Source organism: Streptomyces sp. NPDC045955 (genome assembly GCF_056430805.1).
The window spans coordinates 382706-608500 of the sequence record NZ_JBWKKY010000002.1 but is presented as its reverse complement, the minus strand read 5'-3'; the positions used below and the strand labels follow the sequence as shown (position 1 = coordinate 608500).

Annotated in this window: 215 protein-coding genes, 2 tRNA genes and 9 pseudogenes (1 of these 226 running past the window's edge); 94 read left to right on the top strand and 132 right to left on the bottom strand. The window is 70.5% G+C overall.

Annotated features, from left to right (window positions below; all coding sequences use genetic code 11):
* On the top strand, positions 1–461 hold the 3' portion of the coding sequence (locus tag AC07F0_RS06240; RefSeq protein WP_356922505.1) for an HAD family hydrolase. The gene continues 373 nt to the left of window position 1, outside the view; only the last 461 of its 834 coding nucleotides appear in the window; its start codon lies off the left edge, out of view; the stop codon is at positions 459–461.
* 338 nt (positions 462–799) lie between these two features.
* Here AC07F0_RS06240 and AC07F0_RS06235 read toward each other — a convergent pair whose 3' ends face one another.
* Entirely contained in the window at positions 800–1624 is an 825-nt protein-coding gene (locus AC07F0_RS06235; RefSeq protein WP_478974863.1) for a Fic family protein, read from the bottom strand.
* Between the two features lie 64 nt (positions 1625–1688).
* The gene (locus AC07F0_RS06230) at positions 1689–2987 is read right to left on the bottom strand and encodes a polysaccharide deacetylase family protein (protein WP_478974860.1); all 1299 of its coding nucleotides are present in this window, start codon (positions 2985–2987) and stop codon (positions 1689–1691) included.
* Positions 2988–3279: 292 nt separating this feature from the next.
* Here AC07F0_RS06230 and AC07F0_RS06225 point away from each other — a divergent pair, with 292 nt between their 5' ends.
* The 7 genes from AC07F0_RS06225 to AC07F0_RS06195 all read left to right on the top strand — a co-directional run bounded on the left by AC07F0_RS06225 (position 3280) and on the right by AC07F0_RS06195 (position 12392).
* Positions 3280–5649 (top strand): bifunctional SulP family inorganic anion transporter/carbonic anhydrase, encoded by a 2370-nt coding sequence (locus tag AC07F0_RS06225; protein ID WP_478974857.1) that lies wholly within the window; start codon positions 3280–3282, stop codon positions 5647–5649.
* A gap of 351 nt (positions 5650–6000) precedes the next feature.
* Entirely contained in the window at positions 6001–7956 is a 1956-nt protein-coding gene (gene acs, locus AC07F0_RS06220) for an acetate--CoA ligase (protein ID WP_478974854.1), read from the top strand.
* 215 nt (positions 7957–8171) lie between these two features.
* Positions 8172–9608 (top strand): Na+/H+ antiporter NhaA, encoded by a 1437-nt coding sequence (nhaA, locus tag AC07F0_RS06215; protein ID WP_478974851.1) that lies wholly within the window; start codon positions 8172–8174, stop codon positions 9606–9608.
* Positions 9609–9728: 120 nt separating this feature from the next.
* A complete protein-coding gene (locus tag AC07F0_RS06210; protein WP_436728021.1) occupies positions 9729–10217 on the top strand; it encodes a phage holin family protein in 489 nt (162 codons plus the stop codon).
* Positions 10214–11152 carry an alpha/beta fold hydrolase gene (locus AC07F0_RS06205; RefSeq protein ID WP_086561036.1) on the top strand — a complete coding sequence of 313 codons (939 nt, stop codon included), beginning with the start codon at positions 10214–10216 and terminating at the stop codon, positions 11150–11152. Before AC07F0_RS06210 ends, AC07F0_RS06205 begins: the two co-directional genes overlap by 4 nt.
* A gap of 127 nt (positions 11153–11279) precedes the next feature.
* Positions 11280–11462, top strand: a complete 183-nt coding sequence (locus AC07F0_RS06200) for a hypothetical protein (RefSeq protein WP_078602692.1) — start codon at positions 11280–11282, stop codon at positions 11460–11462.
* A gap of 423 nt (positions 11463–11885) precedes the next feature.
* Positions 11886–12392: a carboxymuconolactone decarboxylase family protein gene (locus AC07F0_RS06195; RefSeq protein ID WP_478974849.1), complete on the top strand. Its 507-nt coding sequence runs from the start codon at positions 11886–11888 to the stop codon at positions 12390–12392.
* Positions 12393–12429: 37 nt separating this feature from the next.
* Here AC07F0_RS06195 and AC07F0_RS06190 read toward each other — a convergent pair.
* From AC07F0_RS06190 to nth, 4 genes and pseudogenes are all read right to left on the bottom strand, one after another.
* Positions 12430–12599, bottom strand: a pseudogene (locus AC07F0_RS06190) (IS5/IS1182 family transposase); the annotation flags it as partial.
* Between the two features lie 39 nt (positions 12600–12638).
* On the bottom strand, positions 12639–13838 hold the full coding sequence (locus tag AC07F0_RS06185; RefSeq protein WP_478974846.1) for a MarP family serine protease: 1200 nt from the start codon (positions 13836–13838) through the stop codon (positions 12639–12641).
* Positions 13839–13851: 13 nt separating this feature from the next.
* Positions 13852–14547 carry an NUDIX hydrolase gene (locus AC07F0_RS06180; RefSeq protein WP_478974843.1) on the bottom strand — a complete coding sequence of 232 codons (696 nt, stop codon included), beginning with the start codon at positions 14545–14547 and terminating at the stop codon, positions 13852–13854.
* Between the two features lie 331 nt (positions 14548–14878).
* The gene (gene nth / locus AC07F0_RS06175) at positions 14879–16057 is read right to left on the bottom strand and encodes an endonuclease III (protein WP_478974840.1); all 1179 of its coding nucleotides are present in this window, start codon (positions 16055–16057) and stop codon (positions 14879–14881) included.
* A gap of 249 nt (positions 16058–16306) precedes the next feature.
* On the opposite strand from nth, the gene AC07F0_RS06170 reads away from it, so the two are divergent.
* Positions 16307–16981: a Crp/Fnr family transcriptional regulator gene (locus AC07F0_RS06170; protein WP_010031945.1), complete on the top strand. Its 675-nt coding sequence runs from the start codon at positions 16307–16309 to the stop codon at positions 16979–16981.
* 76 nt (positions 16982–17057) lie between these two features.
* On the opposite strand, the gene AC07F0_RS06165 is transcribed toward AC07F0_RS06170, so the two are convergent.
* The 4 genes from AC07F0_RS06165 to AC07F0_RS06150 all read right to left on the bottom strand — a co-directional run bounded on the left by AC07F0_RS06165 (position 17058) and on the right by AC07F0_RS06150 (position 19464).
* Entirely contained in the window at positions 17058–17888 is an 831-nt protein-coding gene (locus AC07F0_RS06165) for an MBL fold metallo-hydrolase (protein ID WP_478974837.1), read from the bottom strand.
* Positions 17885–18763 carry an NUDIX hydrolase gene (locus tag AC07F0_RS06160; RefSeq protein WP_478974834.1) on the bottom strand — a complete coding sequence of 293 codons (879 nt, stop codon included), beginning with the start codon at positions 18761–18763 and terminating at the stop codon, positions 17885–17887. The genes AC07F0_RS06165 and AC07F0_RS06160 overlap by 4 nt, the downstream gene beginning before the upstream one ends.
* An 81-nt stretch (positions 18764–18844) precedes the next feature.
* Positions 18845–19306, bottom strand: a complete 462-nt coding sequence (locus AC07F0_RS06155; RefSeq protein WP_010031952.1) for a RidA family protein — start codon at positions 19304–19306, stop codon at positions 18845–18847.
* Positions 19306–19464, bottom strand: coding sequence for a Sp36 family protein (locus AC07F0_RS06150; protein ID WP_003991873.1), 159 nt, complete (start codon positions 19462–19464; stop codon positions 19306–19308). The genes AC07F0_RS06155 and AC07F0_RS06150 overlap by 1 nt, the downstream gene beginning before the upstream one ends.
* A 129-nt stretch (positions 19465–19593) precedes the next feature.
* Here AC07F0_RS06150 and bagA point away from each other — a divergent pair, with 129 nt between their 5' ends.
* Together bagA and bagB are read left to right on the top strand one after the other, a co-directional pair.
* On the top strand, positions 19594–20571 hold the full coding sequence (gene bagA / locus AC07F0_RS06145) for an ATPase BagA (protein ID WP_436729972.1): 978 nt from the start codon (positions 19594–19596) through the stop codon (positions 20569–20571).
* Between the two features lie 70 nt (positions 20572–20641).
* The gene (bagB, locus tag AC07F0_RS06140; protein ID WP_478974831.1) at positions 20642–22078 is read left to right on the top strand and encodes an ATPase BagB; all 1437 of its coding nucleotides are present in this window, start codon (positions 20642–20644) and stop codon (positions 22076–22078) included.
* 170 nt (positions 22079–22248) lie between these two features.
* On the opposite strand, the gene wblA is transcribed toward bagB, so the two are convergent.
* On the bottom strand, positions 22249–22587 hold the full coding sequence (wblA, locus tag AC07F0_RS06135; protein WP_010031964.1) for a transcriptional regulator WblA: 339 nt from the start codon (positions 22585–22587) through the stop codon (positions 22249–22251).
* A gap of 408 nt (positions 22588–22995) precedes the next feature.
* Here wblA and AC07F0_RS06130 point away from each other — a divergent pair, with 408 nt between their 5' ends.
* Positions 22996–25284 carry a transglycosylase domain-containing protein gene (locus tag AC07F0_RS06130; RefSeq protein ID WP_478974828.1) on the top strand — a complete coding sequence of 763 codons (2289 nt, stop codon included), beginning with the start codon at positions 22996–22998 and terminating at the stop codon, positions 25282–25284.
* Positions 25285–25701: 417 nt separating this feature from the next.
* On the opposite strand, the gene AC07F0_RS06125 is transcribed toward AC07F0_RS06130, so the two are convergent.
* Positions 25702–26166 carry a GatB/YqeY domain-containing protein gene (locus AC07F0_RS06125; RefSeq protein ID WP_391086177.1) on the bottom strand — a complete coding sequence of 155 codons (465 nt, stop codon included), beginning with the start codon at positions 26164–26166 and terminating at the stop codon, positions 25702–25704.
* Positions 26167–26313: 147 nt separating this feature from the next.
* Here AC07F0_RS06125 and AC07F0_RS06120 point away from each other — a divergent pair, with 147 nt between their 5' ends.
* The 4 genes from AC07F0_RS06120 to AC07F0_RS06105 all read left to right on the top strand — a co-directional run bounded on the left by AC07F0_RS06120 (position 26314) and on the right by AC07F0_RS06105 (position 29311).
* On the top strand, positions 26314–27240 hold the full coding sequence (locus AC07F0_RS06120; protein ID WP_478974825.1) for a metallophosphoesterase: 927 nt from the start codon (positions 26314–26316) through the stop codon (positions 27238–27240).
* Positions 27241–27354: 114 nt separating this feature from the next.
* Positions 27355–28128: a Pr6Pr family membrane protein gene (locus tag AC07F0_RS06115; RefSeq protein WP_478974823.1), complete on the top strand. Its 774-nt coding sequence runs from the start codon at positions 27355–27357 to the stop codon at positions 28126–28128.
* Between the two features lie 47 nt (positions 28129–28175).
* A tRNA-Pro gene (locus AC07F0_RS06110) sits at positions 28176–28249 on the top strand.
* A gap of 273 nt (positions 28250–28522) precedes the next feature.
* Entirely contained in the window at positions 28523–29311 is a 789-nt protein-coding gene (locus AC07F0_RS06105) for a DUF1883 domain-containing protein (RefSeq protein WP_478974820.1), read from the top strand.
* A 506-nt stretch (positions 29312–29817) separates the two neighbouring features.
* Here the strand turns inward: AC07F0_RS06105 and AC07F0_RS06100 are convergent.
* A complete protein-coding gene (locus AC07F0_RS06100) occupies positions 29818–30030 on the bottom strand; it encodes a hypothetical protein (RefSeq protein WP_478974817.1) in 213 nt (70 codons plus the stop codon).
* Between AC07F0_RS06100 and AC07F0_RS06095 the strand changes: the two genes are divergently transcribed.
* On the top strand, positions 30023–30736 hold the full coding sequence (locus AC07F0_RS06095; protein WP_478974814.1) for a hypothetical protein: 714 nt from the start codon (positions 30023–30025) through the stop codon (positions 30734–30736). The two genes, AC07F0_RS06100 and AC07F0_RS06095, sit on opposite strands and share 8 nt — an antisense overlap.
* Before the next feature lie 284 nt (positions 30737–31020).
* Here AC07F0_RS06095 and AC07F0_RS06090 read toward each other — a convergent pair whose 3' ends face one another.
* On the bottom strand, positions 31021–31863 hold the full coding sequence (locus AC07F0_RS06090) for a PE-PGRS family protein (RefSeq protein WP_478974811.1): 843 nt from the start codon (positions 31861–31863) through the stop codon (positions 31021–31023).
* 21 nt (positions 31864–31884) lie between these two features.
* On the opposite strand from AC07F0_RS06090, the gene AC07F0_RS06085 reads away from it, so the two are divergent.
* The 3 genes and pseudogenes from AC07F0_RS06085 (at position 31885) to AC07F0_RS06075 (ending at position 33276) form a co-directional block, all read left to right on the top strand.
* Positions 31885–32607, top strand: a complete 723-nt coding sequence (locus AC07F0_RS06085; protein ID WP_478974808.1) for a hypothetical protein — start codon at positions 31885–31887, stop codon at positions 32605–32607.
* A gap of 7 nt (positions 32608–32614) precedes the next feature.
* Positions 32615–32841: pseudogene (locus AC07F0_RS06080) on the top strand (hypothetical protein); the annotation flags it as partial.
* A gap of 23 nt (positions 32842–32864) precedes the next feature.
* Positions 32865–33276, top strand: a pseudogene (locus AC07F0_RS06075) (hypothetical protein).
* 664 nt (positions 33277–33940) lie between these two features.
* Here AC07F0_RS06075 and AC07F0_RS06070 read toward each other — a convergent pair.
* From AC07F0_RS06070 to AC07F0_RS06035, 8 genes are all read right to left on the bottom strand, one after another.
* The gene (locus AC07F0_RS06070) at positions 33941–34900 is read right to left on the bottom strand and encodes a hypothetical protein (RefSeq protein WP_478974806.1); all 960 of its coding nucleotides are present in this window, start codon (positions 34898–34900) and stop codon (positions 33941–33943) included.
* Positions 34901–34929: 29 nt separating this feature from the next.
* Positions 34930–35952 carry a glycosyltransferase gene (locus tag AC07F0_RS06065; protein WP_478974803.1) on the bottom strand — a complete coding sequence of 341 codons (1023 nt, stop codon included), beginning with the start codon at positions 35950–35952 and terminating at the stop codon, positions 34930–34932.
* Positions 35952–37244, bottom strand: a complete 1293-nt coding sequence (serS, locus tag AC07F0_RS06060; RefSeq protein ID WP_478974801.1) for a serine--tRNA ligase — start codon at positions 37242–37244, stop codon at positions 35952–35954. The genes AC07F0_RS06065 and serS overlap by 1 nt, the downstream gene beginning before the upstream one ends.
* Positions 37237–37953 (bottom strand): histidine phosphatase family protein, encoded by a 717-nt coding sequence (locus AC07F0_RS06055; protein WP_478974798.1) that lies wholly within the window; start codon positions 37951–37953, stop codon positions 37237–37239. The genes serS and AC07F0_RS06055 overlap by 8 nt, the downstream gene beginning before the upstream one ends.
* Positions 37950–38876: an aminoglycoside phosphotransferase family protein gene (locus tag AC07F0_RS06050; RefSeq protein ID WP_478974795.1), complete on the bottom strand. Its 927-nt coding sequence runs from the start codon at positions 38874–38876 to the stop codon at positions 37950–37952. The genes AC07F0_RS06055 and AC07F0_RS06050 overlap by 4 nt, the downstream gene beginning before the upstream one ends.
* Complete coding sequence (locus AC07F0_RS06045; protein WP_478974792.1) at positions 38876–40126, bottom strand: methionine adenosyltransferase; 1251 nt, start codon at positions 40124–40126, stop codon at positions 38876–38878. The genes AC07F0_RS06050 and AC07F0_RS06045 overlap by 1 nt, the downstream gene beginning before the upstream one ends.
* Before the next feature lie 78 nt (positions 40127–40204).
* Positions 40205–40972: a phosphotransferase gene (locus AC07F0_RS06040; protein WP_478974998.1), complete on the bottom strand. Its 768-nt coding sequence runs from the start codon at positions 40970–40972 to the stop codon at positions 40205–40207.
* 188 nt (positions 40973–41160) lie between these two features.
* Positions 41161–41358 (bottom strand): hypothetical protein, encoded by a 198-nt coding sequence (locus AC07F0_RS06035; protein WP_260824699.1) that lies wholly within the window; start codon positions 41356–41358, stop codon positions 41161–41163.
* Between the two features lie 212 nt (positions 41359–41570).
* On the opposite strand from AC07F0_RS06035, the gene AC07F0_RS06030 reads away from it, so the two are divergent.
* Complete coding sequence (locus AC07F0_RS06030; RefSeq protein WP_356617301.1) at positions 41571–42611, top strand: AAA family ATPase; 1041 nt, start codon at positions 41571–41573, stop codon at positions 42609–42611.
* Positions 42608–43168 carry a P-loop NTPase family protein gene (locus AC07F0_RS06025; protein ID WP_478974789.1) on the top strand — a complete coding sequence of 187 codons (561 nt, stop codon included), beginning with the start codon at positions 42608–42610 and terminating at the stop codon, positions 43166–43168. Before AC07F0_RS06030 ends, AC07F0_RS06025 begins: the two co-directional genes overlap by 4 nt.
* 37 nt (positions 43169–43205) lie before the next feature.
* Here the strand turns inward: AC07F0_RS06025 and AC07F0_RS06020 are convergent, their stop codons facing one another.
* The 4 genes from AC07F0_RS06020 to AC07F0_RS06005 all read right to left on the bottom strand — a co-directional run bounded on the left by AC07F0_RS06020 (position 43206) and on the right by AC07F0_RS06005 (position 46439).
* Positions 43206–44063, bottom strand: coding sequence for an NAD(P)-dependent oxidoreductase (locus AC07F0_RS06020; protein WP_478974786.1), 858 nt, complete (start codon positions 44061–44063; stop codon positions 43206–43208).
* On the bottom strand, positions 44060–44734 hold the full coding sequence (locus AC07F0_RS06015) for an HAD family hydrolase (RefSeq protein WP_478974783.1): 675 nt from the start codon (positions 44732–44734) through the stop codon (positions 44060–44062). Before AC07F0_RS06015 ends, AC07F0_RS06020 begins: the two co-directional genes overlap by 4 nt.
* A 136-nt stretch (positions 44735–44870) precedes the next feature.
* Positions 44871–45521: an Eco29kI family restriction endonuclease gene (locus AC07F0_RS06010; protein WP_478974780.1), complete on the bottom strand. Its 651-nt coding sequence runs from the start codon at positions 45519–45521 to the stop codon at positions 44871–44873.
* Positions 45522–45599: 78 nt separating this feature from the next.
* The gene (locus AC07F0_RS06005; protein WP_478974777.1) at positions 45600–46439 is read right to left on the bottom strand and encodes an Eco29kI family restriction endonuclease; all 840 of its coding nucleotides are present in this window, start codon (positions 46437–46439) and stop codon (positions 45600–45602) included.
* 118 nt (positions 46440–46557) lie between these two features.
* Between AC07F0_RS06005 and AC07F0_RS06000 the strand changes: the two genes are divergently transcribed.
* Together AC07F0_RS06000 and AC07F0_RS05995 are read left to right on the top strand one after the other, a co-directional pair.
* Complete coding sequence (locus tag AC07F0_RS06000) at positions 46558–47910, top strand: DNA cytosine methyltransferase (protein WP_461080208.1); 1353 nt, start codon at positions 46558–46560, stop codon at positions 47908–47910.
* Positions 47911–47914: 4 nt separating this feature from the next.
* Complete coding sequence (locus AC07F0_RS05995) at positions 47915–48724, top strand: very short patch repair endonuclease (RefSeq protein ID WP_478974774.1); 810 nt, start codon at positions 47915–47917, stop codon at positions 48722–48724.
* Here the strand turns inward: AC07F0_RS05995 and AC07F0_RS05990 are convergent.
* Positions 48693–48881 carry an AbrB/MazE/SpoVT family DNA-binding domain-containing protein gene (locus AC07F0_RS05990; RefSeq protein WP_478974771.1) on the bottom strand — a complete coding sequence of 63 codons (189 nt, stop codon included), beginning with the start codon at positions 48879–48881 and terminating at the stop codon, positions 48693–48695. The genes AC07F0_RS05995 and AC07F0_RS05990 overlap by 32 nt on opposite strands.
* 594 nt (positions 48882–49475) lie before the next feature.
* On the opposite strand from AC07F0_RS05990, the gene AC07F0_RS05985 reads away from it, so the two are divergent.
* The 6 genes from AC07F0_RS05985 (at position 49476) to AC07F0_RS05960 (ending at position 56780) form a co-directional block, all read left to right on the top strand.
* Complete coding sequence (locus tag AC07F0_RS05985) at positions 49476–51827, top strand: ATP-binding protein (protein ID WP_478974768.1); 2352 nt, start codon at positions 49476–49478, stop codon at positions 51825–51827.
* Positions 51824–53488, top strand: coding sequence for a DEAD/DEAH box helicase family protein (locus AC07F0_RS05980; RefSeq protein WP_478974765.1), 1665 nt, complete (start codon positions 51824–51826; stop codon positions 53486–53488). Before AC07F0_RS05985 ends, AC07F0_RS05980 begins: the two co-directional genes overlap by 4 nt.
* Positions 53485–54084, top strand: a complete 600-nt coding sequence (locus tag AC07F0_RS05975) for a hypothetical protein (protein WP_478974762.1) — start codon at positions 53485–53487, stop codon at positions 54082–54084. The genes AC07F0_RS05980 and AC07F0_RS05975 overlap by 4 nt, the downstream gene beginning before the upstream one ends.
* 8 nt (positions 54085–54092) lie before the next feature.
* Positions 54093–55424 (top strand): sigma factor-like helix-turn-helix DNA-binding protein, encoded by a 1332-nt coding sequence (locus AC07F0_RS05970; RefSeq protein ID WP_478974759.1) that lies wholly within the window; start codon positions 54093–54095, stop codon positions 55422–55424.
* A 118-nt stretch (positions 55425–55542) separates the two neighbouring features.
* Positions 55543–56103 (top strand): hypothetical protein, encoded by a 561-nt coding sequence (locus tag AC07F0_RS05965; protein WP_478974756.1) that lies wholly within the window; start codon positions 55543–55545, stop codon positions 56101–56103.
* A complete protein-coding gene (locus tag AC07F0_RS05960) occupies positions 56100–56780 on the top strand; it encodes a hypothetical protein (RefSeq protein ID WP_359204731.1) in 681 nt (226 codons plus the stop codon). Before AC07F0_RS05965 ends, AC07F0_RS05960 begins: the two co-directional genes overlap by 4 nt.
* Before the next feature lie 719 nt (positions 56781–57499).
* Here AC07F0_RS05960 and AC07F0_RS05955 read toward each other — a convergent pair.
* From AC07F0_RS05955 to AC07F0_RS05925, 7 genes are all read right to left on the bottom strand, one after another.
* Positions 57500–58081, bottom strand: a complete 582-nt coding sequence (locus tag AC07F0_RS05955; RefSeq protein ID WP_478974753.1) for a Pycsar system effector family protein — start codon at positions 58079–58081, stop codon at positions 57500–57502.
* 125 nt (positions 58082–58206) lie between these two features.
* Positions 58207–59535, bottom strand: coding sequence for a DUF4407 domain-containing protein (locus AC07F0_RS05950; protein WP_478974751.1), 1329 nt, complete (start codon positions 59533–59535; stop codon positions 58207–58209).
* Complete coding sequence (locus tag AC07F0_RS05945; RefSeq protein WP_478974748.1) at positions 59528–60601, bottom strand: hypothetical protein; 1074 nt, start codon at positions 60599–60601, stop codon at positions 59528–59530. Before AC07F0_RS05945 ends, AC07F0_RS05950 begins: the two co-directional genes overlap by 8 nt.
* On the bottom strand, positions 60598–62865 hold the full coding sequence (locus AC07F0_RS05940) for a hypothetical protein (RefSeq protein WP_478974745.1): 2268 nt from the start codon (positions 62863–62865) through the stop codon (positions 60598–60600). The genes AC07F0_RS05945 and AC07F0_RS05940 overlap by 4 nt, the downstream gene beginning before the upstream one ends.
* On the bottom strand, positions 62858–63658 hold the full coding sequence (locus AC07F0_RS05935; RefSeq protein ID WP_478974742.1) for a hypothetical protein: 801 nt from the start codon (positions 63656–63658) through the stop codon (positions 62858–62860). Before AC07F0_RS05935 ends, AC07F0_RS05940 begins: the two co-directional genes overlap by 8 nt.
* A 93-nt stretch (positions 63659–63751) precedes the next feature.
* Positions 63752–64465 carry a Crp/Fnr family transcriptional regulator gene (locus AC07F0_RS05930; protein ID WP_356922479.1) on the bottom strand — a complete coding sequence of 238 codons (714 nt, stop codon included), beginning with the start codon at positions 64463–64465 and terminating at the stop codon, positions 63752–63754.
* Between the two features lie 182 nt (positions 64466–64647).
* Positions 64648–64773 (bottom strand): hypothetical protein, encoded by a 126-nt coding sequence (locus AC07F0_RS05925; protein WP_478974739.1) that lies wholly within the window; start codon positions 64771–64773, stop codon positions 64648–64650.
* Here AC07F0_RS05925 and AC07F0_RS05920 point away from each other — a divergent pair.
* Entirely contained in the window at positions 64744–64875 is a 132-nt protein-coding gene (locus AC07F0_RS05920) for a hypothetical protein (RefSeq protein WP_478974995.1), read from the top strand. The genes AC07F0_RS05925 and AC07F0_RS05920 overlap by 30 nt on opposite strands.
* Before the next feature lie 243 nt (positions 64876–65118).
* On the opposite strand, the gene AC07F0_RS05915 is transcribed toward AC07F0_RS05920, so the two are convergent.
* The 3 genes from AC07F0_RS05915 to AC07F0_RS05905 all read right to left on the bottom strand — a co-directional run bounded on the left by AC07F0_RS05915 (position 65119) and on the right by AC07F0_RS05905 (position 67478).
* Complete coding sequence (locus AC07F0_RS05915) at positions 65119–65559, bottom strand: Pycsar system effector family protein (protein ID WP_478974736.1); 441 nt, start codon at positions 65557–65559, stop codon at positions 65119–65121.
* 87 nt (positions 65560–65646) lie between these two features.
* Entirely contained in the window at positions 65647–66354 is a 708-nt protein-coding gene (locus AC07F0_RS05910; protein WP_478974733.1) for a TIGR03943 family putative permease subunit, read from the bottom strand.
* Positions 66351–67478, bottom strand: coding sequence for a permease (locus tag AC07F0_RS05905; protein WP_478974730.1), 1128 nt, complete (start codon positions 67476–67478; stop codon positions 66351–66353). The genes AC07F0_RS05910 and AC07F0_RS05905 overlap by 4 nt, the downstream gene beginning before the upstream one ends.
* Before the next feature lie 143 nt (positions 67479–67621).
* Here AC07F0_RS05905 and AC07F0_RS05900 point away from each other — a divergent pair, with 143 nt between their 5' ends.
* Positions 67622–69520 carry a potassium channel family protein gene (locus AC07F0_RS05900; protein ID WP_478974727.1) on the top strand — a complete coding sequence of 633 codons (1899 nt, stop codon included), beginning with the start codon at positions 67622–67624 and terminating at the stop codon, positions 69518–69520.
* A 287-nt stretch (positions 69521–69807) separates the two neighbouring features.
* Here AC07F0_RS05900 and AC07F0_RS05895 read toward each other — a convergent pair whose 3' ends face one another.
* Positions 69808–71661: a S9 family peptidase gene (locus AC07F0_RS05895; RefSeq protein WP_478974724.1), complete on the bottom strand. Its 1854-nt coding sequence runs from the start codon at positions 71659–71661 to the stop codon at positions 69808–69810.
* Positions 71662–71763: 102 nt separating this feature from the next.
* Between AC07F0_RS05895 and AC07F0_RS05890 the strand changes: the two genes are divergently transcribed.
* Positions 71764–72588, top strand: a complete 825-nt coding sequence (locus AC07F0_RS05890) for a class I SAM-dependent methyltransferase (RefSeq protein ID WP_478974721.1) — start codon at positions 71764–71766, stop codon at positions 72586–72588.
* 50 nt (positions 72589–72638) lie between these two features.
* Positions 72639–73433 (top strand): SURF1 family protein, encoded by a 795-nt coding sequence (locus AC07F0_RS05885; protein WP_478974718.1) that lies wholly within the window; start codon positions 72639–72641, stop codon positions 73431–73433.
* 150 nt (positions 73434–73583) lie between these two features.
* Here AC07F0_RS05885 and AC07F0_RS05880 read toward each other — a convergent pair whose 3' ends face one another.
* The 4 genes from AC07F0_RS05880 to AC07F0_RS05865 all read right to left on the bottom strand — a co-directional run bounded on the left by AC07F0_RS05880 (position 73584) and on the right by AC07F0_RS05865 (position 78237).
* Positions 73584–74621: a hypothetical protein gene (locus tag AC07F0_RS05880; protein ID WP_478974715.1), complete on the bottom strand. Its 1038-nt coding sequence runs from the start codon at positions 74619–74621 to the stop codon at positions 73584–73586.
* 116 nt (positions 74622–74737) lie between these two features.
* Positions 74738–75313: a SigE family RNA polymerase sigma factor gene (locus AC07F0_RS05875; protein ID WP_010032008.1), complete on the bottom strand. Its 576-nt coding sequence runs from the start codon at positions 75311–75313 to the stop codon at positions 74738–74740.
* Positions 75314–75874: 561 nt separating this feature from the next.
* Positions 75875–76960: an aspartate-semialdehyde dehydrogenase gene (locus AC07F0_RS05870; RefSeq protein WP_478974713.1), complete on the bottom strand. Its 1086-nt coding sequence runs from the start codon at positions 76958–76960 to the stop codon at positions 75875–75877.
* Positions 76960–78237 carry an aspartate kinase gene (locus AC07F0_RS05865; protein WP_059414985.1) on the bottom strand — a complete coding sequence of 426 codons (1278 nt, stop codon included), beginning with the start codon at positions 78235–78237 and terminating at the stop codon, positions 76960–76962. The genes AC07F0_RS05870 and AC07F0_RS05865 overlap by 1 nt, the downstream gene beginning before the upstream one ends.
* Before the next feature lie 236 nt (positions 78238–78473).
* On the opposite strand from AC07F0_RS05865, the gene AC07F0_RS05860 reads away from it, so the two are divergent.
* Positions 78474–79214 (top strand): response regulator transcription factor, encoded by a 741-nt coding sequence (locus tag AC07F0_RS05860; protein ID WP_478974710.1) that lies wholly within the window; start codon positions 78474–78476, stop codon positions 79212–79214.
* Entirely contained in the window at positions 79211–80596 is a 1386-nt protein-coding gene (locus AC07F0_RS05855; protein ID WP_478974707.1) for a sensor histidine kinase, read from the top strand. Before AC07F0_RS05860 ends, AC07F0_RS05855 begins: the two co-directional genes overlap by 4 nt.
* Here AC07F0_RS05855 and AC07F0_RS05850 read toward each other — a convergent pair.
* The 6 genes from AC07F0_RS05850 to AC07F0_RS05825 all read right to left on the bottom strand — a co-directional run bounded on the left by AC07F0_RS05850 (position 80562) and on the right by AC07F0_RS05825 (position 83789).
* Positions 80562–81101 carry an SgcJ/EcaC family oxidoreductase gene (locus AC07F0_RS05850; RefSeq protein WP_478974704.1) on the bottom strand — a complete coding sequence of 180 codons (540 nt, stop codon included), beginning with the start codon at positions 81099–81101 and terminating at the stop codon, positions 80562–80564. The two genes, AC07F0_RS05855 and AC07F0_RS05850, sit on opposite strands and share 35 nt — an antisense overlap.
* A gap of 61 nt (positions 81102–81162) precedes the next feature.
* Entirely contained in the window at positions 81163–81576 is a 414-nt protein-coding gene (locus tag AC07F0_RS05845) for a hypothetical protein (protein WP_478974701.1), read from the bottom strand.
* Positions 81542–82036, bottom strand: a complete 495-nt coding sequence (locus tag AC07F0_RS05840) for a hypothetical protein (protein ID WP_478974698.1) — start codon at positions 82034–82036, stop codon at positions 81542–81544. Before AC07F0_RS05840 ends, AC07F0_RS05845 begins: the two co-directional genes overlap by 35 nt.
* A gap of 60 nt (positions 82037–82096) precedes the next feature.
* Entirely contained in the window at positions 82097–82756 is a 660-nt protein-coding gene (locus AC07F0_RS05835) for a DUF5063 domain-containing protein (RefSeq protein WP_436731661.1), read from the bottom strand.
* Entirely contained in the window at positions 82749–83348 is a 600-nt protein-coding gene (recR, locus tag AC07F0_RS05830; RefSeq protein ID WP_003991835.1) for a recombination mediator RecR, read from the bottom strand. Before recR ends, AC07F0_RS05835 begins: the two co-directional genes overlap by 8 nt.
* A gap of 99 nt (positions 83349–83447) precedes the next feature.
* A complete protein-coding gene (locus AC07F0_RS05825) occupies positions 83448–83789 on the bottom strand; it encodes a YbaB/EbfC family nucleoid-associated protein (protein ID WP_082319878.1) in 342 nt (113 codons plus the stop codon).
* Between the two features lie 243 nt (positions 83790–84032).
* On the opposite strand from AC07F0_RS05825, the gene AC07F0_RS05820 reads away from it, so the two are divergent.
* Entirely contained in the window at positions 84033–84788 is a 756-nt protein-coding gene (locus AC07F0_RS05820) for an SLATT domain-containing protein (protein ID WP_478974696.1), read from the top strand.
* A gap of 15 nt (positions 84789–84803) precedes the next feature.
* Here the strand turns inward: AC07F0_RS05820 and AC07F0_RS05815 are convergent, their stop codons facing one another.
* The 4 genes from AC07F0_RS05815 to AC07F0_RS05800 all read right to left on the bottom strand — a co-directional run bounded on the left by AC07F0_RS05815 (position 84804) and on the right by AC07F0_RS05800 (position 88236).
* On the bottom strand, positions 84804–84944 hold the full coding sequence (locus tag AC07F0_RS05815; protein WP_478975009.1) for a hypothetical protein: 141 nt from the start codon (positions 84942–84944) through the stop codon (positions 84804–84806).
* Positions 84945–85071: 127 nt separating this feature from the next.
* Positions 85072–87060: a serine/threonine-protein kinase gene (locus AC07F0_RS05810; protein WP_478974694.1), complete on the bottom strand. Its 1989-nt coding sequence runs from the start codon at positions 87058–87060 to the stop codon at positions 85072–85074.
* Positions 87061–87139: 79 nt separating this feature from the next.
* Entirely contained in the window at positions 87140–87598 is a 459-nt protein-coding gene (locus AC07F0_RS05805; protein WP_478974692.1) for a MarR family winged helix-turn-helix transcriptional regulator, read from the bottom strand.
* The gene (locus AC07F0_RS05800) at positions 87595–88236 is read right to left on the bottom strand and encodes a type 1 glutamine amidotransferase family protein (protein ID WP_478974690.1); all 642 of its coding nucleotides are present in this window, start codon (positions 88234–88236) and stop codon (positions 87595–87597) included. Before AC07F0_RS05800 ends, AC07F0_RS05805 begins: the two co-directional genes overlap by 4 nt.
* A 173-nt stretch (positions 88237–88409) precedes the next feature.
* Here AC07F0_RS05800 and AC07F0_RS05795 point away from each other — a divergent pair, with 173 nt between their 5' ends.
* From AC07F0_RS05795 to AC07F0_RS05785, 3 genes are all read left to right on the top strand, one after another.
* On the top strand, positions 88410–89765 hold the full coding sequence (locus AC07F0_RS05795) for an aminotransferase class III-fold pyridoxal phosphate-dependent enzyme (RefSeq protein ID WP_478974688.1): 1356 nt from the start codon (positions 88410–88412) through the stop codon (positions 89763–89765).
* A gap of 154 nt (positions 89766–89919) precedes the next feature.
* Positions 89920–90621, top strand: a complete 702-nt coding sequence (locus AC07F0_RS05790) for a GntR family transcriptional regulator (RefSeq protein ID WP_436730112.1) — start codon at positions 89920–89922, stop codon at positions 90619–90621.
* Between the two features lie 123 nt (positions 90622–90744).
* The gene (locus AC07F0_RS05785; RefSeq protein ID WP_031116037.1) at positions 90745–91395 is read left to right on the top strand and encodes a phospholipase D-like domain-containing protein; all 651 of its coding nucleotides are present in this window, start codon (positions 90745–90747) and stop codon (positions 91393–91395) included.
* Between the two features lies 1 nt (position 91396).
* Here AC07F0_RS05785 and AC07F0_RS05780 read toward each other — a convergent pair whose 3' ends face one another.
* The 3 genes from AC07F0_RS05780 to AC07F0_RS05770 form a co-directional block, all read right to left on the bottom strand.
* Positions 91397–91693: a hypothetical protein gene (locus tag AC07F0_RS05780; RefSeq protein WP_478974686.1), complete on the bottom strand. Its 297-nt coding sequence runs from the start codon at positions 91691–91693 to the stop codon at positions 91397–91399.
* A gap of 235 nt (positions 91694–91928) precedes the next feature.
* Entirely contained in the window at positions 91929–92051 is a 123-nt protein-coding gene (locus AC07F0_RS05775; RefSeq protein ID WP_478974684.1) for a hypothetical protein, read from the bottom strand.
* Between the two features lie 32 nt (positions 92052–92083).
* On the bottom strand, positions 92084–92506 hold the full coding sequence (locus AC07F0_RS05770; protein ID WP_478974681.1) for a YgjP-like metallopeptidase domain-containing protein: 423 nt from the start codon (positions 92504–92506) through the stop codon (positions 92084–92086).
* 289 nt (positions 92507–92795) lie between these two features.
* Here AC07F0_RS05770 and AC07F0_RS05765 point away from each other — a divergent pair, with 289 nt between their 5' ends.
* Both AC07F0_RS05765 and AC07F0_RS05760 read left to right on the top strand, forming a co-directional pair.
* Positions 92796–93356, top strand: coding sequence for a hypothetical protein (locus AC07F0_RS05765; protein WP_478974678.1), 561 nt, complete (start codon positions 92796–92798; stop codon positions 93354–93356).
* Between the two features lie 15 nt (positions 93357–93371).
* Positions 93372–93752 carry a hypothetical protein gene (locus tag AC07F0_RS05760; RefSeq protein WP_478974675.1) on the top strand — a complete coding sequence of 127 codons (381 nt, stop codon included), beginning with the start codon at positions 93372–93374 and terminating at the stop codon, positions 93750–93752.
* On the opposite strand, the gene AC07F0_RS05755 is transcribed toward AC07F0_RS05760, so the two are convergent.
* The 3 genes from AC07F0_RS05755 to AC07F0_RS05745 form a co-directional block, all read right to left on the bottom strand.
* On the bottom strand, positions 93749–94306 hold the full coding sequence (locus tag AC07F0_RS05755; RefSeq protein ID WP_478974992.1) for an AAA family ATPase: 558 nt from the start codon (positions 94304–94306) through the stop codon (positions 93749–93751). The two genes, AC07F0_RS05760 and AC07F0_RS05755, sit on opposite strands and share 4 nt — an antisense overlap.
* Before the next feature lie 6 nt (positions 94307–94312).
* A complete protein-coding gene (locus AC07F0_RS05750) occupies positions 94313–94567 on the bottom strand; it encodes a hypothetical protein (RefSeq protein ID WP_478974672.1) in 255 nt (84 codons plus the stop codon).
* A gap of 132 nt (positions 94568–94699) precedes the next feature.
* On the bottom strand, positions 94700–95983 hold the full coding sequence (locus AC07F0_RS05745; RefSeq protein ID WP_478974669.1) for an adenylosuccinate synthase: 1284 nt from the start codon (positions 95981–95983) through the stop codon (positions 94700–94702).
* A gap of 185 nt (positions 95984–96168) precedes the next feature.
* On the opposite strand from AC07F0_RS05745, the gene AC07F0_RS05740 reads away from it, so the two are divergent.
* Positions 96169–97020 carry a diacylglycerol kinase family protein gene (locus AC07F0_RS05740; RefSeq protein WP_478974666.1) on the top strand — a complete coding sequence of 284 codons (852 nt, stop codon included), beginning with the start codon at positions 96169–96171 and terminating at the stop codon, positions 97018–97020.
* 4 nt (positions 97021–97024) lie between these two features.
* Here the strand turns inward: AC07F0_RS05740 and AC07F0_RS05735 are convergent, their stop codons facing one another.
* The 3 genes from AC07F0_RS05735 to AC07F0_RS05725 are packed head-to-tail and all read right to left on the bottom strand — an operon-like array spanning position 97025 to position 99827.
* Positions 97025–97648 carry a Uma2 family endonuclease gene (locus AC07F0_RS05735; RefSeq protein WP_478974663.1) on the bottom strand — a complete coding sequence of 208 codons (624 nt, stop codon included), beginning with the start codon at positions 97646–97648 and terminating at the stop codon, positions 97025–97027.
* A gap of 35 nt (positions 97649–97683) precedes the next feature.
* Positions 97684–98439, bottom strand: a complete 756-nt coding sequence (gene eutC, locus AC07F0_RS05730; protein ID WP_478974660.1) for an ethanolamine ammonia-lyase subunit EutC — start codon at positions 98437–98439, stop codon at positions 97684–97686.
* Positions 98436–99827: an ethanolamine ammonia-lyase subunit EutB gene (locus AC07F0_RS05725; protein WP_478974657.1), complete on the bottom strand. Its 1392-nt coding sequence runs from the start codon at positions 99825–99827 to the stop codon at positions 98436–98438. Before AC07F0_RS05725 ends, eutC begins: the two co-directional genes overlap by 4 nt.
* Positions 99828–100019: 192 nt before the next feature.
* Between AC07F0_RS05725 and AC07F0_RS05720 the strand changes: the two genes are divergently transcribed.
* The 3 genes and pseudogenes from AC07F0_RS05720 to AC07F0_RS05710 form a co-directional block, all read left to right on the top strand.
* Positions 100020–101531 carry an APC family permease gene (locus AC07F0_RS05720; protein WP_478974655.1) on the top strand — a complete coding sequence of 504 codons (1512 nt, stop codon included), beginning with the start codon at positions 100020–100022 and terminating at the stop codon, positions 101529–101531.
* A gap of 532 nt (positions 101532–102063) precedes the next feature.
* Positions 102064–102198: a hypothetical protein gene (locus AC07F0_RS05715; protein ID WP_478974652.1), complete on the top strand. Its 135-nt coding sequence runs from the start codon at positions 102064–102066 to the stop codon at positions 102196–102198.
* Between the two features lie 15 nt (positions 102199–102213).
* Positions 102214–103311: pseudogene (locus tag AC07F0_RS05710) on the top strand (ABC transporter permease); the annotation flags it as partial.
* Here AC07F0_RS05710 and AC07F0_RS05705 read toward each other — a convergent pair.
* The 3 genes and pseudogenes from AC07F0_RS05705 to AC07F0_RS05695 all read right to left on the bottom strand — a co-directional run bounded on the left by AC07F0_RS05705 (position 103312) and on the right by AC07F0_RS05695 (position 105458).
* Positions 103312–103907, bottom strand: a pseudogene (locus AC07F0_RS05705) (Uma2 family endonuclease).
* 87 nt (positions 103908–103994) lie between these two features.
* On the bottom strand, positions 103995–105215 hold the full coding sequence (locus AC07F0_RS05700) for a cytochrome P450 (protein WP_478974649.1): 1221 nt from the start codon (positions 105213–105215) through the stop codon (positions 103995–103997).
* Positions 105216–105224: 9 nt separating this feature from the next.
* The gene (locus tag AC07F0_RS05695; protein WP_478974647.1) at positions 105225–105458 is read right to left on the bottom strand and encodes a DUF397 domain-containing protein; all 234 of its coding nucleotides are present in this window, start codon (positions 105456–105458) and stop codon (positions 105225–105227) included.
* On the opposite strand from AC07F0_RS05695, the gene AC07F0_RS05690 reads away from it, so the two are divergent.
* Both AC07F0_RS05690 and AC07F0_RS05685 read left to right on the top strand, forming a co-directional pair.
* A complete protein-coding gene (locus tag AC07F0_RS05690; RefSeq protein ID WP_478974989.1) occupies positions 105421–105828 on the top strand; it encodes an ATP-binding protein in 408 nt (135 codons plus the stop codon). The two genes, AC07F0_RS05695 and AC07F0_RS05690, sit on opposite strands and share 38 nt — an antisense overlap.
* A 144-nt stretch (positions 105829–105972) precedes the next feature.
* On the top strand, positions 105973–106809 hold the full coding sequence (locus tag AC07F0_RS05685) for a DUF2182 domain-containing protein (protein ID WP_478974644.1): 837 nt from the start codon (positions 105973–105975) through the stop codon (positions 106807–106809).
* A gap of 5 nt (positions 106810–106814) precedes the next feature.
* Here the strand turns inward: AC07F0_RS05685 and AC07F0_RS05680 are convergent, their stop codons facing one another.
* The 20 genes from AC07F0_RS05680 to AC07F0_RS05585 all read right to left on the bottom strand — a co-directional run bounded on the left by AC07F0_RS05680 (position 106815) and on the right by AC07F0_RS05585 (position 127097).
* Positions 106815–107438 carry a DUF1326 domain-containing protein gene (locus AC07F0_RS05680; RefSeq protein ID WP_478974641.1) on the bottom strand — a complete coding sequence of 208 codons (624 nt, stop codon included), beginning with the start codon at positions 107436–107438 and terminating at the stop codon, positions 106815–106817.
* Positions 107439–107552: 114 nt separating this feature from the next.
* Complete coding sequence (locus AC07F0_RS05675; RefSeq protein WP_478974638.1) at positions 107553–108212, bottom strand: DUF1326 domain-containing protein; 660 nt, start codon at positions 108210–108212, stop codon at positions 107553–107555.
* Positions 108213–108399: 187 nt separating this feature from the next.
* A complete protein-coding gene (locus tag AC07F0_RS05670) occupies positions 108400–109065 on the bottom strand; it encodes a response regulator (RefSeq protein WP_020270365.1) in 666 nt (221 codons plus the stop codon).
* Positions 109062–110399 (bottom strand): sensor histidine kinase, encoded by a 1338-nt coding sequence (locus AC07F0_RS05665; RefSeq protein WP_478974635.1) that lies wholly within the window; start codon positions 110397–110399, stop codon positions 109062–109064. The genes AC07F0_RS05670 and AC07F0_RS05665 overlap by 4 nt, the downstream gene beginning before the upstream one ends.
* Positions 110400–110521: 122 nt before the next feature.
* The gene (locus tag AC07F0_RS05660; RefSeq protein ID WP_436730123.1) at positions 110522–111205 is read right to left on the bottom strand and encodes a response regulator; all 684 of its coding nucleotides are present in this window, start codon (positions 111203–111205) and stop codon (positions 110522–110524) included.
* On the bottom strand, positions 111202–112593 hold the full coding sequence (locus tag AC07F0_RS05655) for a sensor histidine kinase (protein ID WP_478974633.1): 1392 nt from the start codon (positions 112591–112593) through the stop codon (positions 111202–111204). Before AC07F0_RS05655 ends, AC07F0_RS05660 begins: the two co-directional genes overlap by 4 nt.
* A complete protein-coding gene (locus AC07F0_RS05650; RefSeq protein WP_478974630.1) occupies positions 112586–113833 on the bottom strand; it encodes an acyltransferase family protein in 1248 nt (415 codons plus the stop codon). Before AC07F0_RS05650 ends, AC07F0_RS05655 begins: the two co-directional genes overlap by 8 nt.
* Positions 113826–114827, bottom strand: a complete 1002-nt coding sequence (locus AC07F0_RS05645; protein WP_478974986.1) for an alpha/beta hydrolase — start codon at positions 114825–114827, stop codon at positions 113826–113828. The genes AC07F0_RS05650 and AC07F0_RS05645 overlap by 8 nt, the downstream gene beginning before the upstream one ends.
* A gap of 184 nt (positions 114828–115011) precedes the next feature.
* On the bottom strand, positions 115012–115878 hold the full coding sequence (locus AC07F0_RS05640; protein ID WP_478974627.1) for an alpha/beta hydrolase: 867 nt from the start codon (positions 115876–115878) through the stop codon (positions 115012–115014).
* Positions 115879–116039: 161 nt separating this feature from the next.
* Positions 116040–117224: a kynureninase gene (kynU, locus tag AC07F0_RS05635; RefSeq protein ID WP_478974624.1), complete on the bottom strand. Its 1185-nt coding sequence runs from the start codon at positions 117222–117224 to the stop codon at positions 116040–116042.
* A complete protein-coding gene (locus AC07F0_RS05630) occupies positions 117217–118047 on the bottom strand; it encodes a tryptophan 2,3-dioxygenase family protein (protein ID WP_478974621.1) in 831 nt (276 codons plus the stop codon). Before AC07F0_RS05630 ends, kynU begins: the two co-directional genes overlap by 8 nt.
* A gap of 152 nt (positions 118048–118199) precedes the next feature.
* Positions 118200–118613, bottom strand: a complete 414-nt coding sequence (locus AC07F0_RS05625; protein ID WP_279544306.1) for a DUF3151 domain-containing protein — start codon at positions 118611–118613, stop codon at positions 118200–118202.
* 173 nt (positions 118614–118786) lie between these two features.
* Positions 118787–120289 (bottom strand): MFS transporter, encoded by a 1503-nt coding sequence (locus tag AC07F0_RS05620; RefSeq protein ID WP_478974618.1) that lies wholly within the window; start codon positions 120287–120289, stop codon positions 118787–118789.
* A gap of 69 nt (positions 120290–120358) precedes the next feature.
* Positions 120359–121381, bottom strand: coding sequence for a class II fructose-bisphosphate aldolase (gene fbaA, locus AC07F0_RS05615; RefSeq protein WP_307176552.1), 1023 nt, complete (start codon positions 121379–121381; stop codon positions 120359–120361).
* 133 nt (positions 121382–121514) lie between these two features.
* Positions 121515–122063 carry an orotate phosphoribosyltransferase gene (gene pyrE, locus AC07F0_RS05610; RefSeq protein WP_478974615.1) on the bottom strand — a complete coding sequence of 183 codons (549 nt, stop codon included), beginning with the start codon at positions 122061–122063 and terminating at the stop codon, positions 121515–121517.
* A gap of 10 nt (positions 122064–122073) precedes the next feature.
* Positions 122074–122862 (bottom strand): aldose epimerase family protein, encoded by a 789-nt coding sequence (locus AC07F0_RS05605; RefSeq protein ID WP_478974613.1) that lies wholly within the window; start codon positions 122860–122862, stop codon positions 122074–122076.
* A gap of 52 nt (positions 122863–122914) precedes the next feature.
* The gene (locus AC07F0_RS05600) at positions 122915–123811 is read right to left on the bottom strand and encodes an SRPBCC domain-containing protein (protein WP_478974610.1); all 897 of its coding nucleotides are present in this window, start codon (positions 123809–123811) and stop codon (positions 122915–122917) included.
* A gap of 135 nt (positions 123812–123946) precedes the next feature.
* Positions 123947–125602, bottom strand: coding sequence for a polyamine aminopropyltransferase (locus AC07F0_RS05595; protein WP_478974607.1), 1656 nt, complete (start codon positions 125600–125602; stop codon positions 123947–123949).
* 122 nt (positions 125603–125724) lie between these two features.
* Entirely contained in the window at positions 125725–126252 is a 528-nt protein-coding gene (locus AC07F0_RS05590) for a DUF2617 family protein (RefSeq protein ID WP_478974604.1), read from the bottom strand.
* 581 nt (positions 126253–126833) lie between these two features.
* Entirely contained in the window at positions 126834–127097 is a 264-nt protein-coding gene (locus AC07F0_RS05585; RefSeq protein WP_436726902.1) for a hypothetical protein, read from the bottom strand.
* Positions 127098–127225: 128 nt separating this feature from the next.
* Here AC07F0_RS05585 and AC07F0_RS05580 point away from each other — a divergent pair, with 128 nt between their 5' ends.
* A complete protein-coding gene (locus AC07F0_RS05580) occupies positions 127226–128413 on the top strand; it encodes a pyridoxal phosphate-dependent aminotransferase (protein WP_478974601.1) in 1188 nt (395 codons plus the stop codon).
* A gap of 973 nt (positions 128414–129386) precedes the next feature.
* On the opposite strand, the gene AC07F0_RS05575 is transcribed toward AC07F0_RS05580, so the two are convergent.
* The 4 genes from AC07F0_RS05575 to AC07F0_RS05560 are packed head-to-tail and all read right to left on the bottom strand — an operon-like array spanning position 129387 to position 132284.
* A complete protein-coding gene (locus AC07F0_RS05575) occupies positions 129387–130232 on the bottom strand; it encodes a serine hydrolase domain-containing protein (RefSeq protein WP_478974598.1) in 846 nt (281 codons plus the stop codon).
* Positions 130233–130237: 5 nt separating this feature from the next.
* Entirely contained in the window at positions 130238–131251 is a 1014-nt protein-coding gene (locus AC07F0_RS05570; RefSeq protein WP_478974595.1) for an HTTM domain-containing protein, read from the bottom strand.
* 5 nt (positions 131252–131256) lie between these two features.
* Positions 131257–131931, bottom strand: coding sequence for a DUF5819 family protein (locus AC07F0_RS05565; protein ID WP_478974592.1), 675 nt, complete (start codon positions 131929–131931; stop codon positions 131257–131259).
* A gap of 2 nt (positions 131932–131933) precedes the next feature.
* Positions 131934–132284 carry a hypothetical protein gene (locus tag AC07F0_RS05560; protein WP_478974590.1) on the bottom strand — a complete coding sequence of 117 codons (351 nt, stop codon included), beginning with the start codon at positions 132282–132284 and terminating at the stop codon, positions 131934–131936.
* 465 nt (positions 132285–132749) lie between these two features.
* On the opposite strand from AC07F0_RS05560, the gene AC07F0_RS05555 reads away from it, so the two are divergent.
* Entirely contained in the window at positions 132750–134201 is a 1452-nt protein-coding gene (locus AC07F0_RS05555) for a phytoene desaturase family protein (RefSeq protein WP_478974587.1), read from the top strand.
* Positions 134202–134675: 474 nt separating this feature from the next.
* Here AC07F0_RS05555 and AC07F0_RS05550 read toward each other — a convergent pair whose 3' ends face one another.
* A complete protein-coding gene (locus AC07F0_RS05550; protein WP_114254409.1) occupies positions 134676–135203 on the bottom strand; it encodes a YbjN domain-containing protein in 528 nt (175 codons plus the stop codon).
* 140 nt (positions 135204–135343) lie between these two features.
* Between AC07F0_RS05550 and AC07F0_RS05545 the strand changes: the two genes are divergently transcribed.
* Positions 135344–135838, top strand: a complete 495-nt coding sequence (locus AC07F0_RS05545) for a hypothetical protein (protein ID WP_478974585.1) — start codon at positions 135344–135346, stop codon at positions 135836–135838.
* Between the two features lie 9 nt (positions 135839–135847).
* Here AC07F0_RS05545 and clpB read toward each other — a convergent pair whose 3' ends face one another.
* Complete coding sequence (gene clpB, locus AC07F0_RS05540; protein ID WP_478974582.1) at positions 135848–138445, bottom strand: ATP-dependent chaperone ClpB; 2598 nt, start codon at positions 138443–138445, stop codon at positions 135848–135850.
* Positions 138446–138548: 103 nt separating this feature from the next.
* Between clpB and AC07F0_RS05535 the strand changes: the two genes are divergently transcribed.
* Entirely contained in the window at positions 138549–138965 is a 417-nt protein-coding gene (locus AC07F0_RS05535) for a pyridoxamine 5'-phosphate oxidase family protein (RefSeq protein WP_478974579.1), read from the top strand.
* Positions 138966–139143: 178 nt separating this feature from the next.
* Here the strand turns inward: AC07F0_RS05535 and AC07F0_RS05530 are convergent, their stop codons facing one another.
* Positions 139144–139479 carry a Rieske (2Fe-2S) protein gene (locus AC07F0_RS05530; RefSeq protein ID WP_020269590.1) on the bottom strand — a complete coding sequence of 112 codons (336 nt, stop codon included), beginning with the start codon at positions 139477–139479 and terminating at the stop codon, positions 139144–139146.
* Between the two features lie 301 nt (positions 139480–139780).
* On the opposite strand from AC07F0_RS05530, the gene AC07F0_RS05525 reads away from it, so the two are divergent.
* Positions 139781–140800: a helix-turn-helix transcriptional regulator gene (locus AC07F0_RS05525; RefSeq protein WP_478974576.1), complete on the top strand. Its 1020-nt coding sequence runs from the start codon at positions 139781–139783 to the stop codon at positions 140798–140800.
* Complete coding sequence (locus AC07F0_RS05520) at positions 140797–141783, top strand: helix-turn-helix transcriptional regulator (RefSeq protein WP_478974573.1); 987 nt, start codon at positions 140797–140799, stop codon at positions 141781–141783. Before AC07F0_RS05525 ends, AC07F0_RS05520 begins: the two co-directional genes overlap by 4 nt.
* Here AC07F0_RS05520 and AC07F0_RS05515 read toward each other — a convergent pair.
* From AC07F0_RS05515 to AC07F0_RS05480, 8 genes are all read right to left on the bottom strand, one after another.
* Positions 141746–142789 (bottom strand): helix-turn-helix transcriptional regulator, encoded by a 1044-nt coding sequence (locus AC07F0_RS05515; protein WP_478974570.1) that lies wholly within the window; start codon positions 142787–142789, stop codon positions 141746–141748. The genes AC07F0_RS05520 and AC07F0_RS05515 overlap by 38 nt on opposite strands.
* A 175-nt stretch (positions 142790–142964) precedes the next feature.
* Positions 142965–143345 carry a DUF4288 domain-containing protein gene (locus AC07F0_RS05510; RefSeq protein ID WP_478974567.1) on the bottom strand — a complete coding sequence of 127 codons (381 nt, stop codon included), beginning with the start codon at positions 143343–143345 and terminating at the stop codon, positions 142965–142967.
* Positions 143346–143384: 39 nt separating this feature from the next.
* Complete coding sequence (locus AC07F0_RS05505) at positions 143385–144494, bottom strand: sugar ABC transporter substrate-binding protein (protein ID WP_478974564.1); 1110 nt, start codon at positions 144492–144494, stop codon at positions 143385–143387.
* A gap of 290 nt (positions 144495–144784) precedes the next feature.
* Complete coding sequence (locus AC07F0_RS05500) at positions 144785–145237, bottom strand: heat shock protein transcriptional repressor HspR (RefSeq protein WP_020269597.1); 453 nt, start codon at positions 145235–145237, stop codon at positions 144785–144787.
* Between the two features lie 5 nt (positions 145238–145242).
* Entirely contained in the window at positions 145243–146424 is a 1182-nt protein-coding gene (gene dnaJ, locus AC07F0_RS05495) for a molecular chaperone DnaJ (RefSeq protein WP_397618365.1), read from the bottom strand.
* Between the two features lie 36 nt (positions 146425–146460).
* Positions 146461–147120, bottom strand: a complete 660-nt coding sequence (grpE, locus tag AC07F0_RS05490; protein WP_392034179.1) for a nucleotide exchange factor GrpE — start codon at positions 147118–147120, stop codon at positions 146461–146463.
* Positions 147117–148979 (bottom strand): molecular chaperone DnaK, encoded by a 1863-nt coding sequence (gene dnaK, locus AC07F0_RS05485; protein ID WP_478974562.1) that lies wholly within the window; start codon positions 148977–148979, stop codon positions 147117–147119. Before dnaK ends, grpE begins: the two co-directional genes overlap by 4 nt.
* Positions 148980–149073: 94 nt before the next feature.
* Entirely contained in the window at positions 149074–150084 is a 1011-nt protein-coding gene (locus AC07F0_RS05480; RefSeq protein ID WP_478974559.1) for an MraY family glycosyltransferase, read from the bottom strand.
* A gap of 242 nt (positions 150085–150326) precedes the next feature.
* On the opposite strand from AC07F0_RS05480, the gene AC07F0_RS05475 reads away from it, so the two are divergent.
* Positions 150327–152639: a (Fe-S)-binding protein gene (locus AC07F0_RS05475; RefSeq protein WP_478974556.1), complete on the top strand. Its 2313-nt coding sequence runs from the start codon at positions 150327–150329 to the stop codon at positions 152637–152639.
* Positions 152640–152749: 110 nt separating this feature from the next.
* Here the strand turns inward: AC07F0_RS05475 and AC07F0_RS05470 are convergent, their stop codons facing one another.
* From AC07F0_RS05470 to AC07F0_RS05460, 3 genes are all read right to left on the bottom strand, one after another.
* On the bottom strand, positions 152750–153139 hold the full coding sequence (locus tag AC07F0_RS05470) for a hypothetical protein (protein WP_478974553.1): 390 nt from the start codon (positions 153137–153139) through the stop codon (positions 152750–152752).
* Positions 153140–153159: 20 nt separating this feature from the next.
* Complete coding sequence (locus AC07F0_RS05465) at positions 153160–154227, bottom strand: lysostaphin resistance A-like protein (RefSeq protein WP_478974550.1); 1068 nt, start codon at positions 154225–154227, stop codon at positions 153160–153162.
* Between the two features lie 407 nt (positions 154228–154634).
* A complete protein-coding gene (locus tag AC07F0_RS05460) occupies positions 154635–155375 on the bottom strand; it encodes a dienelactone hydrolase family protein (RefSeq protein ID WP_478974547.1) in 741 nt (246 codons plus the stop codon).
* 302 nt (positions 155376–155677) lie between these two features.
* Here AC07F0_RS05460 and AC07F0_RS05455 point away from each other — a divergent pair, with 302 nt between their 5' ends.
* From AC07F0_RS05455 to AC07F0_RS05425, 7 genes are all read left to right on the top strand, one after another.
* Positions 155678–156262, top strand: coding sequence for a dihydrofolate reductase family protein (locus tag AC07F0_RS05455; RefSeq protein ID WP_478974544.1), 585 nt, complete (start codon positions 155678–155680; stop codon positions 156260–156262).
* 191 nt (positions 156263–156453) lie between these two features.
* Complete coding sequence (locus tag AC07F0_RS05450) at positions 156454–157101, top strand: FG-GAP repeat protein (RefSeq protein WP_478974541.1); 648 nt, start codon at positions 156454–156456, stop codon at positions 157099–157101.
* A gap of 63 nt (positions 157102–157164) precedes the next feature.
* The gene (locus AC07F0_RS05445) at positions 157165–158571 is read left to right on the top strand and encodes an FG-GAP-like repeat-containing protein (protein ID WP_478974538.1); all 1407 of its coding nucleotides are present in this window, start codon (positions 157165–157167) and stop codon (positions 158569–158571) included.
* Between the two features lie 107 nt (positions 158572–158678).
* Positions 158679–160115 (top strand): hypothetical protein, encoded by a 1437-nt coding sequence (locus AC07F0_RS05440; RefSeq protein WP_478974535.1) that lies wholly within the window; start codon positions 158679–158681, stop codon positions 160113–160115.
* Between the two features lie 25 nt (positions 160116–160140).
* Positions 160141–161589, top strand: a complete 1449-nt coding sequence (locus AC07F0_RS05435) for an FG-GAP-like repeat-containing protein (RefSeq protein ID WP_478974532.1) — start codon at positions 160141–160143, stop codon at positions 161587–161589.
* Positions 161590–161607: 18 nt separating this feature from the next.
* On the top strand, positions 161608–162960 hold the full coding sequence (locus AC07F0_RS05430) for an FG-GAP and VCBS repeat-containing protein (protein ID WP_478974529.1): 1353 nt from the start codon (positions 161608–161610) through the stop codon (positions 162958–162960).
* A 155-nt stretch (positions 162961–163115) separates the two neighbouring features.
* Positions 163116–164129: a Yip1 family protein gene (locus AC07F0_RS05425; protein ID WP_478974526.1), complete on the top strand. Its 1014-nt coding sequence runs from the start codon at positions 163116–163118 to the stop codon at positions 164127–164129.
* Between the two features lie 90 nt (positions 164130–164219).
* On the opposite strand, the gene AC07F0_RS05420 is transcribed toward AC07F0_RS05425, so the two are convergent.
* Complete coding sequence (locus AC07F0_RS05420) at positions 164220–164717, bottom strand: phosphoribosyltransferase (RefSeq protein ID WP_478974983.1); 498 nt, start codon at positions 164715–164717, stop codon at positions 164220–164222.
* A 25-nt stretch (positions 164718–164742) separates the two neighbouring features.
* Complete coding sequence (gene dcd, locus AC07F0_RS05415) at positions 164743–165318, bottom strand: dCTP deaminase (RefSeq protein ID WP_010032156.1); 576 nt, start codon at positions 165316–165318, stop codon at positions 164743–164745.
* Positions 165319–165834: 516 nt separating this feature from the next.
* On the opposite strand from dcd, the gene AC07F0_RS05410 reads away from it, so the two are divergent.
* Together AC07F0_RS05410 and AC07F0_RS05405 are read left to right on the top strand one after the other, a co-directional pair.
* Positions 165835–165908: transfer RNA gene (locus tag AC07F0_RS05410), tRNA-Gly, on the top strand.
* A gap of 194 nt (positions 165909–166102) precedes the next feature.
* Positions 166103–166477: pseudogene (locus AC07F0_RS05405) on the top strand (helix-turn-helix domain-containing protein); the annotation flags it as partial.
* Here the strand turns inward: AC07F0_RS05405 and AC07F0_RS05400 are convergent.
* Together AC07F0_RS05400 and AC07F0_RS05395 are read right to left on the bottom strand one after the other, a co-directional pair.
* Positions 166445–166711, bottom strand: a complete 267-nt coding sequence (locus tag AC07F0_RS05400; RefSeq protein WP_478974523.1) for a hypothetical protein — start codon at positions 166709–166711, stop codon at positions 166445–166447. The pseudogene AC07F0_RS05405 and the gene AC07F0_RS05400 sit on opposite strands and share 33 nt — an antisense overlap.
* A gap of 40 nt (positions 166712–166751) precedes the next feature.
* Positions 166752–169820, bottom strand: coding sequence for an FG-GAP-like repeat-containing protein (locus tag AC07F0_RS05395; RefSeq protein WP_478974520.1), 3069 nt, complete (start codon positions 169818–169820; stop codon positions 166752–166754).
* Positions 169821–170124: 304 nt separating this feature from the next.
* Here AC07F0_RS05395 and AC07F0_RS05390 point away from each other — a divergent pair, with 304 nt between their 5' ends.
* Positions 170125–173226: an FG-GAP-like repeat-containing protein gene (locus AC07F0_RS05390; protein WP_478974517.1), complete on the top strand. Its 3102-nt coding sequence runs from the start codon at positions 170125–170127 to the stop codon at positions 173224–173226.
* Between the two features lie 1090 nt (positions 173227–174316).
* Here the strand turns inward: AC07F0_RS05390 and AC07F0_RS05385 are convergent.
* A complete protein-coding gene (locus tag AC07F0_RS05385) occupies positions 174317–175168 on the bottom strand; it encodes an MBL fold metallo-hydrolase (RefSeq protein ID WP_478974514.1) in 852 nt (283 codons plus the stop codon).
* 407 nt (positions 175169–175575) lie between these two features.
* On the bottom strand, positions 175576–176343 hold the full coding sequence (locus AC07F0_RS05380; protein WP_478974980.1) for an ATP-binding cassette domain-containing protein: 768 nt from the start codon (positions 176341–176343) through the stop codon (positions 175576–175578).
* A 269-nt stretch (positions 176344–176612) separates the two neighbouring features.
* Between AC07F0_RS05380 and AC07F0_RS05375 the strand changes: the two genes are divergently transcribed.
* The gene (locus tag AC07F0_RS05375; RefSeq protein WP_478974511.1) at positions 176613–177653 is read left to right on the top strand and encodes a substrate-binding domain-containing protein; all 1041 of its coding nucleotides are present in this window, start codon (positions 176613–176615) and stop codon (positions 177651–177653) included.
* Positions 177654–177693: 40 nt separating this feature from the next.
* On the top strand, positions 177694–178716 hold the full coding sequence (locus AC07F0_RS05370) for an ABC transporter permease (protein WP_478974509.1): 1023 nt from the start codon (positions 177694–177696) through the stop codon (positions 178714–178716).
* 111 nt (positions 178717–178827) lie between these two features.
* Here the strand turns inward: AC07F0_RS05370 and AC07F0_RS05365 are convergent, their stop codons facing one another.
* Both AC07F0_RS05365 and AC07F0_RS05360 read right to left on the bottom strand, forming a co-directional pair.
* Entirely contained in the window at positions 178828–179634 is an 807-nt protein-coding gene (locus tag AC07F0_RS05365) for a calcium-binding protein (protein ID WP_478974507.1), read from the bottom strand.
* A gap of 119 nt (positions 179635–179753) precedes the next feature.
* Positions 179754–179921 carry a hypothetical protein gene (locus tag AC07F0_RS05360; protein WP_478974504.1) on the bottom strand — a complete coding sequence of 56 codons (168 nt, stop codon included), beginning with the start codon at positions 179919–179921 and terminating at the stop codon, positions 179754–179756.
* Between the two features lie 412 nt (positions 179922–180333).
* On the opposite strand from AC07F0_RS05360, the gene AC07F0_RS05355 reads away from it, so the two are divergent.
* Positions 180334–183309: a GH59 galactosidase gene (locus AC07F0_RS05355; protein ID WP_478974501.1), complete on the top strand. Its 2976-nt coding sequence runs from the start codon at positions 180334–180336 to the stop codon at positions 183307–183309.
* A gap of 164 nt (positions 183310–183473) precedes the next feature.
* Here AC07F0_RS05355 and AC07F0_RS05350 read toward each other — a convergent pair whose 3' ends face one another.
* The gene (locus AC07F0_RS05350; protein ID WP_478974498.1) at positions 183474–184583 is read right to left on the bottom strand and encodes a hypothetical protein; all 1110 of its coding nucleotides are present in this window, start codon (positions 184581–184583) and stop codon (positions 183474–183476) included.
* A 426-nt stretch (positions 184584–185009) separates the two neighbouring features.
* Here AC07F0_RS05350 and AC07F0_RS05345 point away from each other — a divergent pair, with 426 nt between their 5' ends.
* The 4 genes from AC07F0_RS05345 to AC07F0_RS05330 are packed head-to-tail and all read left to right on the top strand — an operon-like array spanning position 185010 to position 188700.
* The gene (locus AC07F0_RS05345; protein ID WP_436729121.1) at positions 185010–185852 is read left to right on the top strand and encodes an SDR family oxidoreductase; all 843 of its coding nucleotides are present in this window, start codon (positions 185010–185012) and stop codon (positions 185850–185852) included.
* 41 nt (positions 185853–185893) lie between these two features.
* Entirely contained in the window at positions 185894–186970 is a 1077-nt protein-coding gene (locus AC07F0_RS05340) for a type I phosphomannose isomerase catalytic subunit (protein WP_478974495.1), read from the top strand.
* Between the two features lie 21 nt (positions 186971–186991).
* Positions 186992–187828: an alpha/beta fold hydrolase gene (locus AC07F0_RS05335; protein WP_478974492.1), complete on the top strand. Its 837-nt coding sequence runs from the start codon at positions 186992–186994 to the stop codon at positions 187826–187828.
* Entirely contained in the window at positions 187825–188700 is an 876-nt protein-coding gene (locus AC07F0_RS05330) for a sugar phosphate isomerase/epimerase family protein (RefSeq protein ID WP_478974489.1), read from the top strand. Before AC07F0_RS05335 ends, AC07F0_RS05330 begins: the two co-directional genes overlap by 4 nt.
* A 166-nt stretch (positions 188701–188866) precedes the next feature.
* Here the strand turns inward: AC07F0_RS05330 and gap are convergent, their stop codons facing one another.
* From gap to AC07F0_RS05310, 4 genes and pseudogenes are all read right to left on the bottom strand, one after another.
* On the bottom strand, positions 188867–189865 hold the full coding sequence (gene gap / locus AC07F0_RS05325) for a type I glyceraldehyde-3-phosphate dehydrogenase (protein WP_478974486.1): 999 nt from the start codon (positions 189863–189865) through the stop codon (positions 188867–188869).
* A 119-nt stretch (positions 189866–189984) separates the two neighbouring features.
* On the bottom strand, positions 189985–190941 hold the full coding sequence (locus tag AC07F0_RS05320) for a GlxA family transcriptional regulator (protein WP_478974483.1): 957 nt from the start codon (positions 190939–190941) through the stop codon (positions 189985–189987).
* Positions 190942–191070: 129 nt separating this feature from the next.
* A pseudogene (locus AC07F0_RS05315) lies at positions 191071–191293 on the bottom strand (nuclear transport factor 2 family protein); the annotation flags it as partial.
* 53 nt (positions 191294–191346) lie between these two features.
* Positions 191347–191721 carry a hypothetical protein gene (locus AC07F0_RS05310; RefSeq protein WP_478974480.1) on the bottom strand — a complete coding sequence of 125 codons (375 nt, stop codon included), beginning with the start codon at positions 191719–191721 and terminating at the stop codon, positions 191347–191349.
* A gap of 250 nt (positions 191722–191971) precedes the next feature.
* Here AC07F0_RS05310 and AC07F0_RS05305 point away from each other — a divergent pair, with 250 nt between their 5' ends.
* The 8 genes from AC07F0_RS05305 (at position 191972) to AC07F0_RS05270 (ending at position 198751) form a co-directional block, all read left to right on the top strand.
* Complete coding sequence (locus AC07F0_RS05305) at positions 191972–192802, top strand: hypothetical protein (RefSeq protein ID WP_478974477.1); 831 nt, start codon at positions 191972–191974, stop codon at positions 192800–192802.
* Positions 192803–192867: 65 nt separating this feature from the next.
* Positions 192868–193347 carry a DUF5990 family protein gene (locus AC07F0_RS05300; protein ID WP_478974977.1) on the top strand — a complete coding sequence of 160 codons (480 nt, stop codon included), beginning with the start codon at positions 192868–192870 and terminating at the stop codon, positions 193345–193347.
* Between the two features lie 272 nt (positions 193348–193619).
* The gene (locus tag AC07F0_RS05295; RefSeq protein ID WP_478974474.1) at positions 193620–194864 is read left to right on the top strand and encodes a PP2C family protein-serine/threonine phosphatase; all 1245 of its coding nucleotides are present in this window, start codon (positions 193620–193622) and stop codon (positions 194862–194864) included.
* A gap of 415 nt (positions 194865–195279) precedes the next feature.
* Positions 195280–195483, top strand: a complete 204-nt coding sequence (locus AC07F0_RS05290) for a cold-shock protein (RefSeq protein WP_004986771.1) — start codon at positions 195280–195282, stop codon at positions 195481–195483.
* Positions 195484–195681: 198 nt separating this feature from the next.
* Entirely contained in the window at positions 195682–197169 is a 1488-nt protein-coding gene (locus AC07F0_RS05285) for a DEAD/DEAH box helicase (protein ID WP_478974471.1), read from the top strand.
* 66 nt (positions 197170–197235) lie between these two features.
* Positions 197236–197583, top strand: a complete 348-nt coding sequence (locus AC07F0_RS05280; RefSeq protein WP_478974468.1) for a CBS domain-containing protein — start codon at positions 197236–197238, stop codon at positions 197581–197583.
* A gap of 46 nt (positions 197584–197629) precedes the next feature.
* Positions 197630–197941 carry an SCO5918 family protein gene (locus AC07F0_RS05275; protein ID WP_478974465.1) on the top strand — a complete coding sequence of 104 codons (312 nt, stop codon included), beginning with the start codon at positions 197630–197632 and terminating at the stop codon, positions 197939–197941.
* Positions 197942–198397: 456 nt separating this feature from the next.
* Entirely contained in the window at positions 198398–198751 is a 354-nt protein-coding gene (locus tag AC07F0_RS05270) for a MerR family transcriptional regulator (RefSeq protein WP_436729132.1), read from the top strand.
* Between the two features lie 102 nt (positions 198752–198853).
* Here the strand turns inward: AC07F0_RS05270 and AC07F0_RS05265 are convergent, their stop codons facing one another.
* The 3 genes from AC07F0_RS05265 to AC07F0_RS05255 form a co-directional block, all read right to left on the bottom strand.
* The gene (locus AC07F0_RS05265; RefSeq protein ID WP_478974462.1) at positions 198854–199060 is read right to left on the bottom strand and encodes a hypothetical protein; all 207 of its coding nucleotides are present in this window, start codon (positions 199058–199060) and stop codon (positions 198854–198856) included.
* 5 nt (positions 199061–199065) lie between these two features.
* Positions 199066–199662 carry a DUF5994 family protein gene (locus AC07F0_RS05260; RefSeq protein ID WP_478974459.1) on the bottom strand — a complete coding sequence of 199 codons (597 nt, stop codon included), beginning with the start codon at positions 199660–199662 and terminating at the stop codon, positions 199066–199068.
* Positions 199663–199776: 114 nt separating this feature from the next.
* The gene (locus AC07F0_RS05255) at positions 199777–200253 is read right to left on the bottom strand and encodes a DUF5994 family protein (RefSeq protein WP_478974456.1); all 477 of its coding nucleotides are present in this window, start codon (positions 200251–200253) and stop codon (positions 199777–199779) included.
* Positions 200254–200388: 135 nt separating this feature from the next.
* On the opposite strand from AC07F0_RS05255, the gene AC07F0_RS05250 reads away from it, so the two are divergent.
* Positions 200389–200640, top strand: a complete 252-nt coding sequence (locus AC07F0_RS05250) for a hypothetical protein (protein ID WP_478974453.1) — start codon at positions 200389–200391, stop codon at positions 200638–200640.
* A 21-nt stretch (positions 200641–200661) separates the two neighbouring features.
* On the opposite strand, the gene AC07F0_RS05245 is transcribed toward AC07F0_RS05250, so the two are convergent.
* Positions 200662–201060: a DUF5994 family protein gene (locus AC07F0_RS05245; RefSeq protein ID WP_478974450.1), complete on the bottom strand. Its 399-nt coding sequence runs from the start codon at positions 201058–201060 to the stop codon at positions 200662–200664.
* 44 nt (positions 201061–201104) lie between these two features.
* A pseudogene (locus AC07F0_RS05240) lies at positions 201105–202150 on the bottom strand (acyl-CoA desaturase).
* A 185-nt stretch (positions 202151–202335) separates the two neighbouring features.
* On the opposite strand from AC07F0_RS05240, the gene AC07F0_RS05235 reads away from it, so the two are divergent.
* The 4 genes from AC07F0_RS05235 (at position 202336) to AC07F0_RS05220 (ending at position 204703) form a co-directional block, all read left to right on the top strand.
* Entirely contained in the window at positions 202336–202692 is a 357-nt protein-coding gene (locus tag AC07F0_RS05235; RefSeq protein WP_478974447.1) for a PRC-barrel domain-containing protein, read from the top strand.
* Between the two features lie 38 nt (positions 202693–202730).
* The gene (locus AC07F0_RS05230) at positions 202731–202901 is read left to right on the top strand and encodes a hypothetical protein (protein ID WP_478974445.1); all 171 of its coding nucleotides are present in this window, start codon (positions 202731–202733) and stop codon (positions 202899–202901) included.
* A gap of 83 nt (positions 202902–202984) precedes the next feature.
* On the top strand, positions 202985–203611 hold the full coding sequence (locus tag AC07F0_RS05225) for a VOC family protein (RefSeq protein ID WP_478974442.1): 627 nt from the start codon (positions 202985–202987) through the stop codon (positions 203609–203611).
* Positions 203612–203701: 90 nt separating this feature from the next.
* Positions 203702–204703 carry an NAD-dependent epimerase/dehydratase family protein gene (locus AC07F0_RS05220; RefSeq protein WP_478974439.1) on the top strand — a complete coding sequence of 334 codons (1002 nt, stop codon included), beginning with the start codon at positions 203702–203704 and terminating at the stop codon, positions 204701–204703.
* Between the two features lie 60 nt (positions 204704–204763).
* Here AC07F0_RS05220 and AC07F0_RS05215 read toward each other — a convergent pair whose 3' ends face one another.
* Both AC07F0_RS05215 and AC07F0_RS05210 read right to left on the bottom strand, forming a co-directional pair.
* The gene (locus AC07F0_RS05215; RefSeq protein WP_478974436.1) at positions 204764–205876 is read right to left on the bottom strand and encodes a sensor histidine kinase; all 1113 of its coding nucleotides are present in this window, start codon (positions 205874–205876) and stop codon (positions 204764–204766) included.
* Positions 205873–206604 (bottom strand): response regulator transcription factor, encoded by a 732-nt coding sequence (locus tag AC07F0_RS05210; RefSeq protein WP_478974433.1) that lies wholly within the window; start codon positions 206602–206604, stop codon positions 205873–205875. Before AC07F0_RS05210 ends, AC07F0_RS05215 begins: the two co-directional genes overlap by 4 nt.
* 122 nt (positions 206605–206726) lie before the next feature.
* On the opposite strand from AC07F0_RS05210, the gene AC07F0_RS05205 reads away from it, so the two are divergent.
* The 3 genes and pseudogenes from AC07F0_RS05205 to AC07F0_RS05195 all read left to right on the top strand — a co-directional run.
* Positions 206727–207431 (top strand): glycosyltransferase family 2 protein, encoded by a 705-nt coding sequence (locus tag AC07F0_RS05205; RefSeq protein WP_478974430.1) that lies wholly within the window; start codon positions 206727–206729, stop codon positions 207429–207431.
* 5 nt (positions 207432–207436) lie between these two features.
* Complete coding sequence (locus AC07F0_RS05200) at positions 207437–208126, top strand: TIGR04282 family arsenosugar biosynthesis glycosyltransferase (protein ID WP_478974974.1); 690 nt, start codon at positions 207437–207439, stop codon at positions 208124–208126.
* Positions 208123–208551: pseudogene (locus AC07F0_RS05195) on the top strand (class I SAM-dependent methyltransferase); the annotation flags it as partial. The gene AC07F0_RS05200 and the pseudogene AC07F0_RS05195, both read left to right, overlap by 4 nt.
* A gap of 182 nt (positions 208552–208733) precedes the next feature.
* Here AC07F0_RS05195 and AC07F0_RS05190 read toward each other — a convergent pair.
* Both AC07F0_RS05190 and AC07F0_RS05185 read right to left on the bottom strand, forming a co-directional pair.
* Positions 208734–209216 carry a hypothetical protein gene (locus AC07F0_RS05190; RefSeq protein WP_478974427.1) on the bottom strand — a complete coding sequence of 161 codons (483 nt, stop codon included), beginning with the start codon at positions 209214–209216 and terminating at the stop codon, positions 208734–208736.
* Entirely contained in the window at positions 209216–210460 is a 1245-nt protein-coding gene (locus AC07F0_RS05185; RefSeq protein ID WP_478974424.1) for a molybdopterin-dependent oxidoreductase, read from the bottom strand. Before AC07F0_RS05185 ends, AC07F0_RS05190 begins: the two co-directional genes overlap by 1 nt.
* A 137-nt stretch (positions 210461–210597) precedes the next feature.
* Here AC07F0_RS05185 and AC07F0_RS05180 point away from each other — a divergent pair, with 137 nt between their 5' ends.
* From AC07F0_RS05180 to AC07F0_RS05165, 4 genes are all read left to right on the top strand, one after another.
* Positions 210598–212061 carry a hypothetical protein gene (locus AC07F0_RS05180; protein WP_478974971.1) on the top strand — a complete coding sequence of 488 codons (1464 nt, stop codon included), beginning with the start codon at positions 210598–210600 and terminating at the stop codon, positions 212059–212061.
* 177 nt (positions 212062–212238) lie between these two features.
* Positions 212239–212754: a hypothetical protein gene (locus tag AC07F0_RS05175; RefSeq protein ID WP_436728235.1), complete on the top strand. Its 516-nt coding sequence runs from the start codon at positions 212239–212241 to the stop codon at positions 212752–212754.
* 10 nt (positions 212755–212764) lie between these two features.
* Positions 212765–213094: a hypothetical protein gene (locus tag AC07F0_RS05170; RefSeq protein ID WP_478974421.1), complete on the top strand. Its 330-nt coding sequence runs from the start codon at positions 212765–212767 to the stop codon at positions 213092–213094.
* A 163-nt stretch (positions 213095–213257) separates the two neighbouring features.
* Entirely contained in the window at positions 213258–215189 is a 1932-nt protein-coding gene (locus AC07F0_RS05165; protein WP_478974968.1) for a protein-arginine deiminase domain-containing protein, read from the top strand.
* Between the two features lie 181 nt (positions 215190–215370).
* Here the strand turns inward: AC07F0_RS05165 and AC07F0_RS05160 are convergent, their stop codons facing one another.
* From AC07F0_RS05160 to AC07F0_RS05130, 7 genes are all read right to left on the bottom strand, one after another.
* Positions 215371–216573 carry an acyl-CoA dehydrogenase family protein gene (locus AC07F0_RS05160; protein WP_478974418.1) on the bottom strand — a complete coding sequence of 401 codons (1203 nt, stop codon included), beginning with the start codon at positions 216571–216573 and terminating at the stop codon, positions 215371–215373.
* 1 nt (position 216574) lies between these two features.
* The gene (locus tag AC07F0_RS05155) at positions 216575–217525 is read right to left on the bottom strand and encodes a 3-hydroxyacyl-CoA dehydrogenase NAD-binding domain-containing protein (RefSeq protein ID WP_478974415.1); all 951 of its coding nucleotides are present in this window, start codon (positions 217523–217525) and stop codon (positions 216575–216577) included.
* Positions 217522–218268: an acetoacetate decarboxylase gene (locus tag AC07F0_RS05150; RefSeq protein WP_478974413.1), complete on the bottom strand. Its 747-nt coding sequence runs from the start codon at positions 218266–218268 to the stop codon at positions 217522–217524. Before AC07F0_RS05150 ends, AC07F0_RS05155 begins: the two co-directional genes overlap by 4 nt.
* A 6-nt stretch (positions 218269–218274) precedes the next feature.
* Positions 218275–219051 (bottom strand): crotonase/enoyl-CoA hydratase family protein, encoded by a 777-nt coding sequence (locus AC07F0_RS05145; RefSeq protein WP_478974410.1) that lies wholly within the window; start codon positions 219049–219051, stop codon positions 218275–218277.
* A gap of 19 nt (positions 219052–219070) precedes the next feature.
* Positions 219071–220240 carry a CaiB/BaiF CoA transferase family protein gene (locus tag AC07F0_RS05140; protein ID WP_478974407.1) on the bottom strand — a complete coding sequence of 390 codons (1170 nt, stop codon included), beginning with the start codon at positions 220238–220240 and terminating at the stop codon, positions 219071–219073.
* A 156-nt stretch (positions 220241–220396) separates the two neighbouring features.
* Complete coding sequence (locus tag AC07F0_RS05135) at positions 220397–221308, bottom strand: LysR family transcriptional regulator (RefSeq protein ID WP_478974404.1); 912 nt, start codon at positions 221306–221308, stop codon at positions 220397–220399.
* A 10-nt stretch (positions 221309–221318) separates the two neighbouring features.
* On the bottom strand, positions 221319–221867 hold the full coding sequence (locus AC07F0_RS05130) for an N-acetyltransferase family protein (RefSeq protein ID WP_478974401.1): 549 nt from the start codon (positions 221865–221867) through the stop codon (positions 221319–221321).
* 371 nt (positions 221868–222238) lie between these two features.
* Here AC07F0_RS05130 and AC07F0_RS05125 point away from each other — a divergent pair, with 371 nt between their 5' ends.
* The gene (locus AC07F0_RS05125) at positions 222239–222793 is read left to right on the top strand and encodes a DUF4232 domain-containing protein (RefSeq protein ID WP_478974398.1); all 555 of its coding nucleotides are present in this window, start codon (positions 222239–222241) and stop codon (positions 222791–222793) included.
* A gap of 472 nt (positions 222794–223265) precedes the next feature.
* Here the strand turns inward: AC07F0_RS05125 and AC07F0_RS05120 are convergent, their stop codons facing one another.
* A complete protein-coding gene (locus tag AC07F0_RS05120; RefSeq protein ID WP_478974395.1) occupies positions 223266–223637 on the bottom strand; it encodes a helix-turn-helix domain-containing protein in 372 nt (123 codons plus the stop codon).
* 226 nt (positions 223638–223863) lie between these two features.
* Between AC07F0_RS05120 and AC07F0_RS05115 the strand changes: the two genes are divergently transcribed.
* Positions 223864–225795 (top strand): tetratricopeptide repeat protein (locus AC07F0_RS05115; protein WP_478974392.1); only part of this gene is annotated, 1932 nt, incomplete at its 3' end.

Here is a 225795-nt window from a genome sequence, read left to right as displayed (position 1 = left end):
CGTCGGGCACGGAGGTGGTCGAACCGATCGGCGAGCTGCTCGGCGCGGACCGGGTGGTGGCGACCCGCATGGTCGTGGGCGAGGACGGCTGCTTCACCGGCGAGGTGGAGTACTACGCCTACGGCCCGACCAAGGCCGAGGCCATCAGGGAACTGGCCGCGTCCGAGGGGTACGACCTCAGCCGCTGCTACGCCTACAGCGACTCGGCGACCGACGTGCCGATGCTGGAGTCCGTCGGCCACCCCCACGCCGTGAACCCGGACCGGGCGCTGCGCCGCGAGGCCCTCGCGCGCGGGTGGCCGATTCTGGACTTCCACCGTCCGGTCCGGCTCAAGCAGCGCCTGCCCGGGTTCTCCGTACCGCCGCGTCCGGCGCTCGTCGCGATGGCCGCGATAGGCGCCGCCGCGGCCACGGCCGGCCTCGTCTGGTACGCGAACCGGCGCCGGGCGACCGTCGCTTGACCCGGAGCGACCCGAAGTCCTATTTGAAGGCAAAAGTAAAGAAGTGCAGCCTGGACTTCCGCTTACTCCGGGGCAGGAGTACAAAGGAGTCAACGGCCCGCGAGACCAAGGACATCCGAGAGGATCACCTTAATTACGCATATGGCCCCACGGACCGAGCATGAACACCGGGCACCCACGCGACGTCGACCCGTCGATTACGGGCCAGCCGCACCAGGGACGGGCAAAGTTCCCGACCTGATGGGCATATATCGAGGACGCTTGGTACCCCGATGTTCATGCCAGCGGCGGTACGAGTTCTCGTACCGCCGCATTTCTCTGCCGGACCGGCCCTGCCGTCACGCCGCTCCGCGCTGCAGCGCCTCGCACACCGCCATCGACTCGCGCGCCCCCAGTTCGACCGCCCTGCCACAGTGGGCGATCCATGCGGCCATGCCCTCCGGGGTGCCGGAGACGTACCCGTCGAGGGCCTCCAGGTAGGCCTCGCGGCCGAGCTCGGCGTGGCCCACCTCGGCCGCGCAGACCGACTTCGGATCCAGGCCGCTGCCGATCAGGACGATGCGTTCGGCCGTGCGCGCGACCAGGCCGTTGTGGGACGTGAAAGGACGCAGCGCGAGCAGCTCGCCGTGCACGACGGCGGCCGTCACGAGCGCCGGCGCGGTGCCGCCCGCGATGATCAGCTCCGCCAGACCCTCCAGCCGGCCGTGCGCCTCGGCCGCGCTCGGCAGCGGCAGCCCGACGAGCGGCTCGTCGACCGGCTCGCCCTCCTGCCGGGGCCGTCCCACCTGGTCGGCCTTGTCGGCCGCCGCCACCAGGTGCAGCCGGGCCAGCACCCGCAGGGGCGACTGCCGCCAGATGGACAGCAGCTGGCCCGCCTCGGCGGTGAGCCGTAGAGCGGCACCCACGGTGCGCGCCTCGTCGTCGCCGCTGAAGTCCGTACGCCGGCGGACCTCCTCCAGGGCCCAGTCCGCACCGGCCAGCGCCGCCGAGCCGCGGGCGCCGCGCAGGGCCGCCTCGGAGGTGATCGCGTTGCTGCGCCGACGCATGATCCGGTGGCCGTAGACCCGGTCCACGGACTTGCGTACGGACTCCACGGATTCGGCCACACCGGGCAGCGCCCCCAGGGCCGCGAGAGGGTCGGCGGTCGCGCCTGCTGTACTCATGAGTACGACCCTACGCACCCGGGGGACCCGCTCCGCGGCCAAGTGGCCATCTTCACTCGGGACGCTACTTCGCCGCCGGAGCCCCGGGCGCGCCCTTCGCCGCCGGAGCCCCGGGCGCGCCCTTCGGGGCCCGGGCGGGCCCGCCCCCGAGGAAGGACGCCCAGCCCTGCTTCGGCGCCTCGCCGACCTTCAGCGTGCGCAGCTTCTCCAGCGTCGTCGGGTCCTGGGCGTCCAGCCAGTCCACGAGCTGCCGGAACGAGACACAGCGCACCTCCTCCTTGGTGCACACCGTCTCGATGACCTCCTCGACGGCCCGCATGTAGGTGCCGCCGTTCCAGGACTCGAAGTGGTTGCCGATGATCAGGGGCGCGCGGTTGCCGTCGTAAGCGCGGTGGAAGCCCTTGAGCAGGCCGTCGCGCATCTGGTCGCCCCAGAAGTCGTGCATGGCGGGGTTGCCCCGGGTGGTGGTGCCCGACTGGTTGACCATGAAGTTGTAGTCCATGGCCAGCTGCTCGTAGGAGTGCCCGGGGAACGGCACGAGCTGCATGGACACGTCCCACAGACCCTGCTTCTTCTTCGGCCAGACCTGGTCGTTGACGCCGCTGGTGTCGTAGCGGAAGCCCAGGTCGCGTGCCGCCTCCATGAAGTTCCGCTGACCCTCCAGGCAGGGCGTGCGGGCGCCGATGAGCTCCTTGTCGTAGTCGAAGGGCAGCGGGGACGCCCCGTTCAAGGCGGCGTTGGTCTTCCAGGTCTTCACGAACTGCTTGGCCTGGGCGATCTCGTCCTTCCAGTCCTGCACGGTCCACTCGCCGACTCCGCCGCCGCTGCCGCAGAAGTGGCCGTTGAAGTGGGTGCCGATCTCGTTGCCCTCCAGCCACGCCAGACGCAGCTGCTCCACCGTGGCGGCGATGCCGCGGCGGTCGTTGAAGCCGATGTCGGAGCGGCCCGGGGAGTGCTGCGGCGGCCGGTACAGGTCGCGCTTGTCGTCCGGCAGCAGGTACACGCCGCTCAGGAAGTACGTCATGGTCGCGTTGTTCGCCTTGGCGACCTCGCGGAAGTGCGAGAACAGCTTCTGGCTGTCCTCGCCCGCGCCGTCCCAGGAGAAGACGACGAACTGCGGGGGCTTCTGGCCGGGCCGCAGCCGCTCGGGCCGGGGCAGGTGGGGCTGGGCGCCGGTGTAGGCGGTGGAACCGTCTCCGATCAGCCGGACCGCGCTTCGGGGCGCGTGAGCCGGCGGCTTCGCCTCGCGCGGGGCGGGGTTCTCGTGCCCCGATGTGCCGGTCCCAGTCCCGCAACCGGCGAGCGATGCGGCACAGACCGCGGCGATCACGGGGCCCGCGACGATCCTGTGGCTGGCGGCCATGTTCCGTCCACCTTCTTCCTTCTTTCGGGTGCGGACAGCGCCGCCAAATTCGCACGAGACCGAGAAGGAATTAGTACGACAAGCCGATCACATGGCCACTTCACCCTTCAGGGTGATTTATCAGCCCATTTGCCCGTAAAGTCCATGCTCGTCCTTTACTCTGCATTACGATTCGTTTACCGAGCGTTGATTCATCCCGCCGAATTACACCGTGACCACGGCCACGACCGGCCCCGCACCGAGCGGAGAGCCCGTTGTGCGACCGCGCAGCCCCGGAGGAGACGGGAAACACATGTCAGCCTGCGTCCCCACCCGCGCCGCCGATCCGAACCGGACCGAGCGCACCCATCCACCCCACAGCCCGCCGCCCCATGGCCCCCGCCGTTTCCGGATCGCGGGTGCCGACGTGTCGGCCTCGATCGCGGTCTTCCTGATCGCCCTGCCCCTTTCCCTGGGCATCGCCCTCGCCACCGGCGCACCGCTCCAGGCCGGCCTCGTCGCCGCCGCCGTGGGCGGGCTCGTCGCCGGACGGCTCGGCGGCTCCCCGCTCCAGGTGAGCGGACCGGCCGCCGGACTCACCGTCGTCACCGCCGATCTCATCCAGCGCTACGGCTGGCGGACGACCTGCGCCATCACCGTCCTCGCCGGCCTCACCCAACTGGGCCTCGGCTGTCTGCGCGTGGCCCGTGGCGCCCTCGCCGTCAGCCCCGCCATCGTGCACGGCATGCTCGCCGGGATCGGCGTCACCATCGCCGTCGCCCAGCTGCACATCGTGCTCGGCGGCACACCGCAGAGTTCCGTCCCGGACAACCTCCGCGCTCTGCCCGCCCAGTTGGCGGACATGCGCCTCGCGGCCGTGTCGGTGAGCGCGCTGACCCTGGTGCTGCTGCTGCTCTGGCCGAGACTGCCGGGCCGGGCCGGACGCCTGCTGCGCAAGGTCCCGGCCGCGCTCGTCGCCGTCGCCGGAGCCAGCGTCGCCGCCGCCCTCACCGGGCTCCGCCTGCCCAAGGTCGACCTGCCGTCCTGGAGCAACCACGCCCTGGCCGGACTGCCCGAGGGCCCTGTGCTCGGCATCGTCGCCGCGGTGCTCACCACCACGCTGGTGTGCAGCGTGCAGTCTCTGCTCGGCGCGGTCGCCGTGGACAAGCTGGTGGCCGGCCGCCCGGGCCTGTCCGCCCGCGTCCGGCGCTCCGACCTCGACCGCGAACTGCTCGGACAGGGCGCCGCGAACATCGTCTCCGGCTCGCTCGGCGGACTGCCCATCGCGGGCGTGGCCGTGCGGACTTCGGCGAATGTGCACGCGGGGGCAGTGAGCCGGAACTCCACGATGCTGCACGGCGTTCTCGTAGTGATCGCCACGCTGCTGATGGTCCCCATCCTGGAGCTCATCCCGCTCGCCTCGCTCGCCGCCCTGGTGATGGCCGTCGGCATCCAGATGGTGTCCCTGCACCACATCCGCACCGTGACGCGCCATCGAGAAGTGTGGGTGTACGCCGTCACCACCCTCGGCGTCGTGTCCCTCGGCGTCCTGGAGGGCGTCGCGCTGGGCATCGCCATGGCCGTCGGCGTGGCCCTGCACCGCCTCACCCGCACCCGCATCACGCACGAAGAGACGGAAGGAGTCCATCACGTACACGTCAGAGGGCAGTTGACGTTCCTCGCGGTGCCACGGCTCAGCCGGGCCCTGCACCTCGTGCCCCACGGCGCCGACACCGTCGTCGAGCTGGACGGGTCGTTCATGGACCACGCGGCGTACGAGACGCTGCAGGACTGGCAGAAGACGCACACCGCGCAGGGCGGCACGGTCGAAATCACCGGCCGTCACCCCGGCGTCCGCATCTCCGAGCCCCAGGCCTTCACCGGCTGCCGTTGCCGGCCCTGGACGCCCTGGCGCAACCACCAGTGCGACCGGCCCGAATACGCTCCCTCTTCCCGGAAGGACCCGGGCGGGACTGACCGCACCGACCTGGACCCGAAGGGCACCGGCGGAGCCAGTGGGCACGAACTGGCGCGTGGCATCAGCGCGTTCCAGCGCAACACCGCGCCCCTGGTGCGCAGCGAGCTCGCCCGGCTGGCGCGTGAGGGTCAGCGGCCGTCGCAGCTCTTCCTGACCTGCGCCGACTCGCGGCTGGTCACGTCGATGATCACCTCCAGCGGTCCGGGCGACCTGTTCGTCGTGCGCAACGTGGGCAATCTCGTCCCACGGCCGGGCGAGGAGAGCGGCGACGACTCGGTGGCGGCCGCGATCGAGTACGCCGTGGACGTGCTCCAGGTGCGGTCCATCACCGTGTGCGGGCACTCGGGGTGCGGAGCCATGCAGGCGCTGCTCAACTCCGAGCCCGGCGGCGCCCGGACACCGCTGAAGCGGTGGCTGCGGCACGGGCTGCCGAGCCTGGAGCGCATGGCCGACGACAGCGGGCCGTGGGGCAGGCTGGCCGGACGGGCTCCCAAGGACGCGGTCGAGCAGCTCTGCCTGACCAACGTGGTCCAGCAACTGGAGCACCTGCGTGCCCACGACTCGGTGGCCCGGGCCCTCGCCAAGGGCTCCCTGGAACTGCACGGGATGTACTTCCACGTGGGCGAGGCCCAGGCCTACCTGCTCACCGAAACGGACGGCGGCAGCGTCTTCGACCGCGTACGCGAGGCGGACCTGATGGCGTGAGCCCGGCCCGCGCACGGGTGTGCGGCCCGGACGGCCCCGGCAGCCCGACGGCCTCCTGGCCGCACACCCGCCGCCGCACACCGCACCGCCGGCACCCCCCGCCGCACGGACGCCCTCACCGCCGCACACCCACCGCCCGGACGCCCCCCGTCCGCCCCGCCCCCAGGCGTGACGCGCGTTACACAGGCTGAACTTTCCCTGGTCGGCGTCCGTGGGTACGGATGACGCCGGCTGCCGACCCCACCGCCCGACAGGTCTAAACCAATCGGCGGTCGGCCCTTGTCATCGCACCCCCGGGTCTGATGAGCTGTGGCCTGGGACACAACGGACACCCTGGGAAAGGCAGATGCCGTGAGCAACGAAAGCCTGGCCAACCTGCTCAAGGAAGAGCGCAGGTTCGCACCCCCCGCCGACCTGGCCGCCGACGCCAACGTCACCGCGGAGGCGTATGAACAGGCCAAGGCTGACAGGCTCGGCTTCTGGGCCGAGCAGGCCCGTCGGCTGACCTGGGCCAAGGAGCCCACCGAGACGCTCGACTGGTCGAACCCGCCGTTCGCCAAGTGGTTCAAGGACGGCGAGCTCAACGTCGCCTACAACTGCGTCGACCGGCATGTGGAGGCCGGGCACGGCGACCGTGTCGCGATCCACTTCGAGGGCGAGCCCGGCGACAGCCGTGCCCTCACCTACGCCGAGCTCAAGGACGAGGTCTCCAAGGCCGCCAACGCCCTGCTGGAACTGGGAGTTCAGGCCGGCGACCGGGTCGCCGTCTACATGCCGATGATCCCCGAGACGGCGATCGCGATGCTGGCCTGCGCCCGCATCGGCGCCGCACACTCCGTCGTCTTCGGCGGTTTCTCCTCGGACGCGCTCGCCACCCGCATCCAGGACGCCGACGCGCGCGTGGTCATCACCTCCGACGGCGGCTACCGGCGCGGCAAGCCGTCCGCACTGAAGCCTGCCGTGGACGAGGCCGTCGAGAAGGCGGGCAATGTGGAGCACGTCCTGGTCGTGCGCCGCACGGGACAGGAAGTCGCCTTCACCGAGGGCCGCGACGTGTGGTGGCACGACCTCGTCGGGCGGCAGAGCGCCGAGCACACCCCGCAGGCGTTCAACGCCGAGCACCCGCTGTTCATCCTCTACACCTCGGGCACCACGGGTAAGCCGAAGGGCATCCTGCACACCTCCGGCGGCTACCTCACGCAGACCGCCTACACCCACCACGCCGTCTTCGACCTCAAGCCGGAGACGGACGTCTACTGGTGCACCGCCGACGTCGGCTGGGTCACCGGCCACTCGTACATCGTCTACGGCCCGCTCGCGAACGGCGCGACGCAGGTCATGTACGAGGGCACGCCCGACACCCCGCACCAGGGCCGTTTCTGGGAGATCGTCCAGAAGTACGGCGTGACGATCCTCTACACCGCGCCGACCGCGATCCGTACGTTCATGAAGTGGGGCGACGACATCCCCGCCAAGTTCGACCTGTCCAGCCTGCGGGTGCTGGGCTCGGTGGGCGAGCCGATCAACCCCGAGGCGTGGATCTGGTACCGCAAGAACATCGGCGGCGACCGCACCCCGATCGTGGACACCTGGTGGCAGACCGAGACCGGCGCGATGATGATCACCCCGCTGCCGGGTGTGACGGCGACCAAGCCCGGATCCGCGCAGACGCCGCTGCCCGGCATCTGTGCGACGGTCGTCGACGACGAGGCGAACGAGGTGCCCAACGGCGGCGGCGGCTACCTGGTGCTGACCGAGCCGTGGCCGTCGATGCTCCGCACCATCTGGGGCGACGACCAGCGGTTCATCGACACGTACTGGTCGCGCTTCGAGGGCAAGTACTTCGCCGGTGACGGCGCCAAGAAGGACGACGACGGCGACATCTGGCTGCTCGGCCGGGTCGACGACGTCATGCTCGTCTCCGGGCACAACATCTCCACCACGGAGGTCGAGTCCGCACTCGTCTCCCACCCCTCGGTCGCCGAGGCTGCCGTGGTCGGCGCGGCGGACGAGACGACCGGGCAGGCGATCGTCGCGTTCGTGATCCTGCGCGGCACGGCCTCCGAGACCGAGACCCTGGTCGCCGAGCTGCGCGCCCACGTCGGCAACGCGCTCGGCCCGATCGCCAAGCCCAAGCGGATCCTGCCCGTGGCCGAGCTGCCCAAGACCCGCTCCGGCAAGATCATGCGGCGTCTGCTGCGGGACGTCGCCGAGAACCGCCAGCTCGGTGACGTCACCACGCTGACCGACTCCACGGTCATGGAGCTCATCCAAGCCAAGCTGCCGGCCGCGCCCAGCGAGGACTGATCACCACTCAGGCATAGCGCAGCGGACGAAGGGGCACCCGGCGGTCGGCACGCCGGGTGCCCCTTCGGCACCCCACGGTGTCGATCACCGGATGCGCTCGGCCATGTGTCTGCCTAGAATGTTTACCTAGCCTAAGAAAAACAACTGCTCCATGGTGCGCCGGGAAGTCTGGTCGGCATGTGTTCAGCCCTGCCCACCGACCGGAGGTCTTCCCCGTGACCGCGCCAAGCCCCAGCACCCCCCGCAAGGTTCTCGGCCGGCTGTCGCTCCCCGAGCGCACCTTCGTGGCGGACGCGCTGCGCACCGAGACCGTCGGCGGGGTGCTGCTGCTCGTCGCCGCGGTCACCGCGCTGCTCTGGGCGAACGTGCCCGCGCTGCATGACAGCTACGAGAGCGTCGCGCACTTCCACTTCGGCCCGGCCGCCCTCGGCCTGGACCTGTCGGTCGCGCACTGGGCCGCCGACGGGCTGCTGGCGATCTTCTTCTTCGTCGCCGGGATCGAACTCAAACGCGAACTCGTCGCAGGTGATCTGCGCGACCCCAAGGCCGCCGCGCTGCCGGTGGTCGCCGCACTGTGCGGCATGGCCGTACCGGCCCTCGTCTACGTCCTCACCAACGTCATCGGCGGCGGCTCGCTGGCCGGCTGGGCCGTGCCCACCGCCACGGACATCGCCTTCGCGCTCGCCGTGCTCGCGGTCATCGGCACCTCCCTGCCGAGCGCGCTGCGGGCGTTCCTGCTCACGCTCGCCGTCGTCGACGACCTCTTCGCGATCCTGATCATCGCGGTGTTCTTCACCGACAGCCTGAACTTCGCCGCGCTCGGCGGCGCCGTCGCGGGCCTGGCCGTCTTCTGGTTGCTGCTGCGGGGCGGCGTACGCGGCTGGTACGTGTACGTGCCGCTCGCGCTCGTGATCTGGGCGCTGATGTACAACAGCGGCGTCCACGCCACCATCGCCGGCGTCGCCATGGGCCTGATGCTGCGCTGCCACCGGCACGAGGGCGAGGCCCACTCCCCCGGCGAGCACATCGAGCACCTCGTACGGCCCCTGTCGGCAGGGCTGGCCGTACCGCTGTTCGCGCTCTTCAGCGCCGGTGTCGTCGTCTCCGGCGGCGCTCTGGCCGACGTGTTCACCCAGCCGGAGACCCTCGGCGTCGTCCTCGGACTGGTCGTCGGCAAGGCGCTCGGCATCTTCGGCGGGACATGGCTGGCGGCCCGTTTCACCCGGGCGTCGCTCAGCGACGACCTCGCCTGGGCGGACGTGTTCGCGGTGGCGAGTCTCGCCGGCATCGGCTTCACCGTCTCGCTGCTGATCGGGGAGCTCGCCTTCGAGGGCGACCAGGTGATGACCGACGAGATCAAGGCCGCGGTGCTGCTGGGCTCGCTCATCGCCGCGACACTCGCGACCGTGCTGCTGAAGATGCGCAACGCCAAGTACCGTCGACTGTGGGAGAGCGAGGAGCGCGATGAGGACGCCGACGGCATCCCGGACATCTACGAGGAGGACGACCCGGCGTACCACGAGCGGCTGGCCGCCCTCTACGAGCGCAAGGCCGCCGACCACCGCCGGATCGCCCAGGAGAAGGCGGCCGCGCGCCACGGGCTTGCCGAAGTACCGGGTGGGGCAGGCGATGACCACCACCGTCCGGCATGATCTGACGGGACGGTACAAAAGACGGGACCGTGCGCAGTCAGACCGTACGCAGTCGGACGACTGTGGCCAGTCAGGCACAAGACGCGGAAATCGGACCGTACGCAGAAGAGGGAGACCGCGATGAGCGCACCCGACGGCAGCCCGGTCGGCGCCGAACGCACCATCGGCCAGCTGTTCGCCTCGGCGACGGCGGAAATGTCGGCGCTGGTGCACGACGAGATCGCGCTGGCCAAGGCGCAGCTCAAACAGGATGTGAAGCGCGGCGCGACCAGCGGTGGCGCCTTCTCCATGGCGGGAGCGGTACTGCTGTTCTCCCTGCCGATGCTGAACTTCGCGCTGGCGTACGGCATCCGCACCTGGTCCGACTGGAACCTGGCGATCTGCTTCCTGCTGTCCTTCGCGGCGAACGTCCTCGTCGCGGTCGTGCTCGCGCTGATCGGCGTGGCCTTCGCGAAGAAGGCCAAGAAGAGCCAGGGCCCGCAGAAGGTCGCCGCCTCCATGAAGGAGACCGCGGGCGTCCTCCAGAAGGCCAAGCCGCACCCGCGGCCCGAGCTCCCGAAGGACCGGGTCCCCGAGGCCATCGAGGCTGTGGCACGCTCGTCGTCATGACCGATCCCGCCACACCTTCGGCACAACCGGCTTCGGCCGTGCGGCTGGACGGACCCTGGAGCCACCGCGACGTCGCCGCCAACGGCGCCCGCTTCCACATCGCCGAGCTGGGCGACGGTCCGCTGGTCCTGCTCCTGCACGGCTTCCCGCAGTTCTGGTGGACCTGGCGGCACCAGCTGGTGGCGCTCGCCGACGCCGGCTTCCGGGCCGTCGCCATGGACCTGCGGGGCGTCGGAGGCAGCGACCGTACGCCGCGCGGTTACGACCCCGCCAACCTCGCCCTCGACGTCACCGGCGTCATCCGCTCGCTCGGCGAGCCGGATGCCGCGCTGGTCGGCCACGACCTGGGCGGATACCTGGCGTGGACGGCGGCCGCGATGCGCCCCAAGCTGGTGCGGCGGCTGGCGGTCGCGTCCATGCCACATCCGCGGCGCTGGCGCGCGGCCATGCTGCGGGACGTCAAGCAGACCCGCGCCGGTTCACACATCTGGGGGTTCCAGCGGCCCTGGATCCCGGAGCGGCAGCTCACCGCCGACGACGGGGCGCTAGTGGCCGAACTGATCCAGGACTGGTCCGGGCCGCGCCCGCCGGAGGACGAGGCGCTGGAGAACTACCGCCGGGCCATGTGCATCCCCTCCGCGGCGCACTGCGCGGTCGAGCCGTACCGCTGGATGGTGCGCTCCCTGGCCCGCCCGGACGGCATCCAGTTCAACCGCCGGATGAAGCGGCCCGTGCGCGTGCCGACGCTCCATCTGCACGGCTCGCTCGACCCCGTGATGCGCACGCGCAGCGCGGCCGGGTCCGGCGAGTACGTAGAAGCCCCGTACCGCTGGCGCCTGTTCGACGGCCTCGGCCACTTCCCGCACGAGGAGGATCCGGTCGCGTTCTCCTCGGAACTCATCAACTGGCTGAAGGATCCCGAACCCGATCGGTGACCGGGTGACCGCGGCCGGTGGCCGCGCGTGAACGCCTGTCCGACGAACGGCCAATTGCCTGACGCATAGGCCAATTGGGCGCTCCCGGGGCGGTTATCGACCATGGGGCGGGGGCACACGTCGGGGTATGGGCTGGACGCACGACTACAGTGACGCAAGCCGCAATCGCCGCTCGGCGGGCGGTGCGAACCCCCACCAGCGAAGCGGTGCACCGCAGATGGCGACCGCGGACCCCAGGGTCGGGATCCCGCGCATCCTCCGCCGCCGCGCCCGCTGGGTCTCCGTACGTCTGCGCCACACACGCGACTGAGGCGTCACTCGCGCGAGTGACGCCCCGACCACCTCGCCCCCAGGGCCGCTCCAGTACTGCAACGGTGCTTGTTCTGATTGCTGGGCAGTTTTCAGGGGCTGTGTCCGCGTCGTCTGTCATGGCTGATGCGGGTTTGGTGCCGGCGTCGTCGTCGCCAGGGTGATGTGGCGGTGCCGACCGGGGTAGCGGCGGACCTGGTAGTCGTCCAGGCCGCACTCCTGCTTCGCACAGGACAGGGAGCTGCTCCTGGTGCGGGCATGCGGTCGCTGCACGACGCTGCCGTCCTGTTCCGAGTTGAGATCACACTGACACCGCTTCGAACCGGGGCTCCGCCTGACCAGGAACGACCGGCTTCCGTGTCACATTTCCCGGCCGCGATCCGTCAGGGCAGTGACATCAACACCAAGCCCGAAGGAGACGGCGATGGAAGCACGTTCGATCACGGCAGAGGTCCCGATGGTTCCGCGGATGCCCGAGGACCCCGCGGAGCTCGTCCCCGAGCTGGCGGAGGTCTCGGCGGCGCTGTTCAAGGTCACCGGCAACCGTTCGGTACCGCGCTCCACGATCAGCCTGGTCCAGCTGCGTGCGGGTCAGATCGTCGGCAGCACCTACCTGACCGTTCTGCACACGGGATTCCTGCGCAAGGCCGGGGAGTCGGAGGAGCGGATCACGTCGGTGGCGTCCTGGCGGGACTCGCCGTACTTCACTGGTGCCGAGCGTGCCGCGCTGGCACTTGTGGACGCCGTGCTTCAGCCGTCCGCAGACGGCGAGAGGGTCTCCGACGAGCTGTATGCACAGGCAGCCGAGCACTATGAGGCCAAGGCGCTGGCCACGCTGATGTTCGCGATCGGCCAGGTCAACTTCTTCATCCCCGTGGCGCTCATCGCCAAGCCGGTGCCCGGCCGGTCCTTCACCGACCCGTGGAAGTGAGGCCACCCGGGTAAGGCCGGCCTGGTCGGCCTAAACCCGGGATCACCGCCTTGATAGTGCGTCTGCGCAGGTGGGCGCGGTTGGCTCGGGAGGAGTACGCCTTGTCGCCGGCCACTGCCTCCGGCCAGGGCCTGGGGCGGCCGACCCGGCCGCCCCCTTGATCTTCTTGAGGACCGGGATGCAGCGCGGGCTGTCGGCGGCCCGCCCGGGAGCACCCCAGCGATCAGAACAAGCACCGTTGCAGTACTAGAGCGCGCAGCTGTCGCTGCCCACCTGCTGGTTCGCGGTGCGCCCCTTGGTGATGTCGTCCTGGATCTCGTCCACGGTGAGCGCGTACCCCGTCTCGGCGTCGTCGAGGGACTTGGCGAAGACCACGCCGTAGACCCTGCCGTCGGGCGTGAGCAGCGGGCCGCCGGAGTTGCCCTGGCGGACGGTCGCGAAGAGGGAGTAGACGTCGCGGCGGACCGTGCCGCGGTGGTAGATGTCCGGGCCGTTGGCCGTGATGCGTCCCCGCACGCGCGCGGCCCGCACGTCGTACGCCCCGTTCTCCGGGAAACCCGCGACGATCGCGCCGTCGCCGCTGCCCGCGTCCTTGGTGGTGAACCGCAGCACGGGCGCCTTGAGGTCGGGCACGTCGAGTACGGCGATGTCGCGCCGCCAGTCGTAGAGCACGACCGTGGCGTCGTACTTCCTGCCCTCGCCGCCTATCTGCACGGTCGGCTCGTCGACGCCGCCCACCACATGCGCGTTGGTCATGACGCGGCGGTCGTCGAAGACGAAGCCGGTGCCCTCCAGGACCTTGCCGCAGCTCGGGGCCGTGCCCATGACCTTGACGATGGAGCGCTGGGCGCGGGTCGCCACCGGGCTGCCGGCCAGGGCCGGGTCGGGCCGCTGGACGTCGGTGATCGGCTCGTTCGAGAACGGGCTGAAGACCTGCGGGAAGCCGTTCTGCGCGAGGACCGAGGAGAAGTCCGCGAACCAGGTGGCGGCCTGATCGGGCAGCGCCTGGGAGACGCCGAGCAGCACCTTGGAGTTGCGGACCTCCTTGCCGAGCGTCGGCAGTGTGGTGCCCGCGAGGGCCGAGCCGATCAGCCAGGCGACCAGGAGCATCGCCACGACGTTGACCAGGGCGCCGCCGGTGGCGTCCAGGGCCCGGGCCGGGGACCAGGTGATGTGCCGGCGCAGCTTGTTGCCGAGGTGGGTGGTGAGGGCCTGGCCGACGGAGGCGCAGACGATGACGACGACGACCGCGACGACGGCCGCGGTCGTGTTCACCTGCGCGTTGTCCGTGATCGCGTCCCAGATGACGGGCAGCGCGTAGACCGCGACGAGACCGCCACCCAGGAAGCCGGTCACCGACAGGATGCCGACGACGAATCCCTGGCGGTACCCCACGACCGCGAACCACACGGCGGCGACCAGCAACAAGATGTCCAGCACGTTCACGGAGGCCACCCTGTCATGCGCGCCAGTCGAGCGGGACCTGCTTCTCGCGGTCCCAGGGCTGCTCCCAGCCCGCGTAGTGCAGCAGCCGGTCGATGATTCCGGCCGTGAAGCCCCAGACAAGTGCCGATTCGACCAGAAATGCCGGTCCTCGGTAGCCGCTGGGGTGGACGGTGGTGGCGCGGTTCGCGGGATCCGTGAGATCCGCCACGGGGACGGTGAAGACCCTGGCGGTTTCGTTCGGATCGACGACCCCGACCGGGCTGGGCTCACGCCACCAGCCCAGCACCGGCGTGACGACGAAGCCGCTGACCGGGATGTAGAGCCTGGGCAGGACGCCGAACAGCTGGACGCCCGAGGGGTCGAGGCCGGTCTCCTCCTCCGCCTCGCGCAGGGCCGCCCGCAGCGGGCCGTCGCCCCGCGGGTCGCCGTCCTCCGGGTCGAGGGCGCCGCCGGGGAAGGAGGGCTGCCCTGCGTGCGAGCGCAGGGAACTCGCACGCTCCATGAGCAGCAGCTCCGGCCCGCGCTCGCCCTCCCCGAACAGGATCAGCACGGCGGACTGGCGCCCCGCGCCGTCCTCCGGGGGCAGGAAGCGGCTCAGCTGCCGCGGCCGGACCGTCTCCACGGCGTGCACCACCGGGTCCAGCCAGCCGGGCAGGCCCTCCTTGCTCACCGTCACCGGTCCGCCCTGTGTGTCGCTCGCCCGTGTCATCGCCACCCCCGTCGTCCTGCCGCATCCAACGCGCGGCGCCCCTGAGATCGTTCCGCGAACGGCCGCGATGCCCTGATCGGGAGGCCGGGGGGCGTCCGCGACGTCCCGTCGTCCGCCCGGAGGGCGGGCCCTGCGGCGTCCGGTGCGTGCTCTGGGAGTCCCCCGGCCGAAGGCTGGAGGAGTGCCGGACGAACGGCCGCGCACTGGTTGTACGCGGGTGTTCGACCGGTGCGGCGAGTGGGGGCACCTCCCACGCTCTCAAGGCAGTGGGGGAGCGTGCCGGGCGTCGCAGGGCAGGCGGGGCTTTGCGGACACCCCCCGGTGGGGCAGCTCATCCGGCCCCCAGCGGCGGCGCCGGTTTGCCGCCCGCGTCCAGGTAGGCCTGCGGGGGGTTCAGACGCTGGCCGGGGAAGCCGCCCTTCTCGTACTTGAGCAGCTTCTTCGCCTTCTCCGGGTCGGTCTCGCCCTCGCCGTACGCCGGGCAGAGCGGGGCGATCGGGCAGGCGCCGCAGGCGGGCTTGCGGGCGTGGCAGATACGGCGGCCGTGCCAGATCACATGGTGGGAGAGGTCCGTCCAGTCGCTCTTCGGGAAGAGGGCGCCGACCGCGGCCTCGATCTTGTCCGGGTCGGTCTCGGCGGTCCACTGCCAGCGGCGCACCAGGCGCTGGAAGTGCGTGTCCACGGTGATGCCGGGCCGGTCGAAGGCGTTCCCGAGCACGACGAACGCGGTCTTGCGGCCGACGCCGGGCAGCTTGACCAGGTCCTCCAGCCGGCCGGGAACCTCACCGCCGAAGTCCTCCACCAGGGCCTTGGACAGCCCTATGACCGACTTGGTCTTGGCCCGGAAGAAGCCGCACGGGCGGAGGATCTCCTCCACCTCCTCCGGGTTGGCGGTGGCCAGGTCCTCGGGGGTGGGGTACTTGGCGAAGAGGGCGGGGGTCGTCTGGTTGACGCGCAGGTCGGTGGTCTGGGCGGACAGGACCGTCGCGACCACCAGCTGGAAGGGGTTGGTGAAGTCCAGCTCGGGGTGGGCGTACGGGTAGACCTCGGCGAGCTCGCGGTTGATACGGCGGGCCCGGCGGACCAGGGCGGTACGCGACTCATCGCCGGGCGGGTGGACGACGGTCCTGGCCGGAGCGGTGTCCTTGAGGCGGGCTGTGGCCTTCTTGGGCGCGACGGTGACCTTCTTGGCGGCGGGGGCCTTTTTCACGGGCGCGGCCTTCTTGCCGGCCGCGGCTTTCTTCGCGGACGCGGTCTTCTTCACAGCCGCCGCCTTCTTCGCGGACGCGGCCTTCTTCGCAGCCGCGGCTTTCTTCGCGGACGCCGTCTTCTTCACAGCCGCGGCCTGCATCGCGGATGCCTGCTCACTCGCGGCCCCGGCCCTCCTGGCAAGACCCTTCCGCGAGGGCGTCGACTTCCCGGGAGGCGCTGCCTCCCCTGTCGCTTTCGCCGTTTTCCTACCGCCATCGGGGCTCTGTTCGCCCACAGCGGAATCGCGACGTACAACCACCCGCCCAGCCCCCTCGGCCTGTGCTCTCACCGGCGATTTGGACACCCGGCCAGCCTAAGGCCCGGCACCGACATCCGCCCCGGACCCCGAAGATCGGCGTCCAATTGGACCCCTGCCGCGTACCCCGGGACATGTGTGCGGCATCCTTGTGACAGATCACACTGTTTGGACCGTCCGGCAAAATGGGCACCACGGTGCCTTGGTACGCGGGGGCGACAGCCCCTGAGCAGGTCGACAAGGAGAGAACTCGTGGACGACGTTCTGCGGCGCAATCCGCTCTTCGCGGCGCTCGACGACGAGCAGGCCGCGGAGCTCCGCGCCTCCATGAGTGAGGTGACCCTCGCGCGCGGTGACTCGCTGTTCCACGAGGGTGACCCCGGCGACCGCCTGTACGTGGTCACGGAGGGGAAGGTCAAGCTCCACCGCACGTCCCCCGACGGCCGCGAGAACATGCTGGCCGTGGTCGGCCCCGGCGAGCTCATCGGCGAGCTGTCGCTGTTCGACCCGGGCCCGCGCACCGCGACCGCCACGGCGCTGACCGAGGTCAAGCTGCTCGGCCTCGGCCACGGCGACCTCCAGCCCTGGCTGAACGCCCGCCCCGAGGTGGCCACGGCGCTCCTGCGCGCCGTCGCACGCCGGCTGCGCAAGACCAACGACGCGATGTCCGACCTCGTCTTCTCGGACGTCCCGGGCCGTGTCGCCCGGGCCCTGCTGGACCTCTCGCGCCGGTTCGGCGTGCAGTCCGAGGAGGGCATCCACGTCGTCCACGACCTCACGCAGGAGGAGCTGGCGCAGCTCGTCGGCGCCTCCCGCGAGACGGTCAACAAGGCGCTGGCGGACTTCGCCCAGCGCGGCTGGCTGCGCCTGGAGGCCCGCGCGGTGATCCTCCTGGACGTGGAACGCCTCGCCAAGCGCTCGCGCTGACGCGCACGCACCCTGGCCGTACGACACCGGGCCCCGTCTCCTCGTGAGACGGGGCCCGACGTCGTACGGGGCACGGTCAGATGAGCCCGTGCTCCTCCAGGTAGTCCAACTGCGCCCGTACCGACAGTTCCGCCGCCGGCCACAGGGAGCGGTCCACGTCGGCGTAGACGTGGGCGACGACCTGCCCGGGGGTGCGGTAGCCGTCCTCGACGGCCGTTTCGACCTGGGCCAGGCGGTGTGCGCGGTGGGCGAGGTAGTACTCGACGGCGCCCTGGGCGTCCTCCAGGACCGGGCCGTGGCCCGGGAGCACCGTGTGGACGCCGTCGTCGACCGTGAGGGACCTCAGGCGCCGCAGGGTGTCCAGGTAGTCGCCGAGACGGCCGTCGGGGTGGGCCACGACCGTCGTCCCGCGCCCGAGGATCGTGTCGCCGGTCAGGACGGCCTGGTCCGCCGGGAGATGGAAGGACAGGGAGTCGGCGGTGTGGCCGGGCGTCGGGACGACCCTCAGTTCGAGGCCGCCGGTGGTGATCACGTCTCCGGCGGCCAGGCCCTCGTCGCCCAGCCGCAGTGCCGGATCGAGCGCACGCACGCGCGTGCCGGTCAGTTCCGCGAACCGGGCGGCGCCCGCCGCGTGGTCGGGATGACCGTGGGTCAGCAGGGTCAGGGCGACGCGCTTGCCGGCCTGCTCGGCCGTGGCGACGACACGGCGCAGGTGACCGTCGTCGAGGGGGCCCGGGTCGACCACCACCGCCAGGTCCGAGTCGGGCTCGGACAGGATCCAGGTGTTCGTGCCGTCCAGGGTCATCGCCGACGGGTTGGGGGCCAGGACGTTGACGGCCCGCGTGGTGGCGGGCCCCGAGAGGACCCCGCCGCGGGGCTGGCCGGGAAGGGCTGCTGCGTCCGTCATGCGCTGGCTCCACCGGTCGGGGCGTTCGGGATGTGCTTGGTGAACTCGTCGTGGCCCGGCCAGGAGAGCACGATCTCGCCGTCCACCAGGCGGGCGGTGGCCAGGACGGGCGTGAGGTCCCGCGCGGGGGCGGCCGCGAGCGCCTGGGCGGCCGTCTCGTACGCCGTCAGCTGACGCAGGGTCGCGATCGTCGGCGGCATCATCAGCAGCTCGCCCTTGTCGTACCCGGCCGCCGCCTCGCCCGGGGCGATCCACACCGTACGGTCGGCCTCCGTGGAGGCGTTGCGGGTGCGCTGCCCCGCGGGGAGGGCGGCCACGAAGAACCAGGTGTCGTAGCGGCGGGCCTCGAACTCCGGGGTGATCCAGCGGGTCCAGGCACCGAGCAGGTCGGAGCGCAGGACCAGGCCGCGGCGGTCCAGGAAATCCGCGAAGGACAGCTCCCGGGCGACCAGGGCGGCACGGTCGGCCTCCCAGCCGGCGCCGGTGGTGTCGCCGACGACCGAGTCGGGCGTCTCGCCGGCGAGCAGCACGCCCGCCTCCTCGTACGTCTCCCGGACGGCCGCGCAGACGATCGCCTGGGCCGTCGTCTCGTCGACGCCGAGCCGGTCCGCCCACCACGCGCGCGTGGGGCCCGCCCAGCGGACCTGGTGGTCGTCGTCCCGGGGGTCGACGCCGCCGCCCGGATAGGCGTACGCGCCTCCGGCGAAAGCCATGGAGGCGCGTCGGCGCAGCATGTGGACGGCGGGGCCGGTGCCGGTGTCCTTCAGGAGCATGACGGTGGCCGCGCGCTTGGGGGGCACCGGGGTGAGGGTGCCGGCCGCGAGTGCGCGGATGCGGTCCGGCCACTCCGGGGGGTACCACTGACCGTTCGCCATGGGCGCGAGGCTATCCCGTGACGGGCGGATGTTCGAGTGGCCCCGGGGACGGATTCCGCAGCTAGGACCACCGAAAGCGGGTCAGGCGAGCTCCACCTGGATCTCGACCTCCACCGGTGCGTCCAGCGGCAGCACCGCCACGCCCACCGCGCTGCGCGCGTGCACGCCCTTGTCGCCGAGGACCTCGCCGAGCAGCTCGCTGGCGCCGTTCAGCACCGCGGGCTGGCCGGTGAAGTCCGAGGCCGAGGCCACGAAGCCGACGACCTTGACCACGCGCGCGATGCGGTCCAGGTCACCGGCGACGGACTTGACGGCGGCCAGGGCGTTCAGCGCACACGTGCGTGCCAGCTCCTTGGCCTCCTCCGGGGTGACCTCCGCACCGACCTTGCCGGTGACCGGAAGCTTGCCCTCCACCATCGGGAGCTGCCCGGCGGTGTAGACGTACGGCCCGGACTGCACGGCCGGCTGGTACGCGGCGAGCGGCGGGACGACGTCGGGCAGGGTCAGGCCCAGCTCGGCCAGTTTCGCCTCGACGGCGCCCATTACTGCTTCTCCCGCTTCAGGTAGGCCACGAGCTGCTCGGGGTTGTTCGGCCCGGGCACGACCTGGACGAGCTCCCAGCCGTCCTCGCCCCAGGTGTCCAGAATCTGCTTCGTGGCGTGGACGAGCAGCGGCACGGTTGCGTATTCCCACTTGGTCATGCGGCCGACTCTAGCCGCTGCCGGAGAGGGGTCACGCGGCCGACCACGCCCCGGGCGTCCGCCCGCCTCGCCGACGGTTATCCACAGCCTCCCGCGTAGCCCGGGCACGGACTGGTTAGGCTCGAATACGTGAGCAGGCTCCAGGTCGTCAGCGGCAAGGGCGGTACCGGCAAGACCACGGTGGCCGCGGCCCTAGCGCTGGCCCTGGCCACGGAGGGGAAGCGGACGCTTCTCGTCGAGGTCGAGGGCCGCCAGGGAATCGCGCAGCTCTTCGAAACGGAGGCGCTGCCTTATGAGGAACGGAAGATCGCGGTCGCTCCCGGGGGCGGGGAGGTGTACGCGCTGGCCATCGACCCCGAACTGGCCCTTCTGGACTACCTCCAGATGTTCTACAAACTGGGGGGCGCCGGGCGGGCCCTGAAGAAGCTCGGCGCGATCGACTTCGCCACCACCATCGCGCCCGGCCTGAGGGACGTACTCCTCACCGGCAAGGCGTGCGAGGCGGTACGGCGCAAGGACAAGAGCGGGCGGTTCGCCTACGACTACGTCGTCATGGACGCCCCGCCCACCGGCCGCATCACGCGCTTCCTCAACGTCAACGACGAGGTCGCCGGGCTCGCCAAGATCGGCCCGATACACAATCAGGCCCAGGCCGTAATGCGGGTGCTGAAGTCGCCGGAGACGGCCGTGCACCTGGTGACGCTGCTGGAGGAGATGCCCGTCCAGGAAACGGTGGACGGCATCGCCGAGCTGCGGTCGGCGCGGCTGCCGGTGGGGCGGATCATCGTGAACATGGTGCGGCCGGAGGTGTTGGACGCGGACGACCTGGAACTCGTCCGGACGGTCCCGCGTTCCACGGTTGCGCGGTCGCTGTCGTCCGCCGGGCTCGGCGGGGCGCGGCGCGGCGGGCGCGCGGAGCGGCTGGTGGATCCGCTGCTCAGGCAGGCCGAGGAGTACGCCGAGCGGTACGCGCTGGAGCACGAGCAGCGCGCGGTCCTCACCGAGCTGGGCCTGCCACTGCACGAATTGCCGCTGTTCGCCGAGGGCATGGACCTGGCGGGGCTGTACGAGCTGGCCCGCGAGCTGCGCGAGCAGGGCATGTCATGAGCCGGGAAGGCTCCGGCCCCGGGAACAGCACACAGGCAAGGCCCGTCATGAGTCGGAAGCAGGGGATGTCATGAGTCGTCCGGACCCGGCCCACACCCACGACCCGGCCCGCCACCACCTGTCCCCCGCGCGCGTGCTCGACATCGACCCGCTGCTGGAGGACCCGAAGACCCGCATCGTGGTGTGCTGCGGCTCGGGCGGGGTCGGCAAGACCACGACCGCGGCGGCCCTGGGGCTGCGCGCGGCCGAGCGGGGCCGCAAGGTCGTCGTCCTCACCATCGACCCGGCCCGCCGGCTCGCCCAGTCCATGGGCATCGACTCCCTCGACAACACCCCACGCCGGGTGAAGGGCATCGACGACTCCGCGGGCGGCGAGCTGCACGCGATGATGCTCGACATGAAGCGCACCTTCGACGAGATCGTCGAGGCGCACGCGGATCCCGAGCGGGCCGCCGCGATCTTGGGCAACCCCTTCTACCAGTCGCTCTCGGCGGGCTTCGCGGGCACGCAGGAGTACATGGCGATGGAGAAGCTCGGGCAGCTTCGGGCCAGGGACGAGTGGGACCTGATCGTCGTCGACACCCCACCCTCCCGCTCGGCGCTGGACTTCCTGGACGCGCCCAAGCGGCTCGGGTCGTTCCTGGACGGGCGGCTGATCCGGCTGCTGACGGCACCGGCGAAGCTGGGCGGCCGCGCCGGCATGAAGTTCCTGAACGTCGGGATGTCGATGATGACCGGCACCCTCGGCAAGCTGCTCGGCGGCCAGCTCCTCAAGGACGTCCAGACGTTCGTGTCCGCGATGGACACGACCTTCGGCGGGTTCCGCACGCGTGCGGACGCCACGTACAAGCTGCTCCAGGCGCCCGGCACGGCCTTCCTCGTGGTGGCGGCCCCGGAGCGGGACGCGCTGCGCGAGGCCGCGTACTTCGTGGAGCGGCTGGCCGCGGAGAACATGCCGCTCGCCGGGCTGGTGCTCAACCGGGTCCACGGCAGCGGCGCCGGCCGGCTGTCGGCCGAGCGGGCGCTCGCCGCCGCGGAAAATCTTGAAGAGCCCCGCATTGTCGATCAGGAGGACGGGAAAGCAGTACTTCGTAACTCCCCCGACACGTATGACAGTTCAGGCTCTCCCACATCCGGAACACCAGCTCAGGCTGTTGCTGAGGCTTCTGACGGTGGCTCCCCCGCCGAGGACGCCGAGGACGCTGAGAACACCCAGAACACCGAGAACGCCGAGCGGTCCGTCGACCAGCTCACGGCGGGCCTGCTCAGGCTGCACGCCGACCGTATGCAGCTGCTCTCCCGTGAGCAGCGCACGCGTGACCGCTTCACCGCGCTCCACCCCGAGGTGGCCGTGACGGAAGTGGGCGCGCTGCCCGGCGATGTGCACGATCTCGCGGGACTGCGCGACATCGGCGACCGGCTCGCGGCGGACGAGCGCGAGCTTCCCGGCCCCGCCGACGACTCCGGGCTGCCGGACGCGGACACCCGGCCCGAGGCGAGCGCCTGAGCCCAGACCCGAGGCGAGCACCTGAGCACAAGTGCCCGCCCGAGGCGAGAGCTGGGCACGTACCTGAGCAAGTGCCTGCGGGCATCTGAGCAAGTGCCTGCGGGCAACCCGGTGATGGCGAAGGGCCCGTACCGGGCCCTCGGCCCTTCGGAGCTCCCGGAGGGAACCCCTCAGCTCACCGCCGCGTAGTTCTCGTAGACCTCGTCGTCGTCGAGGGGCACGATGCCCGTGCCGCGCTCGTACTCCGTACGCGCCGTCTCCAGCAGCCGGCGCCAGGAGGTCACGGTGGGCCGCCTGCGCAGCAGTGCGCGGCGCTCCCGCTCCGTCATGCCTCCCCACACGCCGAACTCGACGCGGTTGTCCAGCGCGTCGGCCAGGCACTCCGTGCGCACCGGGCATCCGGTGCACACCGCCTTGGCCCTGTTCTGCGCCGCTCCTTGAACGAACAGTTCATCCGGATCGGTAGTGCGGCAGGCCGCCTGCGCACTCCAGTCGACTACCCAGCCCATACCGGCGCCGTCCTCTCCCGAATCGAGGCTCCCCCACGGCGGCAGCGGCATATTCACCGCCGCCAGTTGAGGACGTTACGGAAGGTGGGCACAGCGCAACACCCCCAGCGGGCCCAATCTTGAATGGTCCGAACGGACTATGGGTAAGCGGCAGATCACCCGGGGGAGTGAGCTGGCGACATACGTAACTTTCCCGGCAAACCAGGACAGTTCGCATGCGTCACAACGGACGCCGTATGACACACAAGGCGAATCCGGACACGACCCCACCAAAAAAGTTGGGGAACACCCGGAACGATTCGGGGTCGCCGGACGTATTGATACGTGGCCTCACTGCCGTGACAGTTAAGAGCAGCTTAGGCCAAGGCCTATACGCCTGTCCGGCGAATGAGAACGTAGGCTGCTCTCATGCCAAAGAAGCGCTCGGGCGGTGGTCTGTCTCCCACGCAACAGGCCGCCAAGTTCCTCGGTGTCAGTGTTCTCGCGGGAGCCGTGCTGGCCGGTATCGCGCTGCCCGCGGTGGGCGCGCTGGGGCTGGCGGCGAAGGGATCGGTCGAGAGCTTCGACGAACTCCCGGCCACCATGAAGACCCCGCCCCTGAGCCAGCGCACCACGATCCTCGACGCCGACGGCGGCCAGATCGCCACGGTCTACTCGCGCGACCGCACGGTGGTCCCCCTCAAGGACATCTCGCCGTACATGCAGAAGGCGATCGTCGCGATCGAGGACTCGCGCTTCTACCAGCACGGCGCGGTCGACCTGAAGGGCGTGCTGCGGGCCCTCAACAAGAACGCGCGCAGCGGTGAGGTCGCCCAGGGCGCCTCGACCCTGACGCAGCAGTATGTGAAGAACGTCTTCGTCGAGGAGGCCGGCGACGACCCGACGAAGGTCGCGCAGGCCACCCAGCAGACCATCGGCCGCAAGATCCGCGAACTGAAGTACGCGATCCAGGTCGAGGAGGAGCTCGGGAAGAAGAAGATCCTCGAGAACTACCTGAACATCACGTTCTTCGGCCAGCAGGCCTACGGCATCGAGGCCGCGGCCCGGCGCTACTTCTCCAAGTCCGCCAAGGACCTGAACGTGCAGGAGGCGGCCCTCCTCGCCGGCATCGTCCAGTCGCCCAGCCGGTACGACCCGGTCAACGACGAGGCGGAGGCCACCAAGCGCCGCAACACCGTGCTCCGGCGCATGGCCGACGTCGGCGACATCTCCCGGGCGCAGGCCGCCGAAGCGATGAAGGCGCCGCTGGGCCTGAAGGTCAGCAAGCCCAAGAACGGCTGCATCACGGCGGTCAAGGGTGCGGGCTTCTTCTGCGACTACGTGCGCGAGGTCTTCCTGAACGACCCGGTCTTCGGCAAGACCAAGGAGGCGCGGGCGAAGGTCTGGAACCAGGGCGGCCTGACGATCCGCACCACCCTCGACCCGCAGGCCCAGAAGTCGGCGCAGCGGTCGATCAAGGACCACGTCTACACGAGCGACGACGTGGCGACCGCGGCCACCCTCGTGGAACCCGGCACCGGGAAGATCGTCGCGATGGGCCAGTCGCGTCCGTACGGCGTCGACATCAAGAAGGGCCAGACGACCCTCAACCTGTCCGTCAACGACGACATGGGCGGCGGTGTCGGCTACCAGCCCGGTTCGACGTTCAAGCCGATCGTGGCCGCCGCGGCCCTCGAGGACGGCATGCCGGCGAACAAGGTGTACCCCTCGCCGTACGAAATGCAGTACCCGAGCCCGGTCGCGGTCTGCAACGGCAGGACCTGGAAGAACGATCCGAACAACCCCGCCAAGGTCGCCAACGAGAACAGGTCCGAGGTCGGTCCGTACGACATGCGGGAGGCGACCGCCAAGTCGGTCAACACCTACTACGTGCAGATGATCAGCGACATCGGCATCTGCCCGGTGACGAAGATGGCGAAGAAGATGGGCGTCGAGCGGGCCGACGGCAACAAGATGCCCCAGGTGCCCTCCATCGCCCTCGGCACCCAGGAGATGTCCCCGCTGACCATGGCGAACGCGTACGCCACGTTCGCCTCGCGCGGCATGTACTGCACGCCGGTCGCCATCGAGTCGATCAGCCAGCGCGTCGGCGACAGCAAGAAGTCGCTCCCGGTCCCGAAGTCGACCTGCTCGCGCGCGATGTCGGAGAAGACCGCCGACACCATCAACACGCTGCTGCGGGGCGTCGTCGAGGACGGTACGGGCAAGAAGGCCGGCCTCGGCAGCCGCCCCAGCGCCGGTAAGACCGGTACGACGGACGAGCGCTACGCGGCCTGGTTCGTGGGTTACACGCCGAACCTGGCCGGTGCCGTGTGGGTCGGCGACCCCGCGCACAAGCGGAAGATGGTCGGCATCAACATCGGCGGCGTCCCGTACGACAAGGTGTTCGGTGGCGAGGTCCCCGGGCCGATCTGGGGCGACATGATGACCGGCGCCCTGGAGGGCAAGCCCGTCGAGAACTTCAACACCGTCCACATCCCCGCCGGCGTCGACCGGGACCGCGGTGACGGCGACGACGAGGGCCGCGACGGCGGGGACAACGGCGACGACGACAACGACGGCTTCATCGGCGGCCTGGTCGGCGGCAACAACGGCGGCGGGGGCGACGAGACCTTCCCGACTCCTTCGTTCTCCATCCCGGAGGGGTTCTTCCGGGGCCAGGGCAACGGGGGTAACGGGAACGGGGGGCGCGGCTGACTCGGCTGACGCCTGACGAGGCTGAGGCGGCCGAGGCGGCCGAGGCGGCGCCTTGAACGCGGACGGCCCCTTCCCGCCGTACGGAGATCTTCGTACGGCGGGAAGGGGCCGCGTGTTTGTCAGCCGCAGTGCTGCCAGCCGATCGAGTCGTACGCGACGGTCCGGTCGTTGTACACGATCGACCGTCTCGACCCAGTCATCCCACCCTCGATTCGAACAAAGGTTCAGAGTCGGCTGACGGTACACCCGCCCCAGGGCGGGGTTTCGGAAATCACACTCCCGCGTCTGGGTGGCCGGGGTGGCGGGCGTCCGGGTGGCCAGGCGTCCGCGTGACCGAGTTGCCGGGCGGCCGCGGTCCGGGCGACCAGGGTCCGGGCGACCGCGGAACCAAGCGGCCAGCGGGTATCCGGGTCGCCCCTAGCCCGCGAGGGTCTTCTTCACGGCAGCGGCGACGCGGCCGCCCTCGGCCTGGCCCGCGACCTTCGGGTTCACGATCTTCATGACCGCACCCATGGCCCGCGGCCCCTCCGCCCCGGCCGCCTTGGCCTCCTCGACGGCCTGGGCGACGATCCGGTTCAGCTCGTCGTCACTGAGCTGCTTCGGCAGGTACGCGGCGAGCACCTCGCCCTCCGCCTTCTCCCGCTCCGCACTCTCGGCGCGACCACCCTGCGCGAAGGCCTCGGCCGCCTCACGGCGCTTCTTCGCCTCCCGGGTGATCACCTTCTGCACCTCGTCGTCGGAGAGCTCGCGCTTCTCCTTGCCCGCGACCTCCTCCTTGGTGATCGCGGCGAGGGTCAGCCGGAGCGTCGAGGAGCGGAGCTCGTCGCGCTCCTTGATCGCGGCGTTGAGGTCGTCCTGCAGCTTCGACTTGAGCGTGGTCATGAGGTTGATTGTCGCAGGTGCGGGCGGGCAGGCGCCCCTTCATTTGCGAGGTCGTGCGTCAACGGACGGCTGAAGGGCCGGGGACGTCAGGGGATTTCGGAGCACCGCCCGGCGGAGACGACCGGCGCGGTCTGACAGGATGGACGTATGCGCGCGCGATACGGAGTCCCCCTGGGAATCGCGGCGGCTGGTGCCGCCGGTCTGTTGTACTCGGCGGGCTTCGAGGCCCGCTCCTTCCGCCTCCGCCGGGTCACCGTCCCGGTCCTGCCCTCGGGAATGCGCCCCCTGCGCGTGCTGCAGGTCTCCGACATCCACATGGTCAGCGGCCAGCGCAAGAAGCAGCGCTGGCTGCGTTCCCTGGCGGGCCTGCGCCCCGACTTCGTGATCAACACGGGTGACAACCTCTCCGACGCGGGGGGCATCCCGGAGGTCCTGGACGCGCTCGGCCCCCTGATGGAGTTCCCGGGCGCGTACGTCTTCGGCTCCAACGACTACTACGGCCCGAGGTTCCGCAACCCCGCCCTCTACCTGTGGGAAAGGGTGCAGGGCCGCCACGGCCTGAACGGCAACCCGCCGGCCGTGGGCGTGGCGCACATCCCGTGGGAGGACATGCGGGACGCCTTCGACGCGGCGGGCTGGCTGAACCTGACCAACACACGAGGCACGCTCAAGGTCGACGGCGTCTCGCTGGAGCTGACAGGCCTGGACGACCCGCACATCAAGCGGGACCGCTACGAGCAGGTGGCCGGCGGCCCGTCGGACTCGGCCGATTTCTCCATGGGCGTGGTCCACGCGCCGTACCTGCGCGCGCTGGACGCCTTCACTGCCGACGGCTACCCCTTGATCCTGGCCGGCCACACCCACGGCGGCCAGGTGTGCGTTCCCTTCTACGGCGCCCTGGTCACCAACTGCGACCTGGACACGGACCGCGTGAAGGGCCTGTCCACGCACACGGCGGAGGGTCGTACGTCGTACCTGCACGTCTCGGCGGGCTGCGGCACGAACCGCTACACACCGGTACGGTTCGCGTGCCCGCCGGAGGCGACGTTGCTGACGCTGGTGGGGCGGGAGTAGCGGGCAGCGCCTGCCCATCGGCAGGACCCGGACGGGGCGGGCCTGCGCCGGCCCATTAACCCACACAGCCCGCCCAAAATCGCCCACTGTGTCCGCTTCTGTCAGCGTGACGGCATGACCGCCCCGATACCCCGGGACATACCGGATCTCCCCGCGATTCCGGGCAAGCCCGCGCTGAAGCCCTCCCCCGTCCCCGCCACGGCCGTCATCACCCCGGTCCGCCGCCCGGTGGCCGCGGCCTTCCGCCTGCTGGTCGCCCTCGCGGCAACCGCGAGCGTGACGGTCGAAATACTCCTGGGCGACGCGTCCCGGACCCTCGGCCACTTCGCGGTCCAGAGCAACATCCTCCTCGCACTGGTCATGACCCTCTCGGCCCGCCGAGCATGGTCGGCCGGCCGCCCACTGCCAGGAGCCGTCCTGGGCGCGACCCTGCTCTACGTCGTCATCACGGCCCTGGTGCACCACCTGCTCCTGGCGAACGAGGCGAGCCCGTTCTCCCTCACGGGCGAGGCCGCGGCAGCTCCGACGGGCTGGCAGGCCGTCGCCCACCACACCCTCCACACGCTCACCCCGATCGCGGCCGTACTGGACTGGCTCCTGCTCACGACCCCCGGCCGCCTGCACCTGCGCCAGGCCGGCACGTGGCTGCTCTACCCCCTGGCCTACCTGGCCTTCTCCCTCATCCGAGGCGAGCTGCTCCTCCCGGGCACCGCCGACCGCTACCTCTACCCCTTCCTGGACGTCGACCAGGACGGCTACAAGAAGGTCCTCGGCAACGCGCTCCTCCTCGGCCTCTCCTTCTACGCCCTGGCGATCCTCCTCGTGGCCCTCGACCACGCCCGCCCGAACCCCCTCCACCACCCCTGGAAAACCGGATTTCGTCTCTAGCCACCAGTGGGCTAAAGTAAACGTCGTCGCCGCGACAGCAGCGACATCGGGGTGTAGCGCAGCTTGGCAGCGCGCTTCGTTCGGGACGAAGAGGTCGTGGGTTCAAATCCCGCCACCCCGACAGTTGAAACACCAGGTCAGGGGCCTGATCCGCTCAGCGGGTCGGGCCCCTGAGTGGTTCCGGGGGCCCTTCTGGGAGCCATTTGGGAGCCGAGTTCGGGATCCGGCTCCCGGGCGGCTCCCACGAGCACTGCCAAGAATGACTCGTGCCTGACGGAAGTCGAGCGTCCAGCCGGCAGGGGCTTCCACCCTGCTTCAGGCAACATCACCCTCCGATTGTCAGTGGCGGTCCTTACCCTGAGACGTGCTCAGCCGCACGTCCCCAGGAGCACCCGTGGACCACCTCTACAAAGACCTCGGCAACCTCAAGAGAGGTTCCACGGTCATCGTCACCTTGCGCAACCAAGCCAACGTCCAGGTGATGATGCGCAGCGAGTACAGCAAGTACAAGTCGGGGAGGAGGTATAGATACCTGGGCGGTCGTGTCACTCGCTCTCCTCACCAGATCACCATCCCCAGCAACGGACACTGGGTCGTAGCCATCGACCTGGGCGGCTATTCCGGTCGTATCGCCGCTTCTGTCCAGATCCAACCGCCTCCGCGGGGTTTCCTGCCCCCGGCCCAGGAACCACAGGGCAACCCGGCCCGCTCCGTCGCAGTCCATGAGCCGGAGGAGCCTGCCGGAGACGTGCTGGGGGGCCAGACCTGGGATGTCTTCATCTCCCACGCGTCCGAGGACAAAGGAGCTGTTGCCAGACCCCTTCGAGATGCACTGACCAAGCTGGGTGTGACTGTCTGGCTCGACGAAGCCCAAATGCGGATCGGCCATAGCCTCCGCCGCAAGATCGATGAAGGGATCAGGGCAAGCCGATACGGAATCGTCGTGCTCTCGGAACCCTTCTTCGCCAAGGGCTGGACCAACCACGAACTCGACGGACTCGTCACCCGCAACGTGGCTGGCGAGCAGTCGCTCCTGCCGATCTGGCACAACCTGAGTGCTGATGATGTCCGGCGCTACAGTCCCTCCCTCGCAGACAAGGTGGCGATGAGCACCAGCGACTACTCCATCGAGGAGATCGCACAGCAGATCGCTGACGTGGTGCAAGAGGAAGGCGTCGCCTAACCCAGCGCGCCGGCACGCGGTCTCGGTGCCGCACCGACTTCCAGCGAGTGGTGGTGGCTGCTCAAGGACGTCGGCACACGAGCGTGCAGGAGGGATCACTGCGCAGAGCTTGTGCCGGGGCGAACACAGACGGTACGACGATCGCCATGCACCCATGGTCTCCGTTAAATGACCGGCAGTTCGCACTCCTCACTCGCATCGGGGACGGAACTGACCCCGTCACATCGGACAGCCCCGAGCTCGCCACCACGGCCCGTGCGCTCAAGGACTGCGGCTTGATTACTATGCCCAGAAGGAATGGGAAGTGGCAGGCGGAGATCACCGACGCGGGACGCTACTACCTGGAGCACGGTCACCATCCTGACCGCCCGGAGCCAGCTCCACGCAAGCCTCGTTCGCCGGCGCCTGAAGCCAAGGCGCCGACTGCCCCTCGCCCTCAGCAGGATGCCGCTCCCTCGGCGGAGACGAAGCCGGCCGCGCAGCGAGCCGTGAAACCCCCGCGCCCGTCACCAGCGGAAATCGGGGCGGCGCTGATCGCACAGGTGCAGGAAGCCGGGCGATTCCTTCGGATCCCGGACCCCAGCGACGAGGATCGGGCTCGCTATCGCAGGGCCTTCGACGCGGCGCGGCAGTGCGCTCCGGAGGGATACCACCTGAAGTACAGCGGGCGAGCGAAGGGCGATTTCTTCCTCGGCCTGCTCCGGGTGACCGGTGAGCACGACACCGAGTGGAACCGGTATCCGCCTGGCACGCAGCCGTGTGATCACCGACGTCGAGGACGTGCTCGCCGCAGTCACCGCGGACCACAGCGCCTTCGAGATCTCCGAGGAGGTCCTGCCGAGAGTGCTCACGCTGCTCCGGCTCCTCGCCGAGCAGGCGCTCGCACGGTACGGCGAGATCGCAGTGTCCAAGAAGCGCAAGCAGCCCAGGCCATTGCTCACCGTCCACGGCAGGACGTACGAGATCAGCTTCCGTGAACGGCAGAAGCAGGTCCGGTACGTACCCAAGCAGCCCGGCCGACGTACGTACGACTGGCAGCGGGTCACCCCGGCGCACAAGTTCGAGCCGTCCGGCGAGCTGGAGCTGGTGGTCGGCCAGCGCTCGGGCTACGGCTACGGCCACAGCTGGAAGAAGGAGTGGGCCGACACCGCCAAGAAGCCCTTGGAGGAGCAGATCGGTTCGGTCTTCCGGGCGTTGAAGGCGCGCGCGGAGCAGCAGGAGCGGGCTCGGCTGGAACGTGAGGCGGAGCAGCAGCGTCTGCGAGAGGAACGAAAGCGGCAGGAGGCAGAGCGCCGACGACTGGAAGCGGAGCGGGAGGAGCGCGAGCGTCGGGAGTGGGAGGCCGCCGTCAGCGCGGCTTCGACCAAGGCGGTCCACGCAGTACGGACCGAGCACTTCGCCACGGCCCTTGAGCAGTGGCGGTGAGATGCGGGCGTTCTGCGCCGCTCTGGATGAAGCCGCCGCCGCGTCGGAAGACGCCCTCGAAGCCGAGAGGCTGCATGAGTGGTCGGCTTGGGGGAAGGCAGAAGCCGACCGGCTCGACCCCACCATGAACGGCCAGGGCTTGGCTTCTCTCGACTTCCACGCAGAGCCCACGAGAGACCAACTGCGACCGTTCCTCAACGGCTGGCATCCGCACTGGCCGGAGAAAGAGGAGCCTCCGCCACAGCTCGCGCCACCCAAGCCGGAGCCGGACCCATGGCGCGGTTTTATCGACGCACGTCAGGATCGAGGCTGGAGATATGGACGCCAAGGTCGCGCTCAATGGTGGAGGCGATGACGCCATGTCCGCGGTCGCGTAGGGCCTTGACCGCCTTCTCGACCAGCTCCCCGAGCCGGATGACCTCGGCGCGCAGGGCAACCAACTCGTCGTAGCGGTCTGCCTTGTCCTCGCCGCACCACGCCCGGACGGTCCGCAACACGGCCGCCTCCGCGTCCAACTTGCGATCGTCCCGCCGACTGTAGGAGTACCAGGAGGGCTGGGCGCGCTCCTGCTCGATGTCCTGCTGCTTGCGGTCCACCTCCGGAAGGATCTCATCGGCGAGGCGGCCGGCCACATGGCGGGCGACGCGCTCGGTGACCGGCCACCCGGCCAGGCACATTCCGTGGCGGTTCTCGTACACCATGGCGTCTCCGCGGAGTTCGGCGGCATCAATGCCGATAAGCGGTGCCGTCTCGTCGAGTCGACCCAGCTCCAGAACCCCCGCGTCCGCCACCGTTCGGCGCAAGCGCAACTTGTTCTTCGGACGGACGAACCCGAAGATCACGCGGGCTGCCTCGAAAGCTGTGCTGCCTCGGACGTGGCGGGACGCCTCGACCAGTGCCAACTCCGCCGCGTCATCTGCGCGGAACGTATCGACGTCCGCCCACAGTGCTACGAGAGAGCCGGGACTTACCCATTCCTGCAGACCGGCGTCATCGCCATCGAGAAACCGGACGTGGATCCAACCCGGCCTGCCAGGGCCGCCCACTCGAACGACCTCCACCCGGCGAACCGCGCCGCCCAGCTCCTTCGGCCTCGCTCGGTATGTCCAGTGCTCGCCAATCTCCATGCGCCTATTGAGCCAGGTCTGTTGACCCCATCACCGGACACCTTCTACGACAACCTGCGCGCCTGCGGCGTCGAACCCACCGACAAGACAGCCGAAGGCGTCGGCATCCTTCCGCCCTACGCACCGCTCACCGCCGAGCCCGTGCGGGAACTCGCCCAGCACGCATGGTCCCTGGTCCGGCCCGCGATGCTCACCTGCCGGCCCGACTGGGCGACTTGGGCCGCCTGGCACCTGAGCATCGCCCTGGACCGCATCGGCATCCTGCTGGAGGACTCCACCAACTCCGACCGGAAGGTGGACGCGGGCGAGAGCCTTCTCGCGCTACTGGCTGCTGCCCAGGAGGCCGCGCAGAAGCACTGGGCGGAACTGGACACCCCCCGCAAAGAGCATCTGACGGCGTTTCGGACCGCCGTCCCCGTCGGGGGCGAGGGCCAGGCCGTGATCCACGGCGTCGAGCTGACCCTCGGCCTGTCAGGTTCCCGAGAGACCTTCAGCGTCAGGTTCGACCCCGATCCCTTCGAGCCCGCCGGATGGACCGCCGTGAGCAGCGACCACCCGCAGCTGGGCCCCCAGCTCACGGCCGCCGACCGCCTGGCGATCCAGACCGCCGTGCACACGCTCGGCCGCCTCCTCAACCGCCGCCTGTACCCGGACGACACCGACGGCAGTGACTCGGCGATGTCCGAGCCCAGCCCTACTGTTCCTCCCGTGCGGCCCTGGCCCGGTACGGACACCCGCGGGTGACTCGGCGGTCGGACTCGAAGGGCCTGAGCTGATCCCGATCACAGCTGCCTCCCTCGCCGAGTGGCAGCGGGCCCGCGACGCAGGCCGCCTCGGTGAGTACGACAGCAAGTTCGGGATCACAGCCGAGCTGCCCGTTTCGGAATGGGAAGGCCAGACCCCGAACAACTCGCCTACGAGGAGTTCGAGGAAGTCTGGGCTTCTGCCCGTCCGCAGATCGCGTCCCGGCCAATCTGACCTCTCGGCGCCGCGGAGGCTTCTTGGGATCATCTCGGCATGCCCCGACCCTTCCCCGCACCGTCCGAGCCGTCGACACCGCTCAGCTCCTGGACCTGGCCCAGGAGGCCGCCATGCACGGCTTCAGCCAGCGGCTCCCGGTCGACTGGCTTCGAGAGCACCTCGCCGCAGATGCGACGCACTACCTGTTCCCGACACTCGTGCAGTGGCTCACGCACCGGCCCGAGACGCCGCTGCAGCGGAGGTGCCAGCAACTGCTGACCGTCAGCACCGGCGAACAGATCTGGGGTCTCCTCAACGTTCTTCCCGACACCTTCGACAAGATCCCGGAGACCTTGGGACACGGCGTCCAAGAAGGACCTCCTCAGCCGCATCGAGCGAGCAGTGAAGGTGCATGAGTGGGTGGAACGGATGGTTGCCGATGCAGATTCGTGACGCCCTGGACAGTGGTGGAGGCGGCTGGACAGCTCGAGCAAATGACACCGCTCTGAGACAGCCGCCTGCCGACATGTCGTGAGACTGAGGGGGGAACGTCCAGGTCGCAGGGTCGGCACATGACGTCGAAAGTGAGAACCTACAGAGTGATCTTGACCGTTTACCAGGTGCGTTTGATCGCCGTGTTTCCGTTCTCCGGGTCTGCCACCGCCGGCCATGCGCGTTGGCTACCGTCCCCTAATGAAGTCACAGGTCGCCGAAACCACTGAAGCTTGTACCTGCCCCGCGAAGGACAGCGTCTGTCAGGACTGCAGAGGCGAAGGTTGGGTGACGCCGCTGCCTGAAGACGGGCGTCGGCGAGACGCCACTGGCCGCTGCACTTCGTGCGCTGGGCGGGGAGGCCACCGCCTGCCACACGAACCGACGTGCCCTGTGATGCAGAAGCATCCTGGGCTTGAATACTTCGCACCGCAGCTCATCAGTGACTCGGGCGACATCACGTTCTTCAGTACCGGCAACGCACTCGCTCGACCAGAGGTACGGCAGCGTCTCGCGCAGATTCTGTTCGGGCCGCGTCCCTGACGACCGGAGCCGCGCCGTGAGCAGAGTCCTCGGACAACTGGTCAAGATCACTTGTCAGCGAGGAGAACTGACACCGGGCGCCCTACAGGCGCATCTCTTCTTCGATAGCCCGAGCGATCTCTGGCCACGGTGCGCGCAGGACGCCGAAGATCGACCAGTAACCGTACATGTGCCGTACCAGGGCCCCGACGCCAAGGCGTGCGGCGTCTCGGTCGATGGTGCCTATGACCCGCCGGGTGATTCCTCCCGCTCCTCGGGCGGCTGGGGTGATCCCGTGCCCGAGGAGGAGCGTGCCGGTTCGGATGGCATCCAGTGTGGTCGGTGGCGCAGCTCCAGAAAAACTGCCGTAGATCAGTTGGTGCCAGGGCTCTTGGGTGCGGGCCCAGGCCAGGCGTTCCAGGCCGCTGCCGAGGTCTACGGCCATGCGGTCTGGGCGTTCGGTGTTCCGCAGAAGGACGATGTCGCCGAGGGTGCGGTCCAGATGGCGGAAGCGCAGCGTGATTCCCTCGACCTGTCGCCGCCGCCACGAGGCCAGCTTGCCGTTGATGCTCAGGTGCCTTGCGTGGAAGCCGAGTTGGGAGAGGACCGTCAGCCAGCCGTCAAGGACGGCGCCGTACTCGTCCAGGCCACCTATGGGTTGGACCCGGGAAACGTTGACGAAGGAGGTCAGGAATCCGTCCTTCAAGTGGCCGGTGGCATCGCGCTCGCCTGTGAAGCGGACGACTGGCTGGGGAAGGAACCCGCTTCGGTACGTGCGGAGTTGGCCGTCCTTGAGGAGTGGGTCGAGTGCTTGGATGGCGGAGATGGTCAGTTCGGTCTCCCGCCCCCAACGGAGGGGAAGGCAGGCATCACGTGCGACCCCAGCCCGGGCGAAGCCGGTCTCCAGGGAGTCGAGTAGGTCCCTCCAAGAGGGTGGTTTGCGTGGTGGCCTGTAGGGGGTACCGCGGTTCGGGTGGCGGACCTCGATGTGATGGTCGTCGCCCGTGAACTCCCAATGAGGGCCTAACGCGGTGCGCATAGCGACCGGTATCTGCTTGGCCAAGATGTCTCCGGCCGTGCTTTTCGCGCGGGTCAGCACGGCCGCGTTGCCATCGCCTTGAAGTGGCGTGCCGGGTCGAAGCGCCGCATCCCGATGTCTTGGACCCAGCGGTGGTCGAGACCTTCCGCCTGCGCGATTGCGTCGGCGAGCCTCCGTGCCGCCGTCTCATCGTCTTCCCGCGGGTCGACGACGGCGATCGCGCCCGTCTCGTCACACAGGGCGGCCTGGGCGCATGTCCCAACCCGCCAGGTCAGAGCGGCCATGGGAGTGCCGGCGCGGAGGGATTCACCGAAGACGGCGGCCCCGGCTTCCACGTACGCACGGGCGTACGTGTAGACGAAGACGGACGCTTCGGCGATCGCGGCGGTCTTGTCGGGGCCGCCGAGTTCCCCGATCCACTTCACGTGGTCGGCCATGAGGAGCCGCTCGTGCCGGCGTACGTACTCCTCGTCGAAGACGGGACCGACGATCCGGATGCGACGGCCAAGGATCTGCGCCGCCCGCACCGCGATGTGCGGGGCCTTGTCCTCGTCGACCCGGCCGAGCCAGACGAGGTCGGTACCAGCGATGGCGGGAGGCTCCTCCTCGCGGAGGCCCAGGTGAACGGCGAGTTCGGGGATCGGCCAGTGGTCAACGTACCGCTCGATCATCTCGGGCGAGTAGCAGTAGAGCCGCAACCGCTGGCCATCGAAGGCCGTGGCGGTGTGTTGGAAGACCGGCGAGTGCTGGAACGTGGCGACGTCGCAGTCCAGCTCGCGCCACGTACGGGTCCAAGCCGGAAGCGACGGGTACTCGTGGCCCACGACCAGGAGGTCGTACCCGCTGTCGCGTAGCTCGCGCTCGGCGAGCGTTCCGGGGGTGACGTCCTCCAGGCGGACCGGCTTGCGGACCCAGTCTTCTTCCAGGTCCGTGAGCCAGCCCGGCCCAAGGAGGTGTACGTCGGCGCCTGCGGCTCGGGCGCCTGTGGCGACCGCCCACAGCCATCGTTCGATTCCGCCGTAGCCGGCGGGTGGAAAGGCGTAGCTACCAGGGAAGTCGCAGACGCCGACAAGCACTATGCCTCCGGTGTTCCGTCCGCCGAGATCCGGCGGAAGCCGAGGTACGGGACGAGGGATTCGGGCAGGAGGATGGAACCGTCCTGCTGCTGGCACTGCTCAAGGAGAGCGGCCAGGGTGCGGCCGATGGGCAGGCCGGAGCCGTTGAGGGTGGCGACGAGCTTGGGCTTGCCGTCCTCGCCACGAGTCCGGATGTTCGCCCGGCGAGCCTGGAAGGTGCCGAAGTTGGAGACCGAGGAGATCTCGCGGTACGTGTTCTGGCTCGGGATCCAGACTTCGATGTCGTAGGTGAGCTGGGCGGAGAAGCCCGTGTCGCCGGCGGCCAGCTTGATGACGCGGTAGGCGAGGCCGAGTTCCTTCAGGCACGCCTCGGCGTGTCCGATCATTTTCTCCAGCTCGGCGTCGGCGTCCGCAGGGTCGACGATGCGGACGATCTCGACCTTGGCGAACTGATGCTGGCGGATCAGGCCGCGGGTGTCGCGGCCGTACGAGCCGGCCTCGGACCGGAAGCACGGGGTGTGCGCGGTGAGTGCGAGCGGCAGCTCGGCCGGGGGGATGATCTCGTTGGCGTAGAGGTTGGTCAGCGGTACCTCGGCCGTCGGGATGAGGAACAGCTCGCGGTCGGCGACGCCGGTCTTGAACAGGTCTTCCTCGAACTTCGGGAGCTGGCCGGTGCCGGTCATGGTCTTGCGGCTGACCAGGTAGGGGACCGCGTACTCGACGTAGCCGTGCCGCCGGGTGTGGAGGTCGAGGAAGAGCGTGGCCAGGGCGCGCTCCAGGGCGGCACCAGCCCCGCAGGAGACCGCGAAGCGCGGGCCGGACAGCTTCGTGGCCTTGCCGAAGTCGAGGATGCCGGTGGCCTCGCCGAGGTCGACGTGGTCCTTCGGCTCGAACGGGAACGCGGGGGGCGTGCCGACGCGCCGGATCTCCACGGCGAACTCCTCGGAGTCGCCGTCGGGGGCCGAGTCGTCCGGCAGATTCGGGATGCTCAGGAGCAGGTCGCGAAGCTGGGCCTCGATCTGCTCCTGGCCGGCCTCGATCTCGCGGATCTGGTCCTTCAGCTCGCGGGCGCGCTCCTTGAGCTTGGTGATGTCGCCGCCCTGCTTGGCCGTCTGCTGGACCTCGCTCGCCACTCGCTTGGACTCTGCCCGCATCTCGTCGGCCGAGCGGATGTTCTGGTTGCGCCGAGAGTAGAGGGACTCAAGCTCGGACAGGTCCAGGGTGTAGCCGCGACGAGCGAGCCGACGAACCGCTTCGGCACCCATGTCGATCAGGGCGCGGGCATCATGCATGAGGAAGATCCTTCTGATCTTGCGAGTGGGATGGGGATGCGGAATCGACGGTAGCAACCGCCGAGTTGTTCCCGTTCCGGAATATCCCACTGTCGCCGCTATCGGCGGCAAGGCGCTCAGCGCCGCCTTCGAGATCGTTCGTCAGTGTCCTGATGAATTCCGGCAGCTCCTCGTCAGGGATGGCGATGGGCTCGACGTACGGTGCCTCGGGGAAGAACAGGGGCATGGCCTGGTCGGGAGTCCGGGCGCTGTGCCACAGGAGTACGGAGAGCAGTAGGCCGTGGGCCACGAGGACGCGAGGGCCGGGGTGGTCCAGAGATGCGAGGACCCCCGTGAGCATCCTGCGGATGCCCTCGCTCTGCGATTCGGCACTGCCAGGCGGTCGCTCGTCGGCGCTGTGTCCGTCGAGCCATGCGGCGTATTCGAGGAACGGGCCCCCTTCGAAGTCCCCGTAGTCGAGTTCGTTCAGCCGCGCATCGATGATCAGTTCCGGTCCGGGAACCCCCATCAGCAGGTTCGCAGTCTGCTCGGTGCGGGGGAATTCGCTGGCCACCCACGTTCTCACGCTGTGGAGGGGCAAGGTGCTCCATCCCCTGGTCAACGCCTGTCGGCCGTCCTCGTTCAGGTGGATGGGTTTGGCCGGGTCGCCGTTGACGAGATACCGCCGGCTGTAGTCGGTCGGCCCGTGGCGGAGGACGTAAGTCGTCATGGTCGGGTCCCTGGGGTTGGCGCCGACAGCCACGCGAGGACGTCGGCCATCCGTGGCACGCGTGGATCGGCGGTTTCGAGGTAGTAGAGGAGACCGTCCAGTGCCAGGGCTCGGCACCACGGTGCGAGCACGGGGACGGAGATGCGGGCGATCCGGGCGGCTGTGGCCAGGCGAGTGTCCGTGCCGTGCCCAAGGTCGTAGTACACGGTCCAGAAGGCCCAGTCGAAGACGGCGTCACCGACCATCGGAAGGGGATCGATGAACCGCGGGTGCCCCAGCCAGTCGAACAGCACGTTTTCGCGGTAGAGGTCCGCGTGCAGGACCGTCGCGCGGCCGTCGTCCTCCTCCAAGGTCATGAGTTCGGGGAGCATCGCGTTGGCGAGGTCGCACCACGGGCCAAGAACGACCGACTCCAATCTGCGCCAGATCCGGGGGCGAATCTCCTGGTGCAGGTATGTGGCCAGGAGCGGCATTTCACGCTGTCGGCAACGGAGACGGCCGAAAGCGTGGAGGCCCTGAAGGGCGGCGGCCACCGTTTGCAGCTCCCGTGGTGGCCGCTCGCCGCCGCCCGGCTGGCCATTGACCATCTCCAGGGCCGCCACGGCGAGGTCGTCCGCCACCTCGACAACGTCCGCCGTGGGTCCGCCCGCCCAGAGGCGCAGGGCGGTCACCTCGTTGTGGAACCGTGCGGGGTCGGCCCATGCCTTGAGGAGCAGCGGACGCCCGTCGAGGGTGTCGGCCGTGGCGATCACGGAGGCGTGTCCGGCGTCGTGGTACCCGCCGAGCGTGAGCTTCCAGCGCTCCGCCGCCTGATCCAGCAGAGCCGGCACAGCGTCGAGCCACCCGGAGACCTCGGTGCCATAGTGGGTGATCAGGCGCCGCCGACACTCCGGGGAGACCTCTCCAAGCGTCCGCTTCACCATCAGCTCAGCACGATCCCGTCGGAGACCAGCTCGTCGGTGAGGGCGGGAAACTCTCCCAGCGCCTCCTCCACCAGGGCCTGCACCTTGTCCACCTCAGCGTCCGGAGACGACAGGCGGACGAGGACACGCCACGGCTGGTCGAGCCGCTGCCCCGTAGCACTCACCAAGTGGACCTCGGCGTGCTCCCCGGTCGCCTCGTGCAGCCGCTCGGCGAGCCGTCGCGCGGCGATGTTGTAGAGCTTGCCCACGTGATACACGGGGTTCTTGCCGTTGGCGCCTTCCAGGTTCATCGGCCGCAGCGGCGTGATGAGCCCGTTGACCCGGTTGCCGCGGCCGACGACACCTTCGTCGCCGGACTCGATCGAGCTGCCGGTGTAGGTCAGGTACAGCTCGTCCTTCTCCGGTACGTCGCGCGCATTGAGTCGGAACCGCGCCTCCGCACCAGCGAGCCGGAGGCCCGCGAGCCTGTGGCACTCGGCGAGCACGCTCTCCGCGTTGAGCACGTACTCGGCCCGGCTGGCGACGAACCGCGACTTCTGCGGGACGCAGAGCACGACGTCAGCCTGCTCCCCATCCCAGTAGCCCATGAGCTTGACGTCCGACCCGCACCAGGCGTGGGTACGGGTGAACTCGCTGTCCCCAGAGAAGTGGTTCACCAGCTCGCGGACGAACGACTCGAAGCTGTTCTCCGGTGCCCAGCCCGTACCCAGTGAGGTGTCGTTGGACAGCCGCACCCGCCGCTCACGCAGGTCCTCGATCGACCGCGGATTGAACCAACGTGTCCGGTCGGGCACCTCGTCGCCGGTGAGAACGGCACCCGGGCTCGAATTGCTGGTGATGTTGAAGACGATGTCGAGATAGTTCGAGACCTCGGGGAGCCGCTCGGCGAAGAACGCCCGCACCTCGGCCTCCACGATCTCCTCGACGGGAATCCGCTCCCCGCCGCACATGGGCGCGGCACGGCCATTGACGAGCACCCTGACCGGGGAGGTCATCCGGCCGGCGCCGTACCGGACCTCGCTCGCGCCGCCGAGGAGGGCGAGCTTGTCGAAGTTGTGGTGCAGCACGGCACCGAAGCGTTGAACGGTGTGGTGGCTGTAGGCGCGGGAAAGCCGCTCGGCGAGGTGGTCGGCCAGGGTGTCCGGGTGACCGAGGCCCTTCCGCTCGACGATGGTCGTCGCGTCCGGTCTGGCCATGGCCGTGTCGATGACGAGGTGGCTGTTGCCGATGATCGTGCTGGTACGAGGCATGACGAACTCCCGTTGGGCGTGGACGAAAGGTGGATGAGTGCAGGCGTCGAGGCGCCTGGTCGAGCAGTGAGCGAGGAGTCAGCGCGGGACACCGGCGGCACGCACGGCCGAGACAGCCCGAGCCAGCGACGCGTACGCGGCTGGGGCATGGTCCTCAGCGGCAAGCCGGTGGACATCGCGGGCCGAGATGAGGTCGATGTCCTCAGGGCGACGGCGATCAAGCCAGAGCAGCAGGCGCCAGGCCAGAACAGGGCCGCAGAACGGCAGGCGGATCATGAGATCGATCGGGACACGGCCGGGCTTCACGCCCGCGTACAGCAGGTCACGCACGAGGTGGAACACCACGTCGGCGTAGTCGACGACGGCGGGCCCGCGGGCACTGGCCTCCCAGTCGACGACGCTCAGCCGATGGCCATCGACCAACAGGTGCTCAGGCTTGAGATCACCGTGAAGGTAGACGACGGGATGCGATTGAAGAGGCTGGAGTGACGCTGCCAAGTCCTCCCACCACGGTCGTGGTCGGCAGCGCGGAGAGAGCTGGTTGAGCAGGAAGTGGTCCTGGAGCACAGGGCATCCACCTTCACCGGTCCACCCCGAACCTGGTGTGAGCCCGGGCGTAGGCCGGTGAAGCCTCTCCGTCAGATCAAGGACGTGACCGATGTACTCCTCGACCGCCTCGCCCGAACGGACGCTGCATGGCACCCCTGGCAGCACACGGAACACCGACCACGACTCAGCGTCGCACCTGCCCGTGGCCAGGACTTCTGATACGGACAGACCCGAGTGAGCCGCACGCCGGACCGTGTCTGCTTCCCGGCGCCGCCGGCCCTCGGGGTCGATCCCCACGTAGACCTTCAGCAGAGAACCGCCGTCGGCTGCCCGCTGCGTCCTGGAGTACGGCTTGACGGTCGCACAGCCGAAGGGGCCGTACCGGAGCTCGGCCGTCCGTAACGTCACGTCGCCCACGGGCACAGGTCGCCTCCTGTCAGGGGAGTCATTCCAACGGTCGGACGAGTGCGAATCCGCCGGCGCGCTCACAGCCTCAGCCCCGACAGCAGGTTCGCGACCGAAGCCGTGACGTCCTTCACGAACGGGCCGACGTTGCGGGTCCCAGCGAGGTAGAGGCCGAAGACCGCACACACCAAGGCGTGACCCGCCTTGAGCCCACCTCCTCGGCACAAGAAGACGATCACGATGCCGAGGAGCAGCAGGACAGCGACATCGACAGCCACCGCGGAGCCCCTTCCGACCTCGTACGGACACTGGAGACCGAGGCGGACTCTGCGGTGACCGCGTCGGTGTGACCATGACAGCGGCTCGGAGCTGTGCGGAGTATCACAAGCTGTTGCCGAAGCTGCTCATCAGCAGCTCATGGCCGGTTGGTCTGACTTTTCAACATCCGCTTACACACGGGTTCATGACAGGCAGACTTAGGCTCCGGATCATGACCAGGGATGGGCAGGCGGTAGGAGCGGTGGGGAAGAGTCGCCCGGGGTGGCGCCCGGACAAGCTGAGGCAGCAACGCGAAGCCCACGGCCTGACGCTCGAAGGCGCGGGTGAACAGCTGCGCGAGGTGGCCCGGGCAGCCGGCCTCACGGTCCCGGCCGCCAACTTCCAGACGCTGTGGCAGCACGAGCAGGGTGAGGTCTATCCCGGACCGCACTATCGCCGCGCCTACTGCCTGCTGTACCGCGCGACCGAGCCTGAGCTCGGCTTTCGCAATGCCCTACCCGACGAGGCCCGGAAGCTCAAGTTCACCGCGTCGAGCGAACCGCACAACGGCGCCCACGTGCTGGCAGTGGAGCGCGCCTTGCTCCAACTCGCCCCCGGTACCGAGGACACCGACGGACAGGGCGTACAGCAGCGAATCCTCGACGCCTGGAAGCGCCGCCACACCGGCGGCGACCCGAACAAGCCGACTCTGATGATGGTCGGCGGCTACGCTGGCAGCGGGAAATCGGAATTCGCCCGCTTCATATCCCAGCTCACCGGCTGGCCCGTCCTCGACAAGGACCCGATCACGCGCCCCCTCGTCGAGCGACTCCTAGTGGAGATGGGCAGCGACCCGAATGACCGGCACACCGACCTCTACCGGGAGAAGGTCCGCCCGCTGGAGTACCAGTGCCTGCTGGAGACCGCGTACGCGAACATCGACTGCGCGATCAGCACCGTACTCTCCGCCCCGTTCATCGCCGAAGCCACAGATGCCCGGTGGATGCGCCGCCTGATCAACCGCTGCGAAGCACGCGGGGTCACCGTCGTTGTCGTCTGGATCCAGTGCGACATCGAGACGATGCACGAATACATCAGCTTCCGATCCGCAGCCCGGGACAGCTGGAAACTCCAGAACTGGGACACCTACGCCGCGGGTATAGATCTCGAACTGCGACCCGTCGTACCGCACTTGGTTGTCGACAACCGGCTCGGAGCCGCGATCTCGCTCACGGACCAGGTGCGCCAGGTCTTCGGGACGGTGTTCCAATGAGGCAGGGCATTCTGCTGTACGGACCGCCGGCAGCAGGCAAGGACACGATCACAGACGTACTCCGTGAACTCGATGCGCGATACGTGCCGTTCAGCCGCCTGAAGATCGGGACAGGGAAGACCAAAGGCTACCGAATGGGCACACCGGGGCAACTGGCCGACCTGGAGGCACGTGGCGACGTCATCTACCGCAACGAGCGGTACGGCAACATCTACGTCGTCGACCGCCCCGGCCTCGACCAGGTCATGGAGGGGGAAAGGATCCCCATCGTCCACCTGGGGCAGATGGTGGGGATGGAGCAGGTGACCACCCGCTTCCCGGCAAACTGGGTACGCGTTCTGCTGTGGTGCTCCAGAGAGACCACCGCCCGACGCTCGCCACAACGGGGCGACACCGACACGGCGGCTCGGCTGGCCGCGTGGGACGTCACCGAGTCCGATCTTGCGGCTCATCCGCAGGCTCAGTGGGAGCTGCGCGTGGACACGGATACGACGGCTCCCCTTGAGGCAGCGAAGAGGATCGACGACATCGTCCGCGCCACGTCGCATCGAGCCTGACAGCCAGGACGCCAGCGACTCAGCGGATGCGATCTGCTCAACTCGGCCCGTCCAGGTCCCTCTCAACGCGCAGGGCCTCCAGTGCCTCGGCGACATCAAGCCGCTCGTCCCTCTTGCCATCCCACCGGGCAAGCGTTGAGGCAGCGGCGTGCAGCAGGGAATCCGGCAGGCCGGCGTCTGCGAGCAGAGCCGCTGCGTCCTCAAGCTCCGGGCCCCAACGCCAGGCGCGGGCTGCAGTCTTGGGGATGTAGTCGGTTTCCAGAAGGTAGCTTCGGGTGCGCTTGGCCGCGATCACCAGCAGCTCGTCCGCTACTCCGTACGATTCGGCTGCTCCGTACGCCACAGCGGCGAGGACGCGGGAGACCTTCTGGTAACTGGAGTACGCGAGCTTGAGCGCCGACGCTTGGCCGATGCTGTCGCCCAGCACGTGGGTCCGCACATCGGTTCTCGCGAAGAGCTCGACGATCCGGTCGGCCTGCTTACTAGGGCCGGAGAGGTAGAGCGTGGGAGTCTTTCCGCCCACTGGAGGCGATCCGACCACTGCGGCATCGATGACCGGCATGGGGGCTAGGCGGTCGGCGATGCGCTGGACGCGCGGCGGCGCGACGGCGTTCGCTTCGACATAGATCCTGCTCGTGTCGAGCATGCCCTGCTGGGCCACCTGGGCGGCAACGTCCTCCGCAGCGGCCGGCGGGCAGAGGGTGAGCAGCACATCGGAGCGGGAGACGAGCTCGGGCAACGTCGCGGGTTCGACGCCCGCCTGCTCGGCCCGGTGGCGGGTTGCGTTGCTGCGCCCATCGGGACACCACAGGACCGTATGGCCTCCGGCGCGCAGCTGGGCGCCGAAGGCACATCCCATGCTGCCGGGGTGCAGCAGTCCAATGGTGTACGTCATGCCCTGGTCCCTACGCGGTTTACGGGGTGTAGAAGCAGGTGGTCGATGGCGGCGCGTGCGTCCGGCACTGTGTGGTCGGGCCCGGGGTCGTCCAGCGGCCAGGAGCGGCCGTTGCTGACCCAGATGGTGCGCAGACCCGCGGAGCGTCCGCCGTCGATGTCGTTGACTGGGTTGTCGCCGACCATCCAGCCGCCGTCGCCCAGGACAGCGCCGCAGCGGGCCGCAGCCAGGGCGAAGTGCTGGCGCTGCGGTTTGCGGGCGTCAGCCTCCTCGGAGACGAAGACGCCGTCTACACGTTCGGCAACACCAGTTGCCCGCAGCTTGGCGCGCTGGATGTCCGACGCACCGTTGGTCGCCACCCCGACCCGCCAGCCGACCGCACGCAGTTCGTCCAAGCCGTCGAGAGTCTCGGCGGGGCACGACACCATGGCCGCGATGTCGGCGCAGTACGCTCGCCACAACTCCGCAGCTGACATGGGTAGCCGGTACCGGATGCGGATCGCGTCAAAGGTGGATGGATATGCTCGCTCAGCCACCCTGCTCAGGACATACTCCCTCTCCTCATCCCCCAGGTCGTGGCGGGCGGTGAACTCAGCCGCCCAGTCGGCGAGCGTGCCTCGCCGGTCCACGAGTGTGTTGTCGAGGTCGAAGAGAACCAGGAGGCGCTGCACATCCCGCACCCTAATGCGAGAGCGACAGCGCTATGAGCAACCCTGGCCTTCGGGCAGCGAACGGCCTGCCCGCGTGAGGTGCAGGCGCCGGTCATCCTGGCTCATCCAGCTCGGTGACACCCGGCGGCCGTCGAGTTCACGCAAGGTCCAGGCATGTCTCGGTGGCGGGGTGCGGCCACGGCAGTTCGTCGTAGTCGCTCACCTGCTGCGCGATGTGGGCCTCGACCTCCACGACCAGCTTGTAAACGTCGTGGACGATGCCACCGTGAGTACGCCGACGTCCGTCATGCACCGTGTCCCACTTACTCTTTTTGCTCTGGCGGGTCGTCGCCCCCTGCTCTTTGCTACCGAAGCCCTTGAGCTTGCTGTTCCAGACCGGCGTGTATCCAACGCGCAGCGCGTTCTCTCCCAGATCGGCGTGCACGTCAGGCAACAGGAGAGCCCGGAACCGGAACTCGGCGATCGGCAGCCCACCCTCCATGATCGACAGACGGTGTTGCTTGAGCCTGCTATGGAGGGGGTACCGCTCCCGAACCCTCTCCCCGGTAGCGCTGTTACTGGAAAGCGCCTGCCCCGCGTAGACGGGGATTTGAAGGCCGGCAAGCGGGAGGTACAGGTCTACGCTCGAACCGCGGTAGTACAGGGCGTAGAGCCCGGAGCCCTCGAACCTCGGGATCTCGTGCGTCATGGAGACCAGAGGTTGCCGCTCGAAGGTCTCACAGATGGTGATCGCGATCTGCTCGGTCGACAGAGGGTCGAACCTCGCGGGGGTGTACTCGGCGGGCATGGCTTCCTGATCCTTGATCGACCCACCCTGGGAGATGTCTACCGGGGGAGGGCCTATGTAGGCTACTGCGGTTTCCGGTCACTCATCGGCGTCAAAAAGATCATCCTGGGTGATCTCCTCGAGCGACGCCTCGGGCTCGCTCTCGACCACCTCGCCAGACCGGTAGTACCGCCAGGCACTCTTGTACTCGTTCGGGGAGTCCGAGTACATGATCACGTACCCCATGAGGGCAGTGATCTGCCACTTCTCTGGAAGCGTCGCGGAGACCATACGGAACGCCTGGTCAGCGGAGAGGCCAGTCTGCGGCACTGTCAAGAAGGTCGCCTTGGAGCGCGGCGGTTCGAGGTACCGGAAGTTGTAAGGCAGCCCGTTCTTGAGCGCCTTAAGGAAGGAACTCAACGCGATCTGCCCAGGTTCCAAACCCTCGACGGGACGATCCAGGTCAATCGGATATAGAACGTCGAAGTGGTTCTTCTTCAGGACCGTGCTGTCACGCTGGCGCCCCGGGTCCTTATTGCCGAACCCGTTGTTGTTCCACGGTATGTTGCCCATTTCCTTGTGGTGGCTTATGAGCAACTGCTCGGGCGCCAGGGCGGAGAAGTCCTCATCGACGTACAGGCAGGAGAAGGTGACGTCGCGGAGGTCGACGTTACGCCGACCCGAGAGCTTCCGTAGGTGGTTAGCCAGTCGACCGGGCAGGGACTTGTCAGCCTTGCCTACGTAGACGAACTCACCGTGCAGGTAGAGCTGGTATACGCCGGGCCGCTCATCGAGACTGGCGAGGTACTGATCGGCGAGCGGGGCCCGACCGAGGTGCTTCAACGCCTTGGCCAGTTGATCGCCAAGGGCCTTGGTGATGCTCAGTCGGAAGTCATCGTGATAGGTGCCACGGCCGTCCGACCTGGCCGCCTGCGTCATGCTCTTGAGCCCCTTCTGCCGCGTTGATCACTGAGAACCCTATGGTCTTGGTCACTTACGAGCGACTCGTTCGAGTGAAAAGCCGCCGTGATCACTAACTCCGCGGTATGGTTTCCCCATGGTTGACCTGCCTGAAGAACCGAAGAAGCCTCGGACCAGCGTCGAACTGTTCGCGGGTGGAGGCGGCCTTGCCATGGCGGTCCACCAAGCGGGCTTCCGCCCACTCCTGTTCAACGAGTTCAACAACCGAGCCTGCGAGACGCTCATCGCGAGCGCGCGGAAGACCCTCGGCGTCGACGGCTTGGAACTCACCGAGGACAAGAACCCCAAGCCGCCGCAGCCGGGGCAGCCCGCCCCCCTCTACCCGGGAGACGTGCGCGACCTAGACCTGAGCGCCTTCCAGGGCGAGGTCGACGTCCTCGCCGGAGGCCCTCCATGCCAGCCGTTCAGTGCTGGCGGGGTCGCCAAGGGCGATGAGGACAAGCGCAATATGTTCCCCGCCATGTTCAAGGCCGTGCGGGAGATGCGACCGAAGGCGGTTATCTGCGAAAACGTCCGCGGGCTCCTGCGGCCGTCGTTCGCCGAGTACTTCCAATACATCCAGAACGAACTGTGCCTTCCGTTTGAGAAGCGCGTGGATGAGGTCAAGTGGCAGGACCACAACGCCCACCTAACGCGCATCCTCGACCAACTATCCGATGAGGACAGTGACCCGGATCACTACAAGGTCGTGGTGGTGCCGGTCAACGCCGCCAAGTACGGCGTCCCACAGGTACGTAACCGGGTCATGATCGTGGCCTTCCGGGCAGACCTCGGCGTGGATGTCGATGCCTTCGAGAAGTACGTCAAGACGGAAAGGTTCTCTGAGGCGGCTCTATTCCGGTCCATGCGCGACGAAGACGGCCCCTACTGGAAGCGCCACCCAGACGTGGAGGACCATGTTCGCGACCGAGTGCGCGCACGCCTCCCCAAGGTGATCAAGGAGGATGACTGCCAACCGTGGCGCACATTGCGTGACGCCATCCAGGGCTACGGCACAGACGTGGAACTTCCGGCGCTGCCACCTGTCGACCTGGATCGCCTCCACGAGAAGCCCGACTTCGGCCGAGAGATCGATGTCGTAGGTCACATTGGATGGCCTGGGGCCCGAATCTATAAGGGTCACACACCAAACGAACTAGACCGTCCCGCGAAGACGGTCAAGGCCGGCGTTCACGGCGTGCCGGGCGGCGAGTCCGTGATGCTGCTCGACGACCGCATCCCCGACACCTCGTCGCCGGATGGCTGGAAATACTTGCACCGCTACATGACCGTGCGCGAGACGGCTCGAGTGATGACGTTCCCAGACGAGTGGCACGGCTCAGGCCCCCGCGGCGAACAGATGCGGCAACTGGGCAACGCGGTTCCGGTCGTCCTTGGCGAGTTCTTCGCGAAGGCCGTCGCCGACGCCCTGGCCGCAGCGGGACACTAGATTCATGCCGCAGACAGGGGTCGGAGGGCACTGGAAGGACAGGCTGCCCCCGGAGCGTGCGTACAAGCGTCGAGCTGGCGCAGCCGCGCCAGCAATCGAACAGGACCGCGCCGCCGGCGGTCGCAATCGGCGCAATGTCGACCTGGGCGACGGGCGCCTCGCACGCGCCTCGATCACCCTCCGCTTGTACCGGAGCACACGGCGCATTCGCGCCTATCTACGCTGGTCAAAGGACGGCAAGACCGAGGAGAGGTACGTCTGCGAGGTCGAGTCCGATTCACGCAAAGAGAATCTAGCTGAGGCATGGCGGCAAGCGCGGGCGAAGGGGCTCCTAGCAGAAGAACAGCTGCCTCCCGAGTCAACCGCGTCGTCGCTCGACGTGCGGGCCTCGATGCGTGGCAACCGCGGCAAGGACACCAAGCCGGAACTACTACTCCGCAGCCTGCTCTATCGCCGCGGCATGCGTTACCGGGTCGACATCCGGCCAATCGCTGATGTCCGGCGCAGGGCCGACCTCGTCTTCCCAGGCGCCCGCATCGCGGTGTTCATGGACGGCTGCTTCTGGCATGGCTGCCCGGACCACTACCGGCCCGCCGTGAAGAACGCGGACTTCTGGCGGGAGAAGATCAACAGCAACAAGGCAAGGGACGCTGAGACCAACGAGACGCTGGCGGCGGCCGGATGGACAGTCATCCGCGTATGGGAGCACGACGACCCGGCCCGAGCAGCAGCTCAAATCGAGAACGCCGTCCGGCGAAAGCGTGGCTCAGCGCACCTCGTCGCTACAGCAGACGCCCACTCATCAGGTCACTGACAGCGTCATCCAAACGGCGAAGGACGATTCTGCCATCCCCGTCACTGTAAGCCAGCAATGTCTCACCCGGGTTAATCCCAGCCTCGGCCAAGATGCTCATGGGCAGGGCAACCGTGCCGTCGGCGCCGACGGTGACTTCGGATGGGCTTTGAATCATCACCCCAGTCTTTCATGTATGGAGAGGGAGAGGGCCGGACGCAAAGGGGTGCAGCGATGGTGAGGCAGTTGTTTAGCCGTGTGGTGTGAGTCGACGCGGGCACGACATCTGGCTACGGAGTCCGCCGAGACGTGGGCACGGGGCCAGTGAGGCGAGCGACCGTTGCTGGCCGGCGACGACCAAGCGACTTCTGGCAGGTCAAGATCGCCGCACCCTGATCCGGGACGTCGAGATGGATCGGATCCTCGCTGACAGCGCTGAGAAGTCGTGCGGCTCTGGGAGCGCGAGGACCCTGATGTCGCTGTGGAACGCGTCGCGGACCTGGTGCGCGAGAAGGCCGCGGCCGCTACAGCCGCCAGCTCTGCCACACCATCCGGGACCGGATTATCCCGTTCACACGGGTTTGACGCCTTCTTCCCCGTCCCCGTAGCCCCACGATTCGCCGGGGTCCGCAAACTACGGCCGGATTGTCAGTGGCACCCCCTACTCTCGAGATCGAAAGCTCGGCTCATGAGAGTCGGGCGGCTTCGCCGTGCCTACGCATGCCGCGGCCACCGTGACAGCGTCCCGATCCGCCAGGAGGGTTCCGCCGGAGTGAAGATCACCCCTTCCGCCCGCGTGCTGAGCATGCTGGGCGAGATCGACTTCGATGAGTGGCAGTGCGTCGCCGAACTCGTCGACAACCCTTTCGATGACTTCCTCGACATCATCCGCGCGGGGACGGAGTGGCCGGACGGCTTCACGGTGAGCGTGACCCTTCCGTCGTCCCCGAAGGGGATCCTGGAGGTCCGCGACACGGGGCGGGGCATGTCGTACGACCGGCTGGCGCGCGCAGTGCGGGCCGGCTGGTCCGGGAACGACATGCACGACAAGCTCGGCCTGTTCGGCATGGGCTTCAACATCTCGACCGCCCGCCTCGGCAGGCGCACCCGCGTCCTGACGACCCGCGCGGGCGACACGGAGTGGATCGGCGTCGAGATCGACCTCGACCAGATCAAGGACGACTTCGAGGCGAAGGACATCACCGAGCCGAAGACCGACCCGTCCCAGCACGGAACGAGGATCATCGTCGACCGCCTGCACAGGACGCGCGCCGAGTGGCTGCGCCGCAACGGCGCCTCGCTGCGCAACATCCTGGGCTCCGTGTACTCGTGGATCCTCACCGAGCACCCTTTCGAGCTCTACGTGGGCGGGACCCGCGTCAAGCCGGTCCGCCACTGCCGCTGGGGCGACGACCGATATGTGCTCTACAACGGCAAGGAGCGGATCCCCGCCTACATCCCGATCGACGAGAAGCTCCAGGATGGGATCGCCTGCCGGGACTGCGGGGAGTGGCAGATCGGTTCGGGCGAGGTTTGCTCGGTCTGCGGCAGCGGCAATCTGACCGTGCGCGAGCGCCGGATCCACGGCTGGCTCGGCGTCCAGCGCTATCTCGACAAGACCGAGTACGGGATCGACTTCCTGCGCAACGGCCGGAAGATCCTGCGCTGGGACAAGCAGCTCTTCACCTGGAACAACCCTGACGGGATCGCGGGGAACGAGGAGCCCGAGTACCCGGTCGAGCTCGCCCACCAGGGCGGCCGTCTCATCGGTGAGATCCACCTGGACCACGTCCCCGTCACCTACCAGAAAGACGCCTTCGAGTACGGGGATCGCAGCTGGCTCACCGCTGTCGAGCTGCTGCGCGGCCTGGCTCCGCTCCAGCCCCAGCGCGCCCGCAAGCTCGGCTACCCGGAGAACGAGAGCCCGCTGGCCCTGCTGTTCAAGGGCTTCCGCCGCAATGACGCGGGCCTGCGCTGCCTCGTCCCCGGCGACGGCCACAAGCCGATCCACGCGGATACCCGGGACTGGGGCCGGAAGTTCCAGGCAGGTGTCTCCGAGTTCCAGACCGACGAACACTGGTGGCAGGCGGTCCTGCGGCACGAGGAAATCAAGAAGCGAGGCAAGGAGGCCAAGACGGCGGCCAGTGTGCCGGCGCAGCCCGACGAGCAGGCTGTCCTGGGCGCCCTCGGCCTGCCCGCCGACATCCCCGCCTCCGGCGCCACCAAGCCCGAGACCGAGCAAAAGACTGTCACCACTCTGCCCGCCCCGGCTGCTGTGGCGGTCAAGGAGAAGACGGAGACCCGTGGCGAGCGCCTGGCCCGGTACGAGAGCGCGGCGTCGCCGCACACCTACCTGAGCCGGTCGTTCGGGCATCCCGAGCTCGGTTACGTGAAGGTGCGGACCCTGCTGCTGAAGCCGGGCGAGCGGCTCCTCGACGACAACGGGCTGCCCGTCCCGGTCCTCCTCGACCAGCGGTCCGGCAACGAACTCACCGCCCTCGTCGACCCCGAGCACGATGCCTTCCGGCGGTTCGGCGCGGACTACGCTGACCTCCTCCTGGTCGAACTGGGCGCCGTCCTGAAAGTGCGGGCGCGCTCCGACTGGAGCCCATCTCAGCTCGTTGCCGCGATCCGCGCCGAGTCCCTGCAGGACAGCGTGCTCGACGGCACGACAGTCGGCGCGGAGGCCCGCGACCTCCTGTCGGAGATCCGCGAGCGCGTGGCCGAGGCCCTCGATGAGAGCGGCAGCTGCACTACGGCCTACGGTCATCTCTCCGACGAGGAGGAGAACGCGACCGAGGAGGCGGTGATCGCCGCCGGACGGGTCGGCCTCGTCGGCCGTCTCGGCCAGGACTCCGGTTTCGTCCACCACATGCCCGCACTGGCCCTGGTCCGGCTCGTCCAGGCGATGCCGGAGTCGTTTATGGACGGCGCCGTCTTCCGTGGCCCGTACGCCGGGGTGTCGTCGCCGTCCGGGAAGGCGCTGAGCCTGGCCCGAGTCACGGGCTGCCTCGCGGACGTGGCGACACTCGGCACGTTCGCGGGTGGGGCGACCACCCAGCAGCTGCGGCGGGCCCGCCTGAGTATCGCCTTGCTGCGCGACGAGCTGGCTGGCGAGGGATGAGCGCCGTGTTCCTGACGGCCGCCGAACTGCGTGACGGCGGCCCGGAGGGATTGACCAAGGCGCTCGAGCGGACCCTGTGGCACCTGGGGTTTCAGGACGTCCGCGTCATCGATGGCGCTCACGACCACGGCGCCGACCTGCTCGCGGTCCGTGCCCGGGAGCAGTGGGTGTTTCAGAGCAAGTGGAAGGCGCACGGCACGGCCGACCATGCGGGCGTCGACGACCTCGAACGCGCGCGCACCCACTACCGGGCTGACAAGGCCGTGCTGGTGACCAACACGGACATCACCGCGTCAGCCGAGGCGCGGCGCCAGGCGCTGGCAGGGATCGGCGTCGACATCGCCCTGTGGCACGGAGCCACCCTGGACGCGATCGGTCAGAGGATGCCCGATCGCGTGCCCGCCCCCTACTCCCTGCGGCCGTACCAGGAACAGGCCGTGGCCGCGATCGAGCGGGACCTCGGCACCGAGGGGACGGCGTTGCTGGTCCTGGCGACAGGGCTGGGAAAGACGGTCGTCGGCGGCGAGGTCGTCGGGAACCTGCTGGCGTCGCGGCCGGACGCGCGCGTCCTGGTCGTCGCCCACATGCGCGACTTGGTCGGTCAGCTGGAAAAGGCGCTGTGGCGGCACCTCCCGAAGAGCGTGCCCACCCGCCTCCTTACCGGAGAAAGCAAGCCCCGGGCCCTCGACGGCGTCGTCGTCGCGACGGTCGAGTCGGCGCTATCCGCCGTGCGCGCGGGCTACGAACCTGACCTCGTCATGATCGACGAGACCCACCACGTGGCCGAGACCGGCAGGTTTGCGGAACTCCTCGATCTGTGTGGGACTGCGGGACGATTCGGAGTCACCGCCACCCCTTGGCGCGGCGATAAATTCGACATCACCGCCCGCTTCGGCCGCCCCAGCTTCAAGATGGGCATCGCCGAGGGCATGGCAGCGGGCTATCTGTCGGCCGTCGACTACAAGCTGTACGCGGACGGTGTCGACTGGGATGCCGTCCAGGACATCAGTCGTCACGGCTACTCGATCAAGGACCTCAACCGGCGTCTGTTTCTCCCCCAGCGGGATGAGGAGATCGTCGAGCATCTGCGGGCGGCGTGGCGGGAGACCGCCGAGCCCCGCGCCATCGTGTTCTGCCAGACAATCGAGCACGCCGAGCACATGGCGGATCTCCTCGCCGTCTCGGATCCGGCGTGGGCCAATGCCTCCCACCTGCACAGCGGTTTGCCGAAGCGTCACCGTGACGTCCTGCTTAACCAGTTCCGTCTCGGCCGCGTCCCGGTGATCACCTGCGTTGACGTGTTCAACGAGGGCGTCGACGTGCCCGACGTGAACTTGATCGCCTTCCTGCGCGTCACCCACAGCCGACGGATCTTCGTGCAACAGCTCGGCCGAGGGCTGCGTTTGAGCCCCGGCAAAAAGGCTCTGAAGGTTCTCGACTTCGTGACCGACATCCGTCGGGCCGCAGCGGTGCTGAACCTTCGCCGGACGCTGGAGGCCGAGGAGACCGAGCACTTGGAGCTCCCGCACGTCTCCCGGATCGAGTTTCAGGACGAGACGGTCGGCTCCCTGATGGACATGTGGATCCAAGATGCCGCCGACCTTGAGACCGCGGCGGACGAAGTCCGCCTCCAATTCCCCCTGCCGAAAGGAATACTGTGACCGACTACAGGATCCCGCCCTCCGTCGAGAAGGCCGTGGTCACGCGGATCTACGCCCAGGCTGACGAGGCACAGTGGCCGCACCTCCAGGACGCGGACCGCACCCGCCTGTACCGGGAGTGGACGGAGGACCCGGAGATCGGCGGCCGCCTCCTCAACTTCGTGGGGCAACGGGCCAATATCCGCCCGTGGTTGAAGGACTGTCCCATGAAGGAGTACGAGCGGGCACGGCGCGGCGAGGGCAAGTACGCCAAGTACGTGACCCGGCCGGCCGCGACGCTCGAGCAGATGGTCGCGGCGACCCTTGGCCCCGGCTGGGAGGTCATCCCGGGTACCACCCAGCAGAAGCCGATGCGCGCGAGTATCCGCGAGGTCGGCACGGAGGACGAGGAGCGGTACTTCGTGGCCGGCACGGCGGCGAATCTCAAGCACCTCGTGTGGCCGGCCATCCTCGACCGGTCCAACGGGGAGACCTGGCCCTGGACGATCTGCGTCGTCGATCCGTTCCGCGCTCCCGTACCGCCCGAGAAGAAGGAGGAACACCGGCGCGTGGCCGAGTTCCTCGGCGTGCAGGTCGTCTATTTCAACGAGATGTAGGGGGAACTATGGGGGACGAGTGGCTGGTCAGGGCGTGGGAGGTCTTCGACGAGCGTGAGCGGGCCGTCGTCGCGGGCCGTTCCCAGGGCCGGACGCTGGACGAGGTCGGGGCGGCACTTGGGCTGAGCCGCGAGCGCGCGCGCCAGATCCAGAACCGAGCGCGGAAGCAGCTCGCGGCGATGGCGGACATCGTCCAGGACGGTTGGCGGGAGACGGCCCGCACTGCGGGCGCGGGCCCGGCCGCCCCGCGAGAAGCCTTCGCCGCCGCGCTCGGGATCGTCGACCACGTGGCGCTGGACGAGCTGCTGGCTGCGGCAGGGCTGGACGCGCCGCGGACGTGGGCGGGGCCCCTGCGCGGCTGGTGGACTGCCAACCCCGGCGCGCTGGACAGCGCCCTGCGCCGTCTCGTTGACGCCGCGCCCCTCCGCGGCGACGACCTCGGCCAGGCGGCTTCCGAGGCCGGACTGCCTGCGGGTCTCCCCCTGGCGCGGCTCCTGAGCCACTCCGAGTCGCGGCTCGCCCTGAGCCCCGACGGGCACTGGGTCCGCCGCAAGGCACGGGGGCGCGACGCCGCGTACCTGTGGCTGCTGGAGACCGGGCGCCCGGGCCGGGCCGACGAGTTGCTCGACCCGATGGCCGCGACGACCGTCGCGGCCGTGCGGGAGGCGCTGCGCCGTGACGACCGGTTCCGGCAGATCCGCCCCGAGGGCACCTGGGCCCTGACTGAGTGGACGCACCTGCGGGCGTCCACGTACGCCACTGCGGAACAGGCGATGGTCGCGGTGGTCACCGAGTCGGGCCCCCTCTCCCGGGCGCAACTCTTCGCCAGAGTGACGGAGCTGTACCCGGTCACCCCCTGGCGCCTGAAGCAGTGCCTGCTCAGTGACCAGCTCGGTGAGACCCCCGACGGCCTCGTCGACCTCGTCTCCCGCGGTGCCCGCCCCCTGGAGGAGGAGGAACCAGTCCGGCCGGACACGATGGCCGTCGAAGGCGAGGTGCTCGGCGTGCGGATCCCCGTGAACCGGGACATCCTGCGCGGCAGCGGCGTCAACGTGCACACCTGGCTGACCTGGCGGCTGGGGCTGCGCCAGGCCCCGATGACCCGCACGTTCGCGACGTCCGGCGACCATTCACCGCTCGTCGTCCGCCGCGGCACCAGCAGCGCCCAGATTTCCAGCCTGCGTCGCCACGCGCTCGAACTCGAGGTCGTCGACGGCTGTCTGCTCGCCGTCCTCCTCCGCCTCGACGACGGCACCGCGCGCGTCGGTCACGGCTGCGCGCCGGACACCTGCCCGGCGCGGCGGACGCAGGCCGCCGCGCCGCCGACAGTGAACGTCTGACGCGGCGTCGGCATCAGCGTTCCTTGGCCAGCCCAGGGCCATTTGCACTGGCCCATATAAGGGAGGAGCCGCAGACTTGCTGGCTACCTCACACGAAGACTCCTGATACGAGGGGGACATGAACCAGTTCGAACTGCGCCGTGTGGAGCAGCAGCTCCGCGAAGCACTGCAAGATACCGCCCTGAGTTGGGTGCTCGACGACGTCGACGCGGCAATCGCCGCGGGAGTGCCTGAGGAGAAGATCCTCCGCCGACGCCAACAGCGCCGCGATGATGACTCCCCTGGCGCGAGCCCGGCCGCAGCAGCGCTTCGATATGAGGTCGTGGACCGCAGCGTGCTTGGTCTCGTCGAGTTCGAGGCATCGCGCAAGCGGGGAACGCTGGTCATCGCAACGCGAGCCATGACGGATGAAGAGCGTGTCCAGCTCCTCCTGGATGCGGTGAGGCGAGTACTCGTCGAACTGCCTGAAATGGAACTGGAGGTGCTGAAGACGCTCCGGACCGAGCCCGAGGGCGATGTCGGCAGCCGGAGCATCGCTGAGGCGGTCGTGTTCGAGCCGGACGAAGGCGCTCGATCGCGCCGTAGTCGAACGGAGTTCCGGGGCGATCGGATGCCGACTGAGCGACGTACACGCGTCAGTCAACTACTGGCCGATGTGACGAGGGAGGTCGTCAGTTGAGCACGGTCGATGACCTGGTCAACGAGATCAAGAGCCTTCTGGCGGCGGGGGCAGTGTCGTACGACTCCGCTTCGAAGCCGTCCGACGTCTACGAGGGCTTCGTCTTCTCCCTAATTGTCGCCACTGCGAGTCGGCACGGTGCCACCGTCACCTACGAAGACGTCTACGGGGCGAAGGCCAGCAGCCTTGTCTTCCGGACGGGGCCCGGTCATTTGTACAGCAACAGCCAGCCCTTCACCCACGCCTTGATCGAGTTCGACGGTGCTCCCGCCCTTGAGGTCCATCTCGGCGTGTACGTGACCGGCTCGTCGGGCGTCCTGCACGAGTGCGACGTGCTGGTGTTGCCGGCCGAGGAAGCCGCCCTGAGTCGGGCGCAGGGCATCGCACCACGAGGCAGTCAGTGCGTCCTCATCGTCGAGTGCAAGTACTACATCTCCAACCTCGGCATCGGCCTCGCGCGGAACTTCGAGGGGCTGCGCGCCGATATTCGCACCCAGAACGAGCTCTTCGTCTCCAACACAAGGTCATCGAGCATCGTGCGGTACCTCGACGCCCGAAAGAGAGGTTTCGAGCCGGACGTGGTGCCCAACTCACCGCAGGCAGGCTATCTCCAGGCGGAGATCAGGAAGACCTTCAAGAGCTACCTGAGCAAGCACGCGCCCTCAACGGTGATCTGAGCCCGCTGGTCAAGTGCCACGGCGCCGAGGATTTCGTGTGAGCCAATACGGCAGGCGGCTGGACTCGGCGGCCGTTGGCCAAGGCCCCGCTGGGAGCCATCTGGGAGCCAACCCGCTCCCCAAGCCCCTTCCAGACCACCCCAGACCACCGCACCCCAACACCCTGACCAGGCAAAACACCAAACGACCCGGCACCAATCCCGCCCGAACCTCATTCGGGACGAAGAGGTCGTGGGTTCAAATCCCGCCACCCCGACAGTTGAAACACCAGGTCAGGGGCCTGATCCGCTTAACGGGTCGGGCCCTTGAGTGATTCCTGAGGGGGCACCGTCGGCCTGCTGTCTACCCGTACGGGCAGGGCACCACCGACGAACCATGGCGCGACATCGCCCGACGCATGGTCGCCGCCACCGGCATCACTCCGGACGACGACGATGCCCGGCGTCCCGACGACAGCCGAACGTCACGCTGATGACCACGTCCACCTCGTTGGGCGCAACGCTGGGACAGGCATCGGCCCCCTCCGCACCACCAGCACCAGCCGCAACGGGGGACCGTCGGCAAGCGAGCCGGAGTCCAGGACCCGTGGATGGCGCGCGAGAAGCTCCTGGACTCCGCCTCGGTCTCGAACGCGGCCGGCTCCAGGGCCTGCAGAGCGCTCCCCAGGACGAATACCGACTGATCAGTCACCTGTTACCCCGCCTTGGCAGATCTCGCCGTCAAGCCGACGCTCCCGTCACTATGCCCAACAGGGTGAGCACGAAGAAGACCGTGCTCCAGGCCAGTGCGTGGCGTATGCAGCGGTATTTGGTCCAGGCGGTCCGGGACAGGGCCGCCAGTTGACACAGGTCCCGGGTCACGGGGTCGGTGCGGCGGACCGTCCGCTCCAGGTGTGCGGCCGACATCGCCAGCCTCGCGTCGCCGAAGTAGTGGGTGCGGGAGTGGTGGGGGTTTCCCAGCCGTGGGGTCACTGCCAGACCGAGCAGGACGAGTGCCGGTGCGCAGGCGGCGCAGCCCACCCAGAGGAGCAGCTGCGGGACGACCGGGTACTGGCGCGGGGCGATGACGCCGCTGCCAATCGCGCCGAGCAGGGCGGTCAGCACCGCGCCCAGGGACGCCAGCATGAGTCCGGCCTTGGTGTCGGCTTTCACGAGCTCCTCACGGACCTCGGACAGCAGCACCCTGGCGAGTTCCGCGGCGCGGTCGGTCGCGTTGCCGGTGCCCGTGCCGGTTCCGGTGTCGGTGTCCGGGCCTGTGCCGGTGTCCGGGCCTGTGCCGGGGGCGCCTGCGGGTGTGGTCATGCCTGCCCCTCCTTTCCGTCGGTGCCGGGCGGCCGCCCCGGCGTGCGGGGCGGCCGTGGAGCTGTGTCCTTGGTGGGGACGGGTGGTGCGGACGGGTGGTGCGGACGGTGGTGCGGGCGGGTGTGTCAGACCGTGGACGAGCGGCGGATCTCGTCCTCGAGCGCGTTCACCGCCTGCCGGACCCGGATGTTCATCGCCGCCGTGTGTTCCCGGGCCGCCGCCTCCGACTCGGCGCGGTGGCGCCGGACCTCCTGTTCGATGGCGTCCTGGGCGATCTCGAGGTTCGCCATGGCCCGGCGCTCGGTGAGGCGGACCTCCTCGCCGTGGATCTTGACCGCGCTGTTGCTCTCGCTGGTGAGCATCCGGTCGTACGCGGTGTCACCGCTCAGGTATTTCACCAGCACGGGGAGCATGTCGAGGAGTACGAACAGCAGGCGGATCAGCCAGATGCCCACGAACAGCACCGCGTTGCCACTCGCGAGTTCATCCAGCGCCCGGATCCGTTCCAGGACCCCGATCTCCTTCTGCTTGGCCCGTTCCTCCTCCAGCCGCCGTTCGATGCCGTCGGCCCGGTCCTTGAGGAACGTGCCGCGTGACGAGGTCAGTTGGGCCTCGATCTTCGAGATGCGGTTGTTCATGCCGGCGAGTCGCTTCTCGTTCTCACTCGTGCGGTGGGTGGTCCGGTAGTCCTGTGCCTTGTCGCGCAGGCGCAGGCACTCTGACGTCCGCTGATAGAGGCCGGTGGCGGCGATGCGGATCAGCCGGCGGCACTCGTCCCGTACCTCGGAGTCGATCGTCTCCAGCCTGGTGGTGTCCCGGTCCACCCGCTTCTGCAGGGCGGCGGCGTCCGAGCGCAAGGCGTCGAGTTCCTCGCCCCGTTCGCCGGGTGTCGCGCCGAAGGAGAGGACGTACGTCCTGCCGCAGCCCTTCGGCGTGACGGCCTGCGTGGTGGACGGGACGGGGTTGCAGCGGACCAGGTTCGTGCGCAACCGGTCGATGGTGTCCGTACGTTCGCTCGCGACGCGTTCCTCGATGGCCGTCTGGAAGATGCGCAGCACCAGCGGCTCGGCGATCACCACACCGAGCATCAGTGCGATCAGCAGACGTGTGACGAGGGGGCCGGCCCGTCGCCGGGCGTTGGGCTGAGGAGTGACCAGCCAGCGGTCGAGGTTGAGGACGAACAGCATCCAGATGACCGTCGGGACCACGGCCACGAAGGAAACCCCGCCGAGCGCCTGGGTCGCGAAGTTCCACATGGAGAACGCCGCTATCACTGACGTGCCGAGCACCACCCCGCCGAGGGCCGTGTACTTGCTTCGCTCGTATCGGACCCGGGCCAGAAGTTCCTCGTCGACACCGGTGAGGGCACGCAACCGTCGTGCCGCCTTGTCGCCGGTTCTGTGGCCCTCCGGCGTGCCGGTGGCCGTCACACGGTTCGTCGGGACGTCAGTCAACGAGATCGTCCTCGTCCCTGACGAAGCCGCCCTGCGCGTCGCGCGCCCCGTCCCGGCCCGCTGCCGTGCCACCGGGGCCTCCCCGTCCCGACTCGACCATGCGGGCGCTGTCGGCGGCGGCCGAGAGGCCCGGCGCGACCTGGCCACCCGTCTCGCGCAGGACCTGTTCCAGGACCTGGTGGTAGTCGACGTACTCGCTGCCGCCCATCTGCCGCAGCAGCGTCAGCAGCATGTCGCGGCGCATCTGCGCCTCCGCCGTCTCACGCGCCTGCGCGTGGGACCGCTCCGCCGTCTCCGCCGTGTGGCGGCGGGCCGACTCCTCGTCGGTGATCCGGTGAATGCGGGCCGCCACCTCGGTGACGTCCATCTCCTTCCGGGCGATGCCGAAGGCGTCCACGTGGTCGGATCCCTGGGAGAGCAGTTCCGCGATCCGCCGGGCGTCCTCGGTCTCGAAGTCGCGCTGGCCGCGCTGCAGTTCCCAGGCGCGCCGCTCGTCGCGCAGCTTCTGCTCCCAGTTGCGCAAGTCGTCCGACGCGTGCACCTCGGCACTGACGAACTCGACGCTCATGCCCGCGACACGCGGCGGCACGATCGCACTGTAGGCGGTCATACGATGACTCGCCTCGGTGCGCACCGCGTTGACCTCCTCCACGCGGTGCCCGGCGCTCACCCTCGGCAGGTCGCTGTCGCCCATCAGGTAGGCGCGCAGGGGAACGGTGACGTCGATGATGCCCTGCCGGGCGATGACGATCGGGTCGGTCACCTGGCAGGTGAAGGACGCCCGCATCGTGAAGTTGTCCGCCTCGCTCATCGACGGCAGGGGACGCTCCACATCGACCAGGCGCGCCCGGGTGTCGACCAGGCTGACCGAGGAAGCGTCGAGCACGTCGGGGTGGGACGGGTCGAACACCATGCCCTCGGGGAACATGCGGTAGTTCCCGCCGACCCTGAAGACGTAGGCCGCGCCGGGCGGCAGCGGCGGTACGTCCTCGCGGCGACGACGCCGAGACCACCAGGTTCCCTGGACCGTGGCCAGTATGTGCTCGGCGATGACCGGGTAGTTCACTTGCTTCGACCTCCAGGAGAGGAAGGGACGGGAGCGGTGGACATCAGGGGCGCGGCGGAGCTCCGGGAGTCGGCCGGTGGCCGGCCGCGCAACGATCCGAGGAGGATCCGCGCCAGTTGGCGGGCGCCGGGGATCGCGTAGTCGGGGTGCTTCAGGGCGATGGACAGGTGGTGGCACAGAGCGGCCCACTGGCGCCCGCTCATGGCGTTGCGCATGGCCTCGCCGAGTTCGCGCACGGCGCCGGTGACGGAAGGGTCGTCCCGCAACTGCACCAGCGTGCGGCACAGCGCGCTGACCGCCCGGCTCCGGTTGCTGCTGTGCAGGACGTCCGCCCACAGCGCGCCGAGCTGGCGGGCGCTGTCCGGGACGGTGCGCAGGAGTGCCGCGGTGACGGGCTCGGGGACCTCCAGCCGGGTGGCCTCCAGCAGCTGGAGGGCGGTTCGCAGTGCGATCGACCGCTCCCGGGAGCGGGGCGCCGTCCTGGCGATCACCGTCCGCACGTACCGGAGGGTGAACAGGACGCGCTCGGGGTCCTGTTCGGCGGTCTGCAGCAGGAGGACCAGGGAACGCCGGGCCGAGAACGCGATCCGCTCGCCACGCTGCATCAGGAACCACAGCAGGGTGAGCGCCTGAAAGCGGTACAAGGAGCCCAGGCGGCCCGTCAGCGCCATGGCGGCCGTCACGGCACGGCCCTGGCCGCTGTTGTCCGTCCAGCTCAGGACGATGTTCAGGGCCTGCGGGGCGAGATGCTCCACATCGCACATGAACTGCAGCGTCAGCGCGGCGGTCACCCGCTGACTGGTGATGCCCTCGGACCACACCTTCAGCAGGTTCTCGTCGACCTCGACCAGTGCGTACCGGGCCAGCAGCGCGACGCCCCGGGCCACTTCCGTCCGCGTGTCGAGGTCGCCCCGCAGGGCCAGCTCGCCCAGCCACTGGCGCAGCGGGTACCAGAGCTCGTAGCCGTACAGGTCGTGCAGCTCCGCGATGACGAGCTCGCGGACGCGCGGCGAGGTGAAGACCAGGCGCCGTTCGCTGCGCCCGGCGTCCCGGCCCGGGCCCGGGCGGTACTCGGTGGCCACGAGTCCCACCGCCCGCTCCTTCCACCGGGCCCTGGACTGCCGGGCCACCGCGCCGCCCGACGGTGTCCTCGTCTCGTCGTCCGGCTCGGCGACCGGCGTCTCGCCGCTCTGCTCCCAGTTGCGCACGTGGGCGGTGAGCGCGGCGCACTCCTGCTCGAACGTCCGCTCCGGGACGCCCTCCAGGAAGGCCAGCGCCGCGAGCGGGAGCAGGTCGGCCGCGGGCGGCTGCCGGCGGAACCACTCCTGGACCCGCTCCCGGTACCGGTCCCGCAGGGTGTCCAGCGCCTTCTCCGCGCCCTCCTGGGACAGGGCCACGGCCGCAGCGACGACGTCCGCGGGCCGCCGCTGCTCGCCGACCCTCTCCAGCAGCTCCTGCTCCGTGTCCGGCGTGAGGCCGGCGTGCGGCAGCTGCTCCCGGCAGTGTTCGAACAGCTCCACGGGGTCCGGGGACTGCCAGGGCACACAGCGGTCCCGCAGCGCCAGCCGCCGGCGGGTCGTGTCGCCCGCCGTGATCACCAGGTACGACCCCTTGCGGTGCAGTTCCTCGCTCAGCCGCCCGACCTCGTACGCCTGCACCGCCTGGTCGGGCAGCTCGCCGACGTAGTCGAGGATGACGTAGCCCCGGCCCGGCTTGAGGTCCCGTGAGGCCGCCAGCTCGGCGAGGGCGTTGGCGGGCGACAGGCTGCGCAGTGTGGCCTGCTCGCCCAGGACGTCCCTGAGCAGGGCGAGGGAGGCCGCGCCCCGGCCGCAGCCGTCCTGACCGGTCAGGACCACGAGACCGTCCGCGCGCAGCCTGCCCAGCGCCTCGTCGAAGCAGGGCTGCGGGGGCAGGTAGTACCGCAGTGCCCGGTCCGCCTCCTCGGGCTCGATGGTGCCCGGGGCGAGACCCGGGGACGAGGCGGGGCCGAAGCCGAACGCCGCCCCGGCCGCGTCGACGACGCCGTAGAAGTTGTTGTTGACGAGCTGGTGGACGCGGCGGAGGTCGTCGTAGCCGCGGTCGTCCTCCTCCCGCTCGTCCGGCTCCGTGCGCTGCTCGGGGGCCTTGTCCGGGCCCGGGTCCTCGTCCCGGGCCTGCGGCGCGCTGCCGTCGTCCTCCGGCTCGGGCGGCTCGGCGTCCTGGCCGGGTACGGGGGCGGGTGGCGCTATGTCCAGCCCGCCGTCCGGGTCCGTGTCGTCAGCCACCGGCGCTCCCGAAGCCGAAGACGGCACCCCGGGCGTCCACCGGGCCGGCGATGTTGGTGACGTTGATGTGGTCGCCTTGGTAGGCGTTGCTGATCCCCGTCCCGCCCGCGGCGGCCGGCTCGGGCCGGTCCGCCGCGGGCTCCCCCGGCACCGGGGCCGCGTGCTTCCCCCACTGCGCGGCCCCGGGCTCACGGGAGGCCTCGGCCGGTGCGCCGGACGCGGGCACCCACAGCCAGGCCGTGGCCTCGTACTCCTTCACATGGACGGTGACGCGGGTGAAGTCCTCCGTGGCCAGGGTCGTGTGACCGCCCGCCACCGTGGTCCGGAAGACGTCGTCGGACAGCAACAGCGCCAGGTCGGCCTCCGGGTAGGCGGCCAGGGCGTCGTAGAGCGCGGGCGCGTTCAGCAGGCGGGCCGTGGCCACCACGGCCGTGCCGGCGAAGCCGTTGTCGGCCAGCTCCACCAGTCCCTGGTGGACGACGGCCCGCAGCCGCATCCGGGCCTCGGGAACGCGCTGGGCGTTGTACTCGCGCAGCTCGGCGACGAGATGGCGGACGTAGTCGTCGACCAGGCGCGGTTCCTTGCCGTCGACGGGCCGGATCGCCAGCTGCTCGTCGCCCTTGTGCTGGATGTGCCACTGCGCGCGGTCCAGTCCGGCGCCTCTGGCGGCACGGTCGAGGAGCCTCGGCAGATCGTGCTGGATTTCGGACTGCCTGCGGTCGTTCTTGCTTCCGTAGGACTGGGCGTCCACGGCTATGCAGGTGCAGGGATAGAAGTCAGGCCACGCAGCCACCCGATCATTCCTCTCTGGGCAGGCGATGGGCAGACACTGCCCACGAATGTGCTGCCCGAGAGGCTAGGAGAGTTGGCGCGAAGTGATTCCGTATCAGTACGGGTTGTCGGCAACGACTTTGGCGAATTCCATCAGCTTCGGAACGTCACAGATGGTTATGTTTCGGTAACTGCGTTCCACCAGCCCCTGGGCTGTCAGTGCGGCCAGGCTCTTTTCGGCCGTGTTGAGCTTCAGGCCTGCCAGGGACGCGAGTTCCTTCTGGGTGAGCGTCACACCGAGGGCGCACCGCCTGCCGTCGCCGTCCCGCGCGGGCTGCGCGTAGGCCTGGCACAACTCGGCCAGGACCCGGGCCAGGCGGGTCAGCGAGTCGTAGGCCTGGAAGTCGACCCGGCGCCGGTTGGCCCAGCGCAGCCGGGCGCACAGCATCTGGAGGATGGCCCGCATGGCGTCCGGGTGCCGGGTGAGGAAGGTCTCCAGCGCCTGTACCTGGATGATCCGCGCGGTCACGTCACTGCACGCGACCACCGTGCCGGACCTGGGACGCTCCTCGAAGGCCGCCATCTCGCCCACCAGGTCACCCGCTATCCGGACGGCGAGCAGCATGTCGTAGCCGCTCTCCGCGCTGGCGACGACCTTCACGACACCACTGGTGACCAACAGGACGTGCCGGCTGTCGTCGCCCTGCTGCAGCAGCGCGCGATGCGTCGGATAGGCGATGGGGGTGCCCTGTCCCAGGAGTTCTTCGCGTGTCGTGTTCCGCAGCCGGCCAAGAAAGGTGGACGGCGGCCACACGTGATTCACCAGCACCCCCGACGATCTCACTCCGCGGCACAACGCGCCGTTCAAGCGTCTGACCATGCTGCCGCCGAGCCGTGCCCCGGCAAACAGACAGGACGGGATGTGGCCTGTTCTTCTTGCCTTACAGCCGGAATTGACCGAACGGGCGTTCCTTGCGAGAAGACGGCCCAGGATTATTACTGGTGAGTTAATCAGAGCGTGAAAGCCGAGCGGAAGCGTTCGAGTGCGAGTTCGCCGGCGCCGGAGGCCCAGGCCTCCACCGCGACCGTGTCACGGTCCCCGGCGACATCTCCGTCGTCGGCTTCGACGACAGCCATCTGGCCCGGCTGGCCCACATCGGCCTCACCACCGTCGGCCAGGACATCCCGAGCCTCGCCCGGCTCGCGGTCGGCCGGGCCCGTCGCACGTCTCGAGGGTAAGCGGGCCGCGACCGGGGAGGATGTCGTCGCGCCCCGGCTCGTCGTGCCGCGGACGACCGCCGCGCCTCGCTGAACGCCGGGGCCGCAATGGACCGTCCACGTCGACCAGGGCCCGGGAAGGGGCCGGGTCGTGGTTCGGTGACGACGTGCACGTGGTCGTCCGGACTCCGACGGCTAGATCGCGGTCTGGGTGTACGACCGGCCCCCGTGTCCTGGATCAGTCACAGTGATCCGAGTGGACTGTCAGGACAGCGCCCCGGCCAGCGTCCCCGCCACTGTGAGCGTGAGGAAGGCCGCGCCCCAGGCCATCGCCCGGCGTGTGCAGCGGTACTTGAGCCGGGCGGTGCGGGACAGGATCTCCAACTGCCTCTCGTCCGGGGTACAGGAGGCCTGGGCAGTGCGCCGGGGCGATACGGCAAGGCCCAGGAGGACGAGGGACGGGGCGCAGGCGGCGCAGCCGGACCAGACCAGGAGTTGTGGGATCACGGCGTACTGGCCCGGCACGATGAGGCCGCCGGCGATCGCGCCGAGCAGGGCGGTCAGGGCCGCGCCCAGGGTCGCCAGGGTCAGTCCGGCCTTGCTGTCGGCCTTCGTGAGTTGCTCGCGGGCCTCGGTCAGGAGGTCCCGGGTGGGTTCCGCCGCTAGGTCGGGCCGCGTCCCGGTCTCGCGAGTCGATGTGGTCATGCCTCCCCCTCGCTGATCAGCGAGATTCCCGAGTACCCGGAAGTGGCTCTTCTAGTACGCGGCGTGGTGACAGCTGGTACGCGGGGCTCAGGTGTTCCATGTCTCGTCGTACGGGTCGGCCGGTGCCGGTACGGGTCTGGCGCTGGTGACTTGGAGGTACGGGATCGGGCCGTCGTTGACCGGGTCCTTGGTCCGGCGGGGTGTGTACCGGCCGGTGATCTCCAGCCAGGTGTCCGGGCTCAGGACCGGGGGGATGCTGCCGGTCAGGGCGATCTTGACCGGCTGGGCGTCCGCAGCGCAGCAGTTGAGGCCCATGCGGACCAGGTAGGGGGTGCCCGACCGGTCCAGGGTGACGAAACCGGTGATCTTCAGCTCGCGGCCGCGGAGGGAGCGGCCGTGGTCGTACACCGCTCGGCCCGCGTAGTCGGCCACGCCGAGGCGGAGGGGTTCGCCGGCGGGGAGGTCCGGGAAGCCGAAGGGCTTCGTCAGGGCCGTGCCCGTGTGGGCCGCGCTGTAGGAGCCGAGGGCCGGCGGGGAGACCAGGATCAGGGCGAGGACGGGGAGGGTGAGGAGCCAGGCGATACGGGGCTCGTGGTGGTGGTGCTGTTGCCCGCGTGCGCGGCGACGTTCGTACCAGAGCGTCGCCACCGCCGTCGCGATCAGCACCACGCCCGCCAGCAGCACCAGCGGGCGCAGGCCCGCCTTGACGTAGCGCAGGTACAGGTCGGTCAGGCCGGCGTGCAGCAGGGTCGCGCCGAGCAGGAAGAGGAGGGCCGTCTGGGCCAGGCGGTTCACAGCAGGACCGTTCCGGTCAGGGCCGACACGACGACGGCCAGGGCGAACGTCGCGGGGGCGAAGCGCAGGGCGAAGGACCGGCCGAAGGTGCCCGCCTGCATCGCGAAGAGCTTCAGGTCGATCATCGGCCCCACGACCAGGAACGTCAGACGGGCCGTCAGCGAGAACTGGGTCAGGGACGCCGCCACGAACGCGTCCGCCTCCGAGCAGATGGACAGCAGGACGGCGAGCACCGCGAGGGCCAGCACCGAGAACACCGGATTCCCGGCCGCCGCGCGCAGCCACTCCTCCGGCACCACCGCCTTCAGCGTCGCCGCGGCCATCGCACCGACCACCAGGAAACCGCCCGCGTGCGTCACGTCGTGGCGCACCGAACCCCAGAAGGCCGCTCCCTTGCCCTGGCCTTCGTACGTGGGTCTGTCCGGCGGGCGCAGCCAGTCCGCGCGGCCGACGCGGTGCCAGAGCCAGCCCATCGCGCAGGCCACCAGCAGGCTCGCGACGAAGCGGGCCAGGACCATCTCCGGGTCGCCGGGGAAGGCCACGGCCGTCGCCGTCAGCACGATCGGGTTGATGGCGGGCGCCGAGAGGAGGAACGCCAGCGCCGCCGCCGGTGTGACGCCGCGGCGGACCAGCGCACCGGCCACCGGCACCGACGCGCACTCGCAGCCCGGCAGCACCGCGCCCGCCACGCCCGCGGCCGGGACCGCCAGGGCCGGGCGCTTCGGCAGGGCCCGGGCGAAGAAGGACGGCGGCACGAACACCGCGATCGCCGCCGACAGCAGCACGCCGAGCACCAGGAACGGCAGCGCCTGGACCATGACCGCGACGAACACCGTCATCCAGCTCTGCATCACCGGTGCGGACAGGGCTTCGCGGATCGGGCCCTGGAGCATCACCGCCGTGAGCAGCAGGAGGGTGAGCAGGAGGGGGGAGTTGAAATGGCGGGCGTCGTCCGGGCCCGGGTGGTGGGCCTCGTCCGGGCTGGGGTGGCGGGCGTCGTCCGGGCCCGGGCCCTTGTCGGCGACCGGTTCGGTGGTCTCGTTCCCGACCTTCTCGTCGATCTCCTGCGGGGCGGGTTTCGTGGTGGCCACGGGCCCGGTACCTCCGGTCGTGCGCACGGGCATTGCCTCCCCTTCTGTACGGCCGGGCCGCGCCGGGCGTTCAGCCACCGCTGGTCCCTTCTGGAACCGGCCGTCCCGGTGAGGCAGTCTTCTCCCTTGTGGGGAGCGTTCCGAACCAAGGTCTGCCAGGTGATCCGGCCACGCACATGATCGTGTGCGGGGACGACGGGCTCGCGCACCGGCTGGCCGCCGAACTGCGCGGTGTGTACGGCGAGCAGGTCACGCTCGTGGTGCCGCCCTCGGGGCGCCGGGTACGGCAACCGGTGGTCGGACGGGCCCGGGCCGCCTCGGCTGCCCTGCTCGACCGGGTCAGCGCGGCCGTCAACCGCACGGGCACGGCCGGCGCCGAACCGGCCGCGAACGAGCAGATCGTGGAGGCTCCCGAGGTCACCGAGGCCGTGCTCACCGACGTGGGCGCCGACCGGGCGGCAGCCCTGGCGCTCGTGTACGACGACGACGAGACCAACATCCGCGCCGCACTCACCGCCCGTCGGCTCAACCCTCGCGTCAGGCTCGTCCTCCGGCTGTACAACCGGCGGTTGGGCCAGCACATCGAGGAACTGCTCGACCAGACGGCGGCGGTGGCCTCCGGCGCGGGGCCCGGCACGGGCGGTGGACTGGACGCGTCGACGACCGTGCTGTCCGACGCCGACACGGCCGCTCCCGCGCTGGCCGCGACCGCCCTCGCCGGCACCAGCAAGGTCGTCCAGACCGAAGGGCTCGTCCTGCGTGCCGTGGAGCGGCAGCCGCCGCGGCCGGGCGAGGTGGCCGACCCCGGCCTGTGCACCCTGGCGCTGCTGTCCGCCACCAGCAACGACCCGGCCGGGGCGGACGGTTCGGAGGGCAGCGGGGAGCAGGGTCCGCGACTGCTGCCGGACGAGACGGCGGTGGCGTCGGCGACCGGGCGCGGGACCGTCGTCCTGGAGCAGGTGGCGTACACCGGGCCGTCCCTGCCCGCCGGGCGGGGTGCCGTGCCGCCGTTCGCCTCGCTGTTCTCGCGGCGGCTGCGGTGGTCGCTGGCCGGGTTGGTGGGGTGTGTGCTCGCGCTCGCCGTCGCGTTGATGTTCGTGACCGGGGAGCATCCGCTGTACGCCACGTACGTCACGCTCCTCGACCTGTTCGGCATCAACGATCCCGCGTACCACGCGTCGACCGGGCGGCAGGTGCTGCAACTGCTGTCCGGGCTGGTCGGGTTGCTGCTGCTGCCGGTGCTGCTGGCCGCGGTGCTGGAGGCACTGGGCACGTTCCGCAGCGCCTCGGCGCTGCGGAAGCCGCCGCGGGGGCTCGGCGGGCATGTGGTGCTGCTCGGGCTCGGCAAGATCGGCACGCGGGTGCTGACGCGGCTGCGGGAACTGCACATTCCCGTGGTGTGCGTCGAGTCCGATCCGGAGGCCAGGGGAATGGCCACGGCGCGGCGGCTGCGGGTGCCGGTGGTGCTTGGGGACGTCACGCAGGAGGGGGTGCTGGAGGCCGCGAAGATCCATCGGGCGCATGCGCTGCTGGCGTTGACCAGTGCGGACACGACGAATCTGGAGGCCGCGCTGTACGCCCGGTCCGTGCGGCCCGATCTGCGGGTGGTGCTGCGGCTGTACGACGACGACTTCGCGACCGCGGTGTACCGGACGCTGCGGGCCGCGCATCCGTTCGCCCTCACGCGGAGCCGGAGTGTGTCCCATCTGGCCGCGCCCGCGTTCGCCGGGGCGATGATGGGGCGGCAGATCCTGGGGGCGATTCCGGTCGAGCGGCGGGTGTTGCTGTTCGCGGAGGTGGAGGTGGCCGGGCATCCGCAGCTGGAGGGGCGGACGGTGGGGCAGGCCTTCCGGGCGGGGGCGTGGCGGGTGCTGGCGCTCAATACGGCACCTCCTGGGGGGCGGCGGGGTGAGGGGGAGACTCCGGAGGAGCAAGCGGCGCCGGCTTCGGGGCTGGTGTGGGATCTGCCTCCTACGTATGTGCTGGGGGCCGGTGATCGGGTGGTGCTGGCGGCTACGCGGCGGGGGCTGGCGGAGTTGCTGGGGCGCAGGCGGCGGGAGCGGGCGGGGGCGTGAGCGCCGAGCGGTGGGGTTCACTGCTCGGCGCTCACGAGGTGCTCGGCGTCGGGGCCGTCGGGTCGATGCGCAGGGTGGTTGCGCCACCCGGCGGTACCGGGTGCTCGGCGTCGAAGCTGAGGCCGGGGCGTGGCGCAACCCGGCGCAGCGGGGTGCCGCCCGCGCCCACCCATGCCGCCTGGGGGCACCTCCCAGGCCCTTGAGGCACTGGGGGAGGCACGACTGCCCGCGGGCTGGGGCGGCTACGCGCGGGCTGGGGGCGGGCGGCTACGCGCGGGCAGCGCGGGTTACTTCTTCAGGTGCCTCTCCGCGAACTCCAGTTCCAGCCTCACCTGCTTGATCCGTTCGTCCACCACCAGTGAGCCGTGTCCGGCGTCGTAGCGGTACACCTCGTGGACCGCGCCCCTCGCCTCCAGGCGCTTGACGTAGTTCTCGATCTGGCGGATCGGGCAGCGAGGGTCGTTGACGCCGGCCGAGATGTAGACCGGGGCCTTGACCCGGTCGACGTAGGTGAGGGGGGAGGATGCCTCGAAGCGGTCGGGGACCTCCTCGGGGGTGCCGCCGAGGAGCGTGCGGTCCATCGCCTTCAGCGCTTCCATCTCGTCGTGGTACGCCGTGACGTAGTCGGCGACGGGGACCGCCGCGATGCCCAGGGCCCACGCGTCGGGCTGGACGCCGAGGCCGAGGAGGGTGAGGTAGCCGCCCCAGGAACCGCCGGTCAGGACGAGGCGGTCGGGGTCCGCGAGGCCGGAGGTGACGGCCCATTCGCGGACCGCGGCGATGTCCTCCAGTTCGATGAGGCCCACGCGGTGCTTCAGGGCGTCCGTCCAGGCACGGCCGTAGCCCGTGGAGCCGCGGTAGTTGACACGGATCACCGCGTAGCCGTGGTCGACCCAGGCCGCCGGGCCCGCCGCGAAGGAGTCGCTGTCGTGCCAGGTCGGGCCGCCGTGGATGTCGAAGACCGTGGGGAGCGGGCCGGTGCTGCCCTCCGGCTTCTGGACGAGTGCGTGGATGCGGCCGCCCGGCCCCTCCACCCACACGTCCTCCACCGGAACCGAACCGGGCGACTTCATGCCGGGCGGGTCGAGCACGACACCGCCGGAGGTGGAACGGACCGCCGACGGTTCGGCGGCCGAGGACCACAGGAACTCCACGCTGCCGTCGGGACGGGCCGTGGCGCCGGACACCGTGCCGGGCGGGGTCGGGATCTCCGTCAGGGCGCGGCTCGCCAGGTCGTAGCGGAACAGCTCGCTGCGGGCCTCGAAGCTGTGCGCGATGAGCAGGCCCGTGCCGTCCGGGTACCACTCGGCGCTGACGTCGCCCGGCAGCTCCAGCGCCAGGTCCGTCTCCTCGCCGGAGGCGACGTCCCAGACCAGGGGCTCCCAGCGGCCCCGGCGCTGGTGGCCGATGAGGAGGCGGGTGTCGCCGTCCACCGGGGCGAAGCCGAGGACCTCAAGCCCCAGCTCACGCGTCCCGCCCTCGGTGTCGTCGAGGTCGGCGACCGGGGTGCCGTCGGTGCGCAGGACGCGCAGGGCGGAGTGCATGGCGTCGCCGTGCTCGGTGTGCTCGATGGCGATGAGCGAGCCGTCGTGGGAGAGGTCGCCGACGCCGGCCGACTCACGGTGGCGGTAGATCTCCACCGGCTGCTCGCCCGTGCGGACGAGGTGGATCGTCGTGCCGTCCTCGTCGGTCGAGCGGCCGATGACCGCCGTGCGCCCGTCACGGCCGAGGGCGAGGCCCGCCGGGTAGGAGGGGTCCAGGCCCTCGGCGGCGAGTTCGTCCGCCCCGCCCGTGAAGGGCTGGCGGCGCCAGACGCCGAACTCGTCGCCGTCCTTGTCGTCGAACCACCAGATCCAGGCGCCGTCCGGGGACAGCACGCCGTCCGTCGTGCCATTCGGCCGGTCCGTCACCTGGCGCTGTTCGCCCGTCTTGCGGTCCCAGGCGTACAGCTCGTACGTCCCCGTCGCGTTCGACACGAACAGGGAGCGGTCCGGCGCGTCCTCCGCCCAGTCGGGCAGGGACACCCGGGGCGCCCGGAAGCGCTTCTCCCAGTCCGGCATCCGCTCCCGCTGTGCCGCCTGTACCTCTTGCTCGTGCTGGTCCCGCTGATCCCGCGCGTCGGATCCGTTGCTCTCAGTCATGGCCCCATACTGCCCGCCCTCACCGACAATTCGCTGGCGAGGTCCTCAGCCTGTGGATAACCTCCACCGATCCCCCTTCCGAGCAGGTCAGGAGTCACCCCCATGTACTCCCCCACCCCGGCCGACTGGCACGAGGCCAACCGCGCGCACTGGGACGAACGCGTCCCGCTGCACGCCGCGGGCGATTTCTACGACCTCGACGCCTTCCGTGCCGGGCAGGACCCCCTGCGGGACTTCGAGCTCGCCGAGGTCGGTGACGTCTCCGGCCGCTCGCTGCTGCACCTGCAGTGCCATATCGGTCTCGACACCCTGTCCTGGGCCCGGCACGGCGCCGACCGCGTCGTCGGCCTCGACTTCTCCGCTCCCGCGGTCGACATCGCCCGCGGCCTCGCGCGCGATCTCGGCCTCGGCCAGGACCGGGCCGCGTTCGTCGCGGCGGACGTGTACGACGCGGCCACGGCGGTCCCGGACACCTCGTACGACATCGTCTACACCGGCGTCGGCGCGCTGTGCTGGCTGCCCGACATCGGGCGCTGGGCCGAGACGGCGGCCTCGCTGGTGGCGCCCGGCGGGTTCCTGTACCTGTCCGAGTTCCACCCGCTCACCGACGTCCTCGACGACGAGACCGGCTCGCGGATCACGTACGACTACTTCGCCCGCGACGCCTGGGTCGAGGAGAGCCCGGGTTCGTACGCGGCCGAGGGCGCCGAGTTCGTCCACAACCGGCGCGTGGAGTGGCAGCACCCGGTCGGCGAGGTCGTCTCGGCGCTGGCGGCGGCCGGGCTGCGCATCGAGTTCCTGCACGAGCACGACGTGTCGCTGTTCCGGCGGTTCGGATGCTTCGAGCGGCGGGACGGCTACTTCCGCTATCCGGCGGACCGGCCGCGGATCCCGCTGATGTACTCCGTCCGGGCCTGCAAGGACTGACGGCCGACCCCGCAGGCCGGGCCCGCCCGGCTGCCCCGTACCGTAAGGGTGTGTACCGGTTTCTGCTGACGCCCCGATGGTGGGGGATCAACGTCTTCGTGCTGTTGTCCATCCCCTTCTGCATCTTCATGGGGTCCTGGCAGCTGGGCCGGTTCGAGGACCGAGTGCAGGACCACCGCACGGCGACCGAGCAGGTCTCCGAGGCGCGGCACGAGGCGCCCCGGCCGCTCGGCGAGATGCTGCCGGTGACCAAGGCGACGTCCGGCAAGCTGGTCACCGCGACCGGCCGCTACGGCAAGCAGCTGCTGGTGCCCGGCCGGGAGCTCGACGGCAAGCAGGGGTTCTACGTCCTCACGCTGCTGCGGACCGACTCGGGCGAGGCGCTGCCGGTGGTACGGGGCTGGCTGCCCGGGGCCGCCGACGCGGCGAAGGCGCCCGCCGCGCCCGCCGGTGAGGTCACGGTCACCGGGGCGCTTCAGGCGTCCGAGACGCCGGGTGACAACGGCGTCAGCGCGCAGGGCGGTCTGCCGCCCGGGCAGACCGGGGCGATCAGTGCGGCGTCTTTGGTGAATCTGGTGCCGTACGACGTGTACGACGCGTGGGTCACGCTGACGAAGGGTGACTCGGGGATGAAGGCGGTGCCGGCGAGTGCGCCGCCGGACACGGGGCTGGACCTGAAGGCGTTCCAGAACCTCGGTTACACCGCCGAGTGGTTCGCCTTCGTGGGGTTTGTGATCTTCATGTGGTTCCGGTTGCTGCGGCGCGAGGTGGAGTTCGCGCGGGATGCGGAGCTGGGGCTGGTGGCGGATGAGGAGCCTGTCGCTGTGGACGCCGGCAGCAAGTGACGCGGCGTCGCTGCTGAGTGCGGGTGGGTCCGCGGCCCGGCGGAGCGGGGTGCCGGTGCGCCCACCCGTGCCGCCTGGGGGCACCTCCCAGGCCCTTGAGGCACTGGGGGAGGGACGATTGCCCGCAGCTCAGCAGGCGGGCGGCCACGACTACGACGCCGCCAGTACGCCCGTCCAGTACACCGTGCCCGCGCACGCGTTGGTCACCGTCACCGAGGTCCCGCCCGAGCCGGTTGCCGGGGTGTACGTCACCGCCACGCTGCCGTCGGCCGTGCCGTCCTCCGTGGCCAGCTGCGGGGCCGTGCCCGTGTCGCCGGTGGAGGTGCCGCCCGTGGTGCCGCTGTCCGGCGTCGGTGTGGGATCGGGAGTGGGGTCGCCGGGGTCGCCCGGGTCGCCGCCGGGGGTGGGGCAGGTCTCCGTGGGCACCCAGGCGAACTTCACGTCGTAGGCGGCGCCCGGCGCGAGCTCCAGCTGGGCGGCCTCCAGGGACGGGTCGGGCAGCCCGGCCGCCGCGTCCCCGGCCGTGTGCCGGGCCGCACCGATCTTGGTGGCGTCGGCCGAACCCTGCGCCAGCGCGCTCACCGACCCCGGGTCGGTGACCGTACAGCTCGCCGCGGAGACGTTGGTGACACGGAAGGAGCCGTAGACCGCGCCGGTGGAGTCGGGGGCGACGCTGCTGCCGGAGGCGGGGCCGAGCTGGGCGGCGGTGCACGCCGGGATGCCGGCAGCGGTGGTGGCGGACGGGCCGGCCCCCTGGGACGCGCCGGTCGAGGCGCCGCCGGTGGCCTTGCCTTCCTTCTCCTTCTCCTTCTTGTCGCCCTTGCCCTTGCCCTCGGTCTTGCCGGGGGAGCTGCCCGCGGTCTCGCCGCCGTCCGGGCCCTTGCCCTGGCTCGCGCCGCCCTGAGTCGCGGAGGCGTGGCCGGCGACCGACGGGTTGGCGTCGGAGCCGGTGGAGTTGGAGACGTGCACCAGGGCGGGGACGGCCGTGCCGATGAACAGCGCGGCGGCGGCCATGCCGACGACGGCCTGCCGCTTGCGGGCCCGGCGCTGGGGCACCGCCTTGCGCAGATAGTCCAGGGTGCCGTCGCGCGGCTCCACCTCCTGCACCACCTGGTGCAGCATCGTGCGCAGGTCCAGCTCGTCCGAGTCGAACCCCTCGGGGCTCTGGTCGTCCAGGCCGTGGTTCACAGTTCCGTTCCCAGCGTGCGATTGCTTCGGATCTTGCCCGTGCAGCCTTGTCGGCTCGTGCCACTCGAAGGGTTCGTGCCGGTCGCGCCCGTCGCGGGGCACGCCGTTGCCGTCGCTCATGCCGGCGCCTCCATGGCCAGCCGGAGCGCCGCGATGCCGCGCGAGCCGTAGGCCTTGACCGAGCCCAGGGATATGCCGAGGGTCTCGGCGACCTGGGCCTCGGTCATGTCCGCGAAGTAGCGCAGCACCAGCACCTCGCGCTGGCGGCGCTGGAGGCCCTTCATCGCCTTGATGAGGGAGTCACGCTCCAGCTGGTCGTAGGCGCCTTCCTCGGCGCTCGCCATGTCGGGCATGGGCTTCGACAGCAGCTTGAGGCCGAGGATGCGGCGGCGCAGCGCCGAGCGCGACAGGTTGACGACCGTCTGACGCAGGTAGGCCAGGGTCTTCTCGGGGTCGCGGACGCGCTTGCGGGCCGAGTGGACACGGATGAAGGCCTCCTGGACGACGTCCTCGCAGGAGGCCGTGTCGTCGAGGAGGAGGGCGGCGAGACCGAGCAGCGAGCGGTAGTGCGCCCGGTAGGTCTCGGTGAGGTGGTCGACGGTCGTCCCGGCCGCGACCCCGTCCTCGGCGCCGTCACGCTGGTTCGGGATGCGGGCCGGCCGCGCTGCGGGCACGGGCGCGATCACCGGCATGCCACCGGCAGTACCGGGCATGCGGGGTCGTAGAGCCGCCGGACGGGGCGGTCTGATGACCGTGCCGCGTGCCGCGCTGAAGTCGAGAACCTCTGCCACGCCTGTTGGACACGCTCCCCCCCGTGAGGGTTGTACGTGCCGGGCATCACTTTCACGCCGACCTCTGTCGTCGACGGTCTACCCGCGTCAGGCAGCACAACCGGTGGTGCATTAAATGCCCTCATGCGTCCCGCTCTTCCCCTATGTCCATATGTAACGGGCGTCCCCACGCCCGGTTCCAGGCGTCCCCACGCCTGAATGCACGTCCCGCGGCCCGGAAGGGCGACCGCAAAGACGCTCCCCGCCCTCCGCGCGGTTGCGGAGGACGGGGAGGTAAATCCTCGGATGCCGATGGGCTCCGGGACAAGTGGTCCGGACCATCGATCGGCTCACATGTCGTACACAGATCCTACAAACCGCCTGTGACAGGCGGCGGGGGATGAGGCGCGGCGAAACTTCCCGAAAACCCGGCGGCCACCGGTTCGGCAGGTCACGAAGACCGACGGCCGCCGCTTCGGCACCTCACGAGAGCTCGGCGGCCACCAGTTCGGCGATCTGCGCGGTGTTCAGCGCGGAGCCCTTGCGCAGGTTGTCCCCGCAGACGAACAGTTCGAGCGCCGTCGGGTCGTCCAGCGCGCGCCGCACCCGCCCGACCCACGTCGGGTCCGTGCCGACCACGTCGGCGGGGGTGGGGAACTCGCCCGCGGCCGGGTTGTCGAACAGCACGACACCGGGCGCCGTGGCGAGGATCTCGCGGGCTTTGTCGACGGTGACCTCGCCCTCGAAGCGGGCATGCACGGTCAGCGAGTGCGTGGTGATCACCGGTACGCGCACGCAGGTGACGGCCACGGGCAGGCCGGGCAGCCCGAGGATCTTGCGGGACTCGTCGCGGACCTTCAGCTCCTCCGACGACCAGCCGTCCTCGCGCGGCGACCCGGCCCACGGCACGACGTTCAGCGCGACCGGCTCCGAGAACGGCCCGGTGCCGTCCCCCACGGCCCGTCGTACGTCACCGGGGCTGGTCCCCAGCTCCGTACCGGCGACCAGGGACAACTGCTGCCGCAGCGCCGCCACGCCCGCACGGCCGGCGCCGCTGACCGCCTGGTACGAGGAGACCACCAGCTCGCACAGCCCGAACTCGGCGTGCAGCGCGCCCAGGGCCACGATCATGGTCAGCGTCGTGCAGCTGGGGTTGGCGATGATGCCGCGCGGGCGCATCCGCACGGCGTGCGGATTGACCTCGGGCACCACGAGCGGCACCTCGGGGTCCATCCGGAACGTGCCGGAGTTGTCGACCACCACCGCGCCCTTGGCGGCGGCCAGGGGCGCCCACCGCTCGGCGACCTCGTCGGGGACGTCGAACATGGCGACGTCGACCCCGTCGAAGGCTTCCTCGGTGAGCGCCACGACCTCGGTCTCCTCGCCGCGCACGGCCAGCTTGCGGCCGGCCGAGCGCGGGGAGGCGATCAGTCGGATCTCGCCCCAGACATCCGCCCGCTGGGACAGGATCTGGAGCATGACCGTGCCGACGGCCCCGGTCGCTCCCACGACGGCGAGCGTCGGCCGCCCGGACCGGCCGGACCCGTCGGCCCGTCGGAGGCCTGCCATCAGCGGCCGGTGCCTCCGTAGACGACGGCCTCGTCGCTGTCGGAGTCGAGCCCGAACGCGGTGTGCACGGCACGGACGGCCTCGGGCACGTCGTCGGCGCGCGTGACGACCGAGATGCGGATCTCGGAGGTCGAGATCAGCTCGATGTTCACACCGGCGTCGGACAGCGCCTTGAAGAAGTCCGCCGTGACACCCGGGTTGGTCTTCATCCCGGCGCCGACGAGGGAGATCTTGCCGATCTGGTCGTCGTAGCGCAGGGATTCGAAGCCGATGCCGCCCTTGTTCTTCTCCAGGGCGTCGATGGCCTTGCGGCCCTCGGCCTTGGGGAGCGTGAAGGAGATGTCCGTCAGACCCGTGGAGGCGGCGGACACGTTCTGCACGATCATGTCGATGTTGATCTCGGCGTCCGAGATCGTCCGGAAGATCGCGGCCGCCTCGCCCGGCTTGTCCGGCACGCCGACGACCGTGACCTTGGCCTCGGAGGTGTCGTGCGCGACACCGGAGATGATGGCCTGCTCCACCTGCTTGTCCCCTTGCTGAATCGGCTCACTGCTGACCCACGTGCCCTGAAGTCCGCTGAAGCTGGACCGGACGTGGATCGGGATGTCGTACCGGCGGGCGTACTCCACGCAGCGGTGGAGCAGCACCTTCGACCCGGATGCCGCCAGCTCGAGCATGTCCTCGAGGGAGATCCAGTCGATCTTCCGGGCCTTCTTCACCACGCGCGGGTCGGCGGTGAACACGCCGTCGACGTCGGTGTAGATCTCGCACACGTCGGCGTCGAGGGCGGCGGCGAGGGCCACCGCGGTGGTGTCGGAGCCGCCGCGGCCGAGCGTGGTGATGTCCTTGGTGTCCTGGCTGACGCCCTGGAAGCCGGCCACGATCGCGATGTTGCCCTCGTCCACCGAGGTCTTGATCCGGCCCGGCGTGACGTCGATGATCCGGGCTTTGTTGTGGACCGAGTCGGTGATGACACCTGCCTGGCTGCCGGTGAACGACTGGGCCTCGTGGCCCAGCTTTTTGATCGCCATGGCCAGCAGGGCCATGGAGATCCGCTCTCCGGCGGTCAGCAGCATGTCGAGCTCGCGCCCGGCAGGCATCGGGGAAACCTGCTCGGCGAGATCGATCAGCTCGTCCGTCGTGTCGCCCATCGCGGAAACGACGGCAACCACCTGGTTGCCGTTCTGCTTCGCTTCCACGATCCGCTTGGCGACGCGCTTGATGCCCTCGGCATCGGCTACGGAGGAGCCTCCGTACTTCTGCACGACAAGGCCCACGTGCGCTCCTCGCTCAATCCGTCTCTATCCGCTCATACGCATTCGTACTGCGGTCGGCTCAGTCTAACGAGCGTCCGAAAAACCCCTCTGCGATATCGCATGGTGAGACTTCCCGGGGTACTCGTTCAGGTCTGCTCATGCCCACCTGGGCACAGGCCACGCGAGAAAGTGCCCGGCGTCACAATCGCACACGGGCCGCTCTCTGTGCCTCAACTTTCAAGCACTAGGGTTCGCCTGTGCGCGTACTTCTGGTGGAAGACGATGAACCGGTCGCCGAGTCCCTCAGGCGCGGCTTGAAGCGCTACGGCTTCGAGGTGGAGTGGGTGACCACGGGCCGGGCGGCGCTGGACCACACGAGCCCCTACGACGTCGTCCTGCTGGACCTCGGCCTGCCCGACACCGACGGCCTGGACGTCTGCAAGACGCTGCGCGCACGCGGCGACGTCCCGATCATCGTGATCAGCGCCCGCAGTGACGAGACGGACCGGGTGGTGGGCCTGGAGATCGGCGCGGACGACTACGTCTCCAAGCCGTTCGGCGTCCGCGAGGTCATCGCCCGGATCCGCGCGGTCATGCGCCGCGCACAGCCCCGCAGTCCCGCCGCCGGGGCACCCGGGAACGGCCCCGACCGCTACGGCCCCCGCCTGACCCTCGACCGCAAGGCGGCCCGGGTGCGGCTCGACGGCGAGGAGGTGGCCCTCGCGCCCAAGGAGTACGACCTGCTGGCCTTCCTCACCGAGGAGCCCGGGGCGCTGATGTCGCGCGAGCAGATCATGGAAGCGGTCTGGGACGCGAACTGGTTCGGGCCGACGAAGACGCTGGACGTGCACGTGGCGGCGCTGCGGCGGAAACTCGCGGGTGCGATCACGATCGAGGCGGTGCGCGGGGTGGGATTCCGTCTGGAGATCGTCAAGGACGGCGGCGGCGAGGACGGCTGCGGCGACCCGGGCACCGGAACGGACAGCGGCGCCTCATGATCCGCCAGCTCGTCCGCAGCTACATCTTCCTCGTCGCCATCGCCATCGCCCTGTTCACGGTCCCGGTGGCCTTCTCCCTCACCGGCCAGCTGCGGGGCGACACCGAGGACTCCGTGGTGCGCGAGGCCAGGACCATGGCGCTGCTGCTGGCGGGCGGCGACTCCACCTCGTGCGAGGCACTCCAGCAGATGGCCGAGGCGTACGCCGCCCAGACGCCCGGCGACGTGCAGGTGACCGGAGCTCCGGGCTGCGCGCCGGGCCTGCTCCGCGCGCGGGAGGACGCGGCCCTGACCGCGGCCCTCGACCGGAACCGCTCGACGACCGACTGGGGCTCCTCCTTCATCTGGGGGCCCGACCTGGTGATCACGGTCCCCGCCAAGAAGGCCGGGGAAGACCGCCCCGTCGGCGCCGTGCGCATCGTCTACTCGACGGACGGGATGACCGACCGCCTGTGGACGATCTGGGGTTTCCGGGCGGTCCTCGCGGTGCTGGTGCTCGTGGTGGCCGCTCTGCTCGGCGCGGGGGTGGCGCGCCGCCTCACCCGCCCGCTGCGCCAGCTCAACGACATGGCGAGCCGGTTCAGCGACGGCGACCTGACCGCCCGCTCCCCGGTGACGGGCCCGCCGGAGACCCAGACGCTGGCACGCACCCTCAACCAGGGCGCGGAACGCCTGGACACCCTGATCGCGGCCCAGCGCATCTTCGTGGCGGACGCCTCGCACCAGTTGCGCACCCCGCTCACGGCCCTGCGGCTGTCCCTGGACAACATCGCGGACGGTGTGGACGACGAGTTCGTCCGGGAGGACGTGGAACAGGCCACCGCCGAGGTCGTCCGTATGAACCGACTGGTCAACGGCCTGCTGGTGCTGGCCCGGGCCGAGGCGAAGGTGACGGCGGCCGAGCCGCTCCCGCTGCTGGACATCCTGCGGGAGCGGCTCGCCGTGTGGAGACCGGCCGCCGACGAGCGCGGAGTCACCGTCGCGCTCAGGGGGAGTATCGACGGCCGGCCGTCCGTGCTGTCCAGCCCCGGTCATCTGGACCAGATGCTGGACAACGTGCTCTCCAACGCCCTGGAGGTCTCACCGGACGGCGGGACGATCACCGTGCGGGTGGACCCCCGGGGCGATGTGGTGGGGGTGTCGGTCCTGGACGAGGGGCCCGGCATGTCGGATGCCGAGAAGTCCCGCGCCTTCGACCGCTTCTGGCGCGGCCAGGGCCTGACCGGGAAGGGCGGTTCCGGTCTCGGTCTCGCCGTCGTCAGGCAACTGGCGACGGACGACGGCGGGACCGTGGCCCTGACGGACGCTCCCGGGGGCGGTCTGTGCGTGACCATCACCCTCCGGGCGGTCAGCTCTCGGGCATCTTCGAGGAGTGGTGGTTGACGATCAGCCACGTGCCGTTCGGCTGCTTCTCGTAGACGTACGTGTAGCGGGCCTTGACGGTGTTCTTCGCGCCCGTCTCGTGGTCGGTGAGCGCGAACTCGTACACACCGGTGTCGATGGCGGTGTTCCGGTCGAGAACGCTGACGACCGACTCGACCTTCGTGCCGACCGGCTTGTTCCGGAGGAAGTGCTCGAAGTAGTCGACGATCTCGGCTCTGTCCGTGCGGACGTTGTTGGAGACGGTCGGCAGCAGGACCGCGTCCTTCGCGTACAGGTCGGCGACCTTGTGCGGGTCGCCGGTCCGCAGTGCCGCGTTCCACTGGTCGAAGAGTCCGAGCACCTGGGCCTTGGTGGCCGTCTTGGCGGACGTCTTCCCGGAGGCGCCGCGCGAGTCGGCTCCGGCGACATCGGCACCGACGGCGAAGGTGCCGGCGGCCAGGGCGGCGATGGCGGTGGTGACGGCGACGCGCTTGCGTATGGACGGGGCTGCGAGGCGACGGGTCATCTTCATCTCCGGTGAGTGCGAGGGGAGTTGGTGAAGTGACTCCAGACTCGCGTTTCACCGGTTAGGGGCCGTGCAGGTGTCGTACAGGGGACGTCCAGCATGCAGCCAACTTCAGGGTGCATCCTCGGTCGCGTACAGCAAGGGGGCGAACGGCGAGCCCCGCGTCGAGGTCGGCGGGGGTCTCGGCGTTGATCCACCACACCGGGTTGAAGACGTCCGTACGCCCCGCCGCCCAGCGCGCGGCGAGCGTCGACTTGCCGATGCCGCCCAGCCCGTGAACGGCCTGGACGGCCACGCCGCCCGCCGATCGCAACGCCTCGTCGAGCAGGGCGAGTTCCCGGGCCCGCCCGACGAACAGGGCTGCCGCGTCGGGCAGGTTGGCCAGTCCCTGCCGTGCCCGGCGGCGATGGAGCGGTCCCCGGAGGCCTCCACCGACGTGCTCATGTGTCTCCCGTGGAGGCGGAGCCGATGTCACCGCCCGCGGCGATGGAACGCTCTCCGGAGGCGGTGACGTTCCGAGGCTGCGGAGGCGCTGAAGAGGGCGAGGACGGGGGCCGGGGCGAGGGGTTCGCCGGCGGGGCGGGCGAGGGGTTCGCCGGCGGGGCGGCCGCGGGGGTCCCCGGGCCGTCGCCGGTCGAGACCGTACCGATGTTCCCGCCGGCGGCGACGGACCTGGTACCGCGCGCGTTCACCGTCGTACCAGAAGTACCAGCGGTACCAGCGGCAGCACCGGACGTGCCGGACGTGCCCGCCGAGCCCTGGAACCCGGCGTACACCGCGAGCGCCAGGCCGATCAGCGCGGCGACGCCGCCGGCCACACTGGCCCAGGGGTCCGCCGCCTCGACGTCCAGGACGGCGCCGACGACGAGCCCCAGGGCCCCGGCGGCGCACAGCCCGACACCCGTCCACATCAATGCCTTGGACTGACCGGTCATACGGCCATCATCGCGCTCGGGGCCGGGCTGTGGTGCGAAAAGCCGTTGAGGCGGGGGCGGTTACTTGGCCGGGCGCAGGCCAAGGGGGCCCGCGATCTCCTCCGCCATCACCCGGCCCGCCTCGATCTCCAGGGTGTCGTCGCCCATGCCCTGGTCCGTGTCGAGGCCGTCGAGTTCGGCCAGGGGCTGGTCGAGGCGGACGTGGGCGAGGACCGACTGGAGAGCGCGCAGCGTCGCGGAGGCGGTGGAACCCCAGTTGGAGAAGTAGGAGAACTGCCACCACCACAGGGCCTCCGTGGTGCGGCCCGCCCGGTAGTGGACCATGCCGTGGCGCAGGTCGGTGATGACGTCGGTGAGGTCGTCGGAGATACGGGCCGGGACCGGAGCCTTGCGGGGCTCGTAGGGGTCGAAGACCTCCGAGTAGACGTCGACGGGGTCGAGGAGGCGGGCCAGGTTCTCGCGGAGTTCGTCGACGTCCGGCTCGGGGCCCGGGTCGGGCTCGTACCGCTCGTCGGGCACGATGTCCTCGTGCGCGCCGAGACGGCCGCCGGCCAGGAGGAGCTGGGAGACCTCCAGGAGCAGGAAGGGCACGGCCGATTCCGGCTCGTCGCCCTTCGCGATCTCCGTGACGGCGACCAGGAAGCTCTCGACCTGGTCCGCGATCTGGACGGCGAAGTCGTCCGGGTTCTGGTCGGTCGCGTGCAGCGTGGCGTCAGACATCTAGGAGTCGTCTCCCCTCGAAGGCGCGACCGAGGGTCACCTCGTCCGCGTATTCCAGGTCGCCACCCACCGGGAGGCCGCTGGCCAGGCGGGTGACCTTCAGGCCCATGGGCTTGATCATGCGGGCGAGGTACGTGGCGGTCGCCTCGCCTTCGAGATTGGGGTCCGTGGCGAGGATGAGCTCCGTGACCGTGCCGTCGGCGAGGCGGGCCAGGAGTTCCCTGATCCGCAGGTCGTCCGGCCCGACCCCGTCGATCGGGCTGATCGCGCCGCCCAGGACGTGGTACCGGCCCCGGAACTCACGCGTGCGCTCGATCGCCACGACGTCCTTCGGCTCCTCGACGACGCAGATGACGGCGGGGTCGCGGCGGGTGTCGCGGCAGATGTTGCACAGTTCCTCCTGCGCGACGTTGCCACAGGTCGCGCAGAAGCGGACCTTCGCCTTGACCTCCATGAGGGCCTGGGCGAGCCGCCGCACGTCCGTGGGCTCCGCCTGCAGGATGTGGAAGGCGATCCGCTGGGCGCTCTTGGGACCGACGCCGGGCAGCCGCCCCAGCTCGTCGATCAGGTCCTGGACCACGCCTTCGTACAACGGACTGCCTTTCCTGGGTCATCGAGGTCGTTCGCGCCGTACGGCCTTCCCGTACGTACCGTAGTTGTCAGCCGCCTGTCCGAGGAAGGCGGCTGCGTCTCAGAACGGCAGTCCGGGGATGCCGCCGCCGCCCAGACCCTGCGCGAGCGGGCCCAGCTTCTGCTGCTGGAGCGCCTGCGCGTTCTCGTTGGCCGCCTGCACTGCCGCCACGACCAGGTCGGCGAGGGTCTCGGTGTCCTCCGGGTCCACCGCCTTCGGGTCGATCTTCAGGTTGCGCAGCTCGCCGGCGCCGGTGACGGTCGCGGTCACGAGGCCACCGCCCGCCTGGCCGTCGACCTCCGTCTGCGCCAGTTCCTCCTGCGCCTGTGCCAGGTCCTGTTGCATCTTCTGGGCCTGCTGGAGCAGCTGCTGCATATTGGGCTGGCCACCACCGGGGATCACGATCAGCTCCTTGCTCGGTACGGGTTTTCCCGTTCGGCACGAGCCTACGTGGTCGGGCCTGCCGTCGCCCCAGCACTCTTTCGAGTGAGTTCCCCTCGCGCCCTATAACTGATCAAGGAATACTTCCGGGCGGAAAAGCGGCGAAAGCTACATCTTCGCCACCCGTTGGGGGGTAGGAAGGGTCCGGCGCGTGTGCGTCGTGTGTGTCACTTGTCACGCAGCGTGGTCAGTTGGGAGTGCCGGGTGGGTCAGCCGGAGATGCAGCCCGAGGGGCCGCCTCAGGACGGACGGGGCGAGGGGGCGGGCCGGCTGCGGCCGGGCGATCTGACCGGGCGGGCCTTCCCGCTCGGGGACTGGGGGGAGCCGGCGGTCCGGCTCGACGAGCTGTATCGGTGGGTGGAGCGCGGTGCCCTGCGGACGGCGGCCTGGTATCTGGAGGACCGGGTGTGGAAGCGGCGGTGCGCGCGGGTGCTGCGCTGCGGGGCCGCGGCGGGGGCGGTCACCGGGGTCGCGCTGCCCCTGCTGGATCTGACCGGGGTGGCGGGCGGGATCGCGCCCTGGGGGTGCCTGGCACTGCTGCTGGGGGTGGCCTGTGTGGCCGTCGACCGGTACTTCGGGGTGACGTCGGGCTGGATGCGGGACGTGGCCACCGCGCAGGCCGTGCAGCGGCGGTTGCAGGCGCTTCAGTTCGACTGGGCGGCGGAGTGCGTGCGGGAGGTTCTGGGGCCGGCGGAGGGGACGGCGAGTGAGGCGGCCGAGCGGTGTCTGGGGGTGCTGCGGAGGTTCTCCGAGGACGTGAGCGAGCTGGTGCGGGGAGAGACGGCGGAGTGGGTGGGGGAATTCCGCAGCGGCGGTGCGCCTGTGGGGTTGCAGGCGGTGGCGTACTCGGGGAGTGGGCGCGCGGGTGACGCGGCGGGTTTCCATGGACGGTTCTCCGTGCCGCCGGGGGGCGGAGCGCGGCCGAACATGCCCCGGCAGCGGCCGCCGGAGCCCAGGTGACCGGTGGATCGAGGTTCAGTCCTGCGCGCACAGGGTCAGGCCCTCGGGTGTCCAGCACGGCAGGTGGCCGTGTGTGCGGATGACGTCCTGGCCATTGCCGCGGGCGAGGTAGGTGAGGAAGCTCGACGCCAGGTTCTCCGCGCTCAGCCACTCCATCGTCGGTGCCCCCGCCGCCGGACGAATGCGATCGTCCGGTCACCGTACGGCGGTACGAGCGGGTATCCGGAATTCGTCGGCTCGAATTCGCCGGACGTTCAACGACGTCCCGTCCGCGGGGAGTCGGTCACTGCCTCGTGTACGTCAGCCGCTCCCCGCTGCTCGTGTTGACGCGCTGGAGCGTGCCGTCCGGGAGAACGGTGATCTCGGTGGCGGCGCCCGGGGTGCAGGCGGTGCTCGGCTGCCCGACGGTCACGGTGGACGGGCCGATCCTCAGGGTGCCGTCGCCGCCGGGTTCCGCGGTCAGCCGCCCCTCGAACACGCAGTGGTAGCTGCCGCCGTCCTTCGTCGGGCCGTCGGCCACGAGGGACAGGACCGTGTCACCCGGTTCGCCCTGCTGGATGGTGAGCGAACGGCTGTGCTCGCCGTCGGCGTTGTCGATGGTCGTGGCCCAGGTGCCCAGGTACGCCGTCGGGATCGAGCCGTCCGCCGGAGAGGCGGAGGTGTCCGGCTGCGAGGTCGTCGGGGACGGGCCCGGCGTGGTCGGGGGCGCGCCGGTGCTCTGCGTGGGGGTGGGGTCGCCGCCCGCCTGGTCGCCGTCGCCGCCCTGCATCAGCGCGTACACCGAGCCGCCCGCGGCCAGCGCGACGACCAGGGCGATCACGACGAGCAGCGCGGTGGAACGGCCGTTTCTCCGCCCCGGGTCCCGCGGGGGGTTGTAGGGCGGAGTCGTGCCGTAGGGCGGTGGACCGTAGGGCGGGGTGGAGCCGAGGCCGCCGTAGACGGGGTGGTACGGCGGGGCGACGCCCGGAGTGCCGGGGGCGCCGGGCTGGGGGTGCTGCTGGGGGTAGCCGTACGCCGGGTGCGGTTGCGGGGGCGGCTGCGGCTGGGACGGGGTGGGGGCGCCCGTGCCCGGGGGCCGCTGGGGTGCCGGGGGTGCGCTCTGACCGGCGACCATGGTGGGCAGATGGTTCACCGGCGCGCCCTCGCCCGGCAGGCCCGGCGGGGGCGGGCCCAGGGCCGCGGCGGGCGCCGTCGCGGGGGACGGGGGCAGCGCGGGGCGCGGCGACGACTCGTCGGCGGCGGGGGCGTGTTCGGGGGTGGGGCGGCCGGGGCCGGGGTTCCCCTCGGGGCCGGAACCCCGCTGCCCGGCGGGCGGCTCGGCGGTATCCGCTCCCTCGGCGCGGCCGGCCCCCTCCGGATCCTCCGCCTCCAGCAACCGCACGGCGTGCCGCCCGAGTTGGGCGACCAGGGTGCTCGGGAGCCACGGGTCGAGGGCGCGGCCGTCGGAGACGGTGTCGTCCGCACCCGTGCGTTCCAGGACGCGGTCGAGGGACGGGCGTGCGGCGGGGTCCTTGCGCAGGCAGTCGCGGACCAGGTCGGCGATGCCCTCGGGGACGCCCTCCAGGTCCGGTTCCTCCTGGGCGATGCGGAACATCAGGGCGTGCACGCCGCTGTTGGCGGTGCCGAAGGGCAGGGCGCCGGTGGCGGCGTAGGCGAGGACCGAGCCGAGGCAGAAGACGTCGCACGCCGGGGTGATGCGGTCGCCCCGCACCTGCTCGGGCGCCATGAAACCGGGCGATCCGACGAGGGCGCCGGTGCGGGTGAGCCCGCCGTCCGTCACGGTCTGCAGGGCCCGGGCGATACCGAAGTCGATGACGCGCGGGCCGTCGATGGTGACCAGGACGTTGGACGGCTTGAGGTCGCGGTGGACGATGCCGGCCGCGTGGATGTCCTTCAGCGCGTGCGCGAGCCCGGCCGCGAGGATGCGGACCGTCCGCTCGGGCAGGGCGCCGTGGTCGTGCCCGACGACCTGCTGGAGGCTCGGCCCGGCGACGTACCCGGTGGCCACCCACGGCACCGCCGCCTCGGTGTCCGCGTCCAGCACCGGCGCCGTCCAGTACCCGCCGACCCGCCGCGCGGCCTGCACCTCCTGCCGGAAGCGCTCCCGGAACTCCTCCTGCGCGGCCAGCTCCTCGCGCACGAGTTTCACGGCGACCGTACGGCCCCGCTCCGAGCGGGCCAGATACACGTGCCCCATGCCGCCCGCGCCGAGCCGCGCCAGCAGCCGGTACGCACCGATGCGCGGTGGATCCCCGGACCCCAGCTTCTCCATCGCTCAGCCGCCTTCCCCCCGCACGTGAGCAACAGATCGAGAATAGTGCCGGGCCCGGTGAGGCAGGGCCGAACGATGTCTACGGTTCCGTAACAGGCGCTCCCACCTCGTCGAGCACCTTCGACAGCCGTTCCAGTACCCGCACCGCCTCCGCCAGTTCCGCCTCCCCGAGCGCCTCCGCCAGCCGGTCGGCGAAGGCCGCGTGCCCGGGGTCGATCCGGGCGATCGCCGCCCGCCCCTCCCCGGTCGGCGCGAGGAGCTTGGCCCGGCGGTGCGCGGGGTTCGGCCGGTACTCGGCGAGCCCGCGCTCCACCAGCAGGTCGGCGATGCGCTGCACGCTCTGGCGCGTGATGCCCATGGCGCGGGCGATGCCGGAGACGGGCAGCGGCTCCCCGAGGACCGCGCCGAGCACCTGCCACCAGGCGGCGGTCAGCCCCGCGGGCCGGGCCAGTTCCTCGGCCACGGCGAGGAACTGGCCGTTCAGCCGGAACACCCCGAGGGCGCTGCGGCTGAGCAGGTCCTGACGCTCCCGGCTCATGCCGCCCCGGCCTTCTCCAGCACGGCGTAGGCCGCCGCGTCGGAGTCGTGGAACAGCCGGTACCAGGCGTCGAGCACCTCGCCCTCGTACACACCGAGCAGCCGGAGGATCTCCCGGGCGAAGGCGACGGGCTCGGTCGGGCCCGCGGTGACCAGGTTTCCGTCGGTGACGGCGTCGGTCTCGACGTAGCGCTCGCCGCCGGCGTAGCCGGTCGCGGCCAGGTAGAAGGAGACCGCGCTGGTGTGGTCGCGGTCGTCGAGCAGGCCCTCGCGGGCGAGCCCGGCGGTGGCCCCGCAGATCGCGGCGACGGGCACGCCCGCGTCCAGGAACGCCCGGGCCTTGCGGGCGAAGGGCGCCAGGTCACCGGACCCCGCCGCGGTAGCGGCTGATGTCTCAGCCCAGAGGTCGGCGCCCGGAAGGATCAGCAGGGAGCTGTCCTCGGGCCGTACGTCGCCCAGGGCCGTGTCGGGCTGGATGCGCAGTCCGCCGACGCTGGTGACCGGGTCCGTGGACGGGCCGACGGTCCGGATCCGGTACCCGGCGCGGGCCAGATGGGCCGTGGCGTGGCCCGTCTCCCAGTCGGCGAGGGTGTCGTAGACGGCGAGATGGACGGGCTTGCGGTCTGCGATGGCGTTCATGACTCCTCCTGAGACCCGAGCTCCACCCCGAAGGGCTATGACAGCATCCTGCCATTTAGACAGCACGCTGTCAATTCACTCCGGGTCTTCTGGACAACCTGTCGCGGAATGCCGCCGACGGCAGACAGGCCGCCGATTTCACCGCCCTCTCCCCCACACCTACGCTCGCCCGCATGACCCCTCAGCCGAACCCCGAAGCCGGTGCCGCCGTCAAGGCCGCCGACCGCGACCACGTGTTCCACTCCTGGTCCGCTCAGGAGCTCATCGACCCGCTCGCCGTCGCCGGGGCGGAGGGGTCCTACTTCTGGGACTACGACGGCCGGCGCTACCTCGACTTCTCCAGCGGGCTCGTCTACACGAACGTCGGCTATCAGCACCCCAGGGTCGTCGCCGCGATCCAGGAGCAGGCGGCGAGGATGACGACCTTCGCTCCGGCGTTCGCGATCGAGGCCCGGTCCGAGGCGGCCCGGCTGATCGCCGAGCGGACCCCGGGCGACCTCGACAAGATCTTCTTCACCAACGGCGGCGCCGACGCCGTCGAGCACGCCATCCGGATGGCCCGGCTGCACACCGGCCGCCCGAAGGTGCTCTCGGCGTACCGCTCGTACCACGGCGGTACGCAGCAGGCCGTGAACATCACCGGCGACCCGCGCCGCTGGGCCTCCGACAGCGGCACCGCCGGGGTCGTGCACTTCTGGGCGCCCTACCTCTACCGCTCCCGCTTCTACGCGGAGACCGAGGAGCAGGAGTGCGCGCGGGCGCTGGAGCACCTGGAGACGACGATCGCCTTCGAGGGGCCCTCGACCGTCGCGGCGATCATCCTGGAGACGATCCCGGGCACGGCCGGGATCATGGTCCCGCCGCCCGGCTATCTCGCCGGGGTGCGGGAGCTGTGCGACAAGTACGGGATCGTCTTCGTCCTGGACGAGGTCATGGCCGGGTTCGGGCGGACGGGTGAGTGGTTCGCGGCGGACCTGTTCGGCGTCACGCCCGACCTGCTGACCTTCGCCAAGGGCGTGAACAGCGGATACGTGCCGCTGGGCGGGGTCGCGATCTCCGGCGCGATCGCCGAGACCTTCGGCAAGCGGCCGTACCCCGGCGGTCTGACGTACTCCGGGCACCCGCTGGCCTGTGCCGCCGCCGTCGCGACGATCAACGTCATGGCGGAGGAGGGCGTCGTCGAGAACGCGGCCCGGCTGGGCGCGTCCGTCGTCGGTCCCCAGCTGCGCGAGCTGGCCGCGCGGCACCCGAGCGTGGGCGAGGTACGCGGCGTCGGCATGTTCTGGGCGCTGGAGCTGGTCCGGGACCGCGAGACGCGCGAGCCACTGGTGCCGTACAACGCGGCCGGGGAGGCGAACGCGCCGATGGCCGCCTTCGCCGCCGCCGCGAAGAACGGCGGACTGTGGCCGTTCGTGAACATGAACCGGACGCATGTGGTGCCGCCCTGCACCGTCACCGAGGCGGAGCTGAAGGAGGGTCTCGCGGTGCTGGACGCGGCACTCTCGGTGGCGGACGAATACACGAAGTAGACAGCTGTAAGGAGACAGCTGTAAACCGACCAGAAAACGACCACAACCCGTCAGTAGCCGACCAACCTCACACCTCGTTCGAACGCGTAAGGTGGCGTGGCCGTAGACATACACGTGCACGCCACCCGAACGCGACGAGGGAGACGCCCTGACCATGCCCCGCAGCTCCGGCAACGGCGCCGTGACGCGCAGCACCCTGCGACAGCAGATCGCCGACGCGCTCCGTGACGAGGTACTGGCGGGACGGCTCCAGCCGGGGCAGGAGTTCACGGTCAAGGAGATCGCCGACCAGTACGGGGTGTCCGCCACGCCGGTCCGGGAGGCGCTGGTCGACCTTTCAGCGCAGGGGCTCCTCGACGCCGACCAGCACCGCGGCTTCCGCGTCCACGAGTACTCGGCCGAGGACTTCCGCGGCATGATCGAGGCCCGCGACCTGGTCATCGAGGGGATGTTCCACGCCCTCACCACCGGCCGGCACGCCTCCGGGCAGCCGGGCGACCCCCGGGTCGCCGCCGTGCTCGCCGGGGTACGGCGGCGCGGCGAGGAGGCACAGCGGGCCGCGGCGGCCGGTGACCTCACCGTCCTCATCGGCTACGACCTGCGCTTCTGGCGCGAGCTCGCCGCCCTCTTCGGCAACCCCTACCTCGCCGACTTCCTGCACCGGCTGCGCGTGCAGACCTGGGTCTGCGCGGTGCAGCACCTGCGCCGGCTCAGGGACCTGCGGGGCGAACTGTGGGCCGGGCACACCGAGTTGGTCGACGCCCTGAGCGCCCGCGACACGGACACCGCACGGTCGATCATCGCCGGCTACAACGCCCACTCCATCGCCCTGATCGAGCGTCTCGCCTCAGGATGACCTGCGTCGCATCTGTCCGTATGGGTATGGGACATGCATGACGGGAGCCGCTTTCCGTGCCGCACCGATACGCTTCCCTGACCACCGCGCCACCGACCCACCGAGCTGAGCGAGGAGCCTTCTTTGGCCTGTGACCTGTGGCTGGTACCGCTCGTCGACGTGTTGTGCCACACGCCGGACAACCCGTTCGCCGAGGAACTCGCGCAATACAACAAGGTGCTCGCCGAGGCCGGGCTGCCGCCGGTGCCGGTGTACCAGTACATGCCGGGGCTGTCGGGCGACGTCGCCCCGGTGGCGGGCTTCGACTACGACGCGCTGCACTTCCTGCGCCGCGCCTACCTGCTCCAGGTGTGCGGCCTGCCGGTGACGCCCGTGGACGAACTCGGCGGTGACTACGAGCAGTTGCTGGAGATGTTCGAGTCGACGGCCCAGCAGTCGCACCTCGTTTGGCACTACGACCACGCGGGCGCGTACGTCCCCGTCGACTTCCCCAGCCCGCTCGCCGACGACGAACTTCTCGCGGGCGGCGGTCCGCTGGGCTCCTCCCACGCGCTGCTGCGGGAGCTGGAGCTGGTCGCCCCGGCCATCGGCATCGACCCGGCCAACCCGCCGGCCGCGCCGCAACCGCCGCTCGTGCCCACGGAGCTGGAGGAACCCGCCGTCCCGGCCCCGTACGATCCGAGCCCCTTCGCCCGGGAACGCCACGTCTGGCTCGGTCTGCACGCGGCCGTGACGCGGAGTCTGGCCCAGGGGTCGATGATCGTGTTCAGCTGAGTCAGCTGCCGGACAGCTGGGACAGCCCCTTCTGCACGTCGTCCAGGTTCATCACCGGGCTGTAGGACACCTTGGCGTCCGCTTCCCGGAAGAGCGGCTCGGTGATCACCGGCATCTGCGACGGGTCTTCCATGTCGAAGACCAGGAAGGCCGTGCGGTCTCCCTCATCCGGGAGGAAGTAGGCGGCTTCCGGATGGACCTTTTCCACGATCCCCTGGATCAGTTCGCCCATCTTGCCGCTGCTGACCAGTTCGTTCCCTTTTTCCGTGTCGAAGTGGGCCTTGAGCAGTACGCGCATCGCACTCACCTTCTTCTGTCGACGCACGCGGGGTATGAATTTCAGCCTATGCCCGATCACCGGCGCCCGCGCGGGACGCCTCTGAGAGCTGTCGTGATCTACGGCATCTTGCTGCCCCGGATCGCCTCGTTGGCTTGTCCGTGTCCAGCGCCGTCGGCCTCACGCCGACGCCAGGTTCCCAGGCCGGTGTACACCGCGGATGTCGGCCCGGGGCGCACTCGTGCGTGGGACATGATCAGCCGGCGACGTCACCCATCCACACCCCTCGTCCCCGTTCGTCCAGCTCGGCCTTCAGCCGACGGCACTCGGGAAGGGCCCTGCCCAGCAACCGCCAGTAGTCATCGCCATGCCCCGACACCCGCGCATGTGCCAACTCGTGTGCGACGAGGGCTAGTCGACGGGATGGATCGGCAGTTGGAAGGTGGCCCAGTGCAGGGAAACGACACCGTTCCCGGCCGTTCCGGGAAGGAAGCTTCCCCACCGATGTCCCAGGTCACGCACCTGTACGGATGGCTCGGGGACGTCCATCCGAGCTGCCCACGGCTGGAGACGCCCCCGCATCCAACGCTCGCCGACCCGGCTGTACCAGTCGGCCAGTGCCTTCCGGGCGAGCGGCGGGTGGGCGGCGACGGAGGCGTCCAGACGCAGCCGTCCCGCCACAAGCCGGACGGGGACCGCCCCACCTGAGGCATCTTCCGGCGACGGGTGCTCGCCCGTTTCGTCGTCGACAACAAGCAGCCGACAGTCCCGCCCGAGGTAGCGAGGAATCTCACCGTCCCGGAGCGTACGGACGGGACGCAGCTGGCGACGCATGTCGCTGAGCTGGGTCTTGGCGGCGATATCGCCTGGGCATCCACCGCTACAACCGCACCGGCCGTCCGATCCCACTCGTCGTCCCGCTCGGCTTCCAGGGGAAAGGCGTCGTGACAGCGGCAGCGGTATTCACCGTACCGGTAGATGGAAGCTCAGAAGTCCCTCAAGTTCGTTGAGGTAGCGCAGCTGGATGTACAAGATCGTTCTCGTCGAACGGCAACCATCGCCTGACCAGCGGTGAAGCCATCTCCGGCCGGTCTGACCCACCGCACGATCTCTTGGGGGAATCTTGAAGATCACCAGAATCACCACCCTGACCGCCGCGACTGTCGCAGCAGCGATTTTCAGCACGGGGCTTTCATACGCGGCCACGGCGGCCGACCGCGACATCCCTGCTCGCTCAGCGGCAATGCCCGTCGCTGCCGCCGACGAAGCCCCTATGACGGCTGCGCAAGAATTGGCCACGCCCGATGGGCAGCGACTTATCGAGGTCTTCGGCGTGCTCGATGCCATGCCTGAGAGCGTGGTGGACCAGGGGGACGCTGCAGTTCAGTCGTACCTCGCTCAGCACCTTCCCTCAACGGGCGGAAAGGTTGTGCCGTTCGGCTGGTGGCAGACCGCCAAGTGCGTCGGAGCCATCACAGCGGCTGTCGCCGGCGGAGCAATTCCCGTGGCGAAGCTGCTCAAGCTCAGGGCGTTCATCAAGAAGGTAGGGTCGGTCAAGGAGGCTGCCTACCTGCTGATACGCGTCGCCAAGGGCGAAGAGAAGATCAGCGAGTTGGGTGCGACTCTTGGCGGCCTGGCGTCGGTCGTGCTCGGTATCGATCAGATCAAGAAGCAGTGCAAGTGACGGGGACTCCTCACCATGACGAGCACTAAGGCACGCCTCACGGCGCTGATCACACCAGTTGAGCAGGAAAGCCAGGACGAAGCGAAAGCACTGGCGGACGAGGGTCGGACGACCAAGGCAATCCGCCGACTGCGCAAGAACTCCGGTCTCGCACTCCATACAGCCCCGGCCGCTTTGGATCTGCTCACCGAGGGGAACGCACTGCCGACCACCTATGGCCAGGCGCTGGACGCGCTGCGTCGACTCGACGCGTCACTGATCGAGGAGATGACGAACCTGCTCCGCAACGGCGACCGTGATTCCGCGATCAAATCCCTCCGGAAACAGACGGACATCGACCTGGCAGGCGGCTATCACCTCGTCATGGAACTGAGCGCACAACTCGGAACGCACTAACGATTCTGAGGAGCGGTGTCCACCGCGTGTAACAAACTGCACATGAAGTGCTTTCGCCCACCTCTTGAGCATTCAGGGGGTGGGCTGCGCTTGTTGGGGTGAGAGAGACGGGGCCGAATGTTTGTCTCCTCACCGGAATCTGCCAAACACGCAGGCCGATGACTCTGGTAGGGGCCGGGAGGACACATGGCGGGCGACGGCCTGCGGCGGCAGCGCCCTCGATGTGCTGCCACCCCATCGCCTTGAGGTGCTCCACAAGCGGCCGCTCGCCGTTTCGACCTGTGGTCGTCGGGGGCCATGGTGCGGGCCGGCCTGGCGCGGTCGTGGAGCCGGTCACCCGGGAAGTCGAAGGGGTTGTCACCGGTGGCGTCCCGCTCGTACCAGACCTGGCGACGGCCCTTGGGATAGGCGTACAGCCATTTCGCCTCGACCCTGCGGGAGCCCAGTTCGAAGCCGTAGGTCCAGCGCACGCCGTCTTCCAGGACGATGTCCGCCTCGTAGAAGGAGGTCTCGGAGGCGGCCTTCGGGTCGAGAGCGAACTCGTCGCGCGGGATGCCGTCCTAGGAGGTCCAGTCGGCGTAGGAGCGCAGCACCACGTGGCGCATGTTCTTGAGGGCGGCCACGACATTGGACTTGCCGGACGCGTTGGCGCCGAAGACACCGAGCACGGTGTGCACGGGGAGCCGTCGGCCGTCGGAGAGCACCGTCTCGCGGGCGGCAGCGCACTCCGCCTCGGACTCCTCGGGGGCGACGAACGACAGTTCCTGCCCGTCGCGCAGTGACCGGACGTTCGCCACCCGGAATCTCAGCAGCATCCTGGCTCCTTCATGGCGGAAGGACTGGTCACACACCGCCGGATCTACGGGTCGGATGCATGAGTCCCGCAAACTCCGGCGGCCGGTTCTGGAATGCGAGCCGACCACCGGAGGGGGAACACAGGGGCCGGCCTACAGGAACGAGTTGATCTCGATCGTCTCGTCCCGGCCCGGGCCCACGCCGATCGCGGAGATCGGGGCGCCGGACATCTCCTCCAGCGCCTTGACGTAGCTCTGGGCGTTCTTCGGCAGGTCGGAGAAGGACTTGGCCTTGGAGATGTCCTCGCTCCAGCCCGGCAGCATCTCGTAGACCGGCTTCGCGTGGTGGAAGTCGGTCTGGGAGTACGGGAGCTCCTCGACGCGCCTGCCGTCGATCTCGTACGCCACGCAGACCGGGATCTGCTCCCAGCCGGTGAGGACGTCGAGCTTGGTGAGGAAGAAGTCCGTCAGGCCGTTCACCCGGGTCGCGTAGCGGGCGATCACCGCGTCGAACCAGCCGCAGCGCCGGTCACGGCCGGTGGTGACACCCCGCTCGCCGCCGATCCGGCGCAGCGCCTCGCCGTCCTCGTCGAACAGCTCCGTCGGGAACGGTCCCGCGCCGACACGGGTCGTGTAGGCCTTGAGGATGCCGATGACCCGGCTGATCTTCGTCGGGCCGACCCCCGCGCCGGTGCACGCGCCGCCCGCGGTCGGGTTGGAGGAGGTGACGAAGGGATACGTGCCGTGATCGATGTCCAGGAGCGTGCCCTGGCCACCCTCGAACAGGACGACCTTGTCCTCCTCCAGCGCCTGGTTGAGGACCAGGACGGTGTCGGCGACGTACGGCGCGAGCTTGTCGGCGTAGCCCAGCAGCTCCTCGACGACCTGGTCGACGGCGATCGCGCGCCGGTTGTAGAGCTTGGTGAGGATCTGGTTCTTGACGTCGAGGGCCGCCTCGACCTTCTGCGTGAGGATCGACTCGTCGTACAGGTCCTGCACGCGGATACCGACGCGGTTGATCTTGTCGGCGTAGGTCGGGCCGATACCGCGCCCGGTCGTGCCGATCTTCCGCTTGCCAAGGAAACGCTCCGTCACCTTGTCGACCGTGACGTTGTACGGCGTGATGATGTGCGCGTTTCCGCTGAGGAGGAGCTTGGAGGTGTCGACACCACGCTCGTTCAGACCGCTCAGCTCGGAGAGCAGGACCGACGGGTCGACGACGACACCGTTACCGATGACCGGCGTGCAGCCGGGGGACAGGATTCCGGAAGGGAGGAGGTGCAGTGCGTACTTCTGGTCTCCGACGACCACCGTGTGGCCGGCGTTGTTGCCGCCCTGGTAGCGCACTACATAGTCCACGGATCCACCGAGCAGGTCGGTGGCCTTTCCCTTGCCCTCGTCACCCCACTGAGCACCGAGCAGCACAAGTGCGGGCACGCGCGTACACCCCTTCCGGGTGGGGCATGTCCATGGTCGAGGGCGCACGCGGTGGTAGGAAGCCGCGTACACCGCGACCGCCGTTGGCCGCCAACCGTCGGACCGGATGCCCCGGAATAGACGAAGCCCCTGGCGCAATAGCGCAAGGGGCTCTTGCACAAAGATGCTACCCGAGGAAGCGAGGCATGGCCGAGGTGGCGACTTCCGCGACGTCCGAGCAGCTGCTGGTGGTGGTCGACCCGGTCGCCCGTCGGTCGGACGGCGAGTCCGTCCGGATCGCGAAAGACGTGCTCGGAGCGGGTGCGGCCGTGAAGCTGTGTCTGCCGGACGGCCCGGAGGAGTTCGCGCGGGCGTTGCGCCGGCGGGGCTCGCGGCGCCCGGTGGTGGTGGGCGACGACCGGGCCCTGATCCGCGCGGTGTCGCTGTTGCACCGGCATCGGGAGCTGGCCGGATGTGCGCTGTCGGTGGTGCCGGTCGGGGGCGTGCAGTCCCTCGTCCGGTCGCTGGGGGTGCCGACGGGGACGGTGGCGGCGGCGCGGGCGGTGCTCGACGGGGTCGAGCGGCGGATGGACCTGATGGTGGACGACAGCGACGGGGTGGTGCTCGGCGCGCTGCGGATACCGCCGGTGTATCCGCAGGCTTCGCCGGATGAGCCTGCGGCGCGTCCCTGGCTGCGGACGTGCCAGTTTCTCGTCAAGACGCTGGTGCCGGTACGGCCCGCGCGGGAGGTTCCCGTCGCCGGTCCCCGGCCGTCCCGGCTGCGGGTGGAGGTCGACGGGGTGACGCTGGTGGATCTGGGCCAGCCGGTGGAGGCGGTGTCGGTGACGCCCGGGTCCTCCGGGGTGGCGGAGGTCGAGGTACGGCCGGCTTCGGTGGGCGCGGAGGCGTCGCCCGTGCGGGCGGCCGGGAGGACGGTGACCGTGGTGGGCGCGGATTTCCGGTACCGGTCGGACGCGGGGGTGGCGGGGCCGGTGCGCAGGCGGACCTGGACGGTTTGGGAGGGGGCTTGGGGGCTTACGTTGCCTTCGTCGGCGTGAGCCTTCAGGCCTCGTGCTGCTCCTGGGCTTCCTGTTCGGGGGCCTGGAAGCCTGTGGTGTCGAGCGTGCAGCCGAAGGGGTCCGGGATGTAGAGCTTCTCGCCGAAGGGCTTGGTGAAGCGGACCTCGTATCCCTTCGCGGACGGGGACCCGTAGACGATGGCCTGCTCTTCCTGCATGTCGAGGACCAGGTAGAGGGGGACGCCGGCCTTCCCGTACGTCTCGGCCTTGTCGGTGAGGTCTTCGTCCCTGGTGGAGGTCGAGGTCAGTTCGGCGACGAAGGACAGGCCTTCCCCGTCCAGGTGGTTGCTGCTTGTCTCGTACGTCCGCTCGTGCGCGGCATGGATGTCCGGCCCATACGCACGCTCGACTCGGGGGAAGACGAACAACTGCGGAGCCCGCTCGATGATGTGGCCAGCGGGGAGATGTGGCTCGAGTTGGTTGCACACCAGCTTCATGACGCGGGTGTAGTACCCCTTGGACCACGGCGACACGACGATGCTCCCCCTGATGATCTCGGCCTTGTAGCCGTCGGGCACGTGCAGCTCGTCGAGGAGGTCCAGAAGGTCCTCGAAGCCACTGCGGGGCGTGGTGCCGCTTATCACCGGTCGCTCTGCCATGAGTGTCATGATGCGCCCTCCCCTTGCCACGGACCAGCCGCCACTCAGAGTAGCCGCTCGCTCACGGAGCCGCAGTCGATCTCGTCCTTCAGCCCGACTCCCGTGATCCCCGACTCCCGTGCCCTCCCCATCAGCCCCGCCAGCTTCCCCGCCGCCGTCTCGTACGTGAGCCCTCGCGGTGGCCGGATGTTGGACAGGCAGTTGCGGTCGGCGTCCGTCGTCACTCCCGGCTTCGGCGCGTACGTCAGGTAGGCGCCCAGGGAGTTGGCCGCCGACATGCCCGGGCGTTCGCCGACGAGCACGACCACCATCGCCGCACCCATCGCGTGGGCGATGTCGTCACCGAGGGCCACCCGGGCCTGTTCGGCGAGGACCACAGGGGCGATGCTCCAGGCCGGCAGCCGCGTCACCGTCTCCCGCACCACCGCCGCCGCGTGCTCGTGCACCGCCCGGCTGGACAGGCCGTCGGCGACCACGAAGACCACGTCCCAGTCGCCCACGGGCAGGTGTGCGCGGTCCGTGGGGTCCAGGCGGCGGCCCAGGTCCGGGCGCTGGAGGTACGTGAGCCGGTCGGGGGCCGCGCTGCGCACCCGTACCGTCGGCAGGCCGGGCAGCGCCGCCGCGATCGCGTCCGGGGCGAACGGCGCGTGCACGGCGTCGCGGGCGGCCGCGTGCGCGGACTGGAGTTCCAGGCGGTGGCGGGTGGACAGCGCCGATCCCGCGCGGCCCAGGCCGATGCGGGCCTGGGTGTGGCGGCGGAGGGCCGGCCACAGGTCACCGGTGACGTCAGGTGTCGTCATGCCGCCCGCTCCCGTCCGATCGCCGTGAGCGGGTGGGCCGTATGCGATACGTCCCTCACCCCACCCCGTTCGTCCAGTAGCCCGATCGACTCCAGCCACGCCTCGAACTCCGGCGCCGGGCGCAGGCCCAGCACCTCGCGCAGGTACAGGGCGTCGTGGAACGAGGCCGACTGGTAGTTGAGCATGATGTCGTCGCCGCCCGGCGTGCAGATCACGAAGGAGGCGCCGGCCACGCCCAGCATGGTCAGCATCGTCGCCACGTCGTCGTCATCGGCGTCCGCGTGGTTCGTGTAGCAGATGTCCAGGCCCATCGGCAGGCCGAGCAGCTTGCCGCAGAAGTGGTCCTCCAGGGCGGCGCGCAGGATCTGGCGGCCGTCGTAGAGGTACTCCGGGCCGATGAAGCCGACCACCGTGTTCACGAGCAGGGGGTCGTAGCGGCGGGCGACCGCGTACGCCCTCGCCTCCACCGTCTGCTGGTCCACCCCGTGGTGCGCGTCGGCCGACAGGGCGCTGCCCTGCCCCGTCTCGAAGTACATGACGTTCCGGCCGACGGTGCCCCGCTGCAGTGCCCGCGCCGCCTCGTACGCCTCGTCCAGCAGGTCCAGCGTGACCCCGAAGGACGCGTTCGCCGCCTGTGTCCCCGCGATGGACTGGAAGACCAGGTCCACGGGAGCGCCGCTCGCCATCAGGTCGAGGCTCGTCGTGACGTGGCACAGCACGCACGACTGGGTCGGAATCGCGTACCGCTCGATCACGCCGTCCAGCAGTTCCAGCAGGTCCCGTACCGCCTTCGGGCTGTCCGTCGCCGGGTTGATGCCGATGACCGCGTCGCCGGAGCCCAGCAGCAGGCCGTCCAGCAACGCCGCCGCCACTCCCGCCGGGTCATCGGTCGGATGATTGGGCTGCAGTCGCGTCGCCAGCCGGCCCGGCAGCCCGATCGTCGAGCGGAACGCCGTCACCACCCGCACTTTGCGGGCCACGGCCACCAGGTCCGCGTTCCCCATCAGCTTGGACACCGCGGCCACCATCTCCGGCGTCAGCCCGGGGGCCAGCGCGGCCAGCGTCCCGGTGTCCGCCGTCTCCGACAGCAACCACTCCCGGAACTCGCCGACCGTCAGCCCGGCCACGGGCGCGAAGGCCGCCGCGTCGTGCGTGTCGAGGATCAGCCGGGTCACGTCGTCGGTCTCGTAGGGGATCAACGGCTCGGTCAGGAAGGCCGCGAGCGGCACCTCCGCCAGCGCCCAGCGTGCCGCGACCCGCTCCTGCGCCGACTCGGCGGCGAGCCCGGCCAGCCGGTCGCCGGAGCGCTCGGGACTGGCGGCGGCGAGCAGGCGGGCGAGGGAGTCGAAGCGGTGGCGGTGGCCGCCGAGGGTGGACGTGTAGCTCATGTCGGCGACCGTACGAGCCGCCGAAGGGGCCCGTCCACGCGTGCGCGAAGAGTTAACCCAGCCGTTCGCCACGGCGGCCACTTAAAGGTCTGGTTGACAAACATTTAACCGCTCCACCCCCTGGATCGACTCATACGCCAGACAGCATCCTCACCCAGCAGACAGTGGAACGGTCATGGAAGGGGCCACCCGATGGCAGTGGACGAGGGCGTCGCCCCGGCGGCGGAAACAGACGACTCAGGGACGGTTCACCGGCTCAAGCCCAATGCCGTGGGCCTGCTCGGCGTGGTCTTCATGGCCGTGGCGACCGCCGCGCCGATCACCGCGATGACGGGCAACGTGCCCTTCATGGTGTCGTCCGGCAACGGCGTCGGGGCCCCGGCGAGCTACCTCGTCGCAATGGTCGTCCTGGCAATCTTTGCCGTCGGCTTCACGTCGATGGCGAAGCACATCACCTCGACGGGCGCCTTCTACGGCTTCATCTCCTACGGCCTCGGCCGCACCGTCGGCCTCGCCTCCGGGCTGCTGGCCACCTTCGCGTACGTCGTCTTCGAGCCGGCGCTCATCGGCATCTTCTCGACCTTCGCGACGACGACCCTGAAGGACCAGACGGGACTGCACATCCCCTGGTGGGCCTTCGCGATCCTCATGCTGGCGATCAACGCGGTGGGGACGTGGTTCGGCATCGACGTCGCCGAGAAGCTGCTCGTCGTCCTGCTGGCCACGGAGGTCACCGTCCTCGCCGCGATGGCGATCTCCGTCGCCCTGCACGGCGGTGGCCCGGACGGCTTCACCTTCGACCCGGTCAACCCGGTCAACGCCTTCCATGGGACGTCCGCCGGTCTCGGTCTCTTCTTCGCCTTCTGGTCGTGGGTCGGCTTCGAGTCGACCGCGATGTACGGCGAGGAGTCCCGCGACCCGAAGAAGATCATCCCCAAGGCGACGATGATCAGCGTGCTCGGCGTCGGCGTCTTCTACGTCTTCGTCTCCTGGATGGCCATCACGGGCAACGGCGAGGCGGCGGCCGTGAAGGCGGCCTCGAGCGCCAACCCGCTCGCGCTCTTCTTCAACCCCACCGAGCACTACGTCGGCCACTGGGCGGTCGTCGTCATGCAGTGGCTGATGATCACCGGCTCGCTGGCCTGCGGCATGGCCTTCCACAACTGCGCCGCCCGCTACATGTACGCCCTGGGCCGCGAGGGCGTCCTGCCGTCCCTGAAGCACACCCTCGGCCGCACCCATGCCAAGAACGGCTCCCCGCACATCGCCGGCCTGGTGCAGACGATCGTCACCGCCGTACTGCTCGGCGCGTTCTGGGCCGCGGGCAAGGACCCGTACAGCGGTACGTACGTCCTGCTGGCCATCCTCGGCACGATGGCGATCCTGGTCGTCCAGGCGGTGTGCTCCTTCGCGGTGCTGGCGTACTTCCGCACGAACCACCCCGAGAGCCGGCACTGGTTCCGGACGTTCGCCGCCCCCCTGGTCGGTGGTGTCGCGATGCTCGCGGTGGTCGCGCTGCTGGTGTCCAACATGGGCGCGGCGGCAGGCCCGGAGTCCAGCTCCCTGGTGCTGAAGGCCACGCCGTGGATCGTGGCACTGATCGCACTGAGCGGCATCGGCTACGCGCAGTACCTCAAGCGCCGCGACCCGTCCCGGTACGCGCTGCTCGGGCGGACGGTGCTGGAGGAGACGAAGGAGCGGTAGCCGTGCGGGAGGCCCCGATGCCGTCCGGCATGCCGGCCGGGCCTGTGTCCGGCGCGCGATCCGCCGGGCGCCCGGTCTCCGGCACCGGGAGGCGGCTCAAGGGGCGCCGCCCGGATCCACAGCCGGAACAACCGGCCTCGGTGGCGCGCCTGACCCCAGACGCGGCCGGCCATACCCAACCAGCGGACGCAGCGCGCACAGTCGATGGCCATACTGCTGGCGCGGGCCGACTGATCAACGCGCGGCAGCCCGGCCATGGGGGCCGTGGTCACTGTTCGCCGTCCGCGCGCAGCTCGGCCCACACGCGTTACCCGCCGTGCACGAGTTCGCTGCCCAGCGATGGGCGAGCGCGTCGACTTGCACGCCCAGCGGCCCGGCTTCCGTCTCGTCCTGGCCCGCGACGGAGCGAGGTCATCGGCTTCACGTACGGCTACCACCTCGCCCCGGACACCCGCTGGTCTCGTCCTGGCCCGCGACGGAGCGAGGTCATCGGCTTCACGTACGGCTACCACCTCGCCCCGGACACCCGCTGGTGGAAGAACCTCCAGACATCGAGGTGCCGGAGGACTTCACGCGCGAGAACGGCCACCGCACCTTCGTCATCATCGAGTTGGCCGTACGGAAGGCGTGGCGTCGGCGCGGCATCGCCGCCGAGCAGCTGCGCTAGGCGAGGCGCCCGCCTGCTCTCGCCCTCGGCATCGCCGGGGTCGGCATGGTCTTCGCCACGATAGCGGCGATCGTCGCCCAGCTGACGGAGAGCGCGCGGCTGGCCCGCGGTCTGACGGCGGCGGTGCTGGGCGCCGCGTTCGTGCTGCGCGCGGCGGGCGACTCGGCGACGGACGACGGTTCGTCGGTCCTGACCTGGCTGTCGCCGCTGGGCTGGCTGGAGAACCTGCGCCCCTACGCGGACGAACGCTGGTGGGTGCTGGCGCTGCTCACCGGGGCGGTCCTCCTCCAGGGCGCGGTGGCGTACGGGCTGGCCGGCCGCCGGGACCTCGGCATGAGCTTCCTGCCCTCCCGGCCGGGCCCGGCGACCGGCCGCCTGGGCAGCGCGGGCGCGCTGGCCTGGCGGTTGCAGCGGGGCAGCGTGCTGGGCTGGAGCATCGGCTTCCTCCTCGCCGGGGTCGTCTACGGCGGCATGACCGAGGGCGCGGCCGACCTGGTCGGGGACAACGAGAACGCCCGCGAGATCTTCCAGCGCATGGGCGGGCAGTCGGGCCTGACGGACGCGTTCCTGGCGGCGGTGATCGGGATGCTCGGCCTGATCGCGGCCCTGTACATCGTGGCGTCGGTGCTGCGGCTGCACGGTGAGGAGATCTCGGGGCGGGCGGAACCGGTGCTGGCGAACGCGGTGGGCCGCCTGCGCTGGGCCGCCGGGCACCTGGTGATCGCCTTCGGCGGGGCCGTCCTGATCATGCTGCTGGCCGGCCTCGGCTTCGCCATCGGCTACGGCAAGGAGATCGGCCCGACCCTGGGGGCGTGCCTGGTGCGGCTTCCTGCGGTCTGGGTGATCGGCGGGGTGGCGGTGCTGCTGCACGGCCTGCTGCCCCGGGGAGCCGCGGCGGCATGGGGCGTGGCCGGGGCGGTCCTGCTGATCGGCTGGGTCGGCCCCGCCCTGGATGTCCCGCGGGCGGTGCTGGACGTCTCACCGTTCGGGCATCTGCCGAAGCTGCCGGGTGGACCCATGGAGTGGGGGCCGGCGGTGGTGCTGACCGGGCTGGCTGTGGTGCTGGTGGCCGGGGGGCTGGCCGGGCTGCGGAGGCGGGACGTGTCCACGTGATCAGTCGGCGTAGTGCTTGAGCTCTTCGGTGTCGAGTTCGATGCCGAGGGGTTCGGGGAGCGAAAGTTTCGCACCGAAGGACTTCCTGACAGTGCTGCGGTAACCCACGCCTGGTGCCGGGTCGCTGTACAGCGTGACCGAGCAGTCGTCGCGATCGATCAGCAAGTAGTGCGGGATTCCGGCCTCCGCGTATCCCAGGGGTTTCTCCTCGCGATCCCGCCGGTGCGTGTCGGAGTCGAGGAGGTGACCTCGACCGTCATCACCACACCCTTGGTGTCGGCCCAGTCCCCTTCACCCGCGAATGTCCCCCGGGGTGCGAGCACGGCGTCCGGCAGTGCTCGCCCCTTGCGGTACTTCTCGATCCGCAGGCCCAGCTCACCACCCCCATACAGCCACAACCCGGTGCCCGCCATCAGGAAGCACTCCTGGAGCCACCTGATGACCTCACTGTGGTTGCCGTCCGTCATGCCCTTGACTCCGACCCGTCCGTTGATGAACTCCAACCTGACGGCGTCGAACCTGTTGGCCACGAGTGCGGCGAGCTCCTCGAACTCCTCCACTGACATCTGAGCCGTGTGCTGCGCCATAACCGTCATGGTGCCCCCCTTCGCAGGCGCAGACCAGCTCGCCGAGCAGTCTGTGTGCGCAGGACGGATCACACGCGTGATCATCCGAACGGGTGATCAGCCCACCTCCACGGCCAGCCCCTCCAACCCCCTGATCACGAAGTTCGGCTTGCGGACCGGCTCGGCGGCCAGTCGCAGCGTCGGGGCCCTCTCCAGCAGCGCCCCCATCGACGCCGCCAGCTCGATGCGGGCCAGGGGTGCGCCGATGCAGTAGTGGATGCCGGCGCTGAAGGAGATGTGGGGGTTGTCCTGGCGGGTCAGGTCCAGGGCGGACGGGTTCTCGAACACCGTCGGGTCGTGGTTGGCGGAGCCGAAGAGCAGGGCGACCTCCGCGCCACGGGGGATCGTCGTGCCGGCGAGCTCGATCTCGTCCAGGACCCAGCGCTCGAAGAGCTGGAGCGGGGTGTCGTAGCGCATCAGTTCCTCGACGGCGGAGGGGATCAGCGAGTGGTCCGCGCGCAGCAGCTCCAGCTGGGCCGGGTTGCGGAACAGGGCGTACCAGCCGTTGACCGTGGCGTTCACCGTGGCCTCGTGGCCGGCGTTGAGGAGGAGGACCGCTGTCGAGATCATCTCCTGCTCGGTGAGGCGGTCGCCCTCGTCGTGGGCCGCGATCAGGCCCGAGATCAGGTCATCGCCGGGCTCCTTGCGGCGGGCCGCGATCAGTTCGCGCAGGTAGTCGGAGAACTCCACCGACGCCCGGACCGCCTTCGCCGCCGTCTCCTCGGACGGGTTCAGCTCGTACATCCCGCAGATGTCCGCCGACCAGGGGCGCAGCGGGGCCCGGTCGGACTCCGGGATGCCGAGCATCTCCGCGATCACCGCCACCGGGAGGGGCTCGGCGACGTCCCTCAGCAGATCGCCGCCGCCCGCTTCGGCCAGGGCCGAGGCGAGCTCGTCCGCGAGGTCCCGCACATACGGCTTCAACCGCTCCACCGTGCGCGGCGTGAACGCCTTCGACACCAGGCGCCGGATCCGGGTGTGGTCCGGCGGCTCCAGGTCGAGCATCCCGTGGTCGTTGAGCGTGTGGAACGGCTCCTGCTCCGGCGGGGGCGGGGTGCGGCCGAACTCCTCGTGGGTGAACCGGTGCTGGTACGTCCGGCCCAGGCGCCGGTCGCGCAGCAGCGCCGAGACGTCCGCGTGATGCGGGACGAGCCACTGGTTCGTGGGCGCGTAGTAGTGCACCCGGCCCTGCGCGCGCAGCTCGGCGTAGGCGGGGTACGGGTCGGCGAGGAACGCCGGGTCCCAGGGGTCGAACGCGAGGTCGGAAGCAGCTGCCATGTCCGGACGCTAGCCCGTCGGACCGGCCTCTGACCAGGGGTGCTGTGCTTTGAGCGCCTCGATGAACGTGGTGAAGGATCCGGTGGGGACGGAGAGCGTGCCGTGGGAGGGGTTCTTGGAGTCGCGTATGGCTATGCCGGTGGGATGGGGGGCGATCTCCACGCAGGTGTCGCCCTCTCCGCCACGGAGTTCACGCCTGCCGGAAATCGACCCCGCCGAGCCCTGGGAGTACTCCCTCTCCATCCCCCACGATCCCCGCGCGGTCACCGTCTGTCGCCGCACCCTCCGTCTGGTCCTCACCCTGCACGGCCTGATCCGCCTCGCCGACACCGCCGAACTCCTCGCCACGGAGCTGATCTCCAACGCCGTACTCCACACCAAGGGCCCCGCCCTCCTCCGCGTGCGCTGGTCGACCGGTGTCCTGCGGATCGGTGCGTGGGATGCGAACCCCGAACCGCCCGAACCCCCAGGGACGTTGACCTGTCTCACCGACGCGGAATCCGGCCGCGGCCTGGCCCTGGTCCGCGCCTGCGCCGACCTCTGGGGCTGGCAGCCGTTGGCCAGAGACGGCAATCGGGGCAAGTACGTGTGGTGCGAGCTGGCGGCCGCGTAGGGGGAGGTCGCGCGGAATGCCGTGGTCGCCTCGCCGTGCTGCTGTCCCGGCACGGGCGGTCCCTCATTCAGCGTGAGTTCGGACGAGGTCGCGCCGTAGGTGCAGGAGTGGTCTGCTGGATGTATCGCGTAGGAAGGGGTGCCGATGCGCTTCACCCGGAACTCCGTCCTCGTCCCCACGCGGACGCCCGCGCCGACCGGAACCGGCGGAGGGCTGCTGCCGAAGCGGGATCTCGCAGCCGCCTGGTTCCTCGTCGTGCTGATCGCGGTGCCTGCGTGGGTGCTCACGATCGGCCAAGCCCGGGACATGGGGGTCGAGCCCGGCACGATGGGGATAGCGCTACCGCTGTTCCTGCTGCTGTGGGTGACGATGATGGCGGCCATGATGCTGCCGTCGATGGCGCCGGTGGCCATCACGTGGGTGCGGGGGATCGGCCGTCAGTCCTCCGGCTGGACCCGGGCCGCTCGCACCGCCGAGTTCCTCGGCGGGTACCTGATGGTGTGGGCCGCCTTCGGTGCGCTCGCCTATGCGGGTCTGGCCTTCACCGGCGATCTGGTGGCGGATCACCCGACCGCGGGGCGCTGGATCGGCTTCACCGCGTTCCTGCTGGCGGGCCTTTATCAGCTCGGCCCGCTGAAGTACGTGTGCCTGCGGCACTGCCGCGATCCCATGAGCCACCTCGTGCATTACGCCGGCTTCCGGGCACCGGCGCGCGACCTGCGGGTGGGCGTCCATCACGGCGCCTACTGCGTCGGCTGCTGCACGGGACTGATGGTGGCCCTGATCCCACTCGGTGTGATGAACGTGGCGGCCATGGCCGGACTGGCCCTAGTGATCTTCGTGGAGAAGCTGTGGTCCAGGGGCCCGCTGCTCGCCCGGGTCGTGGGCTTGGCGTTCCTCGTCCTGGCCGTGCTCGCGCCGTTCCAGGACTGGCTGCTGCCGGGGCTGCGGGACTCGATGCCGCCGATGGACGGCATGTGACCTCGTCAGGCGCGTCCCTGGCTGGCTCCTTCGGTCTCCTCGCTGCTGAAGACGTAGTCGGCCGTCTCGCCATACGACGCCTCGTAACTCAGCCCGAAAGCATCGGAACGCCCGCTGGACCTGCCGACCTCGAACTCGGGAGCGAACCCGAACATGGCGCCCTTGATCTTTGTCGGACTGCCGTCGGGGCCGGTGAGCGGCTCGTAGGACAGCTCCGTCCTGCCCTCGACCGTGAGGCCGGGCCCCTCTCCGTCCGTCAGGGACACCTTCGCCCGCTCCATTCCGAGGTACTCGCCGTAGAACTGCGAGAGCTGGCCGAACGGACCGCCTTCGCGGCCGGAGAGGATGCGCTCCAGGGCGTTCGCCTGCTCGTCGCTCGCTGCGCTGTCCACCACGAGGCCGACTTTCCAGTTGCCGGAGGTCAGGTTCGACGGGAAGTGGTTGTAGAAGGCGAAGTCCACACCGGACAGGTCGACATCGTCCAGATTCCCATCCGCAACGTGGAAGACGGCGGTGCCCAGGCAATCGGTCCCGCCTCTGGCGTTCCTGGGCTGGCCGTCGTACGGGCAACTGCACAGCACGGCGCACGAGCAGCCGGCGACGTACGTGCCGGATATCGTCCACGACATGGCTGCCCCTTTCTCCGAGGGTGTAGCGGCTGAAGTCGCATTTACTTTTACGCTGGGCCTGTAGAAATCGGCGTGTAGATGTTGTTTCCCGGTGACCGGGTAAACGGAGCCAGCTCAGGTGGGGCCGGTCCAGTCAAAGGGGAAGTGTTTGCTCGACTTTCCCGACCGGTCCCAGGTGAAGCCGAAGGCGTCGGCCCGATCAGTGGTGGCCCGGCCAAAGGTGGCGATCTGGCCGGGTCCCACCTCGGCGCCGGGGGCGTTGTGCGCCTGCACCCGTGCGCCTTCCGGGGTGGTCGGGCCGGTCAGCGCTTCGGCGGTTGCCATCACCTTTCCGGGGACTTCCGCGCGCCAGGCGGACATGTCCTCATCGACCTCGATGCGGATGGGCGCGAAGTCCATGCCCCTCATCTCGGGGCCGAACATCTCGCCGAACTCCGCGGGCCATCCGCCCGCCTCACCGCCGAAGATCGCCTGGAGGGCGGCGCGCTGCTGTTCGTCGGCGCGTTCGTCGAAGAAGACCGCGGCGTAGGCGTCCGTGTGCTCGCGGGCCCAGACGTTGCCCTCGAAGGAGCCGAGCATCAGTACGTTGAGGCCGTCGAGCCGCACGTCACCGAAGGTGCCCTCCCTGATGTGCCAGGAGAGCACGCCCTCGCAGTCGCCGTAGGTGGGGGCCTGCGCGAACGTACAGGGGCACGGGATCGCGCACTTGCACACATCGAACCAGTCGCCTGCTAGATGCCACGGCGGGTGACCGGTGGTGGGTTGCTCTGTCATCTCGCTTCCCTCCGCCTGGTTCGCGGTGAACCCCTCCCTCCGTTCCAGTTTGCTCTTCGCCCGCTCTGCGGGCGAGGTGGTGCCAGACGCATGTGAGTGGTGGTGCTGGTGAGGCGGCATTGGTCGTGGAATTCCGATCACGCCGAGGCGTGCTCCGTCTTCCTGCCTCGCCGCCCTCCCTGGGCGTTCACCCCGGCGTCACCAGTCGCGCCTCGTACGCGAACACCGCCGCCTGTGTCCTGTCCCTCAGGCCCAGCTTCACCAGGATCCGGCTGACATGCGTCTTGATCGTCGACTCGGCGACCACCAGCCGCTCGGCGATCTCCGCGTTCGACAGGCCCTGCGCGATGAGGACCAGCACCTCCGTCTCCCGGTCGGTGAGGTCGCCGTACGCCGCCTGCGCGGAGGGCATCAGCCGCGGGGTCTCGGAGAGCTTGGAGAACTCGGTGATCAGTCGCCTGGTCACCGAGGGGGCCAGGAGGGCCTCACCGGCGGCCACGACCCGCACCCCGTCGGCGAGCTGCCGGGCCGAGGCGTCCTTGAGGAGGAACCCGGAGGCTCCCGCGCGCAGCGCCTGGTAGACGTACTCGTCGAGGTCGAAGGTGGTGAGCACCAGCACCTTGGCCGCTCCGTCGGCGGCGACGATCTCGCGGGTCGCCTCGATGCCGTTCAGCTCGGGCATGCGGATGTCCATCAGCACGACGTCCGGGGCGAGCTCGCGGACCTTCGCGACGGCCTCCCGGCCGTTCACCGCCTCGCCGACGACCTCGATGTCCGGCATCGCGTTCAGCAGGACCGAGAAGCCCTCGCGCACCATCATCTGGTCGTCCGCGATCAGCACGCGAATGGTCATGCGTCGTCCTCGTCCGGCAGGGCGACCGGCAGGAACACCGCCACCTCGTAACCTCCGTCGTCCGTGCCGCCCGCCGTCATCTCGCCGTTCAGCATCGACACGCGCTCCCGCATGCCCGTGATGCCGTGCCCGGCGCCCGGCGAGGGCTTGATCAGGCTGGGGTTCGGCGGCGGGCCGTTGACTATGCGCAGGCCCAGGCCGCCGAGCACGTACCCGATCTCGACGCGGGCGCTCGACCCCGGCGCGTGCCGCAGGGTGTTGCTCAGGGCCTCCTGCACGATCCGGTACGCCGACAGTTCCACGCCCTGCGGGAGCTCGCGCACCGCGCCGGTCACCACCTTCTCGACGCCCAGACCGGCCTCCCGCACATTGGCCAGCAGCCCCTCCAGGTCGGCGAGCGTGGGCTGCGGGGCGTCCGGGGCCTCGTAGTCCTCGGCGCGGACGACGCCCAGCACGCGGCGCAGCTCGGTCAGGGCCGCCACCGCGTTCTCCCGGATCGTGGCGAAGGCCTTCTCCAGCTCCGGCGGCGGGTTCTCCACCCGGTAGGGCGCGGCCTCCGCCTGGATGGCGACCACCGACATGTGGTGGGCGACCACGTCGTGCAGTTCGCGGGCGATCGTCGTGCGCTCCTCCAGCAGCGTGCGGCGGGAGCGCTCGTGCGCGGTGACCGTCTGCTGGGCGGTGACCTCCTGCTCCGCGTGGCGGCGGATGTGCCAGACGGTGACGGCGAGGAGGACGAACGCGGAGACGGCCAGCATGGGGCCGGTGTTGGTGCCGTAACGGCCCGCCGAGCCGAAGAGCGTCTCCGCGAGGATTCCGTACACCGCGGTCAGCGCCCACATCCAGGCGGCCGTGCGCGGCCTGGTGCGGATGGCCACGACCGTCAGCACCGTCAGGTGACAGGCGAAGCTGCCCGGCAGCCAGGGCCAGTCGCCCCACTGGTCGCCGAACGGGAGGGCGAGCGGGGTGGCCGCCATGGACATCCAGAACGCGCCGACCGGCCGGGCCAGGGTCAGCAGGACCGGGACCGCTGCGAGCAGACCGAGCACCAGGGCCATGCCCTGGTCGACCGTGGCGATGGACAGGGCGATCAGGGCTGCCACGCAGATCACGGCGTGCGGCGTCCAGGCCGCGAGCTCCCGCAGACGGCCGGGCAGTCTCCTGGTCAGGGGGCCGTCGACGCGCATGCGCGGCAGCAGGCGGTAGGCGAAGGCGTCGTGGAACAGGTCCTGCCGCAGCCCGCGCAGGGCGTCCACGGCCAGCCGGTACTCCGGGCTGCGGGGCTTGGCCTCGTCCACCGGCGGCGTGATCTGCGGATGAGTCGTCTCGGTCACGTACAGAACGGTAGGCGCACCCCCGGGTCGCGGTCGTCCTCAGTGAGAGGGGTTCCCGGGCGTCCCTCTCAGGTACTACGGGGGCCGGGCCGGGTCCCCGTCCGGTACGTCGAGGCCCCGCCTCAGTACCCCGCCGGCCGGACCAGCCCCGACTCGTACGCGAACACCGCCGCCTGCGTGCGGTCCCTCAGGCCCAGCTTCACCAGGATCCGGCCCACATGGGTCTTCACCGTCTGCTCGGCGACGAACAGGTGCTTGGAGATCTCCGCGTTCGACAGGCCCTGCGCGATCAGGGCGAGCACCTCCGTCTCCCGCTCGGTCAGGTCACCGATCCGCTCCTTGAGCGGGGCGCGGGGCCGGTCGTCCAGCCGGGAGAACTCGGCGATCAGCTTGCGGGTGATGACCGGGGCGAGCAGCGCGTCACCGGCCGCGATCACCCGGACCGCCTCGGCGAGCTGCTCCGACGAGGCGTCCTTCAGCAGGAAGCCGGAGGCTCCGGCGCGCAGCGCGTCGTACACGTACTCGTCGAGGTCGAAGGTGGTGAGCACCAGCACCCTGATGTCCGGGTTCGCGGTCGTGATGCGCTCGGTGGCCTCGATGCCGCCGATCCCGGGCATGCGGATGTCCATGAGGACGACGTCCGGGGCGGTCTCGGCGGCCTTCTCGACGCCGCCCTCGCCGTCCTTCGCCTCGCCGACGACCTCTATGTCGGGCTGGGTGCCGAGCAGCACGGTGAAGCCCTGCCGGACCATCGCCTGGTCGTCGACGATGAGAACCCGGATGGGTCGGCCGGAGCTGCTCGTCATGGGGTCCCTCCCCGGGGATCGGTGGTGTCTTCGACGGTGGAGCGGGCGGTGCCCGGGGCGTCGGCGGGCGGGACGTCCGGCAGGAACGCGGTGACCTTGAAGCCGTCCCAGTGCCACGGGTGCGCCGTCATGGTGCCGCCGAGCATCGCGACCCGCTCCCGCATGCCGAGCAGTCCGTGTCCCGCTCCCGTCGACGGCGGGGCGGGTCCGGTCGGCCGGCCGTTGACGACCTCCACCTCCAGCCCGTCCGGCTGATACGTGAGACGGACCGTGGCTCTCGCGCCGGGCGCGTGCCGCAGGACGTTGCTCAACGCCTCCTGCACGATCCGGTACGCGGACAGCTCCACGCCGGGCGGCAGCGGCCGCCGCTCGCCGTTGATCTCGGTGATGACCTCGCGGCCGGCGGCCCGGGTGTTCTCCACCAGCGCGTCGAGCCGGTCGAGCGTGGGCTGCGGGGCGTGGCCGGCGGTGTCGCCGTCCGGGCCGGCGGGCTGCCCCGGCCCGGGGTGCTCCGAGCGCAGCACGCCCAGCACCCGGCGCAGCTCGGTCAGCGCCTCCAGCGCGTTCTGCCGGATGCCCGCGAGGTTCTCCTTGAGTTCGTCGGGCGGGTTCTCGACGAGGTGCGGGGCGACCTGCGCCTGGATGGAGATGACCGACATGTGGTGGGCCACCACGTCGTGCAGCTCCCGCGCGATGCGGCTGCGCTCCTCCAGCAGGGTGCGCCGGGTGCGTTCCTCGGCGGTGAGCGTGGTCTGCTCGACGAGTTGCGCACGGGCCTCGCGGCGGCCGCGCAGGGCGGTGCCGACGACCACGACGACGGCGAACAGGGTGACCGCGAGCACCCCGGTGGGCTGATAGTCGGCCGCACCCAGCAGTCCTTGGACGACGTAGGTGAGGAACACGGTCAGCGCGAGCGCCTCGGCGGACACCCGCGTACGCACGCGCAGGGCGAGCAGCAGCAGCACCGCCAGGTGTCCGATGATCCCCGCCGCCGTCCAGGGCCAGGTGAAGTCGTGGGCGCCACCTGCCAGCAGTTGGCGACGCACCTCGATGGCGCCCAGCACCATGGCCGCCGTCGAGACCCACCACGCCGGGACGGGGCGCCACAGCGCGAGCACCACGGCACCGCCCTGCGCCAGCCCGAGCAGGAAGGCGATCTGCGGGCCCACCCCTCCGTTGTCGCCGAGCTGCGCCACCGCGCCGAGGGTGACCCCGAACGCAACCAGGCACAGCAAGCCGTGCGGAAACCAGCGCAACCACACGAGGGGCGGCAGCGGATCCGCCCGGAAGGTCCATAGGTCCTGGCGCAGCACCCGCAGCCAGCCCCCGACGCGCGCCCGCAGCGCGCGGCCCACCCCCGTGTCCGTCACGCGGCCCAGCCTAGACACGGCGGGCCTTCACCGCCGCCCCCCGGTCGGACGGCCGGTGCGCCCGCACCACCCGCGACCTGCGGCCCCGGCCGCCCGCGCCCTGCTCGAAGGACCGGAAGGCGGCCCAGCAGGCGGCGAGGGCCAGGGCGAACACGGGCAGCCAGAGCAGCCGGGCCCCGACCCAGCCGAGGCTGTCGGGCACCGTGTGCAGGCCGGGGAGGTGCCCGGCGAGGAGGCCGGTGGCCGTCGTGGCCATCAGGGCCGTCTGGTGCCACAGGAAGACGGTCATCGCGGAGAGGTTGACGAGGGCCACCGCCGCCCACGCCACGGGCCGGCGCATCGCCCGCCGCAGCCGCTCGCGCAGCAGCAGGGCGAGACCGCACTGGGCCAGCCCGAAGGTGACGACGGCCAGCGTCGGCGGGTCCAGGTTGGACATGCCCTCCCCCGGGACGCCGACCATCGACGCCGGATAGCCCGCCCACGCGACGAGCCCCGCGGTCGCCACCGCGCCGCCGGCGACCAGGATCCAGCCCGCGCGGCGGCGCTCCAGCTCGCCCCGGGTCCAGGCCGCGCCCAGCGTGTAGGGCACCAGCCAGCCCGCGGCCACGTTCACCCAGCCCAGCCAGGAGGGGCCGCCGAGTCCGAAGCGCAGCAGGTCCACATGGAGTACGACGGCCAGCGGCCACAGCGGGTTGAGCCGGGTCAGCAGCGGGGTCGCCGCCGTCAGGGCCGCGAACACCACGAGGAACCACAGCGGGGACAGGGCCAGTTTCACCAGCGTGCGGACCGTACCGAACTCGGCGCCCGACAGCAGCAGGGCGAGCGCGGCCGTTGTCCACAGGCTGAGGACGGCCGCGACCGGCTTGAACAACCGGGTCAGACGGCCCGTCAGCCAGCGGTGGTAGGGGACGCCGCGGGCCCGGGCCGAGGCATAGCCGCGCGTGGCGACATGGCCGCCGACCAGGAAGAACACGGCGAGCGTCTGGAACAGCCAGGAGACGGGCGTCAGCCAGGGCATGTGCTGGAGCGGACTCGCCGTGCGCAGGGTGCCGCTGTCGGCGACCAGGGCCGTGACCAGCCAGTGCCCGAGGACGACACCGAGGACCGCGGCGGCGCGCAGGGCGTCCACGGCCCGGTCGCGGTCGGCCGGGGTGGCCGCACCGACGCGTTCGGCGCCGCGGCGCACCGCATGCCGGACACCTCGCACTCCGAGCACTCCGCGCACTTCGCGTACTTCGCGCACTTCGACGTCAGTCATGGGTCACCGCCTTGGTCTCGCCCAGGACGATCCGGGCCAGGTTCGTCAGGGAGGTCGAGCCGGGGCTGAAGTAGTCGCTGTGGCCGCCGTCGCCGGCCGCGAAGACCCGGGCGCCGAAGGCCGGGGAGACGGGGTCGGTGCCGAAGCCGACGGTGGTGCCGAACAGGTCCGCGCTGACGTGCGGGACGTTCTCCACCCAGTCGTCGCCGCCGCGGGCCGCCCAGACGCGGGCGCGGGTGTGCAGGGCGGCCACGGAGTCCGCGCCGGTGCCGGGGCTGCCGACGAGCGCGATGTCGTCGACGGCGAGCCCGGCGGCGGCCCGGCCGCAGACGACCGAACCGTACGAGTGGCACAGCAGCGAGACGCGCGGTCCGCCGCCCGCTATGGCCCGCAGGTCGGCGACGAGCGCACGCAGCTGCGGAGCCGCCTGCTCCGCCCTGCCGGTCGTCGTGACCGTCGCGCTGACCGTGCCCGGCGTCTCGTAGCCCAGCCAGGCCACGACCGCCGTGCGCGTGCCCGCGGGGGCCTCCCGTGCGAGCTGCCCGTGCAGGGCGGCGGCGGCCGCGTGGAACCGGCCGTAAGTGTCGAGGCTCGTGTCGGAGCCGGGGACCAGGACGGCGATGCGGTCGGCGCGGGCGAGGTCGCCCAGGACCTCCGTCACCCGGCCGGAGCCACGGCCGTCGAAACGGAGGAGATGCCGGGCCGGGGCGGCCAGCTGACGGTCCGTCGCGGCCCGGTCCCGGTCGTGGTGGGCGGCGGCCATGCGGGCCGCTTCGGCGGCGTTGGCGCGGTTGGCCGCGTACGCCTCGTCGAGCGTCGACGCGCTGAGCGGTGCGAGGGACGCGGGGGCCGGCGCGGGGATCTCCGGGCGTCCCGCCGCGGAGAGAGGGAACACCACCGCACCCGCGATGAGGGCGGCGAGCGCGGCACGACGCCATCGGTGGGCGCGGCGCCGAGCGCCTTCACCAAAGCGGTACCTGGCCGCGAACCCCATGGTCGTCCCCCTCCGCGCACCCGGCCATCGGGTCTGCATGGAAGGGAAGTTACGGATCGGGGACCGTCGTCCGCGTCACACCGCGGAGCTCACCTGCGGCCTGGCTCTCAGGTACTACGGGTACGACCTAGGGGAGGCCGCCGGGAGGCCGCCGGGAGGCCGCTCACCAAGCCAATCGGGCGATTCACCACGCCAGTTGGGCGATCTCCTCCACGACCACCGCGCACGCGTCCGCCGCCGGGTCGATGAGCGGGAAGTGCCCCACGTCCTCCAGCAGCGTCACTCCCACCATCTCCCCGGCCTTCGCCGCCGCGTCCGCGTACGACTCGGCGACCACCTGCGGCACGTCGAGGTCCGTGCGGCCCTGGACGAGAGTGGTGGCGATGCCGGTGGGCAGCAGCAGCGCCGGGTCCGCGTACGGCTGCCGCTCGGCGAAGTGCTCGTCCCCGCCCAGCAGTTGCCGTACGGCACCGCCGCACACGGCGAGCTTGTCGGCGACCGCGAAGTCCGCGATCGGGGCGAGCGCGACCACACCGCGCAGGGCCGCCGAGCTGTCGCTGTGCCAGGGCGAGCCGGCCGGCAGGACGTGCCGGGACGCGGCCCACAGCGCGAGGTGCCCGCCCGCCGAGTGACCGGTGAGGACCGTACGGCGCGGGTCGGCCTGCGGCAGCAGCTCCCGGACGAGCGCCGGAAGGGCGTCCAGCGCGGCCGCGACGTCGTCGAAGGTGTCGGGCCAGCGCCCCGCGACGGAGTCGTCACCGCCACCGCGCCGGTACTCGGCACTGGCCACGGCGAACCCGCGCCGGGCGAGGAAGTCCGCGAACGGGCTGATGTGACGCCGGTCGTAGGGCGCCCGCCAGGCACCGCCGTGCAGCACGAGGACGACCGGGGCGGGCCCGCCCGGGCCGCCCTGCGCGCGCGGGGCGTAGAAGTCGATCATCTGGTCGGGGTGGTCGCCGTAGGCGGCGGTCACGTCGGGCTCGACGGGCGCGTGCGAGAACACCGACTTCTCTTCCGCGGCGGCCCGTGCTGCTGCGACGTCGTCCGTCATGCTCCAACCCCTCAGCGATCAAACGTAGATGGCGGACCAGGTGGGGATCCGGCCGTTGGCCGGGACGGTATCAGGCAGGTGACGTGGGCGGACACGGGGATGTCACGCTGGGTGAAGACCGAACGGCCCCCGCGGCGGCAGGGGCCGTTCGTCCCGGGACCTCACCCCAGCGTCTGAGCCAGTACCCGCGCCGCCCGCTCCACGTCGGCGAAGCCCACGTACAGCGGGGTGAAGCCGAAGCGCAGCACGTCCGGCGCCCGGAAGTCGCCGACCACCCCCCGCTCGACGAGCCGTTTCATCACGTCACCGGCGTCGTCGCAGCGCAGGGCGATCTGGCTGCCCCGCTCCGTGTGCGGCACCGGCGTCAGGCACTCGACCCTGCCCTCGGGCACGTACGCGCCCACGCACTCCAGGAAGAAGTCCGTCAGCGCGAGCGACTTGGCCCGCACCGCCTCGACCGGCACCCCGTCCCACACCTCCAGAGCCGCCTCCAGGGCGAGCATGGAGAGGATGTCCGGCGTGCCCACCCGGCCGCGCAGGGCGCCGGGGGCCGGCTCGTACCCGCTGCGCATCCCGAAGGGCTCGGCGTGGGAGTTCCAGCCGGGCAGCGGGGAGTCGAAGCGGTCCTGAAGCTCCCGGCGCACGTACAGATACGCCGGTGAACCCGGGCCGCCGTTCAGGTACTTGTAGGTGCAGCCGACCGCCAGGTCCACGCCGTGCCCGTCCAGCCCCACGGGCAGCGCGCCCGCGCTGTGGCACAGGTCCCAGACGGCGCAGGCGCCCGCCTCGTGCACGGTGGCCGTGAGCGCCGGCAGGTCGTGCAGCCGGCCGGTGCGGTAGTCGACGTGGTTGAGGAGGACGGCGGCGGTACGGCCGCCCAGCGCGCCCGGCACGTCCGCCGGTGCCACCGGCCGCAGCGTGCAGCCGGTCATCCGGGCGGCGGACTCGGCGATGTACCCGTCGGTGGGGAAGGTCGTGGCGTCGACGAGGATCTCGTCGCGGCCCTCCCCGGCCATCCGCACGGCGCCCACCAGTGCCTTGAAGACATTGACACTGGTCGAGTCGCCCACCACGATCTGCCCCGGCGCCGCCCCGACCAGCGGGGCGATCCGGTCACCGATCCGCTCGGGCGCGGTCCACCAGCCGCTCTCCTCCCAGGACCGGATGCGCAGCTCGCCCCACTGGCGGCGTACGACGTCCTCGACCCGCCCGGGGACGACGGCCGGCAGCGCGCCGAGCGAGTTGCCGTCGAGGTACACGACATCGTCGAGAACGAACCCGTCCCGCTTGCCGCGCAGATCGTCGGCGGCGTCCAGCTTCTCCGCGCGCATCGCGAGTTCAGACATAGGACCGCGCCGTCCACAGCTCGGGGAACACCTGCTTCTGCGCCCGCTTCTCCAGCCAGGCCACTCCGGCGGAGCCGCCCGTACCGGTCTTGGCGCCCATCGCGCGGCGGGTGGCGACGAGGTGGTCGTTGCGCCAGCGCCACACCAGCTCGGCGACATCGGTCAACGCCTCGCCGAGCCGGGCGAGTTCGCCGCTCTCGTCACCCGAGTAGACGGCCGTCCAGGCGGCCTCCACCTCCGGCGACGGCTCGTAGCGCTGTGACACGTCACGCCCCAGCACGGCCTGCGGGATGTCGTACCCACGCCGCGCCAGCAGCCGCACCACCTCGTCGTACAGGCTCGGCTCGTGCAGCGCCTTCTCCAGCTCGGCGTGCACACGCGGCGCGCCCCGGTGCGGAACCAGCATGGACGCGGACTTGTCGCCGAGCAGGAACTCCATCCGCCGGTACATCGCCGACTGGAAGCCGGAGCCCTCGCCGAGGGCGGACCGGTACGAGTTGAACTGGGCCGGCGTGAGCTGGCCGAGCGGCTTCCAGGAGGCGTTCAGCGCCTCCAGCTCGCGCACGGACCTCTTCAGCGCGGCGGTCGCGGTGGGGACGTCGTCGCCGCGCAGCGCGTGTGCCGCCGTCTCCCACTCGTGGACGATGACGGTGAACCACAGCTCCATCACCTGGGTCGTGACCAGGAAGACCATCTCTCCGGGGTCGTCCGAGAGGGTGTGCTGGAGGTGGGTGAGGACGTCCGCCTTGACGTAGTCCTCGTACGGCGTCGTGCCGTGGAAATCGAGATGCGGGGTCTCGGGCTCGTGAGCCTCGTGGGACATCGCTGTCTCCTGCTTTGTAACTCCGGGTAGCGGTCCGCCCCTGCCGATGCCGGCACGGGGGCCCCGGTCCCCACGGGCATACTCCGCAATCGTCCCCCGAAACCGCAAGGCCCGCCCGCTCGGCGGACGGGCCTCACGCACACGGACCGCCGTCAGCCCAGGACCTGCGCCGCCTCCGGCGAGGAGTCCTTGAGGAACTGGGAGCAGCGCTCGTACTCCTCCTGCTCGCCGATCGCCTGTGCGGCACGGGCGAGGGCGTGCAGAGCGCGCAGGAAGCCGCGGTTCGGCTCGTGCTCCCAGGGGACCGGGCCGTGGCCCTTCCAGCCGTTGCGGCGCAGCGCGTCCAGGCCGCGGTGGTAGCCCGTACGGGCGTACGCGTACGACTCGACGGTCGCGCCCCGCTCGTACGCCTCGTCGGCGAGCTGCGCCCAGGCGAGCGAGGAGGTGGGGTGCGCGGCGGCGACGTCGACCGGCGCGGTACCCGACGCGAGCATTTCCCGTGGCCCGGGGTCGTCGGGGAGGTGGGTCGGGGGCGGGCCCCCGAGGAGGTTCTCGTGAATGGACATGGGGTCAAGTCTGCGCCATGAGGACGGCTGCGGCGCAGCGCCGGGGTGGCCAATCCCGTGCTTCGAGGTGCACGGCGTCGTCGCTGGGGCCGGGTGAGTCCGCAGCCCGGCGGAGCGGGGTGCCGCCGCGCCCACCCGTGCCGCCCCAGCGGACGACTGCCCGCGGCCGAGTTCTACGACAACCGCTTCCGCACCGGCTCCCCCTCCAGCGGCGGTGCCGTCACACCCCCGTGCCGCAGACACTCCGGCCGCTTGCAGCCCGGCGGCGGCCTCCGTACGACGGCGGCCGCGATGACGGCCCCCACCACCAAGGCCCCCGCACACCACGCCATCGCCTTCCCGAAGGCGACGTCGAACGCCCCCGGCTCCCGGTACGCCTCCTCCCCCATCCCCGCCAGCAAGGGCAACGCCGCCACCGCCACCAGTCCCGCCGCCCGGGCCGCCGCGTTGTTGATCCCGCTGGCCAGCCCCGCCCGGGACACGTCCACCGACCCGAGCACGGTCGCCGTCAGCGGCGCCACCAGCGTGACCATGCCCAGCCCGAGCACCAGCAGCGCCGGCAGCACATCGGCCAGGTACGACGCCCCCGGTCCGACCCGCAGCATCAGCAGCATCCCCGCGGCGCACAGCAGCGGCCCCACCGTCAGCGGGATCCGGGGTCCGATCCGGTCGGCCAGTTCCCCGGACCGCGCGGACAGCAGCAGCATCAGCACGGTCGTGGGCAGCAGCGCCGTACCGGCCGCGAGGGCCGAGTAACCCACCACCACCTGGAGCTGGAGCGCGGCGAGGAAGAAGAACCCGCCGAGGGCCGCGTACACGCACAGCGTGACCAGGTTGACGGCCGTGAACTGCCGGGACGCGAAGATGTCGGTCGGCATCATCGGATCGGGCCGGCGCCGCTCGACGACCACGAACGCGACGGCCGCGGCCAGCCCGGCCACCACCGAGACCACCACCACCGCACCGCCCCCACCGGCCTCGATCAGCGCATAGGTCACCAGCGCGAGCGCCAGCGCCCCCAGCACGGCACCGAGCACGTCGAACCGCCCGTGCACCCGCTGTCCCCCACTCTCGGCTTCGCTCGAGCGGGCGGTGCCCCCACCCGACTCGGGCACGTGCCGCAAGGCGACCGGCACACACAGCAGGGCCAGCGGAACGTTCAGCAGGAACACCCACCGCCAGCCCGGCCCGTCCACCAGCCAGCCGCCGACGAAGGGCCCGACCGCCGCGCCGATCCCGCCGAAGCCGGACCACAGACCCACCGCGCGGCCCCGGTCGTCGGGGTGGAAGGACGCCTGGATCAGCGCCAGCGACCCCGGGGTGAGCAGGGCACCGCCCACCCCTTGCAGGGCGCGCGCGGCGATCAGCGCCCCGGCGTTCGGCGCGATCCCGCACAACAGGGACGCCACCGCGAACCACACCACACCGACGACGAACACCCTCCGGCGCCCGAACCGGTCGCCCAGCGCCCCGCCCAGCAGGATCAGCCCGGCCAGCGTGACCATGTACGCGTTGACGGTCCACTGCAGGGCCGCCAGGTCCGCGTCGAGGTCACGGCCGATGCGGGGCAGCGCGATGTTGACCACGGTCGAGTCCAGCAGGGCCATGCTGGAGCCGAGGACGGTGGTGAGCAGGATCCACCGGCCCTGGGGCGAGGCGAGCCGCACATCGGGCATGCAGGGAGCATACGGAGGAGCCCGGCACCAGGGGAGGTGCCGGGCTCGAACGCGTGGTCCGGGACGGACTTACTTGATCTTGGTGCCGGTCGAACGGAGGTGACCGCAGGCCTCGACGACACGCTGGGACATGGACGCCTCGGCCAGCTTGCCCCAGGTGCGCGGGTCGTAGGTCTTCTTGGAGCCGACCTCGCCGTCGACCTTCAGGACACCGTCGTAGTTGCGGAACATGTGGTCCGCGACCGGGCGCGTGAAGGCGTACTGCGTGTCCGTGTCGATGTTCATCTTGACCACGCCGTTCTCCAGCGCGGTGCGGATCTCCTCCTCCGAGGAGCCCGAGCCGCCGTGGAAGACGAAGTCGAACGGGGAGGCCTTGCCGAACTTCGCGGCGACGCCCTCGTTCAGCTCCTTCAGCAGGTCGGGACGGAGGACGACGTTGCCCGGCTTGTACACGCCGTGCACGTTGCCGAAGGACGCGGCCAGCAGGTAGCGGCCCTTCTCGCCCAGGCCCAGGGCCTCGGCGGTGCGGATCGCGTCGTCGACCGTGGTGTAGAGGGAGTCGTTGATCTCGTGGGAGACGCCGTCCTCCTCGCCACCGGTCGGGGTGATCTCCACCTCGAGGATGATCTTCGCCGCGCGGGCCTGCTCCAGCAGCTCCTGCGCGATGGAGAGGTTGTCGGCGAGGGTCTCGGCGGAGCCGTCCCACATGTGCGACTGGAACAGCGGGTTCAGGCCGGCCTCGACGCGCTTCTTGGACAGCGCCAGCAGCGGACGTACGTACCCGTCGAGCTTGTCCTTCGGGCAGTGGTCCGTGTGCAGCGCGATGTTCACCGGGTACTTCTCGGCGACGATGTGCGCGAACTCGGCCAGGGCGACCGCGCCGGTCACCATGTCCTTGCTGTACTGGCCGCCCAGGAACTCGGCCCCGCCCGTGGAGATCTGGACGATGCCGTCGCTCTCCGCCTCGGCGAAACCGCGCAGTGCCGCGTGCAGGGTCTGGGTGGAGGTCACGTTGATGGCCGGGTAGGCGAACTTTCCTGCCTTCGCCCGGTCCAGCATCTCGTTGTAGACCTCGGGAGTTGCGATGGGCATGCGTCCGCTCCTTGTATCTGCGGGTTGGCGTACTGCGTTGTCGGCCCTGACCTAGACCTTGGGGTGCGACGTCATCGTCGGCCCCATCTTTCCAGACTTGGCCGGAAGGTCCAGGCCACCGTCCACGCCCTGGTCAGTCGAGGCCCAGCTCGTCCTTCGAGAAGGCGAAGAGGTACGGCACCCCGGCGCCCTCCTGGATCTTCTCCGCGGCGCCGGTCGCCCGGTCGACGATGGTCGCGACGGCGACGACCTCGGCCCCGGCCTCGCGCACCGCCTCGACGGCGGTGAGCGGGGAGCCGCCGGTGGTGGAGGTGTCCTCGACGACCAGCACACGGCGGCCCGCGATGTCCGGCCCCTCGACGCGCCGCTGCAGACCGTGCGCCTTGGCGGCCTTCCGTACGACGAAGGCGTCCAGGCGCTTGCCTCGCGCGGCGGCGGCGTGCAGCATCGCGGCGGCCACCGGGTCGGCGCCCATGGTGAGGCCGCCCACCGCGTCGAACTCCAGGTCGGCGGTCAGGTCGAGCAGCACCTGCCCGACCAGCGGCGCGGCCTCCCCGTCGAGGGTGACGCGCCGCAGGTCGACGTAGTAGTCGGCCTCCAGACCCGACGACAGGGTCACCTTGCCGTGCACCACGGCCTTGTCCTTGATCTGCTGCAGCAGCGCACCACGTACATCCGTCATGCCGCCCAGCTTAGAGGCGGCGCCAGCTCCAGGTCGTGGTGGCCTCCAGCGGCTCCAGGGGCGTGACCAGGCGCGGCGCGGTGTTGAGCCCGTTGGGCGGCCCGGTCTGCGGCTCCACGCACACGGCGGCCTCCTGCTCGTCGTAGACGACCACCCACTCCTGGCGGCTGGCCACCTTCAGCTCCAGCTGACCGGGCCAGGTGAGGGTCACGTCGACGCCGCCGGGCATCCCGAAGCAGTCGTCCCAGGGGCGGGGCTTCGGCTCGACGCGGTTGCCGGTGGGCAGGTGGTCGTCGCCGCGCTCCTCCTGCCACGCCGGGTCGAAGGCGAGCGTCACGTCCTCGCCGCCGAGGTTCCGGTTGAACCACGGGTGCCAGCCGATCTGCGCCGGGAACGACGACTCGTACGTCTCCACGGACATGGTCAGCGTCAGCGCGTCCTCGGCCAGGGCGACGACCTGGGTGACGCGGCCCGGGTGGGGCCAGGGGTCGACGAGTTCGTAGGTGAGGACGGCCTCGGCCGTGCTCGTGCGGGCGGTGCGCCAGGCGCCGTCACGGGCGGTGCCGTGAATGGCGTGCGGCGGGGCGTTGAGGGGCATCTGCCGTACGACGGCGCCGTCCAGGAAGCGCCCGTCCCGGATCCGTCCGCACCAGGGCACCATCGGGAAGCAGCCGAACCGCTGCCCCTGACGGAGCAGCTCCACGCCGCCGATCCGCAGCCCTCCGATCCGGCCGCCGTTGCCCGGCTGCACGGTCACCTCCGCGTCGCCCGCGGTCAGCGTGATGTCTTCGTCACTCACGGGACGACCCTACTGGGGTGATCAAGAGGGCCTCGTGCGGTGCGGGGCGTTTTCAGCGGCGTCGGCGCAGGGCCCGGACCGCCACGACGGCCGACGCCAGCGCGAGCGCCGCCGCGGGGGCCGCCCAGCGCAGCGGGGCGGAGGGCATCACGGTCTGCGGCGCGGGCACCGGCGCGTACCGCCCGCGCGGCGGCGCGTGATCGACCTCCTCGGCACTGCGTCCGATCATCGTCCGCCGCGCATGCGCCGCCTCGGCGATGTCGTCGTCCTCGTCGCCCGCGTCGTCCTCGCTGGAGGACCCGAAAGAAGACGGCGGAACATCGGCGCCGAAGACGGTGGGGGGCTCGGGGGGCGGGGGCTCGTCCGCAGGCCCCGATGCCCCGGCCTCCTCGTCGGACTCCGCCGTCGCACGCCTCTCGGCCCCCGCCGGAGGGGGTGGGGGCGCGTCGTCCGCGTCCGGGGTCGTTTCGTAGTCGGTCGTGGCGCGGGGCTCGAAGTCCTGGGTGGCCAGGGGCGCCGTCGTGTCCGGGGCTGCCCCGGCCAGGTGTTCCGCGAAACGGTTCAGCAGGCGGGTGACGGCGCCCTCGACCGCGTCGGACGGGAGGTCCTTGATCCGTCCGTCCGCGGCGGCCGTACCGTCGAAGACGACCGTCGTGCCGCCCTCGGCGTCCCGCAGGACGATCCGCAGCGCGAGTTTCACCGAGCCGGTGCCACGGGCCTCCGTGGCGTCGCCCTCGACGGCGTACGCCCCGTCGTCCCCCCGGGACACCCGTACGGCACCCCGGTACGTGACCGAGTGGCTGCCGACCCTGATCTTCAGCCGCCCCGCGACGGGCTCGGCGCCGGCGTCCTGCTGGAGCCCCGGGACCGCCCGGGCGACCAGCGCGGGGTCGTCCAGCACCTCCCTGAGCCGCTCGGCCGGAACCGGAACGAACACCTCGTGCTCCATGTGGACGGACTCTACCCAGCACGCGCCGAATCGCACCCCCGCCTTCGGGATTCCCCCCTGATCCGCCCCCCGCCAGGCGTATCCTCCGCGCCCTCGTCCCGCCTCATCCGCCCTCACCAGGCCGCCCCGGCCCGCTCAGTAGCGCGGATGCACCAGCGTCGACGCGGGCAGCCCCGCGATCCGCGTGGCCCGCGCCGCCCGCTCCCCCGCCGCGAGGGACGCGTCGTCGAGGACGTACGGGCGCGGGCCGTCCGGGTCGAGCCGCGGTCGCGGCTCCGTACGGGCGGCCAGGACGAATCCCCAGTCCCGGGGCGCCCGGGAGCGGTCGGCGCGGGTGCGGTCGGGGCCGGCGGCGAAACCGGAGTGGCGGCCTCCCGTGCGGTACGGGGCGGTACGGAAACCGGCCGCGCGCACGGTCGCCTCCACCGTCCAGAACACCCGCGGGCTGGACACGACGGGCCCGGCGTGCACCACGAGCCGGCCGCCGGGGGCGAGCACCCGCCGCGCGAGGCCGTAGAACTCCTGCGAGTACAGCTTCGTACTGGCCGTGAGGCCCGGGTCCGGCAGATCCGACAGGACCACGTCGTACGCCCGCGGGGACGCTCCGCGCAGCCAGCCGAAGGCGTCCTGTGTGGTCACGCGCACGCGCGGGTCGCCGAACGCGTGCTTGTTCAGTGCCGACAGGGCCGGGTCGGTGCGGGCCAGCCGCAGCACCTCCCCGTCGAGCTCGACGACGTCGACCCGTTCCACCCCGGGATGCCGCAGCACCTCGCGCGCCGCCAGCCCGTCACCGCCGCCGAGGACCAGCACGCGCGCGTGCGGCCCGGTCATGGCCGGGTGGACGAGGGCCTCGTGGTAGCGCAGTTCGTCGCGCCCGCTGACCCGGAGCCGGCCGTCGAGGAACAGGCCGAGGGGCCGGCCGTCCGTACCGCCCGCGAGGACCACCTCCTGCACGCCGGTCTGGAGCGCCGCGCGTACGTCCCCGCCGTACACCGCCTGTCGCGCGGCCCGTTCGAAGTCGTCGACGAGGACGGCGGCCGAGGCGAGGACCGCCAGCACGAACACGTTGGCGGCCAGCAGCAGCCAGCGGGCGCGCCGGGTCAGGTCCCGGCGGAACAGGCCGAGCACCAGAGCGCCCCCGATGAGCGCGTTGACGGCGCCGGTGAGCAGCGCGCCGGTCAGCTGGCCGATGAACGGCAGCAGGAGGAAGGGAAAGGCGAGTCCGCCGACGAGCGCACCGACGTAGTCCGCGGCGAACAGGTCGGCCACCGCGCCGCCCGCGTCCTGGCGGCGGATGCGCTGGATCAGCTCCATCAGCAGCGGGACCTCGGCGCCGATGAGCAGGCCGGTGGCCAGGGAGAAGGCGACCAGGAGGCAGCGCGGTCCGCTGGCCCACAGCCCGCCCCAGTCGCCGGTCCAGGCGAAGACCGCGTACAGGGCCATCGCGCTGCATCCGCCGACGAGGGCGAGGGTCGCCTCGACCGCGCCGAAGCCCGCGGCGGCGAGCCCGCGCAGCCGCTTCGCGGCGAGGGAGCCGATGCCCATCGCGAAGACCATGACGGACAGCACGACGGACGCCTGGGTGACCGAGTCGCCCATCAAGTAGGAGGCCAGGGCCACGAGTTGCAGTTCATACACCAACCCGCAGGCCGCACAGACGAACACGCCCGCGAGGACCAGGAACCGTCCGGTGCCGGGCCGGACGGGCAGCCGCGCCGGGCCGCCGGGGCCGCCGGGGGCGCTCCAGGGCTGCGGGGAACCGGGCGGGGCGGGCGCGTGCGGCTCGATCACGCTGCGACGTTACGTCACGGCTCGACTGCGGTTCGTCACCCACACGTGTGATGCTGGTTTGCGGAGGGCCGATCACGGTACGAGATCCGGTTCGCCGAGTGCGCCGTACCGGGGGGAGAGACTCAGGGGGCGGTGGCCGCCGCCGGCACCCGGACGCCCACCTTCGTGCGGGTCGCCACCAACTGCCCGTCCTGCGGGTACGCGTGCCAGGTCCGCCAGTGCACCTGACCCTCGTGGTGCTGGGCCAGCAGCGCCGTGAAGGCGTGCGGGCTGCCGGGGAAGACGCCGGCCAGGCCGTGCGGGTGGTCGGAGACGAGGGCCAGCAACTCCTGGGCACGGCCCGCGAAGGAGCCGGGCGAGAGGGCCTCGACCCGGGCCGCGAACTCGTACTCCCAGTCGCCCACACGCTTGGCGACGCCGAGCGGCAGCGGGGTGCTGCTGCCCGGGATGCACGCCACCGTCTCCGAGCAGGTGCCCCGCTCCTCCTCCAGCAGGACCTGGTGGGACGCGCCGAGAAGACGCAACTGAAGTCTGACGCCTGCCAGTTCGAGGTCGAGCGTGGCCAGTGCGGGAAGCGGCTCGCGCCCCAGGGCCCAGGCGAGATCGGCCGCGCGCGTGTCGGTGTAGGAGGTGTTCAGGGTCGTGAGCATGGATCGGCTCCGCAAGCACACAAGGAGAGGGAGAGATGGGTCCGCCGCACCCCGGCCGCACCGGGGGATTCGGCCCGGGGCAAACCGGTCGGCCGGTTTCGGGAAGGTATCCGCAGGACGCCCGAGAGGCTGCGTTGATGTTTTAGAGGGAATCATGAACTGTGACGCCGCAACAGCGTCTTTACCCAAGTTCGTAGGGTTTCCACCCCTCAGAGGGCTCCACAGCTCAACTGTTCAACTACGGGCGTGCGCCGGTGCCGGGGAGGCGTGCGCCGGTGCGCCGCGACTCACGCCGGGATCCGGACGGGACGGGCACCCTGGGCCAAGGTGGAGCTCCTGAAATGCCCACTTGACACTCGCAGTTGCCGGAGTCATCCCTCATCCCCCCACGCCGCGGCGCCAGTTGTCCTACAGACATGCGAAGTCGCCGGAACGCACTCGGATTCACCAGACGGGCATTCGACTCGTACGCCGTACGTGAACCTCGGACTCCCCCACACACACGAACGCGGAGCCCGCCCCAGGCGCGGGCCCCGCGTTCGGTGGTTGTGGCTTCCCCGTCGGGAGCGCGACGACGTGCGTCAGCTGCCTCCGCCGCCGCAGCCACCTCCTCCACCACCCCCGCCGCAGGACGACCCGCCTCCGCAGGACGAGCCGCCGCCACAGGAGTGCCCGCCGGACGATCCGGAGTCTCCCCCGCCCGCCCACCAGCTGCCACTGCCGCTGCCGCCGGACGACGCGGCCCCACGACGCACCCTCTGTCCGGAACCGCCACCGCGCGCCTTGGACACCAGCGCCGCGACCAGGACGACTCCGATCACCGCCAGGATGATGCCGACAACCATGGCGTCACCCTCCTTCCGTTTCCCCCGAAGCGGCCCCCCGTGGGCGCCTCGCTCTTGCGTGAACGGGGGATGCCCGCTCCCCGCACGACCCAAAGCAGAGTTGAGGAACTCCAGAGCTTCGGCGGAGGATGACCCGCATGACCTCCAGCGCGCGCCCCCTCCTCAACCGCCGGCTCGCCGAGTTCGGGACGACGATCTTCGCCGAGATGTCCGCCCTGGCCCTGAGCACTGGCGCCATCAATCTCGGGCAGGGCTTCCCCGACACGGACGGCCCCGAGGAGGTCAGGGAGGCCGCCGTACGGGCGCTGCGGGACGGCCTCGGCAACCAGTACCCGCCGGGCCCGGGCGTCCCCGAGCTGCGCACCGCGATCGCCGCCCACCAGCAGCGGCGCTACGGCCTGTCCTGCGACCCCGACACGGAGGTCCTGGTCACCGCCGGGGCCACGGAGGCCATCGCCGCCGCTCTGCTGGCCCTGGTGGAGCCCGGCGACGAGGTGATCGCCTTCGAGCCGTACTACGACTCGTACGCGGCGTGCATCGCGATGGCGGGCGGGCGCCGCGTGCCGGTCACCCTTCGCCCGGACGACGGCGGCTTCCGCCTGGACCTCGACGAACTGCGCGACGCCGTCACCGACCGCACCCGGCTGCTGCTGATCAACACCCCGCACAACCCGACCGGCACGGTCCTCACCCGCGCGGAGCTGGCCGCGATCGCCGAGCTCGCGGTGGAGCGGGACCTGCTGGTGGTGACGGACGAGGTGTACGAGCACCTGGTCTTCGACGACGCCGAGCACGTCCCGCTGGCGACGTTCCCGGGGATGCGCGAGCGTACGGTCACCATCGGGTCGGCCGGCAAGACGTTCTCGTTCACCGGCTGGAAGGTCGGCTGGGTGACGGCGGCCCCTGAGCTGGTCACGGCGGTGCGCTCGGCGAAGCAGTACCTGACGTACGTGTCGGCGGGTCCGTTCCAGTACGCGGTCGCCGAGGCCCTGGCGCTGCCCGAGTCGTACTTCACTGACTTCCGGGACGACATGCTGGCCAAGCGGAACCTGCTGGCGGCGGGCCTGGAAGAGGCCGGTTTCCGGGTCTTCCGCCCCTCGGGCACGTACTTCATCACCACCGACATCCGCCCCCTCGGCGAGACCGACGGCTTCGCCTTCTGCCGCGGCCTGCCGGAACGCGCGGGCGTCGTCGCCATCCCCAACGCGGTCTTCTACGACCACCGCGAGGAGGGCGCTCCGTTCGTACGGTTCGCGTTCTGCAAGCGGACGGGGGTGCTGGAGGAGGCGGCGAAGCGGCTCGGGGCGGCGTTCTAGACGGACCGGGCAGGCTGTCCCCAGCCGCGTTCCGTCGAAGGGCGGGCGGTGACTACACGAGCCCCAGAATCACCCGCACGCGCTCCTCCATGTCCACGGTGTGCAGGCCGGTGCAGTTCACGTAGGGCTCGTCGCACTTGGTCACCCGCAGTCGGGGCCGATCGGTACGTGGGTGGAAGCTGGGCCAGGCGTTCCGGTGATCAGCGCAACTGCATTGTCGGTTCAGGCGGCGGCCGCGAGATCCGTTCCGCGTCGTCGGCAGTCCCGGCAGCGCCCGGGCCCCGGGGCGCGGAAGGCGCGCCCGCAGCCGTCGCAGGTCTGGAAGGGCAGGACGGCAGGGCGCTCGGAGATGGAGGGCTGCGGGGATGGCGGCGGTACCGGCAGCGGTGTTTCGCGGAGGCGGAAGGCGAGGACGCTTGCCGGGAAGATTGAAGCTCTGAAGTGCCGCACCGGGCAGCCGCTTTGGGGTATCGCGTGCGACCGAGTGAACGTCAAGAGGGGCCCCGCCGACGTCACTCACCGTGGGCCTGTGACAGGCCATGAGGTCACACTCTGCCAGGGGCCGCACTGATTGGTGTTCGCTGTGCCCTTGCACACGGTGAGGCTGCCGGTGGTCGTCAGGGAGTAGGACCGCCGCACCTCGACAGGGACACTGCCCGGACCGCACAGCTCTGCCTGCTTTCGTGGAACGCCTGGCACGAGGTCGGCATCGAACTTCGTCCACAGTGAGTAGCAGCCCTCGGCGGAGTTCGACAGCTTGCCCTTGATCACCAGGGTCCGAGTGGGACCTGTGCCTTCGGTCCACCGCTCACCCGAGGCGGAAGCGGTGGCGTACGCGGCCGACCAGGGAACAGGGCCCGCCGCCGCGGCGCTCTCCGCGGCGACAGCCGAGGCCGCCGTGGAGAGCAGGACGGCGCTGATGCCCGTTACGGCGGCAGCTCGGATGTGTGCACGCATGGTGCCCCTTCTGGATTCACTGGGAATGCGCTGAGCGCAGGTATTCCAGGCCCGTGCGGTCCGTCCCGTCGGGCGAGCCGCTCAGACGGTGGACCACCGTCCAGCGGCCGTCGGCCACGGCGCCGGCGAAGCAGGATGCCGTGCCGGTCGCTCCGTTGTGCCAGATCAGCGGCAGCGGCCCCGAACGTTGCCAGCCGAGGCCGGGTTCTCCGAGCGAGCGGTCGAGTACGAGACCGGTCAGCACACGTGACAGCGTGCGAGGGCTCGCCCACAGGCCGCCGGCGGGCAGGATGGCTCCCGTCATGGTCCACGGTTTCACCCTGCGGCCGAACCATCCGGTCGGCAGCAGGCTGCTGTGCTCGGGCGGCCGAGCGGTCATGGCTTCTCGCGGCAGGCCGAGTGGGGACAGCACGTGCACCGCGACGAGCTCGTCGTATTCCTGCCCCGTCGCCGCGGCCAGCGCCGCCCCGAGCACCGCGTAGCCGAAGTTGGAGTACTCCTCGTGCGCGCCGGCGGGACCCTCGGTGAGCCGGTCGAGACCGGCGAGCAGCTGGCGCAGCCGGTCAGCGGTGAAGTCCCGGTACGGGTCGCGGCGGGAGATGCCAGGGGGGAGGCGAGGCAGGCCCGAGGTGTGCTCGGCGAGGTGGCGCAGGGTGATGCCGGTTCCCGACGGGACGTCGAGCCATCGTTCGACGGGGTCGTCAACCGTGAGGACACCTTGCCCGGCCAGCTGCTGCAGGATGGTTCCGGTGATGACCTTGGTGAAGGAGCCCACCTCCGCGTACTTGTCGGGATCGTGCTCGCCGGTGACGATCGGATCGGTGTGGGAGCTGCCGATGATGCAGGTGGGGACGCCGCGCATCGCCCTCACCCCGCAGCTTGGGGAACGGGCGCAGGGGCCGGGGTGTCACGTTCCGGTGCGTCCTGGTCGGTGACCGCCGGGATGCTCTCGGCCTCCTTCCGCGTCCAGCGCCTGCCGACGGTCCGTGCCATCCGGCGGGCGCGGGACAGCGCGGAGGAGAGGAAGATGAGGTCGCAGGCGATCATCGTCAGGGCGAACGCGGTGAGGCCCATGAACACACCGATGGACACATGGAACGCGATGGAGGCCGCCGCGGTCCACGGGCGCAGGCTGGGCACCAGGATCCCCACGGGGAAGTACACCAGGAACAGGGTGGTGCTGTAGGTGCCGAGGAAGACGAGTACGTCGTTGTTGTAGACGAGGCTGGACAGACCCGGCAGCTCGAACTCGGGAACGCGCATGATGTAGAAGAGCGCGGTGCCGTCCTGCCACACCTCTCCCTGCACCTTGTACAGACCGCTCACCACGTACACGAGGCACATCTGTACGGCGATCGCCACTACACCGAGGTTGTGCAGCGGAACACCGAGAGAGCGCACGCTCTCCGGGAGCCGCCCGATGACACGGTCTGCGACTCCGCTCGAGAACGAGAAGTTCTGGTAGCAGTTCGTCAGGAGCAGCATCGGGATGACGAGTTGGGCGAGGTTGTCTCCCCCGTCCAGGAAGGCCGACTGCCGTTCGTAGAGCGACCAGATGAGGATTCCGTGCGCCGCGAGAACCGCTCTGCCTCCCACTCCTACGGTCACAGCGAGAGCGGCGAGCACGCCGAGGTGGAAGACCGCTTCGAACCAGACTTCGGACGTGCTCCAGGCGTAGAGGCTGAAGCTTCCCTTCTCCTCGATCTGTTCGAGGAAGAGGCGGTGCGGCAGGACCGAATCGGCTCCCGGGCCGAAGAGGTAGCTCCGATCGCCGTAGTGGCTCAGGTAGTACATGAGCCCGACGAAGCCGAGCAGCGCACGGGTTCCTGAGACTCCCAGTGCGGCGACCGGGCGACTGGCAGCTGAGTCAATCTTTTTCATGATGCTCACTGCAGTTCAACCGCCCTTTTCCACGGCAAGTCGTAAATATCCAGCTTGCTTTTCGCCTTTGCGTTGTTTCGCTGTGACCACGGAGGCAGTTTCTTGATATACATGCGCGCCTGGACGGCGGTCGGGCTCGCGCCACCCGGGCAGACGTTGTGCATCTGGGTCAGCGCGAAACGGGACAAGGAGCGCTCGGCATCCTTGTGCTGACTCTTTTCGTAGGGCGTCAGAGGGATGTCAAGCTTCTGATTTCCGTCCTTCTTCTCCGGCCCTTCGCTGTTCTCGTCTTTGTGCTTCTGACGGAGACGCCACAACAGGTCGTCCGAATCGTTGAGCTGATTGAGTCCATTACTCACGAGCCGCACCGTGCGAGAAGGGAAGAACCGGTCTTCCTGGGTATTCTTGATCAAGGGGCCGGTCACGTCGTAGTAATCCGTGACCGCACCGTCGGCGCACTTCGCGCGCGCGACTATCCCTTGGTCGTCCTTCGTCGGATCAGGAGCGAACAGGCTCCAGTTCTGCGTGAAGTACGGCTCCAGATAGCCGCTGATCACTCCGTGCAGCTGAATCTTGGCTGGGCTGAGCGGCGCCTGAGAGAACGCCGCGATGGAGAAGTGGGCGCCCAGGAGGGCGGCACCAGCCAGCAGTGCCGCCCTCTGGATGCGCCGATGGCGCATTGTCACCTGTCGAACACGGTCGCCGCAGCGGAGGCGCCGTCACCCGACACCTTCGCAGGCGGGGCGAACAGGCTGAAGTTGTTGGCAACCTGTCCCGCCTGGCTCGCCAGGGATCCCGCAGCGGCCCGCGCGTGAACGGTGGCGCGAGCGGCAGCCCGGCCGGCCGCGGCGGCGGCCCGGGCGGCAGCGCGGGCCTGAGGCGCCTTCGGAGCGTCCTCGGTGGTGGCCTGAGCACTCAGGGCCGCGTTCGCCTGCGGCGGCGTGGAGGCCTGAGCGGAACCCTGCATCGACACGGTCAGGAACGTGCCGGCAATGGCCACGCCGATGACGGCAGCGGCATTCTTCTTCTTCATGTTTTCCCCTCTATTGTTTACTGCCTGATCGCCTGAGGGGAGAGCAGCGGCACATACCGGAGATGTTGGTCAGACATCGACAGCGGCATGTTTGAAGATGCTGGTCAGACAACTTCGACCGCTCGTCCCCCGTGGACGAATCAGCCTTCCGGCGAAGTCGGAAGATTTACTGCGACACGCACTCCGTATGTCAACTTGCTTTCGCAGGTTGATTCCGTACGCCCGCCGCGATTCCTGATGATCTTATGGAGATTGACGCGGGCATCTCAAGGAATGGTCACGTGACGATCATCACAGTGGTGCGGAATTAAACATTCCGGAAGTCCCGCCCCGGCGGTCGACTCGGTCTACACCTGTTGGCCGCTGTGACATACGGCCAAGTGCCCGCATAAAGTCGCCGCCGACCGCCGGCGTCGAGTGGCTCCATTCGCCGTCGACCATGGGGACAAAACTCACGGAGGACGCATGGAACCCGACGCCATTGTGGTAGGAACCGGCCCGAACGGCCTTGCCGCTGCGGTCACTCTCGGGCGGGCAGGTCTCAAGGTCGCCTTGTATGAGGCCCGCACGACCATCGGAGGCGGGCTGCGGACGGAACAGCTCTTCGATGCCGAAATAGGACACGACATCTGTTCCGCCGTTCACCCTATGGCCGTTGTGTCCCCTTTTTTCCGTCAGTTCGACCTGGCGTCCCGGGGGGTGAACATGCTGTATCCATCCGTCAGCTACGCCCACCCCCTGAAAAACGGCCTAGCCGGCCTTGCTTACCGGGACCTGGACGCGACCTGCGCCCACCTCGGTCCGGACGGTGAGCGCTGGCGTCGTCTCATGCAGCCGTTGGTCGACCACTCCCAGGAACTGGTCGACTTCATCCTGTCGGGGCAAAGGGGACTCCCGCGAAGCCTTGCCGTCCCGGCGCTCCTGGGTTCCCGCCTGCTTGCCCACGGCACTGCGCTGGCGCCCCGCTGCTTCAGCACCGAGGTAGCCCGCTCGCTCCTCACCGGGGTGGCGGCGCACGCCGTCGGCAAACTTCCTTCCCTCGCCTCGGGAGCGGTCGCCATGCTCCTCGGACACCTCGCGCACGCCAGCGGCTGGCCGATCCCCGAGGGAGGCAGCGCACGCATCGCCGACGCGCTCGCCGACGACATCACCGCCCACGGCGGAACCTTCCACACGGACCACCACGTGACCAGCCTCGACGAACTCCCCCCAGCGAAACTGGTGCTTCTCGACACAAGTCCCAAGACGTTCACGGAGATCGCGGCTGACCGGCTCCCCGCCGGTTACCGGCGAGGCCTGACTCGATTCCGATACGGGCCGGCCGCAGCCAAGGTGGACTTTCTCGTCTCCGAGCCGATTCCCTGGGCCAACCCTGACGTGGGGCAAGCCGCAACCGTTCACCTGGGAGGAACCCAGGCGGACATGTTCGAAGCCGAGACAAAGGCCGCTGCCGGCATCCGGCCTGAGGAACCGTTCGTTCTGCTGGTCGACCCCGCCTCGGCCGATCCGAGCCGCGCCAGACCGGGGCGACGTCCTGTGTGGGCCTACGCGCACGTCCCCAACGGCGACGCGGTGGACCCGACCGCGATGGTCACGGCGTGCATCGAGCGCTACGCGCCCGGATTCGCCGACACGGTGATCCATCGACGCGGGATCAGCGGTACCGAGTACCAGGCATACAACCCGAACTATGTGGGCGGGGACATCGGAGCGGGTGCCATGACTCTCTGGCAGTCCGTCATGCGCCCTGTTCCGCGTTTCGACCCGTACCGCACACCGCTGACCGGTGTCTACATGTGCTCTGCGTCAACCCCGCCCGGGCCGAGCGTTCACGGCATGTCCGGCTACCTTGCCGCGCTGTCAGCCCTCCGTCGCGAGTTCGGCATCCGCACCCCTCCATACCTCGGACCGCGGTGAGGCTCCGCCGGGGTGGTGAGCCGTCTCCCGCTCGCCGGCGCCGGCCGCCTCGTCCGGCCAGGACATCACCCGTCTGGGCCTGCATCCTGGCCGGTCGGTGTACGGCACTACCCGGCGGCCTCGGTCGGCTCGTCCTTGGATCTGTCGGGGTAGATCAACCGCACGCCACCGCCGATCACCAGGAAGCAGCTCAGCAAGAGGGCGAACCGCGCGACTCTCGCGCCGCCCTCCCAATCGGCCGACGGCCCCAGGACCAACCAGAAAGCGAGAACCATCCCCGCCATCACAACCGCTACGCCCAGTAACCGGCGCACCCTTGCTCCCTTCTCCTACGATCTTCAGTTTGCGGTTCACTCTACTCATCGGAAACATCGGCGCAGGGCTGGGTCCGTCCGTTCAAGAAAAGGCAAACGGCGCGTACAGCACGTACCTGCTCGTACGCGCCGACGCGCCGTGCGGGGCCCTGCGGGAGGCCTACTCGTCGTCTTCGGGCTTCTCCGCCTCGTTGATCTCCTCCTCGAGACCCAGCTGCTCGATGAGCCACTTGTCGAACTCGATCGCGGCCCGCACCCAGCTGACCGTCGAGGACACGAAGTGCTCCAGGCTCACGCCCATGCCGATCAGCATCTGGGCCTCGCCGATGAGGCGGACCGTGCCGTCGTCGTGGGTGTGGCTGTAGACCTTGGGCCACAGGGTGCGGCGGTTCCAGTCGTCGATGGACTCCAGGATCTGCGGCTTGGCCTCGATCTCGTGAGGCCGGTCGTAGAACGTCCGCACGGAGAAGACCTGCTGGTCTCCCTCGCCCCGGAACATGAAGTAGGTGCGGAACTGCTCCCACGGCGCCGCGAGGTCTCCCTCGTCGTCGACGACGTACTTGAGCTCCATCTGGTCGAGGAGCTGCTTCACGAGGTCCTGATCCGGGACGACGGGGCCCGCCGGTCCTTGCGGCTGCGGCTCGGGCTGGCCCCCGAAGTTCGGAATCGAGGACGGGTCGATGGTCACCGTGAATTTCCCTTCGTACGGATCCCGCCATCCTCCCCCATGCGGGGAGGGGGGTGGCAAGCCCCGACTACCCCGCTAAGCCCATGGCTGACACGATCCGGTCAACCGCAACCTCCAGGTGCCGCACGCCGTCCTCCTGAATGACGGACGGAGGGGGCACGGTGGCGGAACCGGGCAGGGGTGACACACGGTGGTGGCTGATCCTGCCCGTCCTGGCCGTGCCGGTGCTCGTCCTCGGGTTCCTGATCGTCGGCCTCTTCGCCTGGGCCCTGTCGGACGAGGAGGACCCGCGCGCCGGGGCCATGAAGAAGGTGCCCTGCGCCGATGCGCTGGCCTTCGGCGGTGCCTCGGCCCCGGCACACGCCCACGTCGGGAACTGCACCATGCAGCAGGGCATCGACACCGCGTACGCGGCGGTGCTGCGGATGCCGCGCGAGGACGTGCGCGGCTGGCTGCGCGAGACGTATCCGAAGGCGCCCCAGGCCCGCTCGGACGCCTCCTGCGGGGCACTCTGTCTCGACGTGAGCCACGAGGACGGCCTGCCCGCCACGGCCGGGGCCCACGTGGTGCAGGTGCGCGTGGAGTACGTGAACGCCGAGACGGCGCGGGTGCGCTTCTCGGCGTTCACGATGTGATCGACGGTCCTACAGCGTCTTGCCCGTCGCCGGTCCCAGCAGCAGTTCATCGCCGAAGCGGTCCACGCGGACCGTGTCGCCGTCCTTGATCTCGCCGGAGAGGATCTCCTTGGCGAGCCGGTCGCCGATGGCGGTCTGGACGAGGCGGCGCAGCGGGCGGGCGCCGTACGCCGGGTCCATGCCCTCCTCCGCGAGCCAGGCCAGGGCCTCGGGCGTGATGTCCAGGGTGAGGCGCCGCTCGGCGAGCCGCTTGGCCAGGCGTTCGATCTGGAGCTTCGCGATGCGTTCCAGCTCGGGCTTGGTCAGGGCGGCGAAGACGACCAGGTCGTCCAGGCGGTTGAGGAACTCCGGCTTGAAGGAGCTCCGCACCACCTCCAGGACCTGTTCCTTCTTCTCCGCCTCGCTGGTGAGCGGGTCGACCAGGAACTGGCTGCCCAGGTTCGACGTCAGCACCAGGATGGTGTTGCGGAAGTCGACCGTGCGGCCCTGGCCGTCCGTGAGACGCCCGTCGTCGAGCACCTGGAGCAGGATGTCGAAGACCTCGGGATGGGCCTTCTCCACCTCGTCCAGCAGGACGACCGAGTACGGACGGCGGCGCACCGCCTCCGTGAGCTGGCCGCCCTCCTCGTAGCCGACGTAGCCGGGCGGGGCGCCGACCAGCCGGGCCACGCTGTGCTTCTCGCTGTACTCCGACATGTCGATGCGGACCATCGCCCGCTCGTCGTCGAAGAGGAAGTCGGCGAGGGCCTTGGCCAGCTCGGTCTTGCCGACACCGGTCGGGCCGAGGAAGAGGAAGGAGCCGGTGGGGCGGTCGGGGTCGGAGATCCCGGCGCGAGAGCGCCGCACGGCGTCGGACACCGCCCGCACGGCCTCGGTCTGGCCGATGAGCCGCTTGCCCAGCTCGTCCTCCATGCGCAGCAGCTTCTGCGTCTCGCCCTCCAGCAGACGCCCGGCCGGGATGCCGGTCCAGGAGGCGACGACGTCGGCGATGTCGTCGGCGCCGACCTCCTCCTTGACCATGGTGTCCCTGGCGACCTCCTCTTCGGCCTCGGAGGCGGCCTCCAGCTCCTTCTCCAGGGCGGGGATCTCGCCGTAGAGCAGCTTGGAGGCGGTGTCGAAGTCGCCGTCGCGCTGGGCGCGCTCGGCCTGGCCGCGCAGTTCGTCGAGGCGTTCCTTCAGCTCGCCGACGCGGTTGAGGGACTGCTTCTCCTTCTCCCAGCGGGCGGTGAGGCCGCGCAGCTCCTCCTCCTTGTCGGCGAGGTCGCGGCGCAGCTTCTCCAGGCGCTCGCGGGAGGCCGCGTCGGTCTCCTTGCCGATCGCCAGCTCCTCCATCTTCAGCCGGTCGACGGCGCGCTGGAGTTCGTCGATCTCGACGGGCGAGGAGTCGATCTCCATGCGCAGCCGCGAGGCCGCCTCGTCGACGAGGTCGATGGCCTTGTCGGGCAGGAAGCGGGAGGTGATGTACCGGTCGGAGAGGGCGGCGGCGGCGACCAGCGCGCTGTCCGCGATCTGCACCTTGTGGTGGGCCTCGTACCGTCCCTTGAGGCCGCGCAGGATCGCGATGGAGTCCTCGACGCTCGGCTCGGCGACCAGCACCTGCTGGAAGCGCCGCTCCAGAGCGGCGTCCTTCTCGATCCGCTCCCGGTACTCGTCCAGCGTCGTGGCACCCACCATGCGCAGCTCACCGCGCGCGAGCATGGGCTTGAGCATGTTGCCCGCGTCCATGGCGGAGTCGCCGCCGGCACCGGCCCCCACGACGGTGTGCAGCTCGTCGATGAAGGTGATGATCTGCCCGTCGGAGTCCTTGATCTCGGCGAGGACGGTCTTCAGCCGCTCCTCGAACTCGCCCCGGTACTTGGCACCGGCGACCATGGCGCCCAGATCGAGCGCGACGAGCCGCTTGTCCTTGAGGGACTCCGGCACGTCCCCCTTGACGATCCGCTGGGCGAGCCCTTCGACGACGGCGGTCTTGCCGACGCCGGGCTCACCGATGAGCACGGGGTTGTTCTTGGTCCGCCGGGACAGCACCTGCACCACGCGCCGGATCTCCTGGTCGCGCCCGATGACGGGATCGAGCCTGCCTTCCCGCGCGGCGGCCGTGAAGTCGGTGCCGAACTTCTCCAGGGCCTTGTACTGCCCCTCGGGATCGGCCGTGGTCACGCGCCGGGCGCCCCGCGTCTTCTGGAAGGCGTCCTGCAGCTTCCTGGCGTCGGCGCCCTGCTGGGACAGCACCTCGCCGGCCGCGCCGCCCTTCGCGGCGATGCCGATGAGGAGGTGCTCCGTGGAGAGGTACTCGTCCCCGAGGTCCTTGGCACGGGCCTGCGCGTCGGCGACGACGGCGAGCATCTCGCGGTTGGGCTGGGGCGGCGCCACGGTGGACCCGGTCACGCTGGGCAGCCCGGCGAGGACGCGCTCGGCTCCGGCGCGTACGGCCGCCTGGTCGGCGTCGACCGCGGCGAGCAGATCGGTGATGTTCTCGTTGTCCTGCCCCTGGAGCAGCGCCAGGAGCAGGTGGGCTGGGGTGAGGTCGGGGTGGCCCTCCGTCACGGCCCGGTTGCTGGCCGCGTTGATGGCGTCCCGGCTCCTGTTGGTCAGCTCGGCGTCCACGTTCGCGTTCTCCTCCTTGCACTGACCCGAACGGCTTGCACAAAGTTGAGTCTAGTCCACTCAAGGCCGGTTCGGGGAGGAGACAGGGGCTAAGTTCCGGGGCATGGCGACCAAGTACTCCGTCGATCCGGGTGCCCCGGACCCGCCGTATCTCGCCTTCTGGCGGGAGCGGCACGTGTGCACGCTGACGACCCCCCGCCCGGACGGCACTCCGCACGTGGTACCCGTCGGGGTCACATACGATCCCGAGGCCCGGCTCGCTCGGGTGATCACCAACAAGGCGAGCGCCAAGGCGCGGCACGTACGGGCCGCCGGGGAGCAGGGGGCGGCGGTCGCCGTCTGCCAGATGGAGGGCCGGCGCTGGGCGACGCTGGAGGGCCGGGCCTTCGTCCGCACGGAACCGGAGAGGGTGGCCGAGGCGGAGCGCCGCTACGCGGAGCGCTATGGACGGACCCCTTCACCCAACCCCGCGCGCGTGGTGATCGAGATCGAGCTGACGCGAGCGATGGGGCGAGGGTGATGCCGCGGTTCACCGAAGTGAAAATCCACACCGATGATCGATTGGATCCGGCCACTGCGTGACTGTGGCGATAACCGGAAATGTCGCCAGAAACTGCAGCGGCGTCACCGTGTTCAGGTCACGGTGACGCCGCTGCGGGGGGAAGCACCTGAGCGATCTTTACGACGGGGGAATCGCGTCAGGCACTGCGGGGGGTGGCAGAGATGGTCCTCGGGACGGGAGAGTCGGCTTCCACCTGCTCGTGGTCCCTCTGGTCCAGGTTCACAAAGATCATTCCGTACCGTACGGCACACCGCACGGGCTGCGGCGCCCCCCGAGGCCGCCGCAGACACCGGTAAGCCCGTACGTCCTCGTCCTCGTCCCGCGTGACGACCACCGGCTCGCCGAACACGGTCACCATCAACGAGTCACCGCTGTGGGGGATGGCGGTGACCAGGTCGATGAAGTGCCAGCCGGAGCGGTAGGCGGTGGCCATTTCGCGACGGAAGGAGCGGTCGTCGGGTGGAGTGGTCACGGTCAGCTCCCGACCTCGTCAGCACCGGAACTCGCTGAGCTTCCACTGCTGCCGGCGTCGGCGTTCACCGCCACCGAAGGCCAGGTACTGTTCGCCCGCACCTCGTCCTTCGCATCGGAGAAGCCCCCGAGCACGCCCAGGGTCGCGGCGACGGAGAAGGCGGCGACAAGCACCGAGCGAAGCATTTTGCTGCACATAGTCGGCTTCGTCCTCACTTGAAGGTCCCCTTTTCCCCCGTCGAATACGACGATGGCTCATTCGGGCACGTCATGGCCACAGAATCGATGCATCATGTTCCTGCATGTTCAGGACCCTGGGGGGTGGAGATTTGGGATCAAATCAGACTAAGGAGACACATCCCCATCCGATTACGGAGTTGTGCGAGGAAGGTGGTCGCCTTTACACCATCGCACTGCGTGCCGGACGTCTGGCGCGCGAGGATGCCGACCCCGCACCCTGCCTGATCGAGCTAGCGCTGCTCCATCCCGACCCCGACGACCCGACCTGGCTTCGCCCGGTTCCGCCCGTGGTGGCCCTCTCGCGGCAGCTCAACCCCCTGGAACAGGAGATAGCGGACCGCAGGCGACGGGCGATCGATCTCGCGGAGAGCTTTCAGCCGTTCATGGCCCTCGGTGCCCAGATGGCCACCACCAGCGACTCCATCACCGTCCTGGAGGGCGGCGAGCGGATCAACGCCGCGCTGAACATGGCCACGTCCCAGTGCCAGAACGAGATGCTCACGCTCCAGCCGAGCGACCGCTTGTCCGAGCGGAGCCTCCTGCAAGGGATGAAGCGCGACAGGCCGTTGATAGAACGCGGTGTGCGGATACGTACGGTGTACCAGCACACGGCCCGGTACAACCCGGAGCAACTGGCCTACTCCGCCCGGCTCGCTGACGGTAAGGCGGAGTACCGCACGATCGACGAACTCGTGGAGCGGCTGATCATCTGCGACGAGACCGTCGCCTTCATCCCCACTCGCGACGACCAGCAAGTCGCGCTGGAGCTTCGGCACCCAGGGATCATCCGGTACCTGATCAAGGTGTTCGAGTTCATGTGGAACCGGGCCGTTCCGCTGAGCGCGACCACTCCCTACGAGATCGCGCAAGACGGCATCACGGAGATCCAGTACTCGATAGCCAAGCTCCTCGTCGAGGGCCACGTCGACGAGGCCATCGCCCGCCGCCTGGGCATGAACGTGCGCACGTGCCGGGCCCACATCGCGAAGCTCGCTTCGCTCCTGGGCAGTGGCAGCCGGGCCCAACTCGGCTACCTCATCGCACAGTCGGGGATTCTGGAGCGGGAGGGAGCGCCCGAGTGAGCGCGCCGCACCACGAGCACGGCGTGGAGGACCTCTGCTCCGCGGGTATGGAGCTGTACGAACGGGCCCTGCGCGAGGGGCACCTGCCCGCTGGGGACGCCCGGACCGTCCCGTGCCTCGTCGACCTCGGTCTACTGCACCCCGCCGTCGACGACCCGCTCAGGTGGGAGCCCGTCGCTCCGCTCGTCGCGTTGCACCGGCTGCTGCGGAGTTCCGAGGAGCGGATCGCGAGCGAACGACAGCGAGAGGCGCGGCTCGCCGAGACATTCGGTTCCCTCATGCGGATCGCCGGGCCACGCACCTCAGCCACCGACACGCCCACGATACGACTGCTCACCGGCACGAAGCAGATCAACCGGGCCATCACCGACGCGGTGGCCGACGCCTCCGAGGAACTGGTCACCGTCCAGCCCCGCGCCGGACTCACCGGCGAACGCGGCCAGGTCGCCGATACCACGTCGCTCGACCGCGATCAGGCCGCGCTGGACCGCGGTTGCCGCATACGCACCCTGTACCCGCACACGTTGCGCCACTTCCCAACCATCACCGCCCGCTGCGAGCGACTGAAGGGCGACGTCGAGGTGCGCTCACTGGACGAAGTCCCCGACCGCCTCATCCTCATCGACCGCACAGTGGCCTTTGTCCCGGCCGACAAGGAAGGCAAACTCGCCCTGGAGATCCGGCACCCAGCCATCGCCGGATACCTGGCCACGGCCTTCGACCGCCTCTGGCGCCTGGCCACGCCCATGTACCCCGATGCCGCCCCCCAGCCCTCCCACAACGGCATCACCCCCCGCCAACGCGCCATCGCCACCCTCCTGGTCGAAGGCCACACCGACGCCGTCATAGCCGACCGCCTCGGCATGAACATCCGCACCGCCCGCGTCCACATCGCCAAGCTCGCCGCGACGCTGGGCAGTCAGAGCAGGGCGCAACTCGGCTACCTCATCGGGCAGTCCGGGATTCTTGACCAGGAACGCTGACGGGCCGGGCAGCAGCCTCCCCTGATGGTCCGTCCAGGCCCGCCTGGGCGATCCGCACCCCCAACTGCGTACGGCTCGCCGCCCCCAGCGTCTCCGACAGCCGGGCGATGTGCGCCCGGCACGTCCGCACACTGATCCCCAGCCGTTCAGCGATCACCGCGTCCTGGTGCCCTTCCGCCAGCAGGGCCGCGATCGACTGCTCCCGGTGGGAGATGCCCTCGATGCCGGTGTCGGGCAGCGGCGCGGTCAACGGGATGGCCAGGCGCCAGAGCCGTTCGAACACCGTGACCAGGTACTCGACGATCGCCGGGTGCCGCAGCTCCAGGGCCATCGTGCGGTCGGTGTTGGCGGGGATGAAGGCCACCGTCCGGTCGAAGAGGATCAGCCGGTCGATCACCTCGTCCAGCGTGCGGGCCTCCACCGCGTCGCCCATCAGCTCCAGATAGGTCATCAGACCCTGCCCGTGCCGGGCGACATGCGTGTACAGGTCCCGCATCCGCACGCCCCGGCCGCGCAGCGCCAGCGCCCGGTGCAGTCCCTCGGAGAGTTCCGCCTCGCGCCGGATGCCGCCGGGCTGCACCGTGAGCACCTCGGTCGTGCACGCCTGGGTCGCCTCGTCCATCGCGGTCTGGATCCGGGCGAGGCCGTCCAGCACCCGGATCGCCGGGCCCTCGGCCGCCGACGGGGCCGGCTGCAGGTGCCGCCCCAGCCCGGCGTACCGCTCGAACGCCGCCACGGCCGAACCCACCCGCCGCTGGCTCGCGCTGACCTCGTCGTACATCCCGCGCAGCAGCCGGGTCATGACCTCCTGCGGTGAGGTCGGCACCAGCCAGTCCATGTCGTCGGGGTCCGGGTGCAGCAGGGCGAGCTCCAGCAGGCACGGCACCGGCTCCGCGTCCCGGCGCGGCACGCGGCCCCGCCGTACGGCCCGGGAGTACACGCGATCCCCGGCCGCGCACAGTCGGTCGGCACCGTGTGGATGCTCCTCCGCCCCGTGCCCGGCCATCGCCCGTCCCACCCCCGGTTTCACCGCCTTGCCGCAGCGGCAACTATGCGCGGCCTGCCCCTGCTCCGCAACACGGCTCCACCGCGGCAGCGTTCCGTTTCCTCACGGCCCGGCGCTTCGATGAGCGCCCCGACCTCGGCACGGACGCTGCGGTCCCGGCAGCGGCTGATTGCGGCTAGGCGCCGTCGCCGTCGCGCGTGAGCAGTGACTCCACCCGCTCGTAGGCCGCCCAGTCACGGAAGTGACGCGTGTACAGGTCGGCGTCACGCCCGAGATCGGGGTCCTCGGCCTCCTTCACGTCGACGATCGCCCGGAGCCGCCAGGTGACCGTCTCCTGCCGGTCGTTCACGTAGCTCGTCTCCGCCTCGCGCGCCCGCCGCTCGACCCGCTCTCGGGCGGACCGCTCGTCGGCCGCGTGCACCAGGACGACGTTCTCCTGGTACAGGGGCTGCTCCTGTGTCCCGGCCGCGGCCGGGGACGATGTGGTCGCCTCCATCACCACCAGGGCGATGTAGGGCTGCGGGGCCGGCTGGTCGGCACCGGTCCGGTCGGTCACGCTCGCTCCTGTCCGCATGTCGGCCCCCCGTGGGTCCGCCTACTTCAGCCCGATCGTCTCGCAAGCCGCCTCGTACTTCGCCGTGCAGATGTCCGACAGCTTGTAGATGTCGTCCGCGACCACCGTGTCCTTGATGTTCTCCTTGGTCAGGGCGACGACGGGCACGAGCTGGGCGGGGATGCCCTTGTGGGTGGGACTGTCGACCTTGTCGCGGGTCAGGGCGGCGAACTGGATCTCGCGGCCTTGGACCTTGGCCACGGCCATCTCCGCCGCGTTCTCGGCCTCCTGCGGGTACGACTTGTACACGCTCATGTACTGGTCACCGGCGATGATCCGCTGCACCGCCGGGAGCTCCGCGTCCTGGCCGGTGATCGGCGGCAGGTCGGTCACGCCCGCGGCCTCCAGCGCCTTGACGATGCCGCCGGCCATGCCGTCGTTGGCGGAGTACACCGCGTCGATGTCGTCCTTGCCGATCTTCTGAATCGCCTCGGCCATGTTGGCCTCGGCGTTCTCCGGCTTCCAGTCCTTGGTGTCGAAGGACTGGGCGATCGTCACCTTGCCGTTCAGCTCGGACATCGCACCGGCCTTGAACTGCTTGGCGTTCGGGTCCGTCGGCGAGCCGTTCATCATGACGATCTTGTCGGAGAGGCTCGCCTTCTCGCCGATCGCCTCCAGCAGGGTGCGCCCCTGCACCTCGCCGACCAGTTCGTTGTCGAAGGAGATGTACGCGTCGATCGGGCCCTCGGCCAGCCGGTCGTAGGCGATGACCGGGATGCCGGCGTCCTTGGCCTTCTTCACGCCGTCGGCGATGGCGTGCGAGTCGACGGCGTCCAGCAGGATCACGTCGACCCGGTCGTCGACCATCTGCTGCAGCTGGGCCGCCTGCGTGTCCGCGCTCGCCTCGGCGTTGGCGTACTCGACGCGGCCCCGGTCGTTGGTGAGGGACTCGACCTTCCTCTTGATGATGGGGTAGTCGAAGTTCTCGTACCGGGTGTTCGCCTTCTCCGGGAGCAGCAGGCCCACGGTGATGTCGTTGCCCTTGGTCGGGCTCGCCTCGTCGCTGCTCCCGGTCGCGTTGAGCACGCCGCAGCCGGCGAGCGTGACGGACATCGTGGCCGCGGCCACGGGTATGGAGATACGACGGCGCATGCGGGAGCTCACTTCGCGTGTGATTCGGACGTGGGCGCACTTTGTGGCCCATGTGACTGAAAAGCCAACGCGGGTGCGCCCCTCAGCGTCAAGCGGAACCACTTAACGAGATGACAACACCACGCTCCGCAGCAGTTGTGAAGACTCTGCGGAATCACCTCCAAGTGACTTGCATCATCCGGTCATCCACAGGAGGCCCGGCGAAAACACCCCAAGGCAGACCAAGGCATACGAAAGGGGCCGGGAGTCGCCTCCCGGCCCTTCTCGCAGGTGTACGCGCGTCGGTCGCGTCAGTCCGACTGCTGCTGCCGCTTCGGCCGCCACACCACCAGCGCGCTGGTCTGCTGGACCTCCTGGTACGGCACCAGGTCGCGGCGGTACGACGCGTGCACCGCCGCCTCACGCTGCCGCATGGCCGCCGCCGCGCCGTCGAGCGCGTCCTCCAGCTCGGCCACCCGGGCCTGGAGGGCGGCGACCTGGTTCTCCAGTTCGATGATGCGCTTGATCCCCGCGAGGTTGATGCCCTCGTCCTGCGACAACTGCTGAACGGTGCGCAGCAGTTCGATGTCCCGGGCCGAGTAGCGGCGGCCCCGGCCCGGCGTGCGGTCCGGGGACACCAGGCCCAGACGGTCGTACTGGCGCAGGGTCTGCGGGTGCAGGCCGGACAGCTGGGCCGCCACCGAGATGACGTAGACCGGGGTCTCCTCGGTCAGTTCATACGGGTTGCGTCGACGACCGTCCATCTGACTCATGCTCCCTTCGCGGCCTGGAACAGCTCCGCCCGCGGATCCTCACCCGCGGTCGCCTCGCGATACGCCTCGAGTGCGTCACGAGCCTTCCCCGTCAGGTCCTTCGGAACACTCACCTCGACGGTGACCAGAAGGTCGCCGCGGGTGCCGTCCTTGCGGACCGCGCCCTTGCCCCGGGCACGCATCGTACGGCCGTTCGGCGTGCCCGGCGGCAGCTTCAGCGTGACGGGCGGGCCGCCCAGCGTCGGCACCCGGACCTCGCCGCCGAGGGCCGCCTCGGCGAAGGTCACCGGGACGGTGACGGTGAGGTTGTCGTCCTTGCGGCCGAACACCGGGTGGGAGTCGACGTGCACGACCACGTACAGATCGCCCGCCGGGCCGCCGCGCTCGCCCGGCGCTCCCTTGCCGCGCAGCCGGATCCGCTGGCCGTCGCTGACACCCGCGGGGATGCGCACCTGCATGGTCCGCGAGGACTTGGCCCGGCCGCTGCCCTTGCAGACCTCGCAGGCGTTCTCCGCGATCAGGCCGCGGCCCTTGCAGTCCGGGCAGGGGTCGGTGAGGGAGAAGCCGCCGCCGCTGCCCCGGGCGACCTGTCCGGTGCCGACGCAGGTCGGGCACACGCGCGGTGTGCCGTTCTTGTCGCCGGTGCCCGAGCAGGCCTTGCAGGGCGACTGCGAGGACATCCGCAGCGGGACGGTCGCGCCCTCGATCGCCTCCGTGAAGCTCAGCGTGACCTCGGACTCGATGTCCTGGCCGCGCCGCGGATGCGTGCGCGTCCCCGCGCCCGCGCCGCCACGGTTGAACAGGCCCCCGAAGACGTCACCGAGTCCACCGCCGAAACCGCCGGCTCCCTGGCCGCCGCCCGGGGCGCCTCCGAAGAGGTCGCCCAGGTCGAAGTTGAAGGAGCCGCCGCCCGCGCCGGGCCCCGGGCGGAAGCCGCCGTTGCCGAAGAGGGCGCGTGCCTCGTCGTACTCCTTGCGCTTCTTGGGATCGCCGAGGATGTCATTGGCCTCGGAGATCTCCTTGAAGCGCTCCTCCGCCTTGACGTTGCCCTTGTTGGCGTCCGGGTGGTACTCGCGGGCGAGCTTCCGGTACGCCTTCTTGATCTCGGCCTCGGTGGCGTCCTTGGGGACGCCGAGGACCTTGTAGTAGTCCTTCTCGATGAAGTCCTTGGTGCTCATCCTCGACGCCCCTCCTTCCCTTCGTCCGCTATGACGTCAGCCCTCTTCCGGGCCACCGCTCTCCTTGTCGTCGGCTTCGGCGGCCTCGTCCGCCTTGACCGTCTGCGCCCCCGGCTGGGGCTCGGCCACCGCCACCCGCGCGGGGCGGATGGTGCGCTCGCCGATCCGGTACCCGGGCTGCAGGATCGCGACGCACGTCGTCTCGGTGACGTCCGGTGCGTAGCTGTGCATCAGGGCTTCGTGGATCGTCGGGTCGAAGGGCTCGCCCTCCTTGCCGAACTGCTGGAGGCCCATCTTGGCCGCCGTGCTCTCCAGCGACTCGGCGACGGACTTGAAGCCGCCGACCAGTTCGCCGTGTTCACGCGCGCGGCCGATGTCGTCGAGCACGGGCAGGAGCTCGGTCAGGAGGTTCGCGATGGCGATCTCCTTGACCGCGATCCGGTCGCGCTCGACCCGACGGCGGTAGTTCTGGAACTCGGCCTGGAGGCGCTGGAGGTCCGCCGTGCGCTCGCCCAGCGCCGTGCGTGCCTGGTCCAGCTGGGCCACCAGAGCCACGTCCTGGCCCGTGTCCCCGGCCGGGGCCGCCCCCTCCTCCGTCGAGGGGGAGTCGGCGGCCTTCGGCTCGGCGTCGTCGGAGGTGGCGCCGGAAGGGACGTCGGGCTGCTGCTCGTCGAAGCCCGGGGTCTCCTCCGTCACGCGGCACCGTCCTTCCGCTCGTCGTCCACGATCTCGGCGTCCACGACGTCGTCGTCGGCCTTGGCGTCACCGGCACCGGCGTCCGCACCGGCTCCGGCGGCGGCGCCACCGGCGGCCTGCGCGGCGTTCGCGTCGGCGTACATCGCCTGGCCGAGCTTCTGCGAGACGGCCGCGACCTTCTCCGTGGCGGTGCGGATCTCGGCCGTGTCCTCGCCCTTGAGCTTCTCCTTCAGCTCATTGACGGCTTCCTCGACCTCGGTCTTGATGTCGCCGGGGACCTTGTCCTCGTTGTCCTTGAGGAACTTCTCCGTCTGGTAGACGAGCTGCTCGCCCTGGTTGCGGGACTCGGCGGCCTCGCGGCGCTTGTGGTCCTCCTCCGCGTACTGCTCGGCCTCCTGGCGCATGCGGTCGACCTCGTCCTTCGGCAGCGAGGAGCCGCCGGTGACGGTCATCTTCTGCTCCTTGCCCGTGCCCAGGTCCTTCGCGGTCACGTGCATGATGCCGTTGGCGTCGATGTCGAAGGAGACCTCGATCTGCGGGACGCCGCGCGGCGCCGGGGGCAGACCGGTCAGCTCGAACATCCCGAGCTTCTTGTTGTACGCCGCGATCTCGCGCTCGCCCTGGTAGACCTGGATCTGCACGGACGGCTGGTTGTCCTCGGCCGTGGTGAAGATCTCGGACCGCTTGGTCGGGATCGTGGTGTTGCGCTCGATGAGCTTGGTCATGATGCCGCCCTTGGTCTCGATACCGAGGGACAGCGGGGTGACGTCGAGGAGCAGGACGTCCTTGACCTCGCCCTTGAGGACACCGGCCTGCAGGGCGGCGCCGATGGCGACGACCTCGTCCGGGTTGACGCCCTTGTTGGCGTCCTTGCCGCCGGTCAGCTCCTTGACGAGCTCGGCGACGGCGGGCATACGGGTCGAGCCGCCGACCAGGACGACGTGGTCGATCTCGCTGATGGAGATGCCTGCGTCCTTGATGACGTTGTGGAACGGCGTCTTGCAGCGCTCCAGGAGGTCCGCGGTCAGCTGCTGGAACTGGGCGCGGGTGAGCTTCTCGTCGAGGTGCAGGGGGCCCTCGGCGGAGGCGGTGATGTAGGGCAGGTTGATCGAGGTCTCGGTGGACGAGGACAGCTCGATCTTCGCCTTCTCGGCGGCCTCGCGCAGACGCTGCAGGGCCATCTTGTCCTTGCCCAGGTCCACGCCGTGGCCGGACTGGAACTGCTGGACCAGGTAGTCGACGATGCGCTGGTCCCAGTCGTCACCACCGAGGTGGTTGTCACCGTTGGTGGCCTTCACCTCGACGACACCGTCGCCGATCTCCAGCAGCGAGACGTCGAACGTACCGCCGCCGAGGTCGAAGACCAGGATGGTCTGGTCGTCCTTGTCGAGGCCGTACGCCAGCGCGGCCGCGGTGGGCTCGTTGACGATGCGCAGCACGTTCAGACCGGCGATCTCGCCGGCCTCCTTGGTGGCCTGGCGCTCGGAGTCGTTGAAGTACGCCGGGACGGTGATGACCGCGTCGGTCACCTTCTCGCCCAGGTAGGACTCGGCGTCCCGCTTCAGCTTCTGGAGCACGAAGGCGCTGATCTGCTGCGGGTTGAAGGGCTTCCCGTCCAGCTCGATCTTCCAGTCGGTGCCCATGTGCCGCTTGACCGACCGAATGGTCCGGTCCACGTTGGTGACCGCCTGACGCTTGGCCACCTCTCCGACGAGCACCTCACCGTTCTTGGCGAAGGCGACGACGGACGGCGTGGTCCTGGCGCCCTCGGCGTTGGTGATGACGGTGGGCTCGCCGCCCTCCAGAACGCTGACGACGGAGTTAGTCGTGCCCAGGTCGATGCCGACCGCACGTGCCATGGTTGATTCCTCCAGCTGACTTGAGTGGAACGGACTCAAGTGTGCACGACGGCTCCCCACCGGTCAACAGAGCTGAGTCGACCGGGCTCAACTCTTATCCGCTCCTTACACGCAACGAGGCCTTGACCTGCGGAGATACCGAGCGTCGATCGGCGTACACGGGAACACGGGAGAGTGCGAACACCACCAGGAGCGCCCCGCCCGCCACCCACCACAAGGCGTCGCTCCCGACCCGGCCGACGTGCGCGAGTACCCCGGCGAGGGCAGCGGAGAACGCCCCGAAGCCCAGCAGCAGGGTGCCCCCCGGCACGGTCAGTCCGAGCCGCCGCAGCCGGTGCGCGAGATGATCCGGCCCGCTCCGCAGCAGGGCGCGCCCGCCCAACCGCCGCGACAGCAGCACCAGTACGGCGTCGGCACACACCACGGCGGTCAGCGCGAACAGCACCCCGGCGCTCTCCCCGAGGCCGAACCCGGCGCGGACGTGCACGGCGGCCACGGCGATCAGGAACCCGGCGAACATGGACCCGCAACTGCCCAGCGCCACGCGCGCGGGGTGCCAGTTGTGCAGCAGGAACCCGGTCAGCGCGGCGGCCAGCACGCTCATCAGCGCCGCGATCCCGTCCCTGACGTCCACGGCGGCACAGGCCGCCACCCCGAAGGCGGCGACGACCCCGACCGCCCCCGCGAGCCCGTCGGCGTGATCGATCCCCCGGAAGGCGAAGGTCACCCCCACGACCCACAGGACGCCGAGCAGCCCGGCCCCCACCCCGGCCTCCGCGTACGGCATGACACACGCGGCCGCCACGGCCGTACCGGCGGCCAGCACCCGCCGCCGCAGCCGCCACACGTCGTCGACGAGCCCGAGCAGGGCGACGACACCGCCGGCGGCGAGCAGCCCGCCGATCCCGACCCCGGCCGAACCCCACTCCTTGACACCCACCACCGATCCGGTGACGACCACGACGGCCACGCCCCCGGACAACGGCACCTCCCGCTGCCGCCGCCGCTCGACCAGCCGCAGCCGCAGGGCGGGGATCCGGAGGGCGGCCGCGAGCAGGGCGGTGAGGAGGAGGGCGGTGGCGATGACAGCGATCCCGTAGAGCACGGATATAAGTTAGGCGTCACTATGACAATTCGGTACGAATAACACGACAGGATCGCGGCCGGATTCCGCACTGCTTCTGAGGCAACCCTCAGCGATTCAGATCACTGCCCACCCGGCTACAGTGCGGCGGAAGATAGGGGTAGTCTCAGACGGACTGCATAAGTTACCGCTTAGTAATCTCGGGGAACCCTCCAAGAACGACCCGTTCCCCCGACAAACCCTCGCAGGCCCGAGGAGCCCCCATGCAACTCGCCGCGATCATCGTGTCGCTGGTCCTGACCGTGGTCGGCGTCGCGCTGCTCGCACGCGCGATCGGCCAGTTCGTCCGGTACTTCAAGCTGGGCCAGCCCGTGCCCGCCGGCACCCGGACCGACAACCCCTACCAGCGCAGCGTGACGCTGGTGAAGGAGTTCCTCGGCCACACGCGCATGAACCGGTGGGGCATCGTCGGTGTCGCCCACTGGTTCGTCGCGATCGGCTTCCTGACGCTGCCGCCGACGATCATCACCGCGTACGGCCAGCTGTTCCAGGCTGACTGGACGCTGCCGGTGCTCGGCGGCTTCCTCCCCTATGAGCTCTACATCGAGTTCATCGCGGCCATGACGACGCTCGGCATCGCCACGCTGATGGTGATCCGCCTGCTGAACCTGCCGTCGCGGCCGGGCCGCAAGTCCCGCTTCGCCGGCTCGAAGATGGGCCAGGCGTACTTCGTCGAGTACGTCATCCTCACGATCGGCCTGGCCATCTACGTCCTGCGGGGCCTGGAGGGCGCGCTCCACCACGTGGACGGCTACGAGGCCGCGTACTTCGCCTCGTACCCGCTGGTCCTGGCCTTCAAGGGCCTGAGCGTGGCGGCGCTGCAGAACCTCGTCTACTTCTTCGCGATGATCAAGCTGGGCACGACCATGATCTGGATGATCACGGTCAGCCTGAACACCAACATGGGTGTCGCCTGGCACCGCTTCCTGGCGTTCCCGAACATCTGGTTCAAGCGCGAGGCGTCGGGCGGGACGGCCCTGGGCGCGCTCCAGCCCATGACGTCGGGCGGCGAGCCGATCGACTTCACCGACCCGGGCGAGGACGACGTCTTCGGCGTCTCCCAGGTCGAGCAGTTCTCCTGGAAGGGCCTGCTGGACTTCTCCACGTGCACCGAGTGCGGCCGCTGCCAGTCGCAGTGCCCCGCCTGGAACACGGGCAAGCCGCTCTCCCCGAAGCTGCTGATCATGTCGCTGCGCGACCACGCGCACGCCAAGGCGCCGTATCTGCTGGCCGGCGGCGGCAAGACGATGGAGGGCGAGGAGAAGGCGTCCGAGGAGCAGCTGGCCGGTGTGCCCGCCGCCGCTCTGGCGGAGGCCGAGCGCCCCCTGGTCGGCACGCTGGAGGACAACGGCGTCATCGACCCGGACGTCCTGTGGTCCTGCACCACCTGCGGTGCCTGCGTCGAGCAGTGCCCGGTGGACATCGAGCACGTCGACCACATCGTCGACATGCGCCGCTACCAGGTGATGATCGAGTCCGCGTTCCCGTCCGAGGCGGGCACGATGCTCAAGAACCTGGAGAAGAAGGGCAACCCCTGGGGCCTGGCGAAGAAGCAGCGCCTGGAGTGGCTCAAGGAGGTCGACTTCGAGGTCCCGGTCGTCGGCAAGGACATCGAGGACCTGTCCGAGGTCGAGTACCTCTACTGGGTCGGCTGCGCCGGCGCCCTGGAGGACCGCGCCAAGAAGACCACGAAGGCCTTCGCGGAGCTCCTGCACATCGCGGGCGTCAAGTTCGCCATCATGGGCGGCGACGAGAAGTGCACGGGCGACTCGGCCCGCCGCCTGGGCAACGAGCCCCTGTTCCAGGAGCTCGGCATGGAGAACGTCATGGCGCTGAACATGGCGTTCGGCGAGGAGATGGACGACGAGGGCAAGGTCGTCCCCGAGTCGGCGAAGCCCAAGTCGGCCAAGAAGATCGTCGCGACCTGCCCGCACTGCCTCAACACGCTCGGCAACGAGTACCCGCAGCTCGGCGGCGACTACGAGGTCATCCACCACACGCAGCTGCTCCAGCACCTGGTGGACGAGGGCAAGCTCATCCCGGTGACCCCGGTCGAGGGCATCATCACCTACCACGACCCCTGCTACCTGGGCCGCCACAACAAGATCTACACGCCTCCGCGCGAGATCATCGCCAGCGTCCCCGGCATCCGCAACGAGGAGATGCACCGCCACAAGGAGCGGGGCTTCTGCTGCGGCGCGGGTGGTGCGCGGATGTGGATGGAAGAGCGCATCGGCAAGCGCATCAACAACGAGCGCGTGGATGAGGCGCTGTCCCTCAACCCCGACATCGTCTCGACGGCCTGCCCGTTCTGCCTCGTGATGCTCACGGACTCCGTCAACGGCAAGAAGAACGACGGCAAGGCGAAGGAGTCCATCCAGGTCGTCGATGTCGCCCAGCTCCTGCTGGACTCGGTGAAGACGCCGGTCCCCGCGGAGGGCGAGGACGATGACGACGAGCCGCCGGCGGGCACGACGGACTCGGAGAACGCCCCGGAGCCGGAGCCGGTGAAGTAGCCGATTGCCGCGGGTTGTTCTCGACGCCCCCCGTCCGCGTTGCCGGGCGGGGGGCGTCGGCGTTCCGTCGCCGGATGCCGCCGGATGCCGCCGGTCAGCAGGGGGGGGTCTCAGTCGCGGTGGCTGGCGCCGGCCCCCGCCAGCACCGTCCCGAGAAGGACGTATGCCGCGAGGGCCAGGAACGGTATGTGCCCGCCCACCCTGTCGATGTCGTCGGTGAAATACCCGGATACCCCTGACCAGGACAACCCGCCGACGGCCACCAGCACGGCGTTGTGGGTCTCCCCCATCATTCGCATGCCGGCCCACAGCAGAAGGGGCATGAGAACCCAGGAAGCGGCTGTGGTGAGCAGGAACTCGAAGGCGCCGGTCCACATCTCGTCGTCGCTCTCGGCTGCGCTTTCGCGTGCCCCCGCGAAGCCGGCGGACATGAGGGTGTGGCAGGCCGCGGTGGCGGCGGTGACAGTGACGGCGCCTTTGGCATGTCGTACGTATCGCACGGCGGGGATCCTCGCCCTTCTCAGGCCGTGGGCCCGCACGAGTGCGGTCCGCGGCCGGGCAGGTCGTCCGCGCCGCCTGGTGAAGACGAGGCAACTCCAGGAGCGGACGTGATCCTGGGCGTCGCAGCGCCCTGCGGTGGCATGTGCGGTGCGGGCCATGAGGCGGGCACGGCCACCGGCCGTGAGAGGATCTGGGGCTGGTGACGTCGGGCGAGCCACAGCACGAGTGCGGCGTAGAGCAAGGTCGTTGCCATGTCCGCGAGGGCGAGTTGCCAGGGGGAGTCGGCGGCGGTCTCGTCGGACGACAGCCCGTCGACGACCGCGGCCGCGACGCCGAAGGCCAGCAGGTTGTTCAGGACGTGCAGGGCGATGCCGGCCTCCAGGCCGCCCGTACGGATGGTCAGCCACCCGGCGACCACGCCGAAGAACAGCAGGCTGAGGAAACCCCACCAGGTGCCCCAGCCGTGGGCGGCGGCGAACAGCACGGCTTGCGGGAGCACCGCGAACCACGGAGAACGGACGAAAGCGCCGACGGCCTGTGTCAGCCAGCCCCGGAAGACGTACTCCTCGGCCGCGGCCTGCACCGGGACGAGGACGGCCAGCACGGCAAGCGCGCCGAGGAACGATCGCCAGCCCACCCACGCGCCGAGCTCCCCCGAATCGGTTCCGTCGTCGGGCAGGAGGGCGGCGGTCAGCGCCAGCACGGCCACGGGGGGCACGGCGGCAAGCAGGCACCAGGCCAGCCAGCGCCACCGCAGCCGTCCGTCGACCGACGACAGGGTGCCGGGCGGTCGTCGCCCCGGCCACCACACGGTCAGCAGGATCAGGGGCAGGGCGACCGCGATGGCCGTCAGGGCCAGGGCCGTGTCGGCGAGCGGTCCGAAGTCGTGTCCCCCGTCGGGGAGTTCACGGAGCCCGGCCGCTGCCCCGATCACGTAGGACAGGGCGAACAGCACGATGTTGAGTACGGCGTAGACACCGAGGAACAGCAGGGTGCCGAGCAGGGGCCGCCACCAGCGGTGATGGCCGGTGGAGCGGCCCATGCGGTGGTAGGCAAGGCCGGTGGGGTGCGGTAACGGCGTTGTCATGATCCCTACTATGCAGTGGATCACCTTGTTCAGCACCGTAGTTGGGGCCGTGTCCGGATGTCCGGATGTGCATCGGGTGGACGGCTGATCAGCGGGCTTCAGCCGACGCCATCGCGGTCGTCCCGGCGGACTGTTCAAGGGGTCGTGGACGGCTCTTGCGGCGGTAGAGCCTTGGGCACTGCGGTTGCTGTGATTCCATGCTGTACTTCGGCCTCTCGACGGGCGGCGGCGAGGTTGTTGCCGGACAGGCACAGCGGGCCCCTGCCGGGAGTTCAGCAGGGACCCACGGTGCGGAGAACTGCGCAGGGCCGGTCAGACGGCCCGGCCTCACGTCAGAGGGCCCGGCCTCACGTCAGACGGCCCGGCCTCACGTCAGACGGCCCGGCCTCACGTCAGACGGCCCGGCCTCACTTCAGATGCCGGGTGAAGAACTGGGTCGCGGCGTCCCCCGCGAACTGTGGGACGCCGGTGTGCCCGCCCATGTTGGCGTACAGGGACTTCTCCTTGGAGCCGAAGGCGTCGAACAGGTCCAGGGCCACCTGCCGGTCGTTCCCTTCGTCGTCCCACTGCAGCAGGACATGCAGCGGAATGGTGACCTGCCGGGCCTCTTCGAACATGGCGCGAGGCACGAGACTCCCGGCGAAGAGAGCGGCGGCAACGATGCGCGGCTCGACCACCGCCAGCCGGATGCCGATGGAGATCACTCCCCCCGAGTACCCGACCGGGCCGCCGATCTCGGGCAGCGGCAGCAGGGCGTCCAGGGCGGCCTGCCATTCCGGGACGGCCTTGTCGACCAGCGGGAGGACGAGGGCGTCGACGATCTCGTCGCTGACCGGCTCGCCGGCCTCCATCGCCCGGCGCAGGTCGGCGCGGGCCTGCTCGACGGCGGGCCAGCGAGGCCGGTCGCCGCTTCCGGGGAGCTCGATGGTGGCCGTGGCGAAGCCCTCCGCCGCGGAATGCCGGGCCCGGGCCACCAGTCGGGGGTACATCTTGCGCACCCCGAGGGGAGGGTGGCCGAGCAGGATCAGCGGCACACGTTCGGATGCGGACGCGGACGCGGGTGTCCACAGGATGCCGGGGATCCCACCGAGGGTGAATTCGCGTTCGAGGACGCCGTCGTCGAGGCGTTGCTCGGAAGTGACATGCATGGTCGTGCCTTTCGGGAGCGCTGGAACGGCGCTCCCGGACGACCTGCCTATCGCCCGACCGTGACCCCGGAGGGGAGCACCCATGTCGATACTGCGTTCACGGGTACCACCTCCTCGCTCTCTCGCACGGCCTCCGGGAACGTAGCAGTGGTCGTCCTCGCCTGCCAACGGGTTTTCGCGGAGCCTCCGTGGCGCCGCCGCGGAGCCGCCACTCGGCAAGCGGCGTCCGATGAGTTTCCGATCTCCGGCCGGTCCACGGATACACAAGGGCCGCCCCGGCCCCCGGACGCAGGGCAGACACGATGACCACCGTCGTGATGCACAACGTCGTGTCCGTGGACGGCTTCATCGCCGACGCGGACGATCAGGTCGGGCCGCTCTTCGACTGGTACGGCAACGGTGACGTCCCGGTCAACCAGTACGCCAAGGTCTCCAAGGCCTCCGCCGACCACGTGCAGCCGGCCATGGCGAAGATCGGGACGCTGGTCGTCGGGCGGCATGTGTTCGACATGACCGACGGGTGGGGCGGTGTGCCGCCGACCGGTGAGCAGCTGCTGGTCGTGTCGCACGGGCCCCGGCCCGAGGGGTGGCACCCTGACGCGCCGTTCCACTTCGTCGATGGTGTGGCGGCGGCCATCGCCAAGGCCAAGGAGCTGACCGGGGAAGGCCGTGACGTCGGTGTGGCGGCGGGGGACGTCGGCGGTCAGGCGTTCGCGCTCGGGCTGGTCGACGAGGTGGCGATGGACGCCGTGCCGGTGGTGTTCGGCTCGGGCAAGCGGTACTTCGGGTCGGTCGACGCCCGGCACATGCTGGAGGACCCGGACATCGTCATCCAGGGCGACCGGGTGCTGCACCTGCGCTACCGGGTCCGCAAGCAGCGTGGATAAGCACGCGTCCCCCTTCTCAGCGGCCTCGGAAATTAACCGAACTCACGTACAACCCTTACGTCCCGACACAGGTCTCCTGATCGCCGACCACCCGTGAACGCCCGGACGACTCCCGGCGAACACGGACAGGACGGCCCTTCATCGACTGTGGATGTCCGCCAGGCATCCCCGCATGCAGCAGGAGACCTCGCATGCATCAGCACGAGCGCCCCTCCGGGCGCCCGCACGCGCACGCGTCCTCGCACGGGCACCCGTACCCGCGCTCCGCCTCCGGCGCGTACGTGAGCGGCAGGAAGGACGCCGGGCAGCTCGTCGTCCTGTACGGCACGAAGACCGGGGTGTCCTCCGCGAAGCGGTCCGTCATCAGCCGGAACACCGCCGGCAACCCGGGCACGGCCGAGAGCGGCGACGTGTTCGGCGCCGACAGCGCCTACGCCGACTTCGACGGCGACGGCTACCAGGACCTCGTGGTCGGCGTCGCGGGCGAGGACATCGGGTCGGTCGCCGACGCCGGCCAGCTCGTCGTGCTGTACGGCTCGGCCGCGGGCATCGACACCTCCACCGGCGCCCAGTCCTTCGCGCAGAGCACCGCGGGCGTCCCCGGCTCGGACGAGGAGGGCGACTTCCTCGGCACCGACGTGAAGCTCGACGACGTCACCGGCGACGGCCGCGCCGACCTGATGGCCGGCTCGTCCGAGAACGACGGCAACGGCGCGGTCCTCCACCTGCCGTCCAGCGGCACGAAGATCACCGCCACGGGCTCCCGCACCGTCTCCCCCAGCACCTCGGGCGTCTCGACGACGGGCTACCCGACCTTCGGGGCGAACTTCGCCGACTGAGCCACCCCGCATCCCCGGGGCCGGGCCTTCCAGGGCCGGCCCCTTCCCACCCGGAGTCCCCTCTTGCGCAAGCGCACCCTCCTCCTGGCCGCCACGCTCACCACCGGCCTGCTCACCGTCACCCCGGCCGCCGCCGCGCCCTCGGGCCTCGCCGGGGACTTCAACGGCGACGGGTACCGGGACGTCGCGGCCGGCGCCCCCTGCACCAACGTCGGCTCGGCCTCCTGCGCCGGCGCGGTCGTCGTGCTGTACGGCTCGGCGTCCGGTGTCTCGGCCGCCCGAAAGGCCGTCATCACCCAGAACTCCACCGGCGTGCCCGGCACCGCCGAGTCCGGCGACCTGTTCGGCTCCGCCCTGGCCACCGGCGACCTGGACCGGGACGGCTACTCCGACCTCGTCGTCGGCGCCAGCGGCGAGAGCATCGGCGACCGGGACGGCATCGGCTCCGGCACAATCCTGTGGGGCGGCAAGTCGGGCCTGACCAGCGGCAAGGGCCTGCCGCAGCCGTCGACGCTCTCCGAGTACGGCAACTTCTCCCGGGGCATCGCCACCGGCGACTTCGACGGCGACGGCGACACGGACGTCACGCTCACGGGCCAGAGCCACACCCGCATCTACAACGGCCCCTTCACCCGCACCGGCGGCCCGCTGAACCACCTTCGCGTCGGCGAGGTCGGCACCACGTTCGAGGTGTTCGCGGGCGACCTCACCGGCGACGGCGCGGCCGAACGCGTGTACCCGTTCAACGTGGACGGCGACACCGGCGGCCAGATCGACTACTTCCGCTGGACCGGTACGACGTACAAGATGGCCGATCTGCCGGACGCCGACGGCTATCCCGGTTCGATCGGCGACATCAACGGCGACGGCTACGGCGACCTCGTCCTCGGCGACTACACGGACCCGTACGCCCTCAAGCCCGGCGGCCACAAGGGCGGCCAGATCACCGCCTGGTACGGCGGCCCGAACGGCCCCGACCCGGCGCAGCAGCCGACGGTCGTCCACCAGGACACCGCGGGCGTGCCCGGCGCGGGTGAGGCCGACGACGGCTTCGGCACGGCGGTGAGCACCGGCGACATCAACGGCGACGGGTTCGCCGACGTCGTGGTCTCCGCCCCGGGCGAGGACGTCGGCTCGGCGAAGGACGCGGGCTCGGTGACCGTGCTGTTCGGCTCCGCCTCCGGCCTGAAGACCGGCAGCGGCGTGACGTCGTACACCCAGGACACCGCCGGTGTGCCCGGCTCCGCCGAGTCCTGGGACCGTTTCGGTTCCGCGGTCGGCCTGACCGACGTGACCGGGGACGGCAAGGCGGACCTGGTGATCGGCGTCGACGGGGAGAACTCCACGGGCGGCCTGTGGACCCTGCGCGGCTCCGCCTCCGGCCTGACCACGAGCGGGGCCCGGGGCATCACCACCACCGCCGTCTCCCTCAAGTCCGGCGCCAACCTCGGCTCGGTCGTGGCCCAGTGACGTCCCGTCAGCCAGTGGCCTCCCGTCACCCAGCCGGGCTCCGTCGCCCCGGAACGTCCCGTGAGCCAGTGACGTCCCGTCAAACCTCCAGTGAGGCACGTACCGCCATGCGCTCCCGTATCACCGCCGCCGTCCTCACGGCGGCCCTGACCCCGCTCGCCCTCACCCTGTCCGCCCCCGCCGCGCACGCCGCCACCCCAGCCGCCCCCTACGACTTCAACGGCGACGGCCGCGCCGACCTCGCGATCGGTGCGCCGGGCGCCACGGTCGCCGGGCAGGCGAAGGCGGGTGCCGTGTCCGTCGTCTACGGCAGCCCCAGCGGGCCGAAGAGCTCCACGCGCACGCTCCTGACCCAGAACACGGCCGGGATGCCCGGCGCCGCCGAGGCCGACGACGCCTTCGGCTCCGCGCTCGCCTCCGCCGACCTGAACACCGACGGCTACGCCGACCTGCTGATCGGCACGCCCGGCGAGGACACGGACGGCGACACCAACGACGGGACGGTGGTCATGGTCTGGGGTTCCGCGACCGGACTGTCCGGGGCCCGGACGCTCGTCAACGACTACCGCACCGACGTGGACCGCTACGGGCAGGCGCTGGCCGCCGGCGACCTCGACAGGGACGGCGACCTGGATGTCGCCGTGGGCTCCAACGGCCCGCTCGCCCTTGTCTTCGTCAACGGACCGTTCGCCAAGTCCGGTGGGTACCACGGCTCTTCCGCCTCGGGCTTCCCCGACTCGTACGCGACGTCGTACGGCGTCACATCCCTGGCCGCCGGTCCCGTCACGGCACCCTGGCAAACCAGCCTGGTCGTGCACGGACGCCGGGCGGGCACCGACGACGCGATCACCCACTGGGTGCCCGACCCCTCCATCGGCAACTACGCCGACTGGCTGAGGGATCTGCCGGCCGGACACGTCTCCGCCATCGGCGACATCGACAGGGACGGGTACGGGGACATCGCGGTCGGCAACGAGCGCGAGCCCTCCGCCGACCCGGCGGCCGCCCTGGGCGGCAAAGTCACGGTCGTCTACGGCACCGGCCCCGACGACCCCCGCCCCGACCGCGCCCCGCTCGTCCTCACCCAGGACACCGCCGGGGTGCCCGGCGCCGCCGAGCAGGGCGACCGCTTCGGCAGCGACGTCTCCCTCGGCGACATCAACGGCGACGGCTACGCCGACCTGGCGATCGGCGCCGCGGGCGAGAACTCCGCCGCCGGTGCCGTCACCGTGCTGTACGGCTCGGCGTCCGGCCTCACCACCAAGGGCGCCACCTCGTACACCCAGAACACCGCGGGCGTCCCCGGCGGCTCGGAGAAGGGCGACCGCTTCGGCGAGCGCGTCACGCTCACCGACCACACCGGCGACCGCCGCGCCGACCTGTCCGTCTCCGCGCCGGGCGAGAACGCCGGCGACGGCGCGGTCTGGTCCCTGCGCGCCACCGCCACCGGCCCGACGGCCACCGGCTCCGTCAGCTTCGGCCCGGGCACGACCGGCATCTCCACGGCCGGCACGCCGGGCTACGGCACCGCACTCAACTCCTGATCGAACGACACCCGGGAATCCACAGATGCGCAAGCGCACCCTCCTGCTGGCCACGGCCCTCACCACCGGCCTGCTCACGGCCCTGCCCGCGACGGCGGCCACCGCCGCTCCCGCCACCGGCCCGACCGCCGACTTCAACGGCGACGGCTACGGCGACGTCGCCTTGGCCGCCCCGTACGCCAAGGTCGACGGCAAGGGCATGGCCGGTTACGTCGCCGTCGTCTACGGCGGCGCCACCGGCCTCGACCCGGCCAAGCGGACCGTGGTCAGCCAGAACACCACCGGCGTGCCCGGTGCCGCCGAGGCCGAGGACACCTTCGGCGACGCGCTCGCCGTGGCGGACCTGGACGGCGACGGCTACACGGACCTCGCGGTCGGCGCCTCCGGAGAGGACGTCGGCACCGACGGCGACGGCGGCTCCGTCACCATCCTGTGGGGCTCGGCGAGCGGCCTGAAGAACGGCACCACGGTCAAGGACCCGGCGATCTCCGGGCACGACAACTGGGGCCGGCTGCTGACCGCGGGCGACTTCGACGGTGACGGCAAGAAGGACCTGGCCGTCGGCACCGGCTCGTCCCACGCCTACGTGATCCGCGGCGGCTTCACCAAGACCGGCACCACCGGCACCGCGAAGCGCGTCAACACCCCCGAGACGGCGTACAGCGTCGACGCCATGGACGCGGGCGACACCAACGCCGACGGCCGGTCGGACCTCGTCCTCACCTACCGCGTCCGCCTCGACTCGGACGAGTCGGGCAGCTGGTCCAAGGGCGTCGCCTACCTCGGCTCCCCCACCGGCCCGGACACCTCCGTCCCCCGCCCCCTGAACGGCGGCACCTCCCTGGCCCTGGGCGACATCGACGGCGACGGCTACGACGAGATCGCCCTCGGCAACGTCTTCTCGAAGGAGGACGACCACAGCGGCAGCCTCGGCGGCGAGGTCGTCGTCATCCGCGGCTCCGAGGGCGGCCCGGTCAACGGCGACGCCCCGATGGCCGAGCTGACCCAGGCCTCCACCGGCGTCCCCGGCGCCGACGAGGCGAACGACGGCTTCGGCGGCTCGGTCTCCATCGGTGACGCCAACGGCGACGGCTACGGCGACCTCGCCATCGGCGTCGTCTTCGAGGACGTCGGCAGCCTCGAGGACTCCGGTTCCACGGTCCTGATGAACGGCTCCGCCTCGGGTGTCTCGCGCACCGGCGCCCGCACCCTGACCCAGGCCACCGCCGGCGTGCCGGGCACCGCCGAGGCCATGGACTACTTCGGCTCGGACGTGCTGCTGGCCGACGTCACCAAGGACGGCCGCGCCGAGTTCACGATCACCGCCGGCTTCGAGGACGAGGGCATCGGCGCGATCACCACCCTGCGCGGCTCGGCCACCGGCCCCGTCACCGACGGCGCCCGCTCGTTCGGCCCGGGCAGCCTCGGCCAGACCCGCTCCTACGGCGCCTTCGGCGCCGGCCTCATCGGCTGACCAATCAGGGAGACTCCCGTGCGCAGATCCACCACGACCGCCCTGGTCGCCGCCCTGCTGGCGACCGGCGTCACCCCCGTGTTCCTCACCGGCCCCGCCTCCGCGGCGGTGGCCAAGCACTACGACGACTTCAACGGCGACGGCCGCCGCGACCTCGCCTACGGCGGCTACAACGACGTCGACCGCGAGGGCGGTACCGTGACCGTCGTGTACGGCACCGCCACCGGCCTCGACACCGCCCACCCGACGTTCCTCCACCAGGACAGCGCCGGCGTCCCCGGGGCCGGGGAGGAGGACGACCAGTTCGGCGCGTCCCTCGCGAGCGCCGACCTCGACAAGGACGGCTACGCGGACCTCGTCGTCGGCAACCCCAGCGAGCACGTCGGCAGCGCCGAGTACCGCGGCACGGTCACCATCCTCTGGGGCTCCAGGTCCGGCCTGTCCGGCGGCACCAACCTCACGCCCGCCGGCGGCGCGGCCGGCCACTTCGGCCGTGACCTGGCCACCGGCGACTTCACCGGCGACGGCTCGCCCGACCTGGCGGTGATCGGCGGCGAGGAGGCGTGGCTGTACCGGGGCCCGTTCACCAAGTCGGGCACGACCGGGAAGGTCAGCAAGATCGACAAGGGGTCCGGTGGCTGGTACTCCTCCGCTCTCGGAGCCGGGAAGGTCGACGGCGACGGCAGGACGGACCTGGTGGTGATCGGCACGGAGATCACCGGCAGCGACATCCGCGAGCGCGCCTGGTTCCTCAAGGGCACGTCCTCCGGCCTCGCCTCGGGCGCGTCCAGGACCCTCAGCGACCGGCAGGAGGGCCTCTACCCGAGCCCGGTCGTCGGCGACTTCGACAAGAACGGCTACGGCGACATCGCCCTCGGCGTGCCCGACAAGGACAACGGCAAGGGCGCGGTCACGATCTGGCGCGGCACGGCGTCCGGCCCGGACACGGCGACCACGTTCACCCAGGCCACCTCGGGCGTCTCCGGCAGCCCGGAGGCCGGCGACGACTTCGGCTACGCGATCTCGGCCGCGGACGCCAACGGCGACGGCTACGCGGACCTCGCGGTCGGTGTGCCGCACGAGGACGTCGAGGGTCTTCAGGACCAGGGCGGTGTCCACGTCTTCCGCGGCGGCTCCGGCGGTCTCAGCGGCGCCCGCTCCTCGTGGATCGCCCAGACGGTGCTGGGCCCGGCCGACTCCCACGCCGCCTTCGGCTACACCGTCCGCCTGCGCGACCTGACCGCCGACGGCCGCGCCGACCTGGCCGTGGGCGCGGCGAACGGCGCGCTGCTGATGCGCGGCACGAGCACCGTCCCGACGACGACCGGTGCGATCGCCCTGCCGGACCTCGGCGGCACGCTTCCCGACTGACCGGACCGGGTCGGGTCGGGTCGGGCCAGCCCGGACCGGGTCGGGCCAGCGCGGTCCGGCCCGGGGCGGCCCGGGGCGGCCCGGGGCCACCGGGAAGCCCGTACGGCCGAACCCCTACAACCCACGGACGCCCAAAGGCCCTTACCCCCTAGGGGATGTCACAGCTCGGCCGCAAAGCCGGGCCCGGAAGCCCGGGCCCGGCACGCCACCGCCCGGGACCAGGTACGTTCGAAGACGTGGCTGGATTCAGGATCGGACGCGGCCGGAACAACGGCGCTCCTCAGACGCGAACGCACAACCCTCCGAACGGGCAGCAGACGCCGCAGGGACCGTCGTACGGCTACCCGCCGGCGCCACAGCCGTACCCGCAGCAGCCGCCCTACGGCAACGGCGGCGGCCCCACCTGGCCGCAGCCGAACGCCGGGCGGCCGGGCGGCGGCTACGGCGACCAGGGCGAGCCGGAGTACTTCGGCGACGGCGCGTACCCGCCCGGTCCGCAGGGCCCGCACGACCCGTACGCGGCGAACAACCCGGGCCACACCCAGGCCTTCTCGGTCGGCGAGGACCCCTACAGCCAGGGCGACACCTACCGCGCCGGCTCGGCCGCCCCGCCGCCCGGCCCGGTCGGCCCGCGCCTGCACTGGAAGGCTCTGCTGAGGGGCATCGTCCTCGCCCCCAACCAGACGTTCCTCCAGATGCGGGACTACACGATGTGGGGCCCGGCCCTCATCGTCACGTTCCTCTACGGCCTGCTCGCCGTCTTCGGCTTCGACGGCGCCCGCAAGGATGCGATAAACGCCACACTCTCGAACGCCATCCCCATCGTCCTGACGACGGCCGTCGCGATGGTGATCAGCGCGTTCATCCTGGGCGTGGTCACCCACACCCTGGCCCGCCAGCTCGGCGGCGACGGTGCCTGGCAGCCCACGGTCGGCCTGTCCATGCTGATCATGTCCCTCACGGACGCCCCTCGCCTGGTCTTCGCCATGTTCTTCGGCGGCGACGCGACGTTCGTACAGCTGCTGGGCTGGGCCACCTGGGTCGCGGGCGGCGCGCTGCTGACCCTCATGGTCGGCCGCTCCCACGACCTGCCCTGGCCGAAGGCGCTGGGCGCGTCGGCGATCCAGCTGATCGCACTGCTGTCGATCGTGAAGCTGGGCACGGTCTGAGTTCTGCCGGACGGCATGAGAAAAGGGGCTCCCCGGAAGGGGAGCCCCTTTTCCTGATGCCGGTGTCAGGCGTCTTTCCCGATGCCGGTGTCAGGCGTCGAGCACCTGGTCCGCCCGCCGCACCACGGGCGGCTCCACGGACCACGGGAAGTTGATCCACTCGTCCGTCCGCTTCCACACGTACTCGCACTTCACGAGCGACTGGGACTTCTCGTAGACGACGGCGCTGCGCACCTCGGCGACGGTGTCGAGGCAGAAGTCGCGAACCAGCTTGAGGGTCTTGCCGGTGTCGGCGACGTCGTCGGTGATCAGCACCTTCTTCTCGGAGAAGTCGATCACGTTGGGGACGGGAGCGAGCATGACGGGCATGTCTAGGGTCGTCCCCACGCCCGTATAGAACTCGACATTCACGAGATGGATGTTCTTGCAGTCGAGGGCGTAGGCGAGCCCGCCGGCCACGAAGACACCGCCGCGGGCGATGCTGAGCACTATGTCGGGCTCGTACCCGTCGTCGGCGATGGTCTGGGCGAGCTCGCGCACGGCAATGCCGAACTGCTCGTAGGTCAGGTTCTCCCGCACACCACTCAGGCTTGTGTCGCTCATGTCGGGCCACTCACACCTGGGTCCGATGGAAGTTGAGGAAGGACCGGGAGGCGGTCGGCCCCCGCTGCCCCTGGTACCGCGATCCATACCGCTCGCTGCCGTACGGGAAGTCGGCGGGCGAGCTGAGCCGGAACATGCACAGCTGCCCGATCTTCATCCCCGGCCAGAGCTTGATGGGCAGGGTGGCGAGGTTGGACAGCTCAAGGGTGACGTGCCCGCTGAACCCGGGATCGATGAAGCCGGCCGTCGAATGCGTAACCAGCCCCAGCCGCCCCAGCGAGCTCTTCCCCTCCAGCCGGGAGGCGAGATCGTCGGGCAGCGAGATGACCTCGTAGGTACTGGCGAGCACGAACTCCCCGGGATGCAGGATGAACGGCTCGTCCCCCTCCGGCTCGACGAGCCGGGTCAGATCGGCCTGCTCGATCGAGGGGTCGATGTGCGGGTACCGGTGGTTCTCGAACACCCGGAAATAGCGGTCGAGCCGCACGTCGATGCTCGACGGCTGCACCATCGCGTCGTCATAGGGATCGATGCGCACCCGCCCGGCATCGATCTCGGCCCGGATGTCCTTGTCTGAGAGAAGCACGCCCCGAGGATACGCAAGGCGCGCGGAGCGACCACAACCGGACGTCTCCGCGCGCCTGCCTACGCGCTTCTGGCGGGCCGTGCCGCTACCGCTTCTCGTAGCTCACGGGCACCACGCTCCGCAGCCGCGCACATCGCGGACACCGAAGCAGCCGGCCGGGGCCGAGCCGGTCGGCCTGCTGCATCGGGAACGAAGCGGTGGTGAACACGTGCCCATCCGCACAACGGACGACGGTGCGCTCCATCAAGTCCAAGAGTCCCTTCCCCAAGAGCCGCGTCGGGCTGCTGCTTGCCTGACGACAAAAGCCACAGTACGGGATCAAAGGGACGGCCCTCGAGGCGGCACTCCGGTCCCGCCCGGACCCTCGCCAGCGCCCCCACCGTACGCCCCAACTCCGGCCAGCCGCAGCCGCATCCCGCCCCTGAAACGCCCTCAGGCTCCGCGGCATGAACACCAGGAGCCTGACATGAGGTAAAGTGGCGACCGTTCGGACACCGACTCCGGTCGGCGTCTTACGCGGGTGTAGTTTAATGGTAGAACATCAGCTTCCCAAGCTGAGAGCGCGAGTTCGATTCTCGTCACCCGCTCCAGTGAAACCCCCAGGTCAGAGGCCCGGGGGTTCTTTGTTGTCCAGACCGGTGGGCCGGTCGCGCAGCACCACAACCGTGTGCTGACCCGGGACGTTGGTGACAGGCGACACGCCTTGAGTGGTCCTTGAACGGGGCGAGGGCCTCTGGGTTCGGTGTGGATTGCGAAGTCTGCACCGATGCCCAGGAGGCCCTCGTTGTTACACCGTAATGCCCCGCTGACCGCGACCGGCAGGCTGCGTCTGGCCCGGTGTGTCGTCAACGACGGATGGCCGCTGCGGCGGGCCGCGGAACACTTCCAGGTCAGCCACACCACCGCCGCCCGCTGGGCAGGCCGCTACCGCAAGCACGGGCCCGCCGGGATGCAGGACCGCTCCAGCCGACCGCACCACCAGCCCCGTCGCATCCCGGACACCCTCGAGGAGCAGGTCGTGCGCCTGCGGCGCGAGCATCGCATTGGACCGGTACGGCTGGCCGCCCGCACCGGCATCGCCACCTCCACCGCCCACCGCATCCTCGTCCGGCACCACCTGCCAGCTCTAGCCGCCTGCGACCATGCCACCGGTCAGCCGGGCGCGCTTGGCCGCCACGGCCTCGGGGTCGGCCGGGCCGTGCACCCTGTCGAAGTCCGCGATCAGCTCGTCCAGGTTGTCCCGCTCGATCTGCCGCTGGGCCGCCTTCTCCAGGTACGCCGAGACACCCCGCTTGCCGACCCGCTCACGGATCGCCTGCAGAGTTCCGGCGGCCAAGGTGACCCGGGTCGGAGACCGGGGCCCTTTGCTGTCCGTCGTCTGCTCCTCGGACACCGAGCCCTGGGGCTCGGTGTCCGACGGGGTGAGCTGCGGCTCAGAAGACGCCCTTGTAGCCCTGCCAGCCGGTGGCGATCCTCGTGCGGGTGCCGAAGGAGCCCTTGCCGGTGCCGTTGTTGCGCCACAGGTCGCCGGCGGTGTCGCGGGCCACGAGGTCGGCCTTGCCGTCGCCGGTGATGTCGCCCACGCCCACGACGACGTTGTACGACGAGCCCCAGTCGTTGAACACCTTGACCCGGCTCTTGAACGTGCCCGTCCCCGTGCCGTCGTACCGCCACAGTTCGTTCGACGTGTCCTGTGCCAGCAGATCGCCGTGGCCGTCGCCGTTCAGGTCACCGGCGCCCAGGATCTTCTTGTAGCCCGTCCACTTGGACGCGATCTTCACCCGCGCCGAGAGCTTCCCCGTGCTCGTCGCCTTGTGGAGGTAGACGTCCCCGGTCGAGGCCTGACGGGTGATCAGGTCCGCCCGGCCGTCGCCGCTGAGGTCTCCCGGCGAGGTCAGCACGTCGTACTGGTCCCAGCCCGTGCCCAGCGAGGTGTACGCGGTCGACGGGGTCACCGCCGCCCCGCAGGCGGGCCGGTAGGCGCGCAGCGTGCCGCTGCTGTAGCGGACGAGCACGTCGTTGCACCGGTCGCCGTTCAGGTCGCCGTACGGCACGAACTTCGCGCTCGTCGGCCATCCGGAGCCCGTCTTCTTGCTGGTGAGGGTCCCGGTGCCGGTCCCGTACTGGTACGTCAGTGCGCCCGAGCTGTTGAGGGTGAGCAGCTCGCCGAAGCCGTCCGAGGTGGCGAAGTCCCGCCGGACCGGGGTCGCGCCGGTGACCTTCACCGTGCCGGTCTTCGTCAGGGCCGTGCCCTGTCCGTCGGCCGGGGCGGCGGTCAGCGCCCAGGTGTACGCGCCGTTGGCGACCAGCTTGCCCGCGCCGTCCTTGCCGTTCCACGACGCCGCGATCACCCCGCGTGCCGTACCGCCGGTCAGGGTGCGCACGGTCGTACCGGTGGCCCTGTTCCTGATCACGAGCTGCCAGGAGGCAGCCGGCTTCGACAGCCACCACTTGGGGCTCCAGCTCGCGGCACCGCCCTTCACATCGGCCGAGCCGGCGACGGCCGAGTCGAGCTGGGTGAGCGCCGAGACGGGGACGCCGCTGGACACCACGTGGGTGTCGCCCTTGGCGTCCACGTACGCGATCAGGCCGGTGTAGGGGTCGACGTCCCAGGGCTGCCCGGACTGGAAGGTCCCCACCGAGTGCGACACGGGCGTGCCGCTGCGGACGTCGGTGACCTCGAACTGACCGTCCACGCCGGTGACGACGAATCCGTCACCGAGCTTCGCGGTCTCCCAGTCTCCCTCGGTGAGGGTCAGCTTGGTCTTCGCGACGGTGTCGTAGACGCCCTGGCTCTCCGCCGACCCCACGCACGACCACAGCAACCAGCGCCCGGCCGCCTGCAGGTCTTCCAGCAGACACCCTCGTCCGAACCACACCGATTCGCCGCGCCTGCCCGTGCGGACGTCGACCGGCGCCGCGCTGTCGTTGCCGTCCCGCACCCACAGGGTGGTGCCCCACATCGCCGTGCCGTTCTCCGGCGAGGTCAGCACCGTGCCGCCCGTGTCGAGGTCGATCACCCGCGTCTGCGACCCGGCTTCGTCGGTGTACTCGGTGGCCATCGCGACGTGCCGGCCCCTGGCGTCCCACACGCGGACGTAGTCGTGCCCGGCGTCGACGGGCGTGCCGGGCAGCGAGCCCGTCGGTCCCACGAACCGGGGCACGCGGTCCCCGCCCGAGGACCACTGGTTCCAGACCACCGTGCGGCCGTCCCCGGTGCCCACCAGGTAGGGGTTGTCGTCGGTGACGCCCTGGGCTGTGCGTGAGCCGGCCGTGAGGGTGTCGCCGGTCGCGTCGACCGTCCGGCCGTACATGTACGTACGCCCCCGGTCCCAGTCGTGTTCCGTCACGGTCAGCCGGCCGCCCGCCAGGGTGAGTTCCTGCACGGGGTCGGCCACGGGCTTCAGTTCGGCGGCGGCGACCTTCTTGACCACGGGGGTGCCGTCGGCGCCCGCGCGGACCAGGTTCACTCCCCAGTCGGCGGTGTCGGGGCCGCTGCCGGGCACCAGAAGGCCGCCGTCGGGGGTGGGGACGGCAAGGGAGAGGCTGCGCGACCGGGCCAGTACGGTCCCCGTCGTCGAGCCGTCGGTGGCGAGCGCGTCGACGCGCCAGACGGGCAGCGCGCCGTCCATGGCGCCCAGCGAGGAGTCGTAGCGGGAGACCAGAAGCGTGTCGCCGACCATGCCCAGCAGGTGTGTCGGCCCGTCGTTCGCCAGGGGCACGGTACGGACGGCGGTGTTCAGGTCGTCGCGGGAGTAGACGGAGACGGCGGTACCGTCCCACGACAGCAGATGGGTGGCGGTGAGGATCACGTTCCCGCTGCCGTTGCCGCTCGGGTCGTGGGACAGCTCGACCAGCCGGCCCTCGTCGGCGTCGAGCCAGCCGCGCCGGAACGTCCCGTCGGCCTTGTACAGGACCACCATGCCGTGGGCGTCGGCCACGGGCGAGTCGCCGCTGGTCACCGACGTGATGCCCGTCGGGACGCCCGCCACCGTGCGATCGCGCACCGTACCGTCGTCCTGGAGGTCGAACAGGTGCCACGTCAGGTCGTCGCCCGTCCCCGACCAGGCGGTTGTCACGACGGTCCGCCCGAGCGTCCCCTGGTAGGTGTGCCGGTCCGGGAGCGGGATCGTCGTGGCCGTCCCCCCGGCCGCCATGTCCCGCAGCGTCACGGTCTGTGCGTCGTCGTCGTAGCGGGCGACGACGTCCGAACCGGCGCCGAACTCCGGCATCCCCCAGACCTCGGCGGCCGAGGAGTCCACCACCGTGTCCTCACCGGCGTAGGTCGTCCATATGTGGCCGCGCCCGGGTTCATAGCGCAGGAACCCCGACGGTCCCGCGCTGAACAGGGCGGTCTGGGGCCGCAACGACGTTTCCGCCGGGATGACCACCTCGGCGGCCCCGTCCGCGTGCGCGTCGAGGGTCAGCGGTCCGAAGCCCATGGCCAAGGTGAGCGAGGTGGCGGCGGCGACACCGCCGCGTCTGAGGACACGTCTGCCCACTCGGTTCCTCCACAGGAGATGGGATTTGAAGGGAGATGGAAGCAGGAAAGCTAAGGAAAGCGGTCAGACTCGTCTGACGGATGGCGCGGCAGGGCGGACGACAAGACGTTGATGTCCGAACTACCGTCCGAGTGGCCGGATACTAGCAGCGGCCCAGCTCGGTCATGACAGGTGGTGACCTGCCCGAACGACCGCGGCCGACACGAGCACACAGGCGAACGGCACCTCTTTTCCGCCATAACCCCCTGGTAAGATCCGGCCACTTGTGCGAGGGCACGGGCCCTCGCAGGGGAGGGAATATCACGTGGGCAGACACGCCCTGAGACGGGTCGGGCTGTCCGCCGCCGTCTCCTCGCTCGCGGTCGCCGTCGCGGCCGCGTCCGTCGTCGTCCTGCCGGAGGGCGGCGGCTCCGCGGAAGCGGCCGAAGCCGGGACCACCGCGATCACGCTGGTCGATCCCAGCTCCACCACACCACGCACCGACCGCCCGTACGTAGCGGGCGACACCGGCTTCCTGCACCGGCAGACCGGCAGGACCGGACTGCTGTGGACCGACTACGCGACCGGCAGGACCGTGACCGTGGAGAACGCCGACGGCGTCTACACCCCGGGCACCGGCTGTACGTACATCGGCTCGGAGTGCCGTAACGCCTGGTACGGCTCGGACAGCGACCTGGTCGCCCTGCCGACCACGGCCGACGACGCGTACGCCACCCTCTGGAACCCGGCGACGGCCACGTCCAAGAAGGTGAGCTGGAACGGGTCGGTCCAGTACGGCCAGGGCTACTACCGGGCCCTCGTCGGGGACACCATCGTGACCACCAACTCCCTGATCGACAAGGTCGACGGCGAGTGGCGCACCCGCAAGGTCACCGGTGAGGCGACCAGCGTGGGGAGCGAAGACGTCCTCGCCGCAGACCCCTCGGGTGTGCTCGTGAAGAACAGCACCTACGGCTCGCTCCACTACATCGACATCGAGTCGGCCGTGAACACCAAGGTCTTCGCGGGCGCCACCACCAACTCGACGTTCCTGATGAGCACGGACCGCGTCGGCTGGTACTACAACGGCACCGCCGAACTGCACCTGAAGTCCCGCACCGACCTCACCGCCGCCGAGCAGGTCGTCACACTGCCGTCGCACCCGGGCGCGCTCGACGGCGACCCGGTCCTGGTCGGCGACTGGCTGCTGCTGCCGCTGTCCTCCGGCGACCTCGGCTCGAAGCTCGTCGCGGTCAACGTCACCGACCCCTCGGTGCAGCAGACCCTGCTGACGAGCGCCGGGGAGTACACGCTGGCGGCCGGTGACGGCAGCGCGCTCGTCTCCGGCGGCACCGGCGCCACCGACTGGTGGGTGCAGCGGGTGAGCCAGGCCGAGGACGGCACGCTGAAGCTGGAGAAGGTCCAGCAGACCCCGGCGCTGGAGAACGCCAAGACGGGCATCGCGCTCAGCCGCGGCAGCCTGCGCGTCGCCGAGTCCGGCACCACCACGACGGGCGTGCGCGCCCTCACCACGAACGGCTCCACTGAGCTGACCGCCTCCGACGCCACCGACAGCGGCTCGGTGTACTCCCCCGTCTGCCCGTACGAGGGCACCACCTGCTCGGTGATGTGGGGGAACCTCGACGGCCAGGACGCCTACCTCACCAAGTCCAACGACGGCACCGAGCAGTACTGGGACCGGATCGTCGCCATCGGCGGCCACGAGCTGGAGTTCGGCACCCAGGGCGGCACGATCGTCGACGCCGGTGACGACTACGTCGTCTACAACTCCGGCGGCACCACCCCGGCGCAGTACGTCGGCGAGTTCGGCCAGGGCCAGAAGCTGAAGCGGTCCGTGCGCGCCGCAGCCCTGAACGGCTCCACCCTCTGGAGCGCCACCACCACCGCCGGCACGCTCACCTCGTACAGCATCCCGCTGGCGAAGACGCTCAGCACGGTCACCGTCCCCGGCCTGGCCTGTGTGCCGAGCGAGCTCCAGGCGGCGGGCCGCTGGGTGTACTGGGCCTGCGGGACGACTTCAGCGGGCGTGTATGACACCAAGGCCGGTACGTCCACGGCGGTCACCCCCGGTGATGTGCTCCTCGGCGACGGCTTCACCGTCCGCCACGACCATGGCGCGGGCACGCTGGTGCTCACCGACGCGACCACCGGCACCACCCGGGTGATCGCCTCCGGCCTGCCCGACAAGGGCCTGACCGTGGACCGCCGTTACCGCTGGACGGTCGACGAGTACACCGGCCTGGTCGCCTGGTTCGACGACTACGAGCGCACCCACGTCACCACCACCGGCATCACCCCGTCCGCCGTGACCGCCTTCGAGACGTCGGTCGGCGACTACGTGTCCACGGGCGTGTCCTTCGAGGGCACCTGGGTGCTGTCCCGCCCGGTCACCTCCTGGTCGCTCACCTTCACGTCGGTCCAGAGCGGCGCCAATGGCAAGGCGACCCGCACGCTCACCGGCGGCGCGACCCCGGACCGGGTGAGCGCCACCTGGAACGGCAAGACGGCGAGCGGGAGTTACTTCCCCAACGGCCACTTCACCTGGACCCTGAAGGCGACCGGTCTCGGCACCACGACGGCGAACACGGTGACCAGCGGCAAGGCGTTCCTGCAACGCGGCGCCGCCGTGCGCCACGACTTCGTCAGCCCCGACGGCCCCGACGGCCGCGGCGACCTGCTCACCCTCAACTCCTCGGGCGGACTGACCTTCCACAGCGGCACGGGGACGGGCAAGTTCGGCAGCAAGTACACGGGCACCGGCTGGCCGACGACCATCACGGCGATCCCCTTCGGCGACCTCAGCGGCGACCGCTGCAACGACGTCCTCGTGCGCTACAGCAGCGGCGCGCTGCGGTTGTACAAGCCGGGCTGCGGGGCGGCGGTCAAGCCGTCGACGTCGTACACGACCCTCGCGACCAGCGGCTGGACGCAGTACAGCGCCCTGACGTCGCCCGGCGACGTGAGCGGTGACGGCCGCCCGGACCTGATCGCGCGGAACTCGTCCACCGGAGCGGTCTACCTCTACAAGGGAACGAGCGACGGCAAGCTCGCCTCCCGCGTCAAGCTCTACGACAACTGGAAGGGCTACAAGAAGATCGTCGGCACCGGTGACATCACCGGCGACGGCAAGGCGGACCTCCTGGCCCAGGACACGTCCAACAACCTCTACCGCTACGACGGCAGGGGCGACGGCACGTTCGCGGCCCGCGTCAAGGTGCTGTCCAACTGGGGCGGCTCGTACAACGCGGTCGTCGGGGTCGGCGACATCACGGACGACGGCAGGCCGGACCTGGTCTCCCGTGACACCAGCGGCAACCTGTGGCGCAACAGCGGGGACGGAAAGGGCTCGTTCGGTTCGCGGACGCAGATCGCGAGCGGCTGGAGCGGCTACAAGTTCCTTTCGTAGGCGGTGAGTCCGCTCCTCCAAAGGCGCCTGGAGACTTGATGTCGCCGGGCGCCTTTCCCTCATGGGCAGATGGATGCGCGTCCGTGTTCGTCGTCGCCCGCCTGATCGGGCGGTCCCGCCCGAAACGTCGGGGCGGTGTGCGGAACTCGGCGCCAGAGCCTCCGGTCACCGGGTCGAGGCGAGTTCGAGAACAGGGCCGGGGAAGGCCAGCCGGCGGCTGGTCACCCTCACCGGCGGCGTCGGCAAGACCCGGCTCGCCGTCGGCGTCGCCGAGCAGCTGAAGGGCGGTTTCCCGGACGGGGAATGGCTGGTCGAACTCGCCGGATCCGCTGGTGACCTGGCCGACGTCGTCGCGGCCGCCATGGAGTTGCGGGACGACGGGATCTGGGGCGTACGCCCCGAAGGGGAGCGGCCGCTCGACACGGCGGACCGGCTCGCCGAGGTGCCGCGTGACAAGTCGATGCTGCTCGTCCTCGACAACTGCGAGCATGTGATCGACGAGGCCGCGGCACTGGCGGAGCTGCTGCTGCGGTCGGCTCCCGGGCTGGTGCTGCTGACGACCAGTCAGGAGGGGAGGGCTACGAAACGGCCCTCACCACCGGCGACCCCCGGGCGGTCGCCCTCGCTCTGGAGGGTCTCGCCGCCGCTCATGTCCTCGCGGACGGCCCCGGGAGCGCGGCGCTCCTGCTCGGCGCCGCGTCCGCCGCCCGTGCCGCCACGGGCGCGCCGCTGCCGGCCGCGGAGCGACGGGACGTCGACCGCGCCACCGCCGCGGCGACCGCCGCGCTGGGGGCGACGGTCTTCTCGGACGCCTTCACGAAGGGGGAGGCGCTGTCGCCGGAGGCAGCACACGCGCAGGCGCGGGCGTCGCGGATCCTGGCCGGCCGGCAGCAGGCGGCCCACGGAACGGACCCGGAGAACGAGGGATGACGTAAGGCCCGTCGTTTGGATCAGGTCGCGGAGGGGGCCGGGCGCATCCAGGCCGAACCGGCCCTGGCCGAGGACCGGCGGGAAGGGGTCATCGCCCACCCGCTCTTCAGCGACGAAGGGAACGGGCGACACCGGCGCAGCCTGATGTCCGGGAACACCGTCACGTGGCCGACGGCCGCGGCTGTTCCGGCGGGACTGCCCCCTCGGCTGTCGCCATCCACTGATCGAGGTCGGCCTGCGTGAACTCCGGCCATGGCGGAATCTCAGGAAGCTGACGGAGAAGGTCGAACGCCTCCGCCATCTGTGGCCCGCGGAGCACCGGCGAGTGGCAGCCGGCGATGACCTCGGCGTCCAGCCGCTGGAAGTCGTCCACCACTGCCTGGAACTTCCGGCCGTCCAGCCACGCGACCCAGGGCGAGACCAGGCGCCCGCCGAAGAACTGCCCGTCGCGGAACTCATCCGCGGACAGGCCGGCGATTTCAGGCATGGGAGTGGGCACGTTCGTCGCGAAGGTATCCACTGCCCACATGACATGGGTCTTCGGGTCGAAGAGGGCACGGGTGGTCGGGTTGTCGAACAACGGCGGCCGTTTGGCAACGAGCGTCCGGTCACCCACGTCCAACGTATCGCCGTCGATCATGAAGCGGCACCGGTTGATCGGCGTCTCCCACTCCTCGGCCATGCGCCCGATCGAGAACCAGGTCGTCAGCAGTGTCGCGTTCGGGCATGCCGCGAGAACCGCCAGGAGGTTGCCGGCGTGATCACGGTCGTCGTGAGTGAGGAAGATCCACCGCACGTCCAACGGATCCACCACGGACCACGCGGCCTCCAGCCACTGCGACCGCACCGCCGGTGCTCCCGTGTCCACGAGCACGGGCTCGGCTCCCCGGATCACCATCGAATTCATGGGGAAGTGGCCGACCGGCGGGGCTTCCAGGGCCCACGGGATGACGAACGTCTCCTCGGCGATCTTGTGTGGCTGCAGAAGATCGAAGGCTTCCATGGTTGCCATCGCTGCTCTCCCTCGAACGGAATCTGCGGCAGCGCAGGTACATCCAGTCGAACCCCATGGCACGCCATCGTCAAACGTAGACGAACACGTCCCCGGGGGTGCCCGGCGGACGGCGGTCCGAGGCGCGCGTCGTGACCGGCGCCGATCACCTCACAACGTTCGGCGTCGACTGCCCGGTCGGTCGGATCGGTCGGAGCGGTCCAGCTGGAACACCTCGGGGCCCTGTCCGGTCCGGGGACGACAGCCATCACCGAGCTGCCGCCCGCCGCGTTCCCGCACCTGACCGAGACAGCCGCGCGCCATCCTCCGGCGCCGTCGGGAAGGACCGGCGTGGCAGTCTGCCGGACGCGCGCGCCGCGAACGGTGGCCGCGTCGGCGTCGGAGCCCGGTCCGTCCGGGCCCGCTGTTCAGTCGTTGCTCGTGGCGCCGACGATGGCGGAGAAGATCCTGTCCTGCGATGTGGTCGGCACATGGAAGAAGCCGTTGTTGCGGCCCAGCCGCAACACCGCCGCCTCGTCCGCCACAGCCTTGACGTCTCCCAGGCTGTGGCTGATGAGAATCACCCCGATGCCCTGATCCCGGAGCGCGTCGACGAGGTCGAGGACATGGTTGGTCTGCGGGACGCCCAGCGCCGCGGTGGGCTCGTCCAGCAGGACGGCCTTCGGCCGGCCGAGAACCGCGCGGGCGATCGCCACGGTCTGCCGCTGGCCCGCGGACAGGGAGGCGATCGGAGCACGCACGTCGGGAACACGGATGCCCAGTGCGTCGAGCTGCCGTCGTGCCTCTCTGCGCATGCCCGCGTTGTCCAGCAAGCGGAACAGGCGGCCCCGGGCACCGGAGCACCGCTGCTCCCGCCCGAGGAAGAGGTTCTCGGCGACATCCAGGTCGTCGCACAGTGCCAGGTTCTGGTACACGGTCGCGATCCCCAGACGCTGGGCGATCCGGGGGGTCCTGATGTGGACGGGCCGGCCCTCCCACTCGATGACGCCCGCATCGGCGGGGTCGACACCCGCGACGACCTTGACGAGGGTGGACTTGCCGGCACCGTTGTCGCCCAGAAGGGCGACGATCTCGCCTCTGCGCAGCTCCAGGTCGACACCCTTGAGGGCTTGGACGGCACCGAATCGCTTGGAGACTTTGCGCAGTGACAGCAAGGGCGGCCCAGTCACGCGAATCTCACCTACTCCGCCCGCTCGCGGTGACGCCGCACCATGACCGGTGGGTCCCCGGCCACAGGCGAGTCCGCGCCCTTCTTGACAGAATCGAGATCTTTCGTACCGCATCCCCATCTTTCGCCCCCTTCAGGGCGGGCGCAACTCTCCGCTGGTCGGCCGCTGAAGGAGACCGAAACGGAATGCAGTGCCATATTTGCTGGCAAAGTCAGACATGGATGTGTGCCACAGAGGTTCCCGGACGCTGGACGCAGCGGAGGAGGGTGTCACCGATGGCGGACCATCACGCCGTCCGCAAGCGCAGCCGGCCACGGCCCCGCCGGCTCGTGGCCGTGCTTGTCCTGGTGGGCGCGCTGCTGCTCGGCGTCGCCGCCTGCAACGGGACTCAGGGCTCCACGGGAGGTGACGAGACCCGAAAGGTCACGATCGGTCTGGTGACCAAGACCGAGACCAATCCGTTCTTCGTGACCATGCGCAAGGCCGCCGCGGACGCGGCGAGGAAGAACGGCGCCGAGCTCATCGCGCTGGCCGGCAAGTTCGACGGCGACAACGAGGGCCAGGTCGCCGCGGTGGAGAGCCTCATCGCCCGCGATGTGCAGGGCATCCTGATCACGCCGTCGAACACGACGGGAATGCTGGGCGCCATCGCGCAAGCCCGGCGGCAGGGCATCCTGGTGATCGCGCTGGACAGCGCCACCGACCCGGACGACGCCGTGAACGCCACGTACGCGACCGACAACACCAAGGCCGGACGCCTCCAGGGCGCGTACGTCAGGGCCGCGCTCGCCGACCGGGCTCCCCAGCTGATCATGCTGGACGGTACGGAGGGCTCCTCGGTCAGCCGGCAGCGCCACGACGGGTTCCTCGAGGGCTTCCGGATCAAGGACGGATCACCGGTGATCCGCGGGCGGGCGAACACCAACGGCGATCGCAACCTGGCGCAGACCGCGACAGAGAACCTGCTGCAACGTACGACCGACGTGAACGCGGTCTACACCATCAACGAACCCGTGGCCGACGGCGCCTCGGCGGCCATCGCCGCACGCGGCCTCACCCGCCAGGTGACCATCGGCACCATCGACGGCGGGTGCGACGGCGTGCGGGCCGTCAGAGCCGGCAAGTACGCGGCCACCGTCATGCAGTTCCCGGTCAGGATGGCCGAGCAGGGCGTCGCCGCGGTCACCGAGTTCGCCGAGAGCGGGAAGACGCCGTCCGGCTTCACCGACACGGGTACGGAACTCATCACCGACAAGCCGGTACGGGGGCTGAAGTCCCACGACACGGACTGGGGACTCCAGCGGTGCTGGGGATGACCTTCGCGCACCGATCGGTGGAAGGAACCGGCAAAGGACCATGAGATCTCCCGGCACCACCAGCCCCGTCGGCCAGAGACAGCCGGGCACCCCGCTGCGGGAGGCGCTGCGTTACGCCCTGCGCACGCCTACGGTCGGCCCCCTCACCGCGCTGGCCGCCGCCGTACTGGTCTTCTCGCTCACGTCGGACACGTTCATGACGCCGGGGAACCTCTCCCTGGTACTGCAGCAGACCATCGTGATCGGCACCCTGGCGCTGGGACAGTCCCTGATCATCCTCACCGCGGGCATCGACCTGGCCAACGGGGCCATCGCGGTGCTCGGGACGATCGTCATGGGCAAGATCGTCTTCGAAGGGGGCAGTCCCGCGGCGGCGCTGCTGCTCGGCCTTCTCGTGGCGACCTTCCTCGGGCTCGTCAACGGCCTGCTCGTGGCCGGGCTGGAGCTGCCCCCCTTCATCGTCACCCTCGGCGCACTGAGCGTCGTCTACGCCACCAGCAGGCTCTACTCCGGTTCCCGCAACTATCCGGTCACCAGCGACCTGCTCGACTTCTGGGGGCATGGCGTCCACCTCGGCGGCGTACTCGTCACGTGGGGAACGTTCCTGCTCCTGGGCCTGTACGCGTTCTTCTGGTACGTGCTCACCAAGACGGGCTGGGGCCGGCACATCTACGCCGTCGGCGACGCACCCGAGTCCGCCCGCCTGACCGGTATCAACGTCCGGCGCACGATCCTGTCGGTCTACGTCATCGCCGGGCTCCTCTACGGCATCGCCGCCTGGCAGGCCCTCGGCCGCATCCCCAACGCCGACCCCAACACCTACCAGACCGCGAATCTCGAGAGCATCACCGCCGTCGTCATCGGCGGGACCAGTCTCTTCGGCGGCCGGGGAAGCGTCATCGGAACGCTGATCGGCGCGCTCATCGTCAACGTGCTCCGCTCCGGCCTCACCCAGGCCGGTATCGACAGCCTCTATCAGGACATCGCGACCGGCACCCTCGTGGTCGTCGCGGTCGGCGTGGACAAGGTCCTGCGCAGAGGCGGCAGACGCGGCAGACGCTGACACCGAGCACCGGCACGGCGGCCCGCCGGGGCGGCCGGCCGGCGGCGAGAACGGCTGCAGCCCCAGGTCGGCGGCCTGGGGCTGCAGCCGGAACGGAGGGCGACGTTCGGGTTATTGCACGTCCACGAAGTCACCGGTCGCCTTGACGGCCGGAGTAGTGGAGGTCCCTGCGAAGTTCCAGCGCCAGTAGCCGTCTTCGGAGGCGGTGACCGTGGTCGACAGGTTGCCGGTGCTGGACGTGTACACGGTCTTGATGGTCGTGTAGGTCGTAGTGCCGGCCTTGCGGAACTGGAGCTTGACCGGCTGGTTGGTGTAGCCCCGGTAATCGAGGTTGTCCCAGTCGGCCCGGCTGAGCCTGCCGGTGACGGTGAGGGTATTGCCCCTGGCAGTCGGTTCCGGGCCTGCGTTCACGGTGAGTTGGGACTGCCGCTGCAGACGGGTCGTGGTGTAGCTCGCCGTGTGGGTCCAGCTGTCGTCATTGGCCACCCCCTGCACACTGACCTTCCAGGTGCCGGCGTGGGCGTTGGTGAGCGCGGTGCCGCCGTACTTCCAGTCCGGTTCCAGGGAGATCGTCTGCGAGCAGGTGGAGGTGGTGGCACTCGAGGCGACGCAGTCCGCATGGGAGTAGTACTGGTTCGACACGATGCGGTCGTCGTAGGTCTCGTAGGGGTTCGCACCATCCGGTCCGCGCCACAGGACGAAGTCCGCGTCCTGGATGCCCGACGGGTGGGTGAAGGTCCCCGAAACCGTGATCGTCTTGGCGTAGAGACCGACCACGATGTTCTTGCCACCGTCGAAGGAAACGCCGCTGACTTGGACGTCGGTCTGGGTCTCGCCCGCGTAGGCACCGGGGGCGGCGGTATAACCGGCCAGCGCGGCGACGGCACTGAGCAGAGCAAAGGCAGCGCGCTTGCGCATGTATCTCCTTCACAGAGGGAAGAGTGGGAACCCGCCGAGCGGGAGCGGCGGGGCAGTCGAAGCCGGTCAGGGACCGGTGACTGACGTGATCGGGTACGGGAAGGTCTCCTGCTGCCAGATCACCGCGAGCCGGGTGGTCGGGCGGGGGCCGGCCTGGGGTACGCGGCCGTCCGCCGGACCACCGCCGGGTCGCCGGTGTCGTCGGAGGCGGTCTCCGGCCAGGACGGCGCGGCACCGTCGGGCGCCAGGGTGCGCATCGCCGCCACCGCACCGTTCGTGGTCTTCACTCTGACGCTTCACCGAACGCCGATGACGTGCTGCACGCCGAGCCACCCTCATCCCCCAGTTTCCCGTGACGTGGGCACAGCCGTCACAGGCCGCCCCCAACATTCAGCGCACCTGCACGCTCGAACGTCACATGCGTACGGACGGACATGAGCGGTCCTGATCAGCGTCGCCTTCCCCAAGGGCTGCCCAGCACGGGCCATGGCGCTGTTGTGTCTGATCGGCGATTCCGGCACCGGCAGGGCTGTGCACGCGCAAGCACACCCGACTTGGCCCCCTCAATTGCCATGAGGTGCACGGGGATTGACGTAGAAATCGCTTACCACCTACGGTCCTTCCGGAATCGCGGACACCTTTCGGAATCTCGAACGTCTGGCGTCGGTACGCCCTACGGGAACAAGGAGTCGAAGCGGAATGGGCCCACAGCGAAGACTCGGCTGGCTGTCGCTCGCCGCGGCAACCAGCATGGCACTCGCGGCCGGAGTGATCACCGCACCCGCCGCCCACACCGCGGACGATCCCGTGGAGGTCGTGGTCAACGGGGACGACGTTCGCGCCGACAACGTCAACGGTTTGACCTACAAGGGCCTCGGCGTGCTCAGTTGCAACAGCACGAGCAACCTGCTGATGGACTACAAGGCGGAGCACCCCGGCCGGTACTGGGAGCTCATCCGCGTGCTGTTCGGTGGAAGGAACCCCCTGATCAACCATGTCAAGGTCGAGATGGGTTCGGACACGAACACGTCGACCGGTTCCGACCCGGCGACCATGCGCACAGCGGACGAACTCGCCGACGCGTCGCGCTCCCCGGGCTTCCAACTGGCAGCGGACGCCAAGACGGTCAACCCGAAGCTCAAGGTCTCGATTCTCCGTTGGGTCATGCCCCGATGGGTTCAGAACGAATGGAACAAGGGCACCGGCTCCGACGAGATGTACAAGTGGTACAAGGAGACGATTCTCGACGCCTACGAGAAATACGGGTACATGGTCGACTACGTCGACCCGGACACGAACGAGACGCGGGATCCGGACGAGGCCTTCATCAAGTGGTACAAGAAGGCGATCCTGACCGACACGGACTTCGCTGACCCCCGCTACGGCATCCCGGCGAAAAAGCGGGAGAAGGCCGAGAAGGCCTACCACAGCATAAAGATCATCGCCGCTGACGAGAACAACACCCTCAATTTCGGGCCGTCGATGCTCAGCGACGCGGAACTCTTCGGCATGGTCGACGCGGTGGGCTACCACTACACCACCGAGGACCGGCACGACGGCCCCGCCGGCAGCGACACCAACCTGCCGTACACGAGGCTGGCGACCGGTGAGAACAAGTACGGCGAGGACAAGGAAGTCTGGTACAGCGAAGGAGTCGGCTCCTTCGGCTACACCGACTACCGCGTCAACAACACCGAGGGTCCGAACGGAACGAGCACCGGTATCGGCGGCGTACAGAGCGCCCTCGATCTCGCGAACCGTTCCGTCAAGAGCTACGCCAACTCGAAGCGGACGCACTACATCTTCCAGCCGGCGATCGGCTCCTTCTACGAAGGCGCGCAGTACAGCCACAAGGAACTCGTCAGCGCGCGTGACCCGTGGTCGGGCCACCTCCACTACGACGCGGCCGTCTATGTGATGCAGCACTTCACCCAGTTCGCCAAGACCGGCTGGGAGAACGACACGAACACGGCGGGCATCTGGCGCACCGTGCCGGAGGCCAGTTACAGCGGGGTGAGCGGCACCGAGAACGTCGACGGCTCGAACGGGGCCCCGAGTTACATGACGCTCGCGGACCCCCGTAAGAAGGACTTCTCCACGATCGTCGTCAACGACAGCGACCAGCCCAAGACCTACCGGATCACATCCGAGAACATGCGTCTCGGTGCCGACCCGACCATGGAGATCTGGGAAACCCGCGCAGCGGACCCGGGCCGGCCCTACGACGCGAACTTCAAGCGCCTCGTCGACGAGATCCGGCCCGGCGGCGCCGGGTACTACAGCTACACGGTCAAGCCGAGGTCGATAGTGACCTTGACGACGCTCGACAAGAGCCACGACAAGGCGACGAAGCAACGCCTGCCCGAGTCCCGGGACCGCACGGTGCTGGACACCGACGCGACCGGCAAGAAGCACAACACCCGCGACAACGTCCTGTACGCCGACGACTTCGGGTACGAGGAGGAGGGCAGGGTCCAGGTCGGCACCGGCGACGGCGCGCACAAGACGTCCCAGCCCTACCTGAGGTCGCGCGGCAATCAGCCTCGCTACATGGTCGACCAGACCGGCGCCTGGGAGGTCGGTGAGGACGCGAGCGGCAACAACGTCCTGTACCAGTACATGGACCAGTCCATGAAGGACACCGGCGCCTGGAACCGCCACACCCCGAACACGACGGTCGGCGACTTCCGCTGGGAGAACTACCGGGCCACGGTCGACGTCTCGTTCCCGGACCCGGACGGCGGACTCGCCGCCCTGGGCGTCCGTCAGCAGAAGGGCATGGCGATCAGCGACGCCGCCTACAACGTGCGCATCGGACCGACCGGCGCCTGGACGTTCTACGAATACGGCACGGCCGTCGCGTCGGGAACGGTCGCGGCATCCGACGGCTACCGCCTCGCCATCGAGGCGAAGGGCGGGACGATCACGACCTACATCGACGGCAGGGCCGTCTCCACGTACCAGGACCCGACTCCGCAGACCGAGGGCCGCGTCAAGCTCGGATCCGACTTCCACAAGACGGCGTTCGACAACCTGAAGGTCGAGAAGATCGACGGGTACACGCCCTACGCCCGCGCACAGCTCGACAACATGGACAGCTCGGTCACCTACGACGGCACGTGGAGCAGGAAGGCCGCCTTCGGCGACGCGATGGACTGGTACCGGTCGACGTCGACCGGCACGACCGCCGGCTCGTCGTTCACCGTCCCGTTCACCGGCACGGGCATCGACGTCATCGGCGGCAACGACGGCACCGCCGTCTTCGACGTCTACGTCGACGGAAAGCTGATCGCACGGGACGCGAAGACGGCCGCGACCGACAAGCGCCTCGCGACGTACGCGCTCCGCGGTCTGCCCGACGGCGCCCACACGGCGAGGTTCGTCCTCACGTCCGGAAAAATCGTTCTCGACGCGTTCAACGCCATCTCCGGGGACGTGGACAGTACTGTGGACACGGCACCGATCCGGGACGCCCTGGAGAGGATCGGACGTCCGGAGCGGACTGACTACACGGCCGACTCCTGGGCCCTGTTCGCCTCCACGTCGTCGGCGGCGAAGGCTGCCGTGGCGGGTCGGCACAAGGGCCTTGACGCCATCGGCGTCGAGCAGATCACGGACCGGCTCGAAGAGGCTCACGACCGGCTGGTGCGCGAGGACGGCACCGCCGCCTCGTAGGTGGCCTGGGCCTGCGGGCCCCGCGCGTTCGCCGTGAATGGTCAAGGGGCCGTAGCGGATTCCTCCGATACGGCCCTTTGTACCCGGAACGCCTTGTAGCGGCCCGAGGGGCGTACGGGCTCATGTCGCGTTGCCCGAGAGCGCGCCTTGGTGCGGTCCGTACGTCAGTCGGGGGGTGAGGTCGTGCGGCCGGCGGCCGTCCGCAGGGTCACGGTGGCCGTGACGCCCGCGAGGACGCCCCAGAGCAGTGCGGCGGTCACACCCTCACCGAGAACGGACGCCACGTTCAGCAGCCCCGAACGCATCTGCGTCCCGTCTGTCGCGATGCGCAGCGCCTGTTCGGCCAGCAGCCCGAGGACGATCGCGCAGACCCCGCCCGCCGCCATCGCCGGGACGGACACCCGGGTGAGCAGCCCGGGCAGCCACCGCAGGGCGCACCAGACCACGGCGAGGAGCAGGACGTCCCCGAGGCGGTACAGGAGCCAGTCGCCGAGCGGTGCGCCGGCCGGACCGGACCAGGCGCCGAGCAGCAGCCACTGGCGCAGCAGGTCACCCGGTTCGCCGAGCAGCCCGCCGCCCGTGAAGGCCGTCTGGAGCGTGGCGGCGTTCGACTGGTACGACAGGACGACCAGGGACACCGCGACCACCGCGGTTCCGGCGGTGGCTGCCAGCAGGGCGGCCCGCGCCGGAACGTCCTCGCGCGGCTGGGTCTCGGTGCCCTTCAGCGCCAGCCGCGCCACGAGCACCGTCCACGCCGCCGCGGCCAGCGCCACCGGCACCACGATCTGCCGACCGGCCGAGGAGAGGGAGGCCAGCTGCGGCAGGAACCGGTAACTGCCGTGCCCTCCGGCCGCGATGAGCCAAGGGGCCGACGCCGTCACCGCCAGGGTCGCCGACACCAGGCCCCAGGCCCACAGTGCCAGCAGGGTGGCCCAGGTCCGACCGCGCTCGGGGGGAAGCCGCCGCAGCAGCAGGAGCGCCCCGCCCGTGTAGAAGACGAACAGGGCGGCGAAGCGGATCTGGATCGCCGTGTGGTGCAGACCGAGATAGCGGGAGGCGTCGGTCCCGTCGGGATACCCGCCCGGGGTCTGGCCGGACGGTTCGTACGCCCAGGGCAGCAGCCAGCTCTGCAGGCGGGCGACGCCCTCGTAGCCGAGAAGACCGGTGGCGCCCTGAAGGCGCAGCGCGTCGGCGCTCGCCCCCGCCCACCACAGGAGCAGCGTCACCGTCAGCCCACCCGCCACCGCCGGTATCACCGCGCGCCGGTGTTCCATGCCTGCCCCCCCGTGTTCGCTTCGCTGCCGCCACGCGTCACCGTGACCCAGGGGACCTTATGCGACCGCGGTCACGTGCGGATCACATCCCCGCCTCGTCCTGCCCGCGCCCGCAGCGCGTCCTCCGCGCGGCCTCGATCTTCTCCGTGGGGTTGGACAGTGGGTCGGACAGTGCGGCTCCCTTGTTGCGCAGCGGGTCCGTGAGCGGTGCGTGCCCGGTTGCCCGCGGCTGGTGTGACTCTTCCCGGTGTGGCCCTGCAGGGGCTGGTTTCCGGCCAGGCGCCCCGGGTACCCCGGTCGGCGTGACAGGCGCACCGGCGCCCATCTCCTTGCTCGCGTTGACGCAGCCCTTCCGTTCGGGTTCGGCGGCGTACGCCTCCAGCCGGTGCAGTGATCCCCGCGATGAGAGAAGAGGGGGATTTCCCCATGTCCAAGCCCGCCCAGCAGCAACAGCCCCCGGGCACCGAAGCGGCCCTGCGGCCCCAGGCCGACCACGGTGAGCACAGCTACCGCGGATCGGGCCGCCTGGCCGGGAAGGCAGCGCTGATCACCGGGGGTGACAGCGGCATCGGCAAGGCCGTCGCGATCGCCTACGCCCGCGAGGGTGCCGATGTGCTCCTCTCGCACCTGGACGAGGAGGAGGACGACGCCCGCGACACGGCGCGCTGGGTGGAGGAGGCCGGCCGCCAGGCGGTTCTGGTGCCCGGTGATCTGAGCGATCCCGCCCACTGCCGGGAGGTGGTGGCGCGGGCCGTCGAGGCGTTCGGCCGCATCGACGTCCTGGTCAGCAACGCGGCGTTCCAGATGTTCCGCGACTCGATCGAGGAGATCCCGGACGAGGAGTGGGACCACACCCTGGCGACCAATCTCAGCGCCATGTTCCACCTCTGCAAGGCGGCGGTGCCGCACATGAAGTCGGGCGCGTCGATCATCGCGTCCAGCTCGGTGAACTCCGACACGCCGCCGCCGGGCCTGCTGGCGTACAACGCGACGAAGGCGGGTCTGGCCAACATGGTCGGCTCCCTGTCCCAGTCGCTCGCCGAGCGGGGCATCCGGGTCAACAGCGTCGCCCCGGGGCCCATCTGGACGCCGCTGATCCCCGCCACGATGCCGCCCGAGCAGGTCGAGGACTTCGGCGGGCGGACACCGCTGGGACGCGCCGGGCAGCCGGCCGAACTCGCCCCCGTGTACGTCATGCTCGCCTCGGACGAGGCCGCGTACGTCTCGGGCGCGCGCATCGCCGTCACCGGCGGCCAGCCCATTCTCTGACACCCCGCCAGGAACCTCGCCATGAGCAACCAGGAGTGACCGTGGACTGGTACCCCTTGCGGCTGACCACCCCGGTCAAGCAGCACGTCTTCGGCGGCCGGGCCCTCGCCGAGCGGCTGGGACGTACCGGTCTGCCCGACGGTCCGGTCGCCGAGACCTGGGAGGTCAGCGACGTGGACGGCGAGGGAGCACGGGTCGCGGACGGCTCGCTGGCCGGCCACACCCTGCGCCGGCTCGTCGAGGAGCACCCCGACGAACTCGTGGGGCGCGGGTGGCGCGGCCCGCGGTTCCCGGTGCTGACCAAGTTCATCGACGGAACCGGTGCCCTCCCGGTCCATCTGCACGCCGATGACGACACCGCACGCCGGCTGGAGGGCGAGCCCCACGGCAAGACCGAGGCGTGGCACGTCCCCGACGCGGCCCCGGGAGCCACCGCCCTGGTGGGGACGAAGGCCGGTGTGGACCGGGACACGCTGCACCGGGCCCTGCTCGCACAGGACTTCGACGCGGTCATGCGCCGGCTTCCGGTGCGGGCCGGGCAGACCGTCTACGTGCCTGGCGGCACCCTGCACAGTTTCGGCCCCGGCACCCTCGTCTACGAGATCGAGCAGACCTCCGACATCCAGCAGCACGCCATGCGCCGGCACATGGAGGACGGCTCGGAACTGGACGACGAGGAGTGGCATACCAACCTCGGGCGACTGCTCGATGAGTGGCGGCCCGGTCCACGCCCCGAGTTCCACTCCGGCCTGAGCGTCCAGGTCGACGACGCGGTGGAGCGCACCGTGCTGTGCGCCGGCCCGTACTTCGCCCTGGAGCGGTGGCGGGTGGGCACCAGCGCCCCACTGGTGCACGACTTCTCCGCCGCGCTGGTCGTCAGCAACGCCGGTGCCCCGGTCACCGTGGAGTCCGGTGGCCGGTCCGAGCGGCTCGGGCGGGCCCGGAGCCTGCTGCTGCCCGCGGCGCTGGGCCGCGTACGCATCCAGGGGCCGGCCGATGTCCTCCTCGGCTACCTGCCCGACCTGGAACACGACATCCGCGGGCCGCTGCTCGCGGCCGGGCACGGGGCCGCCGCCGTGGCCGCGCTCGGTGAGGGCCTGACCGACCCACGCACGTAGAAGGCACGCAGAAGGAGCTCCATGGGCACCATCACCACCAGCGACGACGTCACCCTCCACTACGAGGAACAGGGCACCGGCCCCCCTCTCGTGCTGATCCACGGCTGGGGCTTCAGCGGCCGCTTCTTCACCCGCAACCTGGAGGCCCTGGCCGAACACGCCCGCGTCATCACCGTCGATCTGCGCGGCCACGGCGACTCCGGCAAACCCCGCCACGGCTACCGCGTGCCGAGGCTGGCCAAGGACCTGTTCGACCTCCTCGAAGAACTCGACCTGCACGAGGTCACCGTCCTGGGCTGGTCACTGGGCTGCCCGGTCATCTGGAGCTATCTCGAACTCTTCGGCAGCCACCGCCTGGCTCGCGCGGTGTACGTCGAGCAGGCACCCCGCCAGTACTACGCACCGGACTGGCCGCACGCACACGCCACCTGCTATGACGAGCCCTCCCTGGCCGCCCTGCAGACCCAGCTCACCTGCGATCCCCCGGCCTTCGACGAAGACCAGATCCGCACCGTCTTCGCCACCGAACCCACCCCGCGGGAGAGGGAGTTGCTCCTGGCCGAGATGGCCAAGTCACCCGCTTCCGCACGCAATGCGCTGATGGCCGACCACACCCGCCACGACTGGCGCGACCTGCTGCCCACGATCCGGCTGCCCAGCCTGGTCCTGGTGGCACGTCAGGACCGGGTGTTCCCGTGGCAGGGCCCCGCTTGGGTCGGCGACGCGCTCCCGGGCGCCCGGACCGTCTTCTTCGAGCACAGCGGCCACGCGCTGTTCTTCGACGAGCCGGAGAAGTTCCACCGGACGGTCACCGGGTTCCTGGCCGACAGCAGGCACGACGCGGACGTACTCGTATGACTCTCACGGACAGCACCACGCCCCCCCTCGCCTTCCCCTACGGCGTCAACCAGTTCACCACCATGCCCTGGTCCTTCGAGGAGGATCTGACGCACTACGCCGACCTCGGTGTCGAAGCGATCGAGCTGTGCGAGACCAAACTCCACGACGACCATGACCGCGCCGAGGCGCAACTCGCCTCGGTCGCCGAGTCGGGACTGCCGATCAGCTCGGTCCAGCCCGTCGTACGGACCGTGTTCCCGAGCGAGACCCAGCCGGGCCCCACCGCCCGGCGCGACCGGTTGGACCGCTTCCGCCGCAGCGTGGAGCTGATCGCACCGTTCGCCCCGGGCGCGGTCTTCGTCACGAACACCGGGCCGGCGCCCGGCGGGAACCTGCACGAGGCGATCCGTCAGGTCGTCACCCACCACCGCGAACTGGCGGACATCGCCGCCGACCACGGCGTACGCATCGCGCTGGAACCCCTCAACCCCGTGCTGCTCAACACGGAGACCGCCATCTGGACCTACCGGCAGGCGCTCGACATCGTCCAGGAAGTCGACCGCGAGAACGTGGGCGTCTGCCTCGACCTGTGGAACCTGTGGCAGGACCCGGACCTCGTCCCCCGGCTCGCCGACGCTCCCGACCGCCTGTTCCTGCTCCAGGCCAGCGACTGGCGCACCCCGCGCTCACGGATGGACCGGCGCGGCATCGGCACCGGTGACATCCCGGTGGGCCGACTGCTGCACGCCGTCCACGGCGTCGGCTATCGCGGCCCCTGCGTCCTGGAGATCTTCTCCGACAACGTGCCGGACTCGCTCTACGAGACGGACCTGGACGAGCTCCTGCGCGCCAACCGGACGGCCCTCGAGTCGGCTTGGCGGACCGGCTGAGCGCGGGCGGGAGCGGGACCAGCGCCGACCGTCGGACGGGTCGTCCGGCCGTGCTCGCACGCCTGCCTCAGGCGCCGCTCGTGCGCGGGGCGGCCGTCGTGTTTCCGTCGCGGGGGTCGGCCTCTTCACGTCTTCCGTCGACCGAGGCGAGGAGGGAAAGACGCGGTCAGCGGGTGGCGAGGAGCTCCAGTGTGTCGATCACGCGGTTCGAGAAGCCCCACTCGTTGTCGTACCAGGCGACCACCTTGACGTGGCGGCCCTCGACGCGGGTGAGGGCCGAGTCGAAGATCGACGAGGCCGGATTGCCCGTGATGTCGGACGACACGAGCGGGTCCTCCGAGTACTCGAGGACGCCCGCGAGCGGCCCCTGAGCCGCGGCCCGGTACGCCGCCAGCACGTCGTCGCGCGTCACGTCCCGGGCGACGGTCGTGTTGAGTTCGACGATCGAGCCCACCGGCACCGGTACGCGGATCGAGTCGCCCGACAGCTTGCCGTCGAGGTTCGGCAGCACCAGGCCGATCGCCTTGGCGGCGCCGGTCGTGGTCGGCACGATGTTGACGCCGGCGGCCCGGGCGCGGCGGGCGTCACGGTGCGGACCGTCCTGCAGGTTCTGCTCCTGCGTGTAGGCGTGCACCGTCGTCATGAACCCGTGCTCGATACCGGCGAGTTCGTCGAGCACCTTGGCCAGCGGCGCGAGCGCGTTGGTGGTGCAGGAGGCGTTCGAGACGATCGTGTGCAGCTCCGGGTCGTAGGCGTCGGTGTTGACCCCGAACGCGAGTGTGACGTCGGCGCCGTCCGACGGCGCGCTGACCAGGACCTTCTTCGCGCCCGCGTCGAGGTGGGAGCGGGCGGCCTTGGCCGAGGTGAAGCGGCCGGTGGCTTCTAGGACGATGTCGACGCCGAGCTCGGCCCACGGCAGCTGCGCCGGTTCGCGCTCGGCCGTCACCGTGATCCGGCGGCCGTCGACGACCAGGGCGTTGCCGTCGGCGGTCACCGGCCGTCCGAGCCGGCCGGCCGTGCTGTCGTAGGCGAGCAGCCGGGCGAGCGTGGCGGGCTCCGTCAGGTCGTTGACGGCGACGACCTCGAGGGCGCTGTCGCGCTCCAGCAGGGCGCGCAGCACATTGCGTCCGATGCGGCCGAATCCGTTGATGGCGATGCGAGTCATGAGTGGTGTCCCTTCCCTTCCCCACCAGGCTCGCCCGCGGCTCGCGCCGCTGACAGTGGCGGGATCGCCACGGTTCAAAAGGATCCCGCCACGGATTCCGCCACGCCCCTGCGCGGGGGCTATTCGCCCCGGGTGAAGGTGCGCCGGTACTCGCTCGGCGTGGTGCCGAGGATGCGCTGGAAGTGCAGGCGCAGGTTGGCGCCGGTGCCGAGCCCGACGTCGGCGGCGATCTGCTCGACGCTGCGCTCGGAGCGCTCCAGCAGCTCGCGGGCCAGGTCGATCCTGGCGCGCATCACCCACTGCATCGGCGTGTAGCCGGTCTCCTCGACGAAGCGCCGGGAGAACGTGCGCGGCGAGACCCCCGCCTGCCGCGCCAGCAGGTCGAGGGTGAGGGGCTCGCCCAGCCTGTGCAGCGCCCACTCGCGGGTGGCGGCGAACCGCTCGCCGAGCGGCTCGGGGACGCTGCGCGGCACGTACTGGGCCTGGCCGCCGCTGCGGTAGGGAGCCGCGACCAGACGCCGGGCCGCGTGGTTGGACGCGGCGACTCCGAGGTCGCGGCGCAGGATGTGCAGGCACAGGTCGATGCCGGAGGCGGCGCCGGCCGAGGTGAGGACGCTGCCCTCGTCGACGAACAGCACGTTCTCGTCGACCTGGACGAGCGGATGCCTGGCCATGAGGGCCCGCGTGTAGTGCCAGTGCGTCGTGGCGCGCCTGCCGTCGAGCAGGCCCGTGGCGGCGAGCGCGAAGGCACCCGTCGAGATGGCGGCGAGCCGCGCGCCCCGGTCATGGGCGGCGATCAGTGCCTCGACGACGGCCTGCGGCGGGTCCTCGCGGTCCGGGAACCGGTAGCCGGGGACGAAGACGATGTCGGCCCAGGCAAGCGCGTCGAGGCCGTGGGCGACGTAGTACGCGAGGCCGTCGCCGCCGGTCACGAGACCGGGTGTCGCCCCGCACACCCGCACCTCGTACGGCATGCTCGCGCGGGTCGTGAACACCTGCGCGGGAATGCCGACGTCGAGCGGCTTCGCACCCTCGAGCACAAGGACGGCGACGCGATGCAGGCGGGGTGCGGGCACAGCTAGAGGTTACGTGGGCGTGCCCTCCGACAGGCCCACCGCCCGCCCGGGCGGACGATTCACAAGAGCGGCCGACATGGGGAGACACAGGCACGTTGGACACGGCCGTGCCACCCCACGGCGCTGTGCCTACCCCCGCACGGCGTCGGGGACGAGGGCGGTGTCGACGAACTGCTCGAAGCGGACGATGAGAGCGCCACGGACCACGAAGTGGTGGGCGACGCGCACGTCGATCGGCTTGCCGGTGGCCCAGTGGGCCGCGGTGTAGCGGGCGAGGACGACGACGTTCTCCCCGGTCGACGACATAGGTGTCGTCGTGCGCGGTCCAGCCGTCCCAGTCCTGGCCGAGTCGTGCGGCCCGGGCGCTCACGCCCCCGGAGGTTCAGTGACTCGGCGGCCGACGACTCAGCGGTCGATGTAGCTGAAGTCGCCCACGGTCCAGGCGCTGACGTCCTTGATCGCGACTCGGTACATACCGCCCGTCTCGGGGATGCCGAGGCTGCCCTGCAGGATCCGTGCGAGATGGAAGTGCAGGTGTGTGGGAGCCTCGCCGCGGCCGGGCCGGTTCTCGCCCGGGCCGTGAGCGAAGACATCGGCGAACGGGCCGAGCCGCTCCGAGTCCTTCAGGACGTCCGCCACCCGCTCGCGCCACACGGCCTCGGGCGCCAGCCGGCCGGTGATGACGGCGCCGCCGACGACCACGGTCAGTGACATCTGATTGCTTCGCTCGGACTCAACCGCGGCGGAGATGGCGACGAGCAGCTCATCAGGGTTCGACATAAGTGCACATCTTATTCAGCTGCCTCTCCGGGCACCCCCGCGGGCATGAAGAGACTGCGCCGAAGCCGCAGTGGTGAGCCCCGTGACGCAAGGCGGCGCGTCGGCGAACCGCCGTCCACAGCCGATGTGTTGCCGTGTCACGGCCGTGCCACGCCGGTGTCCTGAAGGCACGACGGGCGCGACCCGGGGGCTCCGGGGCTCCTCCTAGTCAGCACAGACCTGCTCCACCCCGACTCGGAAGGAACCTCCCGTGAAGAACCGCCACCTGCGCAAGGCCGTCGTCGCCACCGCCGCGATCACCGCCGGGCTGCTGATGACGGCATGCCAGAGCAGCACGGCCGACAGCTCGTCGGACAACAGCGCAACGGGCACGGCGACGGTCGCCGAGAAGGCTTCGGACGCCAGGAGCTCCACGAACTCGAGCGACGCCGAGACCTCGAAGGCCTCGAAGGCCTCGAAGGCCTCGAAGAACTCCAAGAAGTCCAAGAACTCGAAGGGCGTCAGCGGCTCGTTCAAGAACGGCAAGGTCACCTATCTCGCCCCGGGCAAGTACATCGTGTCCGTGCCGGGCAAGGGCGACCAGCAGTTCCTGGTCGCCGACGACACCGAGGTCTACGGCGCCGGCACGATATGCGGCGACGCCGGGTCCAAGGTGGACGCGCCCTGCACGCTGGGCCAGCTGGAGGCCGCCACGAAGAAGGCCGCCGTGAGCGCCGACGTGGAGATGACGAACGGCATCGCGACCCTGGTGACCGAGCGGCGCGCCGCCCAGCAGACCGTCATCGAGGGCATCAACAAGGGCAAGGGTGTCAACGGAACCTGGTTCGGCAACGTCTCCTACCTGGCGCCGGGCAAGTACACGGTCTCCGGCATGAAGGGCACCGAGCAGCAGTTCTTCGTCTCCGAGGACACCAGGATCTGGGGCTACGGCGACATCTGCGGTGACACGAACACGGGGGAGGGCGGCCAGGGCGGCACCGAGTGCACCGAGGCGGAACTGGAGACGGCCGCCAAGAAGGGCGTCAGCGCCGAGGTCGTCATCAGCAACGGCATCGCCACCACCATCCGCGACGACCACTGAGCCGCGGGAAGGGCCACGGCAAGGGTCACGGGAAGGGCCGGGACGATGGCGGGCGGATGAGCGCGATGATGGCCACCATGCACATCCGCATCGACGCCGTCGACCTGCCCGGCCTCACCGGCCCCGCCTCCGCCGACGGCCGGGTCCCCGCCTACGGCAACCTCCACGTCGCCGTGCAACGCCGCGACCGTCCGGCCGAACTCCTCGCGCCCCAGCCCGGCGACGCACCGTCCGCGACCTGGACCCTGGAGTGCACCACGAGCACCTCGCCGACCGGCACCGAGATCAAGGGCCCCTACGTGCAGGACCGACTGGGGCGGCGGTTCGTCTACCTGTCGTGGGGCACGGTCGACGACACGGGCACCTTCACGATGTTCCGCCGCGCCAAGCTCATGCTCGACGTCCTCCCAGCCGGCGTACTCGCCGCCGCGGCACGCGACGGACTACTGGTCGGACACCTCGGCCTGACCGACGCGCAGGGCGGGCCCCGGTGCGGACGCGTCGAGCCTCCGCACATCACGTGGACCGCCGGAGGCGCCGGCTAGGACACCGGCGTCGCGCCGGAGAGCACAGCCCCGTCCGAGCCGCGACGTTCGTGCCCGGCAGCCCAGAACGGCCCTCCCCGGAGTGCCTCGCAGGCCCGAGCCGCTTAGCGTCGTCTTCATGCCCCGCGCGGTCCGCGCCCACCGCGCCCCACCGTGCCGAGGCGATGGAGAGGCACCCTCGTGGCAGTCGTGATGACGTCGGCGGCGCTGCCTGACGCCCGCGTCGGCGAACAGAACGAGCAGACCAGACAGGGCGAAAAGGGCGAACAGCCATGACGTACGACGACGGACGCGAGCCCGGCAGGATCGGCGTGGACCGGTCCGAGGGGTTCGGCGAGCGGCTGCTGGGGGTGCTGCTGGACCGGGCCCACGAGATGCCGCCGGACCTGATCGCGCCGCTCGTCGCGGAAGAGGTGGCCAAGGTGGGAGGGCGGGAGGTCTCGATCCTCCTGCAGGACTACGAACAGGTGCTGCTCGTGCCGTTGCCGGGCCGCAGGCTGAAGGTCGGCGGCCCCGAACCGGTCGAGGGCTCCCCCGCCGGTGAGGCGTTCCTCAGCCGCAGAACGGTGGAGGCGGCGCAGGACGGCCGGGTGCGGATGTACCTGCCGCTGCTGGACGGCAGCGACCAGATCGGGGTGATGGCCGTCACCCTGGACAGGGTCGACGACGACGACCGGCGGTTGCTCCGCAGGCTGGCCGGTCTGGTCGCGGACATGATCGTCACCAAGGACGCCTACACCGACCGGTTCTTCCAGGCCCGCCGCAGCGCTCCGATGAGCGTGGCCGCGGAGATCCAGTGGTCGTTGCTGCCCCCGCTGTCGATGACCGTGCCGCAGGTCGAGGTGGCCGGAATCCTGGAGCCCGCCTACGACGTGGCCGGCGACAGCTTCGACTACGCCCTCAACGGCGACATCCTGCACGTCGCCATGCTCGACGCGATGGGTCACGGGCTGGACGCGGCGACCATGGCGACGGTGGCCGTCGGGGCGTACCGGCACACGCGACGGTCCCATACCGAGCTGTCGCAGGTGTACGCGTTCATGGACCGGGCCATCAACGAGCAGTTCGGTCCCGACCACTTCGTCACCGCGCAGATGATGGTGCTGAACATCGCCACGGGCCGAATGCAGTGGGTGAACGCCGGTCACCCGGCTCCGCTGCTGATCCGTGACCGTGCCGTGGTGGACCGGCTGGAGAGCCCGACCACGCTGCCGGTCGGCTTCGGCGGTGAGGAGCCGGTGGTCAGCGAGCGGATGCTGCGCCCCGGGGACCGGGTGCTGTGCTTCACCGACGGCCTGATCGAGGAGCACCAGGCCGGCGGGGACCAGTTCGGTGAGGAGCAGCTCATCGAATGGACCAACCGGATCCTGCGCGACCGCACCGAGGTCCGGGCGGTGGTGCGGGCGCTCTCGCACGCCCTGAAGGACGAACGCGGCGGCACGACGAGCGACGACGCGACCATCTTCCTCGTCGAGTGGCGCGGCGGCGACGCCGACCACCTCGCCACCCTCGACTGACGCCGGCCGTGCCGGCCGCCCCGTCACTCGTATGCCGATGTGACCTTCCTCGCGATCGTGGGGTCCCGGCACGTCCGCCCGCGTCCCCCGCGCTGCGGGCGACGGCCGCGGCGCAGGGGTCAACGGAGGAGGTCATGGCGCTGCGGGCGGAGGCGGCGGCAGGAACAGTGCAGCCCCACGAAGCCAATATCTGTTTTTGCGAGATGAGAAATTGGCGCGGCCCCCGGCGAGTATTCCTCGATCGCCGGACGGGGCGGAAATAGTGCTCCGTACAGGGCCGGTCGCGCCATGCTACTGTCGATCTCAGTTGCAGGTGTGGTTGCCAGAAGGTTCATTTTCCTACGGGGTAATCAGCACGGCGACGCGGAATCCGCACAGGGCGAATTCCGAACATCGTCTCCGAAGGAGAATTAACATGGCTACTGGCACCGTGAAGTGGTTCAACGCGGAAAAGGGCTTCGGCTTCATCGAGCAGGACGGCGGCGGCGCCGACGTCTTCGCCCACTACTCGAACATCGCTGCCCAGGGCTTCCGCGAGCTGCTGGAAGGCCAGAAGGTGTCCTTCGACATCGCCCAGGGCCAGAAGGGCCCGACGGCCGAGAACATCGTTCCCGCCTGACATCACGGCAGCAACGCATATTTCGCAGCTGGGGCCCGCACCTTGGGGTGCGGGCCCCAGCTCGCTGCTTTTCAGGGCGCGTGACAAGAACGCCGCGCCCACCCTCTCAGGCTCGTTCTCGCGATTCTCTGCGCCGTTCGTTTTGCTGCGGAAATTCCTTGATACGTGCCTACCAGCTCACATCGAGGAAGGTTCCGCTTGAACCGCGCACGCACCACCCGCACGCCCCGCACCTACGACCGCTCCCGGGGCGCTGCCACCAAGGGCTCGGGGGCGCCGCGGCGCTCCAAGGGCTACGACCGCCGGCCGGCCGCTCCCCAGGGGGAGTTCGCGCTGCCGGTGACGACCACGCCGGCGCTGCCCGCCGTCGAGGCGTTCGCCGACCTCGCCCTGCCGGCGCCGCTGCTGGCCGCGCTCGGCCACGAGGGCGTGACCGTGCCGTTCCCCATCCAGGGGGCGACCCTGCCGAACTCGCTCGCCGGACGTGACGTCCTCGGCCGCGGCCGTACCGGGTCGGGCAAGACCCTCGCCTTCGGCCTCGCGCTGCTGGCCCGCACCGCCGGCCGGCGCGCGGCCCCCCGGCAGCCGCTCGCCCTGGTCCTCGTCCCCACCCGCGAGCTCGCCCAGCAGGTGACCGACGCGCTCACCCCGTACGCCCGCTCGGTGCGGCTGAAGCTGGCCACCGTGGTCGGCGGCATGTCGATCGGCAGGCAGGCGGGGGCCCTGCGGTCCGGTGCGGAGGTCGTCGTAGCGACGCCGGGGCGGCTGAAGGACCTCATCGACCGCGGCGACTGCCGGCTGGACGACGTCGCCATCACCGTCCTCGACGAGGCCGACCAGATGGCCGACATGGGCTTCATGCCCCAGGTCACGGCCCTGCTCGACCAGGTGCGCCCCGAGGGACAGCGGATGCTCTTCTCGGCCACGCTGGACCGCAACGTCGACCGCCTGGTCCGCACCTACCTGACGGACCCCGTGGTCCACTCCGTCGACCCGTCCGCGGGTGCGGTCACCACGATGGAGCACCACGTGCTGCACGTGCACGAAGCGGACAAGCACCGCACGACGACCGAGATCGCGGCGCGGGACGGCCGGGTGATCATGTTCCTGGACACCAAGCGCGCCGTGGACCGGCTGACCGAACACCTGCTGAACAACGGCGTGCGCGCCGCGGCTCTGCACGGCGGCAAGTCCCAGCCCCAGCGCACCCGGACCCTCGCCCAGTTCAAGACCGGCCATGTGACGGTGCTGGTGGCGACCAACGTCGCGGCCCGCGGCATCCACGTCGACAACCTCGACCTGGTCGTCAACGTGGACCCGCCCACCGACCACAAGGACTACCTGCACCGCGGCGGCCGTACCGCCCGTGCCGGCGAGTCCGGCAGCGTCGTCACCCTCGTGACACCCGGCCAGCGCCGCGGCATGACCCGGCTGATGGCCTCGGCCGCCATCACACCCCAGGTCACGCCGGTGCGTTCGGGTGAAGCGGAGCTGAGCCGGATCACGGGCGCCCAGACCCCGTCCGGTGTCCCGGTCGTCATCACCGCGCCGGCCCCGGCACATCCCCGCCGTGGCACGTCCTCCGGAGCCCCCTCCTCCCGCGGCCGCCGCCCCTCGCGGGGGCGCCCCACCGGGCAGGCGGGGCGGCGCACCGCGCAGCGGCCCGCCTACAACCCGGCGGCCTAGTGACATCGACCGGCAGTCGGACCCGGCAGTCGGGCCAGTAGCTCACCCATCTCCGAGGAGGCAGCTTTGACACCGGTTCAGACGCAGCACCGGCAGGCGGACACCTGCTCCGTGACCGTGAGCGACGGCATCGACGGATCCGGCCCCCGGGTCCGGGACGACATGACCGTCGAGGTTGCCCTGTCCGTCATGGCCAGTGCCCGGGTCGACCACCTCCTGCTGTGCGACGCGGACGACCAGTGCACGGGCTCGGTGACCCGGGCCGAACTCGCCGTGCACCGCGGCAGCGCCACGTACACGGACCGGACCCGGCTGCGGGACGTCCTCGGCGGACCGTTCGCCTCGCCCGTCCCCCGGATCGGTGCCCTGCGGGAGCACGACCGGAACCCGGGCGTCCTCGCCCTCTCCAGCTGATCCGCCCCGCCCGGTCAGCCCGTCCTCCTTCTCCCTGAGGGGCATCATGCGCTGTGTCATCGCCCGGTACCCGTTCGACCTGACCAAGAACGGGGTGCTGGCCTCCATGAAGGGCGTCACGCCCGAACTCGTCACGGGTGAGTCCGTGACCATCGGCCGCCGCCGCTACCCCGTCAAGCAGGTGGGGCAGGTCCTCACCCGGCAGGACCCCCGCGACTTCACCGCCGCCGAGGTCGTACGGGCCATGACCCGCCTCGGCTTCACCTGCCATGCCCACCCCGAGGCCGCGCCCGTGCGCGTCGCCACCCCGCTCCAGACCGCGTCGGCACTGCTCGGCGCCGCACCCCTGGACGCATGACGACGGGCGGACCACCGCCCACCCCGATCCCGATGAGGGCCCTGCCGACGCGCGTCGGCAGGGCCCTCGTCGTCGTCTCGCCCCCTTGCGGGCCACCGGCAATGTGCGCCTCCAGCGAACGAAAATCTACTCTTGTCAGAGTAGACATTGAGCTCCAGCGCAGTTAGCCTTCTTCTCGTTGACACGGATCACTGATCGAAGAAGGACGGAGGAGCAGACGCCATCAGGATCGCCCGGCCCGAGCAGCGCTCGGCCGGGTACCGCAAGACCCCGGATTGGAAGGTGGTCCCCGGTCACGCAGCCGCGATCCCCGCACCCCCCCTCCTGCAGGGCCGGTAGCGGAAACAGAAGGTCGGCGCAGCATTAGGGCCGACAGATGGTGTTCAATTTCCTTCGGGGCCCTGGTGCCGTACGGCACCAGGGCCCCTCGACGCGTGCGCTGCACTACGAGGTGACATGACAGCAGATACCCCGCTCAGCGATCGTCTGGACGACGACGACTACCCCGCGTACACGATGGGGCGGGCCGCCGAGATGCTCGGCACCACCCCGGCCTTCCTCCGGGCCATCGGTGAGGCCCGTCTGATCACTCCGCTGCGCTCGGAGGGCGGACACCGCCGGTACTCCCGCTACCAGCTGCGCATCGCCGCGCGCGCCCGCGAGCTCGTCGACCGGGGCACCCCGATCGAGGCAGCCTGCCGCATCGTCATCCTCGAGGACCAGCTCGAGGAGGCCCAGCGCATCAACGCCGAGTACCGCCGCCGCGCCGGGCACGACACGCCCGAAGGTTCCGTGGCCGACGCCGGTTGATCATCCGGGCACGGTTCCACACTGAGCTGGTGGCCCCATGAACCCGACGCGACGCTCGCCGTGGTGGCGGACCGCGTCGGCTTCGCCAACGCCCAGAGGGTGTCAGACGCGCCGTCGGGTGCGGCGCCGGGGGAACCGGCCGCGGGTCTTGCGCCGAGCCGCTGGAGCCGGTCCCGCGACAGGCAGACCGGAGCGGCGGTAGTGGAAGGCTGCGATGCGGTCGTCGTGCTGGGAGTTCAGCTGGTGGATGAGGAACACGCCGAGGACGATCATCCCCAGGATCGCGGCCACGGTCACGAATGTCTCCACGGTTCTCACCTTCCCATCGGCTGCGGCGGCACCGCGGCGGTCACGGCCGGGGCCCGCGGACGTGCGGCCGGCTGGCGGGCCTCGTGTCCTCCTTCGGAGTCCCAGACCGCCTCGACGGCCCGGTCGGCCTCGTACGCCGTCCGCGAGCGCGTCTCCTCCGCCATCAACCGGCTCGCGGTCGACGTGCCGAGTGGGTCGCTCGCGGCGGCCATCAGCCGGGCGGCCGAGTCGGGCGTCGTCTCCGGCGGGATCACCAGGAGGTTCCAGCGGCCCACGTGGTACGAGAGCAGCAGCAGTTCGTGCGCGTCCTGCTCGGGCAGGAACCAGCCCACCTTCACCACGTGCCCGGCGACGGGCACCTTGCGGGGTACGACCGGCCAGTGGGTGGGATTCACCGTGACCCGGATGATCCGCCCCCACAGCGGATCCAGTACGGCGGTGAGGGAGGGGAGTTCCGTCGCGAGATCGCGCGAACGGGGCCACCACGCGCCGTCCAGCAGGGCCGGTACGGGACCGACGGGAGCGAGCGACAGACGCGGAGAGGACGAGGAGAGCCGGTCATCGGCTTCGGCTGTCAGCGGGTGGGAAATGGTCGCAGTCATGACGCGAACCCTGCCCCGGGCCGACCGTGACCGGCCCGGCATATTCAATCGCCGAAAACGACACGAGCTTGGAAGCCGGTGCGCGGAATGCCCTCGGTTCCTCCACCGTACTCCTCAGTCCGCCCGCTCGGTGCCCGTCTCGATGAGGATCTGTTCGGCCTGTGCCACGCTGCCGGCGCGGACGGCCTCGGCCATGGCGGCGCGCGCGGCGTCGGGCGTCGCGTGCGGCGGAACCACGAGGAGGGAGAAGAGGTCCTGCCCGCCCCGGGTGATGAGGACGGTGTCGTCGCCGACCGCCGACGAGTCGATGTGGACGACACGCCCGTCGACGGTCATCCGCGTCGGCAGCTCTTCCCAGGCACCGGCGTCCAAACCGACACGGGTGACGGGACCGAGGTGTTCGGTCAGTGCGGTGATCAGGCCGGGGAGCTCGACGGCGATGTCGCGGGAGCGCGGCCACCACGCACCGTCGAGCACGCCCTGCCGGTCGTGTGTCGTCTCCAGCCGTACGACGGCCGTGCCGGGCCGCACGGCCTGGTGGACGGCGTCCGGCAGGAGCCTGGTCACACGCGGAGAGTCGGAGTCGGACATCGCTCTCGCCTGCCTGCCTGCCGGTAATCCGGAAACCGAGCGGCTTCCTCGTTTCACGGTACTCTCGGGCCGCCGGCGCCCGGAGATCCCGGAGCAGAGTCAGAGATCCGGCCCTCATCGAACTCCGAGGTCGCCATGCAGTCCACGGAACCATCCTCGGACGGGCACGCCGAGGTCCGCATCGTCGCCGCCTCGCCCGAGGTCGCCCGTCGGGTCGCGGAGATCCTCCGCCACTGCTTCGCCGCCACCGAACAGCGCAGCTACCCCGCGGGCCCGGACGGAGGAACCCGCCTCGACCTCACCGTGGACACCACCCGCCCGGCAGAACCCGCACGGTCGTGGCTGGAGACCAGCCGGCCCATGGAGGACAGCCACCACCGGACGTGAGCCGGTGCCCGGCGGGTGCGGTCACGCGTGGCCGCTCGCGGCGGCCGCCATCAGCGGTTCCGCGGCCTCCTCGGTCGCGTCCGGCGGCACGACCAGCAGGTCCCAGCGGCCCCGGCCGGGGGCGAGCAGGACGGCGGTGTGCGGGGCGGACGCCGCGAGGGCTCTGTGCAGTCCCACGACCTGGTTGCAGACGAGCATCCGGCCCGGTCCCGTGGACCACGTCGCGCCGTTGACGGTGACGCTGGTGATGTGACCCCACGCCCGGGGCAACCCGGCGAGCAGCGACGGGAGTTCCGCGAGCAGGTCGTAGGAGCGGGGCCACCACGCCCCGTCGATGGGCCGGGGCATGGCGCTGCGGGGTGCGAGACGCAGCCGGAGGACCGGGTGGGAGGGGAGCGGGGGCTGTGGCGGGGCGGTCATGAGGGCTCCTGCCGACGGGTCATGAGGGGGGCGGACGGGCGGTGTCAGACACGTCGGGCCGCGACCCGTTCCGCGGTCGGCCAGCGCACGTCGTGCACCCAGCCGAGGCGTTCGAGGAGACGGCTGACGGCGGCGGAGGGGTCGACCTGGCCGCGGTCGACGCCGTGGCGGGCGCTGGTGGGGTCGGCGTGGTGGAGGTTGTGCCAGCTCTCCCCGAACGAGAGCAGGGCGAGCGGCCACAGGTTGGTGGCCCGGTCGTGGCGGCGGGGTGCGGAACGGGCGCTCACCGATCAGGTGGCAGAGGGAGTTCATGCTCCAGGTGACGTGGTGGAGCAGCGCGATGCGCACGAGTCCCGCCCACAGCAGGGCCGTCACGCCGTACAGCCAGGTGCCGCCGATGGCCCAGCCCAGCCCGAACGGCAGGGCGAGCGTGAGGACGGACAGGGCTGGGAAGGCGCGGGCCACGATGGGGGTACCTCCCGCACGAGCGAAGTCGAGAGTGGGGGAGGATGTCGCGGTCGGCGAGGAGGTCGGGGGCGTAGCGGTCGGCGGGTGTGCGGTCGTTGCGGAACAGCCAGCCGACGTGCGCGTGCAGCAGCCCGCGCAACTGGCCGCGCAGATGCGTGCCGTAGCGGTACGGGGAGTGCGGGTCCCCCGGCCGGTCGGTGAGGGCGTGGTGGCGGCGGTGGGTGGCGACCCAGCCGATGACGTCGCCCTGGAAGCTCATCCGCCCCGCCACCGCGAGTGCGATGCGCAGGGGGCGGTTGGCCCGGTAGCCGCCGTGGGTGAGGCCGCGGTGGAAGGCGACGGTGACGCCGAGCCCCGTGATCGTGTACAGGACGAGGGCGATCACGATGTCGGCGGGATGGATGAGGCTCCCCCACAGCAGCCAGCCGGCGAGACCGATCGCCACGAACGGCAGCACGACGATCATGCCCGTGACCGCGACGTACAGCCGCTCACCGCCGTCGCGGGCGGGCGCCGGGCCGTCCGGCGGGAAGGGGGACGTTCCGTCGTAACCCTGGGGCGACGGGGCGGGATCCGGCGGCGGGACCGCCCGGGGCGTGGTCGGGCTGTGCGGCGATGGCATGTGTGGCTCCTCGGCCTGTGTGCGGATGCGCGGCCGGGGTCACGGGCTGCCCATGCGAGGACGGATGGTGTGCGCTGTCCGGAACCCGTCAGAATTCCGGCATACGGAAAGTCCTCGTCCTCACCACCGTACTCCGGCCCGGGCGGGAGTAGGGTGAATTGGGCGAACCAGACAGGGGGTGCGGCATGATCCGGTCAGCTGACATCCGCGAATGGCGCGACCACGAGGTGGTCGACCCGAAGCAGCACAAGATCGGTGTGCTCGAAGCGGTCTACGTGGACACCGCCACCGACGAACCGGCCGTGGCCACCGTCCGGACCGGGCTCCCCAGCCGCCGGCGCCTGGTCTTCGTCCCCCTCGACGACGCCGTTCTCGGACCGGGCTACGTCAAGGTGCCCTACGCCAGGGGGCAGGTGCGCAAGGCCCCCTCGATCGGGACGGACGACGTCCTGCCGGCCGAGCGGGAGGCGGAGATCTTCCAGCACTACGGCATGACGTACCGGGCGGGGGCGGGGGGCGAACGCCGCCTCGCCCGCGGATGACCGCCGGGCACGTGGCACAGGAGAGGTGGTCCGCGGTGATGACGCTCTTCCTTCTGGTCGTCCTCGTGGCCGTCGCCCTGGGAATCATCGGCGTGGCAGCGGACGGCCTGGGCTATCTCCTGGCCATCGGCATCGTGGTGTTCGCCGTCGACGTGATCTTCTTCGCCGTACGGGTGTCCCTGCGCGCGGGGCGGCGGCCCGTGCGCTGACGAGGAAGGGTCTTACCGACGGGTTCCCGGGCCGGTCAGGAATCGAGAAGCGCGGGTCGCGTACCGGGCCTAGCGTCGGTGGCATGACTTCCATCGAATCCCTCACCCTCGAGGTGGACGACCCCGCCGCCGCCCGCCACTTCTACGCCAGCGCGTTCGGACTGGACAGACAGGTGCGCGTGCGGGGCTCCGAGGCTCCGACGGCCGGCTTTCGCGGGTTCACGCTGTCGCTCGTGGTGGCGCAACCGTCCGATGTCAACGCGCTCGTCGAGGCCGCCATGGACGCCGGTGCCACGACGCTGAAGCCCGCCGCCAAGTCGCTGTGGGGTTACGGGGGCGTCGTGCAGGCGCCGGACGGGACGATCTGGCAGATCGCGTCGTCGTCGAAGAAGGACACCGGCCCGGCCACCCGGCGGATCGACGAGATCGTGCTGCTGCTGGGGGTCGCGGACATGGCCGGGAGCAAGCGGTTCTACGTCGAGCACGGCCTCCCCGTGGCGAAGAGCTTCGGCAGCAAGTACGTCGAGTTCGACACCGGGTCGGGCGCCGTCAAGCTGGCGCTGTACAAGCGCCGGGGCCTGGCCAAGCTCGTCGGCGTCTCTCCCGACGGCACCGGATCGCACCGGCTCACCGTCAACGGCGACGCCGGGCCCTTCACCGACCCGGACGGGTTCGCCTGGGCGACGGCCTCGCAGACCGCGTCGCTGTGACCGTGACCGCGCCCGTGGTCGACCTTACGGAGTCATGACGTGCGGGCGCGCTCCCGTGGTGCGGCGGGTTGGCGGGCCTAGCGTGGCCGTATGCGTGTACTGGTCACCGGCGGTGCCGGGTTCATCGGGTCCCATGTGGTCGCCGCCCTCCGGGAGCGCGGGCACGAGGCGGTCGTGTTCGACGTGCGGGAGGACGCCGCCGACGACGTGCGGGACCCGGCCGCCGTCGCCCGTGCCCTGGCCGGTGTGGACGCCGTGTGTCACCAGGCCGCGAAGGTCGGGCTCGGAGACGGGGTCGCCGACGCGGCTCAGTACGTCTCCCACAACGACCTCGGAACCGCCGTACTGCTCGCCGCCATGGCGGAGGCGGGCGTACGGCGTCTCGTGCTGGCCGGGTCGATGGTGGTCTACGGGGAGGGCCGCTACGAGTGCCCCCGGCACGGGGTCGTCCGGCCGGGGCCGCGTGCCGCCACCGACCTCGACGCCGGCCGGTTCGAGCCGCCGTGCCCGGTGTGCGGGGCTGACCTCGCCCCCGGGCTGGTCGGCGAGGACGCCCCGGCCGACCCGCGGAACGTGTACGCGACGACCAAGCTCGCCCAGGAGCACCTGGCCGCCGCCTGGGCCCGCTGCACGGGCGGGTCGGCGGTGTCGCTGCGCTACCACAACGTGTACGGGCCCGGCATGCCCCGCGACACCCCGTACGCCGGTGTCGCCTCCTTCTTCCGCTCGGCGCTCGCCCGGGGCGAGGCACCGCACGTGTTCGAGGACGGGCGGCAGCGCAGGGACTTCGTGCACGTCCGGGACGTGGCGGAGGCCGATGCGGTGGCCCTGGAGGCGGAGGCCGCCCCGGGCGTGCTCACGGCGTACAACACCGGCAGCGGCGACCCGCACACCGTCGGCGAGATGGCCCGGGCGCTGGCCACCGCGTACGGCGGGCCGGCACCCGTCGTCACCGGCGAATACCGGCTCGGTGACGTACGGCACATCACCGCCGACTCCGCACGGCTGCGGGACGCGCTGGGCTGGAAGCCGGGGGTCGCCTTCGAGGAGGGCATGGCCGAGTTCGCGCGGGCCGGGATGCGGGACGCGTAGGAGCCGTCGGCCCTCCCCAGGTGGGGTCCGGCTCGTGAAAGACCGGTGGTGCTGCCCGTGTTACGAAGCGGCGGCGGGCAGCACCACCTCGAAACGGCAGCCGCCGGGGATGTTCCGTACGGTGGCCCGGCCCTGGTGCGCCTCGACGATCCCCCGGACGATGGCGAGGCCGAGACCCGCTCCGGCCGGGGGCGTCCGGGCGTGCGTGCCGCGCCAGCCGGTGTCGAAGACCCGCGGCAGGTCGTCGTCGGGGATGCCGCCGCAGCCGTCCGTCACGGACAGCACCACGCCCTCCGTGGAGCGTTCCGCGGTGACGGCGACCGTGCCGTCGGCCGGGGTCCGGCGGATGGCGTTGACCAGCAGGTTGCCCAGCACCCGGCTCATCTCCTTGCCGTCCACCTCCACCGGCACCGGCTCGATACGGCCGCCCACCAGCCGCACCCCGTGCTCCCGGGCGAGCGGGTCGGCTCCCGCCAGCGCGTCGCCCACCAGGTCGTACAGGGAGATCCGGCTGGGGGCCAGGGCGAGCGCGCCGGCGTGGATGCGGGAGAGTTCGAAGAGGTCGCCGACCATGTCGTTGAGGCGCTCGACCTCGGTGCGGATCTGCTTCAGATAGCGGCCGGGGTCGGCGGCGACGCCGTCCTCCAGCGCCTCCGACATGGCGCGCAGACCGGCCAGTGGGGTGCGCAGGTCGTGCGAGATCCAGGCGACGAGCTCGCGCCGGGAGGTCTCCAGCGCACGTTCCCGCTCCCGGGATTCGGCGAGTCTGGCGCTGGTGGCGGCCAGTTCGCGGCTCAGGTGGTCCAGTTCGGCGGTCGTCGGACCGTCGGGGGCGGCGAAGTCCCCGCCGTCGCCGAAGGAGCGTGCGGCGGCGGCGAGTTCGCGGCTGCGGGCGACGACCCACCGGCCCAGCAGCAGCGCGGTGGCCAGGGAGACGACGGCCGCCATGGCGACGACGGTCGTGACGACGGACAGGTCGTGCGGCGACAGGAACATCGCCCAGGCGACGGCGAGCGTGCCCGCGAGCATCGCGACGACCCCGACCGCCGCGACCACGGCGAGCGAGGCCGTGAGCGAGCGGCGCCGGATCAGGCGCAGCGCTCCGGCCCCGGCCAGGCCGGTGGCCGCGGCACCGGCGAAGGCGTACACGGCGATGAGGAGGGTGTCGTTCACGCTCCGGTCTCCTCTCCCGTGGGGTCGAAGCGGTAGCCCACGCCCCACACGGTCTGGATCAGGCGCGGCCGGGCCGGGTCGTCCTCGACCTTGCCGCGCAGGCGGCGGACGTGGACCGTGACGGTCGACAGGTCGCCGAAGTCCCACCCCCACACCTCGCGCATCAGATCCTCGCGGGCGAAGGCCCGCCCGGGGTGGCGCAGGAAGAAGGAGAGCAGGTCGAACTCGCGGAGGGTGAGGGCGAGTTCGGTGCCGTTCTTGGTGGCCCGGCGGGCTTCCGGGTCGACGGTCAGACCGGCCGCTCCCAGCCGGTGCCCGGGGACGGCGGGCCGGCTGCGGCGCAGCACCGACTCCACGCGCAGCACCAGTTCGCGGGGGCTGAAGGGCTTGGTGACGTAGTCGTCGGCGCCGACCTCCAGGCCCAGGATGCGGTCGTCCTCGTCGCCGCGCGCGGTGAGCATGATGACCGGAACCGGCCCCTGTCCGCGCATCCGCCGGCACACCTCCAGGCCGTCCATCCCGGGCAGCATCAGGTCGAGGACGACCAGGTCCGGCCAGTGCGCGGCGGCGCGGGTGAGGGCGGCCGGGCCGTCGTCGGCGCGGTCGACGACGTAGCCGGCGCGGTCCAGATACCCGGCGACGACCTCGGCGACGGTCGGATCGTCGTCGACGACCAGGACCCGCGGGGACCCGCCGGGGGCCTGCTCCTGCTGATGGGGCTGCTGCATGGCTCCAGCGTCGCACCGGACGGCCGGCGATGGCCTGCCCGGACACCTCCCCGCCGCCGACGTCCGCGTTTCGTAAGAAGCCGAAGTCTTAAATGCCCGTTTCGCGTTCGTAGGGTGAGACCGTGACGACGACATCTTCCGACGTCGACGTGGTGCTGCCCTGCCTGAACGAGGCCGAGGCCCTGCCCTGGGTGCTCGAACGGATCCCGCCGGGCTGGCGCGCACTCGTCGTCGACAACGGTTCCACCGACGACTCGGCCCGGGTCGCCCGCGCGCTCGGCGCGACCGTCGTGCACGAGCCGCGCCGGGGCTTCGGCGCCGCCTGCCACGCCGGGCTGACGGCCGCCACCGCGGACGTGGTGTGCTTCTGCGACTGCGACGCCTCCCTCGACCCGTCGCTCCTCGTCCCCTTCGTGCGCGAGGTGCGGGACGGCGGGGCCGACCTGGTCCTCGGGCGGCGGCGTCCGCGGGGGCGGGGCGCGTGGCCCGCGCACGCCCGCGCCGGGAACCTCGCCCTGTCGCGGATGCTGCGCCGCCGCACCGGGCTGCGGCTGCACGACCTCGGTCCCCTGCGCGCCGCCCGCCGCGAGCCGCTGCTCGCCCTCGGCCTCACCGACCGGCGCAGCGGCTATCCGCTGCAGATGGTGGTGCGCGCGGCCGACGCGGGCTGGCGGATCACCGAGCACGACGTGCCGTATCTGCCGCGCACCGGGGCCTCGAAGGTGACAGGGACATGGCGCGGCACCTGGCAGGCCGTACGGGACATGAGCCGGGTGCTGGGCGAGGCGCCCGCCGGGACTCCGGCCGTGGAAGGGAGCGCTCGGTGACCCCAATGCTCGCGACCACCCTGCTCGTCATCGCCAAGGAGCCGCGCCCCGGCCGGGTCAAGACCCGGCTCACCCCGCCGTTCACGCCCCGTCAGGCCGCGTCCCTCGCCGAGGCGTCCCTCGCCGACACCCTGGAGGCGGTCGCGGCGGCCCCGGCCGGCCGCAGGGTCCTCGTCCTCGACGGCGAGCCCGGCCGCTGGCTGCCGCCCGGCTTCGACGTCGTACGGCAGTGCGCGGGCGGTCTCGACGAGCGGCTGGCGCACGCCTTCGCGCGCAGCGCCGGTCCTGCCCTGCTCATCGGCATGGACACCCCGCAGGTGACGCCGGAGCTGCTCACCGTGGACTTCGCCGGCTGCGACGCCTGGTTCGGCCCGGCCGAGGACGGCGGCTTCTGGGCCCTCGGCCTGACCCGCCCCGACCCCGCCCTGCTGCGGGGCGTGCCCATGTCGACCGCCACGACGGGGGCCGTCCAACGGGACCGGCTCGTCGCGGCGGGCCTGCGGGTCCGCGACCTGCCCCGCCTGCGCGACGTCGACACGGCGGCCGACGCCCACGCGGTCGCCGCGCTGGCCCCGGCCGGGCGGTTCGCGGGGCGGCTGGCCCGGTGTGCGGCGCCGGCCTCCCGTACGGACGGGAACGCGGGGCGGCCTTCTCCGTGTGCGGCGCCGGCCTCCCGCCCGGCCGGGCCCCGATGAGCGCCCCGCCCGTCACCGCCGTCGCCTGGGCGGCCGCCGACCCCTACGCCGACGCCCTGCGTGCCGGTCGCGGGCCGCTGTTCCTGCGGCGGGCCGACGGCTGGCTGCTGCCGCTGGAGGTGGAGCGCTGGTGTGCGCGGGCCGACGCGGTGGACCGAGACGTGCTGGACCGGTGTGAGGGGGCCGTGCTGGACGTGGGATGCGGGCCCGGGCGGCTGGTGACGGAACTCGCCGCCCGGGGCCGGGCCGTCCTCGGCATCGACGTCAGCGCCGCCGCCGTCGACCACACCGTACGGACGGGAGGCCAGGCGCTGCGGCGCTCGGTGTTCGCACCGCTGCCCGGCGAGGGCCGCTGGGACACCGTCCTGCTCATGGACGGCAACATCGGCATCGGCGGCGACCCGCGCGCCCTGCTGGACCGAGTGGCCCGACTGCTGCGCCCCGGCGGCCTGTTGATCGCCGAGACCGCGCCGGTGGACATCGACGAACGCGCCCAGGTGCGGGTCGTCGGCCGTACGGACGCGCGCGGTGCCGGCGACCCCTTCCCCTGGGCGCGGCTCGGCACGCCCGCCCTGCTCCGGTACGCCCGGGGCTGGACGCGGGCCGGTCAGTGGACGGCCGACGGCCGCCGCTTCGCCGCCCTGCGCACCCGCAGCAGCCGCACCGCCAGCAGCAGCGCCGAGCCGCCGAAGAGGACGGCGGTCATCAGCAGCCAGCGGGCCGGGAACACGTCCGCCGGCAGCCCGGTGGCGGACCGGTAACGCCGCTCCACCATCCCGCCGATCAACGGGAACCACACCAGGAGCAGCAACCCCGAGAGGGCCGCCGGTACCCGCACGTACGGCACCCACTCCCGGCGCGCGCCGAACCCTCGTACGACGGCCCGGTCCAGGGCCGCGTACAGCGGCAGCAGCACCAGGTCGTGCAGCAGCGCCGCCCCCACGAACCACAGCGCGACGCCGAACCAGTCACCGGCGAGCAGCCGTACGCCCGCGTAGGCGGCGAGCGCGAACGAACAGGCGAGCAGGAGGAGCTGGAAGGGGCCTCCTACGCGGATCCGCGGGCGGCGCGTCAGTCTCGGGAGGCGCATCACAGGTCTCCGAACGTCATCCGGGCCACCCACTTGGTGTTCAGCACGCCGGGTGCCGCGGGCACGATGATCCGTGCCGGGTAGCCGTGGTCGGGGGACAGCTCCTCGCCATTGACGTACAGCGCGAGCAGGGAACGCGGGTCGGCCACCTGGTTGGCGCGCAGGGCGGCCCTGCGGAAGGCACCGCGCCGCTGGAGGGACTCGACGAACACGTCCGGCGGGTCGGCGGCGTCGTAGCCCACGAGCGCCGCGAGATCGCGCAGCCGCACACCGCGCCACCACTGGTCCGACGTCGACCAGCCCTCCACACAGGCGATGGGCAACGCCGAGCTGTGCAGGGGGAGCCCGGCGAGCTGGGCCCGGCTGAGGCGGACGGTGCCCGCGGGCCCGGTCACGACGAGCCGCCAGGCGTCCTCGCCCGTCTCGGCCGTGTCGATCCCGGCGTAGGCGGCGGTCTTGTTGATCTGGAAGCCGTTCGGGCCGCTGCCGGGTTCGCCGCCGCCGTGCGGTGCGAGGAGGGCGGTGCGCCGCAGGAGCCCGTCGAAGTTCTGTCCCACCGTCGTCGCGAACAGCAGCAGCGAGCCGCCCCCGACGAACCACAGGGCGCCGCGACGGGAGACGGTCGGCGCGGCGGGACGGGGAGTCACCAGGTCGTTCCTCTCCTCCCGCAGGTGCCGCAGGTTGCGCAGCGCCGTGGGCATCTTCAGCAGCGCGTGGGCGACGAAGGCGGCGAAGAACACCCACGCTCCGTAGAAGTGCAGCGGGTAGAACGAGCCGGGGAAGACGTAGTCGAGCTGGACGTTGAGCACACCGGTGACGAACTCGAACAGCGCGCCGCCCACCAGGAGCAGCAGCGAGATCCGCTCCAGGGCGTGCGCGAGCGAGCGGGCCGGCGGCAGCGCGAACAGCCTCGGGACCACGGACCACAGCTTGGCGAGCAGGACGGGGATCAGGGTGATGCCGAGGGTGACGTGGACGCCCTGGTTGAGCCGGTACAGCCAGTGCGGGTGCGTCGGCCAGGCGAAGAGGTAGAAGCCGAGGATCCCCTTGTCCGGGGTCTTGTCGTTCACCGGCGACAGGCCCGGGTTGTAGGCGGCGTACGAGACCAGGCCCGTCACGAACAGCACGGTGATGCCGGCGAGCAGGACGAGACCCAGCACGGAAGTGAGCCAGGGGCCGCGCAGGGGACTGCGCCAGAAACCGGGCGAGGAGGGGGACCACCGTGAGGCGTCAAGGTCGCGCATGTTCCGACGGTAGGCCGGGACGACCCCATGAAAGGGTGCGCAACCCATGACGAAACGCTGACGTCCGGCCCGGACGGCGGCCCGTGCCCGCCCCGTCGGCCTAGCGTTCCGCTGTGACCCGCTCCCTCCGCCCCGACCTGCGCCGCGGCCGGCCCCACCCCCTGCGACATGACCCGCGCCGTGACCTGTACGCCGCCGGGGCTGCCGTGCTGCTCGTGACGGCCGCCGTCCTGGCCGGCCGCCACATCCAGGACACCAGCCGCACCCTGTTCGTCGACTGGCCCCCGCTACTGGCGTCCTGGGGCCCCCACCTGGGCCCCGGCACCCCGGCGGCCGTACTCCTGGCGATCGCCACCGTGGCCTACGGCCCCACCCTCGCGGCCCGGCTCCCCTGGCGGACTCTGCTCCCTGTCACCTGGGGCGCTGCCACGACGTGGATCTTCTCCCTGGCCCTGATCGACGGCTGGGACCGGGGCATCGCGCACCGGCTCACCACCCGCTACGAATACCTCCAGGTCATCGACCGCTTCGACGACATCCCGGCAGCGCTGGGGGACTTCACCCAGCACATCCTCCTCGACTCCCCCGACAACTGGCCCGCCCACATCGCCGGCCACCCGCCCGCGGCCACACTCACCTTCGTCCTGCTCGACCGGATCGGGCTGCGGGGCGGCGGCTGGGCGGGCGTGTGGTGCATCACCGTCGGGGCGGCGGCCTGCGTCGCCGTACTGGTCACGATCCGCGCCCTGGCCGACGAGACCCTCGCACGCCGGGCGGCCCCCTTCCTCGTCCTGGCCCCGGCGGCGGTGTGGATGGGCACCTCGGCCGACGCGTACTTCGCGGCGGTGGCGGCGTGGGCGGTGGCGCTGCTGGCACTGGCGCTCACGAGACGGTCGTTGTGGTGGGCGGGGGCATCCGGCCTCCTCTTCGGCCTGACCTGCTACCTCTCCTACGGCCTCACACTCGTCGCGCTGATCGCGGCGGCGGTCCTGGTGCTGGGCCGTGTCCGCGAACGCCCCGTCCTGCTGGTGCCGCTGCTCGCCGGACTGGCCGTGGTCCCGGCGGCGTTCACGCTCGCCGGGTTCGACTGGTGGGAGGCGTACCGCCTGCTGGTGACGCGCTACCACCAGGGCGCGGGCGGCATCCGCCCCTACGGCTACTGGGTGTGGGCCAACCTGGCCTGCACGGTGCTGATCACGGGGCCGGCGACGGCGGCGGGCCTGCGCCGGACGGGCGGGGTGCTGTGCGGGACGGCGCGGGCGCTGCGGGGGACGGCCGGGGCGCTGTGCGGGACGGCGCGGGCGCTGCGGGGGACGGCCGGGGCGCTGCGGGGGACGGCCGGGGCGCTGCTCTCCCGCCGCGCCGGCACGCCCCACCGGGCTGCCGAGGCCCGCCTCGCGCTCCTCGTCTCCGCCGCCCTGCTCGCCCTGCTGGTCGCCGACCTGTCCGGCATGAGCAAGGCGGAAACGGAACGCATCTGGCTCCCCTTCGCGGTGTGGCTCCTCCCGTCCTGCGCGTTGCTCCCCCACCCGCGTGCGTGGCTCACGGCCCAGGCGGTGCTCGCGCTGCTGCTCAACCATCTGCTGCGGACGGGGTGGTGACACGGTCCAGCCGCGCACCAGGCATTCTGGGCAAGATGAGCAGCTCAGCGTGTCGGTTCCACTCCAGAACGTGAACATGATCACGCAGTGATTCCTTGCAGATGTAAATCCCGGAACGAGAGCATAAGCGGGCCCGCAGGAGACACACAGGCACATCCCGCATCGAAAAGAGAAGACGTGCGCGCTACGTATTTCCGCAAGTCCACCGCGACGTTCATCGCGGCAGCAGGAGCCACTGTCCTGCTGGCCGCGCCCATGCCCGCGAACGCATCCACGGAGATGCCCGCGGCAGCCGCGGTGAGCGCGTCCAACCCCTGCAAGTCGAAGCACTATTCGAAGGTCGCCTACACGTTCTGGATCGGCCCGAGCAAGATGCCTCTGCGCTGCGGAACGAAGACTTGGGGCTACAACCACATAGTTGAGCGCGGACGCTGGAGCACCAGCTTCAAGAACAAGATCAGCGACACACTCTTCAACGGCTACGAGCGGACACCCGGCGTGTACTACCGATACAAGGTGGGCACCGGCTGCTCCTCGAAGCCGCCGAGGAAGAACTTCAAGGTGGTCGTCAACAAGGGCCCCCTCGGAGGAAAGCCGGGCGGTCTGACGCCTCAGGGAGTCATTACGGCCACGGTAGAGTACACAACCGCGACCGTGGCTGCGGCTTCGGCGAGCGCCGGGGCAAAGTGCTGAGAGGACCCACATGGCCACCTCGAAGCAAGTAGAGGAAGCACTCACCCGAAAACTTGCAGGACTGCAGAGCGAGGGAGGAGAAACCTCTCTTGAAGTCCTTGAGGTGCAGGTGGCATCCATCCTCCCTGAATTGCTTCTGAAAATCCGGATCCGCGTCTCAGGGCAGCTCTGGGAAGTCTCACTCGACTACCAGGGGCAGGAAGCGAGTCTGGTGAGCGGAGACCTCTCCGAGGACACCCTGGATTACCTCGCGTTCCTTGTGCGCACCCACCTGTTCGAGTGGTGGCACACGAAGGACACAGAGAAGTTCTCAGCGCGCATGGGGAAGAGACTGGACTGAGAGCTGCTCGTAGTCGCCGCATCCCCCCGGCCGGTAGTGGAGTAACTCCGGCCACACAGTGAACGCACAGCCGCTGTTCCTCATCTTGCACAGCGAACCCCCCAACCGAGAGGAACGTGCTGTGCGTTCACGTACGCGTATACGTACACGTAGACCTTCGCGCCTGTACCCGGCCGGGTCCGTCGTCCTGGCTCTCGCCGCCGCGGGATCCGTGCTGGCGGGGCCGGCCGTCGCCGCCGATGCGGGCGGGCGTGCCGATCTGCGGGCCGATGTGAACCGCGACGGACGGGTCGATGTCACCGGCGGCAGCGACAAGGCCGGTGAGGACAGCTGGTCCGTCGAGCGTGGAGCTGTGTATCTGCCCAATATCGATGACGACACCAAGCGGTGCCCGGTGACCGGGCCCGGTGGCACACCGCTGTCCGACGCCAAGCTGGCCGCGTGCAACGACGGCTCGGACACCAAGGTCAACGGCAGCGCGGACGCCGCCGACCTCGCGCGGGTCCGTTCCGTCCCCATGCCGGACCTGGGCAAGGACGCCAAGGGCAGTCTGAAGGTCACCACGGGTGGCAAGCACGCGCGTCTCTTCGTCAAGCGTTCCGGGACGTGGGTCCTGGTGACGTCCAAGACCCGGCTGTCCGCCGCCGAGTTGCGGTCCGGTGTGGAGTTCGGTGTCGAGGGCACCGACATCGTCCGGGACAGCGCGAAGTGGGACGGCCGTGCGGTGGTCCGGCTGACGGTGACGTCCGGGCAGAAGTCCACCTCCGACGCCGTGACCCTGCGCGTCGCGCCGCTGCTGACCCACCATCACCTGCAGAACACCCAGCAGGTGATGGTGACCGAGGTCCAGGGTCAGGGCGCGTACAGCCGTCTTCAGCAGAAGTTCGTCGCTGAACTCGGTAGGGAAGTCCAGAAGGCCGGAATCACCGCGCCCCTGGTCAAGTTCAAGAAGTACGCCGACCCCTGGGCCCAGGACTTCGTCGAACCGGCCTACGTCAGCATGACCGGGCCGGGCGGTGAACGGCACGTGATGCGCGTGATGCTGCGGTCCGCCCAGCCGGACCGGGACGCCGGCCGGGAACTGTTCGAGAAGGTGCGCGGCCGGGACATCGGTGTGGTGCAGGTGACCGACCGGGCCGAGCCCGACGACTGGTCGCTCAACTCCATGGGGAACCTGGAGACCATCCCGCCCTACGCGCACGGCGGGCGCTCCTTCCCGGCCGGGCGGATCATCATGGGCGAGCGCAAGGACAGCGGGGCGCGGCCGTCCAAGGTGATGCGGACGATGCTCAAGTCGCAGGGCTTGCAGGACCCGCTGCTGCTGGACACCTCCTGGCTGGGCGTGGGGCACGTCGACGAGTTCGTGCAGTTCCTGCCCGCCGACACCCCGCGCGGCTGGCGCCTCGGTGTCGCCGACCCGCAGGCGGGGCTGCGGCTGCTGCGCGACGCCAAGCGCGACGGCCACGGCAAGACGAGGATGTTCTCCGTCCCGGGCCGCAGTGACAGCCCGGCGCCCAAGGAGACCATCGACCAGGCGCTCGCCTCCCGTCACCTGGTGGCCGACAACGAGATGGCGGCGCGGCGCATCGCGGCCAACCTGGAGATCCTGAAGCGGGAGACGGGAGTCACCGACGGGGAGATCGTGCGGGTGCCCGCGCTGTACACCCGCGAGTCGGAGGTGATGACCGCCGAAGGCGACGAGATTCCCGTGCCGCGTCTGACGCGCATGGGTGCCGGTTCCGACCTCGTGGACAGCCTCGGGAACCGCGGCCAGCAGAAGTGGCTCGCCGAGCACCCGGCCGGCTCGCGTGCGGCGACCGCGGCGACGGTGATGACCAGCGCCTACGTTCCCGGAGCGGTCAACGGCGTGCTCCTGGGGCGCGACCGCTACCTCGCCCCGCGCCAGTGGGGGCCCGTCATCGGCGGCAAGGACATCTTCACGCAGGCCGTCAACGCCGCTTACCAGCGGGTCGGCCTGAAGGTGTCGTACATCGACGACTGGTACACGTACCACCTCGGCATGGGCGAGGTGCACTGCGGCACCAACACCCTGCGCGACGCGACGGCCGCGTGGTGGCAGCGCCCGGCGCGCTGATCCGTGACGAGGAGGGGGCGTCGGGTGGTTCGGGCCGCCCGTCGCCCCGCCCGGGTACCGGGCGGTAGGCCGCGCGGGCGTGGGCCACGCGGGCCGGGGACGTGCCGACGATGCCACCGAGCATGACGAAACCCCAGGCCCAGAACCTGGGGTTGCTTCGTCCGGACCCGGCTGGTCCGCGTCAGACGAACGCGCTCTGGCCCGTGATCGCCTTGCCGACGATCAGGGTGTTCATCTCGCGGGTGCCCTCGAAGGAGTAGATCGCCTCGGCGTCGGCGAAGAAGCGGGCGATGTCGTGGTCCAGGAGGATTCCGTTGCCGCCGAAGATCTCCCGGCTCCAGGCCACGACCTCCCGCATCCGCGCGGTGACGAACGCCTTGGCCAGGGCGGAGTGTTCGTCGCGGAAGACACCGGCGTCCTGCAACCGGGCGAGCTGCGCCAGCATGCCCCACGACGCGGTGATGTTGCCCAGGCTCTTGACCAGCAGGTCCTGTACGAGCTGGAAACCGCCGATCGGACGGCCGAACTGGCGGCGCTCCCGGGCGTAGTCGAGGGCCAGTTCATAGGCGCCGGTCATGACGCCCAGCGCCTGCCAGGCCACCCCGCTGCGCGTGGCGCGCAGGATCTCGGCGACGTCGCGGAACGAGTTGATGTTCCGCAGGCGGTTCGCCTCCGGCACCCGCACGTCGGTGAGGGTGATCTCGGCGTTCTCCACGATCCGGAAGGCGATCTTGCCCTCGATCTTCGCCGGTTCGAAGCCGGGCGTGCCCTTCTCGACGACGAAGCCCTTGACGTGGTTGTCGTCGACGTCCCGCGCCCACACCACGACGTAGTCGGCGAAGGTCGCGTTGCCGATCCACTTCTTGGCGCCGTTCAGGACCCAGGTGTCGCCCTCGCGCCGGGCGGTGGTGCGCATGCCGCCCGCGACGTCGGAGCCGCCGAGGGGCTCGGTCATGGCGAACGCTCCGATCTTGTCCATCGCGGCCATCTCCGGGAGCCAGCGGTCGCGCTGCTCCTGGTCTCCGCCGGAGTGGACGGAGTACATCGCGAGGCCGTTGTGGACGCCGAAGAACGTGGCCACCGAGGCGTCGGTGCGGCTCAGTTCCATCGCGAGCATGCCGCTGAGCAGGTTGGAGACGGCGGGCCGGTGCTCGCCGTAGCCCTCGTAGGGCAGGCCGGCGAGGCCGCTGTCGCGGAAGATGCCGACGAGTTCCCGCGGGAACTCGCCCTTGGCCCAGTTGGCGTTGACCAGCGGCTTGATCTCGTCGCGCATGAGGGCGCGGGCCTTGAGGAGGATCTTGCGCTCCTCGTCGGGCAGCAGTGCCTCGTAGGCGTAGAAGTCCGCGGTGAGCTGGTCTTCGAGCGGTTCCATGGTGGTGGTCATCTCAGTTCTCCTCCTTGTCGGCGCCGTCCAGGGCGGACAGGACGGCGAGTTGCCTGCGGTCGCGGGTCTCGGTGAGCTGCGCGTACGTGGCGGAGCCGTAGGCCTGTTCCACGGCTGCGATGAGCCGTTCCTGCTGGTCGTGGTTCTGCGACGGAGTGCCGAGGTCCGCCCACATCCGCTTCATCGAGGGGCCGATGTGCTCGGCCAGGTGCCGGTAGCCGCCCGGTCCGCCGCCCAGGTGCGAGCCGAGGAACGGCCCGACCGTGGCCCAGCGCAGGCCCAGCGAGTTGGTCATCACCGTGTCGAGTTCCTCGGGCGTCACCACGCCCTGCTCGACGAGGTACACCGCCTCACGGCTGAGGGCGTTCTGCAGCCGGTTCCCGACGAAGCCGGGGATCTCCTTGCGCTCGACGACCGGGGTGCGGCCGACCGAGGTGTAGAAGTCCGCCGCGGCCTTCACGGCGTCCTCGCCGGTGCGTTCGCCGGGTACGACCTCGACGAGCGGGACGAGGTGCGGCGGGTTGAAGGGGTGGCCGATCAGGACGCGGGCGGCGGCGTCGTCCGCCAGTTCCTTGGTGAACTCGGTCGACGGGATGGCCGACGAGGAGCTGAGCAGCAGCGCGTGGCCGGGTGCCTCCCGGGCCAGGGTGGCGAACAGGTCCTGCTTGAACTCGACGCGCTCGGGGCCGTTCTCCTGTACGACGTCCGCGTCCCGGACCGCCTCGGTGACACCGGCGGCGATGCGCACCCGGCCGGCGAGGCCGGTCACGTCCAGGCCGCGGGCGGCCAGATGCGGGGCGGACTGCGCGAGGGCCTCGTCCAGGGCCCCGGCGAGGTCCGGTCGCGGGTCGCTCACCCGGACCGTCAGGCCGTGCGCGGCGAACAGGGCCGTCCAGGACAGTCCGATGGTCCCGGCGCCGATCACCGCGGCCGTACGGAAGGTGCGGGTCATGACGCGGCTCCCTTCAGGTAGTCGTGGACCGGCTCGACGCCGGACAGCGTCAGGTCGGTGAGGATGTGGCTCGCGGAGACGACCTCCAGCACCGGCAGGTCGGCCAGCGGGGCGAGTACGTGCTGGAAGAGCTGGAGCCGGGCGGGGCCGGTCCATGCCTCCTTGACGGTGATGTCGGTGATGCGCGTGCGGACGAGTTCCTGCACGCGCGGCAGCCCGTCGTAGCCGGGAATCGTCTTGAGCATGAAGGTCGGCACGGTGATCTGGGCCTCGGCCTCGCGCCGGTCCAGCGCGTGGTGCTTGTAGCCCATGGTCGCGGTGGCGACCCGCAGCCTGCCGTGGTCGAGGGTGCCGACGAGCGCGCCGGAGTCGACGGTGAGCGACGGCGAGCCGAGCACCTTCGGGTAGGCGGAGACCTCGCGGCCGGAGGCGGTCGCCGGGAAGTTGTCGAGGTACATCGCGTGCAGGTACTCGCCCTGTTCGCCCTCGAAGCTGACGGGGATCGCCTGCCCGGCCTCCGTGTAGGGGCCGTAGCCGCTGACGTCGCCCATCTTCATGACCTCGAACCGGACCAGGGGTTCACCGATCCGCAGCGGTTCGGGGACGACGGCCCGCAACGCGTCGGGGTCGGTGCGGTAGACGACGTTGAGGTACTCCCGGTCGGTGAAACGCGGGACGGTCGGCGCGTACGCCGGGCCGGTGAGCGGGGTGGTGAGGTGCTGTCGTACGTCCTCGGCGTGCATGGCGGCTCACCGTCCCGTCCACCGCGCGGGGCGGCGCTCGGCGAAGGCGGTCATGCCCTCGCGTACGTCCGCCGAGGCCATCAGTGTCTTCATCTCCCCGCGCTGGAAGGCGAAGGCGTCGGCGTCGGGCGCACCGTCGGCGGCGCGGACGACGCGCTTGACGGCCGCGAGCGCGAGCGGGGCGTTCTCCGCGAGCCGTTCGGCCAGCCGGAGCGCCTCGGCGACGGCCTGCCCGGTGCCGGTGACCCGAGTGGCGAGGCCCAGTTCGCCGGCGCGGCGGCCGTCGACCGGGTCACCGGTCAGCAGGAGTTCCATGGCCAGGTGGTGCGGGATGCGCTTGGGCAACCGGATCACACCGCCACCCGCGGCGATCAGCCCGCGCTTGACCTCGGGCAGCCCGAACCGGGCGTCCTCGGCCGCGACGATCAGGTCACAGGCCAGGGCCAGTTCGAAGCCGCCGCCCATGGCATAGCCCTCCACTGCGGCGATCAGGGGCTTCGCCGGCTCGGCCTCGGTCAGTCCGCCGAAGCCGCGGCCTTCGACCTCGGGTGACTCGCCGCGCAGCGCGGCCTTGAGGTCCATGCCGGCGCTGAACGTGCCGCCCTCGCCGGTCAGGACGCCCGCCCGCAGCTCGGGACCGGCCTCCAGTTCGTCCAGTGCGGCGGCCAGGCCGGTGGCGACCGCGGCGTTCACGGCGTTGCGGGCCTCGGGGCGGTCGAGGGTGATCAGCAGGGCGGAGCCGATCCGTTCGGTGCGTACGACGGGGGTGGTGGGGGTGCTCATGGCTGTCCTCCTGTGACGGTCAGCGGGCGGCGGTGTCGAGCTCGGCGAGGACGTCCTCGGTGTCCTGGCCGGCGACCGGCGCCAGGCGGCGGATCGAGCCGGGCGTGGCGGAGAAGCGCAGCGGGATGCCGATGGTGCGGACCGTGCCCTCGGTCGGGTGCTCGACGGTGTCGAGGAGGTGGCCGCCCTGGACGTAGGGGTCCTCGTGTGCGCGGTCCAGTTCCAGCACCGGGGCCATCGGGATGCTGTGCTTCGCGCACACCTCCGCCCACTCCTCGGTGCTCAGCGCCGGGGCGCAGGTCTCCAGGAGCGCGGCCAGGGCCTCGTGGTCGGCACTGTCGATGGCGTCGCCGCCCACGCGCGGGTCCTCGGCGAGGTCGGGGCGTCCGGCGGCGGTGAAGAAGTCCCGGTAGTTCTGCGGGTTGTACGGCATGACGCAGGCCAGGCCGTCCTTGGTGCGCACCGCCTTGTGGCCCTTCAGCATCGACAGGGGGAAGCCGGTGGGGCCGGTCTCGGGCACGTGGGTGTGTCCCGCCAGGTGCTCGACCAGGTTGAACGCGATCAGGGTGTCGGTCATCGGGATCTCGACGAGCTGTCCCTGCCCGGTCCTGTTCCGGTGCAGCAGGGCGGCGAGCACGCTGTAGGCGATGGTCAGGGAGGAGACCTTGTCGCCGATGATGGTCGGCAGGTAGACGGGTTCGCCCAGCGCGCGGTCGGCGATGTCGACCAGGCCGGACGCGGCCTGCACGGTCTCGTCGTAGGCGGCGTTGCCCGCCCGGTCCGAGTCGCTGCGGAAGCCCTGGGCGTGCGCGTAGACGAGGCCCGGGTTGCGGGCGGCGATGTCGTCGTGGGACAGGCCCAGGCGGTGCAGCGCGCCCGGCCGCATGTTGGTGATCAGCACGTCCGCGGTGTCGATCAGCTTCAGGGCCCGCTCGCGGTCGGTGTCGTCCTTGAGGTTGAGGGCGACGCTGCGCTTGTTGCGGTTGACGTTGAGGTTCAGCGGGGTCATGCCCGGCGTGGTGCGGTAGTGGCCCACGCGCACGGTGTCGGCGGGCGACTCGATCTTGATCACGTCGGCGCCCAGGTCGCCGAGGATCTGTGCCGCGTAGGGGCCCATCACCACGGTCGACAGGTCGATCACGCGGATGCCTTCCAGGGGGCCGGTGGCGGTGTCCGTGATGTCCGTCATCGCTTTTCCTTCAACTCCTTGCTCCGTCGTATGCGTGTATCTGGAAACTAAGTTAGCAAGGAGGGACTGGAGAACGGAAACAAATGGAGTGACCAATAGACGAAAGGCGGTATGACCGCAGTGGTCATACCGCCTTTTCGCGCATACTTTTATGGGTCAGGCGTGAAGCGGATCGGCGAAGATCTCGCGGGCGGCTGCGACGACTTCTTCCAGGTCACCGCCGTGCGCCCGGTCTTTCCGCCAGAGCAGACCCGTCTCCAGCCGGGGATGGAAATCCGAGAAGGGCAGAACGGTCACATTGTCGAGGCGGTAATTCTGCACGGGGCTCCGCGGATCCAGCATGGATATCGAGAAAGCCAGGCCGCTGGACACTATCTCGGAAACTCCCTCGAACGTCGCGCTGCCGATTTCGATCCGCTTCTTGATGCCGAGTTCGGCCAGCTGCTGGTCGAGACCCCGGAAATAGGCGTTGGTGACGGCCGTGGGCGAGCCCGCGTAGGCGAGTCCGGACAGTTCGGCCAGGGCGATCGACTCCCGCCCGGCGAACCGGTCCCTGGGCACGACCGCGCCGAGGCGCTCCGACATCACCGGCAGCTGTTCCAGGGCCGGGTCGCCGCCGACCGGGAGCCGGGCCAGGGTCAGCGCCAGTCTCCCGTCGCACACCGCGTCGACCAGCCGCTCGGTGCCGCCCGGCCAGCGTTTGATCTCGAACCGGTCGCCGACCCGCTCGGCGAGGGCGGCCATGCGTTCGCGCAGGTCGGGATGGACGCCGCTGGGGACACCGAGCAGCAGGGTGGTCCGCCGCGGCCGGGTCGTCTCGTCCAGCCGCCACTGGATGGAGTCGACCTGCTCCAGGACCCCGCGGGCGATCGGCAGCAGTGCGCTTCCGGCCGGGGTGAGCCGCACATGGTGGGTGTCGCGGTCGAACAGCCGGTGTCCGAGTTCGTTCTCGAGGTCCTTGATCCGCCGGCTCAACGGGGAAGCGGCCATGTGCAGTTTGCGGGCCGCGGTGGAGAAGTTCAGTTCTTGGGCGACGGCGACGAAATAGCGCAGGTGCAGGAGCTCCACGCGGTTCACCCTAACCGCTGCGGCCTGCGGTCCCCGGGGCCGTGGGGCCGGAGAGCTCCTTCTCCATCAGAGTGAAGGACTTGGGCGGCCCGCCCGGCTGCGGCTTGCCCTCCTTGTGGCCGACGACCCGGTAACCGGCGTCCCGGTAATAGGCGTTGAGCTGCGCATTGCCCGCCAGGCAGTCCAGGCGGACCCGGAACCGTCCGGCCTCGGCCACCCGGTGTTCCGCGGCCTCCAGCAGCAGTCGCCCCGTGCCGCGCGGGGCGGTGCTCCGGTCCACCATGAGCCGGTGCACGTACCCGGCCACGGGCGGCTGCGGCCCCCAGGCGGCCTCGTCCTCCCACCACAGCTCCCAGGCGCCGAGGACACACCCGCCGGCCTCCGCGAGCCAGACCTCGCCCTGCGCCATGACCTGACGGAAGTGGTCCTCGTCCAGTTCCCCCGGCCGCCACTGCCCGGTGACACCGCGGGCCAGCATCCAGCGGGCCGCGGCGTCACGGAGACGGACGAGGGTGGCCAGGTCGGCCTCGGTCGCCGGGCGGACACGTGGACCATTCACCCGAAGATCGTCACACGTTCGTCCGACGACGGTCCGTCAGGACCACCGCCGCTCAGGACCGGGCGCCAGGACTCAGCCGTCCCCACCCGTCCTCCATCCCGTTCCGCGTCCCACGGGTGGGACTTTCCCCCTGGTCAGGACCGGTGCTGCCATTCCAGCGTCCCAAAGATCCGAAGGGAATGGCGGATGGGACGAAACGTGGCACAGGCTTGGGTCATCGAAGCCCGCCGCCCCGTTCGAGGGCGGTGACACCGATCCCACCTTCCGGTTCCGGCCGCGCATCTGTCCGGTCGACGCCCACCAACCGGAATACCTCGTTCCAGAAATTCGGAACTCAGGAAACTCGAAACTCAAAGAAAGCAGTTCATCGCATGCGTATCGCACAGCGCTTCACCCACCGCGTGGCCGCCTCCTCCCTGGTCGCTGCCGCCGCTTTCACGCTCGTCGGTGTCCAGGCCGCGGGCCAGACGGCCTCCGCCGCCACCCCGCAGAAGGCCGCCGCGACCGTCGACTGCACCGCGGCGAACACGAAGCTGACCGTCGACGAGGTCTCCCGGCCCATCAACACCCTGCTGCTCACGGCCACCAACACCGGCACCAAGCCCTGCAACCTCTACGGTGCGCCCTACCTGGCCGCCGGCGCCGGCGCCCAGGCTCCCGTCCCGTGGCTGGACTCCAGCAAGCCCCAGGCCGTGGTGACCCTGGCTCCCGGCGAGTCCGGGTACGCCGGCATCGGGACCTCCAGCCCTGACGGCTACGAGGGCCACATCGCCAAGACCCTGGGCGTGGACTTCTCGAACAAGAACCTGAACGGCTCGCTCGGCAAGGGCGCGACGCTGAAGCTGCCCGACGGCGGCGTGTACTTCAACAGCGCCAACTTCGTCACGTACTGGCAGAGCGACGTGTACGACGCGCTGTTCGGCTGAGCCGCCCGGCGTCCCACGGCACCGCCGGTGGTGGCGGTGCCGTGGACGCGGAGCACGTGAAGAGGTCCGCCCGGACGCGTTGTTCGGGCGGCGGACCGGGTGGCCGAACAATCCGTGCCGCGGCTGAACTGTGCTCACCTGAAAAGGGCCGCAGCACGGAGAGGGGTCGTCGGATGGGCGGGAGCAGGGGCGTCGCGGTCGCGGTCGTGGTCGCCGGGCTGGTACTGGCCGCCGGGGGGTGCGGCGAGGGCGGGACGGACGAGAAGGCCGCCCGGTCGTCGGCCGAGCCGAAGCCGGCCCGGTCGCCGTCTTCGTCGGCGTCGCCGTCGTCCGAACTCGTGGAGTGGGTCGGCGACATGTGCGAGACCACGGTCGCGCTTCGGGACCTGCGGAAGGAGAGCGCCGCGGATCTGAAGGAGATCCGGGACTCGGACGACGAGACCGGGATGCCCGCCCAGGCCCGTGCCCTCAGTTACCTCTCCGGGACACCGGCGGACGTGGAGACCGTGGCCGGTGACCTGGAGGAGGGCGGCCGGGAGGTGTCGTCGGCGGCACTCCGGGCGGCCAGTTCGTCCGACGCCTCGCGCCAGCGCCGCTCCCACTCGGCGAGGTCGCCGCCGCACGCCCTGACGTAGGCGAGCGTCACCGCGCGGGTGGGCAGCTGCTTGCCCGCCGCCTGCGACAGCGTCGTCACCCCGTACCGGGCCCGCCGGGCCATCTCCCGGTACGTCGGCCTGCCCGCGGCCTCGCGCAGCGCACGCAGCCCGGCGGCGAACCGCTGCACCGGCCCGCCCTCCGGATCCAGCTCGCCCTCGGCGCGACCCGGCCCTGTCTGTCCCGGCACGTGCCGCCCCCTCACCTCGTACGCCCCTCCTCCGACCTTCGACCGTATCGACGGCCGTGACACGGGCGTTCACTCCATCCTCACGCTTCCTCCAGGCCTGCAGAGCCGTCTTCGTGTGCTCCCGAACGCCCACGGTGACCTTCTCCGGACTCCTTCGGTGAGTCTCCTGAACTCCTCCTGTCGGGTGGCGGGTGAAGGCATGGTGGTGGAGGACGAGGGGGTGGGGATGGCGCGCAGGCGGGGGGCGTGGGCGGGGTCCGCGGTGACGGGTGCTGCGGCGGTAGTGACGGCGGGCCTCGGGCTGGTGACCAATTACGCGAGTGTCTCGGTGCCCGGGTGGGCCGCCGATCCGTGGGTGGTATGGCCTGCCTTCGCGGTTCTGCTGGCGACCGCCGTGGGGCTGCTGTGGTGGGACCGGCGCCTGGACACCGGAGGGCCTGCGACGCGGCTGACACGGGTGGACCGGCTGGCCGGAAGCCGGCACGCCTCGCTGCGACGCCCGTATGTGGAGCGGATCCGCGGCCGGGGGCCGGAGCTGGCCGTTCTGACCCGGATGCTGCGGCGGCCGCAGGAGGAGCTGGCGGTGGTCTGCGGGGCCGGTGGGCTGGGCAAGACCACGGTGGCCGCGCAGCTGGCCGCCCTGGCAGAAGGAGACGGCTGGCAGGTGTTCTGGGTGCGATGGCGCGACTCGGTGGATCTGGTGCAGCAGATGACCCGGGTGGCGGTGGCCTGCGGGCTGTCGGAAGCGGAGCTGGAGGCTGCCCGGGCGGGGCAGCAGAGTCTGCCGGATGTGGTCTGGCGGCAGCTCGCCTCCGCACGGCGGTGGCTGCTGGTGCTGGACAACGTCGACGAGCCCCAGACGGTGGACCCGGATGGTGAGCCGGTGGCGCACTACCGGGGCTGGATCCGCCCCCACGGACGGGGCCTGTTACTGATCACCAGCCGGGACACCAGCGAACAGACCTGGGGTCGGTGTGCCCGGCTGCTGCCCCTGAAGCCGCTGGCCGTGAGCGATGCGGGGCAGGTGCTGCTGGATGTGGCGGCCCGGGCCGGCACCCAGGCACAGGCGCAGGAGTTGGCCGAGCGCCTGGGCAGGCTTCCGCTGGCCCTGCACGCGGCTGGCTCCTACCTGGCCACCCCCACCAGCCGCTACCAGACGTTCGAACGCTACCGCCAGGCACTGGACGCCGAGCTGGGCACGCTGCTGGGCGCCGAACACCCGGATGCCTCCGACCCCGACATCGCCCGTACCGTGGTCCGCCACACCTGGGAACTCTCCTTGGACCAGCTCGCGGCCGAAGGGCACATGCCGGCCCGCCCGCTGCTCCGGCTCCTGGCCCTGCTGGCGCCGGCCCCCGTCCCGCTGTCCCTGATCACCCCCGGCCTGCTCAACGCTGCGACAGGACAGTCGGCCACCATCGCGGGCGTCGAGGCCGCGCTGGCGGGCCTGTACCGCTACGGCCTGCTCGGCCTGCCCGAAGATCCCAGCCCCCGGCCACAGCCGACGGTGGATGACGACCCGCCCACCCAGGTGGTACTCCACCCTCTGGTGAGGGAGATCAGCGCCCTGGCCCTGACAGGCGAGACATCCGACCTCACCGTCTGGCACCGGGCCCTGGTCACGCGGCTGGCCGAGGCCGCTGACGACACCGCCGGCGCCGGGCGCTCCGGCTGGCCCACCGCCCGCCTTCTCGCCCCTCACCTCCCGCTCTTGCTGGACCACACCACGACCCCACAAGACCTCGCCGACGCGGCCGACACCCTCAACCGCCTCGCCGACGTGCTGTACGACGCGGGCGCCTACGCGTCGGCACATGCGCTGAGCCGGCACCTCCTCCAGGCACAGACACGCGTCATGAGCCCGGACCACCCCGACAGCCTTGCCAGCCGCCACCGCCTGGCCAGAGCCCTGGACGGGATGGGCCAGTACGCGCAGGCGGCCGACCACCACCGGCACACCCTCGACGACCGCACCCGCGTCCTGGGCCCCGACCACCCCGACACCCTCACCAGCCGCAACAGCCTCGCCAACGCGCTCTACGGCATGGGCCAGTACACACAAGCGGCCGACCACCACCGGCACACCCTCGACGACCGCACCCGCGTCCTGGGCCCCGACCACCCCGACACCCTCACCAGCCGCAACAGCCTCGCCAAC

What these genes read in the sequence shown, in the direction of transcription:
- AC07F0_RS05890 (WP_478974721.1), top strand. Translation starts at nt 71,764, where the DNA reads ATGTACTCCCCCACCCCGGCCGACTGGCACGAGGCCAACCGCGCGCAC.
- AC07F0_RS05645 (WP_478974986.1), bottom strand. Translation starts at nt 114,827, where the DNA reads ATGGGGTTCGCGGCCAGGTACCGCTTTGGTGAAGGCGCTCGGCGCCGC.
- AC07F0_RS05810 (WP_478974694.1), bottom strand. Translation starts at nt 87,060, where the DNA reads ATGGAGAAGCTGGGGTCCGGGGATCCACCGCGCATCGGTGCGTACCGG.
- AC07F0_RS05155 (WP_478974415.1), bottom strand. Translation starts at nt 217,525, where the DNA reads ATGACCCGCACCTTCCGTACGGCCGCGGTGATCGGCGCCGGGACCATC.
- AC07F0_RS05385 (WP_478974514.1), bottom strand. Translation starts at nt 175,168, where the DNA reads ATGGCAACCATGGAAGCCTTCGATCTTCTGCAGCCACACAAGATCGCC.
- AC07F0_RS05355 (WP_478974501.1), top strand. Translation starts at nt 180,334, where the DNA reads ATGGGCCCACAGCGAAGACTCGGCTGGCTGTCGCTCGCCGCGGCAACC.
- AC07F0_RS05235 (WP_478974447.1), top strand. Translation starts at nt 202,336, where the DNA reads ATGATCCGGTCAGCTGACATCCGCGAATGGCGCGACCACGAGGTGGTC.
- AC07F0_RS05855 (WP_478974707.1), top strand. Translation starts at nt 79,211, where the DNA reads ATGATCCGCCAGCTCGTCCGCAGCTACATCTTCCTCGTCGCCATCGCC.
- AC07F0_RS06090 (WP_478974811.1), bottom strand. Translation starts at nt 31,863, where the DNA reads ATGGAGATTGGCGAGCACTGGACATACCGAGCGAGGCCGAAGGAGCTG.
- AC07F0_RS06120 (WP_478974825.1), top strand. Translation starts at nt 26,314, where the DNA reads ATGCGCGCGCGATACGGAGTCCCCCTGGGAATCGCGGCGGCTGGTGCC.
- dnaK (WP_478974562.1), bottom strand. Translation starts at nt 148,979, where the DNA reads ATGGCACGTGCGGTCGGCATCGACCTGGGCACGACTAACTCCGTCGTC.
- AC07F0_RS06225 (WP_478974857.1), top strand. Translation starts at nt 3,280, where the DNA reads ATGTCAGCCTGCGTCCCCACCCGCGCCGCCGATCCGAACCGGACCGAG.
- AC07F0_RS05260 (WP_478974459.1), bottom strand. Translation starts at nt 199,662, where the DNA reads ATGACTGCGACCATTTCCCACCCGCTGACAGCCGAAGCCGATGACCGG.
- AC07F0_RS06010 (WP_478974780.1), bottom strand. Translation starts at nt 45,521, where the DNA reads ATGCCCGCCGAGTACACCCCCGCGAGGTTCGACCCTCTGTCGACCGAG.
- AC07F0_RS05580 (WP_478974601.1), top strand. Translation starts at nt 127,226, where the DNA reads ATGACCCGCATGACCTCCAGCGCGCGCCCCCTCCTCAACCGCCGGCTC.
- AC07F0_RS06115 (WP_478974823.1), top strand. Translation starts at nt 27,355, where the DNA reads ATGACCGCCCCGATACCCCGGGACATACCGGATCTCCCCGCGATTCCG.
- AC07F0_RS05225 (WP_478974442.1), top strand. Translation starts at nt 202,985, where the DNA reads ATGACTTCCATCGAATCCCTCACCCTCGAGGTGGACGACCCCGCCGCC.
- AC07F0_RS05870 (WP_478974713.1), bottom strand. Translation starts at nt 76,960, where the DNA reads ATGGCAGGCCTCCGACGGGCCGACGGGTCCGGCCGGTCCGGGCGGCCG.
- gap (WP_478974486.1), bottom strand. Translation starts at nt 189,865, where the DNA reads ATGACTCGCATCGCCATCAACGGATTCGGCCGCATCGGACGCAATGTG.
- AC07F0_RS05275 (WP_478974465.1), top strand. Translation starts at nt 197,630, where the DNA reads ATGCGCTGTGTCATCGCCCGGTACCCGTTCGACCTGACCAAGAACGGG.
- AC07F0_RS06045 (WP_478974792.1), bottom strand. Translation starts at nt 40,126, where the DNA reads ATGCCTCGTACCAGCACGATCATCGGCAACAGCCACCTCGTCATCGAC.
- AC07F0_RS05700 (WP_478974649.1), bottom strand. Translation starts at nt 105,215, where the DNA reads ATGGCAGCTGCTTCCGACCTCGCGTTCGACCCCTGGGACCCGGCGTTC.
- AC07F0_RS06205 (WP_086561036.1), top strand. Translation starts at nt 10,214, where the DNA reads ATGACCGATCCCGCCACACCTTCGGCACAACCGGCTTCGGCCGTGCGG.
- AC07F0_RS05720 (WP_478974655.1), top strand. Translation starts at nt 100,020, where the DNA reads ATGGCAGTGGACGAGGGCGTCGCCCCGGCGGCGGAAACAGACGACTCA.
- AC07F0_RS05125 (WP_478974398.1), top strand. Translation starts at nt 222,239, where the DNA reads ATGCGTATCGCACAGCGCTTCACCCACCGCGTGGCCGCCTCCTCCCTG.
- AC07F0_RS05770 (WP_478974681.1), bottom strand. Translation starts at nt 92,506, where the DNA reads ATGCGTCGCCAGCTGCGTCCCGTCCGTACGCTCCGGGACGGTGAGATT.
- AC07F0_RS05850 (WP_478974704.1), bottom strand. Translation starts at nt 81,101, where the DNA reads ATGACCCGTCGCCTCGCAGCCCCGTCCATACGCAAGCGCGTCGCCGTC.
- serS (WP_478974801.1), bottom strand. Translation starts at nt 37,244, where the DNA reads ATGCATGATGCCCGCGCCCTGATCGACATGGGTGCCGAAGCGGTTCGT.
- eutC (WP_478974660.1), bottom strand. Translation starts at nt 98,439, where the DNA reads ATGACGACACCTGACGTCACCGGTGACCTGTGGCCGGCCCTCCGCCGC.
- AC07F0_RS06230 (WP_478974860.1), bottom strand. Translation starts at nt 2,987, where the DNA reads ATGGCCGCCAGCCACAGGATCGTCGCGGGCCCCGTGATCGCCGCGGTC.
- AC07F0_RS05245 (WP_478974450.1), bottom strand. Translation starts at nt 201,060, where the DNA reads ATGACCGCCCCGCCACAGCCCCCGCTCCCCTCCCACCCGGTCCTCCGG.
- AC07F0_RS05365 (WP_478974507.1), bottom strand. Translation starts at nt 179,634, where the DNA reads ATGCGCAAGCGCGCTGCCTTTGCTCTGCTCAGTGCCGTCGCCGCGCTG.
- AC07F0_RS05670 (WP_020270365.1), bottom strand. Translation starts at nt 109,065, where the DNA reads ATGACCATTCGCGTGCTGATCGCGGACGACCAGATGATGGTGCGCGAG.
- wblA (WP_010031964.1), bottom strand. Translation starts at nt 22,587, where the DNA reads ATGGGCTGGGTAGTCGACTGGAGTGCGCAGGCGGCCTGCCGCACTACC.
- AC07F0_RS05675 (WP_478974638.1), bottom strand. Translation starts at nt 108,212, where the DNA reads ATGACAGAGCAACCCACCACCGGTCACCCGCCGTGGCATCTAGCAGGC.
- AC07F0_RS06235 (WP_478974863.1), bottom strand. Translation starts at nt 1,624, where the DNA reads ATGAGTACAGCAGGCGCGACCGCCGACCCTCTCGCGGCCCTGGGGGCG.
- AC07F0_RS05210 (WP_478974433.1), bottom strand. Translation starts at nt 206,604, where the DNA reads ATGCAGCAGCCCCATCAGCAGGAGCAGGCCCCCGGCGGGTCCCCGCGG.
- AC07F0_RS05230 (WP_478974445.1), top strand. Translation starts at nt 202,731, where the DNA reads ATGACGCTCTTCCTTCTGGTCGTCCTCGTGGCCGTCGCCCTGGGAATC.
- bagB (WP_478974831.1), top strand. Translation starts at nt 20,642, where the DNA reads ATGAGTCGTCCGGACCCGGCCCACACCCACGACCCGGCCCGCCACCAC.
- AC07F0_RS05435 (WP_478974532.1), top strand. Translation starts at nt 160,141, where the DNA reads ATGCGCAAGCGCACCCTCCTGCTGGCCACGGCCCTCACCACCGGCCTG.
- AC07F0_RS05375 (WP_478974511.1), top strand. Translation starts at nt 176,613, where the DNA reads ATGGCGGACCATCACGCCGTCCGCAAGCGCAGCCGGCCACGGCCCCGC.
- AC07F0_RS05840 (WP_478974698.1), bottom strand. Translation starts at nt 82,036, where the DNA reads ATGACCGGTCAGTCCAAGGCATTGATGTGGACGGGTGTCGGGCTGTGC.
- AC07F0_RS05995 (WP_478974774.1), top strand. Translation starts at nt 47,915, where the DNA reads ATGCCGCAGACAGGGGTCGGAGGGCACTGGAAGGACAGGCTGCCCCCG.
- AC07F0_RS05815 (WP_478975009.1), bottom strand. Translation starts at nt 84,944, where the DNA reads ATGGAGTGGCTGAGCGCGGAGAACCTGGCGTCGAGCTTCCTCACCTAC.
- fbaA (WP_307176552.1), bottom strand. Translation starts at nt 121,381, where the DNA reads ATGCCCATCGCAACTCCCGAGGTCTACAACGAGATGCTGGACCGGGCG.
- AC07F0_RS05590 (WP_478974604.1), bottom strand. Translation starts at nt 126,252, where the DNA reads ATGCTCACGACCCTGAACACCTCCTACACCGACACGCGCGCGGCCGAT.
- AC07F0_RS05895 (WP_478974724.1), bottom strand. Translation starts at nt 71,661, where the DNA reads ATGACTGAGAGCAACGGATCCGACGCGCGGGATCAGCGGGACCAGCAC.
- AC07F0_RS05515 (WP_478974570.1), bottom strand. Translation starts at nt 142,789, where the DNA reads ATGGCCGGGCACGGGGCGGAGGAGCATCCACACGGTGCCGACCGACTG.
- AC07F0_RS05905 (WP_478974730.1), bottom strand. Translation starts at nt 67,478, where the DNA reads ATGCCCGTGCGCACGACCGGAGGTACCGGGCCCGTGGCCACCACGAAA.
- AC07F0_RS05650 (WP_478974630.1), bottom strand. Translation starts at nt 113,833, where the DNA reads ATGACTGACGTCGAAGTGCGCGAAGTACGCGAAGTGCGCGGAGTGCTC.
- AC07F0_RS05925 (WP_478974739.1), bottom strand. Translation starts at nt 64,773, where the DNA reads ATGGCTGTCGTCGAAGCCGACGACGGAGATGTCGCCGGGGACCGTGAC.
- AC07F0_RS06180 (WP_478974843.1), bottom strand. Translation starts at nt 14,547, where the DNA reads ATGACACGGGCGAGCGACACACAGGGCGGACCGGTGACGGTGAGCAAG.
- AC07F0_RS05750 (WP_478974672.1), bottom strand. Translation starts at nt 94,567, where the DNA reads ATGCTGCTGAGATTCCGGGTGGCGAACGTCCGGTCACTGCGCGACGGG.
- AC07F0_RS05835 (WP_436731661.1), bottom strand. Translation starts at nt 82,756, where the DNA reads ATGTCTGACGCCACGCTGCACGCGACCGACCAGAACCCGGACGACTTC.
- AC07F0_RS06210 (WP_436728021.1), top strand. Translation starts at nt 9,729, where the DNA reads ATGAGCGCACCCGACGGCAGCCCGGTCGGCGCCGAACGCACCATCGGC.
- AC07F0_RS05630 (WP_478974621.1), bottom strand. Translation starts at nt 118,047, where the DNA reads ATGTCCCACGAGGCTCACGAGCCCGAGACCCCGCATCTCGATTTCCAC.
- AC07F0_RS05455 (WP_478974544.1), top strand. Translation starts at nt 155,678, where the DNA reads ATGACCACCGTCGTGATGCACAACGTCGTGTCCGTGGACGGCTTCATC.
- AC07F0_RS05585 (WP_436726902.1), bottom strand. Translation starts at nt 127,097, where the DNA reads ATGGTTGTCGGCATCATCCTGGCGGTGATCGGAGTCGTCCTGGTCGCG.
- AC07F0_RS06030 (WP_356617301.1), top strand. Translation starts at nt 41,571, where the DNA reads ATGACCAGGGATGGGCAGGCGGTAGGAGCGGTGGGGAAGAGTCGCCCG.
- AC07F0_RS05425 (WP_478974526.1), top strand. Translation starts at nt 163,116, where the DNA reads ATGTCACAGCTCGGCCGCAAAGCCGGGCCCGGAAGCCCGGGCCCGGCA.
- AC07F0_RS05190 (WP_478974427.1), bottom strand. Translation starts at nt 209,216, where the DNA reads ATGCGCCTCCCGAGACTGACGCGCCGCCCGCGGATCCGCGTAGGAGGC.
- AC07F0_RS05255 (WP_478974456.1), bottom strand. Translation starts at nt 200,253, where the DNA reads ATGTCCGACTCCGACTCTCCGCGTGTGACCAGGCTCCTGCCGGACGCC.
- AC07F0_RS06130 (WP_478974828.1), top strand. Translation starts at nt 22,996, where the DNA reads ATGCCAAAGAAGCGCTCGGGCGGTGGTCTGTCTCCCACGCAACAGGCC.
- AC07F0_RS05805 (WP_478974692.1), bottom strand. Translation starts at nt 87,598, where the DNA reads ATGAGCCGGGAGCGTCAGGACCTGCTCAGCCGCAGCGCCCTCGGGGTG.
- AC07F0_RS05970 (WP_478974759.1), top strand. Translation starts at nt 54,093, where the DNA reads ATGGGGGACGAGTGGCTGGTCAGGGCGTGGGAGGTCTTCGACGAGCGT.
- AC07F0_RS05680 (WP_478974641.1), bottom strand. Translation starts at nt 107,438, where the DNA reads ATGTCGTGGACGATATCCGGCACGTACGTCGCCGGCTGCTCGTGCGCC.
- AC07F0_RS05740 (WP_478974666.1), top strand. Translation starts at nt 96,169, where the DNA reads ATGGCCGAGGTGGCGACTTCCGCGACGTCCGAGCAGCTGCTGGTGGTG.
- AC07F0_RS05575 (WP_478974598.1), bottom strand. Translation starts at nt 130,232, where the DNA reads ATGCGCGGCGTCCCCACCTGCATCATCGGCAGCTCCCACACCGATCCG.
- AC07F0_RS05625 (WP_279544306.1), bottom strand. Translation starts at nt 118,613, where the DNA reads ATGTCCATTCACGAGAACCTCCTCGGGGGCCCGCCCCCGACCCACCTC.
- AC07F0_RS05330 (WP_478974489.1), top strand. Translation starts at nt 187,825, where the DNA reads ATGACTCTCACGGACAGCACCACGCCCCCCCTCGCCTTCCCCTACGGC.
- AC07F0_RS05725 (WP_478974657.1), bottom strand. Translation starts at nt 99,827, where the DNA reads ATGAGCTACACGTCCACCCTCGGCGGCCACCGCCACCGCTTCGACTCC.
- AC07F0_RS06025 (WP_478974789.1), top strand. Translation starts at nt 42,608, where the DNA reads ATGAGGCAGGGCATTCTGCTGTACGGACCGCCGGCAGCAGGCAAGGAC.
- AC07F0_RS05875 (WP_010032008.1), bottom strand. Translation starts at nt 75,313, where the DNA reads ATGCCGGTGATCGCGCCCGTGCCCGCAGCGCGGCCGGCCCGCATCCCG.
- AC07F0_RS05290 (WP_004986771.1), top strand. Translation starts at nt 195,280, where the DNA reads ATGGCTACTGGCACCGTGAAGTGGTTCAACGCGGAAAAGGGCTTCGGC.
- AC07F0_RS05220 (WP_478974439.1), top strand. Translation starts at nt 203,702, where the DNA reads ATGCGTGTACTGGTCACCGGCGGTGCCGGGTTCATCGGGTCCCATGTG.
- AC07F0_RS05980 (WP_478974765.1), top strand. Translation starts at nt 51,824, where the DNA reads ATGAGCGCCGTGTTCCTGACGGCCGCCGAACTGCGTGACGGCGGCCCG.
- AC07F0_RS06125 (WP_391086177.1), bottom strand. Translation starts at nt 26,166, where the DNA reads ATGACCACGCTCAAGTCGAAGCTGCAGGACGACCTCAACGCCGCGATC.
- AC07F0_RS05660 (WP_436730123.1), bottom strand. Translation starts at nt 111,205, where the DNA reads ATGACGAGCAGCTCCGGCCGACCCATCCGGGTTCTCATCGTCGACGAC.
- AC07F0_RS05560 (WP_478974590.1), bottom strand. Translation starts at nt 132,284, where the DNA reads ATGAAGAAGAAGAATGCCGCTGCCGTCATCGGCGTGGCCATTGCCGGC.
- AC07F0_RS05790 (WP_436730112.1), top strand. Translation starts at nt 89,920, where the DNA reads ATGCCCCGCAGCTCCGGCAACGGCGCCGTGACGCGCAGCACCCTGCGA.
- AC07F0_RS06000 (WP_461080208.1), top strand. Translation starts at nt 46,558, where the DNA reads ATGGTTGACCTGCCTGAAGAACCGAAGAAGCCTCGGACCAGCGTCGAA.
- AC07F0_RS05295 (WP_478974474.1), top strand. Translation starts at nt 193,620, where the DNA reads ATGACGTACGACGACGGACGCGAGCCCGGCAGGATCGGCGTGGACCGG.
- AC07F0_RS05800 (WP_478974690.1), bottom strand. Translation starts at nt 88,236, where the DNA reads ATGAACGCCATCGCAGACCGCAAGCCCGTCCATCTCGCCGTCTACGAC.
- AC07F0_RS05535 (WP_478974579.1), top strand. Translation starts at nt 138,549, where the DNA reads ATGGCGACCAAGTACTCCGTCGATCCGGGTGCCCCGGACCCGCCGTAT.
- AC07F0_RS05965 (WP_478974756.1), top strand. Translation starts at nt 55,543, where the DNA reads ATGAACCAGTTCGAACTGCGCCGTGTGGAGCAGCAGCTCCGCGAAGCA.
- kynU (WP_478974624.1), bottom strand. Translation starts at nt 117,224, where the DNA reads ATGTCTGAACTCGCGATGCGCGCGGAGAAGCTGGACGCCGCCGACGAT.
- AC07F0_RS05900 (WP_478974727.1), top strand. Translation starts at nt 67,622, where the DNA reads ATGATCGTGTGCGGGGACGACGGGCTCGCGCACCGGCTGGCCGCCGAA.
- AC07F0_RS05620 (WP_478974618.1), bottom strand. Translation starts at nt 120,289, where the DNA reads ATGCCCGATGTGCGGCTCGCCTCGCCCCAGGGCCGGTGGATCCTGCTC.
- AC07F0_RS05185 (WP_478974424.1), bottom strand. Translation starts at nt 210,460, where the DNA reads ATGCGCGACCTTGACGCCTCACGGTGGTCCCCCTCCTCGCCCGGTTTC.
- AC07F0_RS05270 (WP_436729132.1), top strand. Translation starts at nt 198,398, where the DNA reads ATGACAGCAGATACCCCGCTCAGCGATCGTCTGGACGACGACGACTAC.
- AC07F0_RS05310 (WP_478974480.1), bottom strand. Translation starts at nt 191,721, where the DNA reads ATGTCGAACCCTGATGAGCTGCTCGTCGCCATCTCCGCCGCGGTTGAG.
- AC07F0_RS06200 (WP_078602692.1), top strand. Translation starts at nt 11,280, where the DNA reads ATGGGCTGGACGCACGACTACAGTGACGCAAGCCGCAATCGCCGCTCG.
- AC07F0_RS05545 (WP_478974585.1), top strand. Translation starts at nt 135,344, where the DNA reads ATGACGGACGGAGGGGGCACGGTGGCGGAACCGGGCAGGGGTGACACA.
- AC07F0_RS05640 (WP_478974627.1), bottom strand. Translation starts at nt 115,878, where the DNA reads ATGACGGACGACGTCGCAGCAGCACGGGCCGCCGCGGAAGAGAAGTCG.
- AC07F0_RS05570 (WP_478974595.1), bottom strand. Translation starts at nt 131,251, where the DNA reads ATGAAAAAGATTGACTCAGCTGCCAGTCGCCCGGTCGCCGCACTGGGA.
- AC07F0_RS06165 (WP_478974837.1), bottom strand. Translation starts at nt 17,888, where the DNA reads ATGACGGACGCAGCAGCCCTTCCCGGCCAGCCCCGCGGCGGGGTCCTC.
- dnaJ (WP_397618365.1), bottom strand. Translation starts at nt 146,424, where the DNA reads ATGAGCACCAAGGACTTCATCGAGAAGGACTACTACAAGGTCCTCGGC.
- AC07F0_RS05760 (WP_478974675.1), top strand. Translation starts at nt 93,372, where the DNA reads ATGACGAGCACTAAGGCACGCCTCACGGCGCTGATCACACCAGTTGAG.
- AC07F0_RS06050 (WP_478974795.1), bottom strand. Translation starts at nt 38,876, where the DNA reads ATGGTGAAGCGGACGCTTGGAGAGGTCTCCCCGGAGTGTCGGCGGCGC.
- AC07F0_RS05685 (WP_478974644.1), top strand. Translation starts at nt 105,973, where the DNA reads ATGCGCTTCACCCGGAACTCCGTCCTCGTCCCCACGCGGACGCCCGCG.
- AC07F0_RS05370 (WP_478974509.1), top strand. Translation starts at nt 177,694, where the DNA reads ATGAGATCTCCCGGCACCACCAGCCCCGTCGGCCAGAGACAGCCGGGC.
- AC07F0_RS05695 (WP_478974647.1), bottom strand. Translation starts at nt 105,458, where the DNA reads ATGGAGAGGGAGTACTCCCAGGGCTCGGCGGGGTCGATTTCCGGCAGG.
- AC07F0_RS05565 (WP_478974592.1), bottom strand. Translation starts at nt 131,931, where the DNA reads ATGCGCCATCGGCGCATCCAGAGGGCGGCACTGCTGGCTGGTGCCGCC.
- AC07F0_RS05300 (WP_478974977.1), top strand. Translation starts at nt 192,868, where the DNA reads ATGATGGCCACCATGCACATCCGCATCGACGCCGTCGACCTGCCCGGC.
- AC07F0_RS05795 (WP_478974688.1), top strand. Translation starts at nt 88,410, where the DNA reads ATGACCCCTCAGCCGAACCCCGAAGCCGGTGCCGCCGTCAAGGCCGCC.
- AC07F0_RS05440 (WP_478974535.1), top strand. Translation starts at nt 158,679, where the DNA reads ATGCGCTCCCGTATCACCGCCGCCGTCCTCACGGCGGCCCTGACCCCG.
- AC07F0_RS05250 (WP_478974453.1), top strand. Translation starts at nt 200,389, where the DNA reads ATGCAGTCCACGGAACCATCCTCGGACGGGCACGCCGAGGTCCGCATC.
- AC07F0_RS06160 (WP_478974834.1), bottom strand. Translation starts at nt 18,763, where the DNA reads ATGGCGAACGGTCAGTGGTACCCCCCGGAGTGGCCGGACCGCATCCGC.
- AC07F0_RS05505 (WP_478974564.1), bottom strand. Translation starts at nt 144,494, where the DNA reads ATGCGCCGTCGTATCTCCATACCCGTGGCCGCGGCCACGATGTCCGTC.
- AC07F0_RS05160 (WP_478974418.1), bottom strand. Translation starts at nt 216,573, where the DNA reads ATGACCACCACCATGGAACCGCTCGAAGACCAGCTCACCGCGGACTTC.
- AC07F0_RS05345 (WP_436729121.1), top strand. Translation starts at nt 185,010, where the DNA reads ATGTCCAAGCCCGCCCAGCAGCAACAGCCCCCGGGCACCGAAGCGGCC.
- AC07F0_RS05170 (WP_478974421.1), top strand. Translation starts at nt 212,765, where the DNA reads ATGGCCACCTCGAAGCAAGTAGAGGAAGCACTCACCCGAAAACTTGCA.
- AC07F0_RS05915 (WP_478974736.1), bottom strand. Translation starts at nt 65,559, where the DNA reads ATGACCACATCGACTCGCGAGACCGGGACGCGGCCCGACCTAGCGGCG.
- AC07F0_RS05955 (WP_478974753.1), bottom strand. Translation starts at nt 58,081, where the DNA reads ATGACCACACCCGCAGGCGCCCCCGGCACAGGCCCGGACACCGGCACA.
- AC07F0_RS05465 (WP_478974550.1), bottom strand. Translation starts at nt 154,227, where the DNA reads ATGACAACGCCGTTACCGCACCCCACCGGCCTTGCCTACCACCGCATG.
- AC07F0_RS05460 (WP_478974547.1), bottom strand. Translation starts at nt 155,375, where the DNA reads ATGCATGTCACTTCCGAGCAACGCCTCGACGACGGCGTCCTCGAACGC.
- AC07F0_RS05335 (WP_478974492.1), top strand. Translation starts at nt 186,992, where the DNA reads ATGGGCACCATCACCACCAGCGACGACGTCACCCTCCACTACGAGGAA.
- AC07F0_RS05500 (WP_020269597.1), bottom strand. Translation starts at nt 145,237, where the DNA reads ATGGACGGTCGTCGACGCAACCCGTATGAACTGACCGAGGAGACCCCG.
- AC07F0_RS05555 (WP_478974587.1), top strand. Translation starts at nt 132,750, where the DNA reads ATGGAACCCGACGCCATTGTGGTAGGAACCGGCCCGAACGGCCTTGCC.
- AC07F0_RS05475 (WP_478974556.1), top strand. Translation starts at nt 150,327, where the DNA reads ATGCAACTCGCCGCGATCATCGTGTCGCTGGTCCTGACCGTGGTCGGC.
- AC07F0_RS05450 (WP_478974541.1), top strand. Translation starts at nt 156,454, where the DNA reads ATGCATCAGCACGAGCGCCCCTCCGGGCGCCCGCACGCGCACGCGTCC.
- AC07F0_RS05350 (WP_478974498.1), bottom strand. Translation starts at nt 184,583, where the DNA reads ATGGAACACCGGCGCGCGGTGATACCGGCGGTGGCGGGTGGGCTGACG.
- AC07F0_RS05145 (WP_478974410.1), bottom strand. Translation starts at nt 219,051, where the DNA reads ATGAGCACCCCCACCACCCCCGTCGTACGCACCGAACGGATCGGCTCC.
- AC07F0_RS05140 (WP_478974407.1), bottom strand. Translation starts at nt 220,240, where the DNA reads ATGACGGACATCACGGACACCGCCACCGGCCCCCTGGAAGGCATCCGC.
- pyrE (WP_478974615.1), bottom strand. Translation starts at nt 122,063, where the DNA reads ATGACGGATGTACGTGGTGCGCTGCTGCAGCAGATCAAGGACAAGGCC.
- AC07F0_RS06155 (WP_010031952.1), bottom strand. Translation starts at nt 19,306, where the DNA reads ATGGGCGCCGTCGAGGCGAAACTGGCCGAGCTGGGCCTGACCCTGCCC.
- AC07F0_RS06020 (WP_478974786.1), bottom strand. Translation starts at nt 44,063, where the DNA reads ATGACGTACACCATTGGACTGCTGCACCCCGGCAGCATGGGATGTGCC.
- AC07F0_RS06055 (WP_478974798.1), bottom strand. Translation starts at nt 37,953, where the DNA reads ATGACGACTTACGTCCTCCGCCACGGGCCGACCGACTACAGCCGGCGG.
- AC07F0_RS05990 (WP_478974771.1), bottom strand. Translation starts at nt 48,881, where the DNA reads ATGATTCAAAGCCCATCCGAAGTCACCGTCGGCGCCGACGGCACGGTT.
- AC07F0_RS05525 (WP_478974576.1), top strand. Translation starts at nt 139,781, where the DNA reads ATGTTCAGGACCCTGGGGGGTGGAGATTTGGGATCAAATCAGACTAAG.
- AC07F0_RS06005 (WP_478974777.1), bottom strand. Translation starts at nt 46,439, where the DNA reads ATGACGCAGGCGGCCAGGTCGGACGGCCGTGGCACCTATCACGATGAC.
- AC07F0_RS06195 (WP_478974849.1), top strand. Translation starts at nt 11,886, where the DNA reads ATGGAAGCACGTTCGATCACGGCAGAGGTCCCGATGGTTCCGCGGATG.
- AC07F0_RS05735 (WP_478974663.1), bottom strand. Translation starts at nt 97,648, where the DNA reads ATGACACTCATGGCAGAGCGACCGGTGATAAGCGGCACCACGCCCCGC.
- AC07F0_RS05600 (WP_478974610.1), bottom strand. Translation starts at nt 123,811, where the DNA reads ATGGAGCACGAGGTGTTCGTTCCGGTTCCGGCCGAGCGGCTCAGGGAG.
- AC07F0_RS05780 (WP_478974686.1), bottom strand. Translation starts at nt 91,693, where the DNA reads ATGCGCGTACTGCTCAAGGCCCACTTCGACACGGAAAAAGGGAACGAA.
- AC07F0_RS05150 (WP_478974413.1), bottom strand. Translation starts at nt 218,268, where the DNA reads ATGCACGCCGAGGACGTACGACAGCACCTCACCACCCCGCTCACCGGC.
- AC07F0_RS05200 (WP_478974974.1), top strand. Translation starts at nt 207,437, where the DNA reads ATGCTCGCGACCACCCTGCTCGTCATCGCCAAGGAGCCGCGCCCCGGC.
- AC07F0_RS06150 (WP_003991873.1), bottom strand. Translation starts at nt 19,464, where the DNA reads ATGACCAAGTGGGAATACGCAACCGTGCCGCTGCTCGTCCACGCCACG.